At 65.2% G+C, this 225,016-nt stretch carries 207 protein-coding genes, 8 tRNA genes and 6 rRNA genes (2 of these 221 running past the window's edge); 156 read left to right on the forward strand and 65 right to left on the reverse strand.

Going from position 1 to position 225,016, the window contains the following annotated elements; all coding sequences use genetic code 11:
• From rpoC to rplQ, 33 genes are all read left to right on the forward strand, one after another.
• Window positions 1-3,134: the 3' portion of a DNA-directed RNA polymerase subunit beta' gene (gene rpoC / locus IEJ03_RS01080; RefSeq protein WP_192035917.1), read on the forward strand. Its footprint begins 1,084 nt before the window's first position; 3,134 of the gene's 4,218 nt are visible here — the last part of the coding sequence; the start codon falls outside the window, past its left edge; its stop codon occupies window positions 3,132-3,134.
• Between the two features lie 150 nt (window positions 3,135-3,284).
• A complete protein-coding gene (gene rpsL, locus IEJ03_RS01085) occupies window positions 3,285-3,659 on the forward strand; it encodes a 30S ribosomal protein S12 (protein WP_092527252.1) in 375 nt (124 codons plus the stop codon).
• Between the two features lie 130 nt (window positions 3,660-3,789).
• Window positions 3,790-4,260: a 30S ribosomal protein S7 gene (gene rpsG, locus IEJ03_RS01090; protein ID WP_192035918.1), complete on the forward strand. Its 471-nt coding sequence runs from the start codon at window positions 3,790-3,792 to the stop codon at window positions 4,258-4,260.
• Between the two features lie 63 nt (window positions 4,261-4,323).
• The gene (gene fusA / locus IEJ03_RS01095; protein ID WP_192035919.1) at window positions 4,324-6,444 is read left to right on the forward strand and encodes an elongation factor G; all 2,121 of its coding nucleotides are present in this window, start codon (window positions 4,324-4,326) and stop codon (window positions 6,442-6,444) included.
• 29 nt (window positions 6,445-6,473) lie between these two features.
• Entirely contained in the window at window positions 6,474-7,667 is a 1,194-nt protein-coding gene (gene tuf / locus IEJ03_RS01100) for an elongation factor Tu (protein ID WP_192035920.1), read from the forward strand.
• A gap of 166 nt (window positions 7,668-7,833) precedes the next feature.
• Window positions 7,834-8,145, forward strand: coding sequence for a 30S ribosomal protein S10 (gene rpsJ / locus IEJ03_RS01105; protein WP_114575148.1), 312 nt, complete (start codon window positions 7,834-7,836; stop codon window positions 8,143-8,145).
• Between the two features lie 140 nt (window positions 8,146-8,285).
• Entirely contained in the window at window positions 8,286-8,924 is a 639-nt protein-coding gene (gene rplC / locus IEJ03_RS01110) for a 50S ribosomal protein L3 (RefSeq protein ID WP_092527242.1), read from the forward strand.
• Window positions 8,925-8,938: 14 nt separating this feature from the next.
• Window positions 8,939-9,547 carry a 50S ribosomal protein L4 gene (gene rplD / locus IEJ03_RS01115; RefSeq protein WP_192035921.1) on the forward strand — a complete coding sequence of 203 codons (609 nt, stop codon included), beginning with the start codon at window positions 8,939-8,941 and terminating at the stop codon, window positions 9,545-9,547.
• A complete protein-coding gene (rplW, locus tag IEJ03_RS01120) occupies window positions 9,544-9,840 on the forward strand; it encodes a 50S ribosomal protein L23 (protein ID WP_092527236.1) in 297 nt (98 codons plus the stop codon). Before rplD ends, rplW begins: the two co-directional genes overlap by 4 nt.
• A 17-nt stretch (window positions 9,841-9,857) precedes the next feature.
• Complete coding sequence (gene rplB / locus IEJ03_RS01125; protein WP_192035922.1) at window positions 9,858-10,685, forward strand: 50S ribosomal protein L2; 828 nt, start codon at window positions 9,858-9,860, stop codon at window positions 10,683-10,685.
• A 22-nt stretch (window positions 10,686-10,707) separates the two neighbouring features.
• Window positions 10,708-10,983 (forward strand): 30S ribosomal protein S19, encoded by a 276-nt coding sequence (gene rpsS, locus IEJ03_RS01130; RefSeq protein WP_072824351.1) that lies wholly within the window; start codon window positions 10,708-10,710, stop codon window positions 10,981-10,983.
• 18 nt (window positions 10,984-11,001) lie between these two features.
• Entirely contained in the window at window positions 11,002-11,334 is a 333-nt protein-coding gene (gene rplV / locus IEJ03_RS01135; RefSeq protein ID WP_092527226.1) for a 50S ribosomal protein L22, read from the forward strand.
• An 11-nt stretch (window positions 11,335-11,345) separates the two neighbouring features.
• Window positions 11,346-12,044, forward strand: a complete 699-nt coding sequence (gene rpsC / locus IEJ03_RS01140) for a 30S ribosomal protein S3 (protein ID WP_192035923.1) — start codon at window positions 11,346-11,348, stop codon at window positions 12,042-12,044.
• 15 nt (window positions 12,045-12,059) lie between these two features.
• Complete coding sequence (gene rplP / locus IEJ03_RS01145; protein WP_192035924.1) at window positions 12,060-12,473, forward strand: 50S ribosomal protein L16; 414 nt, start codon at window positions 12,060-12,062, stop codon at window positions 12,471-12,473.
• Window positions 12,473-12,664 (forward strand): 50S ribosomal protein L29, encoded by a 192-nt coding sequence (gene rpmC, locus IEJ03_RS01150; RefSeq protein WP_136255928.1) that lies wholly within the window; start codon window positions 12,473-12,475, stop codon window positions 12,662-12,664. Before rplP ends, rpmC begins: the two co-directional genes overlap by 1 nt.
• A 1-nt stretch (window position 12,665) precedes the next feature.
• Entirely contained in the window at window positions 12,666-12,926 is a 261-nt protein-coding gene (gene rpsQ, locus IEJ03_RS01155) for a 30S ribosomal protein S17 (protein ID WP_192035925.1), read from the forward strand.
• Window positions 12,927-12,976: 50 nt separating this feature from the next.
• Window positions 12,977-13,348 (forward strand): 50S ribosomal protein L14, encoded by a 372-nt coding sequence (rplN, locus tag IEJ03_RS01160; protein WP_192035926.1) that lies wholly within the window; start codon window positions 12,977-12,979, stop codon window positions 13,346-13,348.
• Window positions 13,349-13,362: 14 nt separating this feature from the next.
• Window positions 13,363-13,680: a 50S ribosomal protein L24 gene (gene rplX / locus IEJ03_RS01165; protein ID WP_192035927.1), complete on the forward strand. Its 318-nt coding sequence runs from the start codon at window positions 13,363-13,365 to the stop codon at window positions 13,678-13,680.
• A gap of 18 nt (window positions 13,681-13,698) precedes the next feature.
• On the forward strand, window positions 13,699-14,238 hold the full coding sequence (gene rplE, locus IEJ03_RS01170; protein WP_192035928.1) for a 50S ribosomal protein L5: 540 nt from the start codon (window positions 13,699-13,701) through the stop codon (window positions 14,236-14,238).
• Window positions 14,239-14,248: 10 nt separating this feature from the next.
• The gene (rpsN, locus tag IEJ03_RS01175) at window positions 14,249-14,554 is read left to right on the forward strand and encodes a 30S ribosomal protein S14 (protein WP_192035929.1); all 306 of its coding nucleotides are present in this window, start codon (window positions 14,249-14,251) and stop codon (window positions 14,552-14,554) included.
• Window positions 14,555-14,585: 31 nt separating this feature from the next.
• The gene (gene rpsH, locus IEJ03_RS01180; RefSeq protein WP_092527198.1) at window positions 14,586-14,978 is read left to right on the forward strand and encodes a 30S ribosomal protein S8; all 393 of its coding nucleotides are present in this window, start codon (window positions 14,586-14,588) and stop codon (window positions 14,976-14,978) included.
• Between the two features lie 9 nt (window positions 14,979-14,987).
• Window positions 14,988-15,518, forward strand: a complete 531-nt coding sequence (gene rplF / locus IEJ03_RS01185) for a 50S ribosomal protein L6 (protein ID WP_192035930.1) — start codon at window positions 14,988-14,990, stop codon at window positions 15,516-15,518.
• Between the two features lie 9 nt (window positions 15,519-15,527).
• Complete coding sequence (gene rplR / locus IEJ03_RS01190; protein ID WP_092527192.1) at window positions 15,528-15,878, forward strand: 50S ribosomal protein L18; 351 nt, start codon at window positions 15,528-15,530, stop codon at window positions 15,876-15,878.
• Window positions 15,879-15,889: 11 nt separating this feature from the next.
• Complete coding sequence (rpsE, locus tag IEJ03_RS01195) at window positions 15,890-16,390, forward strand: 30S ribosomal protein S5 (RefSeq protein ID WP_192035931.1); 501 nt, start codon at window positions 15,890-15,892, stop codon at window positions 16,388-16,390.
• 6 nt (window positions 16,391-16,396) lie between these two features.
• Window positions 16,397-16,579, forward strand: coding sequence for a 50S ribosomal protein L30 (rpmD, locus tag IEJ03_RS01200; protein ID WP_192035932.1), 183 nt, complete (start codon window positions 16,397-16,399; stop codon window positions 16,577-16,579).
• A 3-nt stretch (window positions 16,580-16,582) separates the two neighbouring features.
• Entirely contained in the window at window positions 16,583-17,017 is a 435-nt protein-coding gene (gene rplO / locus IEJ03_RS01205; RefSeq protein ID WP_192035933.1) for a 50S ribosomal protein L15, read from the forward strand.
• Entirely contained in the window at window positions 17,018-18,346 is a 1,329-nt protein-coding gene (secY, locus tag IEJ03_RS01210; protein ID WP_192035934.1) for a preprotein translocase subunit SecY, read from the forward strand. It abuts the gene before it with no gap.
• Between the two features lie 28 nt (window positions 18,347-18,374).
• A complete protein-coding gene (gene rpmJ, locus IEJ03_RS01215; RefSeq protein WP_031384759.1) occupies window positions 18,375-18,488 on the forward strand; it encodes a 50S ribosomal protein L36 in 114 nt (37 codons plus the stop codon).
• Window positions 18,489-18,612: 124 nt separating this feature from the next.
• Window positions 18,613-18,969, forward strand: a complete 357-nt coding sequence (gene rpsM / locus IEJ03_RS01220; protein WP_192035935.1) for a 30S ribosomal protein S13 — start codon at window positions 18,613-18,615, stop codon at window positions 18,967-18,969.
• A 39-nt stretch (window positions 18,970-19,008) separates the two neighbouring features.
• On the forward strand, window positions 19,009-19,395 hold the full coding sequence (gene rpsK / locus IEJ03_RS01225) for a 30S ribosomal protein S11 (protein ID WP_011505752.1): 387 nt from the start codon (window positions 19,009-19,011) through the stop codon (window positions 19,393-19,395).
• Between the two features lie 12 nt (window positions 19,396-19,407).
• Window positions 19,408-20,028: a 30S ribosomal protein S4 gene (gene rpsD / locus IEJ03_RS01230; RefSeq protein ID WP_192035936.1), complete on the forward strand. Its 621-nt coding sequence runs from the start codon at window positions 19,408-19,410 to the stop codon at window positions 20,026-20,028.
• Between the two features lie 78 nt (window positions 20,029-20,106).
• The gene (gene rpoA / locus IEJ03_RS01235) at window positions 20,107-21,105 is read left to right on the forward strand and encodes a DNA-directed RNA polymerase subunit alpha (protein ID WP_192035937.1); all 999 of its coding nucleotides are present in this window, start codon (window positions 20,107-20,109) and stop codon (window positions 21,103-21,105) included.
• A 39-nt stretch (window positions 21,106-21,144) separates the two neighbouring features.
• Window positions 21,145-21,528, forward strand: coding sequence for a 50S ribosomal protein L17 (gene rplQ / locus IEJ03_RS01240; protein WP_192035938.1), 384 nt, complete (start codon window positions 21,145-21,147; stop codon window positions 21,526-21,528).
• 210 nt (window positions 21,529-21,738) lie between these two features.
• Here the strand turns inward: rplQ and uvrA are convergent, their stop codons facing one another.
• The gene (gene uvrA / locus IEJ03_RS01245) at window positions 21,739-24,591 is read right to left on the reverse strand and encodes an excinuclease ABC subunit UvrA (RefSeq protein ID WP_192035939.1); all 2,853 of its coding nucleotides are present in this window, start codon (window positions 24,589-24,591) and stop codon (window positions 21,739-21,741) included.
• A gap of 173 nt (window positions 24,592-24,764) precedes the next feature.
• Between uvrA and IEJ03_RS01250 the strand changes: the two genes are divergently transcribed.
• From IEJ03_RS01250 to IEJ03_RS01265, 4 genes are read left to right on the forward strand one after another with little or no spacing between them, the layout of a single operon-like run.
• Window positions 24,765-26,141 carry an MFS transporter gene (locus IEJ03_RS01250; protein ID WP_192035940.1) on the forward strand — a complete coding sequence of 459 codons (1,377 nt, stop codon included), beginning with the start codon at window positions 24,765-24,767 and terminating at the stop codon, window positions 26,139-26,141.
• A gap of 55 nt (window positions 26,142-26,196) precedes the next feature.
• Window positions 26,197-26,835 (forward strand): single-stranded DNA-binding protein, encoded by a 639-nt coding sequence (ssb, locus tag IEJ03_RS01255; RefSeq protein ID WP_192035941.1) that lies wholly within the window; start codon window positions 26,197-26,199, stop codon window positions 26,833-26,835.
• Between the two features lie 41 nt (window positions 26,836-26,876).
• A complete protein-coding gene (locus IEJ03_RS01260) occupies window positions 26,877-27,758 on the forward strand; it encodes a sugar nucleotide-binding protein (RefSeq protein WP_192035942.1) in 882 nt (293 codons plus the stop codon).
• The gene (locus IEJ03_RS01265) at window positions 27,755-28,510 is read left to right on the forward strand and encodes a lysophospholipid acyltransferase family protein (protein ID WP_192035943.1); all 756 of its coding nucleotides are present in this window, start codon (window positions 27,755-27,757) and stop codon (window positions 28,508-28,510) included. Before IEJ03_RS01260 ends, IEJ03_RS01265 begins: the two co-directional genes overlap by 4 nt.
• A gap of 139 nt (window positions 28,511-28,649) precedes the next feature.
• Here IEJ03_RS01265 and fabB read toward each other — a convergent pair whose 3' ends face one another.
• The gene (fabB, locus tag IEJ03_RS01270; RefSeq protein WP_192035944.1) at window positions 28,650-29,867 is read right to left on the reverse strand and encodes a beta-ketoacyl-ACP synthase I; all 1,218 of its coding nucleotides are present in this window, start codon (window positions 29,865-29,867) and stop codon (window positions 28,650-28,652) included.
• A gap of 13 nt (window positions 29,868-29,880) precedes the next feature.
• Complete coding sequence (fabA, locus tag IEJ03_RS01275; RefSeq protein ID WP_192035945.1) at window positions 29,881-30,396, reverse strand: 3-hydroxyacyl-[acyl-carrier-protein] dehydratase FabA; 516 nt, start codon at window positions 30,394-30,396, stop codon at window positions 29,881-29,883.
• 252 nt (window positions 30,397-30,648) lie between these two features.
• Here fabA and IEJ03_RS01280 point away from each other — a divergent pair, with 252 nt between their 5' ends.
• Window positions 30,649-32,511 carry a GGDEF domain-containing phosphodiesterase gene (locus tag IEJ03_RS01280; RefSeq protein ID WP_192035946.1) on the forward strand — a complete coding sequence of 621 codons (1,863 nt, stop codon included), beginning with the start codon at window positions 30,649-30,651 and terminating at the stop codon, window positions 32,509-32,511.
• 19 nt (window positions 32,512-32,530) lie between these two features.
• Here IEJ03_RS01280 and IEJ03_RS01285 read toward each other — a convergent pair whose 3' ends face one another.
• The 10 genes from IEJ03_RS01285 to IEJ03_RS01330 all read right to left on the reverse strand — a co-directional run bounded on the left by IEJ03_RS01285 (window position 32,531) and on the right by IEJ03_RS01330 (window position 41,942).
• A complete protein-coding gene (locus IEJ03_RS01285) occupies window positions 32,531-33,082 on the reverse strand; it encodes a DUF2878 family protein (protein WP_192035947.1) in 552 nt (183 codons plus the stop codon).
• Window positions 33,079-34,347, reverse strand: a complete 1,269-nt coding sequence (locus IEJ03_RS01290) for a cyclopropane-fatty-acyl-phospholipid synthase family protein (RefSeq protein ID WP_192035948.1) — start codon at window positions 34,345-34,347, stop codon at window positions 33,079-33,081. The genes IEJ03_RS01285 and IEJ03_RS01290 overlap by 4 nt, the downstream gene beginning before the upstream one ends.
• Window positions 34,344-35,108, reverse strand: coding sequence for a DUF1365 domain-containing protein (locus IEJ03_RS01295; RefSeq protein WP_192035949.1), 765 nt, complete (start codon window positions 35,106-35,108; stop codon window positions 34,344-34,346). Before IEJ03_RS01295 ends, IEJ03_RS01290 begins: the two co-directional genes overlap by 4 nt.
• Entirely contained in the window at window positions 35,105-36,436 is a 1,332-nt protein-coding gene (locus tag IEJ03_RS01300) for an FAD-dependent oxidoreductase (RefSeq protein ID WP_192035950.1), read from the reverse strand. Before IEJ03_RS01300 ends, IEJ03_RS01295 begins: the two co-directional genes overlap by 4 nt.
• Window positions 36,433-37,236, reverse strand: a complete 804-nt coding sequence (locus IEJ03_RS01305) for an SDR family NAD(P)-dependent oxidoreductase (protein ID WP_192035951.1) — start codon at window positions 37,234-37,236, stop codon at window positions 36,433-36,435. Before IEJ03_RS01305 ends, IEJ03_RS01300 begins: the two co-directional genes overlap by 4 nt.
• A gap of 102 nt (window positions 37,237-37,338) precedes the next feature.
• The gene (locus IEJ03_RS01310) at window positions 37,339-37,812 is read right to left on the reverse strand and encodes a nuclear transport factor 2 family protein (RefSeq protein WP_192035952.1); all 474 of its coding nucleotides are present in this window, start codon (window positions 37,810-37,812) and stop codon (window positions 37,339-37,341) included.
• A gap of 30 nt (window positions 37,813-37,842) precedes the next feature.
• Window positions 37,843-39,267: a deoxyribodipyrimidine photo-lyase gene (gene phrB, locus IEJ03_RS01315; RefSeq protein ID WP_192037128.1), complete on the reverse strand. Its 1,425-nt coding sequence runs from the start codon at window positions 39,265-39,267 to the stop codon at window positions 37,843-37,845.
• A gap of 125 nt (window positions 39,268-39,392) precedes the next feature.
• Complete coding sequence (locus tag IEJ03_RS01320) at window positions 39,393-40,304, reverse strand: MerR family transcriptional regulator (RefSeq protein WP_192035953.1); 912 nt, start codon at window positions 40,302-40,304, stop codon at window positions 39,393-39,395.
• Between the two features lie 153 nt (window positions 40,305-40,457).
• A complete protein-coding gene (locus tag IEJ03_RS01325; RefSeq protein ID WP_192035954.1) occupies window positions 40,458-40,826 on the reverse strand; it encodes a CbiX/SirB N-terminal domain-containing protein in 369 nt (122 codons plus the stop codon).
• A gap of 99 nt (window positions 40,827-40,925) precedes the next feature.
• Window positions 40,926-41,942: an FAD-dependent oxidoreductase gene (locus tag IEJ03_RS01330; RefSeq protein WP_192035955.1), complete on the reverse strand. Its 1,017-nt coding sequence runs from the start codon at window positions 41,940-41,942 to the stop codon at window positions 40,926-40,928.
• A gap of 306 nt (window positions 41,943-42,248) precedes the next feature.
• Between IEJ03_RS01330 and IEJ03_RS01335 the strand changes: the two genes are divergently transcribed.
• Complete coding sequence (locus IEJ03_RS01335) at window positions 42,249-43,154, forward strand: TIGR01777 family oxidoreductase (RefSeq protein ID WP_192035956.1); 906 nt, start codon at window positions 42,249-42,251, stop codon at window positions 43,152-43,154.
• Between the two features lie 214 nt (window positions 43,155-43,368).
• Here the strand turns inward: IEJ03_RS01335 and rapA are convergent, their stop codons facing one another.
• Entirely contained in the window at window positions 43,369-46,311 is a 2,943-nt protein-coding gene (gene rapA, locus IEJ03_RS01340) for an RNA polymerase-associated protein RapA (RefSeq protein ID WP_192035957.1), read from the reverse strand.
• A gap of 143 nt (window positions 46,312-46,454) precedes the next feature.
• Window positions 46,455-47,252 (reverse strand): TlpA disulfide reductase family protein, encoded by a 798-nt coding sequence (locus tag IEJ03_RS01345; RefSeq protein WP_192035958.1) that lies wholly within the window; start codon window positions 47,250-47,252, stop codon window positions 46,455-46,457.
• A gap of 214 nt (window positions 47,253-47,466) precedes the next feature.
• Between IEJ03_RS01345 and IEJ03_RS01350 the strand changes: the two genes are divergently transcribed.
• Window positions 47,467-48,027: a DUF1439 domain-containing protein gene (locus tag IEJ03_RS01350; protein ID WP_192035959.1), complete on the forward strand. Its 561-nt coding sequence runs from the start codon at window positions 47,467-47,469 to the stop codon at window positions 48,025-48,027.
• 82 nt (window positions 48,028-48,109) lie between these two features.
• Window positions 48,110-48,325, forward strand: a complete 216-nt coding sequence (locus IEJ03_RS01355) for a hypothetical protein (protein WP_192035960.1) — start codon at window positions 48,110-48,112, stop codon at window positions 48,323-48,325.
• A gap of 129 nt (window positions 48,326-48,454) precedes the next feature.
• Here the strand turns inward: IEJ03_RS01355 and dkgB are convergent, their stop codons facing one another.
• On the reverse strand, window positions 48,455-49,267 hold the full coding sequence (dkgB, locus tag IEJ03_RS01360) for a 2,5-didehydrogluconate reductase DkgB (protein WP_192035961.1): 813 nt from the start codon (window positions 49,265-49,267) through the stop codon (window positions 48,455-48,457).
• A gap of 228 nt (window positions 49,268-49,495) precedes the next feature.
• Complete coding sequence (locus IEJ03_RS01365; protein ID WP_192035962.1) at window positions 49,496-50,182, reverse strand: type 1 glutamine amidotransferase domain-containing protein; 687 nt, start codon at window positions 50,180-50,182, stop codon at window positions 49,496-49,498.
• 126 nt (window positions 50,183-50,308) lie between these two features.
• Here IEJ03_RS01365 and IEJ03_RS01370 point away from each other — a divergent pair, with 126 nt between their 5' ends.
• Window positions 50,309-51,235 (forward strand): LysR family transcriptional regulator, encoded by a 927-nt coding sequence (locus IEJ03_RS01370; RefSeq protein WP_192035963.1) that lies wholly within the window; start codon window positions 50,309-50,311, stop codon window positions 51,233-51,235.
• Here IEJ03_RS01370 and IEJ03_RS01375 read toward each other — a convergent pair.
• On the reverse strand, window positions 51,195-51,656 hold the full coding sequence (locus tag IEJ03_RS01375; protein WP_192035964.1) for a hypothetical protein: 462 nt from the start codon (window positions 51,654-51,656) through the stop codon (window positions 51,195-51,197). The genes IEJ03_RS01370 and IEJ03_RS01375 overlap by 41 nt on opposite strands.
• 233 nt (window positions 51,657-51,889) lie before the next feature.
• Between IEJ03_RS01375 and IEJ03_RS01380 the strand changes: the two genes are divergently transcribed.
• Window positions 51,890-52,228, forward strand: a complete 339-nt coding sequence (locus tag IEJ03_RS01380; protein WP_192035965.1) for a hypothetical protein — start codon at window positions 51,890-51,892, stop codon at window positions 52,226-52,228.
• Window positions 52,229-52,391: 163 nt separating this feature from the next.
• On the opposite strand, the gene IEJ03_RS01385 is transcribed toward IEJ03_RS01380, so the two are convergent.
• The gene (locus IEJ03_RS01385; RefSeq protein WP_192035966.1) at window positions 52,392-53,426 is read right to left on the reverse strand and encodes a proline racemase family protein; all 1,035 of its coding nucleotides are present in this window, start codon (window positions 53,424-53,426) and stop codon (window positions 52,392-52,394) included.
• The gene (locus IEJ03_RS01390; RefSeq protein WP_202884400.1) at window positions 53,423-54,574 is read right to left on the reverse strand and encodes a zinc-binding dehydrogenase; all 1,152 of its coding nucleotides are present in this window, start codon (window positions 54,572-54,574) and stop codon (window positions 53,423-53,425) included. The genes IEJ03_RS01385 and IEJ03_RS01390 overlap by 4 nt, the downstream gene beginning before the upstream one ends.
• 390 nt (window positions 54,575-54,964) lie before the next feature.
• Between IEJ03_RS01390 and IEJ03_RS01395 the strand changes: the two genes are divergently transcribed.
• The 3 genes from IEJ03_RS01395 (at window position 54,965) to IEJ03_RS01405 (ending at window position 58,305) form a co-directional block, all read left to right on the forward strand.
• The gene (locus IEJ03_RS01395; RefSeq protein WP_192035967.1) at window positions 54,965-55,462 is read left to right on the forward strand and encodes a DUF3015 family protein; all 498 of its coding nucleotides are present in this window, start codon (window positions 54,965-54,967) and stop codon (window positions 55,460-55,462) included.
• Between the two features lie 225 nt (window positions 55,463-55,687).
• Window positions 55,688-57,394 carry a DUF4105 domain-containing protein gene (locus tag IEJ03_RS01400; RefSeq protein ID WP_192035968.1) on the forward strand — a complete coding sequence of 569 codons (1,707 nt, stop codon included), beginning with the start codon at window positions 55,688-55,690 and terminating at the stop codon, window positions 57,392-57,394.
• A gap of 245 nt (window positions 57,395-57,639) precedes the next feature.
• Window positions 57,640-58,305 carry a DsbA family oxidoreductase gene (locus tag IEJ03_RS01405; RefSeq protein WP_192035969.1) on the forward strand — a complete coding sequence of 222 codons (666 nt, stop codon included), beginning with the start codon at window positions 57,640-57,642 and terminating at the stop codon, window positions 58,303-58,305.
• Window positions 58,306-58,437: 132 nt separating this feature from the next.
• On the opposite strand, the gene IEJ03_RS01410 is transcribed toward IEJ03_RS01405, so the two are convergent.
• Together IEJ03_RS01410 and IEJ03_RS01415 are read right to left on the reverse strand one after the other, a co-directional pair.
• The gene (locus tag IEJ03_RS01410) at window positions 58,438-58,623 is read right to left on the reverse strand and encodes a hypothetical protein (protein WP_192035970.1); all 186 of its coding nucleotides are present in this window, start codon (window positions 58,621-58,623) and stop codon (window positions 58,438-58,440) included.
• Window positions 58,624-58,737: 114 nt separating this feature from the next.
• A complete protein-coding gene (locus IEJ03_RS01415; protein ID WP_192035971.1) occupies window positions 58,738-59,643 on the reverse strand; it encodes a LysR substrate-binding domain-containing protein in 906 nt (301 codons plus the stop codon).
• Window positions 59,644-59,856: 213 nt separating this feature from the next.
• On the opposite strand from IEJ03_RS01415, the gene IEJ03_RS01420 reads away from it, so the two are divergent.
• From IEJ03_RS01420 to IEJ03_RS01430, 3 genes are all read left to right on the forward strand, one after another.
• Window positions 59,857-60,870, forward strand: a complete 1,014-nt coding sequence (locus IEJ03_RS01420; RefSeq protein WP_192035972.1) for a D-cysteine desulfhydrase — start codon at window positions 59,857-59,859, stop codon at window positions 60,868-60,870.
• A gap of 47 nt (window positions 60,871-60,917) precedes the next feature.
• Entirely contained in the window at window positions 60,918-61,973 is a 1,056-nt protein-coding gene (locus tag IEJ03_RS01425) for a YeiH family protein (protein ID WP_202884386.1), read from the forward strand.
• Between the two features lie 161 nt (window positions 61,974-62,134).
• Window positions 62,135-63,559 (forward strand): Na+/H+ antiporter NhaC family protein, encoded by a 1,425-nt coding sequence (locus tag IEJ03_RS01430; RefSeq protein ID WP_192035973.1) that lies wholly within the window; start codon window positions 62,135-62,137, stop codon window positions 63,557-63,559.
• 336 nt (window positions 63,560-63,895) lie between these two features.
• On the opposite strand, the gene IEJ03_RS01435 is transcribed toward IEJ03_RS01430, so the two are convergent.
• Entirely contained in the window at window positions 63,896-64,504 is a 609-nt protein-coding gene (locus IEJ03_RS01435; RefSeq protein WP_192035974.1) for an XRE family transcriptional regulator, read from the reverse strand.
• 392 nt (window positions 64,505-64,896) lie between these two features.
• On the opposite strand from IEJ03_RS01435, the gene IEJ03_RS01440 reads away from it, so the two are divergent.
• From IEJ03_RS01440 to IEJ03_RS01455, 4 genes are all read left to right on the forward strand, one after another.
• On the forward strand, window positions 64,897-65,907 hold the full coding sequence (locus IEJ03_RS01440; RefSeq protein WP_242458013.1) for a C4-dicarboxylate ABC transporter substrate-binding protein: 1,011 nt from the start codon (window positions 64,897-64,899) through the stop codon (window positions 65,905-65,907).
• A gap of 81 nt (window positions 65,908-65,988) precedes the next feature.
• Window positions 65,989-66,504 carry a TRAP transporter small permease subunit gene (locus IEJ03_RS01445; protein WP_192035976.1) on the forward strand — a complete coding sequence of 172 codons (516 nt, stop codon included), beginning with the start codon at window positions 65,989-65,991 and terminating at the stop codon, window positions 66,502-66,504.
• On the forward strand, window positions 66,501-67,829 hold the full coding sequence (locus IEJ03_RS01450; protein WP_192035977.1) for a TRAP transporter large permease subunit: 1,329 nt from the start codon (window positions 66,501-66,503) through the stop codon (window positions 67,827-67,829). The genes IEJ03_RS01445 and IEJ03_RS01450 overlap by 4 nt, the downstream gene beginning before the upstream one ends.
• A gap of 33 nt (window positions 67,830-67,862) precedes the next feature.
• Entirely contained in the window at window positions 67,863-68,903 is a 1,041-nt protein-coding gene (locus tag IEJ03_RS01455) for an Ldh family oxidoreductase (RefSeq protein WP_242458014.1), read from the forward strand.
• 277 nt (window positions 68,904-69,180) lie between these two features.
• Here IEJ03_RS01455 and IEJ03_RS01460 read toward each other — a convergent pair.
• Both IEJ03_RS01460 and ispB read right to left on the reverse strand, forming a co-directional pair.
• A tRNA-Pro gene (locus IEJ03_RS01460) sits at window positions 69,181-69,257 on the reverse strand.
• 109 nt (window positions 69,258-69,366) lie between these two features.
• Entirely contained in the window at window positions 69,367-70,341 is a 975-nt protein-coding gene (ispB, locus tag IEJ03_RS01465) for an octaprenyl diphosphate synthase (protein ID WP_192035978.1), read from the reverse strand.
• A 266-nt stretch (window positions 70,342-70,607) separates the two neighbouring features.
• Here ispB and rplU point away from each other — a divergent pair, with 266 nt between their 5' ends.
• The 17 genes from rplU (at window position 70,608) to IEJ03_RS01550 (ending at window position 86,948) form a co-directional block, all read left to right on the forward strand.
• Window positions 70,608-70,919, forward strand: coding sequence for a 50S ribosomal protein L21 (gene rplU / locus IEJ03_RS01470; RefSeq protein ID WP_092527040.1), 312 nt, complete (start codon window positions 70,608-70,610; stop codon window positions 70,917-70,919).
• A gap of 33 nt (window positions 70,920-70,952) precedes the next feature.
• Window positions 70,953-71,210 (forward strand): 50S ribosomal protein L27, encoded by a 258-nt coding sequence (gene rpmA / locus IEJ03_RS01475; RefSeq protein WP_092527038.1) that lies wholly within the window; start codon window positions 70,953-70,955, stop codon window positions 71,208-71,210.
• A gap of 87 nt (window positions 71,211-71,297) precedes the next feature.
• On the forward strand, window positions 71,298-72,488 hold the full coding sequence (gene cgtA, locus IEJ03_RS01480; RefSeq protein ID WP_192035979.1) for an Obg family GTPase CgtA: 1,191 nt from the start codon (window positions 71,298-71,300) through the stop codon (window positions 72,486-72,488).
• Between the two features lie 59 nt (window positions 72,489-72,547).
• Window positions 72,548-73,687: a glutamate 5-kinase gene (gene proB, locus IEJ03_RS01485; RefSeq protein ID WP_192035980.1), complete on the forward strand. Its 1,140-nt coding sequence runs from the start codon at window positions 72,548-72,550 to the stop codon at window positions 73,685-73,687.
• A 192-nt stretch (window positions 73,688-73,879) separates the two neighbouring features.
• The gene (gene rpsT, locus IEJ03_RS01490) at window positions 73,880-74,146 is read left to right on the forward strand and encodes a 30S ribosomal protein S20 (protein ID WP_192035981.1); all 267 of its coding nucleotides are present in this window, start codon (window positions 73,880-73,882) and stop codon (window positions 74,144-74,146) included.
• A 208-nt stretch (window positions 74,147-74,354) separates the two neighbouring features.
• On the forward strand, window positions 74,355-75,944 hold the full coding sequence (gene murJ / locus IEJ03_RS01495; RefSeq protein ID WP_277950335.1) for a murein biosynthesis integral membrane protein MurJ: 1,590 nt from the start codon (window positions 74,355-74,357) through the stop codon (window positions 75,942-75,944).
• Window positions 75,945-76,043: 99 nt separating this feature from the next.
• Window positions 76,044-77,177, forward strand: a complete 1,134-nt coding sequence (gene ribF, locus IEJ03_RS01500) for a bifunctional riboflavin kinase/FAD synthetase (RefSeq protein WP_192035982.1) — start codon at window positions 76,044-76,046, stop codon at window positions 77,175-77,177.
• 10 nt (window positions 77,178-77,187) lie between these two features.
• Window positions 77,188-80,037: an isoleucine--tRNA ligase gene (ileS, locus tag IEJ03_RS01505; protein WP_192035983.1), complete on the forward strand. Its 2,850-nt coding sequence runs from the start codon at window positions 77,188-77,190 to the stop codon at window positions 80,035-80,037.
• The gene (gene lspA / locus IEJ03_RS01510) at window positions 80,030-80,569 is read left to right on the forward strand and encodes a signal peptidase II (protein ID WP_192035984.1); all 540 of its coding nucleotides are present in this window, start codon (window positions 80,030-80,032) and stop codon (window positions 80,567-80,569) included. Before ileS ends, lspA begins: the two co-directional genes overlap by 8 nt.
• 11 nt (window positions 80,570-80,580) lie before the next feature.
• A complete protein-coding gene (gene fkpB / locus IEJ03_RS01515) occupies window positions 80,581-81,027 on the forward strand; it encodes an FKBP-type peptidyl-prolyl cis-trans isomerase (protein WP_192035985.1) in 447 nt (148 codons plus the stop codon).
• Between the two features lie 80 nt (window positions 81,028-81,107).
• The gene (ispH, locus tag IEJ03_RS01520) at window positions 81,108-82,061 is read left to right on the forward strand and encodes a 4-hydroxy-3-methylbut-2-enyl diphosphate reductase (protein WP_192035986.1); all 954 of its coding nucleotides are present in this window, start codon (window positions 81,108-81,110) and stop codon (window positions 82,059-82,061) included.
• Window positions 82,062-82,213: 152 nt separating this feature from the next.
• Window positions 82,214-82,618 carry a type IV pilin protein gene (locus IEJ03_RS15950; RefSeq protein ID WP_192035987.1) on the forward strand — a complete coding sequence of 135 codons (405 nt, stop codon included), beginning with the start codon at window positions 82,214-82,216 and terminating at the stop codon, window positions 82,616-82,618.
• Complete coding sequence (locus tag IEJ03_RS01530; RefSeq protein WP_192035988.1) at window positions 82,605-83,105, forward strand: GspH/FimT family pseudopilin; 501 nt, start codon at window positions 82,605-82,607, stop codon at window positions 83,103-83,105. The genes IEJ03_RS15950 and IEJ03_RS01530 overlap by 14 nt, the downstream gene beginning before the upstream one ends.
• Before the next feature lie 22 nt (window positions 83,106-83,127).
• Entirely contained in the window at window positions 83,128-83,577 is a 450-nt protein-coding gene (locus tag IEJ03_RS01535) for a prepilin-type N-terminal cleavage/methylation domain-containing protein (RefSeq protein WP_242458015.1), read from the forward strand.
• Window positions 83,578-83,588: 11 nt separating this feature from the next.
• The gene (locus IEJ03_RS01540) at window positions 83,589-84,182 is read left to right on the forward strand and encodes a prepilin-type N-terminal cleavage/methylation domain-containing protein (RefSeq protein ID WP_277950336.1); all 594 of its coding nucleotides are present in this window, start codon (window positions 83,589-83,591) and stop codon (window positions 84,180-84,182) included.
• A 35-nt stretch (window positions 84,183-84,217) separates the two neighbouring features.
• A complete protein-coding gene (locus tag IEJ03_RS01545; protein ID WP_192035990.1) occupies window positions 84,218-85,456 on the forward strand; it encodes a pilus assembly PilX N-terminal domain-containing protein in 1,239 nt (412 codons plus the stop codon).
• Between the two features lie 313 nt (window positions 85,457-85,769).
• Complete coding sequence (locus IEJ03_RS01550; RefSeq protein WP_192035991.1) at window positions 85,770-86,948, forward strand: hypothetical protein; 1,179 nt, start codon at window positions 85,770-85,772, stop codon at window positions 86,946-86,948.
• 122 nt (window positions 86,949-87,070) lie between these two features.
• Here the strand turns inward: IEJ03_RS01550 and IEJ03_RS01555 are convergent, their stop codons facing one another.
• The gene (locus IEJ03_RS01555) at window positions 87,071-87,601 is read right to left on the reverse strand and encodes a GspH/FimT family pseudopilin (RefSeq protein WP_192035992.1); all 531 of its coding nucleotides are present in this window, start codon (window positions 87,599-87,601) and stop codon (window positions 87,071-87,073) included.
• A gap of 171 nt (window positions 87,602-87,772) precedes the next feature.
• Here IEJ03_RS01555 and thiO point away from each other — a divergent pair, with 171 nt between their 5' ends.
• Window positions 87,773-88,876 (forward strand): glycine oxidase ThiO, encoded by a 1,104-nt coding sequence (gene thiO / locus IEJ03_RS01560; protein ID WP_192035993.1) that lies wholly within the window; start codon window positions 87,773-87,775, stop codon window positions 88,874-88,876.
• Window positions 88,877-88,985: 109 nt separating this feature from the next.
• On the opposite strand, the gene IEJ03_RS01565 is transcribed toward thiO, so the two are convergent.
• Window positions 88,986-89,249 carry a PP0621 family protein gene (locus IEJ03_RS01565; RefSeq protein ID WP_192035994.1) on the reverse strand — a complete coding sequence of 88 codons (264 nt, stop codon included), beginning with the start codon at window positions 89,247-89,249 and terminating at the stop codon, window positions 88,986-88,988.
• A gap of 109 nt (window positions 89,250-89,358) precedes the next feature.
• Between IEJ03_RS01565 and IEJ03_RS01570 the strand changes: the two genes are divergently transcribed.
• On the forward strand, window positions 89,359-90,990 hold the full coding sequence (locus IEJ03_RS01570; protein ID WP_192035995.1) for an NAD+ synthase: 1,632 nt from the start codon (window positions 89,359-89,361) through the stop codon (window positions 90,988-90,990).
• 187 nt (window positions 90,991-91,177) lie between these two features.
• Here IEJ03_RS01570 and IEJ03_RS01575 read toward each other — a convergent pair whose 3' ends face one another.
• On the reverse strand, window positions 91,178-91,987 hold the full coding sequence (locus IEJ03_RS01575) for an outer membrane protein assembly factor BamD (RefSeq protein ID WP_192035996.1): 810 nt from the start codon (window positions 91,985-91,987) through the stop codon (window positions 91,178-91,180).
• Between the two features lie 148 nt (window positions 91,988-92,135).
• Here IEJ03_RS01575 and rluD point away from each other — a divergent pair, with 148 nt between their 5' ends.
• The 3 genes from rluD to clpB all read left to right on the forward strand — a co-directional run bounded on the left by rluD (window position 92,136) and on the right by clpB (window position 96,664).
• The gene (rluD, locus tag IEJ03_RS01580; RefSeq protein ID WP_192035997.1) at window positions 92,136-93,095 is read left to right on the forward strand and encodes a 23S rRNA pseudouridine(1911/1915/1917) synthase RluD; all 960 of its coding nucleotides are present in this window, start codon (window positions 92,136-92,138) and stop codon (window positions 93,093-93,095) included.
• A gap of 28 nt (window positions 93,096-93,123) precedes the next feature.
• Window positions 93,124-93,882, forward strand: a complete 759-nt coding sequence (gene pgeF, locus IEJ03_RS01585; protein ID WP_192035998.1) for a peptidoglycan editing factor PgeF — start codon at window positions 93,124-93,126, stop codon at window positions 93,880-93,882.
• Between the two features lie 178 nt (window positions 93,883-94,060).
• Window positions 94,061-96,664, forward strand: a complete 2,604-nt coding sequence (clpB, locus tag IEJ03_RS01590; protein ID WP_192035999.1) for an ATP-dependent chaperone ClpB — start codon at window positions 94,061-94,063, stop codon at window positions 96,662-96,664.
• A gap of 138 nt (window positions 96,665-96,802) precedes the next feature.
• On the opposite strand, the gene IEJ03_RS01595 is transcribed toward clpB, so the two are convergent.
• Window positions 96,803-98,170, reverse strand: coding sequence for a sugar porter family MFS transporter (locus IEJ03_RS01595; protein ID WP_192036000.1), 1,368 nt, complete (start codon window positions 98,168-98,170; stop codon window positions 96,803-96,805).
• Between the two features lie 639 nt (window positions 98,171-98,809).
• Here IEJ03_RS01595 and IEJ03_RS01600 point away from each other — a divergent pair.
• Window positions 98,810-100,534 (forward strand): acetolactate synthase 3 large subunit, encoded by a 1,725-nt coding sequence (locus tag IEJ03_RS01600; RefSeq protein ID WP_192036001.1) that lies wholly within the window; start codon window positions 98,810-98,812, stop codon window positions 100,532-100,534.
• Complete coding sequence (gene ilvN / locus IEJ03_RS01605) at window positions 100,534-101,025, forward strand: acetolactate synthase small subunit (RefSeq protein WP_092526995.1); 492 nt, start codon at window positions 100,534-100,536, stop codon at window positions 101,023-101,025. The genes IEJ03_RS01600 and ilvN overlap by 1 nt, the downstream gene beginning before the upstream one ends.
• A gap of 150 nt (window positions 101,026-101,175) precedes the next feature.
• On the opposite strand, the gene ilvY is transcribed toward ilvN, so the two are convergent.
• Window positions 101,176-102,063 (reverse strand): HTH-type transcriptional activator IlvY, encoded by an 888-nt coding sequence (gene ilvY, locus IEJ03_RS01610; RefSeq protein WP_192036002.1) that lies wholly within the window; start codon window positions 102,061-102,063, stop codon window positions 101,176-101,178.
• Between the two features lie 171 nt (window positions 102,064-102,234).
• Between ilvY and ilvC the strand changes: the two genes are divergently transcribed.
• The 7 genes from ilvC (at window position 102,235) to rrf (IEJ03_RS01645) (ending at window position 110,064) form a co-directional block, all read left to right on the forward strand.
• The gene (ilvC, locus tag IEJ03_RS01615; protein ID WP_192036003.1) at window positions 102,235-103,251 is read left to right on the forward strand and encodes a ketol-acid reductoisomerase; all 1,017 of its coding nucleotides are present in this window, start codon (window positions 102,235-102,237) and stop codon (window positions 103,249-103,251) included.
• A 148-nt stretch (window positions 103,252-103,399) separates the two neighbouring features.
• Entirely contained in the window at window positions 103,400-104,230 is an 831-nt protein-coding gene (gene pssA / locus IEJ03_RS01620) for a CDP-diacylglycerol--serine O-phosphatidyltransferase (protein ID WP_192036004.1), read from the forward strand.
• A gap of 695 nt (window positions 104,231-104,925) precedes the next feature.
• Window positions 104,926-106,466 (forward strand): 16S ribosomal RNA (locus IEJ03_RS01625).
• 99 nt (window positions 106,467-106,565) lie between these two features.
• Window positions 106,566-106,642, forward strand: a tRNA-Ile gene (locus IEJ03_RS01630).
• Between the two features lie 16 nt (window positions 106,643-106,658).
• A tRNA-Ala gene (locus IEJ03_RS01635) sits at window positions 106,659-106,734 on the forward strand.
• A 212-nt stretch (window positions 106,735-106,946) separates the two neighbouring features.
• Window positions 106,947-109,832: ribosomal RNA gene (locus IEJ03_RS01640) — 23S ribosomal RNA — on the forward strand.
• A gap of 116 nt (window positions 109,833-109,948) precedes the next feature.
• Window positions 109,949-110,064: ribosomal RNA gene (gene rrf / locus IEJ03_RS01645) — 5S ribosomal RNA — on the forward strand.
• Between the two features lie 478 nt (window positions 110,065-110,542).
• On the opposite strand, the gene IEJ03_RS01650 is transcribed toward rrf (IEJ03_RS01645), so the two are convergent.
• Window positions 110,543-110,827, reverse strand: a complete 285-nt coding sequence (locus IEJ03_RS01650; RefSeq protein ID WP_192036005.1) for a hypothetical protein — start codon at window positions 110,825-110,827, stop codon at window positions 110,543-110,545.
• A 311-nt stretch (window positions 110,828-111,138) separates the two neighbouring features.
• On the opposite strand from IEJ03_RS01650, the gene IEJ03_RS01655 reads away from it, so the two are divergent.
• From IEJ03_RS01655 to rrf (IEJ03_RS01675), 5 genes are all read left to right on the forward strand, one after another.
• Window positions 111,139-112,679: ribosomal RNA gene (locus tag IEJ03_RS01655) — 16S ribosomal RNA — on the forward strand.
• A gap of 99 nt (window positions 112,680-112,778) precedes the next feature.
• Window positions 112,779-112,855: transfer RNA gene (locus IEJ03_RS01660), tRNA-Ile, on the forward strand.
• Window positions 112,856-112,871: 16 nt separating this feature from the next.
• A tRNA-Ala gene (locus tag IEJ03_RS01665) sits at window positions 112,872-112,947 on the forward strand.
• Window positions 112,948-113,159: 212 nt separating this feature from the next.
• Window positions 113,160-116,045: ribosomal RNA gene (locus IEJ03_RS01670) — 23S ribosomal RNA — on the forward strand.
• A gap of 116 nt (window positions 116,046-116,161) precedes the next feature.
• Window positions 116,162-116,277: ribosomal RNA gene (gene rrf, locus IEJ03_RS01675) — 5S ribosomal RNA — on the forward strand.
• Together the 16S, 23S and 5S rRNA genes with 4 tRNA genes alongside form the textbook arrangement of a ribosomal RNA operon.
• A gap of 332 nt (window positions 116,278-116,609) precedes the next feature.
• On the opposite strand, the gene hisC is transcribed toward rrf (IEJ03_RS01675), so the two are convergent.
• Complete coding sequence (hisC, locus tag IEJ03_RS01680; RefSeq protein ID WP_192036006.1) at window positions 116,610-117,665, reverse strand: histidinol-phosphate transaminase; 1,056 nt, start codon at window positions 117,663-117,665, stop codon at window positions 116,610-116,612.
• Between the two features lie 111 nt (window positions 117,666-117,776).
• Here hisC and IEJ03_RS01685 point away from each other — a divergent pair, with 111 nt between their 5' ends.
• Window positions 117,777-118,682, forward strand: a complete 906-nt coding sequence (locus IEJ03_RS01685; protein ID WP_192036007.1) for an AEC family transporter — start codon at window positions 117,777-117,779, stop codon at window positions 118,680-118,682.
• A gap of 6 nt (window positions 118,683-118,688) precedes the next feature.
• Here IEJ03_RS01685 and IEJ03_RS01690 read toward each other — a convergent pair whose 3' ends face one another.
• On the reverse strand, window positions 118,689-119,216 hold the full coding sequence (locus IEJ03_RS01690; RefSeq protein WP_192036008.1) for a MarR family transcriptional regulator: 528 nt from the start codon (window positions 119,214-119,216) through the stop codon (window positions 118,689-118,691).
• A gap of 332 nt (window positions 119,217-119,548) precedes the next feature.
• On the opposite strand from IEJ03_RS01690, the gene hmgA reads away from it, so the two are divergent.
• The 7 genes from hmgA (at window position 119,549) to mnmH (ending at window position 126,925) form a co-directional block, all read left to right on the forward strand.
• Complete coding sequence (gene hmgA / locus IEJ03_RS01695; RefSeq protein WP_192036009.1) at window positions 119,549-120,880, forward strand: homogentisate 1,2-dioxygenase; 1,332 nt, start codon at window positions 119,549-119,551, stop codon at window positions 120,878-120,880.
• A 60-nt stretch (window positions 120,881-120,940) separates the two neighbouring features.
• Entirely contained in the window at window positions 120,941-121,969 is a 1,029-nt protein-coding gene (locus IEJ03_RS01700) for a fumarylacetoacetate hydrolase family protein (RefSeq protein WP_192036010.1), read from the forward strand.
• Window positions 121,970-121,987: 18 nt separating this feature from the next.
• A complete protein-coding gene (maiA, locus tag IEJ03_RS01705; RefSeq protein WP_192036011.1) occupies window positions 121,988-122,629 on the forward strand; it encodes a maleylacetoacetate isomerase in 642 nt (213 codons plus the stop codon).
• Between the two features lie 126 nt (window positions 122,630-122,755).
• Window positions 122,756-123,214 carry a copper resistance protein NlpE N-terminal domain-containing protein gene (locus tag IEJ03_RS01710; RefSeq protein WP_192036012.1) on the forward strand — a complete coding sequence of 153 codons (459 nt, stop codon included), beginning with the start codon at window positions 122,756-122,758 and terminating at the stop codon, window positions 123,212-123,214.
• Between the two features lie 129 nt (window positions 123,215-123,343).
• Window positions 123,344-124,720 carry a DNA repair protein RadA gene (gene radA, locus IEJ03_RS01715; RefSeq protein WP_192036013.1) on the forward strand — a complete coding sequence of 459 codons (1,377 nt, stop codon included), beginning with the start codon at window positions 123,344-123,346 and terminating at the stop codon, window positions 124,718-124,720.
• 73 nt (window positions 124,721-124,793) lie between these two features.
• The gene (selD, locus tag IEJ03_RS01720; protein WP_192036014.1) at window positions 124,794-125,828 is read left to right on the forward strand and encodes a selenide, water dikinase SelD; all 1,035 of its coding nucleotides are present in this window, start codon (window positions 124,794-124,796) and stop codon (window positions 125,826-125,828) included.
• Window positions 125,825-126,925 carry a tRNA 2-selenouridine(34) synthase MnmH gene (mnmH, locus tag IEJ03_RS01725; protein WP_192036015.1) on the forward strand — a complete coding sequence of 367 codons (1,101 nt, stop codon included), beginning with the start codon at window positions 125,825-125,827 and terminating at the stop codon, window positions 126,923-126,925. Before selD ends, mnmH begins: the two co-directional genes overlap by 4 nt.
• Here the strand turns inward: mnmH and IEJ03_RS01730 are convergent.
• Window positions 126,905-127,609: a type 1 glutamine amidotransferase gene (locus IEJ03_RS01730; RefSeq protein WP_192036016.1), complete on the reverse strand. Its 705-nt coding sequence runs from the start codon at window positions 127,607-127,609 to the stop codon at window positions 126,905-126,907. The genes mnmH and IEJ03_RS01730 overlap by 21 nt on opposite strands.
• Before the next feature lie 125 nt (window positions 127,610-127,734).
• On the opposite strand from IEJ03_RS01730, the gene IEJ03_RS01735 reads away from it, so the two are divergent.
• Together IEJ03_RS01735 and IEJ03_RS01740 are read left to right on the forward strand one after the other, a co-directional pair.
• Window positions 127,735-128,031, forward strand: a complete 297-nt coding sequence (locus IEJ03_RS01735) for an MGMT family protein (RefSeq protein WP_192036017.1) — start codon at window positions 127,735-127,737, stop codon at window positions 128,029-128,031.
• A gap of 58 nt (window positions 128,032-128,089) precedes the next feature.
• Window positions 128,090-128,683: a YjaG family protein gene (locus IEJ03_RS01740; protein WP_192036018.1), complete on the forward strand. Its 594-nt coding sequence runs from the start codon at window positions 128,090-128,092 to the stop codon at window positions 128,681-128,683.
• Window positions 128,684-128,738: 55 nt separating this feature from the next.
• Here the strand turns inward: IEJ03_RS01740 and IEJ03_RS01745 are convergent, their stop codons facing one another.
• From IEJ03_RS01745 to hisB, 5 genes are all read right to left on the reverse strand, one after another.
• Window positions 128,739-129,275: a hypothetical protein gene (locus IEJ03_RS01745; protein ID WP_192036019.1), complete on the reverse strand. Its 537-nt coding sequence runs from the start codon at window positions 129,273-129,275 to the stop codon at window positions 128,739-128,741.
• A 7-nt stretch (window positions 129,276-129,282) separates the two neighbouring features.
• Window positions 129,283-130,056, reverse strand: coding sequence for an imidazole glycerol phosphate synthase subunit HisF (gene hisF, locus IEJ03_RS01750; RefSeq protein ID WP_192036020.1), 774 nt, complete (start codon window positions 130,054-130,056; stop codon window positions 129,283-129,285).
• Between the two features lie 15 nt (window positions 130,057-130,071).
• Window positions 130,072-130,827, reverse strand: a complete 756-nt coding sequence (gene hisA, locus IEJ03_RS01755; protein ID WP_192036021.1) for a 1-(5-phosphoribosyl)-5-[(5-phosphoribosylamino)methylideneamino]imidazole-4-carboxamide isomerase — start codon at window positions 130,825-130,827, stop codon at window positions 130,072-130,074.
• Window positions 130,828-130,939: 112 nt separating this feature from the next.
• Complete coding sequence (hisH, locus tag IEJ03_RS01760; protein ID WP_192036022.1) at window positions 130,940-131,581, reverse strand: imidazole glycerol phosphate synthase subunit HisH; 642 nt, start codon at window positions 131,579-131,581, stop codon at window positions 130,940-130,942.
• Window positions 131,582-131,678: 97 nt separating this feature from the next.
• On the reverse strand, window positions 131,679-132,272 hold the full coding sequence (gene hisB / locus IEJ03_RS01765; RefSeq protein WP_192036023.1) for an imidazoleglycerol-phosphate dehydratase HisB: 594 nt from the start codon (window positions 132,270-132,272) through the stop codon (window positions 131,679-131,681).
• 154 nt (window positions 132,273-132,426) lie between these two features.
• On the opposite strand from hisB, the gene IEJ03_RS01770 reads away from it, so the two are divergent.
• From IEJ03_RS01770 to IEJ03_RS01815, 10 genes are all read left to right on the forward strand, one after another.
• A complete protein-coding gene (locus tag IEJ03_RS01770; RefSeq protein WP_192036024.1) occupies window positions 132,427-132,882 on the forward strand; it encodes an acetyl-CoA sensor PanZ family protein in 456 nt (151 codons plus the stop codon).
• Window positions 132,879-135,329 (forward strand): AsmA family protein, encoded by a 2,451-nt coding sequence (locus IEJ03_RS01775; RefSeq protein ID WP_192036025.1) that lies wholly within the window; start codon window positions 132,879-132,881, stop codon window positions 135,327-135,329. Before IEJ03_RS01770 ends, IEJ03_RS01775 begins: the two co-directional genes overlap by 4 nt.
• A 271-nt stretch (window positions 135,330-135,600) precedes the next feature.
• A complete protein-coding gene (gene mutY, locus IEJ03_RS01780) occupies window positions 135,601-136,710 on the forward strand; it encodes an A/G-specific adenine glycosylase (RefSeq protein ID WP_192037134.1) in 1,110 nt (369 codons plus the stop codon).
• 4 nt (window positions 136,711-136,714) lie between these two features.
• Window positions 136,715-136,987: an oxidative damage protection protein gene (locus IEJ03_RS01785; protein ID WP_136254172.1), complete on the forward strand. Its 273-nt coding sequence runs from the start codon at window positions 136,715-136,717 to the stop codon at window positions 136,985-136,987.
• Window positions 136,988-137,068: 81 nt separating this feature from the next.
• Window positions 137,069-137,144, forward strand: a tRNA-Phe gene (locus IEJ03_RS01790).
• A gap of 6 nt (window positions 137,145-137,150) precedes the next feature.
• A tRNA-Gln gene (locus IEJ03_RS01795) sits at window positions 137,151-137,225 on the forward strand.
• 51 nt (window positions 137,226-137,276) lie between these two features.
• Window positions 137,277-137,352, forward strand: a tRNA-Thr gene (locus tag IEJ03_RS01800).
• Between the two features lie 466 nt (window positions 137,353-137,818).
• The gene (gene thpD / locus IEJ03_RS01805; protein ID WP_242458017.1) at window positions 137,819-138,763 is read left to right on the forward strand and encodes an ectoine hydroxylase; all 945 of its coding nucleotides are present in this window, start codon (window positions 137,819-137,821) and stop codon (window positions 138,761-138,763) included.
• Between the two features lie 162 nt (window positions 138,764-138,925).
• The gene (locus tag IEJ03_RS01810; RefSeq protein ID WP_192036026.1) at window positions 138,926-139,591 is read left to right on the forward strand and encodes a fumarylacetoacetate hydrolase family protein; all 666 of its coding nucleotides are present in this window, start codon (window positions 138,926-138,928) and stop codon (window positions 139,589-139,591) included.
• Between the two features lie 208 nt (window positions 139,592-139,799).
• A complete protein-coding gene (locus IEJ03_RS01815) occupies window positions 139,800-141,773 on the forward strand; it encodes an acyl CoA:acetate/3-ketoacid CoA transferase (RefSeq protein ID WP_192036027.1) in 1,974 nt (657 codons plus the stop codon).
• Window positions 141,774-141,967: 194 nt separating this feature from the next.
• Here IEJ03_RS01815 and speA read toward each other — a convergent pair whose 3' ends face one another.
• The 3 genes from speA to IEJ03_RS01830 form a co-directional block, all read right to left on the reverse strand.
• A complete protein-coding gene (gene speA, locus IEJ03_RS01820; RefSeq protein ID WP_192036028.1) occupies window positions 141,968-143,869 on the reverse strand; it encodes a biosynthetic arginine decarboxylase in 1,902 nt (633 codons plus the stop codon).
• Window positions 143,870-144,108: 239 nt separating this feature from the next.
• Window positions 144,109-145,056, reverse strand: a complete 948-nt coding sequence (locus tag IEJ03_RS01825) for a homoserine kinase (RefSeq protein WP_192036029.1) — start codon at window positions 145,054-145,056, stop codon at window positions 144,109-144,111.
• Between the two features lie 110 nt (window positions 145,057-145,166).
• A complete protein-coding gene (locus tag IEJ03_RS01830; protein ID WP_192037136.1) occupies window positions 145,167-145,418 on the reverse strand; it encodes a DUF2782 domain-containing protein in 252 nt (83 codons plus the stop codon).
• A 249-nt stretch (window positions 145,419-145,667) separates the two neighbouring features.
• On the opposite strand from IEJ03_RS01830, the gene polA reads away from it, so the two are divergent.
• Window positions 145,668-148,460 carry a DNA polymerase I gene (polA, locus tag IEJ03_RS01835; protein ID WP_192036030.1) on the forward strand — a complete coding sequence of 931 codons (2,793 nt, stop codon included), beginning with the start codon at window positions 145,668-145,670 and terminating at the stop codon, window positions 148,458-148,460.
• Window positions 148,461-148,617: 157 nt separating this feature from the next.
• Here polA and IEJ03_RS01840 read toward each other — a convergent pair whose 3' ends face one another.
• Window positions 148,618-148,911, reverse strand: coding sequence for a YkgJ family cysteine cluster protein (locus tag IEJ03_RS01840; protein ID WP_192036031.1), 294 nt, complete (start codon window positions 148,909-148,911; stop codon window positions 148,618-148,620).
• 140 nt (window positions 148,912-149,051) lie between these two features.
• Window positions 149,052-149,936, reverse strand: coding sequence for a LysR substrate-binding domain-containing protein (locus IEJ03_RS01845; protein WP_192036032.1), 885 nt, complete (start codon window positions 149,934-149,936; stop codon window positions 149,052-149,054).
• A 158-nt stretch (window positions 149,937-150,094) separates the two neighbouring features.
• Here IEJ03_RS01845 and IEJ03_RS01850 point away from each other — a divergent pair, with 158 nt between their 5' ends.
• Complete coding sequence (locus tag IEJ03_RS01850) at window positions 150,095-151,099, forward strand: DMT family transporter (RefSeq protein ID WP_192036033.1); 1,005 nt, start codon at window positions 150,095-150,097, stop codon at window positions 151,097-151,099.
• 207 nt (window positions 151,100-151,306) lie between these two features.
• Here IEJ03_RS01850 and IEJ03_RS01855 read toward each other — a convergent pair whose 3' ends face one another.
• Window positions 151,307-152,335, reverse strand: coding sequence for a Fe(3+) ABC transporter substrate-binding protein (locus tag IEJ03_RS01855; protein ID WP_192036034.1), 1,029 nt, complete (start codon window positions 152,333-152,335; stop codon window positions 151,307-151,309).
• Between the two features lie 307 nt (window positions 152,336-152,642).
• Here IEJ03_RS01855 and IEJ03_RS01860 point away from each other — a divergent pair, with 307 nt between their 5' ends.
• On the forward strand, window positions 152,643-153,815 hold the full coding sequence (locus IEJ03_RS01860; protein ID WP_192036035.1) for an ABC transporter ATP-binding protein: 1,173 nt from the start codon (window positions 152,643-152,645) through the stop codon (window positions 153,813-153,815).
• On the opposite strand, the gene IEJ03_RS01865 is transcribed toward IEJ03_RS01860, so the two are convergent.
• Both IEJ03_RS01865 and dauA read right to left on the reverse strand, forming a co-directional pair.
• A complete protein-coding gene (locus IEJ03_RS01865) occupies window positions 153,768-155,477 on the reverse strand; it encodes an iron ABC transporter permease (protein ID WP_192036036.1) in 1,710 nt (569 codons plus the stop codon). The genes IEJ03_RS01860 and IEJ03_RS01865 overlap by 48 nt on opposite strands.
• 198 nt (window positions 155,478-155,675) lie before the next feature.
• The gene (dauA, locus tag IEJ03_RS01870; RefSeq protein WP_192036037.1) at window positions 155,676-157,454 is read right to left on the reverse strand and encodes a C4-dicarboxylic acid transporter DauA; all 1,779 of its coding nucleotides are present in this window, start codon (window positions 157,452-157,454) and stop codon (window positions 155,676-155,678) included.
• A 291-nt stretch (window positions 157,455-157,745) separates the two neighbouring features.
• Between dauA and IEJ03_RS01875 the strand changes: the two genes are divergently transcribed.
• The 5 genes from IEJ03_RS01875 to IEJ03_RS01895 all read left to right on the forward strand — a co-directional run bounded on the left by IEJ03_RS01875 (window position 157,746) and on the right by IEJ03_RS01895 (window position 165,395).
• Window positions 157,746-159,137 (forward strand): sigma 54-interacting transcriptional regulator, encoded by a 1,392-nt coding sequence (locus tag IEJ03_RS01875; RefSeq protein WP_192036038.1) that lies wholly within the window; start codon window positions 157,746-157,748, stop codon window positions 159,135-159,137.
• A gap of 516 nt (window positions 159,138-159,653) precedes the next feature.
• Window positions 159,654-160,730: a TRAP transporter substrate-binding protein gene (locus IEJ03_RS01880; RefSeq protein WP_192036039.1), complete on the forward strand. Its 1,077-nt coding sequence runs from the start codon at window positions 159,654-159,656 to the stop codon at window positions 160,728-160,730.
• A 120-nt stretch (window positions 160,731-160,850) separates the two neighbouring features.
• Window positions 160,851-161,480, forward strand: a complete 630-nt coding sequence (locus IEJ03_RS01885; protein ID WP_192036040.1) for a TRAP transporter small permease subunit — start codon at window positions 160,851-160,853, stop codon at window positions 161,478-161,480.
• Entirely contained in the window at window positions 161,480-162,844 is a 1,365-nt protein-coding gene (locus tag IEJ03_RS01890) for a TRAP transporter large permease subunit (RefSeq protein WP_192036041.1), read from the forward strand. Before IEJ03_RS01885 ends, IEJ03_RS01890 begins: the two co-directional genes overlap by 1 nt.
• Before the next feature lie 115 nt (window positions 162,845-162,959).
• Window positions 162,960-165,395, forward strand: a complete 2,436-nt coding sequence (locus IEJ03_RS01895) for a GNAT family N-acetyltransferase (RefSeq protein ID WP_192036042.1) — start codon at window positions 162,960-162,962, stop codon at window positions 165,393-165,395.
• Between the two features lie 124 nt (window positions 165,396-165,519).
• On the opposite strand, the gene IEJ03_RS01900 is transcribed toward IEJ03_RS01895, so the two are convergent.
• Together IEJ03_RS01900 and IEJ03_RS01905 are read right to left on the reverse strand one after the other, a co-directional pair.
• The gene (locus IEJ03_RS01900; RefSeq protein ID WP_192036043.1) at window positions 165,520-165,888 is read right to left on the reverse strand and encodes a hypothetical protein; all 369 of its coding nucleotides are present in this window, start codon (window positions 165,886-165,888) and stop codon (window positions 165,520-165,522) included.
• Between the two features lie 243 nt (window positions 165,889-166,131).
• A complete protein-coding gene (locus IEJ03_RS01905; protein ID WP_192036044.1) occupies window positions 166,132-166,605 on the reverse strand; it encodes a Dps family protein in 474 nt (157 codons plus the stop codon).
• 379 nt (window positions 166,606-166,984) lie between these two features.
• Between IEJ03_RS01905 and IEJ03_RS01910 the strand changes: the two genes are divergently transcribed.
• The 4 genes from IEJ03_RS01910 (at window position 166,985) to IEJ03_RS01925 (ending at window position 169,692) form a co-directional block, all read left to right on the forward strand.
• Window positions 166,985-167,494: a hypothetical protein gene (locus IEJ03_RS01910; RefSeq protein WP_192036045.1), complete on the forward strand. Its 510-nt coding sequence runs from the start codon at window positions 166,985-166,987 to the stop codon at window positions 167,492-167,494.
• Window positions 167,491-167,898: a hypothetical protein gene (locus IEJ03_RS01915; protein WP_242458019.1), complete on the forward strand. Its 408-nt coding sequence runs from the start codon at window positions 167,491-167,493 to the stop codon at window positions 167,896-167,898. Before IEJ03_RS01910 ends, IEJ03_RS01915 begins: the two co-directional genes overlap by 4 nt.
• Window positions 167,899-167,995: 97 nt before the next feature.
• The gene (locus IEJ03_RS01920; protein WP_242458020.1) at window positions 167,996-168,661 is read left to right on the forward strand and encodes a DUF1007 family protein; all 666 of its coding nucleotides are present in this window, start codon (window positions 167,996-167,998) and stop codon (window positions 168,659-168,661) included.
• Complete coding sequence (locus tag IEJ03_RS01925) at window positions 168,649-169,692, forward strand: sodium:proton antiporter (protein WP_192036047.1); 1,044 nt, start codon at window positions 168,649-168,651, stop codon at window positions 169,690-169,692. The genes IEJ03_RS01920 and IEJ03_RS01925 overlap by 13 nt, the downstream gene beginning before the upstream one ends.
• Window positions 169,693-169,698: 6 nt before the next feature.
• On the opposite strand, the gene IEJ03_RS01930 is transcribed toward IEJ03_RS01925, so the two are convergent.
• A complete protein-coding gene (locus tag IEJ03_RS01930; RefSeq protein WP_192036048.1) occupies window positions 169,699-170,121 on the reverse strand; it encodes an HIT family protein in 423 nt (140 codons plus the stop codon).
• Between the two features lie 190 nt (window positions 170,122-170,311).
• On the opposite strand from IEJ03_RS01930, the gene IEJ03_RS01935 reads away from it, so the two are divergent.
• Both IEJ03_RS01935 and IEJ03_RS01940 read left to right on the forward strand, forming a co-directional pair.
• Complete coding sequence (locus IEJ03_RS01935; protein ID WP_192036049.1) at window positions 170,312-171,070, forward strand: sulfite exporter TauE/SafE family protein; 759 nt, start codon at window positions 170,312-170,314, stop codon at window positions 171,068-171,070.
• Between the two features lie 91 nt (window positions 171,071-171,161).
• On the forward strand, window positions 171,162-171,293 hold the full coding sequence (locus IEJ03_RS01940) for an entericidin A/B family lipoprotein (protein ID WP_347400987.1): 132 nt from the start codon (window positions 171,162-171,164) through the stop codon (window positions 171,291-171,293).
• A 91-nt stretch (window positions 171,294-171,384) separates the two neighbouring features.
• Here IEJ03_RS01940 and IEJ03_RS01945 read toward each other — a convergent pair whose 3' ends face one another.
• The 4 genes from IEJ03_RS01945 to IEJ03_RS01960 all read right to left on the reverse strand — a co-directional run bounded on the left by IEJ03_RS01945 (window position 171,385) and on the right by IEJ03_RS01960 (window position 175,523).
• Window positions 171,385-171,876 (reverse strand): acyl-CoA thioesterase, encoded by a 492-nt coding sequence (locus IEJ03_RS01945; RefSeq protein WP_242458093.1) that lies wholly within the window; start codon window positions 171,874-171,876, stop codon window positions 171,385-171,387.
• A 134-nt stretch (window positions 171,877-172,010) separates the two neighbouring features.
• Entirely contained in the window at window positions 172,011-173,321 is a 1,311-nt protein-coding gene (locus IEJ03_RS01950) for a short-chain fatty acid transporter (protein ID WP_192036052.1), read from the reverse strand.
• A gap of 136 nt (window positions 173,322-173,457) precedes the next feature.
• Window positions 173,458-174,792, reverse strand: coding sequence for an MATE family efflux transporter (locus IEJ03_RS01955; protein WP_192036053.1), 1,335 nt, complete (start codon window positions 174,790-174,792; stop codon window positions 173,458-173,460).
• A 116-nt stretch (window positions 174,793-174,908) separates the two neighbouring features.
• Window positions 174,909-175,523, reverse strand: coding sequence for a porin family protein (locus IEJ03_RS01960; RefSeq protein WP_192036054.1), 615 nt, complete (start codon window positions 175,521-175,523; stop codon window positions 174,909-174,911).
• 174 nt (window positions 175,524-175,697) lie between these two features.
• Here IEJ03_RS01960 and IEJ03_RS01965 point away from each other — a divergent pair, with 174 nt between their 5' ends.
• Window positions 175,698-176,030, forward strand: coding sequence for a hypothetical protein (locus IEJ03_RS01965; protein ID WP_242458021.1), 333 nt, complete (start codon window positions 175,698-175,700; stop codon window positions 176,028-176,030).
• 87 nt (window positions 176,031-176,117) lie between these two features.
• On the opposite strand, the gene IEJ03_RS01970 is transcribed toward IEJ03_RS01965, so the two are convergent.
• The 3 genes from IEJ03_RS01970 to IEJ03_RS01980 all read right to left on the reverse strand — a co-directional run bounded on the left by IEJ03_RS01970 (window position 176,118) and on the right by IEJ03_RS01980 (window position 178,830).
• Window positions 176,118-176,366 carry a YfhL family 4Fe-4S dicluster ferredoxin gene (locus IEJ03_RS01970; protein ID WP_192036055.1) on the reverse strand — a complete coding sequence of 83 codons (249 nt, stop codon included), beginning with the start codon at window positions 176,364-176,366 and terminating at the stop codon, window positions 176,118-176,120.
• 66 nt (window positions 176,367-176,432) lie between these two features.
• The gene (coaD, locus tag IEJ03_RS01975) at window positions 176,433-176,912 is read right to left on the reverse strand and encodes a pantetheine-phosphate adenylyltransferase (RefSeq protein WP_192036056.1); all 480 of its coding nucleotides are present in this window, start codon (window positions 176,910-176,912) and stop codon (window positions 176,433-176,435) included.
• Between the two features lie 7 nt (window positions 176,913-176,919).
• Window positions 176,920-178,830: a beta-ketoacyl synthase gene (locus IEJ03_RS01980; protein ID WP_192037139.1), complete on the reverse strand. Its 1,911-nt coding sequence runs from the start codon at window positions 178,828-178,830 to the stop codon at window positions 176,920-176,922.
• A 242-nt stretch (window positions 178,831-179,072) separates the two neighbouring features.
• Between IEJ03_RS01980 and IEJ03_RS01985 the strand changes: the two genes are divergently transcribed.
• On the forward strand, window positions 179,073-179,762 hold the full coding sequence (locus tag IEJ03_RS01985; protein ID WP_192036057.1) for a methyltransferase domain-containing protein: 690 nt from the start codon (window positions 179,073-179,075) through the stop codon (window positions 179,760-179,762).
• Window positions 179,763-179,787: 25 nt separating this feature from the next.
• Here IEJ03_RS01985 and IEJ03_RS01990 read toward each other — a convergent pair whose 3' ends face one another.
• On the reverse strand, window positions 179,788-180,681 hold the full coding sequence (locus IEJ03_RS01990; protein WP_192036058.1) for a LysR family transcriptional regulator: 894 nt from the start codon (window positions 180,679-180,681) through the stop codon (window positions 179,788-179,790).
• A gap of 187 nt (window positions 180,682-180,868) precedes the next feature.
• Here IEJ03_RS01990 and IEJ03_RS01995 point away from each other — a divergent pair, with 187 nt between their 5' ends.
• From IEJ03_RS01995 to IEJ03_RS02030, 8 genes are all read left to right on the forward strand, one after another.
• Window positions 180,869-181,288, forward strand: coding sequence for a PACE efflux transporter (locus IEJ03_RS01995; RefSeq protein ID WP_192036059.1), 420 nt, complete (start codon window positions 180,869-180,871; stop codon window positions 181,286-181,288).
• Window positions 181,285-181,614, forward strand: coding sequence for an SMR family transporter (locus tag IEJ03_RS02000; RefSeq protein WP_192036060.1), 330 nt, complete (start codon window positions 181,285-181,287; stop codon window positions 181,612-181,614). Before IEJ03_RS01995 ends, IEJ03_RS02000 begins: the two co-directional genes overlap by 4 nt.
• 102 nt (window positions 181,615-181,716) lie before the next feature.
• On the forward strand, window positions 181,717-183,162 hold the full coding sequence (gene dacB, locus IEJ03_RS02005; RefSeq protein WP_242458022.1) for a D-alanyl-D-alanine carboxypeptidase/D-alanyl-D-alanine-endopeptidase: 1,446 nt from the start codon (window positions 181,717-181,719) through the stop codon (window positions 183,160-183,162).
• A gap of 108 nt (window positions 183,163-183,270) precedes the next feature.
• Window positions 183,271-183,642, forward strand: coding sequence for a diacylglycerol kinase (locus IEJ03_RS02010; RefSeq protein WP_192036062.1), 372 nt, complete (start codon window positions 183,271-183,273; stop codon window positions 183,640-183,642).
• Window positions 183,643-183,756: 114 nt separating this feature from the next.
• Complete coding sequence (gene glnE / locus IEJ03_RS02015; RefSeq protein ID WP_192036063.1) at window positions 183,757-186,765, forward strand: bifunctional [glutamate--ammonia ligase]-adenylyl-L-tyrosine phosphorylase/[glutamate--ammonia-ligase] adenylyltransferase; 3,009 nt, start codon at window positions 183,757-183,759, stop codon at window positions 186,763-186,765.
• Window positions 186,762-187,202: a type II 3-dehydroquinate dehydratase gene (gene aroQ / locus IEJ03_RS02020; RefSeq protein WP_192036064.1), complete on the forward strand. Its 441-nt coding sequence runs from the start codon at window positions 186,762-186,764 to the stop codon at window positions 187,200-187,202. The genes glnE and aroQ overlap by 4 nt, the downstream gene beginning before the upstream one ends.
• Before the next feature lie 145 nt (window positions 187,203-187,347).
• On the forward strand, window positions 187,348-187,491 hold the full coding sequence (locus IEJ03_RS02025) for a hypothetical protein (RefSeq protein ID WP_192036065.1): 144 nt from the start codon (window positions 187,348-187,350) through the stop codon (window positions 187,489-187,491).
• A 260-nt stretch (window positions 187,492-187,751) separates the two neighbouring features.
• On the forward strand, window positions 187,752-188,894 hold the full coding sequence (locus IEJ03_RS02030; RefSeq protein ID WP_192036066.1) for a potassium channel family protein: 1,143 nt from the start codon (window positions 187,752-187,754) through the stop codon (window positions 188,892-188,894).
• 35 nt (window positions 188,895-188,929) lie between these two features.
• Here IEJ03_RS02030 and IEJ03_RS02035 read toward each other — a convergent pair whose 3' ends face one another.
• Complete coding sequence (locus IEJ03_RS02035; protein WP_192036067.1) at window positions 188,930-189,313, reverse strand: hypothetical protein; 384 nt, start codon at window positions 189,311-189,313, stop codon at window positions 188,930-188,932.
• A 275-nt stretch (window positions 189,314-189,588) separates the two neighbouring features.
• Here IEJ03_RS02035 and IEJ03_RS02040 point away from each other — a divergent pair, with 275 nt between their 5' ends.
• From IEJ03_RS02040 to xylB, 12 genes are all read left to right on the forward strand, one after another.
• Window positions 189,589-190,665: a cache domain-containing protein gene (locus IEJ03_RS02040; RefSeq protein ID WP_192036068.1), complete on the forward strand. Its 1,077-nt coding sequence runs from the start codon at window positions 189,589-189,591 to the stop codon at window positions 190,663-190,665.
• Between the two features lie 112 nt (window positions 190,666-190,777).
• Window positions 190,778-191,746 carry a sugar-binding transcriptional regulator gene (locus IEJ03_RS02045; protein ID WP_277950337.1) on the forward strand — a complete coding sequence of 323 codons (969 nt, stop codon included), beginning with the start codon at window positions 190,778-190,780 and terminating at the stop codon, window positions 191,744-191,746.
• Window positions 191,747-191,908: 162 nt separating this feature from the next.
• Window positions 191,909-193,669 carry a hypothetical protein gene (locus tag IEJ03_RS02050; protein WP_192036070.1) on the forward strand — a complete coding sequence of 587 codons (1,761 nt, stop codon included), beginning with the start codon at window positions 191,909-191,911 and terminating at the stop codon, window positions 193,667-193,669.
• A gap of 295 nt (window positions 193,670-193,964) precedes the next feature.
• On the forward strand, window positions 193,965-195,275 hold the full coding sequence (locus IEJ03_RS02055; RefSeq protein ID WP_192036071.1) for a sugar ABC transporter substrate-binding protein: 1,311 nt from the start codon (window positions 193,965-193,967) through the stop codon (window positions 195,273-195,275).
• Between the two features lie 64 nt (window positions 195,276-195,339).
• Window positions 195,340-196,230, forward strand: a complete 891-nt coding sequence (locus IEJ03_RS02060; RefSeq protein ID WP_192036072.1) for a sugar ABC transporter permease — start codon at window positions 195,340-195,342, stop codon at window positions 196,228-196,230.
• A gap of 15 nt (window positions 196,231-196,245) precedes the next feature.
• Window positions 196,246-197,127, forward strand: coding sequence for a carbohydrate ABC transporter permease (locus IEJ03_RS02065; protein WP_192036073.1), 882 nt, complete (start codon window positions 196,246-196,248; stop codon window positions 197,125-197,127).
• Between the two features lie 189 nt (window positions 197,128-197,316).
• Window positions 197,317-198,462, forward strand: a complete 1,146-nt coding sequence (ugpC, locus tag IEJ03_RS02070; protein WP_192036074.1) for a sn-glycerol-3-phosphate ABC transporter ATP-binding protein UgpC — start codon at window positions 197,317-197,319, stop codon at window positions 198,460-198,462.
• A gap of 10 nt (window positions 198,463-198,472) precedes the next feature.
• Complete coding sequence (locus tag IEJ03_RS02075; protein WP_192036075.1) at window positions 198,473-199,159, forward strand: HAD-IA family hydrolase; 687 nt, start codon at window positions 198,473-198,475, stop codon at window positions 199,157-199,159.
• A gap of 41 nt (window positions 199,160-199,200) precedes the next feature.
• Window positions 199,201-199,977, forward strand: a complete 777-nt coding sequence (locus IEJ03_RS02080) for an L-iditol 2-dehydrogenase (protein ID WP_192036076.1) — start codon at window positions 199,201-199,203, stop codon at window positions 199,975-199,977.
• Between the two features lie 30 nt (window positions 199,978-200,007).
• Complete coding sequence (locus IEJ03_RS02085; protein WP_192037140.1) at window positions 200,008-200,640, forward strand: nucleoside/nucleotide kinase family protein; 633 nt, start codon at window positions 200,008-200,010, stop codon at window positions 200,638-200,640.
• A 101-nt stretch (window positions 200,641-200,741) separates the two neighbouring features.
• Window positions 200,742-202,217 (forward strand): mannitol dehydrogenase family protein, encoded by a 1,476-nt coding sequence (locus tag IEJ03_RS02090; protein WP_192036077.1) that lies wholly within the window; start codon window positions 200,742-200,744, stop codon window positions 202,215-202,217.
• A 62-nt stretch (window positions 202,218-202,279) separates the two neighbouring features.
• Window positions 202,280-203,782 carry a xylulokinase gene (gene xylB / locus IEJ03_RS02095; RefSeq protein ID WP_192036078.1) on the forward strand — a complete coding sequence of 501 codons (1,503 nt, stop codon included), beginning with the start codon at window positions 202,280-202,282 and terminating at the stop codon, window positions 203,780-203,782.
• 151 nt (window positions 203,783-203,933) lie between these two features.
• On the opposite strand, the gene IEJ03_RS02100 is transcribed toward xylB, so the two are convergent.
• From IEJ03_RS02100 to IEJ03_RS02115, 4 genes are all read right to left on the reverse strand, one after another.
• Window positions 203,934-204,242, reverse strand: coding sequence for an AzlD domain-containing protein (locus IEJ03_RS02100; protein WP_192036079.1), 309 nt, complete (start codon window positions 204,240-204,242; stop codon window positions 203,934-203,936).
• Window positions 204,239-204,967 (reverse strand): AzlC family ABC transporter permease, encoded by a 729-nt coding sequence (locus IEJ03_RS02105; RefSeq protein WP_192036080.1) that lies wholly within the window; start codon window positions 204,965-204,967, stop codon window positions 204,239-204,241. The genes IEJ03_RS02100 and IEJ03_RS02105 overlap by 4 nt, the downstream gene beginning before the upstream one ends.
• Window positions 204,968-205,108: 141 nt before the next feature.
• Window positions 205,109-206,119 carry an LLM class flavin-dependent oxidoreductase gene (locus tag IEJ03_RS02110; RefSeq protein WP_192036081.1) on the reverse strand — a complete coding sequence of 337 codons (1,011 nt, stop codon included), beginning with the start codon at window positions 206,117-206,119 and terminating at the stop codon, window positions 205,109-205,111.
• 149 nt (window positions 206,120-206,268) lie between these two features.
• Window positions 206,269-206,856: a DedA family protein gene (locus IEJ03_RS02115; protein ID WP_192036082.1), complete on the reverse strand. Its 588-nt coding sequence runs from the start codon at window positions 206,854-206,856 to the stop codon at window positions 206,269-206,271.
• Between the two features lie 98 nt (window positions 206,857-206,954).
• Here IEJ03_RS02115 and IEJ03_RS02120 point away from each other — a divergent pair, with 98 nt between their 5' ends.
• The 11 genes from IEJ03_RS02120 to IEJ03_RS02170 all read left to right on the forward strand — a co-directional run bounded on the left by IEJ03_RS02120 (window position 206,955) and on the right by IEJ03_RS02170 (window position 223,956).
• Complete coding sequence (locus tag IEJ03_RS02120; protein WP_192036083.1) at window positions 206,955-207,158, forward strand: hypothetical protein; 204 nt, start codon at window positions 206,955-206,957, stop codon at window positions 207,156-207,158.
• A gap of 169 nt (window positions 207,159-207,327) precedes the next feature.
• Window positions 207,328-208,299, forward strand: a complete 972-nt coding sequence (locus IEJ03_RS02125; RefSeq protein ID WP_192036084.1) for an aldo/keto reductase — start codon at window positions 207,328-207,330, stop codon at window positions 208,297-208,299.
• 119 nt (window positions 208,300-208,418) lie between these two features.
• Window positions 208,419-209,351, forward strand: coding sequence for a cobyrinic acid a,c-diamide synthase (locus IEJ03_RS02130; protein ID WP_192037141.1), 933 nt, complete (start codon window positions 208,419-208,421; stop codon window positions 209,349-209,351).
• Between the two features lie 156 nt (window positions 209,352-209,507).
• Window positions 209,508-210,812 (forward strand): toxic anion resistance protein, encoded by a 1,305-nt coding sequence (locus tag IEJ03_RS02135; RefSeq protein ID WP_192036085.1) that lies wholly within the window; start codon window positions 209,508-209,510, stop codon window positions 210,810-210,812.
• Between the two features lie 207 nt (window positions 210,813-211,019).
• Entirely contained in the window at window positions 211,020-212,324 is a 1,305-nt protein-coding gene (locus IEJ03_RS02140; RefSeq protein WP_192036086.1) for an ATP-grasp domain-containing protein, read from the forward strand.
• 110 nt (window positions 212,325-212,434) lie between these two features.
• Window positions 212,435-214,501: a CocE/NonD family hydrolase gene (locus tag IEJ03_RS02145; RefSeq protein ID WP_192036087.1), complete on the forward strand. Its 2,067-nt coding sequence runs from the start codon at window positions 212,435-212,437 to the stop codon at window positions 214,499-214,501.
• A 237-nt stretch (window positions 214,502-214,738) separates the two neighbouring features.
• On the forward strand, window positions 214,739-216,388 hold the full coding sequence (locus IEJ03_RS02150) for a sensor domain-containing diguanylate cyclase (protein WP_192036088.1): 1,650 nt from the start codon (window positions 214,739-214,741) through the stop codon (window positions 216,386-216,388).
• Complete coding sequence (locus tag IEJ03_RS02155) at window positions 216,385-217,779, forward strand: MFS transporter (protein WP_192036089.1); 1,395 nt, start codon at window positions 216,385-216,387, stop codon at window positions 217,777-217,779. Before IEJ03_RS02150 ends, IEJ03_RS02155 begins: the two co-directional genes overlap by 4 nt.
• A gap of 163 nt (window positions 217,780-217,942) precedes the next feature.
• Window positions 217,943-219,793 carry a sensor domain-containing phosphodiesterase gene (locus IEJ03_RS02160; protein WP_192036090.1) on the forward strand — a complete coding sequence of 617 codons (1,851 nt, stop codon included), beginning with the start codon at window positions 217,943-217,945 and terminating at the stop codon, window positions 219,791-219,793.
• Between the two features lie 63 nt (window positions 219,794-219,856).
• Complete coding sequence (locus IEJ03_RS02165) at window positions 219,857-221,614, forward strand: VRR-NUC domain-containing protein (RefSeq protein WP_192036091.1); 1,758 nt, start codon at window positions 219,857-219,859, stop codon at window positions 221,612-221,614.
• Entirely contained in the window at window positions 221,611-223,956 is a 2,346-nt protein-coding gene (locus IEJ03_RS02170; RefSeq protein ID WP_192036092.1) for an ATP-dependent DNA helicase, read from the forward strand. The genes IEJ03_RS02165 and IEJ03_RS02170 overlap by 4 nt, the downstream gene beginning before the upstream one ends.
• Before the next feature lie 24 nt (window positions 223,957-223,980).
• On the opposite strand, the gene IEJ03_RS02175 is transcribed toward IEJ03_RS02170, so the two are convergent.
• Window positions 223,981-224,919, reverse strand: a complete 939-nt coding sequence (locus tag IEJ03_RS02175) for a DUF808 domain-containing protein (RefSeq protein ID WP_192036093.1) — start codon at window positions 224,917-224,919, stop codon at window positions 223,981-223,983.
• Window positions 224,920-224,923: 4 nt separating this feature from the next.
• On the reverse strand, window positions 224,924-225,016 hold the 3' end of the coding sequence (locus IEJ03_RS02180; protein WP_192036094.1) for a monovalent cation:proton antiporter-2 (CPA2) family protein. 1,728 nt of this gene lie beyond the right edge of the window; only the last 93 of its 1,821 coding nucleotides appear in the window; its start codon lies off the right edge, out of view — the gene reads right to left on this strand; its stop codon occupies window positions 224,924-224,926.

Raw genomic sequence — 225,016 nt, forward strand, 5'->3', positions numbered from 1 at the left:
GTCTGCACCAGTGCGGCCTGCCGAAGAAGATGGCGCTCGAGCTGTTCAAGCCGTTCATCTATTCCAAGCTGCAGTCCAGTGGCCAGGCGTCCACCATCAAGGCCGCCAAGAAGATGGTCGAGCGCGAGCTGCCGGAGGTGTGGGACATCCTCGCCGACGTCATCCGCGAACACCCGGTGCTGCTGAACCGCGCCCCGACCCTGCACCGTCTGGGCATCCAGGCCTTCGAGCCGCTGCTGATCGAAGGCAAGGCCATCCAGCTGCACCCGCTGGTCTGTGCTGCCTACAACGCCGACTTCGACGGTGACCAGATGGCGGTCCACGTACCGCTGACCCTGGAAGCCCAGCTCGAAGCCCGTGCGCTGATGATGGCCACCAACAACGTGCTGTCGCCGGCCAACGGTGATCCGATCATCGTGCCGTCCCAGGACGTGGTGCTGGGTCTGTATTACATGACCCGCGAGAAGATCAACGCCAAGGGCGAAGGCATGATCTTCTCAGACCTCAAGGAGGTCGAGCGCGCCTTCGGCACCCAGAGCGTCTCCATGCACGCCCGGGTCAAGGTCCGTCTGACCGAGTTCCTGCCCGAGGAAGAGGGCGGTGAACTGATCGAGCGTACCTCGATCTACGACACCACCGTTGGCCGCGCAATGCTGTTCCGCATCCTGCCCAAGGGCGCGCCCTTCGAGCTGGTCGACCAGCCGATGAAGAAGAAGGCGATCTCCGGCCTGATCAACGAGGTCTACCGCCGTACCGGCCTCAAGGACGCCGTGGTCTTCGCTGACCAGCTGATGTACACCGGCTTCCGCATGGCCACCTGGTCCGGCGCCTCGATCGGCGTCAACGACTTCGTCATCCCCGATGCCAAGAAGGGCATCGTCGATGCCGCCGAGGACGAGGTGAAGGAAATCGAGGACCAGTTCTCCTCCGGTCTGGTGACCGCGGGCGAGAAGTACAACAAGGTCATCGATATCTGGTCCAAGGCCAACGACAAGGTCGCCAAGGCGATGATGACCGGCATCTCCAAGGAGAGCGTGGTCAACCGTGACGGGGAAGAGGTCGAGCAGGACTCCTTCAACAGCGTCTTCATCATGGCCGACTCCGGTGCTCGTGGTAGCGCCGCCCAGATCCGTCAGCTGGCGGGCATGCGTGGCCTGATGGCTAAGCCGGATGGCTCGATCATCGAGACGCCGATCACCGCCAACTTCCGTGAGGGCCTGAACGTACTCCAGTACTTCATCTCCACCCACGGTGCCCGTAAGGGTCTGGCGGATACGGCCCTCAAGACCGCCAACTCCGGTTACCTGACCCGTCGTCTGGTCGACGTGGCGCAGGATCTGGTGATCACCGAGGCCGACTGTGGCACCGAGAACGGCCTGACCCTGCACCCGGTCATCGAGGGTGGCGACATCATCGTCTCCCTGGCGCAGCGTGTGCTGGGCCGCGTGGTCGCGCAGGACGTGGTCGATCCGGCCAGCGACGAAGTGCTGATCGCGCGTGGCACCCTGCTCGACGAGGCCTGGTGTGCCGAGCTCGACACCATGGGCGTCGACGAGATCGTGGTGCGCTCGACCATCACCTGTGACACCGCCCACGGCGTCTGCTCGTCCTGCTACGGTCGTGACCTGGCGCGCGGTCACCAGGTCAACACCGGTGAAGCGGTCGGCGTCATCGCCGCCCAGTCGATCGGTGAGCCGGGTACCCAGCTGACCATGCGTACCTTCCACATCGGTGGCGCGGCCTCCCGGGCTTCCGCCGTGGACAGCGTACAGGTCAAGCACGGCGGCAAGGTGCGCCTGCACAACATCAAGTCGGTGGAGCGTGCCGACGGCAAGCTGGTAGTGGTCTCCCGCTCCAGCGCCCTGGCCGTCGCCGACGAGCACGGTCGCGAGCGCGAGTACTACAAGCTGCCCTACGGTGCCGAGCTGTCGGTCAAGGACGGCGAGCTGGTCGATGGTGGCCAGACCGTCGCCAAGTGGGACCCGCACACCCACCCGATCGTCGCCGAGGTCGAGGGCAAGGCGCAGTACATCGACATGGACGAGGGCGTCTCCATCCACCGCAGCGTGGACGAGATGACCGGCCTGTCCTCCATCGAGGTGATCGAGTCCGCCGCGCGTCCGGCCTCCGGCCGTGACAAGCGTCCGATGATCATGCTCGCCGACGATGCCGGCCAGCACATCTCGCTGCCGGGCTCCAACACCCCGGTGCAGTACCTGCTGCCCGGCAAGGCCATCGTCTCGATCGAGAACGGTGCCAGCGTCGGTGTCGGCGAGGTGGTGGCCCGTATTCCGGTGGAAGCCACCGGCAACAAGGACATCACCGGTGGTCTGCCCCGCGTGGCCGACCTGTTCGAAGCCCGTAAGCCCAAGGAATCGGCGATCCTCGCCGAGATCAGCGGCGTGCTCAGCTTCGGCAAGGAGACCAAGGGCAAGCGTCGTCTGACGATCACCCCGGCCGATGGCGATCCGTTCGAGATGCTGATCCCGAAATGGCGTCAGATCGCGGTCTTCGAGGGCGAGACGGTCGAGAAGGGCGAGGTCATCTCCGATGGCCCCAGCAACCCGCACGACATCCTGCGCCTGCTGGGCGTCAGCGAGCTGGCCAAGTACATCACCGCCGAGGTGCAGGAGGTCTATCGCCTCCAGGGTGTGGGCATCAACGACAAGCACATCGAAGTGATCGTGCGTCAGATGCTGCGCAAGGTCGAGATCACCGATGCCGGCGATTCCGACTTCATCACCGGTGATCAGGTCGAGGTGGTGCGCGTGCTCGAGCAGAACGCCCGCCTGGAGCAGGACGGCAAGTTCCCGGCCAAGTACAACCGCCTGCTGCTGGGTATCACCAAGGCGAGCCTCGCCACCGAGTCGTTCATCTCCGCGGCCTCCTTCCAGGAGACCACGCGGGTGCTGACCGAAGCGGCGGTGACCGGCAAGCGCGATTACCTGCGCGGCCTGAAGGAAAACGTGGTGGTGGGACGCTTGATCCCGGCCGGTACCGGCCTGACCCACCACGCGGAGCGTCGCCGTCGTCGTGAAGACGCCGAGCGTGTGCTCCACCCGTCGGCCCAGGACGTCGAGCAGGAGCTGGGCGCCCAGCTCACCGCCCTCGACGCGGATGACGACGAGATCTAACCGGAGCCTGCTCAAGATCGGCGCCTCATGGCGCCGGTCTTGACGCCGATCGCTCCGAGACAGTAGAATGCGCAGCCTTTAATAGTGGGGTGGGTACGCCCGCGCTCGCTATCGAAAGGCCAAGGCAACCATTGGAGTCAGCTACAGACCATGGCAACTATCAACCAGCTCGTGCGCAAGCCGCGCAAGCGTCCCGTCGTCAAGAGCGACGTGCCGGCGCTGCAGGCCTGCCCGCAACGTCGCGGGGTTTGCACCCGCGTTTACACCACTACCCCGAAGAAGCCGAACTCCGCACTGCGTAAGGTGTGCCGTGTTCGTCTGACCAACGGGTACGAGGTCTCCTCCTACATCGGTGGTGAGGGTCACAACCTGCAGGAACACTCTGTCGTGCTGATTCGCGGCGGCCGAGTGAAGGACTTGCCGGGTGTGCGTTATCACACCGTCCGCGGCGCTCTCGACACCTCCGGTGTCCAGAACCGTAAGCAGGGCCGTTCCAAGTACGGCACCAAGCGTCCGAAGTCCTAAGGGACGCTCGACGCCGGAACGCCACATACCAAATTGCATCGGTCTGATAAGAGTAAGGTCGAGCGTCGCGGGCGAGTCCCGTGCCAGTCTCGGGTTTACCTGAAGGACCCCTTAGTTTTGAGGGCTTATCATGCCTAGAAGAAGAGTTGCTGCGAAGCGCGAAATCCTCCCGGATCCGAAGTTCGGAAGCGAGCGCCTGGCAAAGTTCATGAACCACCTCATGATCAGCGGCAAGAAGTCTGTAGCTGAACGTATCGTCTATGGCGCCCTGGACCGTGTGTCCGAGCGCAGCAATGATGACCCGCTGGAGATCTTCGACAAGGCGCTGGAAACCATCCAGCCCATGGTCGAGGTGAAATCTCGTCGTGTCGGTGGTGCTACCTACCAGGTGCCCGTGGAAGTCCGTCCCTCACGCCGTCAGGCGCTGGCCATGCGCTGGCTGGCCGACGCTGCTCGTAACCGTGGTGAAAAGACCATGGTGCAGCGTCTGGCCGGTGAGATGCTCGATGCCGCCGAAGGCAAGGGCTCGGCCGTGAAGAAGCGCGAAGACGTGCACCGCATGGCGGAGGCCAACAAGGCCTTCTCGCACTACCGCTTCTAAGCAGGCTTCGCAACACGAGGCGCCTATATGTCTGGGCGCCTCCAACCAACGGGGAATTCCATCGTGGCACGTAAGACACCGCTTAAGCGTTACCGTAATATCGGTATCGTTGCCCACGTCGACGCCGGGAAGACCACCACTACCGAGCGTGTCCTGTTCTACACCGGCCTGTCCCACAAGGTCGGCGAGGTCCATGATGGCGCAGCCACCATGGACTGGATGCAGCAGGAGCAGGAGCGTGGTATCACCATCACCTCCGCGGCGACCACCTGCTTCTGGCAGGGCATGAACAAGCAGTTCGATGAGCACCGCATCAACATCATCGACACCCCGGGACACGTTGACTTCACCATCGAAGTCGAACGTTCCCTGCGTGTGCTCGACGGTGCGGTCGTCGTGCTGTGTGGTAGCTCCGGTGTGCAGCCGCAGACCGAGACCGTCTGGCGCCAGGCCAACAAGTACGAAGTTCCGCGTATGGTGTTCGTCAACAAGATGGACCGTGCCGGCGCCGACTTCTTCATGGTCCTCGACCAGCTGAAGACCCGCCTGAACGCCAATGCGGTGCCGATCCAGATCAACTGGGGCGCCGAGGACGAGTTCAAGGGCGTCGTCGATCTGCTGCAGATGAAGGCGATCCTGTGGGACGAAGACAACCACGGCATGAACTATGACCTGGTTGACATCCCGGCCGAGCTCCAGGAGACCGCCGAGAAGTACCGCGAAGAGATGGTCGAAGCCGCCGCCGAGGCCTCCGAAGAGCTGATGGACAAGTACCTCGAAGAGGGCGAGCTGTCCATCGAGGAGATCAAGGCCGGTCTGCGTCGTCGTACCCTCGACAACGAAATCGTCCTGGTGACCTGTGGCTCCGCGTTCAAGAACAAGGGCGTGCAGGCCGTGCTGGATGGCGTCATCGAGTACATGCCGTCACCCACCGAGGTCAAGGCCATCGAGGGTGAGCTGGACGACAAGGACGGCACCATCGCGACCCGTGAGGCCGATGACAGTGCGCCCTTCGCCGCGCTGGCCTTCAAGATCGCCACCGACCCGTTCGTTGGCACCCTGACCTTCATCCGTGTGTATTCCGGGGTCTTGAAGTCTGGCGACAGCGTCTTCAACTCTGTGAAGAGCAAGAAGGAGCGTGTCGGTCGTATCGTCCAGATGCACTCCAACTCTCGCGAAGAGATCAAGGAAGTCCTGGCCGGCGACATCGCCGCCTGCATCGGCCTGAAGGATGTCACCACCGGTGATACCCTGTGCGACCTGACCGACAAGATCGTGCTCGAGCGCATGGAGTTCCCGGATCCGGTGATCTCGGTCGCCGTTGAGCCGAAGTCCAAGGCCGACCAGGAGAAGATGGGCGTCGCCCTCGGCAAGCTGGCTCAGGAGGATCCGTCCTTCCAGGTCAAGACCGACGAGGAAACCGGCCAGACCATCATCTCCGGCATGGGTGAGCTGCACCTCGACATCATCGTTGACCGCATGCGTCGCGAGTTCAAGGTCGATGCCAACATCGGCAAGCCGCAGGTCGCCTATCGCGAGACCATCCGTCACAGCGTCGAACAGGAAGGCAAGTTTGTTCGTCAGTCAGGCGGCCGCGGTCAGTTCGGTCATGTGTATCTGCGCATCGAACCGCTGACCGAGGAAGACAAGGGCGACGACGAGGAGATGCACTTCAAGTTTTCGTCCGAGATCGTCGGCGGCGTGGTTCCGAAGGAATACGTGCCTGCTGTCGAGAAAGGGGCCTATGAACAGCTGCAGAACGGTGTCATCGCGGGTTACCCGATGATCGACGTCAAGGTCACGCTGTACGATGGTTCCTACCATGACGTGGACTCTAACGAGACCGCGTTCAAGATCGCTTCTTCCATGGCGATCAAAGAAGGTGCCAAGAAGGCCAAGGCCGTGCTGCTGGAGCCGATGATGAAGGTCGAAGTCGTGACCCCCGAGGAATTCATGGGTGACGTCATGGGCGATCTTAACCGTCGTCGCGGTCTGGTGCAGGGCATGGATGATACTTCCTCCGGGAAGACCATCCGCGCAATGGTGCCGCTGGCTGAGATGTTCGGTTACGCAACCGATCTACGTTCTCAGACCCAGGGCCGTGCAAGCTACTCCATGGAGTTTGCGAAGTACGACGAGGCGCCCTCCAGCATCGTGGAAGCCGTCATCAACCAGAACGGTTAACCGTTAGCTAACGTAAAGAGGTTATAGCAGTGGCTAAGGAAAAATTCGAACGTTCCAAACCGCATATCAACGTCGGCACCATCGGTCACGTTGACCACGGCAAGACCACGCTGACCGCGGCCCTGACCCGCGTTTCTGCAGAAGTCTTCGGTGGCGACGCTCGTGCGTTCGACTCCATCGACAACGCCCCGGAAGAGCGTGAGCGCGGTATCACCATCTCCACCGCTCACGTGGAATACCAGTCCGAAGAGCGTCACTACGCGCACGTCGACTGCCCGGGTCACGCTGACTACGTCAAGAACATGATCACCGGTGCTGCCCAGATGGACGGCGCTATCCTGGTCTGTTCCGCTGCCGACGGCCCCATGCCGCAGACTCGCGAGCACATCCTGCTCTCGCGTCAGGTCGGTGTGCCGTTCATCGTCGTGTTCCTGAACAAGGCCGACATGGTCGACGACGAAGAGCTGCTCGAGCTGGTCGAGATGGAAGTGCGTGAACTCCTGAGCGAGTACGACTTCCCGGGTGACGACACCCCGATCATCATCGGCTCTGCGCTGATGGCCCTGGAAGGCAAGGACGACAACGGCATGGGTACCACCGCCGTTGCCAACCTGATCAAGGCCCTGGACGCGTATATTCCGGAGCCGGAGCGCGCTATCGATCAGCCGTTCCTGATGCCGATCGAGGACGTGTTCTCCATCTCCGGCCGCGGTACCGTTGTGACCGGTCGTGTCGAGCGTGGCGTCGTCAAGGCGGGCGAAGAAGTCGAGATCGTCGGCCTCAAGGACACCGTCAAGACCACCGTTACCGGTGTCGAGATGTTCCGCAAGCTGCTCGACGAAGGTCGTGCTGGCGAGAACGTCGGCGCCCTGCTGCGTGGCACCAAGCGTGACGACGTCGAGCGTGGCCAGGTCCTGGCCAAGCCGGGTACCATCACTCCGCACACCGTTTTCGAAGCCGAAATCTACGTGCTGTCCAAGGACGAGGGTGGTCGTCACACTCCGTTCTTCAAGGGCTACCGTCCGCAGTTCTACTTCCGTACCACCGATGTGACCGGTACCTGTGAGCTGCCGGAAGGCGTCGAGATGGTGATGCCGGGTGACAACGTCAAGATGACCGTCACCCTGATCGCACCGATCGCCATGGAAGACGGCCTGCGCTTCGCCGTTCGCGAAGGCGGCCGTACCGTCGGCGCCGGTGTTGTCGCCAAGATCGTCAAGTAAGCCTTAGGCTCACCCGATGATCGAAGGGGGCTCCTGCGGGAGCCCCCTTTCTGCGCATGTTGTCTCCCAGGGTTTGACTCTGTGAGGCTGCATGCCTATAATGCGCATCCTTTGAATGCGTGGGTAGACGGCTCGCGCCGTCGACATCCATTGGAGTTTAGGGCAAATGCAGAACCAGAAGATTCGCATTCGGTTGAAGGCGTTCGATCATCGCCTGATTGACCAGTCCGCCGCGGAGATCGTTGAGACCGCCAAGCGTACCGGTGCTCAGGTGCGTGGTCCGATCCCGCTGCCGACCAATCGTGAGCGCTACACCATCCTGGTCTCTCCGCACGTCAACAAGGACGCGCGTGACCAGTATGAGATCCGTACTCACAAGCGTGTGCTCGACATCGTCGAACCCACCGAAAAGACCGTTGATGCACTGATGAAGCTCGACCTCGCCGCCGGCGTGGACGTGCAAATCAAACTCGACTGAGACCTCACTAGACACTCACGGTCGCCGCTCATCGAGCAGCCGCCGTCACGCCGGGATGGCGTCACACAATGTGCTAGTGGAATGCTCTGGAAAGGGCAGCCATAGCGGGTGATAGCCCCGTACACTATAGGAGACTGAACATGACTATCGGTTTGGTCGGTAAGAAGGCCGGGATGACCCGTGTCTTCACCGAAGATGGCGCATCCGTGCCCGTAACCGTTATCGAAGTTGAGCCTAACCGCATTACGCGCGTTAAGACCGTCGACGTCGACGGCTACAGCGCCGTGCAGGTTACCTCTGGCTCACGCAAGGCCAAGCACCTGACCAAGGCGCAAGCTGGACAGTTTGCCAAGGCAGGTACCGAGGCCGGTCGTTCGCTGATGGAGTTCCGCCTCGCCGAAGGCGATGAGGCTCCGGAAGTGGGTGGCGAGCTCACCGTATCCCTCTTTGAAGCTGGTCAGAAGATCGATGTGACCGGCACCTCCAAGGGCAAGGGCTTCCAGGGCGCCGTCAAGCGCTGGAACTTCCGCACCCAAGACAACAGCCATGGTAACTCTCTGGCGCACCGCGCTCCGGGTTCCATCGGTATGTGTCAGACCCCGGGTCGCGTCTTCAAGGGCAAGAAAATGGCCGGTCAGATGGGCAACGTCCGCTGCACCGTGCAGAGCCTGGAAGTCGTGCGCGTCGACGCTGAACGCAACCTGCTGCTGATCAAGGGCGCCGTACCGGGTGCACCGGGCAGCGACGTTGTTGTTCGCAGTGCCGTGAAAGCTCGCTAAGGGGGTTTGATCCAATGAATCTGAATCTTTCAGGTGCTAGTGCCGGCACGGTCGAAGTGTCCGACGCCACCTTTGGCAAAGAATTCAACGAAGCGCTGGTTCACCAGGTCGTCACGGCCTATCTGGCCGGCGGTCGCCAAGGCACCCGCGCCCAGAAGAACCGTTCCGACGTGCGTGGCGGCGGCAAGAAGCCGTGGCGCCAGAAGGGCACCGGTCGTGCCCGTGCCGGTACCATCCGCTCGCCGATCTGGCGTGCCGGCGGCGTGACCTTTGCGGCCCGTCCGCAGGACTACACTCAGAAGGTCAACCGCAAGATGTACCGGGCGGCGATTCGCTCGATCCTGTCTGAGCTGGTCCGTCAGGAGCGTCTGGTCGTCGTCGAAGACATCACCGTCGACGCGCCCAAGACCAAGCAGCTGACCGCCAAGCTCAAGGAGCTGGACCTGGAGAAGGCGCTGATCGTCACCGAAGAGGTCGACGAGAACCTTTACCTGGCCGCTCGCAACATCCCGCACGTGGATGTGGTGGACGTCGCTGCTGCCGATCCGGTGAGCCTGGTCGCCTTCGACAAGGTCCTGGTCACCGTCTCCGCCCTGCGCAAATTCGAGGAGAAGCTGGCATGAACCAGGAACGCGTATTCAAGGTTCTGCTTGGTCCGCACATGACCGAGAAGGCCGCCTCCGCCGCCGAGAACAACCAGTACGTGTTCAAGGTGGCCTCTGACGCGACCAAGCCGGAAATCAAGCAGGCCGTCCAGGCGCTGTTCGGCAAGAAGGTTGATCGCGTACAGGTCCTGAACATCAAGGGCAAGACCAAGCGCACCGCCAATGGCTTGGGCCAGCGCAAGGGTTACCGCAAGGCGTATGTGACCCTCGCCGCGGGTGAGACCCTTGAAGACTTCTCTGGCGCCGAATAAGGGCAGGAGTACGGATAATGGCAATCGTCAAGACCAAACCCACATCCGCCGGTCGTCGCCACCTGGTCAAGATCGTCTCCGACGATCTGCACAAGGGTCGGCCGTACGCGCCGCTGCTGGAAAAGCAGTCGCGCTCGGGTGGGCGTAACAACAACGGTCGTATCACCACACGTCACGTGGGTGGTGGGCACCGTCAGCACTACCGTCAGATCGACTTTAAGCGCATCAAGGATGGCGTTGCAGCCATCGTCGAGCGCCTGGAATACGATCCGAACCGTAGCGCTCATATCGCGCTGCTGAAGTACCTGGACGGCGAGCGCCGCTACATCATCGCCCCGAAGGGCGTGAAGGCGGGCGATCGCGTCGAATCCGGTGTCAATGCGCCGATCAAGAAGGGCAACACCCTTCCGCTGCGCAACATCCCGGTGGGTTCCACCGTGCATTGCATCGAACTGAAGCCGGGTAAAGGCGCTCAGATCGCACGCAGTGCCGGCACCAGCGCCCAGCTCGTGGCTCGCGAAGGCAACTACGCCACCGTGCGTCTGCGCTCCGGCGAGATGCGCAAGATCCTGGCCGAGTGTCGCGCGACCCTGGGTGAAGTGAGCAACTCTGAGCACAGCCTCCGTCAACTGGGCAAGGCCGGTGCCAAACGCTGGCGTGGCGTTCGCCCGACAGTTCGCGGTGTTGCGATGAACCCGGTGGACCACCCGCACGGCGGCGGTGAAGGCCGCACCAGCGGTGGTCGTAACCCGGTGACCCCGTGGGGCGTCCCCACCAAGGGTTACAAGACTCGCAAGAACAAGCGCACCGATAAGCTGATCGTTCGTCGCCGCAAGGCCAAGTAACAGACATTAAGAGGTAACGGCTGTGCCACGTTCACTGAAGAAAGGTCCTTTTATTGACCTTCATCTGCTGAAGAAGGTTGAGACTGCAGTGGAGAAGAACGACCGCAAACCGATCAAGACCTGGTCGCGTCGTTCCATGATCCTGCCGAACATGGTCGGGCTCACCATTGCGGTCCATAACGGGCGTCAACATGTCCCGGTGCACGTCTCCGAGGAAATGGTTGGCCACAAGCTGGGCGAATTCGCTGCTACCCGCACCTATCGCGGTCATGCGGCGGACAAGAAAGCCAAACGGTAAGCCAAAGAGGATTGAGAGATGGAAGTCACAGCTAAGCTGCGTGGCGCTCGTTTATCCGCCCAGAAGGCCCGTTTGGTGGCTGACCAGGTGCGCGGTAAACCGGTCGCCGAGGCACTCGACCTGCTGACCTTCTCACCGAAGAAGGCTGCCAAGCTGGTTAAGAAAGTGCTGCAGTCCGCCATCGCGAATGCGGAAGAAAACAACGGCATGGACATCGACGAGCTGCGTGTCTCGACCATCTGCGTCGATGAGGGCATGACGCTCAAGCGCATCCAGCCGCGCGCCAAAGGCCGTGCGGATCGTATCTTGAAGCGCACCTGCCACATCACCGTTATGGTAGCCGAGAAGTAGGAGTCGACCAGATGGGTCAGAAAGTAAATCCGACAGGCATTCGGCTGGGTATCGTCAAAGACCACACCTCGGTCTGGTATGCCGAGCGCGGTGCCTATGCCGATAAGCTGAACAACGATCTCGAAGTGCGTCGCTTCCTCGAGGAGCGTCTGAAGAATGCGTCCGTGAGCCGCATCCACATCGAGCGTCCGGCCAACAATGCTCGTATCACCATTCACACCGCCCGTCCGGGCATCGTGATTGGCAAGAAGGGTGAGGACGTCGACCGTCTGCGTCGCGACGTCACCCAGATGATGGGCGTGCCGGTTCACGTCAACATCGAAGAAGTGCGCAAGCCGGAACTCGATGCCAAGCTCGTCGCCCAGAACGTCTGCGGCCAGCTCGAGCGTCGCGTCATGTTCCGTCGTGCCATGAAGCGTGCCGTACAGAACGCCATGCGCCTCGGCGCCGGCGGCATCAAGATCCAGCTGTCTGGTCGTCTTGGTGGTGCGGAAATCGCGCGTACCGAATGGTACCGCGAAGGCCGCGTGCCGCTTCATACGCTGCGTGCCGACATCGATTACGCCACCTACGAAGCCCACACCACCTACGGCGTCATCGGCGTCAAGGTCTGGGTCTTCAAGGGTGAAATCCTCGGGGGCATCGAAGAGGTTCGCGCCAAGGCCAAGCAGCCGCAAAGCGCACCCTCCAAGAAGAAAGGTTCCAGGTAAGGGGAGAGCGGATCGATGTTACAACCTAAGCGTTTGAAGTTCCGCAAGGTGCAGAAGGGTCGCAACCGCGGCCTGGCACAGCGCGGAAGCAAGATCAGTTTCGGCGAATATGGCCTCAAGGCCACCGGTCGTGGCCGCGTTACCGCGCGCCAGATCGAAGCTGGGCGTCGTGCCATCACTCGTCACGTCAAGCGTGGCGGCAAGATCTGGATCCGGGTCTTCCCGGACAAGCCGATCTCCAAGAAGCCCCTGGAAGTCCGTATGGGTAAGGGGAAGGGCTCCGTCGAGTACTGGGTCGCGCAGATCCAGCCCGGCCGCGTCCTCTACGAGATTGAAGGCGTTTCTGAAGAGCTGGCTCGTGAGGCCTTCGGCCTGGCCGCTCAGAAGTTTCCGGTCTCCACCACCTTTGTGAAACGGACGGTGATGTGATGAAAGCCCAGGAAATTCGTGAAAAGTCAGTAGAAGACCTGCAGGCGCAGCTCTTCGAACTCCTCCGCGAGCAGTTCAACCTGCGCATGCAGAAGGCCACTGGCCAGCTGAGCCAGACCCATCTGCTCAAGCAGGTTCGTCGGGATGTTGCCCGCGTGAAGACTGTGCTCAACGAGAAGGCAGGTGACTGAGATGTCCGAAGAAAAGAAAGTCCGGACGCTCACCGGCAAGGTGGTGAGTGACAAGATGGACAAATCTATCGTCGTGATGATCGAGCGCCGCGAGCGCCACCCGATCTACGGCAAATACGTGAAGCGCTCCACCAAGCTGCACGCCCATGATGAGCAGAACCAGGCGAAGGCCGGTGACACGGTTTCCATCGAGGAATCCCGTCCCCTGTCAAAGAAGAAAGCCTGGACGCTGGTCGAAGTGGTCGAGCAGGCGAAGGGCTGATCGCCCCGCGCTCGAAACCAGTGCAGTCAGATTAGGTTTGGAGAAAACCGATGATTCAGACGCAGTCAATGCTGGATGTCGCCGACAACAGCGGGGCGCGCCGGGTGCAGTGCATCAAGGTGCTGGGCGGTTCACACCGTCGCTATGCTCGCGTAGGCGATGTCATCAAAGTAACAGTCAAAGAAGCCATTCCGCGTGGCAAGGTCAAGAAAGGCCAGGTCATGAAGGCGGTCGTGGTTCGCACTCGTAGTGGCGTCCGTCGTAACGACGGTTCGCTGATCCGCTTCGATGGAAATGCGGCGGTTCTGTTGAACAACACCAACGAGCAGCCGATCGGCACCCGTATCTTCGGGCCGGTCACTCGTGAACTTCGCACCGAAAAGTTCATGAAGATCATTTCCTTGGCGCCTGAAGTGCTGTAAGGAGCGAGGCGGATATGCAAAAAATCAAACGTGACGATGAAGTGATCGTCATTGCCGGCAAGGATAAGGGTAAGCGTGGCACCATCAAGCGCGTCCTTCAGGGCGAGCGCTATGTGGTGACCGGTGTGAACATGATCAAGCGTCACACCAAGCCCAATCCCATGGCAGGCAACCAAGGCGGTATCGTCGAGCGCGAGGCTCCGATTCACGCGTCCAACGTGGCCATCTTCAATCAGGAGACCGGCAAAGCGGATCGCGTCGGCTTCCAGGTTAAAGAAGACGGTACCAAGGTACGTATCTACAAGTCGACGCAGACGCAGATCGACGCCTAACGTGAGTCGGGTAGCAAAATGGCGAACTTGAAAGAACGTTATCAAAACGAGGTGGTGGCTCAACTCAAAGAGCAGTTTAGCTACGCCAACGTGATGCAGGTGCCCAGGATCACTAAAGTGACCCTGAACATGGGTATCGGCGAAGCGACCAGCGACAAGAAGCTGATCGACAATGCCGTCGGCGACCTGGAGAAGCTCTCCGGTCAGAAGCCGATGGTGACCAAGGCACGCAAGTCCATCGCGGGCTTCAAGGTGCGTGAAGGTTGGCCGATCGGGATCAAGGTCACACTGCGCTCCGAGCGCATGTGGGACTTCCTGGATCGCCTGGTGAACATCGCGATCCCCCGCGTTCGTGACTTCCGTGGTCTCAACCCGAAGTCCTTCGACGGCCGTGGCAACTATTCGATGGGGGTGCGTGAGCAGATCATCTTCCCGGAGATCGAGTATGATAAGATCGACCGGATCCGTGGTCTGGATGTCACTATCACCACGACTGCCAACACCGATGAAGAAGGCCGTGCGCTGCTGCGTGCGCTGAACTTCCCGTTCAAGAAATAAGGGTGGGATCATGGCAAAGAAAAGCATGGTAGGACGCGAGCACAAGCGTGCGAAGCTGGTCGACAAGTATGCTGCCAAGCGCGCAGAGCTCAAGGCCCTCATCAGTGACGTGAACGCTTCCGACGAAGAGCGCTTCGACGCGCAGCTCAAGCTGCAGCAGTTGCCGCGCGACTCCAGCCCGGTGCGTCAGCGTAACCGCTGTCGCATCACTGGTCGTCCGCACGGCTACTACAACAAGTTTGGCTTGGGCCGTAACAAGCTGCGTGAAGCCGCCATGCGTGGCGACGTCCCTGGACTCAAGAAGTCCAGCTGGTAACGCCACGTAGAATCATCAGGAGCGCAACGTAATGAGCATGCAAGATACGCTGGCGGATATGTTCACTCGTATCCGTAATGCGCAGATGGCCACCAAGGAGACGGTCACCATGCCGTCTTCCAAGCTGAAGGTCGAGGTGGCCCGCGTACTGAAAGAAGAAGGCTTTATCAACGACTACAGCGTCGCTGAAGGCACCAAGCCTGAGCTGGCCGTGACCCTCAAGTACTTCGAGGGCAAGGCCGTCATCGAGCACATTCAGCGGGTGTCAAAGCCCTCGCTGCGCTCGTACAAGGGCAAGGCCGAGCTGCCGAAGGTTGCCGACGGCCTGGGCATCGCGATCGTTTCCACCTCGAATGGCGTGATGACCGATCGTGCGGCCCGTCATGCTGGTGTTGGTGGTGAAGTCCTCTGCACCGTATTCTAGGAGTTTGGAATGTCCCGCGTAGCCAAATATCCGGTTAAATTGCCGAGCGGCGTCGAGGTAAAAATCGACGGCAACCAACTGACCGTCAAAGGCGGTCAGGGTGAACTCGCAATGACCGTTCACGACCAGGTCGTGATCGGTCAGGAAGAAGGTCAGCTGACCTTCGCTCCGAGCGAGTCCGCCAAGAGCTGGGCGATGGCTGGTACTACCCGTGCACTGGTCCAGAACATGGTTACCGGTGTCACCGAGGGCTTCACCAAGTCCCTCGAGATCAATGGCGTCGGCTATCGTGCCCAGGCAAGTGGCAAGACGCTCAACCTGACACTGGGCTTCTCACACCCGGTCGAATACCAGCTGCCTGAGGGTGTCGTGGCGGAAACGCCGAAGAACACCACTATCGTGCTGAAAAGCGCCGATAAGCAGCGTCTCGGCCAGGTCGCCGCGGAGATCCGCGCCTTCCGTCCGCCCGAGCCCTACAAGGGCAAGGGTATCCGGTACGGTGACGAGCAGATCCGTCGTAAAGAAGCCAAGAAGAAGTAAGGCAGGGTTATGAACGCGAAGAAAGAATCTCGTCTCCGTCGTGCCCGCCGTGCTCGCGCCAAGATCCGCGAGCTGGGCGTGTATCGCCTGAGCGTCAACCGTACCCCGCGCCACATCTACGCGCAGATCATCTCGCCGGATGGTGGCAAGGTCCTGGCCAGCGCTTCCACGCTGGACAAGGCGCTTCGTGAGGGTGCGACCGGTAACGCAGACGCCGCCGCCAAGGTGGGTGCGCTGATTGCCGAACGCGCTAAGGAAGCAGGCATCACTCAGGTTGCCTTCGATCGTGCCGGTTTCCGGTACCACGGTCGAGTCAAGGCCCTGGCCGACGCCGCTCGTGAAGGCGGCCTGGAATTCTAAAGGGTTTTACGATGGCGAAGAACGAACAGAATAGCGGCGATCTGCAAGAGAAGCTGGTGCAGATCAACCGTGTCGCCAAGGTGGTCAAGGGTGGCCGTATCTTCGGTTTCACCGCTCTGACCGTCGTCGGCGATGGCAGTGGTCGTGTCGGTTTTGGCCGCGGCAAGGCGCGTGAAGTGCCGGTCGCGATCCAGAAGGCCATGGACCAGGCGCGTCGCAACATGATCAAGGTGAGCCTCAGTGGTCACACCCTGCAGTACCCGGTCAAGGCCCGTCACGGCGCCTCCAAGGTGTACATGCAGCCGGCCTCTGAAGGTACCGGGATCATCGCTGGCGGCGCTATGCGCTCCGTGCTCGAACTGGCTGGCGTCCATGACGTCCTGGCCAAGTGCTACGGTTCCACCAATCCGGTGAACGTGGTGCGTGCGACCATCAATGGTCTCGCCTCCATGCAGTCTCCGGAAGACATCGCCGCCAAGCGTGGCCTGTCTGTCGAAGCGATCACGGGGTAAGACACCATGGCAGCAACGATCAAGGTTACCCAGATCCGCAGCACCATCGGCGTGTTGGGCAAGCACAAGGCCACCGTGACCGGTCTTGGCCTGCGCCGCATCGGTCATACGGTCGAGCTGGAAGACACCCCTGCCGTGCGCGGCATGATCCACAAGGTAAATTACCTTGTGCGTGTAGAGGGAGAGTAATCCATGAAACTCAATAGCCTGAGCCCGGCACCGGGTTCCAAGCATGCTGAGAAGCGTGTCGGTCGTGGCATCGGCTCCGGTCTGGGCAAGACCGGTGGCCGCGGCCACAAGGGCCTGAAGTCACGCAGCGGCGGCTCCGTGAAGCCTGGTTTCGAAGGCGGTCAGATGCCGCTGCAGCGTCGTCTGCCGAAGTTCGGCTTCACTTCAGCCAAGTCTCTGGTCAGCGAAGAAGTTCGCCTGGCCGAGCTTGCCAAGGTCGACGGCGACGTCGTGACCCTGGAAACGCTGAAGCAGGCCAACGTGCTCAAGGACGCCACGCGGTACGCGAAGGTGCTCCTCTCTGGCGAACTGAACAAAGCGGTTACCGTCCGCGGTCTCAAGGTCACCAAGGGTGCCCGGGCCGCGATCGAAGCCGCTGGCGGCAAGGTAGAGGACTAAATGGCTAAGTCAGGAAACATGCCGGCGATGGGCAGCGGTCTGAGTGAACTCTGGGCGCGACTGCGCTTCGTGCTCCTCGCCATTGTGGTGTACCGCATCGGTGCTCACATTCCCGTGCCCGGTATCAATCCTGACCAGCTTGCTGCCTTGTTCAGGGAGCAGCAGGGCACCATCCTTGGCATGTTCAACATGTTCTCGGGTGGTGCGCTGGAGCGCATGAGTATCTTCGCCCTGGGCATCATGCCCTATATCTCGGCGTCGATTATCATGCAGCTCCTGTCGGCGGTCTCGCCTCAACTGGAACAGTTGAAGAAGGAAGGCGAGGCCGGCCGCCGCAAGATCAGCCAATATACCCGCTACGGTACGGTGATCCTGGCATTCGTCCAGGCCGTCGGCATGTCCGTCGGTCTGGCGGGGCAAGGGATTGCCTACACCGCAGACTTCAGCTTCTATTTCACCGCCGTGGTCACCTTCGTGGCCGGTGCGGTGTTCATGATGTGGCTGGGTGAGCAGATCACCGAGAAGGGCATCGGCAACGGCATCTCGCTGCTGATCTTCTCGGGGATCGTGGCGGGTCTGCCGGGCGCGGTGGGTCAGTCGTTCGAACTGGCACGCAACGACGGTGCCTGGAACGTGCTGCCCTTGCTGGCATTGTCGATCCTCGGCATCGCCACGGTGGCCTTCGTGGTGTTCATCGAACGCGGCCAACGTCGCATCACGGTGAACTACCCCCGTCGCCAGGTGGGCAACAAGATGTATGCGGGCCAGAGCAGCTACCTGCCGCTCAAGGTCAACATGGCAGGGGTCATCCCGGCGATCTTTGCGTCCAGCATTCTGCTGTTCCCGGCATCGCTCGGACAGTGGGTCGGCTCCGGTGAGGGGCTGGACTGGTTGCAACAGGCGTCCTTGGCTCTCGGGCCGGGTCAACCGTTGTACATCTTGCTTTTCGCGCTCGCGGTGGTATTCTTCTGCTTCTTTTACACAGCGCTGGTCTTCAATCCCAAGGATGTCGCTGACAACCTCAAGAAGTCAGGGGCCTTCCTGCCGGGCATTCGTCCTGGTGAGCAGACCGCTCGCTATGTCGACAAGGTCATGACGCGTCTGACCCTGTTTGGTGCCCTGTACATCACCGCCGTATCCTTGATGCCCCAATTCCTGATCGTGGCCTGGAACGTTCCCTTCTTCTTTGGCGGGACGTCGTTGCTGATCGTGGTGGTTGTCATCATGGATTTCATGTCGCAGGTGCAGTCGCATCTGATGTCGAGCCAGTATGACTCGGTGATGAAGAAGTCCAACCTGAAAGGCTACGGTAGCGGCGGCATGCGCTGAGCGTGCCGCACGCGATTTGGAGAGAACGATGAAAGTTCGAGCTTCCGTGAAGAAAATGTGCCGTAACTGCAAGATCATCCGTCGCAATGGCGCCGTTCGCGTCATCTGCACGGAGCCGCGGCACAAGCAGCGCCAGGGTTAAGCCTGGCGGCTGTACTCAACCGGGTGCCGGCATGCCCCTTGCCCTCTCGAGGGTAAAGGGGTATGCTGTTGCGCCTTTTGTAGATGATTAAACGAGCAAGCCGCTCAAATTTCGGAGTAAGCTGATGGCCCGTATTGCAGGCGTCAATATCCCGGACAACAAGCATGCGGCGATCTCGCTGACCTATATCTTCGGGATCGGCCGTACTCGCGCAGTGGATATCTGTGCAGCTGCCGGTATCGCGCCGACCGCCAAGGTGCAGGAACTGTCTTCTGATGAAGTCGACAGCCTGCGTGCCGAGGTTGGCAAGTACACCGTAGAAGGCGACCTTCGCCGTGATACGACGCTGAACATCAAGCGTCTCATGGATCTGGGTTGCTATCGTGGTCTGCGTCATCGTCGTGGTCTTCCGCTGCGTGGTCAGCGTACCAAGACCAATGCGCGTACCCGCAAGGGCCCGCGTAAGCCGATTCGCAAATAACACGCATGTTCTGGCGTTAAGACAGGAAGAAACATCAACATGGCTAACCCGCGTAGTAATCGCAAAAAGGTTAAAAAGCAGGTGGTGGATGCCGTTGCGCATATCCACGCCTCTTTTAACAACACTATCGTGACGATCACAGACCGCCAGGGCAACGCTCTGTCATGGGCGACAGCCGGTGGTTCGGGTTTTCGTGGTTCTCGCAAGAGCACCCCGTTCGCTGCTCAAGTGGCAAGTGAACGTGCAGCAACTGCTGCAGCCGAGTATGGTGTGAAAAACGTCGACGTGCTGGTCAAAGGTCCTGGACCTGGTCGTGAGTCCGCCGTGCGTGCTCTCAATGCCGCCGGTTTCCGCGTGCAAAGCATCACCGACGCGACGCCCGTTCCCCACAACGGCTGCCGTCCGCCGAAGAAACGCCGCGTTTAAGGAGACAGACTCATGGCTCGTTATATTGGACCGAAGTGCAAACTGTCTCGTCGTGAAGGCACCGACCTCTTTCTGAAGAGCGGTGTGACTCCCTTCGAGAAGAAGTGTAAATCCGAGCAGATTCCGGGTGTACACGGCCAGCGCCGTCAGCGTCTTTCCGACTACGGCTTGCAGCTTCGCGAGAAGCAGAAAGTACGTCGCATGTATGGCGTACTCGAGAAGCAGTTCCGCAACTACTACAAGGAAGCAGCCCGTGTTAAGGGTGCGACCGGCGAAGTGTTGCTGCAGCTCCTCGAAACCCGACTGGACAACGTCGTCTACCGCATGGGCTTCGGCTCGACTCGCTCCGAAGCGCGTCAGCTGGTCAGTCACAAGGCCCTCACCGTCAATGGCCGTACCGTCAACGTGGCGTCCTACAAGGTCAAGCCGGGTGACGTGGTCAGCGTTCGCGAGAAGGCCAAGAACCAGGCGCGCATCCAGAATGCGCTTTCCATCGCCGCTAACCGTGGTGATGTGGCCTGGGTCGACGTCGACTCCAAGAAGATGGAAGGCACTTTCAAGGCTCTGCCTGAACGCGGCGACCTGTCTGCCGACATCAACGAAAACCTGATCGTCGAGCTGTACTCGAAGTAATCCGCTTAGCGGCGCCGGGCCACCGAGGTGGCCCGGTCGAGTACCGAGTATCCGTTTGGCAGCCTGAAAGGTGTTCATATGCAGCGTTCAGTGACAGAGTTTCTCCGTCCTCGCGATATCAAGGTCGAAGAGATCAACGCGCACCACGCGAAGATCGTGCTCGAGCCGTTCGAGCGCGGTTTCGGTCACACCCTGGGGAATGCTCTGCGTCGCATCCTGCTGTCTTCCATGCCCGGCTGCGCCGTGGTGGAAGTCGAAATCGCGGGAGTCGACCACGAGTACAGTGCGATCGAAGGGGTTCAGGAAGACGTCATCGAGATGCTCCTGAACCTCAAAGACGTGGCGATCAAGATGCATAGCCGCGACGAAGCGATGCTCACGCTGAACAAGCAGGGCCCCAGCGTCGTCACGGCCGGTGACATTGCCGCCGACCATGATGTCGAGATCGTCAATCCCGAGCACGTGATCGCCCACGTCAACGAAGGCGCCGAGCTGAAGATGCAGCTCAAGGTGGCCCGTGGTCGTGGTTACGAGCCGGCGGATACCCGCGATGGCGCGGAGGACGAATCCCGGGCCATCGGTCGCTTGCAGCTGGATGCGACCTTCAGCCCCGTGCGTCGTGTTTCCTATTCCGTGGATGCCGCGCGTGTCGAGCAACGTACCGACCTCGACAAGCTGATCATCGACCTGGAAACCGACGGCACCCTGGATCCGGAAGAGGCGATCCGTCGTAGCGCGACCATCCTGCAGGAGCAGCTGGCCGCGTTCGTCGACCTGGAAGCCGACAAGGAACAGGAAGTGGTAGAGGAAGAGGATCAGATCGATCCCATCCTGCTGCGCCCCGTAGACGATCTCGAGTTGACCGTTCGCAGTGCCAACTGCCTCAAGGCCGAGAATATCTATTACATCGGCGATCTGATTCAGCGCACCGAGGTGGAGCTGTTGAAGACCCCGAATCTCGGCAAGAAGTCCTTGAACGAAATCAAGGATGTGTTGGCCACGCGCGGTCTGTCCCTTGGCATGCGGCTGGAAAACTGGCCGCCGGCAAGCCTGAAGGACGACAAGGCCTCCGCGTGAGCGTCGCCTCGAGTCCCAGTTTGGTAAGGAATTACAACCATGCGTCATCGTAAGAGTGGTCGTCACCTCAATCGTACCAGCTCGCACCGCCAGGCCATGTTCAAGAACATGTGCGTGTCGCTGGTCGAGCACGAAGTGATCAAGACAACCCTGCCCAAGGCCAAGGAGCTGCGTCGTCATATCGAGCCGCTGATCACCTTGTCCAAGCAGGACAGTGTCGCCAACCGTCGTCTGGCCTTCAGCCGCACCCGCTCCAAAGAAGCGGTCGGCAAGCTCTTCAATGAGCTGGGTCCGCGTTACGTCGAGCGTCCGGGCGGTTACGTCCGTATCCTCAAGTGCGGCTTCCGCACCGGCGACAACGCCCCCATGGCCTACGTCGAGCTGGTCGATCGTCCGGTCGTCGAGGAAGCTGCCGAGGAGTGATCCTCGCGCTGCCTCGCATCGGGCCTGCGACACAGAAAACCGACTCCTCCGGGAGTCGGTTTTTTTATGTTCGTTCGTTGGCTTTCGCCTCTTTCTCCGTTTAGCTCCTTTCGCCGAGTGATCCCACCCCGGCGGCGCGGCTGATGGCAACAAAAGGCCCCGCCGGCAGTCGCCGGCAGGGCCAGATGCGTAGTCTTACGGTGTGAGGCCTTAGCTCTCGACCGTCGCGGGGGGCGCGACCCGTTCAAGCAGCGGCTTGAGGAAGTGCCCGGTGTGCGAGCACGGGTTGGCCGCCACCTGCTCGGGCGTGCCCTCGGCGATGATCTGCCCGCCGCCGGAGCCGCCCTCCGGCCCCAGGTCGATCAGCCAGTCGGCGGTCTTGATCACGTCCAGGTTGTGCTCGATGACCACGATGGTATTGCCATGATCACGCAGCCGGTGCAGGACCGTCAGCAGCTGGCGAATATCCTCGAAGTGCAGGCCGGTGGTGGGCTCGTCGAGGATGTAGAGCGTCTTGCCGGTGTCGCGTTTGGCCAGTTCCCGGGCCAGCTTGATGCGCTGCGCCTCGCCGCCGGACAGGGTGGTGGCGCTCTGCCCCAGCCGGATATAGGACAGGCCCACGTCCAACAGCGTCTGCAGGCGGCGGGCGATGGCCGGCACCGGGCTGAAGAACTCCAGGGAGTCCTCGACCGTCATGTCCAGCACCTCATGGATGCTCTTGCCCTTGTACTGGATCTCCAGGGTCTCGCGGTTGTAGCGCTTGCCCTTGCAGACGTCGCAGGGCACGTAGATGTCGGGCAGGAAGTGCATCTCGACCTTGATCATGCCCTCGCCCTGGCAGGCCTCGCAGCGACCGCCCTTGACGTTGAAGCTGAAGCGGCCCGGCTTGTAGCCTCGGGAGCGGGCCTCCTGGGTGCCGGCGAACAGTTCGCGGATGGGGGTGAAGATGCCGGTGTAGGTGGCCGGGTTGGAGCGCGGCGTGCGCCCGATCGGGCTCTGGTCGATATCGATGACCTTGTCGAGCTGATCGAGCCCCTCGATGCCGGTGTGGGCCGCCGGGGTCAGGGTGGTGGCCTTGTTGAGCTCCCGGGCGGCGATGGGCATCAGGGTGCCATTGATCAGCGTCGACTTGCCCGACCCGGAGACCCCGGTTATGCAGGTCAGCACGCCGAGCGGCAGCGTCAGGGTGACGTCGCGCAGGTTGTTGCCACTGGCGCCGGTGAGCCTCAGTTGTTTCTCGGGATTGCCCGGAATGCGCCAGGGCGGCACCTCGATGCGTCGCGTGCCCGACAGATACTGGCCGGTCAGCGAGCCCGGGGTGTCCTTGATCTGCTGCGGCGTGCCCTGGGCGACGATCTCGCCGCCGTGGACCCCGGCGCCGGGGCCGATATCCAGCACATGGTCGGCGGCGAGGATCGCATCCTCGTCGTGCTCGACCACGATCACGGTGTTGCCCAGGTCGCGCAACCGCTCGAGGGTCTTGAGCAGGCGGTCGTTGTCCCGCTGGTGCAGGCCGATCGAGGGCTCGTCGAGGATGTACATCACCCCCACCAGGCCGGCACCGATCTGGCTCGCCAGGCGGATGCGCTGGGCCTCGCCGCCGGACAGGGTCTCGGCGCTGCGCTCCAGGTTGAGGTAGTCCAGGCCGACATTGACCAGGAACTCGAGGCGGGCGTGGATCTCGTGGATGATCTTGACCGCGATCTCGCCGCGGCGGCCGGGCAGGCTGAGTGCCTCGAAGTAGCGCATCGCCTCGCCGATCGGCAGGCTCACCAGCTGAGGCAGGGGCCGGTCGTCGATGTAGACGTGGCGGGATTCCTTGCGCAGCCGAGAGCCCTGACAGCTCGGGCAGGGCTGCTCCGCGATGTAGCGCGACAGCTCCTCGCGGACCATGCTCGACTCGGTTTCCCGGTAGCGGCGCTGCATATTGGGCAGCACCCCTTCGAAGGGATGCTCCCGGTTGACCTGGCGGCCGCGGTCGTTGACGTAGCTGAAGGAGATGTCGTCGTGACCGCTGCCATGCAGGATCACGTCGCGCTCGTGGCGGGCCAGCTCCTGCCAGGGGGTCTCGAGGGCGAAGCGGTAGTGGTCCGCCACCGCCTGGAGCTGGCTGAAGTAGTAGACGCTGCGGCGATCCCAGCCCTTGATCACGCCCTCGGCCAGCGACAGCTCCGGGTGGCTGATCAGCTTGTCCGGGTCGAAGAACTGCTGGACGCCGAGGCCGTCGCAGCTCGAGCAGGCGCCGGCGGGGTTGTTGAAGGAGAACATCCGCGGCTCGAGCTCGGCGATCGAGTAGCCGCACACCGGGCAGGCGAAGCGCGCCGAGAAATTGATGTCCTCCCGCTCGCCGTCCATGAAGTGGATGACGGCCACGCCGTCGGCCAGCCCCAGGGCGGTCTCGAAGGACTCGGCCAGGCGCTGGGTCAGGCCCTCGCGGACCTTGACCCGGTCCACCACCACGCTGATGTCGTGCTTCTTGTTCTTCTCCAGCGGCGCCAGGTCGTCGAGCTCGAGCACCTGGCCGTCGATCATTGCCCGCACGAAGCCCTGGGCGCGCAGCTCGCTGAGCAGCTGCAGGTGCTCGCCCTTGCGGCCCTTGACCACCGGAGCCAGCAGCATCAGCTTGCTGCCTTCGGGCAGGGCGAGGACCTGATCGACCATCTGTGAGATGGTCTGGGCCTCCAGATCCTCGCCGTGCTCGGGACAGCGTGGCGTGCCGGCACGGGCGAACAGCAGGCGCAGGTAGTCATAGATCTCGGTGATGGTGCCGACGGTCGAGCGGGGGTTGTGCGAGGTGGACTTCTGTTCGATGGAGATCGCCGGCGACAGGCCCTCGATATGGTCGACGTCGGGCTTTTCCATCATCGACAGGAACTGGCGCGCGTAGGTGGACAGCGACTCCACGTAGCGGCGCTGGCCCTCGGCGTAGAGGGTGTCGAAGGCAAGGGAAGACTTGCCCGACCCGGACAGGCCGGTGACGACGATCAGCTTGTCACGGGGCAGTTCGACGTCGATTTGCTTGAGGTTGTGGGTGCGGGCACCCCTGACCAGGATCTTGTCCATTGCCACCTCGTGCAGACAAAAGCTCGAGTATACGGGCTCGGTGAGGGCGGCGCCAAAGCCTGAGGGCTTTCCGCCACCGCGGCTTTCCCTGGGTGCGGCCAAGCCGGTAGAATACGGGATCTGCCCAGGGCGCCCCTCGCGCCCCTTTCATGTGTTTGGAATCGCTATTCTCCATGGTTTCTCGTTTGCTGACCGCCCCCGAGCGGCGCGCCATCAGTGGCCTGGCGGGGCTCTATGCCTCGCGCATGCTGGGCCTGTTCATGGTGCTGCCGGTACTGGCGCTGCATGCCGGCGACCTGGCCGGTGCCACGCCGCTGCTGGTGGGCGTGGCGCTGGGCATCTACGGCCTCTCCCAGGCGGTGCTGCAGATCCCCTTCGGCCTGCTGTCGGATCGCGTGGGTCGCAAGCCGGTGATTGCCTTCGGCCTGCTGCTGTTCTTCCTCGGCAGTGCCGTGGCCGCCGAGGCCAACGGCATCGGGGAGATCATCGTCGGGCGTGGCCTTCAGGGCTGCGGCGCCGTGGCCGCCGCCATCATGGCGCTGCTCGCCGATCAGACCCGCGAGCAGGTCCGCACCGCGGCGATGGCCACCATCGGCCTGTCGATCGGCGTGGCCTTCGCCGTGGCCATGGTGCTGGGGCCGCTGCTGGCCGCCCACTACGGGTTGAGCGGCGTCTTCTGGTTCACCGCCGCCCTGGCGCTGCTGGGGCTCGTCGTGCTGTGGAAGCTGGTGCCGCCTGCGCCGCGGCGGCTGCGCCACCGGGATGTGGGCCTCGATCGAGCTCAGCTCAAGGCCATGCTCGGCCGTGGCGACCTGGTGCGCCTGGATCTCTCGATCTTCTCCCTGCATCTGCTGCTGATGATGATCTTCGTCGCGGTGCCGGTGCGTCTGGCCACGCTGGGCGTGCCGGCCGAGCGGCATGGCTGGGTCTATCTCGGCATCATGGGGCTCGCCTTCGTGGCCATGGTGCCGCTGGTGATCATCGCCGAGAAGCGCCGGCGCATGAAGGGCATGATGCTGCTTGCCGTGGCCGGGCTGACCCTGAGCCTCTTGGGCATGGGGGTGATGGAGACCGGCTGGTGGGGTCTCGCCGCGCTGCTGATGCTCTTCTTCACCGGCTTCAATCTGCTCGAAGCGACCCTGCCGTCGATGATCAGCAAGCTGGCGCCGGCGGGCGCCAAGGGCACCGCCATGGGCGTCTATTCCACCAGTCAGTTCCTCGGGGCCTTCCTCGGCGGCCTGCTGGGTGGCGCCCTGAGCCAGCAGTGGGGACAGGAGGCGGTCTTCCTGGGTGCTACGCTGGTAGGGGCGCTGTGGCTCTGTGTGTTGCACGGCCTGCCCGCGCCGCGCCATCTCTCGAGCGAAGTGGTGGCGCTCGGCGAATCGGCCCATGGCGATGCCCTGGAGACCCTGATGCAACGCTTCGCCGACGTGGCGGGCGTCGAAGACGTGCTGGTGGTGCCCGAGGAGCGCCTTGCCTACCTCAAGGTGGACCGCCAGCAGCTGGACAGCGAGGCCCTGGCACGCGTGGCCGGGGCCTCGGACCGCTAGGCGGTCACCATTCATCGGGGCGGCCAGGCGGTCGCCCGCAATCAAGGAGCAAAACATGGCCCGTGGTGTAAACAAGGTCATCCTGATCGGCAATCTTGGCCAGGACCCGGAAGTGCGCTTCCTGCCCTCCGGCAACCCGGTCGCCAACCTGCGCATCGCCACCACCGACAGCTGGACCGATCGCCAGAGCGGTCAGCGTCAGGAGCGTACCGAGTGGCACACGGTGGTGCTGTTCAACAAGCTCGCCGAGATCGCCCAGCAGTACGTCAAGAAGGGCTCGCGGATCTACGTCGAGGGTCGCCTGCAGACCCGCAAGTGGCAGGGTCAGGATGGCCAGGACCGCTACTCCACCGAGATCGTCTGCAACGACATGCAGATGCTCGACTCCCGCAGCGGCGGCCAGGGCGGCTATCCGCAGAACGACCCCCAGGGGGCGCCGCAGGGCGGCAACTTTGGTGGTGGCATGAACCAGGGTGGTGGCATGAACCAGGGCGGCATGCCGCAGGGCAACTACGGCAACGCGCCCCAGCAACCGCCGCAGCAGCCGCCCCAGGGCAACAACTTCGGTCAGCAGGGCGGTCAGCCCCAGCGCCCGCCGCAGCAGCCGCCCCAGCAGCAACCTCAGCAGGGCAACAACTTCGGTGCCCCCAACCCGGGTAGCTTCGACGATTTCGATGATGAGATCCCGTTCTAGGGAATGCCTCTTGCTGAACCGGTGCCTGTGAAGGAGTCGTCGTGAAGCTGTTGATACTGGATGCCGGGCACTGCCTGAGCCTGGCCCTGGCCCGTGAGGCCAATCGCCGGACCGATACCGAGCTGGTGATCGAGGCCGGGCTGGAGCTCGACACCGATCGGCTCGCCGGCCTGGCGCCGGATGCGGTGCTGATTCCGCCGCTGGTCACGCCGATGGAGATCGAGCCGGCGGCGATCACGGCCCATGCCGAGGCGGTCGAGCGCTGCGTGGCGTGCTGCCGTGAACTCGAGGTGCCCCTGGTGTGGTGCGTGTCGGACCAGCTGTATGAAGACGGCTTCGATGGCCCCATCGATGAGCACATGTTGCCCGATCCCCGCGACGACGGCCTGCGCCGGCTGCTGGCCGTCGGTCTCGGGATCCGCGAGCGGCTCCCACGCCACCTGATCGTGCGCCTGGGGCCACTGTTTGCCCTGGAGGGCGGCGGCGCCTGGCTGGGCGACATGCTCGATAGCCTGGTGTGCGGCGACCGGATCAGCGCGGCTCAGGACGTGATCTTCTGCCCGACCTCGGCGGATGCGGCGGCGATGGCGCTGATCGGCATGCTGCAGCAGATCCACTGCGGCGCCGACCGCTGGGGGGTCTACCACCTGGCCGGCACCGAGCCGGTCAGTGCCTTCGCCTTCGCCTCGATGGTGCGGACTCAGCTGGCCACGCGCCTGGAGGGGCTCGGCCTGTCCACGACCCTCGGCGAGCTCAAGGCGATGGATCATCACCACGGGCATCCGTTGCGCCGCGTGCTGAATTGCCGAAGGGTACTGCAGGCCTTCGGCGTGCATCAGAAGCCCTGGCGTCTGGAGGTCGGGCGCATGCTCGATGCCTGGTGTCAGGCCTATCACCCGCCCGGTAGTGGGAGAACCGCATGAATACCCTGCGCAGCCTGCTCTTCTATGCCGGCTACTTTCTGGCCATGCTACTCAGCGGCGTTCTGCTGCTGCCGGTGGCGCCGCTGTTGCCGCTGCGGTCGCGCTATCGGTTGCTGAATCTCTACAACCATGCGGTGATCGCCTGGTTCCGCATCACCTGCGGGGTCCGCTACGAGTTCCGCGGACGCGAGAATGTGCCCGCTGGGCCCTGCGTGATTCTCGCCAACCATCAGTGCGAGTGGGAGACCATCTATCTGCAGCTGATCAAGCCGCCGGTATGCACGGTGCTCAAGCAGGAACTGCTGAACTTCCCGATCTTCGGCTGGGGCTTGCGGCTGCTCAAGCCCATCGCCCTGGATCGTTCCAAGCCGGCGCGAGCCATGAAGCAGGTGCTCATCCAGGGCAAGGCTCGCCTCGAGGAGGGGCTGTCGGTGCTGATCTTCCCCGAGGGCACCCGGGTGGCACCGGGTCAGCGTCGCCGCTATAACAAGAGCGGGGCGGTGATCGCCTGTCGCGCCGGCGTGCCGGTGCTGCCGGTGGCGCACAATGCCGGCGAGCGGTGGCCGGGGCGGCACTGGGTCAAGAACCCGGGGCGCCTGACGCTGGAGATCGGCCCACCGATCGAGACCGAGGGGCGCACGGCGGAGGCGGTGCTGGCCGACGTCGAGGCCTGGATCGAGGGGCGCCTGGCCGAGATCTCCGGGGTGCCGCGGCCGGTAAGCGAGCCCGTCCGTGAGCCGGTGAACGGCTGACGCCCCGTGCTCCCCTCCGCGGGTGGCTCGCGGGTCTCATCGGGCGGGCCGCGCCATCAGCCCGCCAGCAACAGGACCGAAAACAAGAAAGGCGCCCCGTGGGGCGCCTTTCTTGCATTCGAGGGGTCGGAGATCTGCGTTAGCCGTCGAACTTCTCCAGTACCAGGCAGGCGTTGGTGCCGCCGAAGCCGAAGCTGTTGGACAGCACGCGCTTGACCTCGGCGTCGTCACGACGCTCGGTGACGATATCGAAGCCGGCGGCCTGCTCGTCCAGGTGCTCGATGTTGGCCGAGGCGGCGATGAAGCGATGCTCCATCATCATCAGCGAGTAGATGGCCTCCTGCACGCCAGTGGCGCCCAGCGAGTGGCCGGTCAGCGATTTGGTGGAGCTCATCGCCGGGGTCTGGTCGCCGAACACCTCGCGGATCGCCTTCAGCTCGGCGACATCGCCTACCGGTGTGGAGGTGCCGTGGGTGTTGACGTAGTCGATGTCGCCATCGACCGTGGCCATCGCCTGGCGCATGCAGCGCGCCGCGCCTTCACCGGACGGAGCGACCATGTCGTGACCGTCGGAGGTGGCGCCGTAGCCGACCACCTCGGCATAGATCTTGGCGCCGCGCGCCTGGGCATGCTCCAGATCCTCGAGCACCAACATGCCGCCGCCGCCGGCGATCACGAAGCCGTCGCGCGCCTGATCATAGGGCCGCGAGGCCTTCTCCGGCGTCTCGTTATAGTGGGTCGAGAGGGCGCCCATGGCATCGAACAGGCAGGACAGGGTCCAGTGCTCTTCCTCGCCGCCGCCGGCGAACACCACGTCCTGCTTGCCCAGCTGGATCTGCTCGACGGCACTGCCGATGCAGTGCGCCGAGGTGGCGCAGGCCGAGGAGATCGAGTAGTTGACGCCCTTGATCTTGAAGGGGGTCGCCAGGCAGGCCGACACGGTGCTGCCCATGGTGCGGGTGACCCGGTAGGGTCCCACGCGGCGCAGGCCCTTCTCGCGCATGACATCGGCGGCTTCGACCTGGTTGGCGCTGGAGGCGCCGCCTGAGCCGGCGATCAGGCCGGTACGCTCGTTGGAGACCTGCTCCGGGGTGAGGCCCGAATCTTCGATGGCCTGGGCCATGCTCACATAGGCATAGGCCGCGGCATCCCCCATGAAGCGGCGCAGCTTGCGATCGACAAGGGCGTCGAGGTCGATATCGACGACCCCCGCCACCTGGCTGCGGAAGCCGCGCTCGGCGTAGTCGTCCTTGAAACGGATGCCAGAGCGCCCGGTCTTGAGCGCATCGAGGACCTGGTGCCGGTCGTTGCCGAGGCATGACACGATACCCAGGCCGGTGACTACCACTCGTCGCATGGGAGCCTCCTGATCAGAAATTCGCGGTGGAGGTGAACAGGCCGACCCGCAGGTCATTGGCCTGGTAGATGTCGCGGCCGTCGACGGACACGGTGCCGTCGGCGATGCCCAGAATCAGGCGCCGGGTGATGATGCGCTTGACGTTGATATGGTACTTGACCTTCTTGGCGTTCGGCAGGATCTGGCCCGAGAACTTGACCTCGCCGCAGCCCAGGGCGCGGCCGCGTCCCGGATGGCCGAGCCAGCCCAGGTAGAAGCCGACTAGCTGCCACATGGCGTCGAGGCCGAGACAGCCAGGCATGACCGGGTCGCCGGGGAAGTGGCAGTCGAAGAACCACAGGTCCGGATGAATATCGAGCTCGGCGATCAGCTCGCCCTTGCCGTGTTCCCCACCCTCCTCATGGATGTGGGTGATCCGGTCGAGCATCAGCATGTTGGGTGCCGGCAGCTGGGCATTGCCCGGGCCGAACAGTTCACCTTGGCTGCATGCCAGCAGTTCTTCATGGCTAAAGGAGTGTTGCTTGATCACAGAATCATTCCGAGAGTCGACAGTAGGGTGGGCCGAGGACCGGCTAGACTGCGGGCTATTCTACTGGCAGCGCTTAATGATTGCACGTCGCCGCCCCCGGTCGCGTCCAGGCCCTCTGCGCGGAGGGGCGTCACCCGGCCAGCAATTAGGTGATTCGCCCCCTAAACCCATGATAGCGTTCGCCGATAGCGTCATGAAAGGCGAGAGAGTTTTTCATGCGCTCGTCCATGACCTCGGAACCGATGACATCCTATGTGGCCGCTCTTCACTCTCAATCGACCGCTGATCTGGCTTGGCCTGCTCGGCATTGCCGCCCTGCCCTGGGCCAGCGGCGTGGGGACGCGCCTGGGCGGCATGCTGCTGGTGGGGCTGGGGCTGTGGGATGCCTGGCGGATGGTGCGCAAGGAGCACGATCGCCGTGCCCTCGGCGAGCAGGCGATGCTGGCCTCCGAGGATGGGGTCATGATCTGCGATGCCCGCCACCGCATCCTGACCGTCAATCCGGCCTTTACCCAGATCACCGGCTATGACCTCGAGGAGGTACGTGGCCAGGACCCCTCCACGCTCTCGGCCGGACGCCATGACAAGGCCTTCTACGACCGCTACTGGCAGGCTCTGAGCTCCTCCGGTAAGTGGGAGGGCGAGATCTGGAACCAGCGCAAGCAGGGCGACCAGTACCCGGAATGGCTGCGCATGCAGTCCTTCCGTGATGAACGCGGCCGGCTCACCCATTATGTGGGCCTGTTTACCGACATCTCCCGCCACAAGGCCCGCGAGCAGGACCTGCGCCGCATCGGCTTCGAGGATCCGCTGACCGGCCTGCCCAACCGGCGCCGCCTGCATGACCTGCTGAGCTCCCGGCTGCGCCACCTGAGGGCCGGCGAGGGGCTGGACATGGCGCTGATCGATATCGATGGCTTCAAGGCCATCAATGATGCCATGGGCGTCGAGGCCGGTGACCGACTGCTGGCGCGCTTCGGTCAGCGCCTGGCGCGCCAGGTCGCCGGCGGCGTGGTGGGACGCCTGGGCGGCGACGAGTTCATGGTGATCCGCACCACCACCTTCGATGATCACGATGCCTGGGTCGCCGGGCTCTGCGAGCACCTGACGGCACCCTTCGAGCAGGAGGGGCAGTCGTTGCGGCTGGGGCTGACCGTTGGCAGCTGTCGGGCGCCGGACGACGGGCGGGAGTCCAGCGTGCTCTTCCAGCGCCTGGAGAGCGCGCTCTACGGCGCCAAGCGTCATGGCCGCAATCATCATCGCCGCTTCCAGCCCTCCCTCGATGTGCAGGGGGATCGTCAGCTCGAGCTGGTCAACGACCTGCGCGCGGCCCTGGCGCATGGCGGCCAGCTCGAGCTGTATTACCAGACCCAGCATAACCTCCAGGATGGTGCCCTGGTGGGGATGGAGGCCCTGATGCGCTGGCGTCATCCCCGGCTGGGCATGGTCTCTCCCGGGGATTTCATCCCGCTGGCCGAGCGCCACGGCCTGATGACGCCGCTGGGCGCCTGGGTGACCGAACAGGCGGTCGCCCAGCTGGCGCGCTGGCAGCAGGTCGGGCTGCCGCCGGTGCCGGTGTGGGTGAACGTGTCCGCGCTGCAGCTGATCCAGGGCGACCTGGAGGCGCACCTCGCGGCCTGTCTGGCTCGTTACCAGGTGCCGGCGCGGCTGCTCGGGCTCGAGCTCACCGAGTCGGTGCTGCTCGACGAACGCGCCGGAGATGTCTACCCGCGCATGACCTCACTGCGCGACAAGGGGCACCAGATCGCCATCGACGACTTCGGCACCGGCTATTCCTCCCTGAGCTACCTGAAGCGCCTGCCAGTGGACAAGCTCAAGCTCGACCGCGCCTTCGTGCGCGCCCTGCCGGACGACAGTGGGGACGCGGCGATCGTCGGCGCGGTGCTGGCGATGGCCAGGGGCCTGTCGTTGGAGGTGGTGGCCGAGGGGGTGGAAACAACGGCGCAGCGGGACTTCCTGCGTCAGCAAGGCTGCCCCACCGTGCAGGGCTTCCTGTATTCGCGGCCAGTGCCCGCCGCCGAGCTCGAGGCACGACGGCAGAGCGAAGCGGTATCATCTGCTGACGGCGTCGGCATGGAGACCGATCCGGCATAAGGGCGACGGAGAAGCCGCCCTAGGCGCGTTGCTCCCCCAGATGCCGGCAGAGCCCCAGGCACAGTAGCGCCCAGACCACGGCCTCCGCCGGCAGCAGCCAGGGGGCCAGCTCCACGCCGGCCAGGCGCGCGCCGGCCAGATACGACAGCGGACCACTCGTCGCCCCGCCCAGCGCCGCCAGCCAGGGATGCCGCCATAGCCAGGCCAGCGAATGCCGCGGCAGGGTGGCGAACAGCGGCCACAGCAGCCACATCCACAGGGGCAGCGGCAGAGCCATCACGGGTCCTGCCCCCGCGCTCGCCAAGGCCAGCTCACTCGCCGACTCGGCGCCGAAGCCGAAACCGCCGAGCAGCGAGAAGCCGCCATCGACGATCAGCCCCAGGCCGGCAAAGCTCGCCACTAGCCGCCATTCTCCCGGCCGCCCCAGCCAGGAGAGGTGCCCGGCCACGATCAGTGCGGCAACGGCACTTCCCACCGCACTGCCGCCCAGCACGCAGGCGAACCAGCCGAGCTGGAAGGCCGCGATGTTGGCGACCGTGACCTGCCAGCCTCCGGGCGTCGCCCGGGTCACGGCGCCCCCGTCAGGGCATCGCGGCGAGCACCGGGCTTGGCCATCAGCAGGTGGCAGGTGCCGATGCTGCGCTCCAGGAAACCGCCCTCGCAGTAGCACAGGTAATAGCGCCACATGCGAATGAAGCGTTCGTCGTAGCCGAGCTTGCGGACCCGCTCCAGGCGAGCTTCGAAGCGATGACGCCACTCTCGCAAGGTGCGCGCATAGTGCAGCCCGATCTCGTCAAGCGACAGCACGTTCAGCGAGGTATGGCGGGTGATGCCGTCGAGGATGGCGCGGTGCGAGGGCAGGAAACCGCCGGGGAAGATGTAGCGCTTGATGAAGTCCATCTCGCGCTTGGCGGCCTCGAAGCGCTGGTCGCGGATGGTGATCGCCTGCAGCATGACCAGGCCGTCGTCGGTGAGCAGCCGGTCCAGGGTGGCGAGATAGGTGTTGAGGTACTGATGCCCCACCGCCTCGATCATCTCCACCGAGATCACCCGATCATAGCGGCCCTCGAGATCCCGGTAGTCCTGCTTGAGCAGGGTGATCCGCTCGCCGAGCCCCTCTTCCTCGATGCGTGCCGCGGTGTGGGCATATTGCTCGTCGGAGATGGTGGTGGTGGTGACCCGGCAGCCGCGGCTCTTGGCGGCGTGAAGGGCGAGCCCGCCCCAGCCGGTGCCGATCTCCAGCAGGTGGTGCTCGGGGCCCACGTCGAGCCGGTCGAGCATCACATCGAGCTTATGGGTCGAGGCCTCCTCGAGGCTCGCCTCCGGGTGCGGGAAGATGGCGCTGGAGTACATCCAGTGCTCGGTGTCGAGGAAGGTCGCGAACAGCTCGTTGCCAAGATCATAGTGGGCCGAGATGTTGCGCCGGGCGCCGCGCTGAGTGTTGCGCTGCAGGGCGTAGGCAGCGGTCAGCAGCCAGCGACCGAAGCGCGCGCTGCCGTTCTCGACCTCGCCGTTGACCCGTTCCAGATTGGCGGCGAACAGCCGGGTCAGAGCGACCAGGTCATCGGCCTCCCAATCGCCATCCATGTAGGCCTCGGCGGCGCCCACCGTGCCGCCCAGCGCCAGCCGGCGCCAGGCCTGGGGGCGATTGACCACGACTGTGACCGAGAGCGGCCCGCCGCGGCCCAGTTCATGGCGCTGATCGCCCTCGATCAGGGTGATCTGGCCGCCCTCGAGATCGGCCAGCTGGGCGAGCAGGCGGGGCTTGAGCAGTCGGGTCAGGCGATCGCCGGTATCAGGCTGCGGCGCTGAGGTGGCAGAGCGGATCGTACTCACGACGGTGTCTCCTCGCGGTGGGGATGATCATGGACCGGTACCCGCTTGGCCCATAGCCGCAGGGCCTCCCAGTGAATGCCGGCCAGGGTCTTGAGGCTCATGAAGGGCTGACGGGCCAGAGTGGCGACCAAGGCGCCGCGGGTGGCGGGCCGGGCCTTGAGGGTCAGGGTGGCATCGAAGTGCAGGGCGTCATCCTTCCAGGTCTCCATGTGCATCATCAGGTGCTCCCCGGGGGTCGAGAAGCGCCAGCGGTAGGTCATGTCCATGGGGTTGAAGGGCGAGACGTGCATCGCCTTGGCGAAGCGGGCCTGGTGACTGTGGAGAGTCGGGTCGACGCGGCAGGCGTAGCGCACCCGCTCGCCCCAGGGCGTGTTGGACACCTCGGCCAGCAGCGCGACCAGCCGCTCCTCGGCGTCGTAGGCGTAGTAGAGGGTGATCGGGTTGAAGGCCACCCCCAAGGTGCGCAGCTGGGTCAGCATGCAGACCCGGCCGTCCGGGGCCTCGCCGAGCTGGCGCGCGAGCTCCTCGCGGACCACCTCCTTCAGCGGCCTGTCGTGGGGCGCCAGATAGTCCGCGCGGCGAAAGCGGGCCAGCGCCAGCCGGCCTTCGCCGAAGCCCGGCACGCCGCGAAACAGCCTCGGCAGCTCGTCGAGATCCAGCCAGGCCATCCACAGGCCATAGCAAAAGGCGTGGTCACGGGGCAGGTGGCGGCGATGGCGCAGCCGGCCGTGATAGATCCGCGAGCGGGGCGCGCGGATCATGCGGGCGTCTCCATGGCGGCGTCCTGATGGGCTCGGGGGGAGTCGAGGACGAGCCCGTCGGCCGGGCGCGGCGCGTCCCCCAGCGCCAGGGCCACCCGGCGCGCACTCCAGACGCCGTCCTCATGGAAGCCGTTGCGCCAGTAGGCGCCGCAGAAGTGGGTGCGGCTCTTGCCGCCGGAGATCTCTCCGTGGCGCGCCTGAGCCGCCTGGCCGGTCAGCGTGAAGCAGGGGTGGGCGTAGGTGAAGCGCCCCAGTACCCGGCGCGGGTCGATGCTGGCGCTGTCGTTGAGGGTCACGCAGAAGGTATGCGGGGCCTCCAGGCGCTGCAGGATGTTCATGTCGTAGGTGACCGAGACCCGGGCGGCGTCGCCGCGGCCGTCGAGGCGGTAGTTCCAGCTCGCCCAGGCCCGCGGGCGCCTGGGCAGCAGGCGGGTGTCGGTGTGCAGCACCACCTCGTTGTCCTGATAGGGCAGGGCGCCGAGGATCTCGCGCTCGGCGTCACTGGGATCCTCGAGCAGGGCCAGGGCCTGGTCCGAGTGGCAGGCCAGCACTACCTGGTCGAACTGCTCGACGCCGTGGCGGCTTTCGATCTCGACGCCATCGGCGTGGCGGCGAATGCCCTTGACCGGGCTTGCCAGGCGGATGCCCTCGGCATAGGGCGCGGTCAGGGCCGGGATGTAGGCTCGGGAGCCGCCGACCAGGGTATGCCACTGGGGGCGGTGGCTGACCGATAGCAGGCCATGGTTCTTGAAGAAGCGCACGAAGAAGGTCAGCGGGAAGCCCTTCAGGTCGCGGATGCTGGCCGACCAGATCGCCGCGCCCATCGGCAGCAGGTAGCGGCGGCGGAAGTCCTCGCCGTAGCCGCCGGCCTCGAGGTAGTCGCCAAGCGTCAGCGCCGGGTCGAGGCGTCCGCTTTCCAAATCCCGCACCGCCTCGCGGTTGAAGCGCAGGATGTCGGCCAGCAGACGGTAGAAGCGGGGACGCAGCAGGTTTCGACGCTGGGCGAACAGGGTGGACAGGGTGTGGCCGTTGTACTCGAAGTCATAGCTGCGCTCATGCACCGAGAAGCTCATCTCGGTGGGCTGGCTGGCCACGCCCAGCTCGGCCAGCAGGGCCTGGAAGTGCGGGTAGGTCCAGTCGTTGAAGACGATGAAGCCGGTGTCGATGGCGTAATCGCGGCCGTCGAGGGTCACGTCGATGGTGGCGGTGTGCCCGCCCAGGCGGTCGGCGGCCTCGAAGAGGGTGATATCGTGGTGCTTCGACAGGTAGTAGCCCGCGGCCATGCCGCTGATACCGCTGCCAATGACGGCGATGCGTTGCCGGCTCATGTCTGATCTCCTGCTGCTTCGGTGTCGCGATCACGGATCATGCGCTTGCCGAGCCGAAAGCGCAGTCCCGGCGGCAGGATGCCCATCAGCTTGACCAGATAGGTGAATCGCTTGGGGAAGTGGATATCCAGTGCGCGCCGGGCGAGGCCCTCGAGGATGGCCTCGACGGCGGTCTCGACGCCGACCCGCATCGGCATCGGGAAGTCGTTGCGGTCGGTGAGCGGCGTCTTGACGAAGCCCGGGTGGATCACGCTGACATCGATGGCCTCGGCGGCGAGGTCCAGGCGCAGCGATTCCATGAAATAGGTCAAGGCCGCCTTGGAGGCGCCGTAGGCCTCGGCTCGGGGCAGCGCCACGTAGGCCGAGGCACTGGACGTGGCCGCCAGTAGTGGCCGGCTGCCGTCCCGGTCCCGCGCCTGGCGCAGCAGCGGCAGCGCCGCCTCGATGGCGTACAGGGCGCCGTGAAAGTTGGGGGCGAAGACTCGCTCGATCAGGTCGACATCGAAGTCTCGGGCGTCCAGGTATTCGCAGGTGCCGGCGTTGAGCAGTACCAGCTCGAGCCCGCCGAAGGCGGCGTCGATGCGCTCGCCGGCGGCGGCCACGGCCTCGCGATCGGTGATGTCCAGCGGCACCGCCAGGGCGTTGTCGCGGCCCTCGGTCAGCGCCGCGAGCCCCTCGGCGCTGCGGGCGCTCAAGGCGACCCGATGGCCGTCGTCGAGGAGGCGTTCGGCGAGGGCTCGACCGATGCCCGAGGTGGCTCCGGTCAACCAGATGCGCTGTGGTGCGAGTGTCGCGGTCATGCATCCTCCTGGCCAGACGGCCCTGTCTGCCTCGATGGGCGGTCCTGATGTCGGCGCCATCCCTTGATTGCCTACAGCTACGGCAATCGGAGCGATGACGTGTCAGGTGCCGGCCCGCCGCTTGAGGTGACGGATCACCCCGCCGAGCAGGGGCAGGCGTTCATAGAGCAACTCGCCGGCATCGAAGTAGTCCCGGTGGCACCGTACCTTTTCTCGTTGCTCTCCCAGACCCTCTTCCTCGCCGCCAGTCCCCGCCGGCGCGAAGATCAGGTGCGAACAGCCTTCCACCTCGTAGCGCCTGCCGCCGGCCAGCCGGGGGTGACGCAGGGTCATGGTCCAGGTGACGAAGGCGGTATCGCCCTGACGCTGACGATGATGGAAGCTGAATCGGCATTCCTGTACGTGGGTGTACAAGGCGGCGAAATACCCTTCCAGCGTGCTCAGACCCTCGATGCGGTGCAGTGGATCCTGAAAGATCACGTCCTCAGTGTATACGCTGCTCAGCTTATTTGTACAGGTCTTGTCTAGCTTGTTGAAGAAGGCGCAGAAGGCGTCCAGTGCCGGGTCCCGTGACATGGGCATGACTCCTGTGAAAGCGACGTCCCGTCAGGACGACTCGTGCTTGAGGGCCTTGAAGGCGTCCAGCGCCCGGGCGCGGGCCGCCTTGTGGTCGACGATCGGGGCGGGGTAATCGGCCTCGCCGAGCAGGTCGTCCGCTGGGGGGGCATGGCGCTGCTTGGCGGGCAGCGAGGCCAGGGCGGGCAGGTAGGTGGTGAGGAAGGTGCCGTCCGGGTCGAAACGCCGGGACTGGGTGGTGGGGTTGAAGATGCGGAAATAGGGCGCGGCATCGGTGCCGGTGGAGGCGGCCCACTGCCAGCCGCCGTTGTTGGCGGCGAACTCGCCGTCGATCAGGTGGCGCAGGAAGAAGGCCTCGCCGCGGCGCCAGTCGATCAGCAGGTGCTTGGTGAGGAACATGGCGGTGACCATGCGCAGCCGGTTGTGCATCCAGCCGGTCTCGACCAGCTGGCGCATGGCGGCATCGACGATCGGATAGCCGGTGCGCCCCTCGCACCAGGCCTGGAAGGCGGCCTCGTCGTTGCGCCAGGCCAGGGCCTCGGTGTGCTGCTGGAAGGCGCGATGACGGCACACCCGGGGAAAGCCGACCACGATGTGCTGGTAGAACTCCCGCCAGACCAGCTCGTTGACCCAGGCCGCGAGCCCTGCATCGCCCTCGCTCAAGCTGCCGTCGTTTTCGCCAAGCACCGCCTGGCAGCACTGGCGCCAGGAGAGCATGCCCAGCGCCAGGTAGGGGGAGAGTTCGCTGGTGCCGGCCACCGCCGGCAGGTCGCGCTGCTCCTTGTAGTGCCGCCCACGAAAGCGCAGGAACCGCTCCAGCCGGTCGGCGGCGGCCTGCTCGCCGGCGGGCCAGCGCTCGGGGGCGGCGGGGGTGTCCTCCAGGGCAGGCAGGTCGGGCACCGGCTCGCTTGCGATCCCGAGCGGCGCCTGGACGGCAGGCGTGTCGCGTAGCGCCAGATGCTCCGGGGTTAGCGCCCGGTGCCAGGCCTTGGCGAAGGGCGTGAAGACGCTGTAGAAGTCGCCCTGGCCGGTGCGCAGCTCGCCGGGGGCGAAGGCGATGGCATCGGTATGCGCCCGGACTTGAAGGCCCGCGCCTTCGCCGGCCTCGATGACCGCCTGGTCGCGGCGCCATTCGTTGAGGGGGTACTCGCGGTTGAAGTGCAGGGCGCTGGCGCCAACCTCCTCGGCCAGTGCCAGCAGGGTCGCCGGCGCCTCGTCGAAGTGGGCGATCTCCCGGTGCAGCAGCGGGATGTCGTAACCGGCAAGATCCTTGGCCAGGGCGGCGACCCCGCGATTGAGGAAGTCGAGCTTGTTGGCGCCGTGGCCGTGGGCCTGCCACTGGGGCAGGCAGCGCAGGAAGACGGCGACCACCGGGCCCTGGCGGGCGGCCTCGCTCAGGGCGGTGTTGTCGTGCAGGCGCAGGTCGCTGCGCAGCCAGACCAGTCGCGGGGCCATGTCGGCCCGAGTCGCACCTTGCATGATCGCTCCTTCCTTCATGTGGGCTTCATTCGGGCCTCGTACGGATGGCGCGCGGCGAGTGCCTCCGGACGGGAGGGGCCGGTCGCCGTCGGCCGCGACCGTCAGCCCCGAATCAGTGGCTTGAGTCGGGACACGGCCTGAATGGGGTCGTCGCCGAGTACCGCCACCGGGGTGCCCTGCAGCTCCTGTTCGCGGATGCGCGCCACCGGGCCACAGAGGCCTAGCGGTACCTCGAGCTGGTCGGCGAGCTTGGGCAGCTGACGGCGGAACAGGTCGGTGCGCTCGGCCTGGCCGCTGCAGACCAGCATGGCGGACGCTCCCAGGCGCTGCACGGCCAGCGGTATCTCGCCCAGGGGCAGGGCGTCGTCGAACAGCTGTACCCGGTAGCCGGCGTCGCTTGCCGTCAGGGCGATCAGCAGCTCCCAGAGCATGCCGTGCGCCTCCGGCAGGCGGCTGATCAGCACCGTACCGCCGCTACTTGACTGGTTGGCGTGATAGAGACGGGTGCCGATGCGGCTGCGCAGGAAGGCTTCCAGGGTCGCGCGTTGTAGCCTCGCGCCCAGCTGATCGCCCCAATGCTCCTCGAGGGAGGCGACCAACGGCCTGAACAGTTCGCCGACGCAGGTGGCCACCGGATAGAGCGTCATCGCCTGGTGATAGAGGGCGTCCAGGCGGTTGAGGTCCAGGGCCTCGACGGCGGCCTGCCATTGCTGGCGCTGTGCGCTCCAGTCGCCGGTGGCCGGCGCCTGGGGTTCAGCCGGCGCCGGCTGATCCAGCAGCTCCCGGACCTGGCTGACCGGCACCCCGCGGTTGAGCCACTGCAGGATCTGCTCGACCCGCTCCACGTCCTCGTAGGCATAGAGGCGATGGCCCTTGGCGGTGCGCTGGGGACGAATCAGCCCGTAGCGTCGCTCCCAGGCCCGCAGGGTCACCGAGTTGACCCCCGTCAATCGCGAGACTTCACGAATGGGGTAGAGCGGCGTGTCGGCCGGATGGGTCACCTTGGTAGTCATGCGCTGGGAAGCCTCTCGCTGTGTCGGTCGAATCAGCGACCGGCAGGGCGCTGCGCTACGTCGCTGATGAGCCTAAGAATGGTGCAAATTATTATACAAGGCAATGACGTTGTACAAAGCGTGCGACGAGAGACGCCCTGCCATCGAGGCCGTTCAGCCGCCGGCGCGTTCGTCGATGATGCCGGCCAGGGCGTCGACGAAGGCGGGGTGCTCGCCCACCGGCGGCAGCAGGGTCAGGGCGATGCCGGGGTGGGCCTCGCCGAGGGCGGTGATCTGTCCCGGCACATCCTCGCGCAGGTGACGACCGGCGGCGAAGAAGAGCGGCAGGATGTCGGCGCGAGTGATGCCATCCTGTGCCAGGTCGGCCACCGTCGCCTCAAGCGATGGCTCACAGAGTTCCATGTAGGCCATGCGCAGCGGCGTGGACTGGCGGCCCGCCAGGGTCTCGGCGAGCGACTCGAAGGGCGCCTTCCAGCGCGGGTCTCGGGAGCCGTGGGCGAGCAGGATCAGGGCGTGTGACATTTCATACCTCGTACGTTGAATACATTATGGGCGTGGCAGGGCCTGACGAGCGCGGCACCCACGACGGGGAGCACGCGGGGCATCGCGCTGCGCCCGACGCTAGTGGCCCAGTTCGGCGGCCAGGGCCTGGCCCAGGTCGTGACCGGAGAGCCAGGCATCCTCGACCCGGGAGGCACGGAAGCCATCGCCGGCGAGGGCGAGGCCCTGGGCGCTCAGCCGGTAGCCGGGCCCCGAGACCTGGCCGGCCGGCTGGGCATAGCGCCAACGGTGGGCACCGAGCAGCCGCGGCCTCGGCAGCGGTCGGCCGTAGAGCGTCTCGAAGGCGGACAACAGCCGTGGGGCGACCGTCTCCGCGTCGTCCTCCAGCCAGTCGGCACTGGCCGCGGGGCCGGCCAGCAGGGTCAGGCTCTCGCCCTGTCCTGTGCGGCCGGGCTTGGAGTCGTTGCGGCTGACCAGAGACAGCGGGCCTGAATTGACGAAGGCGGCCTGCCAGTCGTCGTCTACGCCGGGCGGCGGGGGAAGCGGTGCCTCGAAGAGCGCATGGCCGGCCCAGCAGGGCCGCTGGGTGACGGCGCGACAGTCGGCGGCAAGGGCCGCATCGTGAGGCGCGACCAGCGGCTCCGCCTGAGGTGTGGGTACCGTGATCACCACCCGGGCATAGGGGCCATGCTCCTGACCCTGGTCGTCGGCCAGCCACCAGCCGTCGGCCTGTTGCTCAAGGGCGGTGATGCGGGTCTGAACATGCAGGGTGAGCCCCTCGGCCAGCGCGCGGGTCAGGGCGCTCATGCGCGGCACGGCGCTGTAGCGGGTCTGGTCATCCCGATGCGGTTGCCAGCCCTTGGCCTCGACCCGCCACAGCCGTGTCGGCCAGGGTGCCACCAGGCCCGCCTGGCGCCAGGCGTCGACTCTGGCGGCGAAGCGGGGCTCGCGGGCGGTGAAGTACTGGGCGCCCAGATCGACGACCGCGCCGGGCAGCCGGCGGCTGGTCAGGCGGCCACCGGGGCCACGGGCCTTGTCGAAGATCTCGCTTGAGACGCCGCGCTCGGCAAGCACCCGGGCGCAGGCGAGCCCGGTGAGGCCGGCGCCGATGATGGCGATGGAAGGCATGGCGGTCATGAATCCTCCGTGAGTCGGGCGTACCCAGGACAGGCCATTATCCTACCCGGTTAACAGTTTCGTATAAAGCCTGTATAACATTAAGGGGGTGCCCGAGGCAGTGTGCCTCGGCTCCGGTATCCGATACAGCCCTGTCCGCCGGCCCTTCAAGGCGCCTTGCCAGGGAGGAGCCCGCGGGAGCCGATATCACGCTCGGTGGCTGTCATCTGAGCCTATCCTCAGGGTAGCGTGAGGCAAGACGACAGCGAGCGCGACGACGGCGAGCAGGACGGACAAGGGCACGACTCAGCATTCACGGGAGGCAGCATGCGCATTCTGATCACGGGAGGTACCGGCTTCGTCGGCAGGCCACTGTGCCGACGCCTGGCCGAGGCGGGGCATGACCTGCTGGTGGTGTCCCGGGACCCGGTTGCCGCACGGCAGGTGCTGCCGGCAAGCGTGACGGTCGCGGCCTCGGTGATGGAATTCGCCGAGGCGCGGCCGGAGGCGATCATCAATCTCGCCGGCGAGTCGATCGCCGGCAAGCGCTGGAGCGAGGCCCAGAAGCGTCGCCTGGTGGACTCCCGGGTCGAGATCACCCGGGAGTTGGCGGACCTGTGTGGCCGGCTGGCCGAGGCCGGCGCCGCGCCGCGAGTGATGATTTCCGGCTCGGCGATGGGCTACTACGGCGATCAGGGTGATACCCGGGTCACCGAGGACACCCCGCCCCACGATGAGTTCGCCCATCGGCTGTGCGAACGCTGGGAGCAGGAAGCCAAGGCGGCCGAGGCCCACGGCGTGCGGGTGGTACTGGTGCGCACCGGTCTGGTGCTCGAGAAGGACGGCGGTACTCTCGCGAAGATGCTCCTCCCCTTCAAGCTGGGGCTCGGCGGTCCCTTCGGCAGCGGGCGCCAGTTCATGCCCTGGATCCACCGCCAGGACATGGTGGCGTTGCTCGAGTTTCTGCTTGAGCGCGAGGACCTCACCGGCCCCTTCAATGCCTCGGCCCCCCGGCCCGAGACCAACGCGGCCTTCACTGCCACTCTGGCCCGGCACCTCAAGCGGCCGGCGTTCATGGCGGTGCCGGCCTGGGTGCTCAAGATCGGCCTTGGAGAGATGGCCAACCTGCTGCTGACCGGGGCCGACATGCGCCCGGCGCGCCTCGAGGAGGCCGGTTTCACCTTCGAGTACCCGACCCTCGATCAGGCGCTGACGGCGATCCTCGGTCGCTAGTTTCTTCCTCAGCTTTCTTCATACGAGCGCCTCCCCTCAAGCCTCAGCCCTCGAGGTCTGGCTCGAACGTTCCGCTCGAATGTTTCGCCTGAATGTCTCGCACAAACGCAACGCGCCCGGCCAAGGTGGCCGGGCGCGTTGCGTGATATCTCGTCTATCGGAGCTGCCGCGGGCGCCGGTCAGGCGGCGCCTGCGTCGATACGGACGGGGGAGACTAGTCGGTATCGATGGTGACGATCACCCTCACCGCATCCAGGCGCAGCCGGGTGCCCTCGATGGCACTGTCCAGGGCGGTCCGGGTCTCGGCGAGGGCGTTGAGCTCATCCTCGCGCACCGCTGGGTTGTGACGGGAGAGCGCCTTGAGGCGGGCCAGTTCGCCATCCAGGGTCTCGCGCATGCGGGTCTGGGCGGCCTCGACGATGCTCGGCAGCTCCCGTTCGGCTTCCTGCTCGCCCTGGGTCAAGAGCTCGCGCAGCTGGTCGTGGCGATCCTTGATCAGGTCGCGGGCCACCGCCTTCTTGACCTTGGTGAGGTTCTTGGCGAGGCCCCCGAAGGAGACCTTGGAGGACAGGTTGCTGCCGGTCTCATCGAGCAGCACCCGCACCGCGGTCGCCGGCAGGAAGCGGTTGACGTGCAGCTTCTTCGGCGCAGGGCAGTGGGTGCGGAAGACCAGCTCGGTCATCAGGCGACCACCGGGAATCGCCGGGTGCTTGAGCAGCGCCAGGGCGGTGTTGCCCATGTTGCCGTCGAGCTGGCGGGCCATCATCTCGCGCACCAGCGGATGCTCCCAGGACAGGTGCTGGACGTCGTCCCGGGCCAGGGCCTTCGGCCGCGACAGGGTGGCCGAGAAGCCATCCTCGCCCTTCACCAGTCCCGGCAGGCCATCGAGCATCTGCGGGCTCGGCTGCAGGTGCAGGATCTCGCCCCCGAGCTCCTGGCTGTCGACGCCGAAGATATCCAGTGCCTGTTCCAGGTAGCGCGGCAGTGCCTTGTCGTCGTCGAGCTCGCGGATCGCCTCGATGACCTTGGCGGCGCGGGCGGGGCGGCAGGCATTGTGTTCGAGCAGGCGGTTGCGACCGGCCTCGCGCTCCTTGAGCTTGGCCTCGAACAGCGCGCGGGTCTCGGTGATCAGCTCCTCGAGGCCTTCCTCGTCGAGCAGCGCCTCGGCCAGTTCATCGCCGAAGGCGTCGAACAGCTCGCTGCCGACCGCGTGGGGGGCGCTGAAGGCATCCATTCCTTCCCGGTACCAGCGCAGCAGGCGGGCGCCGGGGCTCTGCTCGAACACCGGTACATGCAGCTGGATGGCGTGCTGCTGGCCGATGCGATCCAGGCGGCCGATGCGCTGCTCGAGCTGGTCCGGGTGCTGCGGCAGGTCGAACATCACCAGATGACGGCAGAACTGGAAGTTGCGGCCCTCTGAGCCGATCTCCGAGCACACCAGCACCTGGCAGCCGTCCTCGGTGTCGGCGAAGGCGGCGGCGGCCCGGTCGCGCTCGACCAGGGTCAGGCCCTCGTGGAACACCGGCGCATGCACGCCGCCCAGCACCCGCAGGCCCTCGGCGAGCTCGAGAGCGGTGTCGCGGTCGTGGGCGATGACCAGCATCTTGTCGTCGCCGACCTCGGTGAGCTGCTCGAGCAGCCAGGTCACCCGGGGGTCGAATTGCCACCAGGGCTCGGCGTTGAGCGGGTCCTCACCGAGCGCCCGGTACATGGCATCCGGGTAGATCAGCACGTCCGGGTGATCCAGGCCGGTCTCGATCAAGAGCTCGTCGAGGTAGTCCTCGTCGCGCTCGATCCGGCGTAGCACCCGGCGATAGGCCGAGGGCAGGGCGAGCTCGCTGACGTGCAGCTCGCGGGCCGGGAAGCCGCCGACGTGACGGCGGCTGTTGCGGAACATCACCCGGCCGGTGCCGTGGCGATCGAGCAGCTGCTCGGTGAGCTGGCGCCTTGCGGCCTCGCGCTGGGTGTCATCGCTCTCCGGCTCGGCCAGGGTGTCGAGCAGGGCCTGGCTGTCGGCGTCGTCGATCACCGCGTCGATCCGTGCGCGGGCGGTGTCGCCCTCGGCTGCGGTGGCGGCGGGCAGCGTTTCCAGGGCATCGATGGCCTCGGCCACCTGCACGTAGCCGGCTTCCTCGGCCTTGAAGCGCTCGAGGTCCTGATAGCGGTCCGGGTCGAGCAGGCGCAGTCGTGCGAAGTGGCTCTCAAGCCCCATCTGCTCCGGCGTGGCGGTGAGCAGCAGCACGCCGTCGATGGTCGTCGACAGGCGCTCGACGCAAGCGTAGCCGGGACCCTGTTCGTCCGGGGTCCAGTCTAGGTGATGGGCCTCGTCGACGATCAGCATGTCCCAGTCGCAGGCCTCGGCCTGGGCCTGGCGGTGCGGGTTGTTGAACAGCCACTGCTGGCTCGCCAGCACCAGCTGGCCGGTCTCGAAGGGGTTGCCGTCGCTGTGCGCCTGGCTCTGATGTTCGTCGAGCAGAGTGACCTTGAGGGCGAAGCGGCGCAGCAGCTCGACCAGCCACTGGTGCGTGAGGCTGTCCGGCACCAGGATCAGCGCCCGCTCGGCGCGGCCGGTGAGCAGCAGCCGGTGCAGGATCAGGCCCGCTTCGATGGTCTTGCCCAGGCCCACTTCGTCGGCCAGCAGCACCCGCGGGGCGTGGCGATGGGTGATCTCGTCGGCGATGTAGAGCTGGTGATCGATCAGGTCGACCTTGGGGCCGGCCAGGCCCAGCGCCGGGTTCTGCTCGATGCGGTTGTGATGGTGCAGAGTGCGAAAGCGCAGGTTGAACCAGTCGTTGCGGTCGACCTGGCCGGTCAGCAGGCGATCGCGGGCCTGGTCGAACTGCATGGTGTCGGCGAGCTGTGCTTCGGGCAGCTCGCGCAGCTGGCCCTGATCATCCTCGCCGATATAGACGATCAGGCCGCGCTCTTCCTTGCTGTCGTCGACCAGCATCTGCCAGCCCTCGGCGGACTGGATGCGGTCGCCGCTGCCGAAGGCCACGCGGGTCAGCGGGGCCTGGCGCACGCTGTAGGTGCGGGTTTCCTCGCTGGCGGCGAACAGCACGGTGACGGTTCGGAAATCGCAGTTCAGGACGGTGCCCAGACCCAGCTCGGCTTCGCCGTCACTGATCCAGCGCTGGCCGGGAGAAAATTCGCTCATGCTGCCTCGGATACTGAAAGGGACGATGCGCACGCAGCCGGCACAAGGGGGCCGACGACGACAGGGCGCGGTATCTTACAGCAAAGCGGAGCGCGGCTTAAGTAGGGAAGGCGCCAACAGCGCCTCGGAAGGGCAGGGCGCGCTCAGCGCGTCATCCAGGCGTCGAGCTGGGCGCGGGTGAGCTCGCCGACATGCCGCTCGATCAGCCGGCCGTCGGCAGCGAAGTAGAGACTGGTGGGCAGCCCCGGCGACTCGGCGATCACGCCAAGACGCTGGTTGGGGTCGAGCAGGGCCTGGTCGAAGACCAGGTTCTGGTCGTCCAGGTAGCGCACCACCTGCAGGAGTTCTTCCCCCTGGTTGGCGACGACCACGGTGATGTCGTCGCGGCGGGCCGCCTCGGCGAGCAGCGGCATCTCGCGCAGGCAGGGCGGGCACCAGGTGGCCCACAGGTTGATCAGCACCGGCTGACCGGTCAGCGTCTCGAGCTCCACCGGCTCGCCGTCGAGGTTCTCAAGCGTCAGTTCGGGCAGGCTGCGCAGGCTGAGGCTTGTGCCCAGCGGGTTCCAGCCGACCAGCGCCAGCCACAGCGCCGAGCATCCGAGCAGCAGGGCCAGGCCGCCGAGCAGGCGCCCCAGATGGTCGCGCAGCGTCCAGGCCGTCCAGGCGCTGGCGGCGGCGAGTCCCGCCAGGCCCAGGTAGCCGGGCTGCCAGACCTTCAGCGCGTCCAGCGGCGCCGCGGCGAAGCTGTCCAGGTGGGTCAGCACATGGCCCAGGCGCGCACCGACCAGCCAGCTGAGCAGCAGACCATTGAACCAGCGAGCATGAGCGCGGCGGGGCAGGCCCAGCAGCACCAGACTCAGCGTCAGCAGGAGAAGTGCCGCGGCCAGGGCGTAGAGGCGCGGCAGCGAGATCAACAGCGGGCCGAGGGCCAAGGCATCCATGTCATCGAGCTCCGGGAAGCGGGAAAAGAACGTAGGAGTAACGCGCAGAAGGAATACCAGTGCCGCATGGCGGCGAATCGCGGTTAGCCTACTGCCTCGCCCGATGGCTGTCACGGAGAGGGCGGCATGACCTGCAGGGGAAACGGGCGCTGGCCCTTGGCGGGAAGGCGGGAATGGGACAGGATAGCCGCACCCATCTGCCGGAGGCATCCCGATGCGCCATCTTTTCCCCTTGATTCTGATCTGCCTGCTGGGCCTGAGCGGCTGCTCCACGCTTTCCTATTCGGTCAGTGAGGAGACCCTGCAGAAGGAGCTGATGGCGGCCGTGGAGGGCTACGACCGGGCTCAGCTGAAGGCCGGTTCGCCGCTGGCGCTGACTCTTACGTCTACCGAACTCGCCGTCGGCCCGGACGGTCGCGACGTGGTGCGCCTGGCGGTGGCCGGTCGCGTCGCCATCAACGCCTTCGCCGCCAACATGCCCGCCGATGTGGCCCTGAGCCTGGAGGGCACGCCCTACTACGACAACGACGAGGGAGCGATCTACCTGCGTCGCCTGTCGCTGCTCGACAGCCGCGTCGAGGCGCCCTGGCTGCCCATGGATATCGCGCCGGTCACCGACCTGGTGGTGCGCCTGGTCGCCCAGACGCTGGAAAGCGTGCCGGTGTATCGCCTGGACCCGGACAGCATGGGCTGGGGCTGGAAGGAGCGCCTGGCCTCCCGGGCCGTGACCCTGGACATCGAGCCCGGGCGGCTGGTGCTGAAGCCGGGGCTCTAGTCCCCATCGACCTCCCTGGCGCCTCGGCAGGGAGATGCCTTTCCCTGTCCTCATCCGACCGTTATCCACACCGGGAGCTCCCATGGCCAAGCCCGCCTTCGACATCCTGCGTGCCCTGGCGATCACTAGCCAGGCCGCCGGCCTGATCGCCATCATCACCCTGGAGACCGTGCTCGGCGATGCCGCTCGGCCCTGGCAGGGCCTGACCCTGGGGCTGATGGTGGCGGCGGCGCTGGCGCTGGCGGTGGCCCGCACCTACCGGCGCAACCGCCAGCGCAAGCGCGCCGAGCGGCACTGAGGCGCTGTTCAGGCGCCCGCTGCGGCGCACCGGCATGACGAACGAGGGGCGGTGGCATGAAGCCACCGCCCCTCGTCGTTTCACGGCGCCTTCTGCCGCCGGGGCAGCGCGTCCTGGACGCCCTCGCGATCAGTCCCAGTCGGGCGCGAAGCCGGGGTCGGCGATGCGCTCGCCCCGCTCGAGGGTGGCGATCTCGTCGAGCTCGGCGTCGCTCAGGGTGATCGAGAGCGCCTCGAGGTTGCTCTTGAGGTGATCGGCCTTGGTCGAGGACGGGAAGGTCACGATATCCAGCGCCTGGAGCCAGGCCAGGGTGACCTGAGCCGGCGTGGCGTTGTGGTTCGCGGCGATACGCTTGAGGGTCTCGTCCTCCATCACCTTGCCCACGGCCAGCGGCATGAAGGCGGTGACCGTGATGTCGTGACGCTTGCAGTGCTCCACCAGCGCGCGGTTCTGCAGGAAGGGATGCACCTCGATCTGGTTGGTCAGCAGCGCCCCTTCGCCGAGGATATCCACCGCCTGATCGATCTGCGCCATGGTGAAGTTGGAGACGCCGATATGGCGGGTCTTGCCGGCTTCCTGCACCTCGCGCAGGGCGGTGAGGTAGTCGCGCATCGGCACCTCGTCGTTCGGCGACGGCCAGTGGATCAGCAGCAGGTCGACATGATCGGTACCGAGCTTGTCGAGGCTCTCATCGACGCTCTGCTTGAGGGCGTCGGGGGCGAGCTTGTCGTGCCAGACCTTGGTGGTCAGGAAGATCTCGTCCCGCGGCACCTGACTCTCGGCGATCGCTTGGCCGACGTCGGCCTCGTTGCCGTACATCTGGGCGGTATCGATATGGCGATAGCCCAGTTCCAGGGCCGTGGTGACGGCGCTCTTGAGGGTGTCGCCCTCGAGGCGGAAGGTGCCGAGGCCGGGATTGGGGATAGCGGTATGCTGCGTCATGCAACCTCCGTGTCAGTGGTCGCGAAACAGGACATGGCGAGTGCGCCGCTCAAGTGCGGTTCTCAAGTACGGTTCTCAAGTACGGTTCTCAAGTACGTCGCGTAAGTACGTCTCTCGAGTCCGTCCTGAGTGTGCTCGCCATGTGTCGATAGCGTACTAACTACTGTGGGGGTCATCCCGCCGGCTTCAAGGGCGGGATGACGAACGCCGGTGATGGACCCTGGTGGCTCAGAGGCCGAGAGCCTCGAGCAGGACCTTGGCCACCGGCTCGGAGGAGGGCGGATTCTGACCGGTGATCAGGCGACCGTCACGGCGGGTGTAGGGAGCGAAATCGTCGGCCTTGGAGTAGGTGCCGCCGCAGGCGATCAGCGCATCCTCCACCAGCTGCGGGACGATCTCGGTCAGGCCCACGGCGTCTTCCTCGCCGTTGGTGAAGCCGGTGACCTCACGGCCCTTGACCAGTGGCTCGCCGGATTCGTCACGCGCATTGAGCAGCACGATGGGCGCATGGCAGACCGCCGCCACCGGCTTCTGCTGAGCCCAGAAGGTCTCGATCAGGCGGATGGAGTCGGCATCGTCGACCAGGTCCCACAGCGGCCCGTGGCCGCCCGGATAGAAGATGGCGTCGAAGTCGTCGGCCTTGATGTCCGACAGGCGGTGCGTGCTGGCGAGCTGCGCCTTGGCCGCGTCGTCCTGCTTGAATCGACGGGTCGCCTCGGTCTGGCTCTCTTCGGCGTCGCTCGCGGGATCCAGCGGCGGCTGGCCGCCCTTGGGTGAGGCCAGGGTCACCTCGGCGCCTGCATCCAGGCAGGCATAGTAGGGCGCCGCCAGTTCCTCGAGCCAGAAGCCGGTCTTCTTGCCGGTGTCGCCGAGACGGTCGTGTGAGGTCAGTACCATCAGAATGCGTTTGCTCATGTGAGGCTCCTTGTGATGGCGTGGGAAGCGGGCTCGCCGCCCTCGGCGGCGAATTCGATGGTCACCATGCTAGGGGCGGAAGTAGTATTCGAGAACTGATGAATCCTGATATGAGGTATTCGGTTCGTGAATATCGCCGGCAAGGACCTGAATCTGCTGCTGCTCTTCCATGTGCTCTACCAGGAGCAGAGTGTCTCGGCGGCGGCGCGTCGCCTGGCGCTCAGTCAGCCGGCGCTGAGCCACAAGCTCGCCAAGCTGCGTCATGCCTTTGGCGATGAGCTCTTCGTGCGCGCGCCGCGGGGCCTCACCCCCACGCCCCGAGCCCATGAACTGGCGCCCCGGGTTCAGCAGCTGGTGGCGGGCATCGAGGGCTTCTTCGACTTCTGCGAGGGCAGCGACTACCTGGCCCGAGTCGACCGGGTCCATCTGTTCACCACCGACTACATCGAGCAGCTGCTGTTGCCGCGCCTGTTGCCGGTGGTGCGTCGGGAGGCGCCCCACCTGCAGCTGGTGACACACAACACCCGCGGTCGCCTGCCCCGGGCCGAGCTGGAGACAGGCGAATGCGACATCGCCATCGCCGGCTTCTATGACAACCTGCCCGACAGCTACTACCAGCAGCGCATTCATCATGAGGACTTCGTGGTGCTGGCCGCCCGCGATCACCCGCGCCTCGGCGCGGGGCTGGATCTCGAGGCCTACCTGGCCTGCTCGCACCTGGTCACGACCCTGACCGGTGACCTGGACGGCCACATCGACAAGCGGCTGCGCGAGCAGGGCCGTTCGCGGCAGGTGGTGGCGGGGCTATCGAGCTTCACCGTGCCACCGCTGCTGGTGGCGGAGAGCGACCTGCTGCTGACCTGCCTGAGAAGTATCGCCGAGCAGGCGGTCAGGCGCTTTCCTGGCCTCGTGATGCATGACTGCCCGGTCGCGGTGAGCGAGATCGATGTGATTCAGACCTGGCACCAGCGCACCCATGATGATCGGCTGCGGCGCTGGCTGCGGGGGCAGATCAAGAGGCTGCTTGAGCCGGCGCTGCCGTGGGAGGGCTGAGCCGCCGGCGCCAGGGCGCCCGGGGAAGCGAGAGTGCCAGCAGGGCAATCGCCAGGCCGGCCAGTGCCAACGCCCAGACGACCAGCAGCAACAGCTCGAGCTCGCCCACCGGGCCATCCCGATAGCTGCCGTGCCACAGGGCCCCCTGCACGAGCCAGAAGCCCAGGGCGCCGGCCAGGGAACGGTGCAGGTGGCGAACCAGCACGAACCACCAGGCCAGGCACCAGCCGAGTGCGGCCACCAGCGGCCCGGCGGCCAGCCATCCCAGGCCCTGTGCCTGCCAGATATGGCCCGCTCCCAGTGACAGGCCGGCGAGCAGGATCGTGAGCGCAAGGGAGATCACGCACTCCCTGAACCAGCCGGGCAGGCCAGTGTCGGGCGCGACGGCATCGGTCTGATGAAGTGAGGAGGGTCGGGCCATGGGATAGCCTGCCGATTAGCGGATGGGGGGACTCTCTATCCCTACAGGGTCGCGACGGCGATGGCAACTCGACGGCAACGATGGGGCTTTACCCAGGGCAATATGACTCGCCCGGGTGGCTGTCGGATTGGCATGGGTGAGATACACTCGAGATGGGCCACCCTGAATGGGGTGGCCGGCAAGACCGGCAAACGCGCGATGGCGAGACAACAATCCCCTTATAAGGAGCCGAGATGCAGCCGCTTAGCTATTACTACGTCAATGTACTGGAAGCGATGGAGAAGCCCTGCGACGTCCCCGCCGCAGAGCGCCAGGAAGGCTTTGATCTGCTCTATCAGCAGGGCGGACGCGTGGAGATCGACCTCATGCAGCAGGCCGAGCAGGCCCTGGCCGAGGGCGCGCCCTTCCACTGGCACGAGGCGATTGATGCCGAGCAGCAGGCCAAGCTGCGCCGTGCCCTCGAGGATCAGGACCCGGCCAAGATCCACAAGCTTCTCCACCGCAACGGCTATGCCAGCATCCTCTACCACCACGCGCGCACCCATTTCCCCGCGGTGCCCGGTGCTGCCTGAGCGCCTTCGGCAAGACCGGATGTAACCGATGAAAAAAGAGACCGCCGCGGCGGTCTCTTTCTTATGGCTGCTTATCGCTACAGGCTCGCTGGCGCGCCGCTCGCCACGCTTTTGGCCCGCCGCACTGGGCCGTCACTCTTTGCCCCTGTCCGCCTTTTTCCCGTTACCCCTGGGTCAGCACCTGGCGCAGCCCCTCGCATTCCACCATGGGGTCGTCACAGTTGACGACGATCTCCGAGCGGGCCAGCACGTAGCTCTTGCCGGTGATGGTGTTCTCCACCACCGCCTGATGGCCTTCCTGGTGCGTGGCGGTGAACTCGCCGACGAAACGGGTCTCGCGCAGCGAGACGGTCTCCAGCTTGTCGCCTGGCTTGATGCGGCCCTCGTGGTGCATCAGCGCCAGGCGCGCCGAGGTGCCGGTGCCGGTGGTGCTGCGACAGATCACCCCCGGATGCACGTAGGTGGTCGAGCGCGAGCGATAGAAGTCATCCGCGACCCGTTCGACCGGCCCCATGAAGTGCAGGAAGGGCAGCGGGCCCACGTCGCCGAGGCTGTAGTGGGAGAAGCCGCGCTCGGCCTGGAGTGCCTCGACGATCCTGTGGGCGCAGTCGGCCAGCGCCCGCTCTTCCTCGCGGACCAGCGAGAAGCCGAGCTCGGTGGCATCGACCAGCGCATAGAAGCCGCCTGAGTAGGCGACCGAGTAGGTCACCTCGCCGATGCCGGGCACCTGGAGGCTGGCCCGGTAGGTGTCGATGTAGCTGGGCAGCCCCTCGCAGGTGATGGCCTCGACCACGCCGTTCTCGACCCGTGCCTCGATCTGCACCAGCCCGGCCGGTGACTCCAGCTTGAAGCGCTGGCGCCCTTCCTGCTTGGGCACGATGCCGCTCTCCAGCACCGCGGTGGCGGTACAGAGGGTGTTGGAGCCGGAATAGATGGGGTAGCCCATCACCTCCATGATGATGTAACCCGCTGCGGCCGCCGGGTCGGTGGCCGGCACGATCAGGTCCACCGACATCTCGGGAATCCCGTACGGCTCTTCCAGCAGGAGCCGGCGTAGGCCATCGGCGTCATCGCGCAGGTAATGCATCTGCTCGCGCACGCTGGCGCCGGGCAGCGGCGCGATGCCGCCAATGACGATGCGGCTGACATCGCCGCCGGCATGGGTATCGATCAGCTGAAAGCTCAGCGGCTGGCTCATGAGGCGCTCTCCTGAGGGGCGTCCTTAAGGGCGAAGGGGGCGCCGTGTTCGGCCCATTGGGCATCGGGCACGATCACGATCTTGCCCAGGTAGTTGCTGCCGCGATTGACGAAGTAGCGCTCAGCCCGGTGCAGCTCGGAGAGCTTGAAGGCGGCGTGTAGCACCGGCTTCAGCTGGCCGCCGCGGATCCACTCGACGAGCTGCTCGGCTTCCTCGCGGGTGCCGTGAGAGACCCCGAAGACCTGTACCTGGTAGAGATAGATGCGTGTCCACATGATCTCGCTGAGATTGCCGCCGCTGGCGCCGGCGATGGAGAGCCGCGGGTAGGTGGTGCGGGCGCGCATGTCGAAGATCATGGTGTCGATGAAGCGATCGGTCATCTCGCCACCGACCAGGTCCATCACCGCATCGATGGGGGCGCCACCGGTGACGGCCTTCACCTGCTCGGTAAAGTCCGTCATGTCGCCGCGATCCAGCACCGCTTCGGCGCCGAGCGCGAGCAGGGCCTCGGCCTTGTCCGGCTGGCTCAGGGCGTAGGGAATCGCGCCGACGATGCGGCACAGCTGGATCAGTGCCGTGCCCACGCCGCCGCTGGCGCCGGTGACCAGCACCCGTTCGCCGGCCGAGATCCGGGCCGAGGTCATCATGTGATAGGCGGTCTGGTAGGAGCACATGCCCATGGCGGCGAGCTCGGCGTCATGCAGCCCCGGGTTGCTGACCGCATGGAACTGATCCGAGGGCACGGCGATGTACTCGGCGAAGCCGCCGTCGGCGCCGTGGCCGTAGTAGTCCGGCACCAGGTTGAGATTCGGCCGCTCATCGGGATAGAGGTTGAAATCCAGCAGGCCGCGCTCGCCGATCCGCACGCTGGCCACGCCTTCGCCTACCGCCACCACATGACCGACCACATCGGCGCCCTGGATGCGCGGGAAGGTCAGGGTCGGCGAGCCGCCCATGGCAAACGACGTCACCTCACCCTTGTCCTTGGTGGGGTAGAGCCCCTCGCGGGCCTTGCGGTCGGTGTTGTTCTTGGCCGTCGCGGTGACGCGCACCAGCACCTCGCCGGGGCCCGGCTGAGGCACCGCCACGTCATCGTGGTAGACGAGCTTGTCGATGTCGCCATGGCCTGTCAGCAGCATCGCGGCCATGGTCATGGGGAGTTGATCGGGCGGGTTCTCGGTAGGCACGGCGGGTCTCCTCTTGTTCGGGGGCGGGCATCGAGCCTGTCACTTGCCCGGTTGATAATATGCACCCGAAAACCATCGCTCAGGAAGTGTTAGTCAACTGGAAGTCACGGCCCCACAGGCGACGTGAAGGCCTTCGGACATTGAGAGGCTTCACGTTTATTTCATGCATCTGGGTGTGTAAACTTATTCTAATTTAAAGGAAAGCTGATATTGCTGCTCGGGACTAAAGGTAGGCCCAACCTATGTGGTGAGACCTGACAGCAGCAGTTGAAAAGCTTATTGAGAGTCGTCGGCCCCTCTCAATAGATAAGAAAACGAGGTCGGCAATCTGTAAACAAGGGAACTGAAAGCATGAAACTAGTTACACTCTCTGCGGCTGTTCTGGCCGGCGGCATGATGGTCATGGGTGCTACCACGGCTTCCGCCGCTACCAAGGACAACATCAACCCTTGGCAGCATTGTGGTATCGGTGCAGGTCTGTTCGACGAAAACGGTACCGCTGCCGCTATCTCTAACATCATCTGGGATTCCGGCACCACCGCCGTAACCTCAGCCACCATGTCGCCCGAGACCTGCAACAGCAAGGAAGTCGAAGTCGCGCGCTTCGTGGACGAGACCTACGACCAGCTGGCGATGGAAACCGCGATGGGCGAAGGTGAGCACCTCACTGCGGCGCTTGGGCTGATGAACTGCGGTGGCGAGGTCAGCCAAGGGGTGGTCAGTCAGCTGCGCGCCGACCTGCAGCAGGCCAGCGCTGCCTCTGATTTTGCCGAACAGGATCATGCCGATAAGGCCTTCCAGTTCTACAGCAGCCTCAACCAGGCCGCTGTCAACTGCGCCGCAAGCTAAACGGTGCCTGGTGCCGGAAGCGTGTTTCCGGCACCTCTGAACCTTCTCGAACTCATTGCAAGGACGCCTCCGCCCATGCGACACCTTTTGGTGACGCTATCAGCACTGCTGTGTCTGTATTCAGGTGCCAGTCTCGCTTCCACTGCCTCGCTTGCCGAACGTCCTCGATGGCTTTCTCTGCTGCACTTCGATCGCGATGGCTTCTTCGGTGAGCCACGCAGCGCAGTGCTGGACGACGAGTTTTTTCTTGCCGCGGATGGGCGACATGATCCCCGTGCCGAACTGCAAGCGACCCTGGCCGCGTTGAGAAAGCCACCCCGGGATGGCCAGCGTCACGCGCGCTGCCGGTTTCCGGCGCGTGCGCTGTGGCTCAGTCGTATGACCGGCGAGACCTGGTCTCAGGCGACCTGCCCCGAGTGGGACGAGTGGCGGCAGGAGAACGCCGGCGCCGGAGTGGGGCTGATTTTCGCCTCCGGCTACCTGGGTAATCCCGCTTCCTTCTTTGGCCATCTGATGCTGCATCTCGAGAAGGAGCGAGAAGGGCAGGGCGCGGACCTGACGCGACTTCTCGACACCAGTATGAACTTCGGTGCCGATGTGCCTGAAGAAGACGGGCTGGCCATCTATATGGCCAAGGGGCTGTTCGGTGGCTATGAAGCCGAGTACTCCCGCGCGCCGTTTTATCGCAACACCGCTCTTTATTCCGAGCATGAGATGCGCGACCTCTGGCATTACCGACTGAACCTGCCCGCTGACGAGCGCGAACTGCTAGTGGCCCATCTCTATGAGGTGATCGGCCAGGATTTCGAGTATCTCTTCCTGACCCAGAATTGTGCTTCACGAATAGCCCGTACATTGGAGTTGGTCGTTGACGACGACCTGACGCCAGGCCATGCGCCTTGGGTAACTCCCGAAGCCCTGGTTCGTGCCATCAGCGAGGCGGACGTTGAAGGGGCGCCACTCCTTGGCGAGGTCTCGCACGTTCCCTCGAGGCGACTTCGGACCGAGTGGCGTTACATGGCGCTGTCTGAGCAGGAGCAGGAAGCCGCGAGCGCCGTATGGCCTAGCACCGATTCCCTCGATCTGGGGGCTGGCGCCTTTCGACGCCTGGCGCCCGCCAAGAAGGCATCCGTGCTGGATACCCTGCTGAGTCATGCGGCCTTCCTCAAGCAGACCGATGAACAACCGGGCCTTGCTGAACGCGAGCGACAGCTATTGCAGGCGCGGCTGCAACTGCCAGCGGGCAGTAAGCCTCTCGAGCCTGGTGGTCAGGTACCGCTGCACGAGGCTACGCCGCCAGCGCTGATGCGTCTGGAGGGTACCCACAACGACGCGCTGGGTGGTGGGGCCCGCTTGACCCTGCGCCCCTTGCAGTACGACCTGCTCGACAGCAACGCGACTCGCATGCCCAATGCCGCTCTCGAGATCGGGCACACTGAGGTTGATCTTGGCCAGGACGAGCCGCATTTGACCAAGCTCGAGCTGTTCCACGTGACTAACCTGCATGCGCGTAGCGTGCCCCTGCCGACCTTGCCGAATGTCGCCTGGCATGCTGCCGCCGGCATTGAGCGTTCTCGTCTGGATTGCAACGACTGCCTGGACGGTTACGCTACCCTGTTGGCTGGCAAGTCCCGCCGATTCGGCCGCCATCTGCCTTTCGTCATGGTGGGTGGTCAGCTGCGCAGTGAGCGCCACCAGGCCGGGCCGGTGGCGCCGATGGTTCGGCTGGGCGTGCTGAGTGATTGGGCGGCGGGCCAGCGAAGCCTGCTGCAAGTCAAACACGCGGATGGACTGAAGGGTGGAGAAAGCCGCCGCACTCGCTGGTCTTTCCAGCACCGCGTGCCTCTGCACAAGCAGCTGGATTTGCGCGCCGGGGTGGAGGGAGATGAGCATGCCCACGAGATGAGTCTGGGGCTTTCCTGGTACTTTTGATTTCTCATCTCTCGATTGGTCTCGCTCAGGGGTAGCATGATCTAGAGGCTTTACTGATAAGTCGAATGACTCCCCTGGTCGCTACCAAGGGCAGCGGGCGATTGTCGAGCGGGATGCCTGCTGGAGATTGGTCGAGGCATCCTCGGAAGGCGAGCGGCAATTGCCGCGCGGCACCGCGGGGCGCCTTGCGCTAGGATGGCCCCATCCTCTTCTCAGTCCATCTCTCGACCAATCGGAGTACCGACATGCCAGACCCACGCACCGCCTCCCTGGGGGCTCAGACCAGTATTACGGTGATCTCCGATGTCATCTGTCCCTGGTGCTATATCGGCAAGACCCACCTGGAGGCGGCCATCGCGTCCCTGCCTGATGAGCTGGACGTGCGGGTGGACTGGAAGCACTTCGAGCTTAATCCCGACATGCCGGCCGGCGGCATGTCGCGGCGGGACTATCGCAGCGCCAAGTTCGGCTCCTGGGAGCGCTCCCGGCAGCTCGATGCTCAGGTGGAGGAGGCCGCGCGTCAGGCGGGCATCGAGATCCATCACGAGCGCATGGCCCGCACGCCCAACACCTTCGCCGCGCATCGCCTGATCTGGTGGGCCGGACGCCAGGGCGTGCAGCCGGCGGTGGTCGATGCGCTGTTTCGGGCCTATTTCGTTGAGGGACGGGATATCGGCCAACCCGAGGTGCTCGCCGATGTCGCGGCGAGTGCGGGCCTCGCCTCCCCGGCGGTGGCGGCGTTCCTGGCCGGGGAGGAGGGCATCGCGGAGGTGAGAGATGATCTTGCCCGGGTTCGCCGCCTGGGCGTGAGTGGGGTGCCGACCTTCGTCTTCGCCGACCGCCATGCCTTGTCGGGGGCTCAGCCACCGGAGGTGATGCGCGAAGCGATCCTCGAGGCCCTAGAGGGCTGATCGCGGCTGGAATCGGTGGCCGAGGCTTGCGCTGGCGAGGGTGCTCGCTGGAGCGCCTCGTGGCAGTCGAGGACCATGCGCCTGTGTTGCCCGGCATCGACTCCGCATGCTCAGGCTGGTGGGTCTACACGGCTAGTCGTCCTCACGGGCGTTACGATGCATCGCCTCTATCTCGGCCTCGGCTTCGGTCTCGAAGCGGGCGATGATCCCGGGGCCCTCGCCCTGATGGGCGATGAAGGTATCGACCACCCACCAGTCCGGCCCATGGCCCGGCGCCGCGGCATCGAACTCGCCTTCCGTCACGATGTATCTCGGCATGGTTGCCCCCCTCCTGTCTCTGCTTCAGCCCGGCGTTTGCTCTCCAGTATCGGGCCGAGCTTGCCGTGGTCGCCTGGTTCCCGCCCGAGTCTCTTCCCGCCCTTGCCTCGCCGGCTAGACCGCCGGCGGGCGCTCGTTGATCAGTTGCCAGAACTGGTCGGCCGTCGCGGCGCCGCGGACGGATTGCCGGTAGCAGGCGACGATCAGCATGGGGCCGTTCAGGCGTTCGAGCAGGGAGACCAGCTTGCCGGATTCCAGATCCGCCTCGATCAGGCCATGCGGCAGCCAGCCGATGCCCAGCCCGGCCAGCGCCAGCTCGCGGATGCCGATGGTGAAGGCCGTTTCGCAGACCATTTCGATATCGTACTGGCGCTGCAGGTTCAGCAGGTAGGGGGTCGCCAGCGCCTCGCCCAGGAAGCTGTCGGGGCTATAGCCGATAAGGGGCAGTGCCGCGTCGCTGTCCAGGTCGAACAGTGGCTGGCCCAGCCGGTCCCCGACACAGACCGGAATCAGTTGCTCGCTGCCCAGGATGACGCGCTCGATTCCTTCGCTATCGGGAAACAGCGGCTGGCCTTCCCGCTCGCTGCACAGCAGCAGGTCGGCCTCGCCATGCTGGAAGTCCCGGATGCAGTCGCTACGGTCGGAGGATTGTATCTGCAGGCGTGCCTGGGGGGCGTGGACGCGGAAGTGTCGCAGCAGCCTGGGCAGGTAGCTGACCGTCAGGGTGTGCTGGGTCGTCAGGATGGCGCGTGGCCCATGAGTCGCATCCGCGCGAATGCGACTGCGCATGCCATAGAGGTGCGCCAGCCAGTTGCGCAGGGAATCCTCGTAGGCGCTTGCGTGTGGCGTCAGGGACAGCCGCGGCGAGTGCCGGTCGATCAGCTCGACTCCCAGCCATTCTTCCAGCTGCCGGATGCGGCGCGAGAAGGCCGGTTGCGTCACGTGTCTCAGCTCGGCGGCCTGGGAAAAGGTGCCTGCCTCGATCAGCGCAAGAAAGTCTTCTATCCACTCAATTTTCATATCACGTTTCTGTCATTTTTATTCTTTCCGGTTTAAATGACCGCCTATGCAAAAAATTAACCGCTTTCGAGTATCTTGGCATTGGTCGCGGCAAACCCCAAGGCATTAGTTTGAATGCAGACCGGTCAGTGGCGGGAAAGTGCTCGCCAATCCTTTGACGTGGGTCGTCAAGAGAGTCCGCTTATGCAAAAAATTACTCGCCTGGAGGCACGTATGCATCTGTCCCGTTATCCCCGTGTTCGCCTCGGTCACCTGCCGACGCCGCTGGAGCCCATGGACAACCTGAGCAAGCTGCTGGGAGGGCCGCGCCTGTGGATCAAGCGCGATGACTGCACCGGCCTGTCCACCGGCGGCAACAAGACTCGCAAGCTCGAATTCCTGATGGCCGATGCCCTGGAGAAGGGCGCCGACACCATCATCACCCAGGGCGCGACCCAGTCGAACCATGCCCGTCAGACCGTCGCGGCCGCCTGCAAGCTGGGCCTTCAGTGCTACATCCTGCTCGAGGATCGCACCGGCAGCCATGACCCGGCCTATAACTACAACGGCAACGTCTTCCTGGATCAGCTGCATGGCGCCACCGTCGAGAAGCGTCCCGGCGGGGCCGACATGCCAGGCGAGATGGAAGGCCTGGCCGACCGGCTCAAGAGCGAAGGCAAGAAGCCCTACATCATCCCCGGTGGCGGCTCCAACGAGATCGGCGCCCTGGGTTACGTCAATGCGGCTCTGGAACTGCTGTCCCAGGCCAATGACATGGGTCTGCAGGTTGATCATCTGGTGCATGCCACCGGTAGCGCCGGCACCCAGGCCGGGCTGGTGACGGGGCTTGCTGCCTGCAACGCGGGCATTCCGGTGCTCGGTATCGGCGTTCGGGCGCCGAAGGACAAGCAGGAAGCCAATGTCTTCGCGCTGGCGCAGAAGACCGAGGCCAAGCTGGGGCTTTCCGGCGTGGTGTCCCGCGAGCATGTCGTGGCCAACTGCGACTACGTGGGCGAGGGCTATGGCATCCCCACCGAGAGCATGGTCGAGGCGGTGACTCTGCTGGCACAGCAGGAAGGCATCCTGTTGGACCCGGTCTACTCCGGCAAGGGCATGGCCGGCCTGATCGACCTGATCCGCAAGGGCCACTTCAAGGAAGGCGAGAACGTGGTGTTCCTGCACACCGGCGGTAGCGTCGCGCTGTTCGGCTACCCCGATGCCTTCGGCTTTCCCGATTACCAGGCCTGATGCCCTGGCTCGGTGAGCGAGGCGGGTAAGCCAGGAGACATTGAGTTATGGAACCAGAGACCTTCACGGTGCCCACGGCAACCTGGCGTAGCCGACTCATGGCGCGGTTCGCGAATGGCCGTGCCATCGGGCGTGGCCTGCTGGTGTGCGTCACCATCGCTCTGGCCACGACCTTCATCGCCGATCACTATGGCGGGCCGACGCTGCTCTATGCGCTGCTGTTCGGAATGTCGCTGCATTTTCTGAGCGAGGAGGGGCGCTGTCGGGAGGGCATCGAGTTTGCCGCGCGAACGGTGCTGCGTCTCGGGGTGGCGCTGCTGGGGGCGCGGATGACGCTTGAACAGGTGGGCGACCTGGGGCTCGGCCCGGTGCTGGCTGTGATCGCGGCGGTCGGCCTGGTCATCCTCGCCGGTAGGCTGCTGGCCAGGGCCCTTGGCCTCGGTAACGAGATGGGGATGCTGACCGGCGGCGCCGTGGCGATCTGCGGTGCCTCGGCGGCCCTGGCGCTGTCGGCGGTGATGCCGCGCCACGAGACCAGCGAACGCAACACCATCCTGACCGTGGTGGGGGTGACCACCCTGTCCACCATGGCGATGGTGATCTATCCGCTGATCGCGGGCGCCCTGAGCCTGGCGGATACCCAGGCCGGTATCTTCCTGGGCGGCACCATTCACGACGTGGCCCAGGTGGTAGGGGCCGGCTACATGATCTCGGAAGAGACCGGCGACACCTCGACCCTGGTCAAGCTGGTGCGGGTCGCCATGCTGGTGCCGGTGGTGATGGCCTTCTCCTGGCTGTTTCGCAAGTCTCGCCAGGATGACGGCGGCAAGCGCAAGGTGCCCATGCTGCCGGGCTTTCTGGTCGGCTTCGTTGCCCTGGTGGTGATCAACAGCCTGGGGCTGATTCCCGACGTGGTGAATGAAGGGATGTCGACCCTTTCCCGCTGGTGCCTGGTGACCGCCATCGCCGCTCTCGGCATCAAGACCTCCTTTCAGAAGCTCGCGGTGGTGGGCTGGAAGCCGGTGATCCTGATGGTGCTGGAAACGCTGCTATTGCTTGCCATTGTGCTTGGGGTCGTGTTGTTCGCAGGCCTCGGGGCTTGAGTTGCCTTGCTGTTTATAGCGGTGGTTTGGGACCTAGGGTTGCAGAGAAAGATTGAGTTTGTTGCGTGTGGGCACTGTTGCCGGGCATGTGTACAACCGGTAAATGTGCTGGTGATCCTCTTAATAGTTGTAAGCACAATAATAGACTGAGGTGTTTAGAGATGACTACAACAAAAGCAGATGCTTCATTATCCTTTAAAGGGGGAGTGGTTGGAGCTCTAGTGCCATTGATAGTTCTAGTAGCTGGCCTAGTTTATCTTTCGGTTTTTGAGCGCGCGGGAACCAAGCCCTTCTGGGCTTGTGCTTGGGTGGCAATGGGTGTTGGCCTGTTTCTGTGTCGGAACCGCACTGCGTATTGCGAGAGCCTTCTCAAGGGCATGGGAAACAGTACGGCGACCGCTATCATTGCGTTATGGCTATTGGCTGGTGTCTTTGGCAAGCTGATGGCTGCGGGCGGTCTTATTGATGGCTTGCAATGGCTTGGGACAGTAGTGGGGGCCGAGGGAAGTGCCTTTACTCTCTTGGCATTTGCCATCGCCATGGTATTTGCGCTGGGCACGGGAACCAGCACGGGAACCGTTATCGGGCTCTCTCCCGTGCTCTACCCGGCTGGTGTGATGCTGGGCGCCGACCCAACCATGTTGGCTTTAGCCATCCTTTCGGGAGCGGCTTTTGGTGATAATCTGTCTCCGGTGTCTGATACCACTATCGTTTCGTCGTATACCCAAGGTGCAGAGATTGGAGATGTCATACGATCTCGTTTGCCCCTGGCGCTATCAGCCGCCGCGATCTCCATGGTGATTTTCTTTCTTTTCGGCGCCAGTGGTGAACAAGCATCTTCTCTTGCTGAGTTGTCAACGGGTAAGGGCGCAGGACTAGTGATGCTGATTCCTTTGTTAGCGGTGGTAGCCTTCGCGATGAAACGTAGACATATTGTTGAGGCAATGTTCATTGGCAACCTAGTGGCGATGGTATGTGCCTTGGCAATCGGAGGTATCAGCCTTGGCGATATCTTTTCTCTTCCGGCTGTGCGTGGAGAAAGTACCGGCCTTATCGAAAACGGGGTTGGGTCCGTGACAGGGGCGGTGCTCTTTGCGTTGATGGTGTTGGCTCTAACTCAGGTCATTCTTGATGCGGGTATCATGGAGCGCTTGCTTGAAGTTGCCAAGCGACGCCTCGTAAAGAACTCGGCTAGTGCAGAAGCCAGTATCGTAGGGGTGACGATTGCGGCCTCTACCCCCTTGTCTGCCAATGCTCCTGCACTATTGCTGGTTGGGCCCGGTTTGGTACGAAGTCTGGCCAAGCAGTTCGGTATTTCTCCGGCTAGAAGTGCGAACTTGATGGATTGTGCTGTCTGCACGGTATTTTTCCTGTTGCCGTGGCATATTGTTGTGGCGGTATGGCAGGAAGTAATTGCATCCACTGCTATTCAGAATCAGGTGGCTCAACCCTCACCCTTTGCTTCTTTCATGACCCCTTACCCTTGGGCAATGCTGCTGGTGCTAGTCATTTCAATTTGCCTTCGCGCCAGGAAGTCGAAAGCCACATCCGGGGTTGCCTCTGGAGCGGAGGTAAAGCATGCCTGAGGTGGTTTGTAATAAGTGACAACCCGAGGAGCGACGATATCCAATGCCTCGACCATCGGTCGAGGCATTGCTATGTCTGACCGTTCGGTGACAGCTGAATTGCTTGGCGAGCCATTCGAGTTATTCGGCGCGACGTAGGTACCTCGAGCACGGCGTCACCCTATCCCGGTCCCTTTATGCTGACATCCTTAGTCTGGCGTCATGAGTCGCTCGTGTCGCTCGTGTCGCTCGTGTCGCTCGTGCAGCCCGGGTTGTGAATGCAGGGATGAGGTGTCGACAACCGCTCCTTGGGAGCGATTGGGTTCTTTCTTGCCTGCCCGGCCATGCGGCCCTCGATCAGGCGTGTGCGCTGCAGACCCATATCAGGGTGGCAGGGCTGTCGCCTCGATAGGTGATGGCGTGGCCCAGAGTGCTGTCGAAGGCCAGGCTATCGCCGACGCTCAGGTCGACTGGGTCGTACAACTCCGTCCAGATTGTTACCTCGCCACTGGTGACCACCACCTGCTCCTGCCCCGGGTGTTTCTGCAACTCCCCGAACTCTTCCAGGTTCCGATTCAGGATCGTGGTGTCCAGCACCATGTATTCCTTGGATGCCACATTGTTGCAAAGCGGCCTGAAGCGATAGTTGGGGGTTTCGATCACCTCCCCTTCCTGCGCGCGCGTCAGTGCCAGCCAACCGCGAAAGCTCGCTTCTCCTGCATGGTAGAAAAGCTCGCTGACATCCACTTTCAGGCCCCTGGCGAGGCTGACGATCGCCTCGTACGTGGGTGAAATATGACCGTTCTCGATTCGCGACACGCTGGCAGCAGAAATGCTCGACGCGGTGGCCATGGCGGCGATGGTCAGGCCTCTGGCCTTGCGCAGGGCACGGAGGTTGTCACCGATGGCACCCGCCTTGCGTTGCCGGTGCTTAAGGATCGGTGACGGTTCCTGTTGAGTGGGCATGTGTTGCTGGCTCCATCGTGGTGTTGTGCTTGCGTCGAGACGGCATCGTTGGCGGTGGCATCCACAAGGTTCTGCTACTTGAGTATTGCCCTGTCACTGCAGAAGGTCAGGGCGTGATCATTCCGAACGTCTGACGCCGAGGGTATGCAGATATCCATATTTGACGCAATATTGCGTATCTGCAATGCTGCGGTAGCGAGCCGACAAAAGCAATGTCGGCGTCAGGCCTGGGGCTCGGGTAAGCGCAGGCGGTGATGCGGTGCCTTTACGGAGGCAGCGTGTAATGAGCCGCGCAGCCGGGTAGAAAAGCCGTAACGATATAAAATAATCTAGGAAAAACAATAATGTATAACTTGAAGAGAAGTGTGCTTCATACCGGTGTCGTAGCAGGCATGTTGGTTGCCGCCTCCGTCCAGGCGGAAGAGATCAACTGGAAGATGGCGACGCCTTGGGGTGGTGGCCCCTGGCTGGAGCGAGACGCCAAGACCTTCGCCGATTACGCCAACCAGTTGACTGGAGGTGCGGTGAATATCGAGGTGTTCCCCGGTGGCACCCTGGGGGGAGCCCTGCGCGTCACCAACACCGTCAAGTCGGGCGTCGCCGAAATCAGCCATAACTACATCAATTATGATTATGGCACCGACCCCACTGCCGCGTTGCTGGCGGGGCACTCCAGTGGCCTGACCCCCGAAGAGTTCATGCTGTGGATGTACGAGGGCGGGGGTGTCGAGTTGTATGAAGAATTCCGCCGTGAAGAGTTCGATGTGGTGGCCTTCCCTTGCTCCATTCTCGGTACCGAGATCTTCCTGCACTCCAACAAGAAGGTGCAGACGCTCGAAGATTTCCAGGGGCTACGCCTGAGGACATCCGGTGCCTGGGCGGAAATCGCGTCCCGGCTCGGTGCCTCTACCGTCGTGATGGCCGGCAGCGATATCTACACGGCGCTTGATCGTGGCGTAATTGATGCGGCCGAGTGGGGTAGCCCGGAGCTCAACAAGCCCACCGGTTTCCAGGATGTCGCGCAGTACGTCATCTTGCCTGGCGTACACCAGTCCGGCGGCTTCCTCGAGTGTGAAGTCAATATGGATGCCTGGGACGAGCTGACCGAGGCCCAGCAGGAGCAGCTGCGCCTGGCCGGTAAGCTGAGTGTCTTCGACTCCTGGCTCGACAGCTCATTTGCCGATCTGTCCGCGTTCCAGGAGCTGGAAGACGGCCCCAACGAGATCGTGCAGCTGGATCAGTCATTCATCGATGCCATCTACGAAGAAACCCGCGCCTGGGAAGACGAGAAGGCGGCCGAAAACGAGTGGTTTGCTCGTGTGCTCGAGTCTCAGCGCGAGTTCAAGCAGCAGATGACCACCTGGCAGGACTATCGCCTGCCGATCGGCGTCATGGGTCGCTAGGCCTCATCGCCTCCCCTAGGTATCGACACAGGCAGGCATCCCTGCCTGTGTCTTCTTCATGTCGTCGTTCGGGTATTTCCCATGAAAATAATTGGTCTCATTGAGCGCCTGACGCGTTGGGCGGGGTATGTCGGTGCCGTGCTGATATTCCCGCTGGTGGCGGCTCTCGTCTATGAAGTGTTCAGCAGATACGTGCTGGGGCAGCCAACGCTCTGGGCGTTTGAAGTCAGCTATATGGTGATGGGCGCCATCTTCATGCTGGGCATGGCCAATGCACTGCGTGTTGGTCAGCATGTGAGTGTCGATGTCGCCAGCCAGCGTTTCGCGCCTCGCACGAAAGCCCTGGTCAATCTGACATGTTATCTCTGCTTCTTGCCGGTGCTTATCTGGCTGGTCTGGGAGCTATCTATCTACGCCCTGGATGCCTTCGAGTCGAATGAGCGATCCGGGCGCTCGGCATGGAACCCGGTTATCTGGCCTGTGTTCAGTACCTGGTTCATTGGCTTTGTGTTACTCGCCCTTCAGGTTGTGGCGGAAATGCTCAAGTTTTTCGTGATGCTCAAGGGTCCGACAACCGAGCAGGGAGAGGCATCATGAGCGATTACCTTGCGTTGATCATGTTTCCCGCCCTGATTGGGCTGATTGTGGCGGGGTTTCCCATCGCGTTCTCGATGATCGTGGTGGCGACCCTCTTTGGCATCGCTCAGTTCGGAGATGCCGCAGCCTATCAATTGCTGACCAAGATAGAAGATACGGCGTCCAATTCCATCCTGGCTGCCGTGCCGCTGTTCATCTTCATGGGGGCAATGCTTGAGAACTCCGGTATTGCCGAGCGGCTGTTCGGGGCTATTCATCTATGGACACGTCGCTTGCCAGGCGGGCTCGGTGTGGGTGCGGTCATCATGGGGACCGTATTCGCGGCCGCCAGTGGTGTCGTCGGCGCCACCGAGGCCGTGATTGGCATGCTGGCGGTGCCGGTGATGCTCAAGCATCAGTATGACAAGTCGCTGATCTCGGGAACCATCTGTGCCAGCGGGTCCCTTGGTACGGCGATTCCACCGTCCATCACCGTGGTCGTTCTCGGTCCAGTGGCCGGTGTGTCTGTCGGCTCGCTGTTCAGTGGCTTGCTGTTCCCCGGCTTCCTGATGGCCGTGCTGTTCCTGCTCTACATCGTGATCATCGCGGCACTGAAACCACAGTTGGCGCCGCGCTTCGATGATCATGAAACTCGCCCGGGCTGGGGGAAGATGCTCTGGGTCACCTTTAGCGCACTGCTTCCGACCATGGGGCTGATCATGGTGGTGTTGGGCACCATCCTGATGGGGGTGGCAACTCCCACAGAGGCCGCGGCCTGTGGTGCCCTGGGCTCGGTATTGCTGGCACTGGCATACCGTAACCTGACGGCCTCCGTGCTTTGGCAAGCCGCGATCAGAACCCTCAATATCACCGCGATGATCCTGCTGATTGTCCTGGGCGGCAACATGTTTGCGGGGGTGTTTTTCGCGTCAGGAGGCATGGCGACGGTGCAGTCCATGCTGATGGATACGGGCATGAGTCCCTGGTTCATTCTCGGCACCATCCTGCTGATCGCCTTCCTGGCGGGATTCGTTCTCGACATGATCTCCGTCGTGCTGATCGTCATTCCTGTCGCGATGCCGATCGTGGGGACCCTGGGCTTCGATGAGATCTGGTTCTGTGTGGCGTTCCTCGTGGTCATGCAAACCAGCTATCTGACGCCTCCTCTGGCGCCGTCGATTTTCTATCTGCGTGCCATTACGCCGCCCGAGGTGACGCTCAAGCATATGTACAAGGGAGTCATGCCGTTCATCGGTCTTCAGTTGATCGTGTTGGCCCTGGTGCTGGCGTTCCCTTCACTGGCGCTTTGGCTGCCGGATGCATTGAGTGGGCCATCATGGAAATAACCGTCTTTGGCATCGATAAAGGAGTAAGTCCGAGTGAGTGATGTAACCCTCGGTGGCCCGGAAGCCAGTGTGACCCTGATGAGGGAGGAGCTCGTCTCCCTCTGTCACCGGGTGCTTAAACGATATGGTTTCAGTGAGCCTCATGTCGAGGCGGTGAGTGATGCCCTGGTGGCGGCAGAAATGGACGGCAGTCGCTCTCATGGCCTTTACCGACTGCTGGGCTTCGTCGACACGCTCAATAATGGCGGTGTGGTACCAGATGCCGAACCGGCAGTAGAAGATACGGCGGCATCGGTGGTTAAGGTGGACGCCAAGGGGGGCTTTTCCCCCTATGCCTTTCGACAGGGTGTGCCGGGTCTGGTCAGTAAGGCGAAGGCCTCGGGTGTCGCGATTCTGGCGATCAATCACTGTGTCCATGGCACTGCGCTGTGGGTGGAAATCGAACGCCTGACGCGCGAGGGGTTGGTCGCCATTGCCTGCAACCCGACACAGTCGTACATGGCGCCTCACGGTGGTCGTGAGCCCTTGCTGGGCACGAACCCGATCGCTTTTGGCTGGCCACGCCTGAACGAAGATCCCTATGTCTTCGACTTCGCGACGAGCGCCATTGCCCGCGGTGATATCGAACTGTACCGGCGTCAGGGGAAAGACATTCCCCTAGGGTGGGGAGTGGATCGCGACGGAGTGCCGACACAGGACCCGGGGGAAGTGTTGGATCATGGCGCCATGCTGCCGTTCGGTGAGCATAAGGGGTCTGCGTTGGCCATCATGATCGAGCTGATTGCCGGGCCCCTGATAGGCGACATGCTTAGTGTCGAGTCGAGCGAGCATGACCAGGGCCGGGGGAGTCTGCCGTATCACGGCGAGCTAATCATCGCCATGGATCCCGCGAGGATCGCCGGCGGCGATGCCCCAGGACACATGTTGCGCTCGGAACGCCTGTTCGAGCTGGTCCAGCAGCAGGGGGCGAGGCTGTCCTCCCAGCGCCGTTACAAGGCGCGACGCAGGCACCTCGAGCAGGGCGTCACCCTGTCCCGCTCCCTGTATGACGACATCCTGAACCTGGCGTCGTGAGGCGCTCGCTTCGCCCGTGCAGTCCGGGTTGTGAAACCGGGTCTGAGGCATCGACAACCGCTCCTTGGGAGCGGTTGTTTTTCTGTCGCGCCGACGGAGCTACTGATCTTTGTCCGCATGCGGGATGATAGCGAGGGGTAACATCCCAGGACTGTCGTGGGGGAGCGGGAGAAGGGGCTGTAAGATACGGTCGGGACCCGTTGGGACCCCGGAGTCGAACCCAACGAAAAACGGCCACCGCTCTGATGAGCTAAGTGGCCGTTTTTACTGAATTCTTTGGTCGGAGTAGCAGGATTCGAACCTACGACCTCTGCCTCCCGAAGGCAGCGCTCTACCAAGCTGAGCTATACTCCGATGCGTGGGGCTTGCGACCCAACGGAGACGCATTATACGGATCCGCTGGCAGGATGCAAGCCCTAACCGTTACTGGCTTTTTTCCGTGTTTCTCCAGCCTGCTCGCGGTTCAGGTCTGCCGATCCACCGCCAGCCGGGCGAGCTCGGCCATGGTGTCCCGGTAGGCGCTGGGCGGCAGCGCCTCGAGCTCGGCCAGGGCCTGGTCGGCCATGGCCACGGCGCGCTCGCGGGTGTAGTCCAGCGCGCCGGTGTCGCGAACGATGGTGAGCACCTCATCGAGATGATCGAGGCCGCCCTGGCGGATCGCCTTGCGGATCAGCTTGGCCTGCTCGGGGGTGCCCTTGGCCATGGCCTGGATCAGCGGAAGGGTCGGCTTGCCCTCGGCCAGGTCGTCACCGACGTTCTTGCCCATCGCCTCGGCATTGCCCTGGTAGTCGAGCAGGTCGTCGACCAGCTGGAAGGCGAGACCCAGGTAGCGGCCGAAGCGCTGCAGCGCGGCTTCCTGCTCGGCGGTGGCGCCGGCGAGAATCGCGCCGCTGTGGCTGGCGGCCTCGAACAGCATCGCGGTCTTGCCCTGGATGGTCTCGAAGTAGGCGGCCTCGTCGATATCCGGGTTGCCGATGTTGGTCAGCTGCAGCACCTCGCCCTCGGCGATGGTGCAGGTGGCGCCGGAGAGCACCTCCATGACCCGCATCGAGCCGACCTCGACCATCATCTGGAAGGAGCGGGAATAGAGGAAATCGCCGACCAGTACCGAGGGGGCGTTGCCCCAGGCATCGTTGGCGGTGGCCTTGCCGCGGCGCAGGTGCGATTCGTCGACCACGTCGTCATGCAGCAGGGTCGAGGTGTGCATGAACTCGATCAGCGTCGCCAGGGTGATATGGCGGTCGCCGTCGTAGTCGAGTGAGCGGGCGGCCAGCAGCACCAGCAGCGGGCGCAGCCGTTTGCCGCCGCTTTCGATGATGTAGTTGCCGATGGTTTCGACGAGCGGGACCCGAGAGGTCAGCTGGGCCAGGATGGTGCGGTTGACGGCGGCGAAGTCCTCGGCCACCGCCGCATGGATAGGCGACGCTGTAGGCTGCATGGGCTAGCTGCTTGTAAATAGGTGGGAGCCGGTTCTCATGGGCGCTGCCGGCCTTTAAGGATGGCGCTTATGCTATGGGCCCCCCGAGGGGGCGTCAAGCGAGGCACGGCGCGGGATAAGGGGGCTTGACTTGCCTGGCGCGTGCCAGGCGATTATACTCCCGCACCCGACTCATCATGCTCCCTGTCAGATGGCTGCCAAAAGGGGCGCCACTCGCCGCAGGCCGATGAAGAGCTCAACCCGATGAGTGTTTGGAGACATACGCTATGTACGCAGTTATCAAGAGCGGTGGCAAGCAGTACCGCGTTCAGGAAGGCCAGACCCTGAAGCTCGAGAAGCTGGAAGTGGCCACCGGCGAAAGCCTGCAGTTTGACGAAGTGCTGATGGTCGCCGACGGCGACGACGTCAAGGTTGGCGCACCGCTGGTCGAAGGCGCCAAAGTGGCCGCCGAGGTCGTCTCTCATGGCCGTGGCGACAAGGTGTCGATCATCAAGTTCCGTCGCCGCAAGCACTCCATGAAGCGTCAGGGCCACCGTCAGTGGTTCACCGAAGTCAAGATCACCGGTATCTCTGCCTAAGGGCAGCGGTTCCCCTCACAGGAGGTTTTCGCAATGGCACATAAGAAGGCGGCGGGCTCTACCCGCAACGGTCGCGATTCCGAATCCAAGCGTCTTGGTGTGAAACTGTTCGGCGGTCAGGCCGTCGCTCCGGGCAACATCATCGTGCGTCAGCGTGGCACCAAGTTCCACGCCGGCACCGGCGTTGGCATCGGCAAGGATCACACCCTGTTCGCTCTGGACGAAGGCGTGGTCAAGTTCGAGACCAAGGGCCCGAAGAGCCGCAAGTTCGTGACTGTCGTCTCTGCCTGAGACGCCGCGAACCTGCAGTGAAAAAGGCCCCGCCCCGGCGGGGCCTTTTCGTATCATGACGGTAATACCCCGTCAGGAGAGTGATAGATGCAGTTCCTCGACGAAGCCTCGATCATCGTTGAAGCCGGCAATGGCGGCAACGGCTGCCTGAGCTTCCGGCGCGAGAAGTACGTGCCCAAGGGTGGCCCGGATGGCGGCGATGGCGGCCATGGCGGTTGTGTCTACCTGATCGGTGACGACGCCCTCAACACGCTGATCGACTTCAAGTATCAGCGCTTCTACAAGGCGCCGAACGGTCGGCCCGGTCAGGGGCGGCAGATGAGCGGCCGCGCCGGCGAGGACCTGCACGTCAAGGTGCCGGTGGGGACCACGGTGATCGACGAGGACACCCTCGAGGTGATCGCCGACGTCACCGAGATCGGCCAGGTGGTGCTGGTCGCCCAGGGCGGCCGCCGGGGGCTTGGCAACATCCACTTCAAGTCCTCGACCAACCGGGCACCGCGGCGCACCACGCCGGGCACTGAAGGCGAGCGTCGCAACCTGCGCTTCGAGATGAAGGTGATGGCGGATGTCGGCCTGCTGGGCATGCCCAATGCCGGCAAGTCGACCCTGATCCGTGCCGTCTCGGCAGCCAAGCCCAAGGTCGCCAACTACCCGTTCACGACCCTGGTGCCGAACCTCGGGGTCGTGAAGCTCGGGCAGCACCAGCACTTCGTGATGGCCGACGTGCCGGGGTTGATCGAGGGCGCCTCCGACGGCGCCGGCCTCGGCCTGCGCTTCCTCAAGCACCTGACCCGTACCCGGCTGCTGCTGCACGTGGTCGATGTGGCCCCCTTCGATGAGACCGATCCGGTGGAATCCGCCGAGGCGATCGTGCATGAGCTTAAGACCTTCTCCCAGGCGCTGTCCGAGCGGCCGCGCTGGCTGGTGCTCAACAAGCTCGATCTGCTACCCGAAGACGAGCGCGAGGCGGTGGCCGACAAGATCGTCGAACGCCTCGGCTGGCAGGGCCCGGTGTTCCGCGTCTCGGCGATCTCCGGCGAGGGTTGTGATGCCCTGGTGCAGGCGGTCTATCGCTGGCTCACCGAGCAGCGCCGCCTCGAGAATGAGGACGAGGCCGTCGCCGAGCAGGAGCGCGAGATGCGCGAACGCATGGAGCGCGAGGCCGTGGCCCGTACCGAGGCGCGGCTGGGTCGCAAGCGCAAGCCCATCGGCGACGACGATGATGATGATTTCGACGACGATGATTACGATGTCGAGGTCGAATACGCGCCCTGACGGTTGGGGGTGAGCTAGGCGATGGCGGATCGGGCTAAGTCGGACTGGGAGAGCAGGGAATGACGGGCAGTGAGCAGGCGCCGGGGCGGGATGCCCTGGCCGGTGCGCGGCGGGTGGTGGTGAAGATCGGCAGCGCCCTTCTGACCAACGACGGTCGCGGCCTCGACGAGTCGGCGATCGGCGGTTGGGTCGATCAGATCGCCGAGCTGCACCGCCGGGGCATCGAGGTGGTGCTGGTGTCCTCCGGGGCCGTGGCCGCCGGCATGGTACGTCTGGGCTGGCAGTCGCGGCCCGGCGCCGTGCATGCCCTGCAGGCCGCCGCCGCGGTGGGGCAGAACGTGCTGACCGAGTGCTATGAAGGCCATTTCGGTCGCCATGACGTCCTGACCGCGCAGATCCTGCTAACCCACGATGATCTCTCCAACCGCAAGCGCTACCTGAATGCCCGCTCGGCGCTGCGCACCCTGGTGGAGCTCAGGGTGGTGCCGGTGATCAACGAGAACGACACCGTTGTCACCGACGAGATCCGCTTCGGCGACAATGACACCCTGGGAGCGCTGGTCGCCAACCTGCTCGAGGCCGATGCGCTGATCATCCTCACCGATCAGGAGGGGCTCTTCGACGCCGACCCGCGCCATCACCCGCAGGCGAGCCTGATTCCCGAGGCCCGCGCCGACGATGCACGCCTGACGGCTATGGCCGGCGGCGGCGGGGCACTGGGGCGTGGCGGCATGACCACCAAGGTGCGGGCGGCGCGCCTGGCGGCCCGTTCCGGGGCAGTCACCGCCATCGCCAGTGGTCGCCAGCCCGAGGTGCTGACGCGCCTGATCGAAGGGGAGCGACTGGGCACCCTGCTGCGTCCCGAGCAGGCGCCGATCGCCGCCCGCAAGCGCTGGCTGGCGGGGCAGCTGCAGGTGCGCGGCCGCCTGACCCTGGACGCCGGGGCGGTGACGGTGCTGCGCGAGCGAGGCTCGAGCCTCCTGCCGGTCGGGGTCAAGGCGCTCAGCGGCGACTTCGTGCGCGGCGACATGGTGGAATGCGTCGACGAGCAGGGCGCGCGCATCGCCAAGGGCCTGATCAACTATGGCGCCGAGGAGGCCGCGCGCATTCTCGGCAAGCCCAGCCACCAGATCGAGGGCCTGCTTGGCTATATGGAAGCCCCCGAGTTGATCCATCGCGACAACCTGGTGGTGCTCTGAGGCGTCAGGCCCAGACGCGACGGGGCCTGTAGCAAGGGCAGGGTTGGCATGCTAGACTATGCCATCCTCTCAGACATGGCCCGTTTACTTTCACGGCCAAACCGGTTGGGAATCCTGTGCTTTTCCCAGCAAGGTCAAACATTTATACAGCGTTGCCGGCGAAACCGGTAATGATTCTCCAAGGAGATAACGGTGGCAAACTCTAAGCAAGCTCGTAAGCGCGCCCGTCAGGCAGAAGCTCGTCGCGTCCTCAAGGCCGGTCAGCGTTCCATGGTGCGCACCTACATCAAGCGCGTCATCAAGGCCATCAACGGCGGCGACCACGGCCAGGCCATGACCGAGTTCAAGGCGGCTCAGCCGGTCATCGACCGCATCGCCGACAAGGACGCGCTGTCCAAGAAGAAGGCCGCTCGCATCAAGAGCCGCCTGAACAAGCGGATTAAGGCGCTGGCTGCGTAAGCCGGACGCTGACCTAGGGAATTGGCCCGCGCGCCTCGCGCGCTCAAGGCACATTGCCCCCAGGGAAAAAACCGGCTTCGGCCGGTTTTTTTGTGGCTGAACTCTTTCTGTTGTTTATCTTGTCGCCGTGCATCGGTGCCGCCCGACGGCCCGAGCGACATGGACGCCCGTGACGTGGGCACAGGAATACTTGAAGGGACGATCGCGCGTGGCTCAGCAAGACCCCTCGACATCCTCGGCGACGGCCGCTCAGCCCGTCGCCCGCACCGGCCTGCTGCGCTCGGGGCTGGTGGTCGGTGCCATGACCATGCTCTCGCGGGTGCTGGGGCTGGTGCGTGACGTGGTCATCGCCGCCCTGCTGGGTGCCGGCAGCGGGGCCGATGCCTTCTTCGTGGCCTTCAAGATCCCCAACTTCCTGCGCCGGCTGTTCGCCGAGGGTGCCTTCAACCAGGCCTTCGTGCCGGTACTCTCGGAGTACGCCACCCGGCGCAGCCGCGAGGAGGTGCGCGAGCTGCTCGATGCGGTGGCCGGCAGCCTGACGGTGGTGCTGGCGCTGATCACCGCTCTCGCGATGCTCGCGGCGCCCTGGCTGGTGTGGGTGTTCGCCCCGGGTTTCGGCCGCGATCCGTCCAAGCTGGCCATGACCGCCGACATGCTGCGGCTGACCTTTCCCTATCTGCTGCTGATCTCGCTGACCGCCTTCTCGGGCAGCGTGCTCAATACCTGGAACCGCTTCGCGGTGCCGGCCTTCACCCCGGTGCTGCTCAACCTGTCGCTGATCGGTGCGGCGCTGCTGCTCACTCCGCTGATGGAGGCCCCGGCCATGGCGCTGGCCTGGGGCGTGCTGATCGCCGGCGTCGCCCAGCTCGCCTTCCAGGCACCTTTCCTTGCGCGGTTGGGGCTGCTGCCCAAGCCCTGGCCCTCGTTCGCCCACGAGGGCGTGCGGCGAATCCTCAGGCTGATGGCGCCGGCGCTGTTCGGCGTCTCGGTGTCCCAGATCAACCTCTTGCTGGACACCGTGCTGGCCTCGCTGCTGGCTGCCGGAAGCGTGTCCTGGCTGTACTACTCCGATCGCCTGGTCGAACTGCCGCTCGGCGTGTTCGGCATCGCCATCGGCACGGTGATCCTGCCGGCGCTCTCCAAGCGCCACGCCGAGCAGTCCGCCGAGCACTTCGCGAAGATGCTCGACTGGGCGCTGCGCGCGGTGCTGCTGCTGGGGATGCCGGCGGCGCTGGCGCTGGCCGTGCTGGCCGAGCCGCTGTTGATCACCCTGTTTCATTATGGCGCCATGACCGATCACGACATCGCCATGGCGGCCATGAGCCTGAGGGCCTATGCCCTGGGCCTGGTGGCCTTCATGCTGATCAAGGTGCTGGCGCCTGGCTACTTTGCGCGCCAGGACACCAGGACGCCGGTCAAGATCGGCATCATCGCCATGGTCGCCAACATGGCCTTCAACCTGCTGCTGATCTGGCCGCTGGCGCATGCCGGCCTGGCGCTCGCCACCGCGCTCTCGGCCTTCCTCAATGCCGGCCTGCTGGCTCGGGGGCTGCGTCGTGAGGGCGTGCTGGTGTTCCAGCCCGGCTGGGGGCGCTACGCGTTGCAGCTGGGCGGCGGCTGCGCGGTGATGGGGCTCGGTTTGTATCTGCTGGCCCCTGACTGGCAGGCCTGGCTCGGCTGGGGCCTGTGGCCGCGGGTGCTGACCCTGGCCGGACTGGTCGCCGGCGGGGCCCTGGCCTATTTCGCCTGGCTGGCCGCGCTGGGCGTCCGGCTTCGGCACTTTCGGTTGAATGGCTAGCGGTTGAATCGGGTGGCGACCGGTCGCCAGCCGGCATGGATAGGCGCCGGACGGCCGGGCCGTTATAATCGATCCCTTTACTTGGCGCGCGAGACACGCATGCGAGTGATTCGAGGACTACACAACCTGCCCGAGGCACCAGAGGGCTGCGTGGCCACCATCGGCAACTTCGATGGGGTCCATCGCGGCCATCAGGCGATCCTCGATCAGTTGCGCGAGCGCGCCGCCAAGCTGGGGTTACCGGTCACGGTGGTGGTCTTCGAGCCTCAGCCGCGGGAGTACTTCGCCGGTGACCAGGCCCCGCCGCGGCTCACTCGCCTGCGCGACAAGGCCCGGCTGCTCGCCGAGTGCGGCGCCGACCAGGTGCTGTGCCTGCCATTCAACGAGGCGCTGCGCAGCCTGACCGCGCGACAGTTCATCGAGCGCATCCTGGTCGCGGGCCTGGGGGTGCGCCACCTGGTAGTGGGCGATGACTTCCGCTTCGGCCGCGAGCGCGATGGCGACTTCTCGCTGCTGGCCCAGCTAGGCGAGGAGTGCGGCTTTGGCGTCGAGCACACCCGCACCTTCCAGCTCGATGACGAGCGGGTCTCCAGCAGCCGGGTACGCACCCTGCTGGCGAGCGGTAACTTCGCCCAGGCCGCCCGCATGCTGGGGCGGCCCTATCGGCTGGCCGGGCGAGTGATCGTCGATCGCCAGCTCGGCCGCACCATCGGCACCCCCACCGCCAATGTGCCGCTGCTGCCGCAGCCCTTGGCGTTGCGCGGCGTCTATGCGGTGGTCACCGAGCTCCCCGATGGCCGTTGCCTGCCCGGGGTGGCCAATATCGGCTGGCGGCCCACGGTGGGCAGCACCCGGCCGGTACTCGAGGTGCATCTGTTCGATGTGAACGAGGATCTCTACGGCCAGCGGCTGCGGGTCTATCCCTGCGCCCGGTTGCGCGGCGAGATCACCTTCGATGGGCTGGAGCCCCTGAAGCGGCAGATCCAGGTCGATCAGGCCCGGGCGCGGGACTATTTCGCACGCCATGGCTCGACCGCGACACCGGATGACAGCGAGGCCCGTCAGGGCATCGCCGGCCCCGCGGATGCCCCCGCATGTTCAACGGCTCCTGCTGCGGCATTCTATACGCTACCTCTTACGGCACTTCCTCTGGCATCGGCGCCTCTGGCGCGCGAAGCCGCGACTTCTGACTCCTCGGTGGGCCCGGCCCCCACCGACCAAGATGACGGCTGACCCCAAGGCTATGAGCGATTACAAGCACACACTGAATCTGCCCGAGACCGACTTCCCGATGCGCGGCATGCTGCCCAAGCGGGAGCCCGCTCGGGTGGCACGCTGGCAGGACATGGATCTCTACCAGCGCCTGCGCGAGGCACGAAAGGGCCGTGAGAGCTTCGTGCTTCACGATGGCCCTCCCTACGCCAACGGCAGCATTCACATCGGCCACGCCGTCAACAAGATCCTCAAGGACATCATCGTCAAGTCGAAGAGTCTGGCCGGCTTCGATGCCCCCTACGTGCCCGGCTGGGACTGCCACGGCCTGCCCATCGAGCACAAGGTCGAGACCACCCACGGCAAGCGCCTGGAGCCGCAGCGGGCTCGCGAGCTTTGCCGCGAGTATGCCGGCGAGCAGATCCAGGGCCAGCTTGCCGACTTCGTGCGTCTGGGCGTGATCGGCGACTGGGACAACCCCTACCGCACCATGGACTTCGTCAACGAGGCCGGCGAGATCCGCGCCCTGGCCGAGATGGTCAAGGGCGGTTACGTCTTCAAGGGCCTGAAGCCGGTCAACTGGTGCTTCGACTGCGGCTCGGCGCTGGCCGAGGCCGAGGTGGAGTACGCCGACAAGAAGTCCGAGGCCATCGACGTGGCCTTCCCGAGTGGCGACGACGCCAAGCTGGCCGCGGCCTTCGGCCTCGACGCGCTTGCCAAGCCCGCCGCGGTGGTGATCTGGACCACTACGCCCTGGACCATCCCCGCCAACCAGGCGCTCAACGTCCATCCGGAGTTCAACTACGCGCTGGTCGACGTGGGCGATCGCCTGCTGCTGCTGGCCGAGGACCTGGTCGAGAGCTGCCTTGCGCGCTTCGGGCTGTCCGGCGAGGTCGTCGCCACCACCCGCGGCGAGGCGCTGGACCTGATCGAGTTCCGTCATCCGCTCTACGAGCGTGCCTCGACGGTGCACCTGGCCGACTACGTCACCTGCGACGAGGGCAGCACCGGCATCGTGCACTCCTCGCCGACTCACGGTGTCGATGACTTCAACACCTGTCGCGCCTACGGCCTGGAGTTCGATGACTTCATCAGCCCGGTGCAGGGCGATGGCGTCTATGTCGACGACCTGCCGCTGTTCGGCGGCATGATGATCTGGAAGGCCAATCCGAAGATCGTCGCCGCCCTGGATGAGGCCGGCGCGCTGATGGCTCACAAGACCATCACCCACAGCTACATGCACTGCTGGCGCCACAAGACGCCGATCATCTACCGCGCCACGGCGCAGTGGTTCGTCGGCATGGATGTCACCGCCCGCGACGGCCGCACCCTGCGCGAGGCGGCCCTCGAGGGCATCGAGCAGACCCAGTTCGTGCCGGCCTGGGGCAAGGCGCGCCTGCACTCGATGATTGCCAACCGCCCGGACTGGTGCATCTCCCGCCAGCGCAACTGGGGGGTGCCGATCCCGTTCTTCCTGCACAAGCAGACCGGCGAGCTGCACCCGCGCACCGTCGAGCTGATGGAAGAGGTCGCCAAGCGCGTCGAGGCCGAGGGCATCGATGCCTGGTTCAACCTGGTCCCGACCGACCTGCTCGGCGATGAGGCGGCCGACTACGAGAAGGTCACCGACACCCTGGACGTGTGGTTCGATTCCGGCACCACCCACTGGCACGTGCTGCGCGACTCCCACCAGCTGGGCCACGCCGAGGGCCCGCGGGCGGATCTCTACCTCGAGGGGTCGGATCAGCACCGCGGCTGGTTCCACTCCTCGCTGCTGACCGGCTGCGCCATCGACGGCCACCCGCCGTACCGGGGCCTGCTGACCCACGGCTTCACCGTCGATGCGCAGGGCCGCAAGATGTCCAAGTCGATGGGCAATGTGGTGGCGCCCCAGGAGGTCATGGACAAGCTCGGCGCCGACATCCTGCGCCTGTGGGTCGCCTCCACCGACTATTCCGGCGAGATGGCGGTGTCCGACGAGATCCTGAAGCGCACCGCCGACGTCTACCGGCGTATCCGCAACACCTCGCGCTTCCTGCTCGCCAACCTCAACGGCTTCGAGCCCGAGCGGGATGCCGTGGCCTTCGAGGACATGCTGGCGCTGGATCAGTGGGTCGTCGACCGGGCCGCCCAGCTGCAGGCACGCATCGAGACCGCCTATGACGAGTATCGCTTCCTCGACGTCTACCAGCAGGTGCACTCCTTCTGCTCGCTGGAGCTCGGTGGCTTCTATCTGGACGTGATCAAGGATCGCCAGTACACCACCCAGCGCGATTCGCTGGCTCGGCGCAGTGCCCAGACCGCTCTCTACCGGGTGGTTGAGGCGCTGGCACGCTGGGTCGCGCCGATCCTCTCGTTCACCGCCGAGGAGATCTACGAGAACATTCCTGGCAAGCGAGCCGACAGCGTGCTGCTCGAGACCTACTTCGAGGGGCTCTCGACGCTCGCCGAGGACGCGCCGCTGGGCCGCGAGTTCTGGTCCCGGGTGCTCGAGGTCAAGCAGGCGGTCAACAAGTGCCTGGAAGACGCCCGCAACGCCAAGCAGATCAAGAACGGCCTGGCCGCCGAGGTGACCCTCTACGTCGATGACGCACTCGAGGCGACGCTTGCCAAGCTCGGCGACGAACTGCGCTTCGTGCTGCTGACCAGCGACGTGCGCCTGGCGCCGTTGTCCGAGAGTAAAACGCCGGAAGGCGCCGACGCCGAGGCCACCGAGCTCGAGGGTCTCAGGGTCGCCGTGGCGGAAAGCGCACACACCAAGTGCGAGCGCTGCTGGCACCACCGCGAGGACGTGGGCAGCCACGCCGAGCACCCGGACCTTTGCGGGCGCTGCATCACCAACTTGCCGGACGGCCCCGGCGAGACGCGTCAATATGCCTGAGAGTAAGCACGCAACCGCCAAGGCCGATCAGCCCAGCGCGCCGCCGATGACGCGGCCGCTGCGCTGGCTGTGGTTGTCGCTTGCGGTGATCGTCTGTGATCTCGGCAGCAAGGCGCTGGCCACGGCCATGTTGGCCTACGCGCGGCCGGTGGAGGTGTTGCCGGTCTTCGACCTGACGCTTCTGCACAACACCGGCGCCGCCTTCAGCTTCCTGGCCGAGCACGCCGGCTGGCAGCGCTGGCTGTTCGCCGTCATTGCCATCAGTGCCAGTATCGGCCTCACCGTCTGGCTGCGCCGGCTGCGCGCCGGCGAGACGCTCTTGGCCGCTGCGCTTGCGCTGATCATCGGCGGGGCGCTTGGCAACCTCTATGACCGGCTGGTGCATGGCTACGTGGTCGACTTCCTGTCGTTCCACTGGGGCCAGGCCTACTTCCCGGCCTTCAACCTGGCCGATGTCGCCATCACCCTGGGCGCCATCGGCCTGATCATCGAATCCCTGCGCGACGCCCGCCGTGGGCGAGCCAGTTCCTGACGGAGCCAACCATGAGCGACTATCGCATCGACGAGGGCATGGAAGTGACCCTGCACTTCACCCTCAAGCTCGAGGACGGCACGGTGGTGGATTCCACCCGCGACAAGGCACCGGCGACCTTTCAGGTCGGCGATGGCAACCTGCCGCCGGGCTTCGAGGCGCCGCTGTCCGGCCTCACCGACGGCGACACCGGTAGCTACGAGATCACCCCGGAGCATGCCTTCGGCCAGCACAACCCGCAGAACGTGCAGCTGATGAAGCGCGACGACTTCGAGGGCGAAGTGCCGGAGGTGGGCATGGTGATGTCCTTCGCCGACGCTGCCGGCGGCGAGCTGCCCGGCGTGATCGCCGAGATCGACGGCGAGCAGGTCAAGGTGGACTTCAACCACCCGCTGGCCGGGCGCACCCTGACCTTCGAGGTCGAGGTGATCAAGGTGGCGCCCGCCACCACTCACTGAACGCATCACCCGGCCGCCGCACGGTGGCCGGGCCGCTTCTTCCCGCAAGCGATGCCCGCGGGCATCAAGGCAAGGCAAGCATGCATATCCAGTTGGCCAATCCGCGCGGCTTCTGCGCCGGCGTCGACCGCGCCATCGAGATCGTCAATCGTGCCCTCGATGTCTTCGGCGCGCCCATCTACGTGCGTCACGAGGTGGTCCACAACCGCTTCGTGGTCGACACCCTGCGTGAGCGCGGGGCGGTCTTCGTCGAGGAGCTTCACGAGGTGCCCGACGACGTGATCGTGATCTTCTCCGCCCACGGCGTCTCCCGCGCGGTGCAGGAAGAGGCCGAACGGCGCGGCCTGCGCATCTTCGACGCCACCTGCCCGCTGGTCACCAAGGTGCACATGGAGGTGCTGCGTTACGCGCGCCGCGGCCAGGAGTGCATCCTGATCGGCCATGAGGGGCACCCCGAGGTGGAAGGCACCATGGGGCGCTACGATACGAGCTACGGTGGCGCCATCTTTCTGGTGGAGGACGAGGCCGACGTGGCGAGCCTCGAGGTCAAGGACTCGAGCCGCCTGGCCTTCGTCACCCAGACGACACTCTCGATGGATGACACCGCCCGGGTGATCGATGCGCTGCGCGCCAAATTCCCCGAGATCCAGGGGCCGCGCAAGGACGACATCTGCTACGCCACCCAGAACCGCCAGGACGCCGTGCGAGAACTCGCCGCCGGGAGCCAGCTGGTGCTGGTGGTGGGCAGCCCCAACAGCTCCAACTCCAATCGCCTGCGCGAGCTCTCCGAGCGGGTCGGCACCCCGGCCTACCTGATCGACGACGCCGAGCAGATCGAGGCCGGCTGGCTCGAGGGCGTCGAGCAGATCGGCATCACCGCCGGCGCCAGCGCCCCCGAGGTGCTGGTCAAGGGCGTGATCGAGCGGCTGCAGGCGCTGGGCGCCGATGTCCCGCAAGAGCTCGCCGGCCGCGAGGAGACCATCACCTTCTCGATGCCGAAGGAGCTGCGCGAGCAGGTGATCGTCAGCGACTAATCCCAGCCTGAAGCGCCGAGCCGTGCGCGACCAACACGAACCGGGCCAAGGGCCCGGTTTTTTATGCACGGTTGTGAAGAAGCCGACTATCCTGAACCATACTGGTATCACAACCATGATGATTTGGTAGGAGAGAGTTGCAAGTGAGACGAATGACCAGAGCCAAGTACGCCTCAGGCTTCACGCTGATCGAGCTGATGATCGCCGTGGCGGTGATCGCCATTCTCGCCTCCATCGCCTACCCGAGTTACACGAACTACATACAGGAAGCCCGGCGCACGGACGCCAAGGCCACCTTGATGGAGGTGGCCGGCCAACTTGAGCGTTGCTACACGGTGACGGGCGACTACCGTTATCGAAATGCCGACGAGGACGATTGTGTTGATTTCACCGACCTCGAGTCGGATGAGCGCTTCTACGACATTGCCGCGCCGACCCTGACGGCATCGGCCTTCACCCTCTCGGCGGACCCTAAGCAGGCTCAGGCCAGTGATACCGATTGTGATCCCATTCGAGTCACACACCAGGGCATCAGGACGCCAGATGCTTGCTGGTAAACGGGGCGGTTCGACGGGCTTTACGCTGATCGAACTGCTGATCACCATGGCGGTGGCGATCATCCTGGCCACCGTCGCGGTGCCCAGTTTCGTCGACATGATCAATCGCCAGCGCTTCGCGACGGAGTTCAACAGCGTGCTGATTGGCCTGAATCTGGCCAGGAGCGAGGCGATCAAGCGGCGTGAAGCGGTGAGCTATGTGGTCACCGAGGCAGGCGATAGCGATGCAGGCACCGGATGGCAATGGCAGGTACAGGATGGCGTTGGCGAGGTGATTCGCCAGGCCTCCGGTAGTGGCAAGATATCGCTGGATCTTGATTGGTTGGATTCTAGCGATACTCCTCCTACCAGCATTACCTTCAACTCGCTGGGGCGGGTCAAGGGCGGGGACTGTACTCCTCCCTGCCACATCTACTTGTTGAAAGACGAGTACGGCATCAGGATCAGCCGCTATGGGGCAACTGCTCGGCTTGGTACGCCACCCTAGCTCGAAAAAAGGAGGCTCATAATTGCCACGGATTTCATCGAGTGGTTCTTGTCATATGAAAGGCTTCACCTTGGTTGAGGCGTTGATCGCGCTGCTGGTGCTGTCCATCGGCCTGCTGGGGGTGGCCGGGATGCAGCTCAAGTCACTGCAGAGCGCTCATATCGGATATCAGCGTTCTGTGGCCACGCTTGCTGCGGTGGATGCCCAAGAGCGGGCATGGAAATACATGGCCGAAAGTGATAAGCGGTATTGTCCCGGTCAGGACTCAGAGGATGCGGGTGCCTTATCCAGTATACAGAGCGCGTGGAAGGCTGATTGGCTGACAGGGACAGGCGTGGTTCTTCGCGATGCTGGTAGCGTCTGGAAAGCTCTCGATGACTGTGAGTATGAAGCTGTCGTCAAGTGGGAAGAGAGCCGCGCGGAAGGTGATGGCAACTTCACATACAGTTTCCGTTTACCGAATCTGAATTGAGAAGAGAGTTTATGCGTAGCTCTAGTCGCAGGCAGTCAGGCTTCTCCTTAGTTGAGCTGATGATCGCCATGGTGATCGGCCTGATCATTGTGCTGGGCGCCGGGCAATTGTTTCTGGTGGGGGTGCAGAATTTCCGTCAGGTCGAGCTGTTGGGCAACAAGCAGGCCGCGCTGACCTTTTCCGCCGAGATGGTGGTGCGGGATATCCGCCGTGCCGACAACAGCACGATCAGCTGGGACGAGAGTGCTGATCCACACACCCTGAGCCTGGAATTCCTGTCCGTCTCCAATGCGGATGGCTGTAGTCCCGGTAAGAGCGTTAAACGTCACTACTATGTATCAGATGGTGCTGCCGTGAGCTCATTGGAAGGATGGTCGCTGATGCTGGATCAGCAGTGCGGCAGTGCGTCTGCTACAACAGAGCCTCTGGTGACCGGGTTTGCACCGAATGGCCAAGGTTTCGAAGTGGATGTGTCTCAAAAGGCTGATGGCATCTACACCTTGACCATTTGCCTGATTGCCGAGACGGGTGATACGGACTGCGACCTCGCCTCAGAGGGAATGACGTTCCATGCCGTGAATCGAGTGGCCGCCCTGGCCAAATAAGGTGCTGGGTGTGGTTGCCTTGTTGGAGTAAGACCATGAAACAGCAGAACGGAAGCGCACTGACGGTCATACTGGTGATGCTGGTGATGGCGCTAATGCTGGGGCTTTCCAGCATTCAATCCTCCTTGGTCGATGAGCGCATGGCGGGGAACTACAAGGCCTCGATTCAGGCCTATATGGGGGCGGAAAAGGCCGCAGCGGATGGGGTGCAATATGTCAATAATATCGCTAATTCTGTTGTTTTCGATAGCTATAACATTATGAACCTCCACTCGATAGACTGGGTTGAGTTCACAGAGGGTAAGGGGGAGGCCCTTCCGGCGGTTAATTCGAGCCATGGTGGTGCGTGTGACGCACAGGTCGAATGCTACTATCGCTTTTTTATGGATATGGGGGGCGAGAAGTATGTCGCCGCGATGGGGGCAGTGGTGGAGGGCGACAGGGTGATCGCCGTCAGCGAGCCAGTTATCGTGGATCTTGTTTCTTCCTACGGAGGCGTTTCAGCTGCCTTGAGTGTGTATGGAGGAGTTAAAAACATTAATGGCGATATCCTTGATGATAAAGGAAAGGAGCCGGAGCCCTGGTACCCTACCTCTTCAAATGCCAAGGTGGCGGGTGGTGACTTCGGTGACGCAGAATCGGGCACTGGAAGCTTGAGCTCCATGTACTATGAGGGCGTGGAGATTAATTTATCCACTATCAAGAATATGGACCCAGAGGACACATTTCCTGACGGATACGATTACGGGGGCAACCTCGGGCAGGCGGGTCTGGACTCCATGGCGTTTATCGGCGAGCTTTACCAGGTGGCAATGGATTCAGAAAATGTGGTAACCACCCTTTCGGATTCTGATTTTATAAAAAAGGGTGATGCATGCTCTACCGGTGCAGGTGAAGAGGCCATTAGTTATTCTAAGTTTGCGGTCGTCGATAGTTTTAATTTTTCCGGCGACAAGAAGTTCTGTGGCGTGCTCGTCTTCTTGGGGAGCGACCTGACACTTGGGGGTACCGCCTTGGTGGAAGGTTTGGTGCTCGCGGCGAATCCGCATACAAAGACAGTAGACAGCAGTACGGTTTTTGACTTCTCCAAGCGCTCACAGAACGTCAACCTGATGATCAATGGCGGTGGCTCCAGTGGCTCGGTATTCTTCAACGAGACGTCCGTCAAGCAGGCATTCGAGTCGATCGGGGTGGGCGAGAATGGTTACCTTGACTACCTTAAGGGCGGCTCAAAGTCTTCCCTCTACACGATTGGCGGGTGGGGTGCACGATAGCCTTGGTGCCCTCGGAGAGCCACGAGCGGCCATGGAGCCATGACGGCAAGAAGAGGCGCGCCGACGCCGTGGGGCTGGTAGGTTTACACCGTCAGGTTCTCCCTGGAAGGGCAGGAGCGAGCGCTTCCCGCGGCCGATGTAGGGTGGGGCGAGGCGGTGGCGGGTGTCGTCAACGGTGAAATTTCGTATGATCCCTTGGCCGTGCGGTGCAGCCTTGCCGGGTCATAAGCAATCCATGTGAATTTGTCTGCACGCGGAAACTGAAACGATGGAGGCCTGACACCCCGTGAAAACGCGACCGGTTACTAGCAGCATGAAGCAACAAGAGGGCGCCGCGCTGCTTGTCGTGCTGTCCGTGATGACGGTCTCGCTTATGCTGGGGGTGACCAGCATGCAGTCGTCCATGATCGACGAGCGCCTGGCGGGGAATTATAAGGCGGCTGCTCAGGCCCAGATGAATGCAGAGCAGGCAGCCTCTGCCATGCTGACTGCTCTTGCCTCTGCTCCGAGATACAAGATTCCACAGAATGTTGTGAGTAACTATGGTTGGGGTGACAGCGGCCTTCGCTGGTCCAGCTTGAATGGTCTTGCCGACTCGAAGGATGTTCCATCTGAATCATGCCTATCTACAGGCAGCGATTTGGCCTGTTACATGGAGCTGCCTGAAAAACCCTTTGGAAGTGGGCTCTTGGAGGGCGACTATATTGTTGCGATGGGCTCATTAACCCAAGACGTGGGTAATGGGGAGAAATCGGTTCTAGCCGAAAGCGATCCGGTCTTTGTCAAATTGACTGGCGATTTCTTCGGGTTCTTTCCTGAGGCGACAGTGAGTTGCCTGGGGAGGGGGTGTGACTTTTTTCCCGGTGACGGTAAATCTGGGCCGGCTATCGATGGAACCGATCGCGAGATGGAAGGGAAAACAACAGGTGCAAATCGACCTGATCCAGTGCTTGACAGCGATGGTGATGAAATCATGGTCCCGGCTGTTATTATGGCGGATAGAAATTCTACTGCTTCCGGTTCGTCAACAGGCGGTGGAGTCTCAGGCGACGAGATATATACGAAAGATCAATACAATGCATTCAAGGAGTCGTTGGGTTCTTCAGATTACGACATAAGTGAAGATGGATGGGCGGCGATCAAGGGCGTTATTCGGAAAGAGGTTGACCAAGCTGTACTCAAGGCGCCCGACTCTGACGGGGTTTTTTATGCTGGTCCAGGCCAGATAGTCAGCCCCGGCTCTGCAAGCGGTATTGTCGTCATTAATGGTGGGACGCTCAGCCTGGGAGGGAGTGATCAGTTCACGGGGCTTGTAATCATGAAGGAAGGTTACATCGCTTCGACAGGGACGCCAGCCATTGTAGGTGCCGTGCTAGGTGAAAATTACTCATTCATTGGCACAGGCAATCCGACGATTTTGTATAGCTCTGAGGCTGTTGAACACGTGAATGGTGATCCTGCTAATGTGCCAGAGGTTATTAGCTGGCAGTGATGGGATATTTTTCGCATGGTCTTGTATCGATAGATTTGTATCGATAGACCTGTGTAGTGGCAGCTGAGCGTAGTTGGGTGAGCTTTCGTTTCTCATGCGGGTGACAAGTATGCGGATTGCCATTACCCGCAGTCTGGCAGCTCGGAAAGTGTTCTGACCCTACCGGCATTGCTGATGATCACTTCGGCCCCATTGTCATGCCCGCTGCAGATCGCGAAGGTCCCATTATGCCCACTGGCGCGCCCCATGGCGCCGTAGCGCACGGGCCGATCACTGCGGCTGAAGTCGATGTCGGCATCGCCGGGTGAGGGCAGCACCCGCAACACGGTATCCCCGCTCAAGTCGCCGCCGGTGGCTCGTCCCTCCACGATCACCCAGTCGTGACTCCAGTCATCCAGAGTGCAGTCTGCGTCCGGCGGGTTCGGGCTTGCACACACCGAAATCGTCGTCCGCCGGGTAATCGCGGTATTGCGGGCCATCGCCAGTGCCGCCTTGATCCGCATCACCTCGGCGGCCACCTCGTTGCGCGCGCTGAAGGCCTGAAAGCCGGGCACGGCGATGGTGGCCATGATCACGATTACGGCGATCGTCACCAGCAGTTCGATCAGGGTGAAGCCGTCCTTGCGGTGGCTACCCTCCGTTTCTTTTCTCATGCGCATCTCTCGCTCCTTCCCTGGAGGGGGCGACGTGCCGCGGCGTCCTGTCGCCTCTGCTTGCGTCTGTCCTCGCGCCGGTGCTCGCACCTGTCTTGGGGGCAGTCCTTTACCCCGTCAGGCTTTCCTTTACTCTAGCCAAGGCCTATGTAAGCCAGAGCGGATTCTACTGTGAGCGATTTCCTGATTATCGGCGGTGGCGTCATCGGCATGATGACGGCGCTGCAGCTGGCCGATGCGGGCCAGTCGGTGACCCTGATCGAGCGGGGCGAGTGCGGCCGCGAGGCCTCCTGGGCGGGGGGCGGCATCGTCTCGCCGCTCTACCCCTGGCGTTACGGCACGCCGGTGTCGCGCCTGTCGCGCTGGTCCGAGGGCTTCTACCCGGAGCTCAGCCTGCGCCTCTTGGAGGAGACCGGGATCGACCCGGAGTATCGCCAGAAGGGGCTCCTGTACCTGCGGGTCGAGGACGAGGCTCGCGCCCTGGAGTGGGCCCGGGAGGTCGGCAAGCCGCTGGAACGGGTGGGCCCCGAGGTGATCTATGCCAAGGAGCCTGCGGCCGCGCCCGGCTGCGAGCAGGCGCTATGGATGCCCACCCTGGGCAGCATTCGCAACCCGCGCCTGGGCCGAGCCCTGCGGGCGCGCCTGGCGGCGATGCCGAGGGTGACGCTGCGCGAACATGAAGCGGTGGTCGGTCTTGAGCGTGATGCACGCGGTGCGGTGATCGGTGCCCAGACGCGAGAGGGCCTGGTGGCGGCGCAGCGGGTGGTCGTCTGCGGTGGTGCCTGGGCGGCGCAGCTGCTGGAGAGCGTCGAAGTGCGCCTGCCTGTGCGCCCGGTGAAGGGGCAGATGATCCTCTTCAAGGCGCCGCTGGGGCTGGTGCAGCGGGTGGTGCTGATGGACGGGCGCTATGTGATTCCCCGCGGCGATGGCCGGGTGCTGGCGGGTTCGACCCTCGAGGAGGCGGGCTTTGATAAGGCGCTCAGCGGCGAGGCGCGGGAATCGCTATGGCAGAGCGCCACCCGCATCGTGCCGGCGCTGGGCGACTGCGAGGTCGAGCATCACTGGGCGGGACTGCGCCCCGGCTCGCCGCAGGGCATTCCGTTCATCGGCGCGGTGCCGGGCGTTGCGAACCTCTGGGTCAATGCCGGCCACTACCGCAACGGCCTGGTGCTGGCGCCGGCCTCGACGCGGCTGCTGGTCGATGAGCTGCTGGGGCGCGAGCCGATCCTCGACCCGGCCGCCTATCGGCTGGAAGGGCGCCTCGGCGATGACTAGCCTTGGGGGCTACTAGTCAGGGACTACTAGTCAGGGACTAGTCAGAGCGTAGACCGGTCGCCGGCTGGGCGTGACAGGGCGTGACAGGGCGTGAGAGGGCAAGACGCCCTCAGTCGGAAGGGCGCTGTTCGGCCAGGTACTTGTCGCGATGGGGCGACCCACAGAACCAGTGGCCCTGCTCGCGAAGGGCTTCATCCTCCGGCAGGTGCACCTGGCAATAGTCGCAGCGCACCATATGGCCGCCCTCCTGGCGGGCCTCCTTCTGTGGCCATTCCTCGCGTTCCAGCTTCCAGTCGCGGTACATGCGGTAGAGCTTGAGGCCGGCCCAGAACAGCACGGCGAAAATGATCAGGCGAATGATCAACAGGTTCATCCTTTTGTGACTCCCTGGTCGGGCAGTATGAGGGGCCTTGCGCTTTGCTACTCGGGCGGCCATGCGGGACAATGCGGGTATCCGAGAGTTTCGAGAGATTTCCCCGACCATGCAAGACCTGACGCTGGTGATGGCCCAATTCGACCCTCTGGTCGGCGATATTCCCGGCAACGCCGAGCGTGCCATCGAGGCGGTGCGCGAGGCGCGCATCGAGCACGGCGCGGATATCGTGGTATTCCCCGAACTGTTCCTGACCGGCTACCCGCCGGAGGACCTGTTGCTGCGCCCCTCCATGGAGACGCGGCTGCGCGAGGCCCGCGCGCGCATGGCGGCCAAGGTCGCCCGCGACGTGCTGGTGATCATTGGCTACCCCGGTCGCCGCGAGGGCCACACCTATAACCTGGCGGGCCTGCTCTACAACGGCGAATGGCTCGACGAGTACGCCAAGCAGGCCCTGCCCAACTACCTGGTGTTCGACGAGCAGCGTTACTTCACACCGGGCACCGAGCCGCTGGTGATCGAGCACCAGGGCGCCAAGCTCGGCATCCTGATCTGCGAGGATGTCTGGAAGCCCGAGCCGGTGCGCCGGACCTGCGAGGCGGGCGCGGAGATCCTGATCACCCTCAATGCCTCCCCCTATCACCAGGACAAGCCCGCCGAGCGACTTGAGCTGTTGCGCGAGCGTGCCGCCGAGGCGCAGCGCCCGCTGGTCTATGTGAACCAGGTCGGCGGCCAGGACGAGCTGGTGTTCGACGGCGGCTCGGCCTGCGTCGATGCCAAGGGCCAGCTGCAGGTCCAGGCGCCTCATTGGCAGGTCGGGCTGATGCCGGTGCAGTTCCTGCGCGAGCCGGAAGGCTGGGTGCCCCAGGCCGGCGAGTGCGAGCCGCTGCCCGAGCCCGAGGAGAGCCTCTATTGCGCGCTGGTCACCGGGGTGCGCGACTACGTCAACAAGAGCGGCTTCAAGGGCGTGGTGATCGGCCTGTCCGGCGGCATCGACTCGGCGCTGACTCTTGCGATTGCGGTGGATGCCCTGGGCCCGGAGCGGGTGCATGCGGTGATGATGCCGTATCACTACACCGCGGATATCTCCAAGGCGGACGCCGCCGAACAGGCCAAGCTGCTCGGTGTCGGTTATGAGGTGATGCCCATCGCGCCGATGGTCGAGAGCTTCATGGACACCCTGGCCGAGAGCTTTGCCGGTACCGAGCGCGACACCACCGAGGAGAATCTGCAGTCCCGTTGTCGCGGCGTGCTGCTGATGGCGATCTCCAACAAGAAGGGCCTGATGGTGCTGACCACCGGCAACAAGAGCGAGATGGCGGTCGGGTACGCCACCCTCTACGGCGACATGGTCGGCGGCTACAACGCCCTGAAGGATGTCTACAAGACCTGGGTCTACCGCCTGGCGCGCTGGCGCAACGATCAGGAGCCGGCGATCCCCGAGCGGGTCATCGAGCGGCCGCCGTCCGCCGAGCTGGCGCCGGATCAGCAGGACAGCGACTCGCTGCCGGATTACGACACCCTGGACGCCATCCTGGCCCGCTACATCGAGGGCGACATGAGCGCCGAGGCGATCATCGAGGCCGGCTTCGCCCGGGAGGCCGTCTATCAGGTGGTCAAGCTGGTCGACCGCTGTGAGTACAAGCGCCGTCAGGCGCCGGTGGGCGTGCGCGTCACCCCGCGGGGCTTCGGTCGTGACCGCCGCTACCCGATCGTCAATGGCTGGCAGCCCGGCGAATAGATCGCCGACACATCGCTCGGCGGGTCATCGGCGATAGCCCACCGAGCCCGCCCCGTCAGCGTCGGATGTTGCCCTGATGACGTCCTTGAGAAAAACGCCCCGTCGGCTCGGCCGGCGGGGCGTCTTCGTGTCTTGCTCAGATGCTTTTCGGTGTGTGCGGTGCTCGTACTCGTAGCGCGGGCGAAAATCAGCGGTTCAGGCGCAGGGTGGCGTCGCTATGCTCGGCCTCGAAGGTGCGGCCGGCGAGGCGCGCATGATCCGGGGCATTCTCGATCAGGGTGGCGAGCACCTCGCGCGCCCGGTCGGGCATGCCCAGGCCCAGGTAGCCCTCGACCATCACCGCCAGGGCATCCTGGTTGGCCGGCGCCTCGGGGTAGTGCGAGATCACCCAGCGCCCGCGCTTGACCGCGGCCAGGTAGGCGCCCTTGCGCAGGTAGAAGTCGGCGACCTGCAGCTCATGGCGGGCCAGCAGGTTGCGCAGGTAGGTCAGGCGCTGCTGGGCGTCCGGGGCATATTCGCTGTCCGGGAAGCGCTCGATGAGATCGCGAAAGTCGCCGTAGGAGTCGCGGGTGGCGCCCAGGTCGCGCTTGGAGATATCGATCAGCTTGAGCCCCTCGAGGCTGAAGCGGCCCGCCTGATAGGCGGCCAGACCGCGCATGTAGTAGGCGTAGTCGACCTGGGGATGGTCTGGCTGCAGGCGGATGAAGCGGCTGGCCGCGGCTCGCGCCGATTCCCAGTTGTCGGTCTGGTAATAGGCGTAGATCAGCTCCAGCTGCGCCTGCTCGGCGTGCTCGCCGAAGGGGTAGCGGGCGTCAAGCGCCTCGAGCCGGCTCACGGCGTTGGTGTAGTTCTGCGCCTCCAGCGCCGTCATCGCCTGCCGGTAGAGCTCCTGTTCCGCGATCTCGTCGGGAACGGTGTCGTTGCCGGCGCAACCGGCGAGCAGGGCGGCCGTCAGGGCGTAGGCGCCCAGCCGTGTGCCACGGGGGAAAACGCGCATCATGGTCCTCGTCTCAAACAACCCGGATGGCCGTGGTAGAATCACTGGCGGCTCATCATAAAGCACTCACGATAAACCACTCAGGGCAGGCCGCAAAGCGCCAGGCCCGGGTCCATCGCGAGTGCCACGTCAAAGGCACAAAGCCCCCATGTCAGAAACCGTACATCGCGACGCCCGCATTCCCGAGGCCATGGCCGGCCAGCGCCTCGATCAGGCGGCGGCCGAGGTCTTCGCCGATTTCTCCCGTGAGCGCCTCAAGGGCTGGATAAAATCGGGCGACCTGACCCTCGACGGCGCCCGTGCCAAGCCCAAGGATAAGATCTACGGCGGTGAGCAGCTGGCGCTCTCCGCGGTGATCGAAGACGAGCTGCGCTTCGAGCCCCAGGCTATCGACCTGGACATCGTCTTCGAGGACGCCGCGGTGCTGGTGATCAACAAGCCCGCGGGCCTGGTGGTGCACCCGGCCGCCGGCAACCCGGACGGCACCCTGCTCAATGCGGTGCTGCACCACTGCCCGGATCTCGCCAGTGTGCCCCGGGCCGGCATCGTGCACCGCCTCGACAAGGACACCACCGGCCTGATGGTGGTGGCCAAGACCCTGGCCGCCCAGACCGCGCTGGTCGAGCAGCTCCAGGCGCGCAGCGTCTCGCGGGAGTACGACGCCGTGGTCACCGGGGTCGTGACCTCCGGCGGGCGCATCGAGGCACCGATCGGTCGCCATCCCAAGGATCGCAAGCGCCAGGCGGTCACCGCCTCCGGTAAGCCGGCGATCACCCACTACCGGGTCACCGAGCGTTTCCGCAACCACACCCACGTGCGCTGCAAGCTCGAGACCGGCCGGACTCACCAGATTCGTGTGCACATGGCGCACCAGCGGTTCCCGCTGATCGGCGACAGCCTCTACGGTGGCCGCCTCAAGCTGCCCCCCGGGGCCGACGAGGATCTCAAGGACCTGCTGCGCGGCTTCCCGCGCCAGGCCTTGCATGCCCGCAAGCTGGCCTTCGTGCACCCGGAGAGCGGCCAGCGCCTCGAGTTTCGTGCCGCGCTGCCGGACGATATGCTGATGCTGCTCGATTACCTGCGCGATGATCACGAAACCATGCGATGAGGCCCTGGCCTCGCTGAGGAATCCACCGATGACGGCCCCCGTGACGACCCCGCACCCGACCCTGGTGCTGCCCGACTGGCCGGCCCCGAGCACGGTGCGGGCCCTGGTCACCACCCGCGAGTCCGGCCCCAGCGAGGGGCCCTTTGCGGCCTTCAATACCGCCGAGCATGTCGGCGACGACCCCGCCCAGGTGGCGCGCTGTCGCGAGCTGCTGCAGGCCGAGGTGGGCAGCGACCGCCCGCTTCTGTGGCTCGACCAGGTGCATGGCGCCAACGTCCAGCAGGTCTATGCCCCGGGAGCGCCCCAGGCCGATGCCGCGGTGGCCTTCGATGCCGGCCATGCCTGCGTGGTGCAGACCGCCGACTGCCTGCCGGTGTTCTTCTGCGACAGGCTGGGCACCCGGGTCGGCATCGCTCATGCCGGCTGGCGGGGGCTCGCCGGCGGCGTGCTCGAGGCCACGGTGGCGGCCCTCGCCACCGACCCCGGCGAGCTGATGGCCTGGCTGGGGCCGGCGATCTCCAACGCCCAGTTCGAGGTCGGCCCCGAGGTCCACGACGCCTTCGTCGCCGTGCAGCCCGAGGCCGAGAGTGCCTTCGAACCGAGCCCCTATCGCCTCGGTCACTACATGGCCGACCTCTACCGCCTGGCGCGCCTGCGCCTCGAACGCCTGGGCGTTGCCCACATCAGCGGCGGACACTTCTGCACCGCCTGCGAGCCGCGCTTCTATTCCCACCGCCGCGATGACGGTGTCACCGGCCGCATGGCCAGCGTGATCTGGCTGCGCTGACGGAAAGCCGCTCGAATCGGGCTTTTCCCCGGCATTTCGTTGATTTCGATCAACCCCCGTGTCGCTTTCAAGGCCGGCGCCTTGAAAGCGGGCCACCATACCTCCATTGATACTGTCAAGACACGACACAGGCAGGCGGTGCGTCCGATCGCGCCGCCGCCCTCATGGAGGACATGCGATGCGATTCGATAAATTCACCGGCAAGTTGCAGACCGCGGTGGCCGATGCCCAGTCCCTGGCGGTGGGGCGTGGGCACAACCAGCTCGACCCCGGCCACCTGTTGATGGCGCTGCTCGAGGAGCGCGACGGCGGCCTGAAGGGGCTGGTCGGCAAGGCTGGCGGCGATGCCGCGGCCCTGCGCAGCGGTCTGGCCAGTTACCTGGATACCCTGCCCGAGGTCGGCCAGTTCGACGGTGAGGTGCAGCCGTCCCGGGACTTCGTGCGCCTGATGAATCTCGCCGACCGGGAGGCTCAGAAGCGTGGCGATCAGTTCATCGCAAGCGAATTGGTGCTGCTGGCGGCGCTTGCCATGAACCATGCGGTCACCAAGGTGCTGACCCAGGCGGGGCTCAATCAGAAGTCGGTGGCCGCGGCCATCGAGAGCCTGCGCGGCGGCCAGAAGGTCGACGACCCCAACGCCGAGGAGTCCCGCGAGGCGCTGGCCAAGTACACCCTGGATCTCACCGCCCGGGCCGCCGAGGGCAAGCTCGACCCGGTGATCGGCCGCGACGACGAGATCCGTCGCACCATTCAGGTGCTGCAGCGGCGTACCAAGAACAACCCGGTGCTGATCGGCGAGCCTGGCGTCGGCAAGACCGCCATCGTCGAGGGCCTGGCCAATCGCATCATCGATGGCGAGGTGCCGGAGGGGCTCAAGGACAAGCGCGTGCTGTCGCTGGACATGGGCGCGCTGCTGGCCGGGGCCAAGTTTCGCGGCGAGTTCGAGGAGCGCCTCAAGGCGGTGCTCAACGAGCTGGCTCAGGAAGAGGGTCGGGTGATCCTGTTCATCGACGAGCTGCACACCATGGTCGGCGCCGGCAAGGCCGAGGGCGCCATGGATGCCGGCAACATGCTGAAACCGGCGCTGGCTCGCGGCGAGCTGCACTGCGTGGGCGCCACCACCCTCGATGAATACCGCAAGTACATCGAGAAGGATGCGGCGCTGGAGCGGCGCTTCCAGAAGGTGCTGGTCGACGAGCCCTCCGAGGAGGACACCATCGCCATCCTGCGCGGCCTCAAGGAGCGCTACGAGGTCCATCACCGCCTCAATATCACCGACTCGGCGATCATCGCCGCGGCCAAGCTGTCGGCCCGCTACATCACCGACCGCCAGCTGCCCGACAAGGCCATCGATTTGATCGACGAGGCCTCCTCGCGGATCCGCATGGAGCTCGACTCCAAGCCCGAGGAGATGGATCGTCTCGACCGGCGCCTGATCCAGCTCAAGATGGAGCGCGAGCAGCTCAAGAAGGAGACCGACGAGGCCTCCCAGAAGCGCCTGGAGAGCCTCGAGGCGCAGATCGACGAGCTGTCCCGGGAGTACGCCGATCTCGACGAGGTGTGGAAGGCCGAGAAGGCCAGCATCGAGGGAGCCGCTCAGTACAAGGCCGAACTCGACAAGGTGCGCATCGAGCTCGATGCCGCCAAGCGCCAGGGTGACCTGGGGCGGATGTCCGAGCTGCAGTACGGGGTGATCCCCGAGCTCGAGCGCAAGATCGCCGAGAGCGAGGAAAGCGAGACGACGGATACCTCGAAGCACACCCTGCTGCGCTCCAACGTCACCGAGGAGGAGGTCGCCGAGGTGGTATCGCGCTGGACCGGCATCCCGGTGTCCAAGATGCTCGAGGGCGAGCGCGACAAGCTGCTGCGCATGGAAGAGGCGCTGCACGAGCGGGTGATCGGTCAGGACGAGGCGGTCACCGCGGTGGCCAATGCGGTGCGCCGCTCCCGGGCCGGGCTCGCCGATCCCAACCGTCCCAACGGCTCCTTCCTGTTCCTCGGCCCGACCGGGGTGGGCAAGACCGAGCTGTGCAAGTCGCTGGCCCATTTCCTCTTCGACACCGAGGAGGCGATGGTGCGCATCGACATGTCCGAGTTCATGGAGAAGCACTCCGTGGCTCGGCTGATCGGGGCGCCTCCGGGCTACGTCGGCTACGAGGAGGGCGGCTACCTGACCGAGGCGGTGCGCCGCAAGCCCTACTCGGTGCTGCTGCTCGACGAGGTCGAGAAGGCCCATGCCGATGTCTTCAACATCCTCTTGCAGGTGCTCGAGGATGGTCGTCTCACCGATGGCCAGGGGCGCACCGTGGACTTTCGCAACACGGTGATCGTGATGACCTCCAACATGGGCTCGGACATCATCCAGCGCATGGGCGGTCAGGACAGCGGTGATAGCGAGAAGGACTACGCGCAGATGAAGGAGATGGTGATGGCGGTGGTCGGTGATCACTTCCGTCCCGAGCTGATCAACCGCATCGACGAGGTGGTGGTCTTCCACGCCCTCGGCCAGGAGCAGATCCAGGCCATCGCCGGCATTCAGCTCGACCGGCTGCGGGTGCGGCTCGCCGAGCACGAGCTCACGCTCGAGGTCAGCGACGAGGCTCTGGCGCAGCTCGCGGTGGTGGGCTTCGATCCGGTGTTCGGCGCCCGGCCCCTCAAGCGGGCGATCCAGAGCCGGCTCGAGAACCCGCTGGCGCAGGATTTGCTGGCCGGCAAGTTCGCCCCGGGCGATACCATCAAGGTCGCAAGCGAAGACGGGACGCTGGTGTTCAGCAAGGAGTAACGCTCGCCCCCGCGCCAGGCATGCCGGCTGGTATAGGGGTCGGCGCATCAAGAAGGCCCGCCTCTCAGGAGGCGGGCCTTTTGTCTTTCGGCGCTCGAGCGTAGGCGCCTGTGTGTCAGGCGAGTGCGCGGGGCGCGATCAGCGGGTGCCGGCGGAGGCGGGGCGTGCCTTCGGCGTCGGCTCGCGGACCAGGCGCTCCTGCAGGGCCTCCAGTGACACCCCCTTGGTCTCGGGCATCAGGAACTTCACGAACAGCACCTGCAGCGCCATCATCACGGCGAAGAAGGCGAACACCGGGCCGCCGTTGAAGGTGCCCAGCACCCAGGGCATCACCAGGGTGATCAGGGCCGCGCAGATCCAGTGCACCGAGCTGCCGAAGGACTGGCCGCGGGCACGCACATGGTTGGGGAAGACCTCGGCGATGAACACCCAGATGATCGCCCCCTGACTGATCGCATGGGACGCGATGAACAGCCCCAGCAGCAGCGGCACCTCGAGTCCGCCGAGCTCGCCGAGGAAGAAGGCCCGCGAGATCAGCACCAGCGAGACCAGGTAGCCCACCGAGCCGATGTACAGCAGGGTACGACGACCCAGGCGGTCGATCAGGGCCATGCCGGCCATAGTGAAGATCAGGTTGACCAGGCCGATGCCGGCAGAGGAGAGCAGGGCGACGCTGCTGCCGAGCTCGGCGGCCTCGAGCACCCGCGGCGCGTAGTAGATGATGAAGTTGATGCCCGAGAGCTGGTTGAAGAAGGCGATCAGGAAGGCCAGCAGGATCGGCAGGCGGTAGCGCCCCGAGAAGAAGGGGGCATGCGCGTTCTGCTCGCTGGTCTCAGCGGCGCGGATCGCGGCGATCTCGCGATCCACGTCGGCGGCGGGGTCGATCTTCCTCAGCACCTCGCTGGCGCCCTCAACGTCGTTGCGCTTGAGGATCAGCCAGCGCGGGCTCTTCGGCACCCGACAGATCATCAGGGTGTACAGGAGCGCCGGCACGGCCTCGATGCCCAGCATCCAGCGCCAGGCGTCCTCGCCGAGCAGCGAGCCCAGCACGAAGTTGGACACGAAGGCCATCAGGATGCCGAACACGATGTTGAACTGGTACAGGCCGACCAGGGCGCCGCGATGCTTGGCCGGCGCAATCTCGGAGATGTAGGTGGGGGCGGCGACCGAGGAGATCCCCACGCCGATGCCGCCGATCAGGCGGAAGAAGGAGAACCAGTAGGGGTCGGTGGCCAGCGCCGAGCCGACGGCGGAACCCAGGTAGAGGATACCGATCAGTACCAGGGTGGCGCGACGGCCCAGCTGGTCGGTGGGCCAGTTGCCGCCGATGGCGCCGATCACCGTGCCCCACAGCGCCATCGACATGATTAGCAGGCCGTGCTGCAGGTCGCTGAGCCCCCAGAGGGTCTGAATGGGCTTGTCGGCGCCGGAGATGACGGCGGTATCGAAGCCGAACAGGAAGCCGGCGAGGGCCACCGTGATCGACCATTGGACGATGCGAGACATGCGGGTTCTCCTTGCAGGGTCGCCTTTCGTCTCCGCTTCTTGAATTCCCCAGGTGAATCGATTCACTTGAGGGCCAAAAAAAAGCGCGGCGAAAGGCGCTGGTGGTTAGTGTTATAGATGGGTGAATCGTGTCAGCAGTTCGCCATTACAGCAATTGGCCGCCCTTTCTGCCACCCGGGGTGTCTTAGACATTGGTCTAGGAGTCGCGGCGTCGGTACCATGATGCCCGCACCCACAGGGCCCTCACGACATCCCTCAGACGGTCGAAACGGCGTGTTCGCGTCGGCGCGTCGCGTGATCGCGGTTTCACGGTTGACACCACCGGGGGGCTATTGGACTCTTGACGGTTCCTGATTGCGGGCGCGGACGAATCCGGGCGATCCCCGACCGCCGCGCGAAGGGTAGGTCTCAGGACCTCTACCCGCCGAAGGATTTTCCGGGCACGGCTACCCGCCTGGCTCGGCCGACGCCCCGACACGGCGAACTGCCGTGATGTGAGTGCAGGCCCCATCCGGGCCTAATGACGCCAGGGTTTGGCATCAGGTGCCGGCATCGACCGGCCGCGGCATACCGCCGCACTCGACTTGCGTGACCCTTTGGGCACGGCAAGGCACTCGAGACCTCCAGGGGAGAAACACAGTGGAACTGCTTTCCGGCGCCGACATGATCGCCCGCTTCCTTCAGGACGAGGGCGTCGAATATATCTATGGCTATCCCGGCGGAGCGGCGTTGCATATCTATGACGCCCTGTTCCGTCAGGATAAGGTCAAACACATCCTGGTACGCCACGAACAGGCCGCGACGCACGCCGCGGACGGCTATGCCCGGGCCTCCGGCAAGCCCGGTACCGTACTGGTCACCTCGGGGCCCGGCGCGACCAACGCCGTGACCGGCATTGCCACCGCCTACATGGACTCGATTCCGCTGGTGGTGCTGTGCGGTCAGGTGATGAGTCACTTGATCGGTGACGATGCCTTCCAGGAAACCGACATCATCGGCGTGACCCGCCCGGTAGTGAAGCATAGCTTCTCGATCAGGCATCCCTCGGAGATCCCCGAGGTGCTGAAGAAGGCCTACTACCTGGCGGCGACCGGCCGTCCCGGCCCGGTGGTGGTGGACATCCCCAAGGACATGACCGCCCCCACCGAGCGCTACGAGTACGTCTATCCGAAGAAGGTCAAGCTGCGCTCCTACAATCCGGTCAATCGCGGCCATACCGGCCAGATCAAGAAGGCCGTGGAGCTGATGCTCAAGGCCAAGCGCCCGGTGTTCTACACCGGCGGCGGCGTGGTCACCGGCAATGCAAGCGAAGGCCTGACCGATCTGGTCAAGCACCTGGGCTTCCCGATCACCACCACCCTGATGGGTATCGGCGCCTACCCGCAGAGCGACCATCAGTGCCTGGGCTGGCTGGGCATGCACGGCTCCTATGAGTCGAACATGGCCATGCACCACGCCGACCTGGTGATCGCCATCGGCGCGCGCTTCGACGACAGGGTGACCAACAACACCTCCAAGTTCTGTCCCACGGCCAAGATCATCCACGTCGACATCGACCCAAGCTCGGTGTCCAAGACCGTGCGGGCCGACGTGCCCATCGTCGGGCCCGCGGCCAGCGTCATCAACGAGATGATCAGCCTGGTGCAGGGCAAGGACATCAGCCAGCCCGAGGCACTCGCCGAGTGGTGGAAGAAGCTCGATGGCTGGCGCGAGGAGCGTGTCGGCAGGCTCTACGAGCCGTCCCATGAAGGCGAGCCGCTCAAGCCCCAGGAAGTGATCGAGGCGGTCTGCCGGGTGACCCGCGGCGAGGCCTTCGTCACCACCGACGTTGGCCAGCACCAGATGTTCGCGGCCCAGTACTACAAGTTCGACAAGCCAAACCGCTTCATCACCTCCGGCGGGCTCGGCACCATGGGCTTCGGCTTCCCGGCGGCCATGGGCGTCAAGAAGAGCTACCCGGACGATGATGTGGTCTGCATCACCGGCGAGGGCAGCTTCCAGATGATGATGCAGGAGCTCTCCACCTGTAAGCAGTACGGGGTGGGAGTGAAGATCATCAACCTGAACAACGGCTCGCTGGGCATGGTGCGCCAGTGGCAGGATTTGAACTACAAGTCCCGTCACGCCCACTCCTACATGGAGTCGCTGCCGGACTTTCAGATGCTGATCGAGTCGTATGGCTTCACCGCCCTCAAGGTGGAACGTCACGAGGATCTCGAACCCGCGCTCGAGCGGGCCTTCGCCGACAAGAACGAGCTGGTGTTCCTCGACGTCTACGTCGACCCGCGCGAGCACGTTTATCCGATGCAGGTGCCCCTGGGCTCCATGCGTGACATGCTGCTTTCGAAGACGGAGCGGACCTGATGCGCCATATCATCTCGATCCTGATGGAAAACGAACCCGGCGCCTTGTCTCGTGTGGTGGGGCTGTTCTCGCAGCGCAACTACAACATCGAGTCGCTCAACGTGGCGCCGACCGAAGACCCGACGCTGTCGCGCCTGACCGTCACCACCGTCGGTGACGATCGGGTGATCGAGCAGATCACCAAGCACCTCAACAAGCTGATCGATGTGGTCAAGCTGGTCGACCTGACCGAGGGGCAGCACATCGAGCGCGAGCTGATGCTGGTCAAGGTCAAGGCGCTCGGCGCGGCCCGTGACGAGGTCAAGCGCACCGCCGATATCTTCCGTGCCCAGGTGGTCGACGTGACGCCGAACCTCTATACGGTGCAGATCACCGGCGATGCCAGCAAGCTGGATGCCTTCCTCCAGGCCATGGCCCCGGTGGGCATCCTCGAGGTGGCGCGTACCGGCGTCTCGGGCATCGCGCGGGGCGACAAGGTGCTGAGCCTCTGACGGCGTGATGGTTCGATAGCCGGTCCTGAAAGCCGCTCTTCGGAGCGGCTTTTTCGTGTCTGGCCGGCGGGGGGCATTGAGAGTGCTTATCGAGGGAGCTTGTCGAGGGAGGGCGAGGAGGTCGTCGGGTAAAGGAGAGCGCTCTTGTGATTAGCGCGCTGAGACCTCGGCCCACAGGGCGCGGATCAGCGGGCTCTTCAATCGGCGCTGGGCCACACACAGGCCCACGTCGTAGTGGGGCAGTTCGGGTTTGACCGCCAGGCTCTGCACGCGATCGGCGAGGGGGCTGTTGTCGACCACGATCTTTGGCACCACGCCGATGCCGAAGCCGAGCCCTACCATGCTGACGATGGCCTCGTGGCCGGCCACCTGAGCATAGATGCGTGGCGCGATGCCCAGTGCCTTGAACCAGGTGTCGCTGTATTCCCGGGACAGGCCCGATTCGGAGAGGATCATCGGCACTTCGGCCCACTGCTCGGCGGTGGGGACCTCGGGATGGGCGGGCATCCAGTCGGCGCCGTCGCGGGGGGCGATGAAGACCAGCGGTGAGGTGGTCATCGGCTTGAAGGCCAGTGCCTCGGGGAGCCGCCGCGGTCGCGGCGTGATGGCCATGTCCTCCTCGCCGGCCAGCACCCGTGAGATGGACTGAGCCGGGTCGCCGGTATGCAGCTTGAGTTCGATGCGCGGGTGGCGGGTGCGAAAGTCGCTGAGTAGCTCATACAGGAAGCTGTAGCTGGCGGTGACCGAGCAGAAGATGCTGATCTCGCCGGCGAGCGCTGCGGTCTCTTCCATCAGCGCATGACGCACCAGTTCCCACTGCTCCAGGGCATCTCGGGCATAGGCCTGGAAGGTCAGCCCCTGATGCGTCAGGGCCACATGGCGGTTGTCGCGCTCGAAGAGCGTCACGCCCAGGCTCTCCTCGAGGGAGCGGATCGACCGAGAGAGCGTCGAGGGGCTGACGTGGCAGGCCTCGCTGGCACGGCCGAAATGCAGGGTGTCGGCCAGGCTCAGGAAGTGTCGGAGGTCACGCATGTCCATGGGCGTTATTTCACTTTTCGGGATCTGATGTTGCAAATATAGCGTTTTACGCAACGAGGTGTCTGTCGTATCGTCCTTGCATCGGCACCACGAACCACAAGCGCCGCGATAGACGGCGCGGGTCGCCATCAACGCTGACACCTTTACTCTCTCGTTATCAGGAATATCGCCATGCACGTGTATTACGACAAGGACTGCGACCTCTCCCTCATCCAGGGCAAGAAGGTCACCATCGTGGGTTACGGTTCTCAGGGCCACGCCCACGCCAACAACCTGAAGGAATCCGGCGTCGACGTCACCGTCGCGCTGCGCAAGGGCTCCTCCTCGGCCGCCAAGGCCGAAGCCGCCGGCCTCAAGGTGGCGTCCGTCGCCGAGGCGAGCCAGACCGCTGACGTGGTCATGCTGCTGGCGCCCGACGAGAACCAGAAGGCGATCTACGAGCAGGAAGTCGCTCCGAACCTGAAGCAGGGCGCGACCCTGGCCTTCGCTCACGGCTTCAACATCCACTACAACCAGATCGAGCCGCGCAAGGACCTGGACGTGATCATGATCGCGCCCAAGGCCCCGGGCCACACCGTGCGCTCCGAGTTCGTCAAGGGCGGCGGCATTCCCGACCTGATCGCGATCCATCAGGATGCGACCGGCAATGCCAAGGCCCTGGCGCTGTCCTACGCGGCAGGCGTCGGCGGTGGCCGTACCGGCATCATCGAGACCACCTTCCGTGACGAGACCGAGACCGATCTGTTCGGCGAACAGGCGGTGCTGTGTGGCGGTGCGGTCGAACTGGTCAAGGCCGGCTTCGAGACCCTGACCGAGGCAGGCTATGCCCCGGAGATGGCCTACTTCGAGTGCCTGCACGAGCTCAAGCTGATCGTCGACCTGATGTACGAAGGCGGCATTGCCAACATGAACTACTCGATCTCCAACAACGCGGAGTTCGGCGAGTACTTCACCGGCCAGGAAGTCATCAACGACCAGTCCCGTGAGGCCATGCGCAACGCGCTGAAGCGGATCCAGAACGGCGACTATGCCAAGAGCTTCATTGCCGAGAGCCAGACCAACTATCCGTCGATGACCGCGCGTCGTCGTCTCAACGCCGAGCACCCGATCGAGCAGGTCGGTGAGAAGCTGCGCTCCATGATGCCCTGGATCGCCGCCAACCAGCTGGTCGACAAGTCCAAGAACTGATCGAACGGCACGGCACCAACGACAGCGAGGGCGCGGATTTCCGCGCCCTCGCTGTTTTTGTACGGGCTGTCGTTGCTATCGTTGCGGGAACTAGCATGTAGAATGGATCGCGTGTCACGGACACATCTCCCAGCAACGGAAGACCTCTATGAGTCAGGATTCGCAAAAGACCGAATACGATCACGCCGAACACGACGAAGATGTCACCGCGACCTTTCTGCGCGAGACGGAAGTGGTCGAGGAAGCGGTCGAGGATGGAAAGAAGATCCGGCGGCGCGGCATCTATCTGCTGCCGAACCTGTTCACCACATCCGCATTGTTCTCGGGATTCTTCGCCGTGGTCGCCGGTATCAATGGTGATTTCTCGGCCGCGGCCATCGCGATCTTTATCGCCATGGTGCTCGACGGCCTGGACGGTCGCGTGGCGCGCATGACCAATACCCAGAGCGCCTTCGGTGCCGAGTACGATAGCCTCGCCGACATGATCTCCTTCGGCATGGCGCCGGCCCTGGTGGCCTTCACCTGGATCCTTCAGGACATCGGCAAGATTGGCTGGGTGGTGGCCTTCCTGTATGTGGCCTGCGCCGCTCTGCGTCTGGCGCGCTTCAATGTGCAGATCGGTTCCACCGACAAGAAGTGGTTCATCGGCCTGCCCAGTCCCTCCGCCGCCGCTCTGGTGGCTGCCAGTGTCTGGACCTTCCACAGCTTCGATGCCAATGCCTTCGCCTTCAAGCTGTTGATGCTGGTGGTGGTGGCCGCGGCAGGGGTGCTGATGGTCAGCAACATTCGCTACTACAGCTTCAAGGATGTCGACCTCAAGGGGCCGGTGCCCTTCGTGATGCTGCTCGCCATCGTGCTGGGCTTCGTGGTGATCTCGGTGGAGCCGGCGGTCATGCTGCTGCTGCTGTTCGCCGTCTACGTCGCCTCGGGGCCGGTGCTTGCCGTACTGCGCAAGATGAAGAAGCTGCCTGCGAACTGATTCGCTGGCGCTTTCCTCTCGCGCCACGCTCTGACAGACTGCGCTCCCGCTCTTTACGGCCTCTAAACGCCCGCCCCTGTGCGGGCGTTGTCGTCTCCGGCGCTTCTGCTTATCCACACCCGGTTGGTCGCCCTGATCTATCCACAGCCCCTTCGTCATCTTTTTGAAAGAAAGGGGTTGTGCCGCTCCGCGATAATCCGTAAAGTACGCATCCGCTGCCGCCGACGAGCAAATGTCGGATGCGGTGAAGAGTGTTGGAAGCACTTGTTTTTGTTTAGGTTTTTCGAATCGCTCGGCGATATCGGGATTGACAAAAACACCGGAAACGGTAGAATGCTCCCTCACTCGATCGGCGCTCAACTCGCCGCTGGTTCACTCGGTCATCTAGAGTGAGCGACAACAGCAAGGGTTGACATTCACTGCCGATTCAGTAGAATACGCCTTCCTCGCAGGGCGCCGGCCGAACGGCCAGGCAGATGCGGGACGCTCCGCTCTTTAAGAGTTCGGGGCTGCTCTTTAACAATCGATCAGATAATTCATGTGGGCGCTTGTCGATGAAGGGGTGATCAGTCACCGATACTTCAAGGCAAGCGACTCGTCAAAGGAAGCCAATTCGGCTGACTTTTTGAGACGTTTGAACCTTGAGCCAAGTTTGGTCTGCTTCTTTCTTCGGAAAGGTAAGACCGTATGATTTTAAACTGAAGAGTTTGATCATGGCTCAGATTGAACGCTGGCGGCAGGCCTAACACATGCAAGTCGAGCGGAAACGATCCTAGCTTGCTAGGAGGCGTCGAGCGGCGGACGGGTGAGTAATGCATAGGAATCTGCCCGGTAGTGGGGGATAACTTGGGGAAACTCAAGCTAATACCGCATACGCCCCAAGGGGGAAAGCAGGGGATCTTCGGACCTTGCGCTATCGGATGAGCCTATGTCGGATTAGTTAGTTGGTGAGGTAATGGCTCACCAAGACCGCGATCCGTAGCTGGTCTGAGAGGATGATCAGCCACACTGGGACTGAGACACGGCCCAGACTCCTACGGGAGGCAGCAGTGGGGAATATTGGACAATGGGCGAAAGCCTGATCCAGCCATGCCGCGTGTGTGAAGAAGGCCTTCGGGTTGTAAAGCACTTTCAGCGAGGAAGAAGGCCTGACGGTTAATACCTGTCAGGAAGGACATCACTCGCAGAAGAAGCACCGGCTAACTCCGTGCCAGCAGCCGCGGTAATACGGAGGGTGCAAGCGTTAATCGGAATTACTGGGCGTAAAGCGCGCGTAGGTGGCTTGATAAGCCGGTTGTGAAAGCCCCGGGCTCAACCTGGGAACTGCATCCGGAACTGTCAGGCTAGAGTGCAGGAGAGGAAGGTAGAATTCCCGGTGTAGCGGTGAAATGCGTAGAGATCGGGAGGAATACCAGTGGCGAAGGCGGCCTTCTGGACTGACACTGACACTGAGGTGCGAAAGCGTGGGTAGCAAACAGGATTAGATACCCTGGTAGTCCACGCCGTAAACGATGTCGACTAGCCGTTGGGAGCCTCGAGTTCTTAGTGGCGCAGTTAACGCAATAAGTCGACCGCCTGGGGAGTACGGCCGCAAGGTTAAAACTCAAATGAATTGACGGGGGCCCGCACAAGCGGTGGAGCATGTGGTTTAATTCGATGCAACGCGAAGAACCTTACCTACTCTTGACATCGTGCGAACTTTCCAGAGATGGATTGGTGCCTTCGGGAACGCACAGACAGGTGCTGCATGGCTGTCGTCAGCTCGTGTTGTGAAATGTTGGGTTAAGTCCCGTAACGAGCGCAACCCCTATCCTTATTTGCCAGCGAGTAATGTCGGGAACTCTAAGGAGACTGCCGGTGACAAACCGGAGGAAGGTGGGGATGACGTCAAGTCATCATGGCCCTTACGAGTAGGGCTACACACGTGCTACAATGGCAGGTACAAAGGGTCGCAAGACGGCGACGTGGAGCTAATCCCATAAAGCCTGCCTCAGTCCGGATCGGAGTCTGCAACTCGACTCCGTGAAGTCGGAATCGCTAGTAATCGTGAATCAGAATGTCACGGTGAATACGTTCCCGGGCCTTGTACACACCGCCCGTCACACCATGGGAGTGGACTGCACCAGAAGTGGTTAGCTTAACCTTCGGGGGAGCGATCACCACGGTGTGGTTCATGACTGGGGTGAAGTCGTAACAAGGTAGCCGTAGGGGAACCTGCGGCTGGATCACCTCCTTAATCGACGACTCGCCTCTTCTCGGCAAGTGTCCACAATGAATTATCTGATCGGCCAGAGCATAAGACTGTTTGGGTCGCGGACCCAGTGGTTAGTAAGCCGGGTCTGTAGCTCAGTTGGTTAGAGCGCACCCCTGATAAGGGTGAGGTCGGCAGTTCGAGTCTGCCCAGACCCACCAATGTTTACTTGTCAGAGGGGCCTTAGCTCAGCTGGGAGAGCGCCTGCCTTGCACGCAGGAGGTCAGCGGTTCGATCCCGCTAGGCTCCACCATCCCAACACAGTCACCTGTGAGTCCACAGTCACAAGCCTATCATCACAAATGATGATGTCGGGTTTGTGACTGTCGGTTCGACAGTCGCTCTTTAACAATATGAATCATGCTGACAAACGTTTCTTCCGAGAGGAAGAGACACGAGATACGTCTCAAGCGTATCCGGCAATTGTCGTGACGTCATCGCGGACCAGACCCTTTCGGGTTATATGGTCAAGCGATGAAGCGCATACGGTGGATGCCTAGGCAGTCAGAGGCGATGAAAGACGTGGAAGCCTGCGATAAGGTTCGGCGAGGTGGCAAACAACCTGCGACCCGGACATTTCTGAATGGGGAAACCCACCCAAGGTAACTTGGGTATCCCACACTGAATACATAGGTGTTGGGAGGCGAACCAGGGGAACTGAAACATCTAAGTACCCTGAGGAAAAGAAATCAACCGAGATTCCCCTAGTAGCGGCGAGCGAACGGGGACCAGCCCTTAAGCACCATGACTGATAGACGAAGTGGTTGGGAAACCACGCGATACAGGGTGATAGCCCCGTAGTCGAAATCTGATTGGTGTGAAATCGAGTAGGTCGGGGCACGAGAAACCTTGACTGAAGACGGGGGGACCATCCTCCAAGGCTAAATACTCCTGACTGACCGATAGTGAACCAGTACCGTGAGGGAAAGGCGAAAAGAACCCCGGAGAGGGGAGTGAAATAGATCCTGAAACCGTATGCGTACAAGCAGTGGGAGCAGACTTGTTCTGTGACCGCGTACCTTTTGTATAATGGGTCAGCGACTTATTTTCAGTGGCGAGCTTAACCGTATAGGGGAGGCGTAGGGAAACCGAGTCTTAACTGGGCGACCAGTCGCTGGAAATAGACCCGAAACCGGGCGATCTATCCATGGGCAGGTTGAAGATTGAGTAACATCAATTGGAGGACCGAACTCAAGTATGTTGAAAAATGCTGAGATGACCTGTGGATCGGAGTGAAAGGCTAATCAAGCCCGGAGATAGCTGGTTCTCCTCGAAAGCTATTTAGGTAGCGCCTCACGTATCACCGCCGGGGGTAGAGCACTGTTTCGGCTAGGGGGTCATCCCGACTTACCAACCCGAGGCAAACTCCGAATACCGGTGAGTGCAGCGTGGGAGACACACAGCGGGTGCTAACGTCCGTTGTGAAAAGGGAAACAACCCAGACCGTCAGCTAAGGTCCCCAAATCCTGGTTAAGTGGGAAACGATGTGGGAAGGCTCAGACAGCTAGGAGGTTGGCTTAGAAGCAGCCATCCTTTAAAGAAAGCGTAATAGCTCACTAGTCGAGTCGGCCTGCGCGGAAGATGTAACGGGGCTAAACCAGGTACCGAAGCTACGGGTTCGTCGAATGACGAGCGGTAGAGGAGCGTCGTGTAAGCCAATGAAGGTGTGTTGAGAAGCATGCTGGAGGTATCACGAGTGCGAATGCTGACATGAGTAACGACAAGGGGAGTGAAAAACTCCCCCGCCGGAAGACCAAGGGTTTCTGTTCGACGCTAATCGGAGCAGAGTGAGTCGGCCCCTAAGGCGAGGCCGAAAGGCGTAGTCGATGGGAAACGGGTCAATATTCCCGTACTTCACAGTATTGCGATGGGGGGACGAAGAATGCTAGGTGAGCCAGGCGTTGGTTGTCCTGGTGAAAGTCAGTAGGCTGGGGGATCAGGTAAATCCGGTACCCTAAGGCCGAGAGACGAGACGAACAGACTACGGTCTGGAAGTCATCGATGCCACGCTTCCAGGAAAAGCCTCTAAGCTTCAGATACTGTGGAACCGTACCCCAAACCGACACAGGTGGTCAGGTAGAGAATACCAAGGCGCTTGAGAGAACTCGGGTGAAGGAACTAGGCAAAATGGTGCCGTAACTTCGGGAGAAGGCACGCCGCATTAACGTGATGGGACTCGCTCCCTAAGCGTGAAGCGGTCGAAGATACCAGGTGGCTGCAACTGTTTATTAAAAACACAGCACTCTGCCAACGCGTAAGCGGACGTATAGGGTGTGACGCCTGCCCGGTGCCGGAAGGTTAATTGATGGTGTTAGCTTCGGCGAAGCTCCTGATCGAAGCCCCGGTAAACGGCGGCCGTAACTATAACGGTCCTAAGGTAGCGAAATTCCTTGTCGGGTAAGTTCCGACCTGCACGAATGGCGTAATGATGGCCACGCTGTCTCCACCCGAGACTCAGTGAAATTGAAATCGCAGTGAAGATGCTGTGTACCCGCGGCTAGACGGAAAGACCCCGTGAACCTTTACTATAGCTTCACACTGGACGCTGATGTTGCTTGTGTAGGATAGCTGGGAGGCTTGGAAACTGTGGCGCTAGCTGCAGTGGAGCCAACCTTGAAATACCAGCCTGGCATCATTGGCGTTCTAACTCCGGTCCGTTATCCGGATCGAGGACAGTGTGTGGTGGGTAGTTTGACTGGGGCGGTCTCCTCCCAAAGAGTAACGGAGGAGCACGAAGGTACCCTCAGCACGGTTGGAAATCGTGCAGTGAGTGCAAGAGCATAAGGGTGCTTAACTGCGAGACAGACACGTCGAGCAGGTACGAAAGTAGGTTCTAGTGATCCGGTGGTTCTGTATGGAAGGGCCATCGCTCAACGGATAAAAGGTACTCCGGGGATAACAGGCTGATACCGCCCAAGAGTTCACATCGACGGCGGTGTTTGGCACCTCGATGTCGGCTCATCACATCCTGGGGCTGAAGTCGGTCCCAAGGGTATGGCTGTTCGCCATTTAAAGTGGTACGCGAGCTGGGTTTAGAACGTCGTGAGACAGTTCGGTCCCTATCTGCCGTGGGCGTTGGAAGTTTGAGAAGTGCTGCTCCTAGTACGAGAGGACCGGAGTGGACGCACCTCTGGTGTTCCGGTTGTCACGCCAGTGGCATTGCCGGGTAGCTAAGTGCGGACGGGATAACCGCTGAAAGCATCTAAGCGGGAAGCCCCCTTCAAGATGAGACTTCCCCGAGGCGTAAGCCTCCTGAAGGGCCCAGCGAGACGAGCTGGTTGATAGGCACGGTGTGGAAGCGCTGCAAGGCGTTGAGCTAACGTGTACTAATTGCCCGTGAGGCTTGACCATATAACCCCAAGGGGTCTGCGCATGACGCGCAACAATTGACGGATACGCGAGACGCATCTCGTCAGCATGACTTCATATTGCGATGAGCCGCCACGGCGACTCATCAACCCGTTTCGCCTGACGACCATAGCGAGCGTGAACCACCCGATCCCATGCCGAACTCGGAAGTGAAACCGCTTAGCGCCGATGGTAGTGTGGAGCTTCTCCATGCGAGAGTAGGTCATCGTCAGGCACTTATCCCGAGAAAACCCCGGTCTCCCAGAGGCCGGGGTTTTTTCATGTCTGGACGGTCGACAACGCTCCTCCAGACCGCTCCCCAGCAGGGCGCCGAGGCATCGCCGTGGTGCGCTGCCCAGACCTTGCCTGATCTTCCTCCTGAGCCCCGGCCGCTGACGCGGCCGGGGTTTTTGTGTGCGATGCTGTTTCGCTCGACAGCCCTGGGCGTTCTCCTGACCTTTCTCTTGGTCTGTTCCAAGCCGCGGATCCTGTTCTCGGCAAGACGGGCCGCCCAAGAAAAATCCCCGATGGCGTGGCAAGGCTTTATGACAAGACTGAATCGTGGCGGATTTTCCGATCATTCTCCCGCAGATCTCGCACCTGGAGAGCGCCTGTCGAATCCTCTCGCTCAGCTGCAACGCGACGCTATTTACGCTCAGCGTGATGATGACTTCGTCTGTGGGTATCTTTGATAAGTCTTGGTGACGGGGTTGTCACGATATCTGGGGATGTTGGAAAGGCCCGTGTGGCGGGCCTTGAGGAGAGAGGCAGATCTTTTTGTTGAAAAGCCCTTGCGTGTATCCGCGATAATCCGTAAAGTACGCATCCGCTGCCGCCGACGAGCACACGTCGGATGCGGTGAAGAGTGTTGGAAGCACTTGTTTTTGTTTAGGTTTTTCGAATCGCTCGGCGATATCGGGATTGACAAAAACACCGGAAACGGTAGAATGCTCCTCCACTCGATCGGCGCTCAACTCGCCGCTGGTTCGCTCGGTCATCTAGAGTGAGCGACAACAGCAAGGGTTGACATTCACTGCCGATTCAGTAGAATACGCCTTCCTCGCAGGGCGCCGGCCGAACGGCCAGGCAAATGCGGGATGCTCCACTCTTCAAGAACTCGGAGCTGCTCTTTAACAATCGATCAGATAATTCATGTGGGCGCTTGTCGATGAAGGGGTGATCAGTCACCGATACTTCAAGGCAAGCGACTCGTCAAAGGAAGCCAATTCGGCTGACTTTTTGAGACGTTTGAACCTTGAGCCAAGTTTGGTCTGCTTCTTTCTTCGGAAAGGTAAGACCGTATGATTTTAAACTGAAGAGTTTGATCATGGCTCAGATTGAACGCTGGCGGCAGGCCTAACACATGCAAGTCGAGCGGAAACGATCCTAGCTTGCTAGGAGGCGTCGAGCGGCGGACGGGTGAGTAATGCATAGGAATCTGCCCGGTAGTGGGGGATAACTTGGGGAAACTCAAGCTAATACCGCATACGCCCCAAGGGGGAAAGCAGGGGATCTTCGGACCTTGCGCTATCGGATGAGCCTATGTCGGATTAGTTAGTTGGTGAGGTAATGGCTCACCAAGACCGCGATCCGTAGCTGGTCTGAGAGGATGATCAGCCACACTGGGACTGAGACACGGCCCAGACTCCTACGGGAGGCAGCAGTGGGGAATATTGGACAATGGGCGAAAGCCTGATCCAGCCATGCCGCGTGTGTGAAGAAGGCCTTCGGGTTGTAAAGCACTTTCAGCGAGGAAGAAGGCCTGACGGTTAATACCTGTCAGGAAGGACATCACTCGCAGAAGAAGCACCGGCTAACTCCGTGCCAGCAGCCGCGGTAATACGGAGGGTGCAAGCGTTAATCGGAATTACTGGGCGTAAAGCGCGCGTAGGTGGCTTGATAAGCCGGTTGTGAAAGCCCCGGGCTCAACCTGGGAACTGCATCCGGAACTGTCAGGCTAGAGTGCAGGAGAGGAAGGTAGAATTCCCGGTGTAGCGGTGAAATGCGTAGAGATCGGGAGGAATACCAGTGGCGAAGGCGGCCTTCTGGACTGACACTGACACTGAGGTGCGAAAGCGTGGGTAGCAAACAGGATTAGATACCCTGGTAGTCCACGCCGTAAACGATGTCGACTAGCCGTTGGGAGCCTCGAGTTCTTAGTGGCGCAGTTAACGCAATAAGTCGACCGCCTGGGGAGTACGGCCGCAAGGTTAAAACTCAAATGAATTGACGGGGGCCCGCACAAGCGGTGGAGCATGTGGTTTAATTCGATGCAACGCGAAGAACCTTACCTACTCTTGACATCGTGCGAACTTTCCAGAGATGGATTGGTGCCTTCGGGAACGCACAGACAGGTGCTGCATGGCTGTCGTCAGCTCGTGTTGTGAAATGTTGGGTTAAGTCCCGTAACGAGCGCAACCCCTATCCTTATTTGCCAGCGAGTAATGTCGGGAACTCTAAGGAGACTGCCGGTGACAAACCGGAGGAAGGTGGGGATGACGTCAAGTCATCATGGCCCTTACGAGTAGGGCTACACACGTGCTACAATGGCAGGTACAAAGGGTCGCAAGACGGCGACGTGGAGCTAATCCCATAAAGCCTGCCTCAGTCCGGATCGGAGTCTGCAACTCGACTCCGTGAAGTCGGAATCGCTAGTAATCGTGAATCAGAATGTCACGGTGAATACGTTCCCGGGCCTTGTACACACCGCCCGTCACACCATGGGAGTGGACTGCACCAGAAGTGGTTAGCTTAACCTTCGGGGGAGCGATCACCACGGTGTGGTTCATGACTGGGGTGAAGTCGTAACAAGGTAGCCGTAGGGGAACCTGCGGCTGGATCACCTCCTTAATCGACGACTTGCCTCTTCTCGGCAAGTGTCCACAATGAATTATCTGATCGGCCAGAGCATAAGACTGTTTGGGTCGCGGACCCAGTGGTTAGTAAGCCGGGTCTGTAGCTCAGTTGGTTAGAGCGCACCCCTGATAAGGGTGAGGTCGGCAGTTCGAGTCTGCCCAGACCCACCAATGTTTACTTGTCAGAGGGGCCTTAGCTCAGCTGGGAGAGCGCCTGCCTTGCACGCAGGAGGTCAGCGGTTCGATCCCGCTAGGCTCCACCATCCCAACACAGTCACCTGTGAGTCCACAGTCACAAGCCTATCATCACAAATGATGATGTCGGGTTTGTGACTGTCGGTTCGACAGTCGCTCTTTAACAATATGAATCATGCTGACAAACGTTTCTTCCGAGAGGAAGAGACACGAGATACGTCTCAAGCGTATCCGGCAATTGTCGTGACGTCATCGCGGACCAGACCCTTTCGGGTTATATGGTCAAGCGATGAAGCGCATACGGTGGATGCCTAGGCAGTCAGAGGCGATGAAAGACGTGGAAGCCTGCGATAAGGTTCGGCGAGGTGGCAAACAACCTGCGACCCGGACATTTCTGAATGGGGAAACCCACCCAAGGTAACTTGGGTATCCCACACTGAATACATAGGTGTTGGGAGGCGAACCAGGGGAACTGAAACATCTAAGTACCCTGAGGAAAAGAAATCAACCGAGATTCCCCTAGTAGCGGCGAGCGAACGGGGACCAGCCCTTAAGCACCATGACTGATAGACGAAGTGGTTGGGAAACCACGCGATACAGGGTGATAGCCCCGTAGTCGAAATCTGATTGGTGTGAAATCGAGTAGGTCGGGGCACGAGAAACCTTGACTGAAGACGGGGGGACCATCCTCCAAGGCTAAATACTCCTGACTGACCGATAGTGAACCAGTACCGTGAGGGAAAGGCGAAAAGAACCCCGGAGAGGGGAGTGAAATAGATCCTGAAACCGTATGCGTACAAGCAGTGGGAGCAGACTTGTTCTGTGACCGCGTACCTTTTGTATAATGGGTCAGCGACTTATTTTCAGTGGCGAGCTTAACCGTATAGGGGAGGCGTAGGGAAACCGAGTCTTAACTGGGCGACCAGTCGCTGGAAATAGACCCGAAACCGGGCGATCTATCCATGGGCAGGTTGAAGATTGAGTAACATCAATTGGAGGACCGAACTCAAGTATGTTGAAAAATGCTGAGATGACCTGTGGATCGGAGTGAAAGGCTAATCAAGCCCGGAGATAGCTGGTTCTCCTCGAAAGCTATTTAGGTAGCGCCTCACGTATCACCGCCGGGGGTAGAGCACTGTTTCGGCTAGGGGGTCATCCCGACTTACCAACCCGAGGCAAACTCCGAATACCGGTGAGTGCAGCGTGGGAGACACACAGCGGGTGCTAACGTCCGTTGTGAAAAGGGAAACAACCCAGACCGTCAGCTAAGGTCCCCAAATCCTGGTTAAGTGGGAAACGATGTGGGAAGGCTCAGACAGCTAGGAGGTTGGCTTAGAAGCAGCCATCCTTTAAAGAAAGCGTAATAGCTCACTAGTCGAGTCGGCCTGCGCGGAAGATGTAACGGGGCTAAACCAGGTACCGAAGCTACGGGTTCGTCGAATGACGAGCGGTAGAGGAGCGTCGTGTAAGCCAATGAAGGTGTGTTGAGAAGCATGCTGGAGGTATCACGAGTGCGAATGCTGACATGAGTAACGACAAGGGGAGTGAAAAACTCCCCCGCCGGAAGACCAAGGGTTTCTGTTCGACGCTAATCGGAGCAGAGTGAGTCGGCCCCTAAGGCGAGGCCGAAAGGCGTAGTCGATGGGAAACGGGTCAATATTCCCGTACTTCACAGTATTGCGATGGGGGGACGAAGAAGGCTAGGTGAGCCAGGCGTTGGTTGTCCTGGTGAAAGTCAGTAGGCTGGGGGATCAGGTAAATCCGGTACCCTAAGGCCGAGAGACGAGACGAACAGACTACGGTCTGGAAGTCATCGATGCCACGCTTCCAGGAAAAGCCTCTAAGCTTCAGATACTGTGGAACCGTACCCCAAACCGACACAGGTGGTCAGGTAGAGAATACCAAGGCGCTTGAGAGAACTCGGGTGAAGGAACTAGGCAAAATGGTGCCGTAACTTCGGGAGAAGGCACGCCGCATTAACGTGATGGGACTCGCTCCCTAAGCGTGAAGCGGTCGAAGATACCAGGTGGCTGCAACTGTTTATTAAAAACACAGCACTCTGCCAACGCGTAAGCGGACGTATAGGGTGTGACGCCTGCCCGGTGCCGGAAGGTTAATTGATGGTGTTAGCTTCGGCGAAGCTCCTGATCGAAGCCCCGGTAAACGGCGGCCGTAACTATAACGGTCCTAAGGTAGCGAAATTCCTTGTCGGGTAAGTTCCGACCTGCACGAATGGCGTAATGATGGCCACGCTGTCTCCACCCGAGACTCAGTGAAATTGAAATCGCAGTGAAGATGCTGTGTACCCGCGGCTAGACGGAAAGACCCCGTGAACCTTTACTATAGCTTCACACTGGACGCTGATGTTGCTTGTGTAGGATAGCTGGGAGGCTTGGAAACTGTGGCGCTAGCTGCAGTGGAGCCAACCTTGAAATACCAGCCTGGCATCATTGGCGTTCTAACTCCGGTCCGTTATCCGGATCGAGGACAGTGTGTGGTGGGTAGTTTGACTGGGGCGGTCTCCTCCCAAAGAGTAACGGAGGAGCACGAAGGTACCCTCAGCACGGTTGGAAATCGTGCAGTGAGTGCAAGAGCATAAGGGTGCTTAACTGCGAGACAGACACGTCGAGCAGGTACGAAAGTAGGTTCTAGTGATCCGGTGGTTCTGTATGGAAGGGCCATCGCTCAACGGATAAAAGGTACTCCGGGGATAACAGGCTGATACCGCCCAAGAGTTCACATCGACGGCGGTGTTTGGCACCTCGATGTCGGCTCATCACATCCTGGGGCTGAAGTCGGTCCCAAGGGTATGGCTGTTCGCCATTTAAAGTGGTACGCGAGCTGGGTTTAGAACGTCGTGAGACAGTTCGGTCCCTATCTGCCGTGGGCGTTGGAAGTTTGAGAAGTGCTGCTCCTAGTACGAGAGGACCGGAGTGGACGCACCTCTGGTGTTCCGGTTGTCACGCCAGTGGCATTGCCGGGTAGCTAAGTGCGGACGGGATAACCGCTGAAAGCATCTAAGCGGGAAGCCCCCTTCAAGATGAGACTTCCCCGAGGCGTAAGCCTCCTGAAGGGCCCAGCGAGACGAGCTGGTTGATAGGCACGGTGTGGAAGCGCTGCAAGGCGTTGAGCTAACGTGTACTAATTGCCCGTGAGGCTTGACCATATAACCCCAAGGGGTCTGCGCATGACGCGCAACAATTGACGGATACGCGAGACGCATCTCGTCAGCATGACTTCATATTGCGATGAGCCGCCACGGCGACTCATCAACCCGTTTCGCCTGACGACCATAGCGAGCGTGAACCACCCGATCCCATGCCGAACTCGGAAGTGAAACCGCTTAGCGCCGATGGTAGTGTGGAGCTTCTCCATGCGAGAGTAGGTCATCGTCAGGCACTTATCCCGAGAAAACCCCGGTCTCTCAGAGGCCGGGGTTTTTTCATGTCTGGACGGTCGACAACGCTCCTCCAGACCGCCCGCCCAGCAGGGCGCCGAGGCGCCGCCGTGGTGCCCTGCCCAGACTTTGCCCGATCTTCCTTCTGAGCCCCGGCCGCTGACGCGGCCGGGGTTTTGTGCCCCGATCTTTTCTCCTGGTGGCCTTTCCTCTGACCTCGCGCCCGCATGCCGCGAGATGTCCGGTAAAAAAACGCCCCGGTTGCCTAGCAACCGGGGCGATGTCATTCGGGCATGCTGGGCGGCGCAGTCAGCGCGTGACTGCGCCGGCCGGTCAGCGGACCAGGGCTTCCATGACCTCGATCAGGCTATTCATTTCGTCTTCGGTGCCAATGGAGATGCGCATGAAGTCGCGCAGCGCCTCGGTGTTGAAGTGACGCACCAGAATGCTGCGCTCGCGCAGCCTGACGAATAGCTGGGCGGCGTCATGGTCGGGGTGGTGGACCAGTAGGAAGTTGGTCTGGGAGGGCAGGACCTCGAAGCCGAGATAGGTGAGGCGGCGACGGGTGCGCTCGCGGGTGGTGATCACCTGTTCGCGGCGGGCCTCGAAGTAGGCCTTGTCCTCGAGGGCAGCGACGCCGACGGCACTGGCCAGGCTGTCGACCGGATAGGAGTTGAAGGAGTTCTTGATCCGCTCGAGGCCTTCGATCAGTTCTTGTGAGCCGATGGCATAACCGAGGCGCAGGCCGGCGAGGCTCCTCGATTTCGAGAAGGTGCCGGTCACCAGCAGGTTGGGATAGTGCTTGACCAGGGGCACGGCGCTCTCGCCGCCGAAATCCACATAGGCCTCGTCGACCAGCACCACGCACTCGGTGACGCGTTCGAGCAGGGCGGCGATGGCGTCGCGGCCATGGCCATGGCCGGTCGGGGCGTTAGGGTTGGCGAAGATGATGCCGCCGCTCTGCGCGTCGAAGGCCTCCAACGGCACCTGCCATTCATCGCCCAGCGCCACGGTGCGGGATTCGATGCCATACAGGCGGCAGTACACCGGGTAGAAGCTGTAGCTGATGGCCGGCATCGACAGCGGCAGGGGCTGGCGGAAGAAGGCCTGGAAGGCCAGGGCGAGCACCTCGTCGGAACCATTGCCGACGAACACCTGCTCGACCTCGACGCCGTGTTCCTGCGCCAGTGCCTCGCGCAGGGCGCGAGAGTCCGGATCCGGGTAGAGGCGCAGATGATCGACCGAGTAGTCGCGCAGCACCTGCTCGACGCCAGGCGCCGGCGGATAGGGATTCTCGTTGGTGTTCAACTTGATCAGGCGCTCGCGCGGCTGCTCACCCGGGGTATAGGGCGTCAGGTCGCTGACGCCGGGGCTCCAGAACTTGCTCATGGGCACTCGCATTCAAGGGAGGGGATGGGACTTTGGTCATGGTGACGCGCCTGACGGCCCTTCGCAAGCGGCGGCCATGCTAGTGTGGCAGGACTAATTCAGGAGCTCACGATGATTGCGCAGATCCTCGCCACCCTACTGCCGGTCTTTCTGATCGCCGGCTGCGGTACCCTCTATGGACGCTATCGCAGCCCCGACATCCGCGGCCTGAACACCCTCAACATGGAGCTGTTCGTGCCCATGCTGGTGTTCGCCGTGCTGGCCGACCAGCAGGCGCCGCTACAGGATTATGCCTCCCTGGCCCTGTCTGCCGCGGTGGTGGTGCTGGGCTCGGGCCTGGTGCTATGGCCACTGGCGCGCTGGCTGAAGCTCGATCTGAAGACCTTCCTGCCGCCGATGATGTTCAACAACTCGGGCAACATGGGGATTCCGCTGATCGTGCTGGCCTTCGGTGAGGAGGCCCTGCCTGCCGCTGTGGTGCTGTTCATCGTCGAGATGCTGCTGCATTTCTCGGTGGGGCTCTACATGCTGAGCCCGCATACTCCCTTGTGGCGGCTGCTGCGCATGCCCATCGTGCTGGCGAGTCTCGCCGGCCTGGCCTTCAACCTCGGCGGGGTGCCCCTGCCGGGATGGCTGCTCGAGGCTCTGGACATGCTCGGCGGGGTCTGCATCCCGTTGATGCTGTTCGCCCTTGGCGTGCGCATGCTCGATATCGACTTCAGCGACTGGAAGACCGGGGTGCTGGGCGCCGTGCTGTGTCCACTCAGCGGCCTGGTGCTGGCGGCACCGATGATCGTCTGGCTCGAGCTTTCCGGTCTGCAGGCGGCGAGCCTGTGGGTGTTCGCCGCGCTCCCCCCGGCGGTGCTCAACTACCTGGTCGCCGAGCAGTATCGCCAGGAGCCCCACAAGGTCGCGTCGCTCGTGCTGATCGGCAACCTGGGCAGCCTCATCGTGATGCCGATCGTGCTCGGCCTGGTGTTCAGCTACCAGATGGTCATCCCGGCAGGCGCCGGCTAGGGCGATTCAGCGCTCCAGCCGCGTGAGCTGCCGCTCCAGCTTGCCCATGGTGTTCAGCAGGTCGCGATACTCCCCGGCGGAGAGCGTGGCCACCAGCTCGGCCTCCCAGGCATGTGCCTGGGGGATCAGTTCGCCAAGCAGTGCTTCGCCCTCCTTGGTCAGGTGCAGGTAGTGCAGCCGCTGATCCTGCGCCGCTTGAGTGCGCCGAATCAGCGCCCTGCCTTCCAGCGCGCGAATGGCGCGCGACACCTTGGCCTTGTCCATGCGGGTATGCTCACCGACCTGCTTGGCGGTGAGCTCCTCGCGGTGGCTGAGCCAGGCCAGCACCCGCCACTCGGCGATGGTGATCCCGAACCGCTCGCCGTAGATCCGCGACAGCGCCTGACTGATGCGATCCGCCAGGCTGTTCAGCCGGTAGGGCAGGAACTGCTGAAGATCGAGCTCGGGCCGCTCATCGCGGGGCGCGGAGTCGTCGGGCGCTGGTTCGTGGAGCGCTGGGTCTTGAAGCACAGGGTCAATCGAGCGAGAGGGCATGGCCTGTCTCCTGGCGTGCGGTGGCAGATAGTGGAGGGACGCGTCGTGCGAGGGCGCACAAAGCACTCTCACGGTGCTTATGTGGCCCTCGGGCCGCCATTATGCGTCATCCGGACTGGGAGGCGGAATGCATCAACTGCAACGATCTCCCGGCGGGCTCGTCAAGCCGAGAGGGGCGGTCATTGTACGACCTTGGTGGGTATTGAGCGCTATGCCGGGCTGTGCTTTCATTTGATCACATAGTTTCAAGTGAAACCAGTTGTCCGCTTGCCGGGTCTGGGATGTCCCCTCCAGCGCGACAGTGATAACAAGATCACCACGAGGCCAGGAGCATGTCCGCGTCAACCAGTGAGCTTTCCTATCAGAGCGGTTTTCGTAACCACTTCTCAAGCGAGGCTCTGCCCGGGGCGCTGCCAAAGGGGCAGAACTCTCCCCAGCGTTGCCCCTATGGTCTCTATGCCGAGCAGCTGACCGGCTCAGCCTTTACCTCTCCGCGCCATCAGAACCTGAGAAGCTGGTTGTATCGCATCCGGCCTTCGGTTTCGCAGGGCGCCTATCGTCGCTTGCCGGAGGGCGGCGTCGCCACCGCGCCACTGGCCGGACGCGCCGATCCCAACCCGATGCGCTGGGATCCGCTGCCGCTGCCCGAGGCGCCCACCGACTTCGTCGATGGCCTCAAGACTCTCGCCGCCAACGGCGATGCCGCCACCCAGGCCGGCTGCGGCGTGCATCTCTATGCCTGCAACCGCGACATGACCGGGCGCTTCTTCTACGACGCCGACGGCGAACTCTTGATCGTGCCCCAGCTGGGGGGCCTGATGCTGCGCACTGAGCTCGGCGTGCTCGAGGTCTTGCCCGGCGAGATCGCGGTCATTCCCCGTGGCATCAAGTTCCAGGTGCGTCTCGGCGCCAGTAACGCTGGGGCACGGGGCTATGTCTGCGAAAACTATGGAAGCCCCCTGGAGCTGCCTGGCCTCGGGCCCATCGGCGCTAATGGCCTGGCCAACCCGCGGGACTTCCTGACTCCGGTGGCCGCCTTCGAAGAGCTCTCGGGCGAGATCGAGCTGGTGGCCAAGTTCGGCGGTGGCCTCTGGGCGACCCGGTTGACTCATTCGCCGCTGGACGTGGTGGCCTGGCATGGCAACTACGCGCCCTACAAGTACGACTTGGCGCGCTTCAACACCGTCAACTCGGTGAGCTTCGATCATCCGGACCCGTCGATCTTCACCGTGCTGACCTCGGTCTCGGATACCCCGGGCATGGCCAACCTCGATTTCGTGATCTTCCCGCCGCGCTGGATGGTCGCCGAAGACACCTTCCGCCCGCCGTACTTCCATCGCAACCTGATGAGCGAGTTCATGGGCCTGATCGAGGGCATCTACGACGCCAAGGCGGAGGGCTTCTCCCCCGGCGGTGCCAGTCTTCACAACTGCATGACGCCCCATGGCCCGGACGCCGCGACCTTCGAGGCCGCCAGCGCGGCCGAGCTTTCCCCGCAGTATCAGGGCGAGACCCTGGCCTTCATGTTCGAGAGCCGCTACGTCTTCCAGCCGACCGAGACGGCACTTGCCGCCGACTTCCGCCAGCGGGACTACGTCGACGTCTGGAAGGGCCTCGGCTCTCATTTTGACCCGGCGGGGCACTTCGATCCGACCGTGCCGTGAAGCGGCCCCGACATCTGATACCGAGACGCAACACGCTACCTTCATCACAGGACCTTTCTCATGAAACTTGCCACCATGAACTCGGGCCGCGACGGCGAACTGGTCGTGGTCTCGCGGGATCTCTCCCGCGCCGTACGCGCCACCGACATCGCGCCGACCCTGCAGCAGGCCCTCGAGGCCTGGGATACCCTCGCCCCGCGCCTCGAGGCGCGCTACGCCGCCCTCAACGACGGCACCGCCGAGGGCGCCTTCGCACTCGAGGCGGCCACGCTGCATTCGCCGCTGCCGCGGACCTATCACTGGGCCGATGGCTCCGCCTACCTCAACCACGTGCAGCTGGTGCGACGGGCCCGTGGCGCCGAGATGCCCGAGACCTTCTGGACCGACCCGCTGATGTATCAGGGCGGTGGCGACCGTTTCCTGGCGCCGACCGAGGACATCGAGGCGATCAGCGAGGAGCACGGCATCGACTTCGAAGGCGAGATCGCGGTGATCACCGACGACGTGCCCATGGCGGTGACTCCGGAGGCCGCCGCAGGCCACATCAGGCTGATCATGCTGGTCAATGACGTCAGCCTCCGTGGCCTGATCCCGGGCGAGCTGGCCAAGGGGTTCGGCTTCTTCCAGGCCAAGCCGGCGTCGAGCTTCTCGCCGATCGCCGTGACCCCGGACGAGCTGGGCGATGCCTGGCATGACGGCCGCGTGCACCTGCCGCTCACCGTGCACCTCAACGGCGAGAAGTTTGGCGAGCCCGAGGCCGGGCCGGACATGGTCTTCGGCTTCCCTGAGCTCGTCGCCCACGCCGCTCGCACCCGCCACCTCGGCGCCGGTGCGGTGATCGGCTCCGGTACCGTCTCCAACCCGGACGCCGACGGCGGCCCGGGCAAGCCGATCAATGAAGGCGGTGTCGGCTACAGCTGCCTGGCCGAGGTGCGCATGGTCGAGAAGATCCTCCATGACGAGGTGAAGACGCCCTTCCTGCGCTTCGGCGATCGGGTACGCATCGAGATGTTCAACCGCGCCGGCCAGAGCATCTTCGGCGCCATCGACCAGCAGGTGGTGAAGTACTCGCCGCAGCGGGCGGGATGACCCGGGGAGGACGACACCATGACGCTTCACGGCTATTACCGCTCCTCGGCGGCCTATCGGGTACGCATCGCCCTGAATCTCAAGGGGCTCGACTACGATCAAGTGCCGGTCAACCTGGCCGCCGGTGCGCAGTGCGAGGAGGGCTTTCGCGCCCTCAACCCCCAGGGGCTGGTGCCGGTGCTCGAGACCGACGACGGCGAGCGGCTGACGCAGTCGCTTTCGATCTGCGAGTACCTCGACGAGCGCTATCCTGCGTTGCCTGCCCTGCTGCCGGCGGATGTCGCCGGCCGCGCCCGGGTGCGCGGGCTCGCCCAGCTGGTGGCCAGCGAGATGCATCCGCTCAACAACCTGCGGGTGCTCAAGTACCTGGTCGGCGAGCTCAAGCTCGATGAAGCGGCCAAGCTCGCCTGGTATCGCCACTGGGTCGCGGAAGGCTTCACGGCGCTGGAGGCCATGCTCGAAAGCGAGCAGACAGGGCGGTGCTGTCATGGTGATACCCCGACCCTTGCCGATATCTGCCTGGTGCCTCAGGTCTATAATGCCGAGCGCTTCGACTGCGACCTGTCCGCCTATCCGTGCCTGCGCGCCATCGCCGAGCATTGTCGTGGTCTGCCGGCCTTCGCGCAGGCGAGTCCCGAGCGCCAGGCCGATGCGCGCTGAGGCGGACAGGTGCTCGCCGATCGTGACGCTTGAGGGGTCGCGTGACTGTCCGTCGACGCCACTTGACGTTATGCTGTGAGGCATCCGCCGCCGTTGCGGCGCGTGTCTCACAGCGAGGAGAATTACATGCAGATCAGGACGCTGCTGGCCGGGACCTTCATGCTCGCCTCCCTGGCGGGCTGTGCCACCGGTCAGATGGATCAGACCGGCGGGGACGTTGTCGACGAGGTGGCGCACTATGAGGGCACCCTGCCGTGCCGCAACTGCGCCGGCATCGATATCGACGTCGAGCTCAACGGCACCGAGGAAGGGCAGGCCGCCGAGCGCACCTTCACCCTGGATGCCAGCTATCGCGAGCATCCGCAGAACCCGCCGGACGAGAACTACGCCGGCCAGTGGAGCGTGCTCACCGGGACTCCGGTGGATCCGGAAGCTACGGTCTACGAGCTGACGCCCCAGGGCGAGGGACAGATCTACTACTTCCTCAAGCTCGATGCGGATACTCTGGAGCTGATCGACCCCCAGCGTCGTCGCTTCCAGAACCGCGACATGCTCAAGCTGCAGCGCCAGACCGCCAGCCAGTGAGTCCGGCGGCGGCAACGGCATGACTGGAGGCGGCCCGCGGGCCGCCTCCTTGCGTTGGGGCAGGGACGGCGGGCGTCGCATCCCGCGCCCCGGCTGGTAGAATGGGCCTTTTCATCGGTGGAGCCTGGCATGGCCAAAGCGAAGAGCGCCTTCGTCTGCGCCGAGTGCGGTGCGGAATATCGCAAGTGGCAGGGCCAGTGCACCAGCTGTCGCGAGTGGAACACCCTGAGCGAGGTGCGCCTGGCCCCGCCCCGCCCCGGTGCCGCGCCTAGCGCAAGCGGTGGGCGCAGCGGCTACGCGGGCGGCGTCTCCCGAGACGTCACCGATCTGTCCGCGGTGGATCTCACCGAGGTGCCGCGCCTGTCGTCGACCTTCGGCGAGTTTGATCGGGTGCTGGGCGGCGGTCTGGTGCCGGGCTCGGCGGTGCTGCTGGGTGGCCACCCCGGTGCCGGCAAGTCGACCCTGCTGCTGCAGACCGCCTGCAAGCTGGCGCAGGAGCGCCCCTCGCTGTACGTCACCGGCGAGGAGTCGCTGTCCCAGGTGGCGATGCGCGCCCACCGCCTGCAGCTGCCGACTCAAGGTCTCAAGATGCTCGCCGAGACCAGCGTCGAGACGATACTCGGCGTCGCCGAACGCGAGCGTCCCGAGGTGCTGATCATCGACTCCATCCAGACCATGCACCTCGAGGACATCGCCTCGGCCCCCGGCGGCGTGGCCCAGGTGCGCGAGTCTGCGGCGGCGCTGACCCGCTTCGCCAAGCAGTCCAACACCGTGCTGTTGCTGGTCGGCCACGTCACCAAGGACGGCAGCCTGGCCGGACCCAAGGTGCTCGAGCACATGATCGACGCTTCCTTGCTGCTCGAGGGCGGCGCCGACTCGCGCTTTCGTACCCTGCGCGGCCAGAAGAACCGCTTCGGCGCGGTCAACGAGCTCGGTGTCTTCGCCATGCTCGAGCACGGCATGAAGGAGGTGAAGAACCCCAGCGCCATCTTCCTCTCGCGCAGCGAGGAGCAGGCCTCCGGCAGCCTGGTGATGGTGGTCTGGGAGGGCACCCGGCCGATCCTGGTCGAGGTGCAGGCACTGCTCGACGACTCGCCGCTTGGTAACCCGCGACGCATCGCCGTGGGCCTCGACGGCAACCGCCTGTCGATGCTGCTGGCGGTACTGCACAAGCACGGCGGGCTCTTCACCGGCGATCAGGATGTCTTCCTCAACGTGGTCGGCGGGGTCAAGGTGCTGGAGACCAGTGCCGATCTGGCGGTGCTGCTGGCGGTGGTCTCGAGCCTGCAGAACCGCTCGCTGCCCCGGGAGCTGGTGGTGTTCGGCGAGGTGGGGCTGTCCGGCGAGATTCGCCCGGTGCCCAGCGGCCAGGAGCGTATCGTCGAGGCCGCCAAGCACGGCTTCACCCGGGCCATCGTGCCCCGCGGTAACGCCCCCAAGACCTCGCCCGCCGGCATGGAGGTGGTCGCCGTGGACAAGCTGGCCGATGCCCTCGAGGCGCTGTGATGTCACGGGGCCGGCATAAGCGGCCAAGGATGCGACACAGGACAATGTATTCGCCTTCAGCAAGGAGATCGTGATGAGTGCGATTCGTCTGACCCAATACAGCCAGGGTGCGGGTGGCGGCCAGGTTGCCCCCGATGTGCTCGATGGCATCCTCGCCAAGGCCGCCCCCGGCGCCGGTCATGCGCGCCCGATCATCGGCCACCAGGGGCGCGAGGACGCCGCCGTCTACGATCTGGGCGACGGGCGCGGCATGATCGCCACTACCGACTTCTTCGCCCCGATCGTCGATGATCCCTTCGACTTCGGCCGCATCGCCGCCATCAGTGCCATCAGCGACGTCTACGCCATGGGCGGGACCCCGGTGATGGCGCTCGGTATCCTCGGCTGGCCGCTTGCCAAGCTCGATGCCCATATCGCCGGCGACGTGGTGGCCGGCGCCCAGGCGGTGTGCCGCGAGCACGGCCTGGCCCTGGCCGGCGGGCATTCGATCGACTCCCCGGAGCCGATCTTCGGTCTCGCCGTCAACGGCCTGGTCGATCTCGAGCACCTGACCCGCAACAAGGGCGTCGAGGTCGGCGATCTCTTGTACCTGACCAAGCCGCTGGGCGTGGGCCTGCTGACCACCGCCGAGCAGCAGGGACTGATTCGTCCCGGTCATCAGGGGCTGGCGCGGGAGACCATGCTCGCCTCCAACCGCAGCGGCACCGATTTCGCCCGCATCAAGGGCCTGCATGCCATGACCGATATCACCGGCTTGGGCCTTGCCGGCCACCTGAGCGAGGTCTGCGAGGCCAGCGGCGTGGCCGCGAGGCTCGACTTCCGGCGCCTGCCGCGGCTCGCCGAGGCCGAGCACTATCGGCGCCAGGGCGCCGTGCCCCGGGGCACCCGGCGCAACCGGGAGGCGCTCGGCGAGCGGCTGCCTGAGATGGACGAGGCCCACTGGCAGTGGCTCTGCGATCCCCAGACCTCCGGCGGCCTGCTGCTTGCCGTGCATCCCTCCTGGGCCGACGACGTCGAGCGCGTCGGTCGTGCCCATGGCCTGAGCCTCGCCCCCTGCGGCGAGATCATCGCCGCTCACGGAACCGCCCGCCTCGAGGTGACCGGATGACCCTGCCCCAGATCGACCCCAGCCTGGACCTGCTGCGCGATGGCCGCCGGCTGATCGACGTGCGCGCGCCGGTGGAGTTCGCCCAGGGCGGCCTGCCCGGTGCCGTCAATCTGCCGCTGATGGACGACGAGGAGCGTCACCGGGTCGGCATCGCCTACGCACAGCAGGGCCAGGACGCGGCCATTGCGCTGGGCCAGCGGCTGGTCGCCGGGGGCATCAAGCGCGCCCGGCTGAGCGCCTGGCAGCAGGAACTGGAGCGGCACCCGGACGCCGTCCTCTACTGTTTCCGCGGCGGCCTGCGCTCCGAGACCGCCCAGCAGTGGCTATGGGACTCGGGCTTCGAGCGCCCGCGCATTCGCGGTGGCTGGAAGGCCATGCGCAAGCTGATCTGCGACCATGTCGACGGTGCCAGCGAGCGCCCGATGCTGGTGGTCAGCGGGCTGACCGGCTCGGCCAAGACGCCGCTGATCAATGCCCTCGATCAGGGCCTCGATCTCGAGGGCTGTGCTCGCCACAAGGGCTCGGCCTTCGGCCGCCATCCGCTGCCGGCGCCCAGCCAGATCGACTTCGAGCACGCCATGGGCATGGGCCTGCTGAACCTGGAGCATCCCGAGGGGCCGACGGTGGTCGAGGACGAATCGCGCCACATCGGCGCTGCCAACGTGCCGTTGATCTTCTGGCGTGGCATGGAGAAGGCGCCGCGGGTGCGCGTCGAGATGCCGCTGGACTGGCGGCTGGCGCAGATCCGCAAGGACTACATCGACGATCTGTGGACCCTGTACCAGCGCCAGTACGGTGACTGGCTGGGCTGGACGCTGATGCGCAAGCAGCTCACCACGGCGCTGGGCCGGCTCAGGAAGCGCCTGGGCCTTGCGCGCCTGGAACGCCTGCAGCGGCTGCAGACGCTGGCCTTTCGCGAGCACGAGCGGGGCAATCGCCAGGCCCACGAGGCCTGGCTAGGGCCGCTGCTCACCGAATATTATGATCCGCTGTATCGTCACCAGCTCGAGAAGCACCCCCACACCTTCCTGCATGTGGGGGACTGGGAGAGCTGCCTTGAGTTCGCCAGGGACTGGTCAGCGGGCCACGCTGCGTAGCCACTGCACCAGCAGCCGGTCGAGCAGGGCCGCCTGGCGATCGAGGCGTCGAGCGTCGGCGAGGATCGCCTCCGGGGCCTGCACGTGAGGGCCGGCGAGCGCCGGGGCGCCGTTCTTCCGCGCCGCGAGATGCGTGAGAAGCGCCGACAGGCTCTCCTCGGTGGCCTCCAGGTGACACTGCAGGGCCACCACCCGGCCCCAGTCCCAGGCGAAGCCCTGCTGTGGGCTCGCCGCGCTGCCGCCCAGCGGCAGGGCATCGTCGGGCAGCCCGACGATGTCCCGGTGCCAGCTGAAGGCCTCGAAGGTCTCGGGCAGGTCGAAGGGGCTCTCCGGGGCGAGCGTGATGTGCTGCCAGCCGAGGGTGGACGAGGTGCCGCGGGAGACGATGGCGCCCAGGCTCTCGGCGATCAGCCTCGCCCCCAGGCCGACGCCGAGGACCGGCTTGCCGCTCTTCAGCGCCCGGGCCAGCAGCTTCTTCTCGCGGCCAAGCCAGGGCTGAGACGCGGTATCATCCACCGCCAGATCGGCGTCGAGCAGTATCAGGCCGTCGCAGTCCTCGAGGCGCGGCGGCGTTTCGTCGGCATAGAGATGGCAGGTGTTGTGGCTGTGGCCCATGCTGTCCAGCCAGTCGGCGAAGCGGGCCGGGCCCAGGCCTTCGGCCTGCTGAAGAAAGTAGGTATGCATGTTGCCATGATGACCGGGCCGGGACGGGGGCGTCCAGCGCCGACGAGGCCGATAAGCGCCTTACCGGCGCGAGATAGCACTGGGCCTCGGGTCAGGGCATCGATACAGCGGACGAGGAGGGCGCCATGGCCAATAGCGCCGTGCTGGAACAGATCTATACCATCGTCGCCCAGATTCCGGAGGGGCGCGTCACCACCTACGGCCGGGTGGCCCAGATGACCGAGGGCGCCACCGCGCGCATGGTCGGCGGCGCCATGCGCCACCTGCCGACGGGGCATGGGCTGCCCTGGCACCGGGTGATCAACGCCACCCGGCGCGTCACCGACCACGGCGGCGCCGAACGCCAGCGGGAGAAGCTGCGCGGCGAGGGTGTGGTGTTCGATGCCCGGGGCCGGGTACCGGCCGATCTGCTCTGGCCCTGAGAGGCGCCGGGATTGCCCCGCCGCTGCCGTCTTCCCTTCACGATTCCCAGGAGATCCCATGACTCAGTCCACCGGCGGCTTCAATGCTCGCCTGAAACAGCTCGATGCCCGCCGTCGCCTGGCCTTCATGGCCGCCCTCGGCGAGCGTCTGATGCCGAACTATGCCCTCTATGCGGATCACGCCGAGGTGGGCGACCCGGCGGCCCTGCGCGGCATCCTGGCCTTGGTCTGGGAGTACCTGACGGTGAAGGGCGCCAAGATCGATTTCGATCGTCAGGCCGAGAAGCTCGCCGAGCTGGAACCGCCGGCCGAGGACGATAGTTTCGGTGCGCGGCGCGCCCTGGAGGCGGTGATGGCGGTCTCGGCGATGCTCGATACCCTGCGCGGCGAGGCGCCCGAGGCGGTACTGGAAGTCAGCCGCGCCTCGCTCAGCGGTGTGCGCGCCTTCATCGAGATGAGCGAGGGCGAAGAGGACGAGGCGCGGCTGGCCGCGCAGATCCGCGAGCATGAGCTGATGGCGGACGAGCGGGACTTTCAGGATGCGGTACTGGAAGCGGTCGAGGAAGACGTGCTGGATCGTGACGCCCTCAAGGCGCTCAGGCGCCTGGGGCGCAACGGCGGCGTGAGCAACCTGGGGCTGACTCTGGACTAGGCCTGGACCTTGTCCTGACCCCGGGCGGCCCCTGTGCCGTATCAGCGGCCGGGGCCTAGAAACGCACCCCGGCGGTGAGCATGGCACCGGCGGTACCGAACAGCAGCAGGTCGCCCTCGAGGCGGCCAAAGCGTGCCCCGAGAGTGGGCAGGATCGCCGGCGCCACCCCCGTGCTGTTGTAGTCGATCTTGTCCTGGTTCTCGCCGTCATAGCCCCGCAGCGCCCCGGCGGTGAGCTTGGCGCGCACCTCGAACTCCTGGCCAGGCTGCCAGAGCGGAAATTCGCGGCCGGCATAGAAGTACCAGATCGGCTGGTCGAAGGAATTCTTCAGCCAGGCGGTGCCGGCGAGCCAGCGGGTGGGGTTGTGCAGCTCGAGGCCGATCAGGTGCTGCCGGTCGTTGTAGGCCTCGTCGCCGTCCTCGTTGGTCGAGTAATGCGTGGTCCACAGGCTGGTCTGCGCCAGGCCGTGATCGTAGGTCCAGAAGTCGCTGGCCTGGCCCGGTGAAGCGGCCAGCAGGGCCGTCAGCAGCGCCAGGCCCGAGGCCCAGGGCAGGGCGCCCGGGCGCCGGCCGGCGAGGGGGGGAAGGGACATCAGGGCCTCAGAGCCGCATCTCGATGCCGCGGTCGGCCATGTAGCGCTTGGCATCGGGGATGCTGTACTCGCCGAAGTGGAAGATGCTGGCGGCCAGCACCGCATCGGCGTGGCCCTCGGTCACGCCGGCGACCAGGTGGTCGAGGTTGCCGACGCCGCCGGAGGCGATCACCGGCACGCTGACCGCGTCACTGATGGCACGGGTCAGCTCGTTGTCGAAGCCGATCTTGGTGCCGTCCCGGTCCATGCTGGTCAGCAGCAGCTCGCCGGCGCCCAGCTCGACCATCTTCTGCGCCCATTCCACCGCATCCAGGCCGGTATGCTTGCGCCCGCCATGGGTGAAGATGTCCCAGCGCGGCGTCTCGCCCTCGGCGGAGACCCGCTTGGCGTCGATGGCCACCACGATGCATTGGCTGCCGAAGCGCTGAGTCGCCTCGAAGACGAACTCCGGGTTGGTCACCGCCGCGGTGTTGATCGACACCTTGTCGGCGCCGGCGTTGAGCATGGTGCGGATGTCCTCGCAGGTGCGAATGCCGCCGCCCACGGTCAGCGGGATGAACACCTCGCCGGCGATGCGCTCGACCATCTCGACGGTGGTACCGCGGTCTTCATGGCTGGCGGTGATGTCGAGAAAGGTGATCTCGTCGGCGCCCTGCTGGTTGTAGCGCTTGGCGATCTCCACCGGGTCGCCGGCATCGCGGATGCCGACGAAATTGACGCCCTTCACCACGCGACCGGCGTCGACGTCGAGACAGGGGATGATGCGTTTGGCGAGTCCCATGAATCAGTCCTCCACTTAGTGGTCGGTGGCGGCAGCGCCGCTGAGTTCGTCGCACAGGCGCTGGGCCTCGGCGAGGTCCAGGCTGCCCTCATAGATGGCGCGGCCGGTGATGGCGCCGAGGATGCCGTCATCGGCGACCCTGGCCAGCGCCCGCAGGTCCTCGAGGTCGGTGACCCCGCCGGAGGCGATCACCGGCAGGCCGCCGTGACGAGCCAGCTCGGCGGTGGCCTCGACGTTGACGCCCTGCATCATGCCGTCACGGGCGATGTCGGTGTAGACGATCGAAGACACGCCATCATCGGCGAAGCGCTTGGCCAGATCGGTGGCCTTGACGGTGGAGACCTCGGCCCAGCCATCGGTGGCCACGAAGCCGTCGCGAGCATCCAGGCCGACGATCACGTGGCCCGGGAAGGCACGGCACATCTCGGTGACGAAGGCCGGTTCCTTGACCGCCTTGGTGCCGATGATCACATGCGACACCCCGGCGTCCAGGTAGTGCTCGATGGTCGCCGCGCTGCGGATGCCGCCGCCGATCTGGATCGGCAGGTCCGGGTAGGCGCGGGCGATGGCGGTGACCGCCTCGCCGTTGACCGGCTCGCCCTCGAAGGCGCCGTTGAGGTCGACCAGGTGCAGGCGGCGGGCGCCGGCCTCGACCCAGCGCGCCGCCATGGCCACCGGGTCATCGCCATAGGTGGTGGAGTCGTCCATCCGGCCCTGCTTCAGGCGGACGCACTTGCCGTCCTTGAGATCGATGGCGGGAATTACCAGCATGTCGTGTCCTCGTGGGCGCCCTCGGGGCGCAAGATTCGTGTCGGGGCGTAAGGGAGCGAGCGGCGTCCGGTCGGTACCGGGTGGCCCGGGCGCCGTCGGGCGTCGCCTCGGGTCAGGGCGACCACTGCACGAAGTTCTCGAGCAGGCGCAGGCCCGCCGCCGAGCTCTTCTCCGGGTGGAACTGGGTGGCGAACACCGGGCCGCGGCCCACGGCCACATGGGCGGTGACGCCGCCGTACTCGGTGGTCCCGAAGACATCGGCATCCTCGGCGGCATCGACGTAGTAGCTGTGCACGAAATAGAGGCGCTCGCCGTCCTCGATACCGTCCCACAGCGGGTGGTCATGATGCTGGGACACCCGGTTCCAGCCCATGTGCGGCACCTTCAGGCGCGCGCCGTCGGCATCGACCAGGTCGGCGGGGAAGCGCCGCACGCGGCCCGGCAGGTGGCCAAGGCAGGCCACGCCGCCGTTCTCCTCGCTCTCGTCGAGCAGCATCTGCTGGCCGACGCAGATGCCCAGCAGCGGTTTGTCGCCGTTGGCCAGCAGCTCCTGCACCAGGCCCTTGACCTCGCTGCGTTCCAGCTCGCCCATGCAGTCGCGGATCGCGCCCTGGCCGGGCAGCACCAGCCGGGTGGCGCCACGAATACGGCGGGCATCGCGAGTCACCACCACGTTCTCGTGGGTGACGTGCTCCAGCGCCTTGGCGACGCTGTGCAAATTGCCCATTCCATAATCGATGACGGCAATGGTCATGCTGCGCTCCTTGTCTAATGAATGGCCGAGTGGGTGACCGCGTGAGTGCCCTGACGGCCTGAGAGGCGAAGAGGGGTCATGATGCCATCATGACGGCTCAGAGGCTGCCCTTGGTGGACGGCATCTGGCCGGCCATGCGCGGATCCTCGGCGCTGGCCATGCGCAGCGCGCGGCCGAAGGCCTTGAAGATGGTCTCGGCCTGATGGTGGGCGTTGAAGCCCTTCAGGTTGTCGATGTGCAGGGTCACCTGGGCGTGATTGACGAAGCCCTGGAAGAATTCCCAGAACAGCTGGGTGTCCAGCGAGCCAAGGCTCGCGCGGGTGAACTCGACGTTCATGAACAGACCCGGGCGGCCGGAGAAGTCTACCACGACCCGGGACAGCGCCTCGTCCAGAGGCACATAGGCGTGGCCATAGCGGTAGATGCCCCGCTTGTCGCCGATGGCCTGGGCGAAGGCCTGGCCCAGGGTGATGCCGAGATCCTCGACGGTGTGGTGCGCATCGATATGCAGATCGCCCACGGCCTTGATGTCCAGGTCGATCAGCCCGTGGCGCGCCACCTGGTCGAGCATGTGATCGAGAAAGGGCACGCCGGTCTCGCAGGTAAGCTCACCCTTGCCATCGAGGTTCACGCTTACCGTGATCTGCGTTTCCTTGGTGTCGCGGGAAACCGTGGCGGTACGCTGGGTCATGATGGCTTTACTCCTGCGCTGAGCGCATTGCGATGTAACGCCGTCGCGGGGCAGAGCGACGGGGGTCGAGCCCGCCATTATAGTGAATCGCGCCCCCCATCCGCTACAATGCGGGGTATTGTCGGGTTGCCCCGTTAGCCAAGGAGAAACGTCAATGCCGGTCACCCTGCAAAAGGTTGCCAAGGCCGAATGGGAACGGGATGCCCAGCTCGCCCTGGATCTCTCGCGTATCTACGCCGATGCCCCCGCCGAACGGCTGCCGCTGCCTGCCGATGCCTATATCCGCGATCAATTCGATCGGCAGGGGATATTCTGCTGTGCCCGCTTCAATGATCGCCTGCTGGGCGCCGTGGCGATGACGGTCGTCGACGGCGTCTGGTGGCTGTCGAACCTGTGCATTCGCAAGACCACCCGCCGCCGGGGCGTGGCGTCGAGGCTGGTGACGCTGATCTGCCAGGAAGCCTTCCGCGAAGGCTGCCTGCTGCGGGTCGCCGCCTCGATGCTGATGCTCGGTGACGAGCTGCTGCTCAAGCGACTGGGCTTCCGGTTGGTAGCGGGCGGCGAACACTACGAATTGGACCCCAAGATTTCACAAGGAGGTAACGGATGAGAGCACTGTTGCGCACGCTGCTGGCGGTGGTAGGGATACTGGGCTTGGTAGTGGTAGGTGCAGTGGTCTACATCACGACCTTCTTCGATCCCGAGGATCTGAAGCCGCATCTGGTCCAGGTGGCGCGAGACCAGAGCGGCCTGGAACTCAAGCTGGACGGGCCCCTGGCCTGGTCCTTCTATCCGCGCCTCGGTCTCAGCGTGGCCGATGCCGAGGCGCGCCTGCCCGACCAGCCCGAGAACGAGCAGGCCTTCCTGGCCTTCGAGCAGGCCGAGGTCAGTCTGGCCTTCGCGCCCCTGCTCTCCGGCAAGGTCGCCATCGACGGCCTGAGTCTGGATGGCATGCGCCTGAACCTCAAGCGTGACGCCGAGGGCCGCGGTAACTGGCAGACCCTGGTCAACCGGCTCGAGCGTCAGCAGGAGCAGGCTGCCCTCGAGGCCGAGGCGGCGCCGGCCGTTGTCGACGCCGAGAACGACGCTGATAGCGGCGAGATCACCAGCGAACTGCCCGCCGAACTGGGTGGCGAGCTGGGCGGCGAGAACGGCATCGCCGTGGCGCTGGATATCGCCCGGGTGTCGCTCACCGACGGCAGCATCCGCTACTCCGACCGCCAGAGCGGCCAGGCCTGGCACATCGATGCGCTCAACATCAGCGGCACCAATGTCACCCCCGCCAAGGCGTTTCCCCTCAGTGCCGACTTCACGCTGTCATCGTTTCTGATTCCGCAGGGGCAGTCCCGCGAGGCCGCGGCCCAGTGGGTCAGCCAGCTGACCCTCAAGAGCCGGGTACGCCTCGGTCTGGATGATGGCCGCTATGCGCTCGAGGGCCTGACGCTGGATACCGCCACCCGGCTGGAGGGTGCCGACGGCCAGCAGCAGAAGGTCAACCTCGCCGTGCCGAGTCTCGAGGCCGATCTCGCCGCCGGCCGCTATGTCCTCAAGGGCGGCAAGCTGGACGCCAGCCTGGCGCACTCCGCGCTCGGCGAGAAGGCGCTGCCGCTATCGCTGACCTTCGCCGCCGATGCCGACCTCGAGGCACAGACGCTGCGGATCAGCGAATGGCAGCTCAGCGGAGAAAACAGCCTGAAGCTCGGCGGCAACCTGCGCGTCGAACAACTGCTCGAAGCCCCGCAGTACCGTGGCCAGCTGACCCTGGCGCCGCTGTCGCTGCGCACCTGGCTCGAACGCCTGGGTAGCCTGCCCGAGACCGCCGATGACGCCGCACTCGGCAGCCTGGCGCTGTCGAGCCCGCTGGAAGGCGATCTCGAGCGGGTCAGCCTGCCGAGCCTGAACCTGACGCTGGATGACACCACCCTCAGCGGCTCGCTTTCCGCCGGCCTCGATGGTCGCTCGCTGGCGCTCGATCTGCAGGGCGACGTGCTGAACCTCGATCGCTACCTGCCGCCGGTCGAGGAGGGCAGCGGCCATGCACAGGCAAGTGCCCAGGGCGAGGCCTCCGGTCAGGCCGCTACCGGCGACGCCAGCCAGGCCGGGGCTGCCGCGGTCAGTCAGGCCGGTGGCGAGCTGGTGCCGGTGGCGACCCTCAAGGCCCTGGATCTGAAGGCGGATCTCGCCTTTGAGCGGCTCACCGTCAAGGGCATGGATCTCGAGCAGGTCGTGCTCGAGGCGCGCGGCGGCAGCGGCCAGCAGCGCCTGGAGCGCTTCGATGCGCGCTTCTTCGACGGCACGCTGGCCGCCAGCGCCGGCCTCGACCTGCGCGAGACGCCGCTGCGCTGGCGCTTTGCCCCGAAGATCGAGGGCGTGGCCGCCGCGCCCTTCATCGCCGCGCTCACCAGCAAGGAGTCCCCGCTGCGTGGCCGTCTCAACCTCTCCGGCGAGCTGACCGCCCGCGGTAACAGCGCGGGTGAGCTGCCGGCGCGGCTCAACGGCCAGCTGAATGCCCGCATCGTCGATGGCGCGGTGCTGAACGTCAACGTCTCCGAGGAGCTGTGCACCGCCGTGGCCCTGCTGGAAGGCAAGCAGACCAGCCGCGACTGGCACGCGGACACCCGCTTCGATCGGGCAGCCGCGACCCTCAATATCCGCGATGGCGAGGTGCGCAACGATGACCTGGAGATCAGCATTCCCGGCATTCAAGTGACCGGCGAAGGCAAGGTCGGCCTGGTCGACAAGCGCCTCGACTATCGCGCCGCGGCGCGCTTCGTCGATACCGCCGACGCCGCCTGCGAGGTCAATCCGCGCCTCACCAAGGTGCCGCTGCCGGTGCGCTGCGAAGGCAGCCTGTCCGGTGCGCCCGCCGACTGGTGCGGGTTCGATCGCGGCGCCTTCCGCGACGCCGTGGCGAAGCTCGCACGCCAGGAAGTCGAGGCAAAGGCCGGCGAGGAAGTTAAGAAACGCCTCGACGATGCCCTGGAAGGGCTCGATAAACGCATCGGCGAAGGAGCCTCCGGGGAACTTCGCGACGCCCTCAAGGGTCTGTTTCAGTAGTCGTGAGTTGCCCGTGATCCAGCGAGCCTCATGGCGAGTCGTTTCATGCAAGCCTGTCCTGCGCCGACCTCACCGTCGGCGCTTTTTTTTGGCGCTTCTCTTGTAACGCCTAATGGCGGCTTTGTGCCGGCATTAGGCCATCGCTACCATGAGGCGCCGCCGGTGATGCAAGGGCCGCACGCCCTCAGCCAGCTGTCCGCCACGTCACCCATCACGTCCACGCCTGCAAGCAGCATCATCCATGACCAAGTTGTCCATGACCGAATCGCCCATGACCGATCTCCCAGCCACCGTCGAACCCATCGCGCTCTCCCCCGAGGAGTTCCAGCGCCGCCTGATGACCTGGTTCGACGAATACGGCCGCAAGACGCTGCCCTGGCAGCAGAACACCACGCCCTATCGGGTCTGGGTCTCCGAGATCATGCTGCAGCAGACCCAGGTGGCCACGGTGATTCCCTACTACGAGCGCTTCATGGCGCGCTTTCCCGACGTGCAGGCCCTGGCCGAGGCTTCCCAGGACGAGGTACTGCACCTGTGGACCGGGCTTGGCTACTATGCCCGCGGTCGCAACCTGCACAAGGCCGCCCAGGTGGTCGTGAATGAGCATGGTGGCGCCTTTCCCGTCAACAGCGTCGAGGCCATGGCCGCGCTGCCCGGCATCGGCCGCTCCACCGCCGGGGCCATCATCAGCATCAGCACCGGTGAGCGGGCGGTGATCCTCGATGGCAACGTCAAGCGCGTGCTGACGCGCCTGCATGCCGTGGAAGGCTGGCCGGGTCGCCCCAGGGTCGAACGCCCCCTGTGGGCGCTTGCCGAGCGCTACACGCCCCACACGCGCCTGCCCGACCACACCCAGGCGATGATGGATCTCGGCGCCACCCTGTGCCGGCGTGGCAGCCCCAGCTGCCTGCTGTGCCCCTTCGAGGACGTCTGCCTGGCTCATGCCCGCAACCAGGAGAAGCGCTTCCCCGAATCCAAGCCCAGGAAGGCGCTGCCCGAACGCTCGACCATCATGCTGCTGCTGCACGACGAAGCGGGCCGTGTGCTGCTTCAGCAGCGCCCCGCCGTGGGACTGTGGGGCGGCCTGTGGTGTTTCCCCCAGTTCGACGATCGTGAGGCCCTCACGGCCTGGCTGGACGCTCACGCGCCCGATGCCGAGCTGGCGCCGGCCTGGGATGCCTTCAATCACACCTTCAGCCACTTCCGCCTGGCCATTACTCCGCAGCCCGCGCGAGGCCGTCAGGCCGCCGTGACCGAAGGCGGGGGCCTCTGGTATAACCCCAGCGAGCCGGCCAGCATTGGCCTGGCCGCGCCGGTCAAGGCGCTACTCGAGTCGCTGGCACGACTCGCCACCCCATCCAACCAGCAAGACCCGGAGTGAACCCATGAGCCAGACCGTGTTCTGCCGCAAGTACCAGCAGGAGCTCGAAGCCCTGCCGTTCCCGCCGCTGCCCGGCCAGAAGGGCCAGGAGATCCAGGCCAATGTGTCCAAGCAGGCCTGGGAGGAGTGGCAGGCGCTGCAGACCCGCCTGATCAACGAGAAGCACCTGAGCATGCTCGACCCCAAGACTCGCGAGTATCTGATGGAGCAGATGGAGCGCTTCCTGGACAATCGCGATACCGACCAGGCCGAAGGCTACGTACCGCCCAGCCAGTGAATTTGCTTCCTTCCATCTCTTTGAAAGAAAAAGGGTTGACGTGAAGAAAGCTTTCTAGTTAAATACGTCCTCGTTGGCACGGGCCAGATAGCTCAGTTGGTAGAGCAGGGGATTGAAAATCCCCGTGTCGGGGGTTCGATTCCCTCTCTGGCCACCAAAGTGTTGGGGTATAGCCAAGTGGTAAGGCACCGGTTTTTGGTATCGGCATTCGCAGGTTCGAGTCCTGCTACCCCAGCCACGCCAACCCAGATTCAGTAGCATCATCTAGCACTTGTGGTGAGTTGCGCCTGCCGGCATAGCTCAGTTGGTAGAGCAACTGACTTGTAATCAGTAGGTCCCGGGTTCGACTCCTGGTGCCGGCACCATTAAGCAGCACGCACAAGTGATTGGATATGAAGAGGTCGCCCATCGAGGCGGCTTTTTTGTTTGTGCGAAGGAAAGTCATCCCTCCACAAACAGTATCTATCCACACCCACCTCGCCTTACATCCCCCTGTGGATGACTCGCCGGCAGCATCGCCCCGTGCGGCTCTTTGAGCGGCTTCTCGGCTCATGCCGGCCCTGCACCTTCCGTACTTCTCTGACGGCCGCACAGATGTCCACAGCCGCTTTTCAGGTATGGCATCGCTGGGCCGCCCTTATGCGTTGTCACGACGCCCCCTTGAAAGTTTCAGCTCCCATGCCCACATCCACGCTGGCCGCCCCATGCCGAGGCTGGGGGGCGACGAGTCACGGATCCACATCACAAGAAGAACCGACCCACGGCCATGTGCCGGGCTGGATCTGAACCTATTTCACAGACGCTTTTTACAGAAGTGACGGAGGTGATTTAGTGTCAGTACAGACCGCAACCCGCCAAGCTTTCGAAGCCACCCGCGCGCCGCGTGATCCCTATCCCACGCGCCTGAAGCAGCCGCTGGACATGCCCTGGCTCAAGCGCCAGGAAGCGGTGGTGAAGGGCCGCGCCGAGGATGGCCCACTGGACCCGGGTCAGCTCGAGCGCTTCGAGCGTGAAGGCTTCCTGTTCGAACCCAACTTCCTCTCCGGGCGCGAGCTCGATGAGCTGCGCGATGAGTTGAAGGCGCTGCTGGAATGCGAGGACTACGCCGGGCGCGACTTCAGCATCACCGAACCCGACAGCCAGGAGATTCGCTCGCTGTTCGCGGTGCACTTCCTCTCGACGCGCTTCTCAAGGCTCGCCGAGGATGAGCGGCTGATGGGCCGCGCCCGCCAGATCCTCGGTGGCGAGCCCTATGTGCATCAGTCGCGCATCAACTACAAGCCCGGTTTCCAGGGCAAGGGCTTCAACTGGCACTCGGACTTCGAGACCTGGCACGCCGAGGACGGCATGCCGGCCATGAACGCCGTCAGTGCCTCGATCGTGCTCACCGACAACCACACCTTCAATGGGCCGCTGATGCTGATTCCCGGCTCGCACCGGGTGTTTGTGCCCTGCCTGGGCGAGACGCCGGACGATCACCACAAGCAGTCGCTGAAGACCCAGGAGTTCGGCGTGCCGAGTCGCGAGGCGCTGACCCAGTTGATCGAGCGTCATGGCATCGAGGCGCCCACGGGCGCCGCGGGCGGGCTTCTGCTGTTCGACTGCAACACCCTGCACGGCTCCAACGCCAACATGTCGCCGGACCCGCGCAGCAACGCCTTCTTCGTTTACAACCGCCGCGACAACGCCTGCCGCGAGCCCTATGCGGCGAAGCGCAAGCGGCCGGATTTCCTGGCGCATCGCCCGGGGGAGGGCTGGAGCGCGGAGCGGCACTAAGAGAAGGCCCCGGCCCCGGGATCGGGATCGGCATTGTTCTTTGGTGGCGGGGCGCCTCACGGGGCGATGCGTGAAGTAGACTGGCGAGACCACTTATCGTGAGGGATGTGCGCCGCGCGGCATCGCTCTATGTTTCTGCTCTCTGCCAGGAGAATCGCCCCCATGCATTTCGTGCCCCGTTATACCGACGGTCAGGACTTTCCCCATGCACTCGGCAAGATCGTCTGCGTGGGGCGCAACTACGCCGAGCACGCCAGGGAGCTGGACAACCCGGTGCCCAGCGCGCCGCTGTTGTTCATCAAGCCGGCCACGGCGGCGGCACCGCTGAAGGAGCCGATCGCGATCGCGGCCTCGCGGGGCGAGGTGCATTTCGAGACCGAGCTGGCGCTCTTGATCGGCGAGCCGCTGACCGAGGCCAGCCCGGCGGAAGCCGAGCAGGCGGTGGCCGGCATCGGTCTGGCGCTGGACCTGACTCTGCGCGAGGTGCAGAGCCGCCTCAAGGAAAAGGGCCACCCCTGGGAGATCGCCAAGGCCTTCGACGGGGCCTGTCCGCTGTCGCCCTTCCTGCGCCTCAATGGCCCGCTGGACTGGTCGCGCCTTAACTTCTCGCTGGATATCAACGACGAGCGCCGCCAGACCGGCGACACCGCGGACCTGCTGTTCCCGATCCCGGAACTGCTGGCCGAGATGAGCCGCCACTTCACGCTCGCGCCCGGCGACGTGGTGCTCACCGGCACCCCGGCCGGGGTCGGGAGGCTGCCCCGGGATGCCCGCCTGCACTTCGATCTCAACGGCTGGCTCGAGCTCGATACCACCACTGCGCCCTGACGCTTGGCTTGACCCGATCCGATGGCGCTGAGCTTGTCCTGGCCCTGCCTCTACTCCTGTCCCTGTCTTGTCCGGACACGACACCGCCCCGCCGGTTGCCTGGCAGGGCGATGCCGTTGGTAGGGGCCATGGTCGCGGCGGCGCTGCGTGACATGCTCGGCCCAAGGGCTGTGCTAGGTTGTCGTGACTGCCACGAAGGAGGCTGACCATGCCCCATCAGACTCACCCGCTGCTCACCAGTCGCCCCTTCACCGAGAAGGGCAAGGTCGTCTCCGCCGAGGAGGCGGTGAACCTGATCCGCGATGGTGATGCCGTGGCCACCGGCGGTTTCGTCGGCATCGGCTTCGCCGAGCACCTGGCGGTGGCCCTGGAGGAGCGTTTCCTGGCGACCGGCCAGCCGCGGGATCTCACCCTGATGTACGCCGCCGGTCAGGGCGACGGCAAGACCCGCGGGCTCAACCACCTGGGGCATGAGGGGCTGGTGGCGCGGGTGATTGGCGGCCACTGGGGGCTGGTGCCCAGGCTGCAGAAGCTCGCCATCGAGGGCCGCATCCAGGCCTGGAACCTGCCTCAGGGGGTGATCTCTCACCTGTTTCGCGACATCGCCGCCGGCAAGCCCGGCACCCTGAGTCGGGTGGGCCTCGGGACCTTCGTCGATCCGCGCCTCGACGGCGGCCGCATCAACGACGTGACCTCCGAGGAGCGGGTGTCGCTGATGCCCATCGACGGCGAGGAGTACCTGTTCTACAAGGCGCTGCCGCTGCAGGTGGCGCTGCTGCGGGGCTCCACCGCCGATCCCCTGGGCAACATCAGCATGGAGCGCGAGGCGCTGACCATCGAGTCGCTGGCCATCGCCACGGCGGTGCATAACTCCGGCGGCCTGGTGATCGTGCAGGTCGAGCGGCTGGCCGAGCGGGGCACCCTGCCGGCACAGAGCGTCCGGATCCCCGGCATCCTGGTCGACTGTGTGGTGGTCTGCGATGACCCGGAGCATCACTGGCAGACCTTCAGCACCCGCTACAACCCGGCCTATTCCGGCGAGATCAAGGTGCCGATGGCCGCCCCCGAGCCGATGGCGCTGTCGGCCCGCAAGATCATCGCCCGACGCGCGGCCTTCGAGCTTAAGCCCAACAGCGTGGTCAACCTGGGGATCGGCATGCCCGAGGGCATCGGCCCAGTGGCAAGCGAGGAACGGGTGCTGGAGCTGATGACCCTGACCGCGGAGCCCGGGGTGATCGGGGGCCTGCCCGCCAGCGGGCTGAACTTCGGCGCCGCCCTGAACGTTCAGGCGATCATCGACCAGCCGGCCCAGTTCGACTTCTACGACGGTGGCGGCCTGGACATCGCCTTTCTCGGCATGGCGCAGATCGACGGCCAGGGCAACGTCAACGTCTCGAAGTTCGGGCCCCGGCTGGCCGGCGCCGGCGGCTTCATCAACATCAGCCAGAACGCCCGCCGAGTGGTGTTCATGGGCACCTTCGTGGCAGCGGTCGAGGAGCTTGCCATCGTCGATGGCGAGGTGAGGCTCGCCGCGGGCGGGGTCAAAAAGTTCGTAGCCAGTGTCGAGCATCGCACCTTCAGCGGTGCGCTGTCCGCCGCCGAGCACAAGCCGGTGCTCTACGTGACCGAGCGCTGCGTGTTCCGCCTGACCCCCGAGGGCCTGGTGCTCGACGAGATCGCCCCCGGGGTGGATCTCGAGCGGGACGTGCTGGCGCTGATGGACTTCACGCCGCTGATGCCGGTGCCGCCGCGGCAGATGGATGCGCGCATCTTCGTTGAGGAGGCGATGGGCCTGCGCGAGGACCTGCTGCATCTACCGCTGGCTCAGCGCTTCACCTTCGACCCCGAGGAAGAGGTGTTCTTCATCAACTTCGAGAACTTGAAGGTCAGCGCCCGGGCGGATATCGACGCCATTCGCGAGACCGTCGAGGCCTGGCTGACCCCGCTTCAGCGCAAGGTCGACGCCATCGTCAACTACGACAACTTCCGCATCGACGAGGACCTGCTGGGCGCCTACACGGAGATGGTCAGCGACCTGGAGGCGCGCTTCTATTCGCGAGTCACCCGCTATACCACCAGCGGTTTCTTGCGCATGAAACTCGGCGACGCCCTGGAGCAGCGCTCGGTGGCCGCGCATATCTACGAGAGCGCCGAGGAGGCCCGGGCGCACCTGAAGCCCTAGCCTGACCCCTTAGTCTGACCCCCTAGCCTGAAACGCCAGTAGGCAGGCCTGGGAGGAAGATGGAGCCGACCGATACGACACCGCCCCGCCAGTTGCCCGGCGGGGCGGTGTCGTGTGAGGCGTGTTGATAAGCAGCGGTGTGATAAGCAGTGGTGTGATCAGGAGCGGTGTACTGGTGGCGCTGAGGCGCGCGATCAGCCCAGGTAGGTGTAGCTCTGCAGCCCGGCATGCAGGTCGTCGAGGAAGGCGCGGCGCTGCGACTCGGGCAGGCCGCTTTCCTCGAGCTGGCGGGTCAGGTGGCGGCGCAGCACCTCGGCATCGAAGTTGACGTAGCCCAGCACCCCGGCCACGTCGTCGCCGCGAATCGCCTCGGAGAGTACCCAGTGACCGTTCGCGTCCAGCGCGGCGTCCACCGAGTCGGTGTCGCCGAACAGGTTGTGCAGGTCGCCGAGGATCTCCTGATAGGCGCCGACCAGGAAGAAGCCGAGCAGCTTCTCGTCGTCATGCTGCCAGTCCGGCAGGGGCAGGGTGGCCTCGACGCCCTGGCCGTCGACGTAGCTGTCGATGCGCCCGTCGCTGTCGCAGGTGATGTCCTGCACCACGGCGCGGCGGCTCGGTTCACGGTCGAGCCCTGAGAGCGGCAGCACCGGGAAGATCTGCTGGATGCCCCACACATCGGGCACCGACTGGAACAGCGAGAAGTTGACGAACAGCTTGTCGGCGAGCTTCTCGGCCAGCTCGTCGAGGATCTCCCGGTGGGCGCGGTTGCGGGCATCGAGTTGGCCGCGCAGCCGGGTGCAGGCGGCAAAGTAGACGGCCTCGCCCTCGGCGCGGGCGGTGATGTCAGCAAGCCCAAGCACGAAGCGGTCCTGCAGCTCGGCCATCGCCTGCACCAGGTCATGATAGGCCTCGACCAGCCCGCGGGGCTCCTGGCTGGCCTCCAGCGCATCGTGGACCCGCCACAGCTCCTGTACCTCGGTATCCTGCGTGACGCGGGCCGCCGGGGGCGCCTCGCCGATGCGTTCCTCGCCGATCACGTTGGTGATCAGCACCGCGTGGTGAGCGGTCAGGGCGCGGCCGGATTCGCTGATCAGGTGCGGATGGGGCAGGTCCTCGGCGTCGCAGGCCTGGCGGAAGGCGGCCACCACGTTGCTGGCGTACTCGCGCATCGAGTAGTTGATCGAGCATTCGCTTCGCGAGCGGGTGCCCTCGTAGTCGATGCCCAGGCCCCCGCCGACATCGACGGTATCCACCGGGGCGCCGAGCTCGCGAAGGCTCTGGTAGAAGCGGGCGCATTCGCGCAGGCCGCGCTGGATGTCACGGATGTTGGCGATCTGCGAGCCGAGGTGAAAGTGCACCAGCTGCAGGCTCTCAAGTGACTCTGCATCGCGCAGGCGCTCGACCACGCCGAGGATCTGGCTGGCGGTGAGGCCGAACTTCGATTTCTCGCCGCCGGTATTCTGCCACTTGCCCTTGCCCACCGAGGCAAGCCTTGCACGCAGGCCGATGCGTGGCGTGACCTCGAGGCGTTGGGCCTCTTCGAGAATCAGCTCCAGCTCGGAGAACTTCTCGACCACCAGGTAGACCTTGTGGCCGAGTTTCTCGCCCATCAGCGCCAGGCGCACATACTCCCGGTCCTTGTAGCCGTTGCAGACGATCAAGGAGGGGCCGTCACCGGAAAGGGCGAGTACCGCCAACAGCTCCGGTTTGCTGCCGGCCTCCAGGCCGACTCGACCGCGGCCGCGCTCCTGGGTGGCGAGGATCTCCTCGACCACCCGGCGCTGCTGGTTAACCTTGATCGGGTAGACCGCGGTGTAGCCGCCGCCATAGGCCTCGTCCTGCATCACGCTATCGAAGGCCGCACAGAGCTGCTCGACCCGGTCATGCAGGATGTCGGTGAAGCGCACCAGCACCGGCAGGCGTAGGCCCGCCGCGCGCAGCTCGTCGACCAGGCCATCCAGCGGCAGGCTGGGGCCTTCTACCTCGCTGCCCAGTGGGCGCACCAGGGCGTGGCCCTGATCATCGACGTCGAAGTAGCCGCTGCCCCACTGATCGATGTTGTAGGTGCGGCGTGCCTTGGCGGCGGGTGAGGTCATGTCGCTCTCCTGAGCTGGCGCGATGACGGAAACGGTGCCGCATTATGCCGCGGGGCAGCGCGACTGTCAGGGGCTTGTGGGGAGTGCTACGACGACGCCCGCCGAACAGGCGGGCGTCGAGGGCGGGTTCTCAAGGACTGGCTCTCAAGGACTGGTTCTCAAGGACTGGTTCTCAAGGACTGGTTCTCAAGGACTGGTTCTCAGGGACCGAGCATCAAGGGCCGAGGACAGCCATGCGATCAGGCCGGTAGCGGCAGGGCCCCCTCGAGGCGCTGGCCGAGAATGGTGCGGAACCGTTCGGGGTCATGGGGCGTGAGGTCGTGGGCCGGCGGGTCCACGTAGACCACCAGCAGGCGCGAGAGCCAGTAGCGCAGCGCGGTCATGCGCAGCATCATCGGCCAGGCGTCGCGCTCGTTGCCGGTCAGCGCCCGGCGGGCCTGATAGGCCGAGAGGATGGCGTCGTGGCGGGCCTTGTTCAGGCGGCCGTCGTCGTCGGTTGCCCAGTCGTTGATGACGATCGCCAGGTCGAAGAGCAGGTCGCCGGTGCAGCCGTTGTAGAAGTCGATGAGGCCGCCCAGTTGCTCGCCGTCGAACAGGGTGTTGTCACGGAACAGGTCGCCGTGGAGGGCGCCCTGGGGCAGGTCGGGGGCATCGCCGAAGAAGACCTGATAGGCGTCGACCTCGTCGCTCATCAGCGCCTGGTCTTCGGGCGAGAGGTAGGCCAGCACCCGGTGGTGCATGGGCACCAGCCAGTGCAGGTCCCGGGGGTTGGGGCGTTGGCCCTCGAAGTGGCTCGACACGGTGTGCATGCGGCCGAGGGTGTCGCCGAGGGCGCGGCACTGGGCGACGCTCGGGGCGCTCGGGTGCTTGCCGGGCAGGCGCGGGAACAGCAGCGCGGGCTTGCCGGCCAGGCTCTGCAGGGCGACGCCATCGCGGTCGTGCAGCGGGCCGGGCACCGGCAGGCGGTGTTCGTCCAGGAAATCGAGCAGGTCGACGAAGAACGGCAGTTCCTCGTGCTCGCCCTGCTCGAACAGTGTCAGCACCAACTCGCGGGAGTCGGTGGACACGAAATAGGTGGTGTTCTCGGTACCGCTGGCCACGCCCTTGAGGCCTTTAAGGGAGCCGGCCTCGAAGCGTGTCAGGAAGTCCGCGACCTGCGCGTCGTCAAGCGGGGTGAATACGGCCATGTCTCTCTCGCCCAGGATGCCAAGCTGCACATTGTACCGGCTTGCCGGCGCGATGCACGGCCCACGTCATCAGTCCTTCGGCTGAGCCATGTCCTGCGCCAGGCGTGGGGTCACCACTCGATCAGTACCCAGCGGGGAATCGCGATCTGATCGCCGGACTGGCGGGCGAAGTTGCCATCGCCGTCTTCATCGACCAGGTAGTAGGACGGGCCGACCTTGGGGGTGATCTTGATCGCGTAGAGCTGGCCGTTGACCCGGTATTCCTCGATGGTGCGCTCTTCCAGCTGGCGGATGGTCACGTCCGGCTCGACGTCGGTGGACTGAGCCAGCGCCGGCGTGGCGGCGACCAGGGCCAGACTCATGCTAAGGACCAGGCCAAGGGTCAGGGCCGGCACAAGCCTCGACGAGAGCAGAGTCGACGAGAGCAGAGTGTTCGGTGAAGTGCGTCGCGGCATGGCGGCCTCCTGTCATCCGGGGAAGCGAGCGACGAAACAGTGTTCACGCTCGATGAGGCCAGTGTAGGCCAGCCGGGGCGAGCCAGGCGAGCCTGACGTGATGCGGGGAGCTGCGTATCATGGGCGCCAGTGATCTTGCTCAAGGAATCGGTTCATATGGCCACCCCGCCCATCGTCCTCGTCGACGGCTCCTCGTACCTGTACCGCGCCTTCCATGCCCTGCCGCCGCTGACCACCTCCAAGGGCCAGCCGACCGGGGCCGTGAAGGGCGTGCTCAACATGCTCAAGAGCCTGATCAAACAGTACCCGGACAGCCCCATGGCGGTGGTCTTCGATGCCAAGGGCAAGACCTTCCGCGACGAGATGTTCGAGCAGTACAAGGCTCACCGGCCGCCGATGCCGGACGACCTGCGCAGCCAGGTGCAGCCACTGCATGACTGCGTGAGGGCGCTGGGCCTGCCGCTTTTGTGCATCGAGGGTGTCGAGGCCGATGACGTGATCGGCACCCTGGCGCGCCACGCCACCGAGGCCGGGCGGGACGCGGTGATCTCCACCGGTGACAAGGACATGGCCCAGCTGGTCAACGCCCACATCACCCTGGTCAACACCATGAAGGGCGAGACCCTCGATGTGGACGGCGTCAACGAGAAGTTCGGCCTGCCGCCGGAGCTGATCATCGACTTCCTGGCGCTGATGGGCGACAAGGTCGACAACATCCCGGGGGTGCCAGGCGTCGGCGAGAAGACCGCGCTTGGCCTCTTGCAGGGCATGCAGGGTGGGCTCGACACCATCTACGGCGACCTGGAGCGGATCAAGTCGCTGAGCTTCCGCGGCGCCAAGACGCTTGGCAAGAAGCTCGAGGCGCATCGCGACGAGGCCTTCCTCTCGCATCAGCTCGCCACCATCAAGACCAACTGCGAGCTGCCGGTGGGGCTTGATGATCTCGACATCGCCCATCCGGACCGCGAGGCGCTGATCGAGCTGTACCGGGAGATGGAGTTCAAGGCCTGGCTCTCCGACCTGCTCGAGGGCAAGGACGAGGCAGCCGGAAGCAAACCTGCCGGCGATACGGCGACCGCCGCCCAGGCGGGAGCATCCGACGAAAGCCAGGATGAAGCCGAGGCCGATACCCCCTCGTCACAGCGCGTGGATCGGGTGATTCTCGACCAGGCCGACTTCGATGCCTGGTGTGAGCGCCTGGCGGGGAGCGACGCCTTCTGCTTCGATCTGGAGACGACGAGCCTCAACTACATGGAGGCCGAGATCGTCGGCATCGGGCTGGCCCTGGAGGCCGGCGAGGCTGCCTATATTCCGCTGGCTCACGACTACCTCGACGCCCCCGCCCAGCTCGATCGCAGGGCGGTGCTCGAGGCGCTGACGCCGCTGCTCGAGGATGCCACCAAGGCCAAGATCGGCCAGAACCTCAAGTACGACATCTCGGTGCTGGCCAGCTACCACATCCGGGTGGCCGGGCCGCTTCACGACACCATGCTCGAGTCCTACGTGCTCAACTCCACCGCCACTCGCCATGACATGGACTCGCTGGCGCTCAAGTACCTGGGCGAGAAGACGGTGAGCTTCGAGGAGATCGCCGGCAAGGGGGCCAAGCAGCTGACCTTCAACCAGATCGCCCTCGAGCAGGCCGCCCCCTACGCCTGCGAGGACGTCGACATCACCCTGCGCCTGCACCATACGCTTCGCCCGCGTCTCGAGCAGGAGGGCCGTGTCGCCGAGGTGCTGGACGGCCTCGAGCGCCCGCTGATCCCGGTGCTCTCGCACATCGAGCGCACCGGCGTGGCACTGGACGCCGAGCGCCTGCATACCCAGAGCCGCGAGCTTGAGACGCGTATCCGCGAGCTCGAGGCTCGCGCTCACGAGCTCGCCGGACGCGAGTTCAACCTGGGCTCGCCCAAGCAGCTCGGCCAGATCCTCTTCGAGGAGCAGAAGCTGCCGGTCAAGAAGAAGACCCCCAAGGGCGCTCCCTCCACCGCCGAGGCGGTGCTCGAGGAGCTGGCGCTGGACTTCCCGCTGCCCAAGGTGATCATCGAGCATCGCGGGCTCTCCAAGCTCAAGTCGACCTACACCGACAAGCTGCCGCTGCTGGTCAACAAGGCCACCGGCCGGGTGCACACCAGCTACCACCAGGCGGTGACCGCCACCGGGCGGCTGTCATCCAGCGATCCCAACCTGCAGAACATTCCGATTCGCACCGAGGAAGGGCGCAAGATCCGCCAGGCCTTCATCGCCCGGCCCGGCTACAAGATCGTCGCCGCCGACTACTCCCAGATCGAGCTGCGCATCATGGCGCATCTCTCCGAGGATGCCGGCCTGCTCGAGGCCTTCGCCGAGGATCGTGACATCCACGCCGCGACCGCCGCGGAGGTGTTCGGCGTCGAGCTTTCCAAGGTCACCACCGAGCAGCGGCGCAGCGCCAAGGCGATCAACTTCGGGCTGATCTACGGCATGAGCGCCTGGGGGCTGGGCAAGCAGCTCAACATCGAGCGCAACCAGGCCCAGACCTATATCGACCGCTACTTCGACCGCTACCCCGGGGTGGCCCGCTACATGGAGCGCATTCGCGCCCAGGCCGCGGAAGACGGCTTCGTCGAGACCGTCGCCGGCCGCCGGCTCTACCTGCCCGAGATCAAGGCGCAGAATCAGGGCCGCCGCCAGGCCGCCGAGCGCACCGCCATCAACGCCCCCATGCAGGGCACGGCCGCCGACATCATCAAGCGCGCCATGATCGACGTGCACGCCTGGCTAGCGGAGGGCGAGATGGATGCCTGGATGGTCATGCAGGTGCACGACGAACTGGTCTTCGAGGTGAAAAACGAGCAGGTCGACGACTTCATCGACGCCGTGAAGACCCGCATGCGCGATGCCGCCGATCTGAAGGTGCCGCTGATCGTCGAGGCCGAAAGCGGCATCAACTGGGACGAAGCGCACTGAGCACAGCTGCTCGGCAACAGTCTTGAACGCACAAAACCATCAGCCCGGCTTAGGCCGGGCTGATGCGTATTGGGAAGAAAAGCGGGCAGGGCGGTCGCCATGAAGGAGAGGCGCTTCCGCTAGAAAAGCATCGGCGCAATATACAAGGTGCTTCACACTACATGCTGGCCGCGCGCTCGGTGAGGCATTCATCCGAGGCCATCTCGAACTCCCGGCAGATCAGCGGCCTGTTTTCGTAGATGGTGCACATCAGGGTGTCGCGATCGAGCGCCGAGCACCAGCCATCCTCCAGGCGCCGCATCGTCTCTCCGCCCCATTCGTCCACCTCGATATGGCGCTCCGGCACGCCGGTATCCGTAAAGATGACCACCTCCAGGCGGCAGCAGCAGGCCTGGCAGTTCGAGCAGGAGACGTCGGATACCGGCAGGTTCTTCGCTTCGATGGGCGTCATGTAAGACCGCAGTAATGGAGATTTGCCGTCATCATACGCCAGCATTGCGGCGTTTTCGCGACGCGTTTGGCGCAGCAGGCCCCTGAGCCATCAACGACACTGCCTGTGCCGGGCGCTTCTGCGAGCATCCCATCCCGTCATCATGACAGCCAGTCCTTGAAGGTTTGCGCGGCCCGCTTCAGCGGCTCCTTGATCCCGTGCACCAGAAAATCATGCTTCCTGGAATCGTACACAAAGTCGCCCACCCGTCGCAGTCGGCCTTCCCTGACGGCTTGAGACACCATGAAATCCCAACCGAGGCTCACGCCCAGGCCCTCCAGAGCGGCGTTGTAACTGAGAGAGACCTGATTGAATTTCAAGCCATGGGGTTTGGGGGCGTACGCTTCGTTGAAGTGGGCAAACCAGTCGACCCAGTCGATGCAGTCCCAGGCACTGGAATCCAGTTCAATCAGCGGAAGCGCCTTTAGCTCTTGAAGCGTTTGGTGCTCAGGTAGCGCAAGGTCCGGCCGGCAGACGGGATAGACGCGTTCAGCGAACAAGGGCTGCGCATCCAGCCCTGGCCAGCCTCCGCTGCCAAAGAGAATACCGAAGTCATACTCCTCGATGACCGCCGGTGTCATCCCATTGTCGGACTGGATGCTCACCGTGATCTCCGGGTGCTCACGGTTAAACGCCATGACCCTGGGGAACAGCCAGTAATGGGAGACCGCGTGGGTAGCGATCACGGTGACCGTATTGGCATCCTGCCGCTGACGAATCCGCTCAATACCGCTGGATAACTGTGCCAGCGCGGGCTGGATTTCCTGCAGCAAGGCGGCGCCGGCGGAGGTCAGCTCGATACCCCGCGCATGCCTGAGAAACACCGGGGAGCGGGTGTGCTCCTCGAGCGTTCTGACTTGCTTGCTGACGGCGCTTTGGCTGAGGTGAAGCTCCTCGGCCGCCGAGGAAAAGCTACCGTGCCGGGCGACGGCCTCAAATGCCGACAAGGCATGGATGGGCGGAAGACGTTTAAGCTTGGTGATCAACAGACTGATCCGAAAGCGGTGATGAGTGGATATCTGCTGATTATCTTGCGCCAGTGATGCCGGGAAAGACAGCCTACCCGCCATGCCGGTATGGCATACCCTCATGCGGTATTGTCGCTACTGGCCGCACTGCCCGGGCCGGTAGAGTCACTCACTTCTTGAACATCAAACGCGATGGGGGAGTGAACATGATCCGGACCGGAGTGCTACTGGGGGCGGCCGCCGGCGCCTGCTGGGGGCTGGTTTTCTTAAGTCCCCTGGTACTGAGCGCGTTCAGCGCCCTTGAAATTGCCGCTGGTCGGTTCCTGGTTTACGGCGTGGTGTCGCTGGTCTGTCTGCTTCCGTTCGTCCGCACCTTGTCTAAGCGCCTCACTCCATCAGATGTCATGTTGCTGTTGTTGCTGGGTGCCTGTGGCAATGTCGCCTTTTTTGCCCTCCTGGCGGCGTCGATCCAGAAGGTCGGCGTTGCACCGGCTTCCCTGATTGTGGGCCTGGTACCGGTGGTGGTGACGGTCCTGGGAAGACATGACCAGGGGGCTGCTTCCCTCCGACAATTGGCCTGGCCCCTGGCGTTGGTTCTCGCCGGCGTGGCCTGCATCAATCTGGATACGCTGGGTAGCGTTTCGGCATCCTCCAACAGTCTGACCGACGTCATTCAGGGGCTGATCTTTGCCTGTGCCGCCCTGGCAAGCTGGAGCCTGTTTGCGGTGCTGAATGCTCGAGCCCTCAAGTCCCTTGCGAGCGTGTCCAGTCAACAGTGGTCCTACCTGACGGGCCTGGCGTCCGGCCTGTGGGCTCTGGTGCTGGCTTGCGTGGTTTGGGGCGGCGGTTTTTCGCCTTTAGAACCGCAGGCCAACGTACTGGAGCCGATCGTCGTGGACCGGGACTGGCAACTGTTCTGGCTTGTCAGCGTTGGCATCGGCATCGCCGGTTCGTTAATCGCGAACGCCTGTTGGAATGGCGCGTCCCGGCGTCTTCCGCTGACCCTAACCGGGCAGGTATTTGTGTTTGAACCTCTCTTCGCGCTGCTCTATGGCTTCGTCTACGAGGCTCGTGCACCAAGAGCGATGGAGATGGTGGCCATCGCCCTGATGATCACCGGCGTGCTCTGGACCATCCGGAAGCACGCCCCCCGCAACAGGGCATTCGTAGAGGCGTCCTGACAGGAGGCAGTGGTCGAGGCAGCGCGAACTCGCCGGGTGCTGGTCGCCTCATCGATCGGCTCGGCTGAGCGGCTTGACCACCGAGTAAGTCGTGCGCCGGCATGCGAGGGCCGGTACTGACGGCCATGGGGAAGATAAACGAAGGCCCGCGGCAATGCCGCGGGCCTTCATGTCTTTCAGCTGGTCAGGCGCTCGGGCCCCGCGGGCTTAGCGCCAGCCGACGCGGTCGAAGATGCGCACCGCCTGGGGGTTGTTCTCGCCCAGCACGCTGACGTTCAGGTCGTCGCGCTTGAAGTCGCCCCAGGAATCCAGCACCTCGTCGATGGCAACGCCGTCGACCACCGGGAACTCGTGGTTGCCCTTGGAGAACAGCGCCTGGGCTTCATCGGAGGCCAGGAACTCAAGGAAACGCTGGGCATTTTCCGGGTGCGGGGCGCCCTTGATCATGCCTGCGCCACCGACGTTGATATGGGCGCCACGACCGTCCTGGTTGGGGAACAGGATATTGATCGACTCGGCGGCCTCGCGGGTGGCCTCATCATCGGACTCGAGCATGCGCACGTAGTAGTAGTGATTGGCCACGGCCACGTCGCACTCGCCGCTGGCCACGCCGAGCAGCTGGTCGGTGTCGCCGCCCTCGGGGTCGCGAGCCAGGTTGTCGACCACGCCCTGCGCCCATTGCTCGGCGCCTTCCTCGCCGTGATGGGCGATCATCGAGGCCAGCAGGGACTGGTTGTAGATGTTGTTCGAGGAGCGGATGCACACCCGGCCCTCGAGGCTCGGGTCGGCGAGGGCTTCATAGGTGGAAATCTCGCTCGGGTCGATGGCTTCCGGGTTGTAGAAGATGGCCCGCACGCGCTGGCTGAAGCCGAACCACTTGCCCTCGGGGTGGTGCATGGCTTCGGGCAGGCGCTCGTCGAGCAGCGCGGAATCGACCGGGGCGAAGATGTCCTCCTCCTCGGCGCGCCACAGGCGGCCGGCGTCCACGGTCATCATGATGTCGGCGGGACCGGCCTCGCTCTCCAGCAGGATGCGCTGGATCAGTTGGTCGGAGTTGCCCTCGAGCACGTTGACGTCGATGCCGGTCTTCTCGGTGAAGGCGTCATAGAGCGCCTGATCCGAGTCGTAGTGTCGCGCCGAGTAGATGTTCACGGAGTCGGCCAGGGCCTGGCTCGAGACGACGGAGCCGGCCAGCAGGGCGGCGAGGGGCAGGACGTGACGGCGTTGCAGGGGCATCGGAAACCTCGTGAGCATGCGAGAACCTGAAATTGAATGATAATGCGTTGCATTAACCATGCTGCCATTGAAGCGCTTGCGGGGGGCAACGTCAACTGCCATTGCACCCGGTTGTCGCGGCAGCGGTCAGCGACTCGGCAGAAAGCGGGCATGACATGACCCAGGTCATGACGCCGTCGGGGGCGTCATGTCGTCGCCGCGTGCGTCGGGGCCGGCAAAGCGAGTAAACTGCATGCACTTAGGACGCATTCCCGCTTTCACGCTGCGGTGCACGCCGCAGACGGACGAGATGAGACGACGAGCTTCCATGACCTCCCAAGCGATCCCGACCGACACCGACCGCCAGGTGTTCCACGAGGCCCCCGTCCTCGCCATGCATCACATCCGCCACGCCTATGGCCAGCATCAGGCGGTGGAGGATGTCAGCCTGTACGTGGAGCAGGGCGAGGTGGTCTGTCTGCTGGGCCCCTCCGGCTGTGGCAAGACCACGCTACTGCGTATCGTCGCCGGCCTGGAGACCGTGCAGGAAGGAGGCGTCGATCTGGGGGGGCGGCCGATCGGCCGCCCCGGCAAGCCGCATGTGCCGCCGGAGAAGCGCAACGTGGGGCTGGCCTTCCAGGATTCGGCGCTGTTCCCGCACCTCTCCGTGCTCGACAACGTGGCCTTCGGGCTCGAATCCCTGCCCGGCAAGCAGCGTCGGGCACGGGCCATGGAGCTCTTGGCGCAGCTGGGCATGGAGGGCTATGCCAAGAGCTTCCCGCATACCCTCTCCGGCGGGCAGCAGCAGCGGGTGGCGCTGGCCCGTGCGCTGGCGCCGGCGCCCTCGCTGATGCTGCTGGACGAGCCCTTCTCGAGCCTGGACGCGCGCCTGCGCGATCGCATCCGCGACGATACCCTGCATGTGTTGAAGCGGGTCGGCGCGGGCGCCCTGCTGGTCACCCACGACCCGGAAGAGGCGATGTTCATGGCCGATCGCATCGCCCTGATGCGCGATGGCCAGATCGTGCAGATGGGCACGCCGCTGGAGCTCTATTGCGCGCCCAAGGATCCCTTCGTGGTGACCTTCTTCGGTGAGGTCAACGAGATGGCCGGCGAGGTATGCGGCGGGCGGGTGACGACGCCGGTCGGCGAGGTGCCGGCAGACGAGCTGCCGGACGGCTGCCCGGTGCGGGTACTGATCCGCCCCGAGGCGCTCAAGGTGGTGACGCTGGACGAGGCGCCGGTTGAGCCCCATAGCCATGAGCATCACCGTCATGAGCCTCACAGCCATAAACCTCACAGCCATGTGGTGATGGCCAAGTTGCTGGGCCGCTCGAGCCTGGTGCACATCTGCGCCCACGGCGCGGATGGCTGGGAAGCCCACCTCCACGCCCGGGTGCCGGGCGTGTTCCTGCCCGAGGAGGGCCAGCCGGTGATGATCCAGCTGGACCCGTCACAGGTCTTTGTCTTTCCCGCCGACGGCGCCGCTGCCGGGGCGTGAGCCCCGGATCGCCAGGCTCAACAGAATCACCGGAATGATCCCCACCGCCACGATGGTCAGTGAGGCGGTGGAGGCCTCGGCGAGGCGCTCGTCCGCCGCCAGATTGTGGGCCCGTACCGCCAGGGTGTCGAAGTTGAAGGGCCTCAGGATGATGGTCGCCGGCAGCTCCTTCATCACGTCCACGAACACCAGAATCGCGGCGGCCAACAGGCTGCCGCGGATGATCGGCGTGTGGACCTTGCGCAGGGTGCCGCCGGCGGTCTGACCCAGGGTGCGGGCCGCGGCGTCCATGCTCGGTGTCACCTTGCCAAGGCTCGCCTCGATGGCGTTGAAGGACACTGCCAGAAAGCGCACCACATAGGCATAGATCAGGATGAAGGCGGAGCCGCTGAACAGGAGCCCGACCATCATGCCGAAGTGCTCGTTCATGACGGCGTTGAGGCGCTGATCCAGCCACGAGAAAGGAATCAGGATGCCCACCGCCACCACCGAGCCCGGCACTGCATAGCCGATGGCGCCGATGCGGGTGGCCAGACGCGTCACCGGACGCGGGTTCAGGCGCGCGCCATAGCTCAGCACCAGCGCCAGACCCACCGCCACCAGGGCGGCAATGGCCGCCAGTATCAGGCTGTTACCGGCGAATTCCAGGAACTGGGCGCCGAACAGGTCATCCCCGCCCTGCACCGAGAGATAGCCCAGCAGGCCGCTGGGAATCAGGAAGCCCACCAGGATCGGCGTCAGGCAGCAAAGGCACGCCGCCGCGCCCCGCCAGCCGCGCAGGTGAAACTCGGGCAGCTGCTGGTAGCGGCCCGAGGTGTGGAAGTAGCGCCGCTTGCCCCGTGACCAGCGCTCCAGCAGCACGAAGATGATCACGAAGGCCAGCAGGCAGGCCGCCAGCTGGGCGGCGGCGATCTGCTCACCCATGCCGAACCAGGTGCGGTAGATGCCGGTGGTGAAGGTATCGACGCCGAAGTACTGCACCGCGCCGAACTCGTTGAGGGTCTCCATCAGCGCCAGCGACACGCCGCCGACGATGGCGGGCCGGGCCAGCGGAATCGCCACGCTGGAGAATAGCCGCCAGGGCCCGCGCCCCAGGGTCCGGCCCACGTCCAGCACGCACACCGACTGCTCGAGGAAGGCCGCCCGGGTCAGCATGTAGACGTAGGGGTAGAGCACCAGGGTGATCAGCGTGGCGGCGCCGCCCAGCGAGCGGATATCGGGGAAGAAGTAGTCGCCGCGGCCCCAGTCGAAGGCCTCGCGCAGCCAGGTCTGCACCGGGCCCGCGTACTGCAGGAAGTCCGTGTAGGCGTAGGCGATCACGTAGGTGGGCACCGCCAGCGGCAGCAGCAGCGCCCACTCGAAAAGCCGTCGCCCGGGGAAGCGACACATCACCACCAGCCAGGCCGTGCCGGTGCCGATCACGAAGGTGCCGAGGCCCACCGTCACCACCAGGAACAGGGTATTGCCGAGATAGCGCCCCAGCACGGTGCTGGCCAGGTGCTGCCAGATGCCGTCGGTGGGCACCAGGATATGGGCGAGCACCACGAGCACCGGCAGGGCCACGATCAGCGCGATGCCGATGGTCAGCACGCTCCAGGCGTTGAAGTGCAGCGACAGGCGACGAGCCAGGCTGGCCGGCCGAGAACTGGCGGGACTGGTCAAGCGGAGACTCCTTCCGGTGATGGCCTGGAACCGGCGAAACGAGACGGTGTCACGGGTGAGAATACTAGCGGATGCAAACACTATCGGGCGAGAGAGAGTGTCGGGCGAGAATAGTATCAGTCTGGGCCTGGCGCTGCAGCCTGCCGCGGACATCGCGCGACCTCGAGCGATCGCCGGGCAGGTCGTGAAGCGGCTCGCTCAGCGGGGCGCGTCGTCTCCCTCCTGTTGTGACTGTTGTGAGGGCGCCGCGGGAGCCAGCCAGCGCTGGGCCACGCGCCTGGCGCGGGTCAGGCTCGCGCAGTGCGTCAGCTCGCCGGCGGCGGTACGAATGCCGGCGCGGCGCAGCTTGACGATCTGGCGAGGCGACAGGCCGATCAGGATCAGCGCGACCCGCTGGCGGCGCATCTCGTCGACCAGGCGGCGCAAGGCGACGAGCGCCGTGCCGTCGATGCTCGGGACGCCGTGCATGTCCACCATCACGAGGCGGATCTCGGGGTCGACCGTCTGCAGCGACGACAGGGCCTTTTCGGCGACACCGAAGAACATGGGGCCGTTGATATCGTAGAGGGCCACGCGAGGCGGCAGATCCCGCACCTCGGGGTCGCCGTCGAGGGGGCGGGCGGTGGTGCGGGTCAACTGAGTCATGCGATGGATGAACAGGGCCGCGGCCAGGCCGATGCCCACCGATACCGCCAGCACCATGTCAAACAGCACCGTCAGCACGAAGCAGATCACCAGAATGGCCACATCCCCCGAGGGGGCCGAACGCAGGCTGTACACGAACATGCGAGCCTCGCTCATGTTCCAGGCGATGAGGAACAGCAGCGCGGCCAGCGACGTCATCGGCACCAGCCCCAGCAGCTCGGCCAGCGCGATCACCGCCAGCAGTACCACCAGGGCATGTACCACGGCCGCGATCGGCGAGCGTGCGCCGCTGCGGATATTGGTGGCGGTGCGTGCCAGGGCGCCGGTGGCGGTGATGCCGCCGAAGAAGGGCACGACGATGTTGCCAAGCCCAAGGCCGATCAGTTCGGCATTGGGGTCATGCCGGGTGCGGGTCATGCCGTCGGCGACCACGGCACACAGCAGCGACTCGATGGCTGCCAGCATGGCAATGGCGAAGGCCGGGCCGAGCAGGGAGCGGATCAGGTCGAAGCTCATCGTCAGCGGTTCGCCCGCTGCGTCGGGCATCTGCCAGGGCAGGGCGAACGTCGGGGCGATCGGTGGAATGCCGATGCCGCTCTTGCCCTGGGCGCTCCACTCAAAGCGAGAGGCGATGGTGGCGATGTCGCCTCCCCACCAGTGATTGGCGATATAGGCGGCCAGTGCCCCCGCGACCAGTCCCGCCAGCGGCGCGGGCACCGGCGTCCGCAGCCGCGGCCACGCCAGCAGCACCGCCAGGGTGATCATGCCGATGGCAAGCTCGGCGGGGCGAGTCTCGGGCAGGGCGCGCAGGATATGCGTTAGGCTGTCGGTGAAGTGCTCGCCCCGCGCGACCTCCAGGCCGAGGAAGTCCGGTACCTGCAGGGTAGCGATCACCACCGCGATCCCGGCGGTAAAGCCGAGCACCACCGGGTATGGCACGAACTGGATCAGCGCCCCCAGACGTGCCAGCCCCAGGCCGACCAGGATCATGCCCGCCATCAGGGTGGCGATCAGCAGGCCGCCCAGGCCGTAGTGCTGCACGACCGGCAGCAGGATCACCACGAAGGCGGCGGTAGGCCCCGACACGCTGAAGCGCGAGCCACCGCTGAGGGCGATCACGATGCCGGCGACGATGGCCGTATAGAGCCCGTACTGGGGCGCCACCCCGGTGGCGATCGCCAGCGCCATCGACAATGGCACGGCCACGATGCCGATGGTCAGGCCGGCGAGGATGTCATGGCGCAGGTCCTCGAGCCGGTACCCCGCCTGCCAGGCGGCCAGCAGGCCGGTGCCGAGGCGAAGACGGTGCCTTCGCGAAGAGGAAGATGGCATGGCAGATCCTTCTAGCCGGGTGAAGGCGGGGCGCCGGGGACGCGTCTCCCGATATCCTGTCAGGGGGCGCGAACGGCTGTCGGCGATCTCGTGACGCCGGCAAGGCATGCAGGATCGCCTGATCAGCATCGCGGAGATTCTCGGCGAAGGAAAAGTGGTCTTTTGCCGCATGGCCCGACCAACTGATCGGCGAGCGTCGCGTCGGGCGCGCTATCTTCGCCCAAGGCCCCCTTGATGCCGGGACGCATAGCCGCAATGCTGTATCTCCAGTTGCCGTCACGGATGGATTCCATGGGTACCGATGTCCTCGCCGATGCGCTCGCCGACCCCCTCGCCTCGCCGCTGCTGTTGCGTGGCCTCGATGCCATGGGCGAGTGGCTGGTGGTCGTGGACGATGAGTCCCGAGTGGCCTATCTGAATGCGGCCTATGCCGCCTTTCTTGAGGTTGACCCGCAGGCGGCCATCGGCATGCCGATCCGCGAGCTGATCGAGAACACTCGCATGCCGGAAGTGGTCGCCTCGGGACAGGCGGAGCTGGCGCATCTGCAGCGGGTGCGGGGGCATCACATGATCGCCCACCGTTACCCGATCCGCGTCGATGGCAAGGTGATCGGCGCCATCGGCACGGTGCTCTACCACGACACCTGGGAGTGGCGGCAACTGAATGTCCAGGTTCAGGCGCTGGAGGCCGAGACCGATGGCGATGCCCAGCCTCTGGGGACCGGGGTCACGCCGCGCTGGCGTCTGGCCGACGTGATCGGCGATTGCGAGGCCATCCGCGTGCTCAATGCCCGGGTGCGCAAGGTGGCCCCGGGCGAGGCCTCGGTGCTGATCCGCGGCGAGTCGGGGACCGGCAAGGAGCTCTATGCCCATGCCCTGCATCGGCTCTCAGGCCGGGCTCAGCGGCCCTTCATCAAGGTCAATTGTGCCGCGATACCGGAGGCCCTGCTCGAGGCCGAACTGTTCGGCTATGCCGAGGGCGCCTTCGCCGGTGCGCCCAAGGGGGGCAAGCCCGGCAAGTTCCAGCTCGCCGATGGCGGCACCCTGTTCCTCGACGAGATCGGCGACATGCCGCCGGCCATGCAGGTCAAGCTCTTGCAGGTGCTGCAGGATCGCGAGGTGGAGACGGTAGGGGGCACCAGCCTGGTGCCGGTGGACGTGCGCGTGATTGCGGCGACCCACCGACCGCTGGAGAGCCTCATCGAGCGCGGGGAGTTCCGTAAGGATCTGTTCTATCGCCTCAACGTGGTGCCACTGGACGTGCCGCCATTGCGTGAGCGTCGCGAGGATATCCCCATGCTGGCCCGGCACCTGCTGAGCCGGCTGGCCGACAGTCGAAAGCGGCGCTGCCCGACCCTGAGCGAGGCCGCGGTGGCGTGTCTGTCGCGACACAGCTGGCCGGGCAACGTGCGCGAGCTCGAAAACGTGCTGGAGGCGGCCTTCTACCTAGGGGGGCATCATCTCGATGTCGACGACCTGCCGGAGGTGCTGCGCTGCCGGGACGACGCGCCACCCCGGCTCGGGGCCTCGCTGAAGGCGACCCTGGCCCGCGCCGAGCGCGAGGCCTTGCTGGCGGCGCTGGCGGAGTGCGATGGCAACCGCACCTGGGCCGCGCGGCGTCTTGGCATCGCCAAGTCATCCTTCTACGAAAAAATGGCTCGCCACGGTCTGCAGGCCGACTGATCTCGCCGCTCCCTTTCCTTCGAATGCCTTCGCTCGACGCTGCCGTTGCCCGGTCATGCGTCGGGGAGGTGCGTCACGGCGGTGTGTCGATCCCGGGATAAAGGTGCTTTGGCGTCCGTTTTTTCGGACGGCGTCCGGATTCATGGAAAGTGAAGCAATGCCCATGATAGGCCTGATGAAACCACTTTGCTGCTAGTGGAGTCCGATATTCCGGACATTTTCTTCGCTATCGAGGGCGAGTTTCGCCATTTTACCCAGGATTATTCTGTTCGCTTTTTTCCCGAAATGGGCATGAGAATCTGATGCTTTATGGGGATGATCTCGTGCCGCCAATGGCCTGAGCAGCGGGCTCGGGCCAGGCAGCATGGTTGACTTTGGTCAAATTGCATTAAGGATATCCAGCGGTCATGCTTGCCGCGATTGTCCGGTATTTTCCTCGGGAATTATCGAGGGCCGGGCACCTCCACGCTGACGTATTCGAGCTATTCGAGACAAGAACAACCGGAGATATCGCCCATGAAACTGGCCAAAACCCTCGTCGGCTGTGCCGGCGCCCTCGCGCTCTGCACCGGTACCGCCATGGCGGACGACCTGCGCTGGAAGATGCCCACGGCCTTCGCCTTCAACCTTCCGGGGCTCGGCTCACCGGCCCCCTGGGTCGCCGAGAACCTGACCACCGCCTCCGACGGCTCGCTGCAGGTGCGCGTCTACGAGCCGGGCAAGCTGGTGCCGGCCTTCGACATCCTGCAGTCGGTCTCCGACGGCAAGGTCCAGGCCGGCTATACCTGGATCGGCTATGACCAGGGCAAGGTGCCGGCGGTGCCGCTGTTCGCGGCGGTGCCCTTCGGTCTCAAGCCCTGGGCCTTCACCGGCTGGTACTACTACGGCGGCGGCCACGAGATGCTCCAGGAGGTCTATGCCAACAAGGGCTTCGACGTGCATGCCCAGCTGTGCGGCATCACCGGGCCCGAGACCGCCGGCTGGTACGCCGAGGAGATCACCAGCCTCGAAGACTACCAGGGCATGAAGATCCGCTTCGCCGGCCTCGGCGGCAAGGTGCTCGAGCGCCTCGGCGCCTCGGTGACCATGATGCCGGGCGGCGAGCTGTTCCAGGCGCTGGAGAAGGGCACCATCGACGCGACCGAGTTCGCGATGCCGGCCATCGACCAGATCCTCGGCTTCGACCAGGTGGTGAAGTACAACCTCTTCCCCGGCTGGCACCAGCCCTTCACCGCTCAGTACATGCTGATCAACAACGATGAGTGGGAGCGCACCACCCCCGCCCAGAAGGCGCTGGTCGAGGCCTCCTGCACCGCGGCCGTGACTCGTGGCCTCGCCGAGGGTGAGTACAAGAACGGCGCGGTACTGGCCGGTTTCCAGGAACGGGGCGTTCAGGCCAAGCAGATCCCGGATGAGATCCTCGCGGAACTCAAGGCGGTCTCCGAGGAAGTGCTCGAGGAAGAAGCGGCCAACGACGCCGACTTCAAGCGGGTCTACGAGAGCCAGCGGGAATTCCAGAAGGACTACACCGTCTGGGATAGCCGCGCCTATCTGCCGGCCGACATGAGCAACCTCGGTGCCGACGACGAGTGATCTCGCTGCGCCGGGCCCCTGGCCCGGCGATCATCAAGGCGGGTGGCCCGCGGGCCACCCGCACGGAACATGCAGCGAGGCCCGTTCACCACGGGCCTCGCTTGGTAGAGGGGCAAGTCCATGACGTCGCCTGATCGAGAGCCGCCGGAGCAGCATCAAGTGCATGCGGCGGACGCCGAGAAGATTCTTCATCACCATACCGAGTTGCCCCAGACCCGGCTCAGCCGGGGACTGGATGCGCTGCTGGTGGCGATCGGCAAGGCCGCCTCCTGGGCCTGGCTGGTGGTTGTCGCGGTCATCATCTGGTCCGTGGTCGGCCGTTACGCCTTCGGTCAGGGCTCGGTCACCCTCGAGGAATGGCAGTGGCACATCGCCGGGGCCGCCTGGCTGCTGGGGCTTGGCTATACCCTGACCACCGACGACCACGTGCGGGTCGATGTCATCCATGAGCGCCTGAGCCTCAAGGCCCAGGGCCGCATCGAGCTGGCCGGCCTCCTGTTGCTGCTGCTGCCGTTCCTGTGCATATCGCTGTACGAGATGGCGCCCTATGCGATCAGTTCCTTCACCCAGGGCGAGACCAGCCAGGCCCCGGCCGGGCTGTCCCACCGCTGGGTGCTGAAGGCCATCGTGGCGCTGTCCTTCGCGCTGCTGATCGTCGCCGCGCTGTCCCGGCTTTCCCGGGTGACCGCGCTGCTGTTCGGCTTCCCCGGGCCGCTCGTCGATGACTCCACCAAAGAGGATGCGTCCTGATGTCTCTAGAAGCGATGTTCGTCATCGGCATGTTCGTCACCTTCGGCATGCTGCTGATGACCGGTTTTCCCGTCGCCTGGGTGCTGGGTGGCACCGCCGTGATCTGGACCCTGGTCGGGGTGGTCGCGGTCGACAGCTTCGGCGCCAACCTGTGGTTCGACTATTCCTCTTCGATGGGCCTGATGCCCGAGCGGGTCTGGGGGCTCGTGGAAAGCGAGACCCTGGTCGCGCTGCCCATGTTCATCTTCATGGGCATCATGCTCGATCAGTCCGGCATCGCCGAGAAGCTGATGAACAACATGGTCAAGCTGTTCGGCGCGGTGCGCGGTGGCTATGCGGTGACCGTGATCGTGATCGGCGTGCTGTTGGCGGCCACCACCGGCATCATCGGGGCCTCGGTGGTGCTGCTGGGCATGCTGTCGCTGCCGGTGATGATGGAGAACAAGTACGACAAGGGCTTCGCCGTCGGCACCGCCTGTGCCACCGGCACCCTGGGCATCCTGATTCCGCCGTCCATCATGCTGGTACTGATGGCCGATCGCCTGGCGGTGCCGGAGGCCTCGGTGGGCGACCTGTTCATGGGCGCCTTCTTCCCGGGCCTGATGCTCGGCGCCATGTACGTGACCTACGCCATCCTGCGGCCGATGTTCCAGCCGCATATCGCCCCGGCGCCGGATGACCTGCCGAAGATCGGCCCCGGGGTGATCTGGGACGTGATCAAGGCGGTCATTCCCACCGCCGCGCTGATCCTCGGCGTGCTCGGTTCGATCTTCGCCGGGGTCGCCACGCCCACCGAGGCCTCGGGCGTCGGGGCACTGGGCGCGACCCTGCTGGCGCTGCTGTCCGGCCGTCTGACCATGCCGGTGATGAGCGAGTCGCTCTACCAGACCACCCGCACCTCGGCCTTCATCTTCGCCATCTTCCTCGGTGCTACCGCCTTCTCCGTGGTGCTGCGCGGGCTGGGCGGCGACGAGGTGATCGAGAATGCCCTGCTGGGGCTGCCGCTGGAGCCGTACGCCATCGTGCTGGTGATCCTGTTCGCGGTCTTCCTGCTCGGCTTCTTCCTCGACTGGGTCGAGATCACCCTGATCATCCTGCCGCTGGTGGCGCCGGTGGTGCAGTCGCTGGGCTTCGACCTGGTGTGGTTCACCATTCTCTTCGCCATGTGTCTGCAGACCTCCTTCCTGACGCCGCCGGTGGGCTTCGCGCTCTTCTACATCAAGGGCGTGGCCCCGCCGGAGATCAAGGTCACCGACATCTATCGTGGCGTGGTGCCTTTCATTCTGATCCAGCTGGTCGCCCTGGTGCTGGTCTTCCTGCTGCCGGCGATCGCCACCTGGCTGCCCAGCGTGGCCTACGGCTAGGACGCAGGATATGTCTTCATGACCGATGCCACAGGCCCCCGCATGCGGGGGCCTGTGCGTTTGTGGCCTCACCGGGGGGTGGCCCAGCGGCGCGCCTTGTCGCATGCTGTGCGCCATGACCATCCCGCCCGATTGCCCTGACCCCATCTCGCTCCTCGACCCGCCCGGGCGCGAGGCCCTCGATACCTTGCTGGCGCGCCTCGCGGCCCGGCGCCATCGCGGCCTTGTGTGGATATCCGCGCCGCCGGATATCGCCATCGCCCGGGCGCTGTCGCTTTACCAGGCCACTGGCTGGGCCGCGCCGCTGTGGCTGGGGGCGCCGTCGCCCGAAGGCGAGGCGGCAGGCATCGCCGCGTTGCCTGCCGCCAAGGCGCGCAAGACTCTCGGTGGCGAGCACGATCTGGTGGTGATCGATGCCGTCTCCGCGATGGCCGGCTTCGATCCCGAGGCCTTCGGTGCGGTTTCAGGCACCCTGCGCGCGGGCGGTTTGCTGTTGCTGCTGACGCCACCGGACTTCGGCGCGCGGCCGGATGGTGACTATGCCCGCCTCGCCGAGCATCCTTATGTCGCCGAGGCGCTGAGCTCCCGCTATCTGGCGCGGCTCGCTCGGCTGCTTTCGGCCTCCGAGGAAGTGGCGACCTGGGGACCCGACGGCGCCCTGCGCCTGCCCGAGACGGCAGGGTGTGGCGCGCAGGTGGCCGCCGACGCGTCCAGGGAGGCGGCGACGGCGGACGCCGACTGCGCCACCGCCGATCAGGCCCGGGCGGTGGCGAGGCTCATGCGCCTGAAGCGCCGGCGTCCGCTGGTGCTCACCGCCGATCGCGGCCGCGGCAAGAGCGCGGCGCTCGGCATCGCCTGCGCCCGGCTGCTGGCCGGGGGAGAGACGGAGATTCTGGTCACCGCACCGCGCCCTGCGGCGGTGGAGGCGCTCTTCGAGCGCTTGACGCTGCTCTGCCCCGGGGGGCGGCGCCAGGGCAACGTCTTTGTACTGGAGGCGGCGCGCGAGGCACAGGATGATCAGGCGCATGAGAAAGCGCACGAGAGAGCACATGACAGCCCGCCCTGCGTGAGCTTTGTCGCCCCGGATGCCCTGGTGGAGGCCGCCCTTGCAGGCGAGCAAGGCGGGGCCGGTGCCTTGCTGCTGGTTGACGAGGCGGCGGCGATTCCCGCACCGCTGCTGTCGCGCATGCTCGGCGCCTTCCCGCGTATTGCCTTCGCCACCACCGTGCACGGCTACGAGGGCTCGGGGCGCGGCTTCGCCTTGCGCTTTCGCGAGCAGCTGGATCGCCAGACCCCGGGCTGGCAGGGCCTGCACCTGGCCACGCCGATTCGATGGGCCGCGGAGGATCCCCTGGAGCGACTGACCGACAGGCTGCTGCTGCTCGATGCCGAGCCTGACGAGGCTAGTAAGGAAGACGAACCCGACGAGACTGACGACAACGACCAGACCGATGAACCAGGCAAGGCTGACACAAGCATGGGGGAAGAGGGCGAGCCGACGATCGTCGAATGCTCCCGGGATGCCCTGGCCGCCGATGAGCCGCGACTGCGGGCGCTGTTCAGCTTGCTGGTGCAGGCTCATTACCGCACCCAGCCAAGCGACCTGCGCCGGCTGCTCGATGGTCCCGGTGGACGGGTAGTGTGTCTGGGGGAACGAGGAAAGCCGCGCCCTCGGGCCGTGGCCCTGACCGTGGACGAGGGCGGCTTCGCGCCTGAATTAGCCGAGCAGGTGGCCAGGGGCGAGCGGCGCCCCCGTGGCCACCTGCTGGCGCAATCGCTGGCCGCCCACGCCGGCAGCCGAGCGGCACTGACGTCACGGGTACGGCGGGTGATGCGCATCGCCGTGGATCCCCGTTTCCGCCGTCTCGGCCATGGCCGGGCGCTGCTTGGCGCCGAGCTTGCCAGGGCGAGCGACGACGGCATCGACCTGTTCGGCGCCAGCTTCGGCGCCGAGGCGGGGCTGATGGCCTTCTGGCAGCGCAGTGGCTTTCGCGCGGTGCGCCTGGGGCTGACCCGGGAGGCGGCCAGCGGCGAGCATGCGCTGATGGTGGCGCGGGCCACCAGCCCCCGGGGCGAGGCGCTGCTCGAGGAGCTCACCGAAGGCTTCCAGGCGTTGCTGCCGAGCCTGCTGGCCTTCGAGCTCAGGGCATTCGACCCGGCGCTGGCCGCAGGGCTGCTGGCAGAAGGTCCGGTGCCCGCGCTGGATGCCGCCATGATGCGGGATATCGCCGATGTGGCCTTCGGTCACCGGTCACCGGCGCTGGCCCGCCCCGCGCTTCAGGATCTGGTGCGGCGAGGGCTCGTGCTGCGACGCCAGGGGGGCGAGGCGGCAGGTGCGACGCTTGATGAGGGAGGGTTGGAGAAAGTCTCCGAGAAAACCTTCGAGAATGTCTCCGACGAGGACGCCTGGTTGCTGGTCGCCGTGCTCTTCCAGGGCCAGGACGATGCCTGGCTGGCCCGTCGCCTCGGCCTGCCCGGACGGCGCCAGGTCGAGGCCCGCCTGCGGACGACGCTTGGCCGCTGGTACAGGCGGTTCGTGTCGCCCACCTGATGGCGGTGCGCTGCGTTCGACTTCGAAACGACGACGGGGCCGGCGATGGCCGGCCCCGTCGTGGTGGGCGTCGTGCTAGCAGTGGAGGTGTCGTGTCGGGAGTTGAGGGCGTGCAGGCGAAGGCTCAGTGACCACCCAGGGTCACCAGCGGGTAGCCGTCGACGGTGACCAGCGGCACACCGCCTGAGTGGTGGTGCCGTCCCTCGCGGACGATCACCCGTCGTTCGATCACGCGGGTATGGTCGTGGTGACGACGCGCATAGTAGTTGCGATTGTCGTGGTTGCGATTGCCGTGGTGGCGCTGGCCATGGTGACGACGGGCGTAGTGCCGCTTGCCCTGACGGTGTTGATGACCATGTCCGCTGTGCCCACGGTGGTCATAGCCCTGGTGATTGCCGTCCTGATGACCGCGGTGCCCGCGCTCGGCCATGGCGGGGGCAGCAAGGCCCAGGGTAAGGATGAGGGTCAGTGTCAGTAAGAGAGGATGACGCATGAGCTCGACTCCTGGGTGGGGGAAACTGTGCTCCCCTTAAGTTACCTGCAGGGTTCCCTGATCCTCAGTATATCGGCGCCCCTATAGTAGTCGAACAGTGTTTTCTAATGTGTATCGACTTCCTCGCTTGTTCCACATTATCTTCCCTCCCTGCTCCCCGGCGCGACGCCTCGCGCGGGAAACAAAAGCGCCGCCCGGAAGGGCGGCGCGGTAACGAGCCAGGCTGGGAAGTACCGGCGAGCATCAGCCCAGGTAGGCGTTGAGCATCCAAACGGTCTTTTCCTGCTCGCGGATGTAGTCACCCACCTGGGCGGCGGTGCCTTCATCGTCGGCGTCGGAGGCCAGCGACAGGATCTCGCGCTGCAGGCCGATCATTGTCTGGTAGCCCTCAAGGATGCCGCGCACACAGGCCTGGCCATCGTGGACGTTCTTGTCCTCGGTGATTTCCGAGAGTTTCACGTAGTCGCTGTAGGCATGCACCGGCGTGTGGCCCAGAGTCAGGATGCGCTCGGCGACCTCGTCGACCTTGAGCAGCAGGTCGGTGTAGTACTCCTCGAACTTGGTATGCAGCTCGAAGAATTGATTGCCCTTCACGTTCCAGTGATAGCCGCGCACGTTCATGTAGAAAATCTGATAGTTGGCCAGCAATGTGTTGAGGCGCTCGGCAAGCTGGCTGGCGCTGCTCTCGTGCAATCCGATGGCATTGGTATCGGTCATGGGGATACCTCCTTGATCTTGGGTGAGTTCGATTGAAGCCACTATAGGGTCTTGCGGTGCCCGGCGATAAGGAAATCTCGCCATCATCACCATAGAACTGATCTATGAATGGAACCGCGCTATGAACAGAACCGCTCTATAAATGGGACTGCTCTATGACATGCCGCCGATCGCAGCGCTTTTCAAGGTCCTGCTCATATATCCTCGCGCACTCTCGTCCGTGGTCGCCTTCCGTCAGTGGCGAAGGCTATGCCCAGGCCCGCCATGTCGACATACACTGAAAGGCAGGGCGTGAGGGCGTGAGGATGCGATGAAGTCACCATGCAGGGAACAACAGGGACCATTGGCCGGCGGGTGGAGGTGGGCATGCCTGGCGTGCATGCTGCTGGCCGGCTGCACGAGCGCCCCGGCGTACCTGCCCGAGCCGACGGTGGCGCCCGTGGAGGGCTGTCAGTGGACGGCGCCCGAGGCCGGCTCGCTTGGCTACCTGCGGCGGGTGATGGCCGCCCTGGAGGCGGATGACTTCGTGATCGTCGAGACCGAGGCCAGGCTCGGGCTGGTCACCGCCCAGCGCAGCCGCGTGCTGGCCGGCTACGGGGCGCCCTGGCACGAGCCCATGCCCTTCGGGCTGTCGGGGGCCTTCGGCCTGGGGGCAGGGCACCACCGCGCCGGCATGGCGATCAACCTGAACCGCAGCTTCGGCGTTGATCCTACGCAGATCGAGCGGATCTCGGTGGTCGCCCGCGATAAGTGGGTTCGGGTCTCCCGGGACCTTCAAGTCGTCGAGGCCGACGGGCGCCTGCGCAGTGGCCGTGTGGTCCCCAGCGAGGCATTCTGTCGCGCGCTGCGGGAGGCCCTCGCGCGCCTTCCCGAGGCGCCTACCTCATGATGCGTCGTTGGCGGGGGCGGCTGGCCGCCTGGGGCTTCGTTGCCTTGGCGCTCGCCGGCTGTGCCGCCCATCCCGGCGGACCGGAACCGCGGGTGCTGGTGGTGGCCGCTGCCCCCGAACGGGTGATGGCGGAGGGGCTTCAGGTGCTGATCGGGCGCGGCTTCGTGATTCGCCATGCCGATCTGGACCTGGGGCGCCTGGAGGCGGTGCTGGCGACCTGGCCGGGCTATCGGCTGCGCCTGGAGGCGCTGGCCGTCGGAGACGGGACGACCCGGCTGTCCCTCAGCGGCTACCGCGACCACCGGCCCCTGGTGCCCGAGAGTCTCTATGCGCTGCTGGTCGAGTTGCAGGCACGCCTGCCGGCCTCTCCTGAGCGCGCCCATCGCGCCGTCGATGCCCCCTGAGTCACGTGGGCCGGGCACATTGGCCGATGGAGCTTGTGCCTTGCCTGATGCCTTGTGTTGCTTGATCCTTGCCTCACGATTTTGTGGAGACCCGATCGTGATCAAGACACCCCTCCTTGCCCTGGCGCTGACGGTGCTGCTGCTCGGCACGGCCCCCGAGGCCAGGGCTCACCCTCATGGCTGGATCGACCTCGGCGTCGTGGTCCATTTCGATCAGCAAGGCCGCGTCACGGCGCTGGAGCAGCGTTGGCGCATGGATCCCTTCTATAGCCTGGTGGTGATGGAAGAACTCGCCGCCGACGCCTCTGAAACCAGCATGGAGCAGCGCCTCGACCGGCTGGGACTGGAGATACGCGACAACCTGGCCGCCCAGCAGTACTTCACCGAGCTCAGCCACGGTGGGCAACCCCTCGCCTTGGGGGACGTCGAGAACTACAGCGTCAGGCGTCGGGACGACCGCCTGGTGTTCAGCTTCCTGCTGCCGCTGGCGACCCCGCTGGCCCCTGGCGACATGCCGCTGCGTTACCGCATCTTCGATCCGAGCTATTACATCGAAGTGGTTCACGAGGCCGACGACGAAGGGCCGCGGATGGATGCTCTGACCCTGCGTGGCGCCGCCGATGACTGCGCCGCCCGCATTATTTCGGCCGATCCGGATCCCGCCCGGGTCGCCGAGGCCGCCCAGCTGGATATCGACGAGACCGCCGAGCCGGGCCTGGGACGCTTCTTCGCCGAGACCGGGGAGGTGACATGTCAGAGCTAACGGCAGCGGGCACGAGGAAGCGGCTGGCGATGGGCGTAGCAGGACTGGCGCTGCTCGTGGCGGTGGTCCTCTGGGCCTGGCAGGGCGGCGTCCAGGCGCTGCTATACGAGATCGTGGCCTGGCAGCGGGACCTGCATCGGCAGCTGACGCTCGCCATCACGGCGCTCTCCGGCGCGCCGTCGCCGGCCACCTGGACCGCCCTGTTAGGCATCAGCTTCGGCTATGGTGTCTTTCATGCCGCCGGCCCCGGCCATGGCAAGGCGGTGCTCAGCACCTATCTGCTGTCCCAGGGCGGGGCCTGGCGACGGGCGCTTTCGCTGTCCGCGGCGGCCTCGCTGCTGCAGGGACTGGTGGCCATCCTGCTGGTGGCGGTGCTGGTGCACGGTCTTGGCTGGCTGACGCGTCAGGCGATGGGCTCGGTGGTCTGGGTCGAGCGGCTGAGCTTCCTGATGGTCACGGGGTTGGGCCTGTGGTTGTGCCTGAGCGCCCTGCGGCGGCTGCGCCGACGAGATGACAAGGCGCAGAGCACCTCGGGCCGTCAGGCACTGCATGCGTCGCACGCTGCTCACGACGATCCGCCCCATGGCGATGGCTGTGGCTGCGGGCACGAGCATCATCTGGCGCCGGAGCGGGTCGGCGATTGGCGCACGGCGCTGGGCACGGTGGTGGCGATCGGCATTCGTCCCTGCAGCGGTGGCGTGCTGCTGCTGGGAGCTGCCTCGCTGCTGGGGCAGTTCTGGGTCGGCGTGGTGGCGGTGATGGTGATGGCGGCGGGCACGGCCCTGGCGGTGTCGGCGCTGGCCCTTGCCAGCGTCATGGCCCGCGGCTGGGCCGAGCGTCGCCTGACGCGCCAGTCACGCCAGGCGGGGCGGCGGCCGAGGCAGGCGCTGGCCTGGGCCTCGCTTGCCGGAGGGCTGGCGATCACGGCGCTCGGCTTGTCCCTGACGCTCGGCGCGGGCGGCGATCCGGGCGGCGGGCCGCTGCTCGATCGGCCTGCACCGAAAAACGCCGCCTCGCCCTTCGGCGGCTGAGGCGCCTCAGGCCAGGCCGCTTGCCTCGAGGCAATCACGCAGGCATGCCCGCATCGCCGCTTCCTGTTCGGCGTCATAGGGAACGGCGCTGCCGTGGCCCCACACCGGTCCCGGCCAGGCATCATCGCCCTGGTGGCGCACGATCACGTGCAGGTGCAGCTGGGGCACCATGTTGCCAAGCGTCGCCAGGTTCAGCTTGTCGCCAGACTTGGCCGCCATCAGCGCCTTTCCAAGCGCCGTCGCTTCCTTCCATAGCCGGGCCTGATCCTCTTCCGGCAGCTCATAGACCTCGCGGATCTCGTCGCGCCGCGGCACCAGCACCAGCCAGGCATAGCGGGCGTCGTTCATCAGGCGTACCTGGCACAGGGGCAGGTCGGCGACATGGAAGGTATCCGCGGCAAGGCGGGGGTGCAGGGAAAAATCGCTCATGGCTCTCTCGTCGTCGAAAGGGATGAGCGACATCCTAACAGCTGTCGACGCCGTGGGCGGGGGAAGCGCCGAGGGCGATACGCTCGGCGCGCAAAGCGTGGCATCATCGGCCTCTCACCTTTACGGCGCCTTCCCTTCGCCTTCTCTATGCCTTGCCTGTGCCAGCGCGAGGGTCACAACGGAGCGTGACATGACGGCATTGCCAAGCCTGTTGGATGCCCTGGTCCTGATCGCCATCGGCGGCCTGGCCGGCTTCATCAATGTGCTTTCCGCGGGCGGCTCGATGCTGACCCTGCCGCTGCTAATGTTTCTGGGCCTGCCCCCCCAGGTGGCCAACGGCACCAATCGGGTCTCGGTGGTCTTCCAGAGCGTATCGGCGGTGGGCAATTTCTGGCGCGTCGGCGCCAGCCAGGTGGGGCTCAGCCTGCGTCTGGCGGTGCCGGCGGTGGTGGGCTCGCTGCTGGGAGTCTGGTTGGCGCTGCGGGTCAGCGATGCGATCTTCGAGGCGGTGCTGGTGACGGTGATGGCGGCCAGCGCCGTGATGATGCTGTTGCCCCAGCCGCGGCTCGAGACGCGACCGCTGACCGCCGAGCGCCTGACGCCTCCGGTGTACCTGGCGATGTTCGCGATCGGTGTCTATGGCGGCTTCATCCAGGTCGGCGTGGGGGTGCTGTTCATCGTGGTGCTCTATCGGCTGTTGAGGATCGACCTGGCACAGGTCAATGTCATCAAGGTCTTCATCGTGCTGATTTACACTCTGCCGGCGCTGGGGCTCTTCCTGTGGCATGACCAGGTACGCTGGAGCTATGGTCTGCTACTGGCGGTGGGCAGCATGAGCGGTGCCTGGCTGGCGGTGCGGGTCAACATGGGGCCCCGGGGGGCGCTGTGGGTGCGCTGGCTGACCCTCGGGGTGATCGTGGCGATCATGCTGCGGCTGCTGATGGGGTGAGCGGTGTGCTTGCGCCGCTCAAGGCAAAGGGTGCTAATGTAGAAACGTAAGCTTCGATAGTCAGTCCCCCTTCGACAAGGAGCCGATGATGATGCGCCTGATATCTCTGATGTTCGTGAGTCTGATGACCCTTTCCCTGCTGACCGGGTGCAACACCATTCGCGGTGCCGGCGAGGATATCCAGCAGGGCGGCGAGGCGATCGAGGAGGCCGCCGGGGGCTAGTCTTGCCGTGATCCAGGAGAGGAAAGCGACAGCGGGCAGGCCCATGGCCTGCCCGCTGTCGTTGGGGGACGCTTTACCGTCAGCCCGCGGCTCAGCGTGAGCCGGTCTCGGCGGCGTGTCGCTCGGCCTCGTAGGCAACCTGGGTCTGGCGCTCTTCCGCCTCGGCCTGCTTGCGCAGCTTCTTGCGCAGCGCGGCCTTCTCGAAGCGCAGCTGCTGCAGCGGTGTCTCCAGTGCCAGCGGCGGTACCTCGGCGGGCTTGCCGTCGGCATCGATGGCGACCATGGTCAGGTAGCAGCTGTTGGTGTGGCGGATCACCTTGTTCTGGATGTCCTCGGCGACCACCTTGATGCCGACCTCCATCGAGGAGCGGCCGACGTGGTTCACCGAGGCCAGGAAGGTCACCAGCTCGCCGACGTGAATCGGCTGCTTGAAGCGCACCTGGTCGACCGAGAGGGTCACCACATAGTGACCGGCATAGCGGCTGGCGCAGGCGTAGGCGACCTCGTCGAGTTTCTTGAGGATGGCGCCGCCGTGCACCTTGCCGCTGAAGTTGGCCATGTCGGGAGTCATCAGCACGGTCATCGAGAGTTCGTGCTGGCGGGGCAGGTCGTCGTGGCTCACGGCGGGCTCCAGGGGATGGGAGGCAGAGGATGCGTTCATCATGCCCCCCATCATAGCCCGGGACGTCGCGTCGACGGTAGCGGGGCTCGCCCGGGCTAGAGGAAGGTGAGGCCCAGCGCGATGATGATGCCGGTGATGACCAGCTGGATCAGGCAGTAGCCCATGATGTCCTTGGCCTTGAGCCCGGCGATGGCCAGTACCGGCAGGGCCCAGAAGGGCTGCAGCAGGTTGGTCCAGGCATCCCCCCAGGCCACCGCCATGGCGATGCGCGGGATATCGGCACCCAGCGCCGCCGCCGCCGGCAGCATCACCGGTGCCTGCACCGCCCACTGGCCGCCGCCGGAGGGCACGAAGAGGTTGACCACGCCGGCGCTGATGAAGGACCAGAAGGGCAGCGTTTCGGCACTGGCGAAGGAGACGAAGAGCTCCGATAGGGTCTGAGCCAGGCCCGATTGCACCATGATCGCCATGATGCCCGCATAAAAGGGGAACTGGATGACGATGCCGGCGCCGCCCTGGATGGCTTCCTGAAGGCTGGCCAGCAGCCGGCGTGGGGTGCGATGCAGCACGATGGCCAGGAACAGGAACAGGAAGTTGATCACGTTCAGGTTGAGCCCGCCGCCGCGCAGCACGAAGTGATCGAGCAGGAACAGGAGGCCGGGGATGCCCACCAGCCAGGCCAGGGCACGGCTGTTCTCGAGCCGTTCGGCCGGGCGGGTGATGCGCACGCGGGTCTCCTGCTCATCCTCCAGCAGCGCCGGGTCGACGTAAATACTCTCGTCTTCGCTTGGCAGCATCAGGCGATTGACCAGGGGTACGCTGACCAGCAGCATGGCGACGATCGCCAGGTTGAACCAGGAGAAGATGGTCTCCGAGGTCGAGACGATCCCGATCTGCTCGACGGTGAAGTGGCCCTCGGTGGCGATGGTCAGCGGGATCGAGCCGGCGAGCCCCGCGTGCCAGATCACGAAGCCCGAATAGGCGCTGGCGACCAGCAGCCGGTAGTCGACGCGGATCTGGCGCGCCAGTTCCTTGGCGAACAGCGCCCCGATCACCAGGCCGAAGCCCCAGTTGATCCAGCTGGCCAGGAGCGATACCAGGGTGACCAGCACGATGGCGCTGCCGGCGTTCTTGGCCTTGCCGGCAAGCCCCGCCAGCAGCCGCTTGACCGGCGGCGTGTTGGCCAGCATGAAGCCGCTGATCAGTACCAGCAGCATCTGCATCGAGAAGGTCAGCAGGTTCCAGAAGCCATCGCCCCAGAAACGCAGCACGTCCAGCGGGGTCTGGCGCTCGACCGCGATGGCCGCCACGGCGGCGACCAGCGTCAGCAGCAGCACGAAAATGTAGGGGTCCGGCAGGTAGCGTTCTACCAGCTTGACTGCCGGTCGGGAAAGCATCTTGAGCATGATCCGTTGCCTTTGTTGTCAGAAACGAAGTTGTCAGAAGCGAAGTTATTAGAAACGAAGCTGTCAGGAGCGAACTGTGGTTGTCAGGAACACATTGTCTCGACCCGACAAGGTAACGGATTCTCTGTATTAGGGCCTACCGACCTTGGTCGGGCGAGGCCACCCAGCGGTGCCGCCGGTAATATAGGTAGTAGCCGCCGAGTGTCGCCGAGCGCACCAGGGTGAAACCGCTGAAGGCGAGCCACAGTCCGTGGTTGCCCAGCGGCTGAGCGAGCCACCATAGCGGCAGGTAGACGGCGAGGCCCGCGAAGATGCTGTTGCGCATCTCGCGGGTGGCGGTGGCGCCGATGAAGACGCCGTCGAGCAGGTAGCTCCAAACCGCCAGCAGCGGCATCAGCACCATCCACGGCAGGTAGGTGGCCGCCGTGGTCCGTACCTCGGGCAGATCGGTGAGCAGGGCGATCAGCGCCTCGCCGCCCAGCGCGAAGGCCAGCATGGCGGCGGCGGCGATGGCCAGCGAGCAGCGCCCGGCACTCCGCACCGCCGCGGCGAACTCGTCCCAGCGAGCCCGGCCCACGGCGCGCCCGGTCAGCGCTTCGGCGGCATGGGCGAAGCCATCCAGGCCGTAGGAGACGAGCATGATGAACTGCAACAGCACCGCATTGGCCGCCAGTACCGTATCGCCCTGACTGGCGCCCTGGGCGGTGAAGAAGGCCATGGCGAACAATAGGCCCAGAGTGCGCAGGAACAGCTGAGCATTGACGGCGAACAGTGCGTGATAGGCGCTGAGGGCGATCAGCCGCGCACGATCGAGCTGCCCGCCCAGGGCGCCGAGCTGGCGGCGCACCAGCCACAGGCCGGCGGCCAGCGCCGTGTAGTCGGCGATCACCGTGGCCCAGGCCACGCCATCGCTGGTCATGCCGAGGCCCACCACGAACCATAGGTCGAGCACGATATTCACGCTGTTGGTCAGCACCATCAGGATCAGGGTGACCCGGGAATTCTGCTGGCCGAGGAACCAGCCGAGGATCGCATAGTTAGCCAATACCGCGGGCGCCGAGAGGATGCGGATGCCGGCGTACTCGCGGGCGAGCTCGGTGGCTTGGGCGCTGCCGTCGAGCAGTTTGAGGCCAAGCTCGATCAGCGGGCCAGAGGCCAGGATCAGCCCCGCGCCGATCGCCGCCGCCATCATCAGCGACTGGCCGAGCAGGGTGCGCACCTCGGTGTCGTCCTCTCGGCCCACCGCCTGGGAGGTCAGGCCGGTGGTGCCCATGCGCAGGAAGCCGAAGCCCCAGTAGAGGAAGCCGAACAGGGTCGCCCCCAGGGTCACCGCCGCCAGGTAGCGGGAGTCCGGCAGGTGGCCGACCACCGCGGTATCCACCAGCCCCAGCAGCGGCACGGTGATGTTGGAGAGGATGATCGGCCAGGCCAGCGGCCAGATGCGCGGCGTGGTGGAGCGTGGGTGGGACAAGCCGTTTCCTCGATCGAACCAATGGCCCGGCAGGATACCTCAGGCTCTCCTGTGACACAGCCCGGAAACCAAACAGCCCCGCGGCGCGGGGCTGTGTCGGCTAGTGGAAAACGCTATCAGAAGTGATACCCCAAGCTGATCGAGGCCAGATCGATGGTGTAATCCTCGCCACCGTAGCTGAGGTCGTAGCGTTCAACTTCGCCTCGGATCATGACTCGATCGATGACGTATTCGGCACCGACGCCATAGAAGGGGTCGGTGCCATCTTCTTCAACATAAAACCGGTATTGCGCATTGTTAATTTCGAAGTGATTGTTGTAACTAGCCTCCCAGGCAATCATGCCCAGCTTTCCGTGAAGGCTGAATCCCCCCTGGAGCGGCAGGCGTCCGACCAGCGCGACCGCTAAGCCATCGATGCCGAGTTCGATGTTGGGGCCGTTATTTTTAGCATTGGCAGTCGATTCACCGAAGTCCAGATGGCTGGCTTCCACGGCGAAGTTGGGGGTGAAGCGATAGCCAATAAACAGTTTGTAGGCGGTGTCGCTTTCATCGATGTCGAATGTACCGTCGTCTATTTCATCGAGAGTATCGCTATCGACGTCGGCTTGACCGATGCCGAACCCAAAGTATGGGCGAGCATGCGGATCGTTCTGATAGCCCTGGGCCAAAGCACTGTTGCTGGCAAACACGGTGAGGGTGAGCAGGGCGGTGATGACAACCGATCGTTTCATGAAGCACTCCTTGGCAAACATGAGATGGGCAGGCGGTCCATCTGCGCTACCCTTTAATGTGTTATTTTGTAATACCTAGTTACAAAACAAAACATAGGCGAGGAGTGGGCGTCGTACCACGGCAAAGTGTGGTCACTTCTTGGGTTGTGGGGTTACTGAGGCGGAGCAGGCGCAATGATCAAGATGAGTTCGGGGGTAGCAGGCGTGATGATGGCATTGGCGATTTCGTTGAGTGCCGGGATGGCGAGCGAGATGGCCAAGGCGGCAGAGCCTGGCTTAAAGGAAGGGCCTAGCGGGGCGGCGATGGTAGTGGATGCGCTGGTGGCTCGGCCGCTGCTGGCCGCGGCCACGGTGGGCGGCACGGCGGTGTTTATTGTCTCACTGCCGTTTTCGGCGCTGGGTGGCAACGTCGGCGAATCGGCCGAGACGCTGATCCTGACGCCCGCCGAGGCGGCCTTCCGGCGGTGCCTGGGCTGCAGCGTCAGCCAGCGCCGCGACGAATTCTAGCGTCCCGAATACGCCAACGCCCCGCTGGGCGTCGGGAGGAGGGCGGGCGACCGGGGGCGGGCCCGGCGCCAGTGAAGGGCATGCCGCTCAGGCTGCGGTGATGGCGTGGTACTTGTCCATCAGCTGCTCCTGGGTCTCCTCGCGCTCCGGGTCCAGCGGGATGCAATCGACGGGGCAGACCTGCTGGCACTGGGGCTCGTCGAAGTGGCCGACGCACTCGGTGCACAGGGCCGGGTCGATGACGTAGATCTCTTCCCCCGGCGAGATGGCGCCGTTGGGGCATTCGGGTTCGCAGACGTCGCAGTTGATGCACTCGTCGGTGATCATCAGGGACATAGGGTGACTCCGGGAAAGGGGCGACTCAGGCTGGCGCCTGGGTCGACGGAAATCCGAGTAAAACACTCAGCCATTGTAACGGGCTTGCAGGGCTTCGACGACCTTGGGGTGCACCAGTTTCGAGACATCGCCGCCGAGCTTGGCGATCTCGCGCACGATCGTCGAGGAAATGTAGGAGTTCTCCAGCGCCGGGGTGAGGAAGACGCTCTCCACGTCCGGTGCCATGGCGCGGTTCATGTTGGCCAGCTGCAGCTCGTACTCGAAGTCCGAGACGGCGCGCAGCCCGCGCAGGATGATGTTCGCCTGCTGCTCGGCCAGGAACTCGGTGAGCAGCCCGGAGAAGCCGGTGACTTCCACGTTAGGTAGCCCCGCCACCACCTCCCGGGTCAGCGCGACCCGGGTGTCGAGGTCCAGCGCCGGCTGCTTGGCGGGGCTAGCGGCGATGGCGATGATCACCTTGTCGAACATCTTGGCGCCGCGTTCGATCAGGTCGAAGTGCCCGTTGGTGATGGGGTCGAAGGTGCCGGGATAGACCACGATGTTCATGGTGCGCCTACTTGTCGTTCGAGGAGTCGTCGAGCGAGTCGTCCTTCAGAGAACCAAAGGGATTGTCGACGGAAAGCGAGACCGGCTGGGCATAGCCGGGGATGCCGATCTGTCCGGCCTCGACCGAGAGCTCGGGGCCTTCCAGCACCCCCTGGCCGAAGCGATAGAGCGCCTGGAAATGCCCCTGGTCGGCGCGAGCCACGTAGGCCTGCGAGGCCTCGAGGGCGACTTCGCGGCGTGCCTTCCAGGCATCCACCGCGGCCTGGCCGTGGCGCTTGACCAGCAGCCGCTCGGTCACGGTCGGCGACAGCACCAGGCCGGTGGCATTGTTGCCGCCGAAGCCCTTGGCATTGATGAAGGCGGCATCCGCCTCGAAGGCCAGTGGCTCGGCGAACAGTCGCAGGCGCTCGGCGTGAACGTCGTCGGCGACGGCGTCCAGCGTCGGGATGCCCGGCAGCCAGCCGTGGGCGAAGCTGCCCAGGGCGCTGGCCATCTGGTCGCCGGCGGCGCTGCCCTGGGAGTGGCCGACGAAGGCCTTGACTGCGACCACCGGCCAGGAGGTGATGCCGTTGGCGGCGGCCACCTGGTCGAAGACGTGGGACTCGGTGGCGCGATTCTTCGGCGTGCTGGTGCCGTGGGCATGCAGGAAGGTGCGCGTGCGCAGGGCGTCTTCGCCGAGTATTTCTCGCGCCAGGCTGACCGCCTTGCCCAGGGTGATGTAGTTGCCGATGCCGGGGGCGGAGATCGAACGCTTCCAGCCGTCGGCGTTGGTGAAGACGCCCGGCACGCTGCCGAGCACCTGGGCGCCGACCTCCAGCGCCAGGCTGTCGTCCATCAGCAGCACGAACTGGCTGGCCTCGGCGATGGTGAAACCGCAGTTGCGGGCGAAGGGCCGGCAGGCCCGCTGGTAGTCGGCATCGGTGAGCAGGCTCAGGGCGTCCAGCGCCTTGAGGCTGTCGTCGTCGGCGAGCGCGCCCATGGCCCGGAAGCCTTCGATGATCTCCGGGGTGATCGGGGCATCCGAGGTGCCGACCATCACCACGCGACGGCGACCGCTCGAGATCTCCTCGACGCCCTGGCGCAGGTTGTAGAGGAAGGTCGCGCAGGCGCCCTGGATGGCGCCGGTGGCGCCGACGCTGCCCAGCACATAGGCGTTGAGGAAGTCGGCGGGCATCTGGCCATAGCCCAGCGGCATCTGCTTGGAGGTGGCGCGATTGCCCGAGGCATAGCTCTTCAAGAGGCCGCCCCAGCCGGCATCGTCGAGCTGGCCGATGGAGTTGCCGGCATAGACGGCGATGTCGTCCGGGTCGAGGCGGTCGCGCAGGGTTTCCCAGTCGAGCCCGCTCTGACCGAGGCAGTCCGAGGCGCCGAAGATCGCCATCGACAGCCCGCGGGGATGGTGCACGCTGCGGTACAGGCTGCTCGGCGCGAAGCCGCTGGGCAGTTGGCCGGCGGCGCGCACCTGGGCGCTGCGGCGCTCGGGCAGCAGGACATCGAACTGGCCTGGCGGCACCGTGACCTCGACGTGACGGCGGTCGAGCTCGCGGACCTGCCAGGTCTCGGGCAGCTGCTCGGGCAGCTGGCGGCGGCGCACCTGGAAGGTGAGCGGCGCCTCGATGGAAAGCGAAGCCTGGCGATTGGCCGGGATGCCATCGGCGCCGAAGGTCGGGTCCTCGATGCGCCGGATCAGGGTGTGGTCGAGCACCTGCTGCCGGTAGCACTCGACGATGGCATCGGCGTCCAAGTAGGCCCCGCTGGCATTCTGCCAGGGCGCGTCGCCATCGGTGTGGACCAGACGCATCATCGCCGCCAGACCGATCAGGGTGCTGGCCTGGACATCCGCATCGAGGGCCGAGAGGACCGTGCGTCGAAACGCCTGATGGCCCGAGGTTCTGCCGGCAGCATTCACGCCTCCCATGCCGACGATCACCGGTAACTGTGACAAGCCGCTTACCTCATTGTGCTGGTGGCGCCTGGGCGCTCATGTTTCCTTCATTTCCCTCGGATAATATCACCGCGGCCGCTGCCCCGTCATGCGAGCTGGCGGGTGCCGGTGGCGCTATTCACGCTATTGTCATAAAGAGCTGTTGGAATCTGCGCCTGGCCGACCGGCCCTGCTAGAATGGCGCCTCTTCCTCTTCACCCGGCCGCCGGACGTCCATGCAAGCCAATTCCCGAGCCATCGTCACCAACCAGCCTGGTCCCCATCAGGATCTTGCCCGTCGCGTGGCGCGTGCCCTCGCGCATCCGCTCCAGAAACCCATCGCCGCGCACACCCGCGCCGCCTTCGCGAAGGCCGAGGCCTGGCGCGCGGCGCGGCCCGGGCCGCTGATCCTCGATGCCGGCTGTGGCGTCGGCATCTCTACCCGCCGGCTGGCCGAGCGGTTTCCCGATCATGTGGTGATCGGGGTCGATCGCAGCGCCGACCGCCTGTCCCGGGATCACGGCGAGCTGCCGGACAACGCCCTGCTGGTGCGCGCCGACCTGGTGGACTTCTGGCGCCTGGCGCTGGCGGCGGGCTGGCAGCCGGTGCGCCACTATCTGCTCTACCCGAACCCTTATCCCAAGGCCGCCCATCTCAAGATGCGCTGGCATGGCCATCCGGTCTTTCCGGCCATCCTGGCGCTGGGCGGCCGCCTCGAGCTGCGCTCCAACTGGCGCCTCTACGTCGAGGAATTCGCCCTGGCCATCGAGCAGGCGACCGAGGTGCCCGCGGGCGTCGAGGCCTATCGGCCCGAGGGCGACTTCCTGACCCCCTTCGAGCGCAAGTACCACGACAGCGGTCAGTCGCTGTGGCGGCTGACGCTCGACCTGCCGCCGGCACCGGCGCTGATGCCGGGCCACGACTGAGCAGGCCCCGCGGCGCCGCCGGCGCTCAGCGCTCCTCGCGGCCGCGAAAGCCCTTGCCCAGTGACTGGCGCAGCCAGCGCGCCACCGGCCCCTGAGCGCTGTCGCGGTGGGCGATCATCTCCACCTCGATGCGCGGGGCCACCCCCAGCGCCTCGCCGGTCAGGGGCGTCAGGTGATCGCGAAAGGGCGGGTAGCTGGCGATATGCTGTGGCACCAGGGCCCAACCGAGACCTCGGGTGGCGAGCTCCGCCATCGAGTAGAAGCTGTTCAGCCGCCAGAAGCGGGCGCTGGTGGCCTGCCCGCCGGCGCCGCCGCTGCGCGAGGCGATCACCAGCTGGCGATGGCCGGCCAGGTCGGTGAGGTCGGGCGCCGGCAGGCGCGCCAGGGGATGATCCCGGGCCACCACCAGCAGCTGCTCGAGGTGAGCGATGCGCTGGCCCTCCAGAAGCGGGCCTCGCGCCTGCTGGCTCAGCAGGATGCCGATATCGGCGGTGCGGTCCTCGACCCAGCCGGCGATATCGCCCTGGGCACCATAGAGCAGCGTCAGCTGCAAGGCCGGGTAGCGATGCGCCAGGGCCTCCAGGGTGGCGTCCACCGGGGGCATCTCCACCAGCGCCTCGTCGATGGCCATGACCAGGCGCGCCTCCTCGCCCTCGGCGATGGCGCGGGCGCGGGCGTCCAGCCGTTGGCACTGATGCAGCACCGCGCGCGCCTCGTGCAGCAGCGCCTCGCCGGCGGCCGTCAGCTGCGGCAGCCGCCCCTGGCGGTCGAAGAGCGTGCAGCCCAGATCGTCCTCCAGGTGGCCGATGGCGGTGCTGATCGCCGACTGGGCCCGCCCCAACCTGCGTGCTGCGGCGGAGAACGAGCCCTGCTCGGCGGCGGCGATCAGGCACTCCAGCTGATCCAGGGTCCAGCGCATGTGGGTCTCCCGTGATGCTCCGATGACGGCAGAGCCGTTGGCCGTCGTTTACTCCCTCGACCTATCAGAATATCAGATGGAATCTAACTGGATGCCATCTCTCTCGCGGGTAGACTGTCGCCAGTTGTCGGGGTGGGTCTCCTGCTCCTGACGTGTTGTCCCAGTAAGCAACGGCGAGGAGGCCTGCATGCGCTCGGTAAGGGAACGGCTCGCCCAAAGCGCCCTGTTCGAGGCCGGTGGCCTCTTGCTGGTCACGCCGCTGGCCAACCTGATCAGCGGCCATGGCATGGGCAAGCTGGGTGCTCTGGGGGTTGCCCTGGCGACCGTCGCCATGGGCTGGAACCTGGTCTGGAACCGACTCTTCGATCACTGGGTGCCGAGCCGGCGGCGCAGTTTCCTTGAGCGTCTCGCTCAGGCACTTGGGTTCGAGGCCGGTCTGGTGGTGCTGACCCTGCCCGGGGTGGCCTGGTGGCTCGAGATCGGGCTCCTCGAGGCCCTTTGGCTGGATATCGGTTTCGTGCTCTTTTTCCTGGCCTATGGCCTGATCTTCAATACGCTCTTCGATCGTGTGATGCGCCGTCGACTGGCGCGGGGAGGTAGCTCATGACCTATGTATTTCTGGCGCTCGCCATCCTGGCCGAGGTCGTCGCGACCAGCGCCCTCAAGGCCTCCGAGGAGTTCACCCGGCTCTGGCCCAGCGTGCTGGTGGTGGTCTGCTACGGGCTCGCGTTCTATCTGCTTTCCTTGGCGCTTCGTACCCTGCCGGTGGGGATCGCCTACGCCTTCTGGGCCGGACTCGGCATCACCCTGGTGACCCTGATCGGCATGGTGGTCTATGGCGAGCGGCCCGACCTGCCGGCGGTGATCGGGCTTGGCATGATCGTTGGCGGCGTGGTGGTGATTCAGGTATTTTCCAGCGTGGCGTCTCACTGATGAGCCGCCCCGAGTCTCCAGGCCGCCTCCTGCCTTCATGAGGCCCGCGGTCGCCTCCTTCCTCAACTCATGAGGCCGTCGATGCCTCCACCGGACCTGCCCATGCCCCGTCTGTTGCGTTCATTGCTGGTGATACTGGTGTGCTGTGTCGGCGGGGTGTCGCTGGCTCAGGCCTCGGGCTTCGAGCGGCTGGCTAGCCTCGAGGAGCAGGGCTTTCTGATCGGTGCCGAGGCCCGGCTGCTGGACAGCGGCGAGGTGCTTGGTGAGATCGCCCCCGACCGCGAGCTGTCGCCGGCCTCGGTCTCCAAGCTCTATCTGGCCGCCGCGGCGCTGGATCGCTGGGGGCCCCAGCACCGCTTCACCACCCGCCTGCTGACGGCGGGTGCGCTCTCCACCGAGGGCGTGGTGACGGGGGATCTGATCTTCGAGGGGGGCGGTGACCCGGCCCTGGTCGCGGAGGATCTGTGGCGGCTGGTGCAGCAGCTGCGCCAGCAGGGCGTGACCCGGGTGGAGGGCGCGCTCGAGATCAATCAATGGCGCTATGGCCCGGTGCAGTGCATCACCACCGATCGCTGCGAGGCCCGCCGGCGGGGCACCAATGCCTACAGCGCGCTGCTCTCCGCGGCGGGGGTCGATTACGGCAGCTGGTGCCTGGCAGTCCGTCCCGGGGCGGCGCTCGGCGACTCCGCACGCATTGCCAGCTGCGCGAGCGGCGCGCCGCTAACCCGTGTCGACAACCGGGTGGACACCGCCGGCGCCGATGGTCGCACCCGCCTGGAGGCCGAGCGCCTCACCGACGGAGAGGGCGATCGCCTGGTGCTCGAGGGCTCCATCGCCCTGGGCGACGGGCCGCGCTATGTCTATCGCGCCAGCTCCGACCCCGCCGAACAGACGGCCGACACGCTGGCATCACTGCTCGACCAGGCCGGCATCGCCGTGACCGGCGGCACGCGCGTGGTCAGCACGCGGCCGCCGGCGACGACCACCGAGCTCGCCGCGGTGCAGGGCAAGCCGCTGCAGGAACTTCTGCAGCGCACCCTCAACTACTCGAACAACTTCATGGCCGATGTGCTGGCCCTCGATCTGGTCGGCAGTCCCCGGGCGACCCTGCCCCAGGCCGGCGATGCCGTGGAGGCCTTCGCCCTGGCGATTCCCGGCCACGGCCCCTTGACCCTCGAGAGCGGCAGCGGCCTGACCACCGGTAATCGCACCACCGCCCGCGGGGTCACGGTGCTACTCGAGCGCATGTATCGACGTCCGGCGCTGTTCCCGAGTTTCATCGCCGGCCTGCAGTCTCCCACCAACGGCACCATGCGCTTCCTGCGTCGCGGCAGCGACACCTTCCAGGAAGGCGTGATGCTCAAGACCGGCACCCTCAACCAGCCCTTCGCGGTGCGGGCCGCCGGTGGCTACTTCCGCACCCGCAGCGGGCGCTGGGGCGTGTTCGCGGCATTGGTCAACGGCACCGCCAGCACGCCCTATCTGGCCTGGCGTCAGGTGCTCGAGCCGTTGGCCGATGATCTCGAGACGATGATCCTGAGTCACTGAGGCCGTTTCTCGCCCTTCGGGTCAGGGGCTGTCATCTCGGGGTGATAGAATCGGCGCGCACTGGCCGTCGATGGCCATCATTCATTCATGATCGGCAGGAACGATGCGATGAAGCCAGGACACACCGGCTGGCGCCACCTGATTCACTCCACCCGCTATTCCATCAAGGGGCTGCGCGCGGCCTTTCACAACGAGGCCGCCTTTCGCCAGGAGCTGGGCCTGTGCCTGGTGCTGGTGCCGCTGGCGCTCTGGCTCGGCCAGACCCCCGTCGAATGGATCCTGCTGATCGGCAGCTGCCTGCTAGTGCTGATCGTCGAATTGATCAACTCGGCGATCGAGAGCGTGGTCGATCGTATCGGGGTCGAGCGCCATGAGCTATCTGGGCGGGCCAAGGACATCGGCTCGGCGGCGGTGATGCTGGCGCTGATGATCGCCGGGCTGACCTGGGGCCTGCTGACCTGGCAGCGCTTCGTAGGCTAGTCTCGCCTCCCCCTGTCTGCCGAGGCCGCGAGGCGGTCGGGGCGAAGGGCAAGCGGGGCGCAGACAGCGGGGTGGCGCCTTCGCTATGCTGGGGGAAACCACAAGGAGACGCCCATGGCGCTGCCCGATGGCTTTCTGCCGCTAATCGAGATTCCCCACCGCCTGCACGCCTCGCTTGGCGAGACCTCGCGGCGCCTTGACGAAGCGCTTGAGCGTGCCGATGCGCGGGCCCGCCAACAGGACAGCGACCCGCTCAGCGATACCTGGCGGGCGCTGAGTGAGTCCCGCCGCGAGCAGCTGGCCAAGGTGCTGGCGGTTTCCACCTTCGCCACCGATACCCTGGTGCACTATCCCGACTGGCTGGCGAGCCTGGATGCCAACGGCGAGCTCGAAAGCGCGCCGTCGCCCGGGTTGCTCGCCCAGTGGCTCAATGAGGCCCTCGGCGAGGTCGGCGATGAGGCCGCCATGCAGGCGGCCATTCGCCGCTTTCGCCGCGAGCGCATGCTGGGCATCGTCTGGCGCGACCTGACCCGCCCTCCCGGCACGACCATGTGGGACACCGCCGGCGCCGTCTCGCGCCTTGCCGAGGCTTGCCTCGACGGTGCGCTCGGCTGGTTGGAGGCGCACCTCGAGGCCCGCTGGGGCCGGCCCGAGCCCCGTGCCGATGGTAGTCCTCAGCGGCTGGTGGTGCTGGGCATGGGCAAGCTAGGTGCCGGCGAGCTCAACCTGTCCTCCGACATCGACCTGATCTTCGCCTTCCCCGAGAAGGGCGTGACCCAGGGCGGCAAGCGCGAATTCGAGCATCAGGAATACTTCACCAAGCTTGGCCAGAAGCTGATCGCGGCCCTGGATGCGGTGACCGCCGATGGCTTCGCTTTCCGCGTCGACATGCGCCTGCGCCCGCTGGGCGACGGCGGCCCGCTGGTGGGCAGCTTCGCCATGCTGTCGAGCTACTATCAGGATCAGGGCCGTGAGTGGGAGCGCTATGCCATGCTCAAGGCCCGGCCCGTCGCCGGCGACGTCGATGCCGGTGCCGAGCTGCTGGCGAGCCTCACCCCCTTCGTCTATCGCCGGTATCTGGATTTCGGCGCCATCGAATCGCTGCGCGAGATGAAGTCGATGATCAATCGCGAGGTCAAGCGCCGGGGCATGGATGACAACATCAAGCTCGGCCGCGGCGGGATCCGCGAGGTCGAGTTCGTCGTCCAGGCCTTCCAGCTGATTCGCGGCGGGCGCGATACCGAGCTGCAGGTCACCTCCCTGAAGACGGCCCTCGAACGCCTGCCGGCGCTGGGCCTGCTGCCCCAGGACGTCGTCGACGAGCTGACCCCGGATTATGTGTTCCTGCGCGACCTGGAGCACGCCCTCCAGGCCCTCGAGGACCGCCAGACCCAGGCGTTGCCCCATGACGACGGCCAGCGCGAGCGCATCGCCCTGGCGCTGGACATGGCCGACTGGCCGGCCCTGGTGGCGCGCCTCTCGGAGGTGCGCGATCGGGTGCGGGGCCACTTCGATGCGGTGATCGCCGATCCCGAGGAGGAGGCCGAGGGCGCCGTGGAGGACGACGGCGCCGACTATGGCGAGCTGCGCGCCCTGTGGCGGGGCGAGCTGTCCGAGGAGGAGGCGGCGACGCTGCTGGAGGGCGCGGGCTTCGCGGAGCCCGCCCGGGCGGATCGGCGCCTCGCCGCCCTGCGTCAGTCCCGGGCGGTGCAGGGCATGCAGCGTATCGGCTTCGAGCGCCTGGATGCGTTGATGCCCTTGCTGCTCGAGGCGGTGAGCGATAGCGAGGCGCCGGATACCGTGCTCGAGCGGGTGCTGCCGCTGATCGAGTCGGTGCTGCGACGCACCGCCTATCTGGCGCTGCTGCGCGAGAATCGCGAGGCGCTCGGCCACCTGATGCGGCTGTGCGGGGCGAGCCCCTGGATCGCCGAGCAGATCGCCCGGCATCCCATCCTGCTCGACGAGCTGCTCACTCCCTCGACGCTCTATACCCCCGCCGACAAGGCGCGGCTGGCCGACGAGCTGCGCCAGGCCCTGGGGCGGATTCCCGAGGACGACGAGGAGGCCCAGCTCGAGGCGCTGAGGGTGTTCAAGCATGCCCAGGTGCTGCACGTGGCGGCCTCCGACATCGTCGGCACCCGGGCGCTGATGAAGGTCAGCGACTACCTGACCTTCATCGCCGAGGTGGTGCTGGAACAGGTGCTGGCGATGGCCTGGAAGCACCTGACCCGCAAGCACGGCTACCCTAAGCGCCGGGACGGAAGCCACGGCGAGACCGACTTCATCATCGTCGGCTATGGCAAGCTCGGCGGCATCGAGCTTGGCTACAGCTCCGACCTGGATCTGGTGTTCATCCACGACGCCGCCTCCCAGGGCAGCACCGACGGCGAGCGGCCGATCGACAACCCGGTGTTCTTCACCCGCCTGGGGCAGCGCATCATCCACCTGCTGACTGCGGTGACGCCCGCCGGCGCCCTCTATGAGGTCGACATGCGCCTGCGTCCCTCGGGCAACGCCGGCCTGCTGGTGACCACCCTGGAGGCCTTCGCCGACTATCAGCGCCGCGAGGCCTGGACCTGGGAGCACCAGGCGCTGGTGCGCGCCCGGGCGTTGGCCGGCGACGCCGAGCTGGTGCAGCGCTTCGATGTCGTGCGTCGCGAGGTGCTCGGCCAGACCCGCGAGCTGCCGGCGCTGCGTGAGGAGGTGATCCGGATGCGCCACAAGATGCGCGATCACCTGGGCAGCTCGGCGACGGCTCGTGAGGCCGGCGCCTTCGACCTCAAGCAGGATGCCGGCGGCATGGTCGATATCGAGTTCCTTTGCCAGTACGCGGTGCTGGCCATGGGCCACGACTGCGAGGCGCTGCTGGCTTACAGCGACAACATGCGCATCCTCGAGACCCTAGAGGAGCACGACCTGCTGCCCGCCGAGGAGGCCAAGGGCCTGCGAGAGGCCTATCTGGCCTACCGCAATGCCTTCCATCGCGCGGCCCTGACCAAGGAAGCGGTCAGCGACGATTTCACCGCCCAGCGCGCCCTGGTCGGCCGCCTCTGGCAGCGCCTGCTGGAGGAGGCCGACGCCACAACGCCCCCCGACACTTCACACCAGGAGACGCCCCCGTGAGCCAAGGCAAGGTACTCGTGCTGCATGGACCCAACCTCAACCTGCTCGGCACCCGCCAGCCGGAGATCTACGGCCATGAGACCCTCGAGGACATCAACCACGCCCTCTACGAGCAGGCCGCGCTGAATGACTGGGACATCGCCTGTCGCCAGAGCAACCACGAGGGCGAACTGATCGATGCCATCCAGGGGGCGCGGCTCGATGGCACCTCGGCGATCATCATCAACCCGGCGGCCTATACCCACACCTCGGTGGCGATCCTCGATGCCCTCAACGCCTTCGACGGCCGGGTGATCGAGGTGCACCTGTCGAACGTGCACAAGCGTGAGGCCTTCCGCCATCATTCCTATGTCTCGCTGCGGGCCGACGGCGTGATCGCCGGGCTCGGCAGCCAGGGCTATCGGGCGGCGATGGAGGCGCTGATACGACAGGCCTGAGGGCGAGGGCGGCCAGCAGACCCTGGAGGCCGGGGCCGGGCGGGGACGATGAAGGCGCGGCCATGCGACCAAGGTCTAGTGATTGGACTAAAGTCTAAGAGGTCGATACCATGGAGCCCTACATCCATTGCAGAGGTTCTGTCGCATGACGCGTCCGACGTCCACCGCCTCGACTCCGTCGTTGACCAAGCGTGCCGGCCGACTGGCCTATCGCCTGCTCGAGAACATGACCGAAAGCGCCTACCAGGGCTTCCAGGCACGCGAGCGCTACCGCTTCGCCTACATCTGAGCGCCCGTCCGAGACGCGCTCTGGCGTCCGCCGCGTCACTGGACGCGGTGGGGCCCCTTGCTCCTTTGCCTCACCCCATCCCCGGGGGCCATGTCCGTGAACTCCCCGGCCCTGTTGCATCTCCTTCCTCGATCACGGCGTGAGAGATTCGCACTCCCGTGCGGCCTGACGTAGCATGCGAAAAACTTCATCCCGTCCGAGTTCGAGCCTGCGAAGGTCGACTCAGGGCGCGCGTCCGTCCCACGACGGTCAGGATAACGATGCGACTGATTCATAGGCTGCGCCGACGCTCGACGTGTCGGCAGTTGGTGCAACATCTCAACATCGACATGCGCGCGCGGCTCAGGCGCGCCTTCCTGTGGCTGGTGGTGCTCACCGGCTTGCACACCCTGGCCATGGTCGTCTTCGAAGGGCTTACCGGGGGTGATGCGCTGTGGCTGACCCTGACCACCTTGACCACGGTGGGCTATGGGGATGTGTCGGCGGCCACGCCGCTGGGGCGCGCGGCCACGGTGGGGCTTTTGTATGTCGCCGGCATCACCCTGCTGGCACAGCTGGCCAGCGATTACATCGATTACCGCCTCAAGCGGAAGGAATCCATGATCAACGGCCGCTGGAGGTGGCAGATGAATGACCATGTGCTGATCATCAACAGTCCCGCCAGCAACGCCGGCGTCTATTTCGAGCGCCTGGTGAGTCAGCTGCGGGCCACCCGGGAGCTGCACGACACGCCGGTGCAGCTGCTGACCGAGGCCTTCCCGGAGGGGCTGCCCGACAGCCTGCGCGAGCAGGGGGTAGTGCACCATCACGGCGAACCGTCTGATCCCCGGTCGTTGGCCGCCGTCACCCCGCAAGACGCCCGGGCGATCATCGTGCTGGCAAGCGACGAGTACAGCCGCGTCTCCGACAGCATCACCCTGGACGTCCTGACCCAGCTTAGGGACCTGTGCGGTGATGCGCTGCCCTACACGGTGGCCGAGTGCGTGCACGAGGACAGTCGCCGTCGTCTGGCGCTGGCCGGCGCCAGCACCACCCTGCGCCCGATTCGTGCCTACCCGGAGATGCTGGTGCGCTCCTTGGTGGCTCCGGGCGCCGAGAAGATTCTCGAGAACCTCTTCACCCACCACGACGATCATGCCATGCGCTACCCGGTCGCCGTGGAAGATGCTGTCTGGTCCGACGTGACCTGCCGCCTGATGGCTGCCGGCATGGGCACCCTGATGGCGTATGTGGGCGATGATGGCGAGATCGTCTGCCACCCGGCCCACGATCATCGCTTCTCCGCCACGGCCCTGATTCTGATGGTGCGCGAGGAGTTCGTGCCGAGCAGGGCCGAGATCGAGACGTGTCTCATGGATGAGGTGGCCGGCGACGCCCGGACTGGCCCTAGCCCGACGAGATAGCGTCGCCTTCTGTAAAGACGATACTTATATAGACGTCACTTCTTCTCACGATACTCGCCTTCCAGCACCTCGTGCTCCTCCAGACGACCGCCGTCGCCGCGGGAGGCCCGATAATGGGTCTCGCGATAGTGGGTCTCGTGGGTGTGATACCCGCCGCCGATGTCCTCGGCCTGCTGGGCGCGCATCGCCTCCATGCGCTTCTTCATGCGGTGGCGCAGGAAGGGCAGCATGGCCCAGCCAACCAGCAGGAAGAAGAGACCCAGGATAGTGCCGACGATCATCAACACGCCGAACATCAGCCAGGTCAGCACCAGGCGCGGCCCGCTCATGCCCTGGCGCGGCCGCGCCTGACGGGCCCGTTCCTTCCACTGGTTTGCCGCCCGCCAGGCGGCATTGCGTTGGCGATCTTGTTCGTTCATGAACGGCTCCGGTGGAGATAGGACGTGTGAACCTTCGATGCGATCCGCCAGACCGGGTTCCGTGATCGCGGGAGCAAGAAGCCGGTGGGTTGGGCACGAGGCTGCCTTCAAGCGTGGCATGCCGCGGGGGCTGCGTCACGCCATGCACCGGCAGGCCGGCAAATGCATGATGGCTAACATATTGGTACGTTTCTTGCTGGATGCTTGGGTGGGGCGGCTCGACTTGCTTGCAGGTGAGTGGCCGCTGATCGTCCAAGGCTTCCGAGGAATCTTCCATGCAAGACAATGGCATCCTGCGCCTCGCCTATGACATCGCCGATGTCACCCAAGATAAGGTGGGCTTGATCGAGGAGATCATGCAGCGCACCGAAATCCTGGCGCTGAACGCGCGCATCGAGGCGGCGCGTGCCGGTTCTGCGGGCGCCGCCTTCGGCGTGGTGGCGCAGGAGATGGGCAGCGTCTCGAGCGGCATCAACCGCATCGCCAAGGAGTTTCGCGCCGAGGTGGAGGCGCATACCCAGAGCATAGAGGAGGCGGGGGCGGCGATGATCACCGAATTTCGCGGCCAACGCCTCACGGATCTGGCCTTCAACGCGGTGGAGATCATCGATCGCAACCTGTTCGAGCGCTCCTGCGATGTACGTTGGTGGGCCACCGACAGTGCCGTCGTGGCCGCCGCGGCCAGTCCCGGTGACCCGCACCGTCTGGATTACGCCAGTTCGCGGCTGGCCACCATCCTGCGCTCCTACACCGTCTACCTTGACCTGTGGATCACCGATACCCAAGGGAACGTGATCGCCAACGGCCGTCCCGATCAGTACCCGCAGGCGGTAGGCAGCAACGTGTCGCAGCAGGGCTGGTTTCGTGATGCCATGGCCACGGCTAATGGCGATGCCTTCACCGTGGCGGACATCGACCGCAATCCGCAGCTCGAGAATGCGGCAGTCGCCACTTACGCCACGGCGATTCGTCGCGACGGTGAGCAGAACGGAGCGGCGATCGGCGTCCTCGGCATCTTTTTCGACTGGTCGCCGCAGGCACAGACGGTGGTGGATGGCGTCGGGCTGACGGAGGAAGAACGTGCGCACAGCCGTGTCATGTTGCTCGATGCCCAGCATCGCATCATTGCCGATTCCCGCGGCCCGGCGAGCCTCGATGAGACGTTTTCCCTCGCGCCCGGTGAGCGAGAACGGGGCTATGACGGCGACACCGAGCGGCTCGTCGCGTTCGCCCGGACCCCGGGCTATGAGACCTACCGGGGGCTGGGTTGGTACGGCGTGGTGGAGACCAGCACGGCGGAGGAAAAGAATGGCACCCCCGGGGTGCATAAGCGATCACTTGTTGCATCATGATTGTGCAGCGGCCGGCCAAGAACGTCAGGCCAAGAATGCCTGGCTAAGAACGCCAGGCGTTGTGCATTGTCGGCAGGCTTGCGATGATTCCCGCATCGCGAATAACCCGGAATTGAGCTCGCACGTGGACAAGTTCGAACAACGCCTGGATCAGGCCGCCCGCGCGGCCTGGCTTTCCTATGTCGGGGGCCGCACCCAGGACGAGATAGCAAGCCAGCTCGGTGTGTCGCGTCCCGGCGTGCAGCGCCTGCTGGCCCTGGCGCGTCAGGAAGGGCTGATCAAGGTGCACATCGATCATCCCATCGCCGGCTGCATGGCGCTCTCCGAGGCTCTGTCCGCGCGCTATGGGCTGGAGTTCTGCGACGTGGTGCCCGCCGACCCGGATAATAGCCCCGATGCCAGCACGCCCTATCTGGCCGTGGCGGCGGCCGATCGCCTGTCGCACTACCTGGAGCGCAGCGCCCCCCTGACCTTGTCCCTCGGCACCGGCCGGGCGGTGCGCGCGATGGTCGAGGCGCTCAGCCGGATCGACCGGCCACAGCACCGCTTCGTGTCGCTGGTCGGTAATGTCGCCAGAGACGGTTCCTCCAACCGCTACGATGGCGTGATGGTGCTGGCCGACAAGACGGGCGGCGAGCGTTTCCTGCTGCCGGCGCCGGTGGTGGCCGGTACGGTGGAGGAGCGCGAGGCGCTCTGCGGCCAGCGGCTCTATCAGTCGGTGGAGAAGGTCGCCCGGGAGTCCGAGGCCGCCTTCGTCGGCGTCGGTCGCATCGACCGGCGTGCCAACCTGTTCCGAGATCACTTCATCAGCGAGGCCGAGCTCGACGAACTGCTGGCCGGCGAGGCGGTAGGCGAGCTGCTGGGCTGGCCGCTGAGCCGCGACGGCCGGGTCATCGACTGCTCCATCACCCGCCGCATGACCAGCCTGCCCCTCGAGACCCTGCGCGACCGTCCTCTGGTGGCGGTAGCGGGAGGGCGCGACAAGGGCACGGCGATCCTCGCGGCCCTGCGTGGGGGCTGGCTCAAGGGGCTGGTCACCGACGAGGGCGCGGCGCGGGTCATCGCCGAAGCGGGGCCATGAGGCCAGCCCCCGGCGTGGACTCTGCGGCCTACACCTAAAGTCTAAGGGCGCATTTTTGCTTTTTGCACTCCGACAAATGATCATTTGTTCGGTTTTTGAGTTGAATGATCGAATAGATGAGGCTCGCATCACCGCCGCCTCGTTCATCATGAGGAGCTTCCTATGGCCACCACCGGGCCAGGCATGGATCGGCACATCGCCCAGATGGACGATGAACAGCTGCCGGTTCCGCCGCATAAACTGCACAGATGGCCGCACTTCGCCGGCCTGTATGCCGCCGAGCATGTCGCCGCCACCGAGTTCGTGATCGGTGCCACCTTCGTCGCCCTCGGCGCGGGCATCTGGGACATCCTGATCGGCCTGCTGATCGGCAACGCCCTGGCCGTGCTCAGCTTCTGGCTGATCACCACTCCGATTGCCATCGAGACGCGGCTGAGCCTCTTCACCTACCTTCACCGCATCGCCGGCGACTCGATGGCGTGGCTCTACAACTGGGCCAATGTCATCATCTTCAGCGTCATCTCCGCGGCGATGATCACGGTGTCGGCCACGGCGGTTCGGATCCTGTTCGACATCCCGGCTCAGGCACAGCCCTATCCGACCGATCCGGCGTTCGTGCTGCTGGCGCTGGCTGTCGCGGCCATCGTGGTGCTGATCGCCGTCTACGGCTTCAATGCCCTGACCGAATTCGCCAGTATCTGCGCGCCCTGGCTGATGGTGATGTTCACCGCCGGGGGCATGGTGCTGTTGCCGGAACTGGCCGAATCGGTCACCGGCACCACCACCCTTGGCGACTTCTCCACCTTCATCGAGGTCGCCGGCAGCACCGTCTTCACGGGTACCGATGTCAACGGTGAGCCGGGAATCGGCATCTGGGAGGTGATCGGCTTCGCCTGGGCGGCCAATACCTTCTCGCATTTCGGCCTGATCGACATGGCGCTGCTGCGCTACGCCAAGCGCAAGCGCTCCGGCCTCGCCACCAGCACCGGCATGATGTTCGGTCACTATGTCGCCTGGATCTCGGCCGGCCTGATGGGGGCGGCGACCGCGGCGGTGACCAAGACCAGCATCGCCGTACTGGAACCGGGCGAGGTCGCCTGGCATGCGCTGGGGGCCTCCGGTTTCGTGATCGTGGTCGTCGCCGGCTGGACCACGGCCAATTCCAATCTCTACCGGGCGGGCCTCGCGGCTCAGGCGGTGATGCCCCGGTTCTCCCGCAACAAGGCCACGCTGCTGGTGGGGCTCGGTGTCGCCGCGATCAGCTGCTTTCCGTTCATCTATCGCAGCATGCTGCCGCTGCTGACCTATGCCGGCCTGCTGCTGGTGCCGATCGGTGGCATCATCTTCGCCGAGCACCATCTCTTCCCCCGACTCGGCTTCAGCCGCTTCTGGGCGCGCTACAAGGGCCTCACCCACAACGTGCCGGCGCTCGCGACCTGGGCGCTCTCGCTCACGTTCGGCTTCGCCCTGGACGCCCTCGATCTGATCCCCTTCTATTATCTGTTCGTGCCCACCTGGTGTGTGTCGATCGCCGCCTACACCCTGCTGGCCAAGCGCTTCGGTGCCGCCGAGGCCTACCCCGAGGCGGAAGCGGCCGAGCGCGACTTTCAGTCACGGGTGCAGGCCTTCCACGCCAAGCAGACGGCGCAGGAGCCCGTGGGACCGACCCGGGATACCAGCCCCCTGAGCCGCGTCATCAAGGCCATCTGGATCGTGGGACTGCTGGTGCCCAGCCTCTTGGCCATCAATGTGCTCTTCTTCAGCGCCGACCTGGCCAGCTACCACCAGAACCGCGAGCTGTTCTACGACATCACCATCTGGTGCACCCTGACCTACTTCGTGTTCGCCTACTGGGGCCTGAAGCGTGCCAAGGCCGTGCATGAGGGCCGGGCCCAACTCGCGATGCAGACGGCGGGGCGCTAAGCCCTCGTTGTTACCATCGCTCGCGTAGGTGCCATCGCTCGCGGATAGCCCTGGTGGTGACGCGAATGCCCCTGGCGCAAATGACCCTGGCGTGAAGGAATTAGGCGCGGATGCCGATCTCGGCATCCGCGCCAGTGCGTCTGCCCGCAGGGCCCCGCCTTGCCCCTAAAGTATAAGCGTCCTGGCTTTGCCTTTTCTGGGTTGCTGTCCGATCATTTGATCGTCGATTGATTTGAATGATCGTTTTTCTGGTGTGATCTCATAACAACACAAGAACTTCCCAAAGGAGCAAGCCATGAAGCTTTCACGTGCACTCCCGCTGGCCGGCCTCACGGCCCTCGGCGCCACCGCGGCCCAGGCGGAAACCCTCACCGTGGCCACCGTCAACAACAACGACATGGTGATCATGCAGAGCCTGACCGAGGCCTTCGAGCAGGCGCATCCGGACATCGAACTCGACTGGGTGGTCCTCGAGGAGAACGTGCTGCGCCAGCGCCTGACCACCGACATCGCCACCGGCGGCGGCCAGTTCGATGTCATGACCATCGGCACCTACGAGGTGCCGATCTGGGCCGAGCGTGACTGGCTGACACCGCTCGATAACCTGCCGGCCGACTACCGGGTCGACGACCTGCTGCAGTCGGTGCGCGACGGCCTGAGCCAGGACGGCACCCTGCAGGCGCTGCCGTTCTATGGCGAGAGCTCGATGATGTACTACCGCAAGGACCTGTTCGAGGCCGCCGGCATCGAGATGCCCGAGCAGCCGACTTGGCCGCAGGTCCGCGAGTGGGCCGGCCAGCTTCACGACGCCGAGCAGGAGCGCTACGGCATCTGCCTGCGCGGCAAGCCGGGCTGGGGCGAGAACATGGCGCTGGCCACCACCATGGTCAACAGCTTCGGCGGGCGCTGGTTCGACATGGACTGGAATCCGCAGATCGACTCCCCGGCCTGGCAGGAAGCGATCGGCTTCTATGTCGACCTGCTCAACGACTTCGGCCCTCCCGGTGCCAGCTCCAACGGCTTCAACGAGAACCTGGCGCTGTTCTCCCGTGGCAACTGCGCGATGTGGGTCGACGCCACCTCGGCGGCCGGCAAGCTGTTCGACACCGACGAGTCCCAGGTCGCCGACAAGCTGGGCTTCGCCCCGGCGCCGATCGCGAAGACCTCGAAGGGCTCTCATTGGTTGTGGTCATGGGCCCTGGCGATCCCGGCCTCTTCCGACTCCAAGGATGCGGCTCGCGAGTTCATCACCTGGGCGACCTCCGAGGAGTACGTGAACCTGGTCGGCGAGCGTGAAGGCTGGACCAGCGTGCCCCCGGGCACCCGCAAGTCCACCTACGAGAACCCGAACTACCAGGAAGCCGCGCCCTTCGCCGGCTTCGTGCTGGACGCCATCCAGGGCGCGGATCCCACCGACTCGACCCTGGAACCGAGCCCCTACATCGGCGTGCAGTTCGTCGGTATTCCGGAGTTCCAGTCCATCGGTACCCAGGTCGGCCAGATGGTGGCCTCGGCCCTGACCGGCGAGACCTCCGTCGAGCAGGCCCTGCAGGCGGCGCAGCGTGCCACCGAGCGCACCATGAAGCGCGCCGGCTACCTGGATTGATCCGTGTGCGCCGGCCGGGACTTCCCGGCCGGCGTTCTACTCGCGAACCCTCACGGTTACCGATATGAACAAGACCAGAACTTCCGGGCGCACCATCGGCGGGTTTCGAACCCTCTCGCTGCAGGCGCCTGCCGTCTCCCTGCTTTTCCTGTGGATGATCGTGCCGTTGGCGATGACCGTCTGGTTCTCGCTGCAACGCTACAACCTGCTGATGCCGGGCATGACCGGCTTCGCCGGGCTCGAGAACTACGAATACCTGTTCACCGACCCTGCCCTGTGGTCGGCCATGGGCACCACCCTGCTGATGGTCGGCTGGGTACTCGCGATCACCGTGGTCGGCGGCACCCTGCTGGCGGTGCTCTTCCAGCAGGAATTCATGGGCCAGGGCATCGCCCGGGTACTCGCCATCTCGCCCTTCTTCGTCATGCCCACCGTCAGCGCCCTGGTGTGGAAGAACATGATGATGCACCCAGCCAACGGGGTGCTGTCCTGGGTCGCCGAGCTGTTCGGGCTACCCGCGGTGGACTGGTTCTCGTCGCTGCCGCTGACCTCGATCATCATCATCGTGTCCTGGCAGTGGCTGCCGTTCGCCCTGCTGATCCTGCTGACCGCCATGCAGTCGCTGGACGAGGATCAGGTCGAGGCCGCCCGCATGGACGGTGCCGGGCCGATCGCCATCTTCTTCTTCATCACCCTGCCGCACCTCAAGCGGGCCATCAGCGTGGTGATCATGATCGAGATGATCTTCCTGCTGACCATCTTCGCCGAGATCTTCGTCACCACCTCCGGCGGCCCGGGCCTTGCCACCACCAACCTGGCCTACCTGATCTACATCCGCGCCCTGCTCGACTTCGACGTCGGCATGGCCTCCGCCGGTGGGGTGGTCGCGATCATCCTCGCCAACATCGTTGCCATCTTCCTGGTCCGCATGGTGGCCAAGAACCTGGAAAACTGACGCGGGAGCGCGCACATGACGACTGCAAAAACCAACTCCCTGACCGGGGCCGCCCCGAGGGTGCAGCGGTCTCCCCTGACCGAGGCCCTGCTCAATCGGCGCCTATGGCTCGGCATACTGGGCTGGACCGTGGCCCTGCTGATCTTCTTCCCGATCTTCTGGATGGTGCTGACCGGCTTCAAGACCGAGGCCGAGGCCATCGCCGAGCCGAGCCTGATCTTCTCGCCGACGCTTGATAGCTACGCCGAGGTCCAGAGCCGCGCGGGCTATGCCAAGTTCGCCATCAACAGCGTGGTGGTGGCCTTCGGCTCGACCCTGCTGGCGCTACTGATCGCCATTCCGGCGGCCTACTCGATGGCTTTCCTGCCCACCAAGCGTACCAAGGGCACCCTCTTGTGGATGCTCTCGACCAAGATGCTGCCGCCGGTCGGCGTGCTGGTGCCGATCTATCTGCTGTTCCGCGATGTCGGGCTCCTGGATACCCGTACCGGCCTGATCATCGTCTATACGCTGATGAATCTGCCGATCGTGGTGTGGATGCTCTACACCTTCTTCAAGGACATGCCCAAGGACATCCTCGAAGCGGGCCGCATGGATGGCGCCGGCACCCTGCAGGAAGTGCTCTACCTGCTGCTGCCACTGACCCTGCCGGGCATCGCCTCCACGGGCCTCTTGTCGGTGATCCTGAGCTGGAACGAGGCCTTCTGGAGTCTCAACCTGACCTCGTCCCAGGCGGCGCCGCTGACGGCCTACATCGCCTCCTTCTCGAGCCCCGAGGGACTGTTCTGGGCCAAGCTCTCCGCGGCCTCGACCATGGCCATCGCACCCATCCTCGTCTTTGGGTGGCTCACCCAGAAGCAGATGGTGCGCGGTCTGACCTTCGGTGCGGTGAAATAAATGATGACGGTGCAGACGACGGGTCTTCGGCTGGCGCTCTGGTGTCACCACAGGAAACAGATGGTGCGCGGCCTGACCTTCGGTGCGGTGAAATAATCAATGGCACGCCTTCGGCCGCTGCCCTGGCATAACGACAAGAAACAGAGGCTTCGCGGCGCCCTCGGCGCCGCCAGGTAAAGGAATCTCATTATGGCAACGCTAGAACTCAAGCAGATCACCAAGAGCTTCGGCGACACCGACGTCATCAAGGGCGTCGATCTCGAGGTCAATGATCGGGAATTCGTGGTCTTCGTCGGACCCTCCGGCTGCGGCAAGTCGACCCTGATGCGCATGATCGCCGGGCTCGAGAGCGCCACCAGCGGCGACATCCTCATCGACGGGGCGCGCATGAACGAGGTGGGCCCCGCCGATCGCGGCCTGGCCATGGTCTTCCAGAGCTATGCGCTCTACCCGCACATGACGGTCGAAGACAACATGGGCTTCAGCATGCGCCTGGCCGGGGTGTCCAAGGAGAAACGCCGCGAGAAGGTCCTCGAGGCGGCCAAGATCCTGCAGCTCGAGCCGCTGCTGGAGCGCAAGCCCAAGGCGCTCTCCGGTGGCCAGCGCCAGCGCGTGGCGATCGGCCGCGCCATCGTGCGTAACCCGAGCATCTTCCTGTTCGACGAGCCGCTCTCCAACCTCGATGCGGCCCTGCGCGTGCAGATGCGCATCGAACTGGCGAGGCTCCATGAAGAGCTCGACGCCACCATGATCTACGTCACCCACGACCAGATCGAGGCCATGACCATGGCCGACAAGATCGTGGTGCTGCAGGGCGGCGAGGTCGAGCAGGTCGGCTCGCCGATGGAGCTCTATCACCATCCCCGAAATCGCTTCGTGGCCGGCTTCATCGGCTCGCCGAAGATGAACTTCATCGATGTCGAACTGGCGTCCACCGGCGCCGAGGGCTCCTCCATCAAGCTGCCGGGAGGCGAGACCCGCGAGGTGCCGATCGATGGGACGGGCCTTGCCAGCGGCGCGGCCCTCGAGCTGGGCGTGCGCCCGGAGCACATCGAACTCGACGATCAGGGCCCGATGGAGGGGCGCATCCAGGTGCTCGAGCGACTCGGTGGTCAGACCTCGCTGTATGTGCAGATGGGCGACAGCCTGCTGACCATCATGGCCGACGGCGACGTGGCCTATCGGGTCAACGACACGGTGCGTTTTGGCTTCTCGGCAGATCGCGCTCACCTGTTTGACGCGGAAGGGCTGTCACTTCCCAAGCTGCATCGTCATCCCCTGGCCGGCCTGCGTCGCCAGGACAATCGCGCACCCTCCGACGCCGTCGGCCAGTGAGGAGAGGGTCATGGACAGCCTGATCTTCGACTGCGACGGCGTGCTGGTGGACAGCGAGGCGATCGCCGAGGCCACCCTGATCGACCTGCTGGGGGCCTGGCTGCCGGATCTGGCCACCGAGGAGGAACTGAAGGCGGCGCTGGGCATGACCACGGCCAATATCCTTGGCCACCTGGAGGCGCGTAGCGTCCATCGCCTGCCGGCCAACGCCACGGCGCGGGTCGATGAGACCATCGAGGCGCGCCTGGCCCGCGAGCTGGGTGCCATCGACGGTGTCGCCGAGGCCATCGAGGCGTTGACTCTGCCGCTGGCGGTGGTCTCCAACAGCCGCCGCCAGCGGGTACTGGCCTCGCTGGCCACCACCGGGCTCGATGCCCGGCTGGGCGAGGTGCCGATCTTCACCGCCGATCAGGTGGCGGCCCCCAAGCCGGACCCGTCGATCTATCGCCTGGCCGCCCGGGAGCTGGGCTGTGCGCCCGGCGACTGCCTGGTGGTGGAGGACAGCGTGGCCGGCGTCACCGCGGCTCACGGTGCCGGCATGACGGTGATCGGCTTCATCGGCGCCAGCCATGTGCCGGCAGGGCAGGCCGAACGGCTCCGCGAGGCCGGGGCCTGGCGGGTCCTGTCTCATATGCAGGGGCTCGAGGCGCTGGTGCAGCAGTGGCGTGACACCCGTCGGTCAGTGGTCGATGCCTGATCGGTCGGGGGCTTCTTCAAGCGAACAGGAAGGGCGAGAGCATGAAACTCCATGACAAGGTAGCCGTGGTAACCGGCGGCGCACGGGGCATCGGCCTGGCCATCGCCGAGCGCTATCTGGCCGAGGGTGCCCGGGTGGTGGTCGCCGACATCGACACGACGGCCATCGACCAGGCCGTGGCCCGGCTTGACGGTGGCGAGCGGGTACTGGGCCTGCGCCTGGATGTCTGCGATCGCGCCTCGATCGACGCTCTGGTCGATGAGGTCACCCTCCGGTTCGGCGGCATCGACATCCTGGTCAACAACGCGGCGGTATTCGACATGGCGCCGGTGCTCGAGGTGACCGAGGAGAGCATCGACAGGCAGTTTGCCGTCAACGTCAAGGGCGCCTTCTTCACCCTGCAGGCGGTTGCCCGGGCCATGGTCGCGCGGGGCCGCGGGGGCAAGATCATCAACATGGCCTCCCAGGCCGGCAGGCGCGGCGAGCCGCTGGTCAGTGTCTACTGCGCCAGCAAGGCGGCGATGATCAGCCTGACCCAGTCCTGCGGGCTTTCGCTGATCGAGCATGGCATCCACGTCAACGGCATCGCCCCGGGCGTGGTCGACACCCCGATGTGGGATGAGGTCGATGCGCTCTTCGCCCGCTACGAGGGGCGCCCGCTCGGCGAGAAGAAGCGCCTGGTCGGCGAGGCAGTGCCCTACGGGCGCATGGGCCGCCCGGAGGACCATGCCGGTGCCGCGGTCTTCCTGGCCAGTGACGACAGCGACTATGTAGTGGCTCAGACCCTCAATGTCGATGGCGGCAACTGGATGAGCTGATGTGACGAGTGATCGCCTGGAATGATGACCATGATTCCCCATATCCATGACATGACCGTGCGGCTGCTCGAGGCGGCGAGCGGGCGAGAACGCTTCATCGTGGCCCTGGCCGGGCCGCCGGCAGCGGGCAAGTCCTTCCTCTCGGAATGGCTGTGTCGCGAACTCAACGAGCGCAGCCCCGGGATCGCCGCCGTGGTGCCCATGGACGGCTACCACTTCGACAATGCGGTGCTCGAGCCCGAGGGCCTGGTGCCGGTGAAGGGGGCTCCCGAGACCTTCGACATCGACGGGCTCCATGGGGATCTCGTGCGCATCCGCCGTGCCGATCGCACGGTGGCGGTACCGGTCTTCGACCGCCCGCTGGACCTGGCGCGGGCCGGCGGGCGCCTGATCACCCTTGAGCATCGGCTGATCATCGTCGAGGGCAACTACCTGCTGCTGGACCAGGGTGACTGGCCGAGCCTTCGGCCCCTTTACGACCTGACGCTGTTCCTCGAGGTACCCGATGAGCTCCTCGAGGCCCGGCTGATACAGCGCTGGCTGGGCATGGGCCAGGATCAGGCCGGGGCCCTCGAACGCACGCGCCACAAGGACATGCTCAATGCCCGGCTGATCAAGACCGCCTCGGTGTCCGCCGACGTGCACTGGGCCGCGACGGCCTGATCAGGGGTCGAGCCATCATTTTTCGTTGGCCGGGAGCGATCCCGGCGCTTTACCCACCCCGCCCGATCCCGGCGGGATTGACGCTTCTCAGGAGCACCAGCATGACCCAACTCGACAACGCCCACCTGATGGACCTGGGCCCCGACGTCGCCACACCGAGTTACGACCGGCAGGCGGTTACCGCGGGCATCGTCCACATCGGGGTCGGTGGCTTTCATCGCGCCCATCAGGCCATGTATCTGGACGAGCTGATGAACCGGGGCGAGGCGCTGGACTGGGGCATCGTCGGGGTCGGCGTGATGCCCGGCGATCGTCGCATGCAGGAGATCCTGGCCGCCCAGGATCATCTCTACACCCTGGTGGTGAAGCACCCCGACGGTCGCCGCGAGGCGCGGGTGATCGGCGCCATGCTCGACTACCTGTTCGCCCCGGAGGACCCGGAGGCGGTGATCGAGAAGATGGCGGACCCGGCGATCCGCATCGTCTCCCTGACCGTCACCGAGGGTGGCTACAACTTCCACCCGGTCAGCGGCGAGTTCGACCTCGACAATCCCGACGTCCAGCATGACCTGGCGCCCGAGGCCGCCCCGAAGACCTCCTTCGGCCTGGTCATCGAGGCGCTGCGTCGCCGCCGCGAGCGGGGCATCACGCCCTTCACGGTGATGTCCTGCGACAACATCCAGGGCAACGGCGACGTCGCCCGCAAGATGTTCACCGCCTTCGCCCATGCCCGGGACGTCGAGCTCGGCGCCTGGGTCGAGGCCGAGGTGCCCTTCCCGAACTCGATGGTCGATCGCATCACGCCGGTTACCACCCCCGAGGACATCGCCGAGCTCGGCAGCCAGTTCGGCGTCGAGGATGCCTGGCCGGTGGTCTGCGAGCCCTTCACCCAATGGGTGCTGGAGGATCATTTCGTCGCCGGCCGCCCGGCCTTCGAGCAGGTCGGCGTGCAGGTGGTCGAGGACGTCGTGCCCTATGAGCTGATGAAGCTGCGGCTGCTCAACGCCAGCCACCAGGCGCTGGCCTACTTCGGCTACCTGGCCGGCTATCGCTACGCCCACGAGGCCAGCGCCGACCCGCTATTCGAGGCCTTCCTGCTCGATTACATGACTCACGAGGCAACGCCGACCCTGTCGCCGCTGCCGGGGGTCGACCTGGACGCCTATCGCCGCACCCTGATCTCGCGCTTCGCCAATCCCGAGGTGCGGGACACCCTGGCGCGGCTGTGTGCCGAGAGCTCGGATCGCATTCCGAAATGGATGGTGCCGCTGATTCGTCAGCAGCTCGAGACCGGCGGCGATATCCATCGCTGCGCGGCGGTGGTGGCGAGCTGGGCTCGCTACGACGAGGGCGTCGACGAGCAGGGTGAGCCGATCACCGTGGTCGACCGCCTGAAGGACGAGCTGATGGCGATCGCGGCGCGTAACCACGAGCATCCCACCGCCTTCATCGAGAACGAGGAGCTGTTCGGCGATCTGGCCGAGAACGAGCGCTTCCGCCAGGCCTATCTCCAGGCGCTTGAGAGCCTGCATCAGCGCGGCGCCCGTGCCACGCTGGAGGCGCTGGTCGCGGCCTAACACCGGCACAGGCACCCCGAGCCCGCCGCCCGCGGGCTCGGGATCACGGCGAGGAGGTGGGCATGTATCTTGGGGTGGATTGCGGTACCCAGAGCACCAAGGTGGTGATCGTCGACATTGAGGCCGTCGCCATTGTCGGCGAGGCGAGCCGCCCGCATCGGCTGATCGAGGGCGAGCACGGTCGCCGCGAGCAGCACCCTGGTGACTGGCTGGCGGCCTTCCGCGGCGCCTTCAGCGAGGCCGTGGCCCGCGCGGGCATCGACGCCCGCGAGATTCGCGCCATCGGGGTGTCGGGGCAGCAGCATGGCCTGGTGGCGCTGGATCGTGAGGGCGAGCCGGTCTATCCGGCCAAGCTGTGGTGCGACACCGAGACCGCCGCCCACAATGCCGACCTGGTCGAGCGCCTGGGCGGCGAGGCGGGCTGTCTCGACAAGCTCGGCCTGGTGCTGCAGACCGGCTATACCGCCTCCAAGCTCGCCTGGCTGCGCGATACCCACCCCAAGGCCTACCGGCGCATCGAAAGCCTCTTGTTGCCCCACGACTACCTCAACTTCTGGCTGACCGGGGAGCGGGTCAGCGAGGCCGGGGATGCCTCCGGGACCGGCTACTTCGATACCCGCACCCGGCGCTGGCGTGAGGATGTCTTCGCCGAGATCGCCCCGGAACTCGACCCGGCGCGGGTGCTGCCGCGGCTGATCGAGGCCCATGAGGCGGCCGGCATGGTGCGCCCGGCGCTGGCCCGGGAGCTGGGGCTCGCCGAGGGGGTGGTGGTCTCGAGCGGGGGCGGCGATAACATGCTCGGCGCCATCGGCACCGGCAACATCGCGCCGGGCGAGATCACCATGAGCCTCGGCACCTCCGGTACCCTCTGTGCCCATGCCGATGGGCCGGTGCGGACCGGCAGCGCCATGGTCGCCAACTTCTGCTCGAGCGACGGCGGCTGGCTGCCGCTGATCTGCACCATGAATGCCACCTCGGCGACGACCCGGGTGCGGGAAATGCTGGGGCTGGCGCTTAGTGATTTCGGCGCGCATTTCGCCTCGGCGCCGATCGGTGCCGAGGGGATCCTGATGCTGCCGTTTCTCGATGGTGAGCGGGTGCCGGCGTTGCCTAACGCTTCGGCCAGCCTCCTGGGGCTGACCGGTACCAACCTGACCCGCGCCAACCTGTGTCGTGCGGTGGTGGAGGGGGTGACTCTCGGGCTGCGCTTCGGCCTCGAGCAGCTCGGCACGCTGGCCGGCGAGGCGCACCAGATCCGCCTGATCGGCGGCGGGGCGAAGAGTCCGGCTTGGCGTCAGATGGTGGCCGATATCACCGGTATCCCGGTGGTCAGCCCTCGAGTCACCGATGCCGCGGCGCTGGGGGCGGCCCTGCAGGCTGCCTGGTGCGAGAGGCAGGGCAGCACCACGCTTTCGCACCTGTGCGAGCGGCTGGTGGTGCTTGATGAAGCGACTCGGGCCGAGCCCGCGCCGGCAAGCGTCATGGCCTATGAGGCGGTCTATGCCCGCTATCGCCGGGCCCTGGCCGAGCAGCATGGCGTGTCGGCCGAGCGCCACTCGCCCTAGCCGGTGCTGCCAGCGTCAGAAGCCGGGTGGCCGGCCGCGTGGAGCGCCCGGCCACCCACTCCTCATCTTCCTTCGCTCATCTCCTGGACCAAGCCCCTCGCTCGTGTGGACGGCACGGGGCGAGTCTCCGGCCTTGCCGGCTCGCCGGGACTCACAGCAGGCGCCAAAGGGCGGCGGTGATCACGCCGGCGCCGATGGCCGGCAGTGGCTTGCGGGTCGCCAGCATCACCCCCAGGGTGGCGACCAGCGCCAGGCGGGCGGCGCTATCGCCCCTGACCGCCATGGGCGTGATCACCGCCACCAGTACCGAGCCGCTCATGGCATTGATGAATCGCTCCATCCTCGGCCCGATGGGCACCCAGGACATCATCAGCACGCCCCCGGCGCGGGTCAGGTAGGTCACCAGCGCCATGATGACGATGGCGGTGAGCGCCCCGGCGGGGCTCACGGGCAGGGTCATGAAACGGCCTCCCGGGCAGTGGGGCGGGGCGGCATCAGCAGGCCGACGGCGCCGCCGGCCAGGGCGCCGACGATTACGTGGGCATTGGCGGGCAGCCACTTGAGTGCCGCCAGGGTGGTCAGGGCGGCCACGCTCCAGGGCAGCAGCACCCAGAGATCCCGCTTGCCGGTCATCAGCATGGCCATCAGGAAACAGCTCATGATCACGTCCAGCCCGAAGCGCTCGGGCTCGGTGATGCCGCTGCTGAACACCACCCCGAGCAGGGTGCCGATCAGCCAGGCCAGCCACAGTGCCAGGCCGGCGCCGACCAGCATGCCGACGTTGTCGGTGTCACCGCGCTGATAGTCCGTGGCGGCCATCGCCCAGTTGGAGTCGCTGAGCAGTGTCAGGCTGAGATAACGCTGTCGCGGCGGCAGGTGGCGTAGCCAGGGATAGATGGCGGCGCCCATCACGAGATGACGGGCGTTGATGGCGAAGGTGGTGGCGATCAGCGCCACCAGCGGGATCTCTGGGCCCCACATCTCCAGCACCGCGAACTGGGCGGGCCCGGCAAAGACCAGCCCGCTCATCATCACGGCCTCCAGGCCGGATAGCCCCCGGTGCAGCGCCGCGACCCCGAACGCCAGCCCGAAGGCCATGGTGAACAGCGAGATCGGCGCCATGCGCTTGAGGCCGACGAGGGTGCCGGCGGGATCGAGCCGGGCACTGGAGAGTGGAGAGGACATGGCGCTCCGTGGCGTGGCAGAGGATGCGCCATATCCTGCCGCCTTCGCCCTCGAGGGGCAAGACGAAGGTCGAGGGCGGGTGACACGATGCTTTTGGCGACGCCCCTGAGCCCCTCGCCGATGGAGCCGGGCTTATTCCCCTTACCCGCGCCATACCCCGGCGACGATCTCGTAGCTTTGCAGCCGGTCCTGCTGGGCGAAGACGTCGGTGTGCAGCATCAGCTCGTCGGCGCCGGTGAGCTCGAGCACTGTCTCCAGTCCCTGCTTGACCGTCTCGGGTCCGCCGATCACGGCGGCGCCCAGGAACTGCTCGACCTGCGCTTGCTCCCGGGCACTCCAGTCCAGCACCTCGACCGGGGGCAGCGAGCGGGTCGGCCGACCGCGGATCAGGTTGAGAAACTTCTGCTGGGCGGTGGTCGCCAGGTACTGGGCGTGGAAATCGCTCTCGGCGGCGATCACCGGCAGGCCGACCATGGCATAGGGGGCGTCCAGCACCGCCGAGGGCTGGAAGTTGTCGCGATAGAGCCTGAGCGCCTCGAGCAGCTGGGCGGGGGCGAACTGGGCAGCGAAGGCGAAGGGCAGGCCGAGCCTCGCGGCCAGGCGAGCGCTGTAGTCGCTGGAGCCGAGCAGCCAGGTGGGCACATGGGTGCCCTGGCCGGGAATCGCCTTGACCCGCTGGCCGGGGCGGGCCTCATCGAGATAGCCCCGTAGCTCCTCGAGCCGGTCGGGGAAGTCGTTGACCCCGGCCTGGGGGTTGCGGCGCATGGCGGCCATGGTGGCGCCGTCAGAGCCCGGCGCGCGGCCGAGGCCCAGATCGATGCGCCCGGGATAGAGGGTCTCGAGGGTGCCGAACTGCTCGGCGATCACCAGCGGCGGGTGGTTGGGCAGCATGATGCCCCCGCTGCCCACGCGGATGCGCTCGGTGTGGCCGGCCACATGACCGATCAATACCGAGGTGGCCGCGCTGGCGATGCCATCGATATTGTGGTGCTCGGCCAGCCAGTAGCGGCTGAAGCCTAGCCGCTCGGTCTGCTGCGCGAGGGTGACGGTGTCCTTGAAGGTATCGGCGGCGCTGCCGCCCTGGCGAATCGGCGCCAGGTCGAGCACCGACAGGGCGGTGTGGGCGAGTCGAGAATGGGCAGGACGTGACATGGGGCTCCCGGCTGGAATCAGAGTAGGGGAGGATTGTTAGCATCCTCATGATTGCAGCATGGAGGCGTTGTCCGCTAATGACAAGGGGGAGGAAGGCTGGCTCCTCCCCAGTACCTTATTCCTGGTCTTACTTGGCCCTAGCCTTAACCTTAGCCGGCCAGCTCCCAGGCCAACCAACCACCGGCCAGCACGGTCAGGCTCGCTCCCAGCGGGCGGGCATGGCGCCTCCACAGACCCAGTGCGGCCTCGCCGGCCAGTGCCACCAGCAGCGCCAGGCCGAAGTAGCGTAGCCCGCGGCCGATCAGGGCCGCCAGCAGGAACAGCGGGATCGGGTAATCGCTGGCGCCCGCCACCAGCATGGCGGTCTGGAAGGGAATGGGGATGACGCCCACGGCCAGGATGGCGATGAAGCCGTTGTCCAGGAAACGCGCCTGAAAGGTCTGGTAGGCCGCTTCGCCGCCGAAGAGCGGGATCAGCGTCTCGCCCCACTGGGCCATGGCCAGGCTCCCGAGGCCATAGCCGATCAGGGCGGCGAACAGGTTGCCGGCCAGGGCCACTCCGGCGATACGAAAGCGGCGATGGGGCTCGGCGATCATCCAGGGAATCAGGATCACCTCGATGGGGATCGGCACCAGCAGGGTTTCCAGTACCGAGGCGAGGCCCAGCAGCCACAGGGCGTGGCGCGAGGCACTCAGGCGGGAAAGCCAGCGACGGGCAGAGGTCAGGGAGCGCAGCATGGCATCTCGAAAGCGCGGTAGCGGACGGCCAGTATACCAGTGTCGGTGGGCGGTCTATGATGAAAGAACGATATGGCGGGCCCCGACCGGAGGCGCCGATGTCCCCCCGAAAGCATCGTCACAAGCCCCGTCATGGCGCCACCCGCCGTGTGCCCCGTACCGCCGCGCCGCGCCGCTGGCTCTCCCGCCTCGATGCCTGGCTGACCGAGCCGCGCCTCAACGCCCTGGTGGATATCGCCGTGCTGACCGCCCTGATCACGGCCGGCCTGTCGCTGGCAGTCACCCTATGGCTGGCGCCCTGAGGTTGCCCCTTATCGCTCTAACCTGCTCCCCTTACCGCCAGCGAATCGATGCTGGGCAGCCGGAAGCAGCAAGCCATGCTCGCCACCACTGAGCATGATTTCATCTGACTGAATGTTTCCTGCCGCCTCATCCGTTGATAATGCAACTTCACTCAACCAAGAGGTGCTCATGTCACAACTTCCTCTGGATCGTTTCCTGCCCGGCGTCAGTGGGCTGGCCTATGGCTGCATGGGCCTGGGCGGCGACTGGGACGCCAGTCCCGTCGAGGCCCGTCATGTCACCCAGGCGCACCGTGCGCTGGATGCCGCCCTGGAGGCGGGCATCAACTTCTTCGACCATGCCGACATCTATGCACGGGGCAAGGCCGAGAGCGCCTTCGGCCGGGTGCTCAAGGAGCGCCCGGCACTGCGCGAGTCGATCTTCCTGCAGACCAAGTGCGGCATCCGTTTCGAGGATGCCAAGGGCCCCAAGCGCTTCGACTTCTCCGCCGACTGGATTCGCGCCTCGGTGGAAGGCAGCCTTAAGCGCCTCGGGGTCGAGACGCTGGACGTGCTGCAGCTGCACCGTCCCGACCCCTTGATGGTGCCCGACGAGATCGCCGAGGTGTTCACGGCGTTGAAGGCCGAGGGCAAGGTGCGCCACTTCGGGGTATCGAACATGCAGCGCCACCAGCTCGAGTTTCTGCAGGCGGCGCTTCAGGCACCGCTGGTCGCCAACCAGCTCGAGCTCGGCCTGCATCGGCTGGAGTTCCTGGAGGAGGGCGTGCTGGCCAATCAGCCCGAGGGTACGGCCAGCAACTTCACCCCTGGTACCCTGGAATACTGCCGACGCCACGGCGTGCAGCTGCAGGCCTGGGGCTGCCTGAGTCAGGGGCGCTTCACGGGGCGCGCCCTCGAGGAGCAGCCGGCATCAATCAAGGCAACCGCCGCCCTGGTGAGCGAGCTCGCCGAGCAGCATGGGGTGAGCCGCGAGGCCATCGTGCTGGCCTGGTTAAGGCGTCATCCGGCCAACATCCAGCCGGTGATCGGCAGCACCGACCCCACCCGCATCGCGGCCTGCGGCGAGGCGCTCGCCATTACTCTCTCGCGAGAGGACTGGTATCGGCTCTACGTCTGCGCTCGCGGCGGCGACCTGCCCTGAGGCAGCGGGCAGGCGCCTGTCGCGCCTGCCTGGCGGGGCTTATGCTCGCCGGAACCTTCCTCTACACTCATCCCTCATATACGCATGCCGTTTTCCTGAATCGCGGGGTCGTGTGGCCAATGCTGGGCTTCCTGCAGGGATTTTCCTATGGACTCTTTCTCACCAGCCTAGTGTGGCTGGTGCTGGGGGTGATCCGTCCTGCGCTGGGCGACCCCGGCACGCCGCCGCGTCGCTGGCCGGTAGTGGTGCGCTACGCCTTCGTGGCGCCGAGCCTTGCGGTGCTACTGTGGCTGACCTCGCTATGGGGCGGCTTCTCGCCGAGCCTCGGGGGCTGGCTCGCTGGCCTCGCGGCGATTGCCGTCGAGGTGCCGCTGGAGCGGCGCTGGCGCGGCTGGCTTGCCCACCGCCGCCAGGCACGCGAGGGGCAGCAGCGCCGGGCCGAGACCGCCCGGCGCCAGGCTCGCGAGCGCCAGGAAGCGGGCGTTCAGATCCTCGATCCCGAACGTCCGCCTGTGGATGCCGATGAGCTGGTGCTGGCGCTGTGCCGCGCCAAGCAGGCGCTGCTCGAGGTCGATCGTGCCGATCACGCGCCTCAGGCCGATCGCCTCTACAGCCGCTATCGCCACGTGCTCGGCGTGCTGGGGAGCCGCTTCGAGGCGGGCGAGCTGGCCTACGAGCGCGCCCGCGGCCTGGTCACCCAGGTCTGTCTCGGTGCCATCGACAACCTGACCGCCATGGCCCATCAGGCCGGCGGCATTTCCGGGGTGGATGCCGCCTACGTCAAGCGCCGGCTGACCCGCGACGCCGATACCCTGACCGTCGAGGAGCGTATCGCCCTCAAGCGCCGCCTGGCGCTGGTCGAGGACACCGAACGCCAGCTGCGCCAGCTGGCGGCCCGCAACGAAGCGGCACTGACGGCGCTGGATGACGCCGCCGTGGCGGTGGCGAGGCTGCGCACCGACAAGCCCCAGGCGAGTCTGGACGCCGACCAGGCCTGCGCCGATCTCAAGCGCTTCGTCGAGGGCGCCGAGCGCTATGACCGCAGCCTCTGATCCTAGGTCCTCTGATACCGGCGCCTCTGCTACCAGAACCTTGATCATGCCCTTATCTCAGTCACCTTATTTCAGTGATCGGGTGCCAGTGACCGAATGGGCCGCCGCCCTGAACTGGGCTAGGGTGAAGAGCATCACCATCCGAGGAGCGCAACGATGAGCGACGAACACGCGGGCGGCTTCTCGCGTCTTTCCCTGCCGCCGGTCGAGGTGATCGAGGCGGAGCTTCAAAAGCCCCGGGCCGACCAGCCTCGTGATGAGGCCGATGGCCAAGCCGGTGAAGGGGCTAATGGAGAATCTGAGGCGGCCCGGGCCGACCCTGAGCTCGCGGCCCTGGCCGATGACTTCGTGGAGGAGATCCTCGCCGACGAGGGGGCGGCCACCCGCCAGCGCCGGGCCGTCGACGAGATGGGCCTGTCGCTGCAGCGACAGGCCGCCCACTACAGCGCCATGCTCGATGCGCCGCTGCGCCAGCTCGCCGAGCAGGGCGAGGACGGTGGTCCGGTGGCTCGGGCGCTGACCGACCTTCGCGATCGCATGGGGCGCCTCGACCCGCACCGGCACAGGCTGAATCCCGGCCGCTTCGACCGCCTGCTGGGCGCCCTGCCCGGGGTCGGCAATCGCCTGCAGCGCTACTTCCACAAGTTCGAGACCGCCCAGCAGGCCATCGATGCCATCATCCATGAGCTGGAAGCGGGGCGCGATCGCCTGCAGCGGGACAACCTGACCCTTGGCGACGATCAGGCCAGCCTGCGCCAGATTCACGATCAGCTCTGGCGTCAGGTAACCCTCGGGCGGTTGATCGATCGGCGCCTGCAGGATGCCCTGCCCGAGGCGGTCGACGATGATCAGCGGCGCTTTATCCAAGAGGAGCTGCTGTTTCCGCTGCGTCAGCGCATCCTCGACCTGCAGCAGCAGCTGGCGGTCAGCCAGCAGGGCGTGCTGGCCCTCGAGGTGATCATACGCAACAACCGTGAGCTGATGCGCGGCGTCGATCGGGCCATCAACGTCACGGTCTCGGCGCTCAGCGTGGCGGCCACCGTGGCCCTGGCGCTGGCCAATCAGCGGCTGGTGCTGGATCGCATCGAGGCGCTCAATGCCACCACCTCCGAGACCATCGCCGGCACCGCTCGGGCGCTGCGCCAGCAGGGCGTCGACGTGCAGAAGCGGGCCGCCTCGGCGACCCTGGACATGGGCTCGCTGGAGCAGGCCTTCGGTGACGTGATGGCGGCGCTCGATGATCTCGCCCGCTACCGTCAGGAGGCGTTGCCCGAGCTTTCCGCCCAGATCGAGCGCCTGGATGGCCTGGCTCGGGACGGCGAGGCGGCCATCGACCGCCTGGAGCGGGGTGAGCCGGATCTTTTCGCCGCCACCGAGGCCGATGGCCGCAAAGCGGAGGCGGCGGCTCGAGAAGGGGGAGCAGGAGGAGACGATGGTGATGCCTCCGGTCGTCGCCGTTGAGTCGGCGCGGCTAAGTCGGCGAGGCTAAGTCGGCGCGGCTCCGCATGGGTGAGGTCATGCTTTAGGCGTGGCGGTCGTCGCTAGGTCCGCGGTGTGTCATCGGGTGGGCTATGCTGCTGAATGACGGACAGGATGGGTCATGGCTGTCGCCATCGCGGCGTGGCGCCCCCTTCGTCCCGGGCCTTTCGCCCAAGCGAGACGCATGCCATGCACACCCCCAAGCAGGTCTTCGTGGTGGGGCTCAACGACTTCAATCGCGCCCGGCTCGAGCAGTTGCCGGGAGCCGAGGGCTGCGAGTTCCATGGCCTCATTCCTCCCGAGGACGTCTACGATACCGAGGTCTTCGATATCGCCGACATGCTGGCGCGTGCCAGCGCAGAACTGGAGGCCTTCGAGGGCGCCATCGACGCCATCATCGGCTACATGGATTTCCCGGTGTCGACCATGTTGCCGATCCTGTGTCGACGCTTCGGCACTCGCACCACCAGCCTGGAGAGCCTGCTCAAGTGCGAGCACAAGTTCTGGAGTCGGCTGGTGCAACGCCAGGTGATTCCCGGCGCCATTCCCGCCTTTACCGCGGTCGATCCCTTCGATGAGCATGCCCTGGACACCATCCGCTCGGCAGGGCTCTACCTTCCCTTCTTCCTCAAGCCCATCAAGTCCTCCGGGTCACGGCTCGGTTTTCGCATCGACAGCCCGGAGGACTTCGCCCATGCCATCGAGCGGCTGCGCGAGGAAATCGGCCTGATTGCCGCCCCCTTCAATACCGTGCTCGACCACGCCCTGCTGCCGCCGGAGATCGCGGCGGTGGAGGGGCACTTCTGCATGGCAGAGGAGATCATCGGCGGCTGGCAATGCACGGTGGAGGGGTACGTCTTCGAGGGCGAGGTGGTCAGCTACGGCATCGTCGATTCGCTGCGCTACCCCCAGGTGCTGAGTTTCTATCATTACCGCTACCCGTCACAGCTGCCCGAACACATCCAGGCGCAGATGAAGGAGCTGACCACGCGGGTGATGACTCATATCGGCTACGACAATGCCGCCTTCAACATCGAGTACTTCTGGGATCAGGTGCAGGACCGGGTGTGGCTGTTGGAGATCAACACGCGGATCTCCCAGTCCCATTGCGATCTGTTCGAGAAGGTCGACGGCATCAGCAATCAGCAGGTGAGCCTCGATCTGGGCCTGGGGCGGCGTCCGGCGATGCCGTCGCGCCAGGGCGACTTTCCCATCGCGGCCAAGTTCTTCTACCGGGTGTTCTTCGTCGATGCCCGGGTGACCCGGGTGCCGAGTGCCGCCGAGATCGCGGCGCTTGAGGCCGACTTCCCCGGCACCCTGATCGCCCTGCAGGTCGCCCCCGGGCAGCAGTTGTCGAGCCTGCCCGAGCAGGACGCCTACAGCTTCGCCCTGGCCTATGTCTGGATGGGGGGGCGCAACGCCGAGGAGCTGCTGGTCCACTACGAGAGCCTGGCCTCGCGGCTGCAGTTCGCGTTCGAGGACGTGATTGGCTGAGGTCGGCCGACACCCCGGTCATGCGCCGATTCAGGGGGGCTGGCCGGGGCGACTTTCAGGGGCGGGCACATGGCGAGAACGCCTTAACATCTGACGAGGGAGGGGCGCGCATGCGCATCGTGACCGAGTACCCCCGCGAGGTCTTCGAGGAGGAGACCTGGCTTCGCCTTACCGATGGCACTCGGCTGGCGGTTCGCATCTGGCGGCCGGTAGACGCCGACCGGGACCCGGTGCCGGCGATCCTCGAGTACCTGCCCTACCGCAAGCGCGATCTGACCGCGGCCCGGGACGTACAGACGCACCCCTACTGGGCGGGACACGGCTATGCGGGGGTGCGGGTGGATATCCGCGGCACCGGCGAGTCCGACGGGGTGCTCACCGACGAATACCTCCAGCAGGAGCTGGACGATGGCCTGGAGATCCTCGATTGGCTGGAACGCCAGCCCTGGTGCACCGGAGAGGTTGGCATGGTCGGCATCTCCTGGGGCGGCTTCAACGGCCTGCAGATCGCCGCCTTGCGCCCGCCCCAGCTCAAGGCGGTGATCACCCTGTGTTCCACCGACGACCGCTTCGCCGACGACGTCCACCACATGGGCGGCTGCCTGCTCGGCGACAACCTGTCCTGGGCCTCGACCATGTTCGACGGCAATGCCTGTCCGCCGGACCCGGCCCTGGTGGGTGAGCGCTGGCGCGAGATGTGGCATCAGCGCCTGGACGGCAGCGGCCTGTGGCTGGCCACCTGGCTCAGGCATCAACGCCGGGACGACTACTGGCGCCACGGCTCGGTGTGCGAGGACTTTGCCGCTATCCAGTGCCCGGTCTATGCCATCAGCGGCTGGGCCGACGGCTACTGCAATGCGGTCTTCCGGTTGCTGGCCGGGCTCTCGGTTCCGCGCAAGGGATTGGTCGGCCCCTGGGCACACAAGTATCCCCACCTGGGTATTCCCGGGCCTGCGATCGGCTTTCTGCAGGATGGCCTGCGCTGGTGGGATCACTGGCTCAAGGGCAAGGATACCGGGATCATGGACGAGCCCATGCTACGGGTGTGGATGCAGGAATCGACACCGCCCTCGGCGCGCTACGAGTGGCGCCCCGGTCGCTGGATCGCCGAGCCCGCCTGGCCGTCGCCGAATATCGTCGAGAGCGCCTTCCGGCTCACCGCCGGCCATGACCTGCTGCCCGAGCCGGATCCGTCCGCTTCCGCCGCGGCCGGCCTGCCCGAATCGGCCTCGCCCCCGGATGATACGCCGCTGACGATTCGCTCGCCGCTGTCGGTGGGGCTCTATGCCGGCAAGTGGTGCTCCTACAATGCGCCGCCCGATCTGCCTCATGACCAGCGTGACGAGGACGGCGGGGCGCTGATCTTCCAGACCGCCTGGCTCGAGAGTCCGCTGGAGATCTGCGGTCAGCCGGTGGTCGAGCTGGAGATCTCCGCCGACCGGCCGGTGGCCATGCTGGCGCTGCGCCTGATCGACGTGGCCGCCGACGACAAGGCCTCCCGGGTCTCCTACGGGCTGCTCAACCTGACGCATCGTGACAGTAAAGAATCTCCTGAGCCGCTGACGCCGGGGCGTCGGTATCGGGTCCGGGTGCTGCTCAAGCATATCGCCCAGCAGTTCCCGGCCGGTCATGCCCTCCGGCTGTCGCTGTCGACCAGTTATTGGCCGCTGGCCTGGCCGGCCCCGCGGCCGGTGCGGGTGACCGTCTATCCTGCCGCGAGCCGCCTGATTCTGCCGCAGCGGGCGCCGCGCCCGGCGGAGGAGGCCGCCTTGCCTGTGTTCGAGGAGCCGGAGGGAGCGCCGCCGATCGCCAAGACGCTGATCCAGCCGACCCAGGAGCACTGGCGTGTGATCCGCGACCTGGCCAACGACGAGACCACCCTCGAGGTGATCAACGACGAGGGCACCTATCGTCTGGATGACATCGACATGGAGATATCGGCTCGGGTCACCGAGCGCTACAGTTACGCTTATGGCAGCTATGACAGCGTCTCCGGCTGGACGGAGTGGGAGCGCAGCTTTCGTCGCGGCGACTGGCAGGTGCGCACCCTGACGCGCACCCTGATGACCAGCGACGCCGAGCACTTCCGGCTGCGCGCGACGCTGGATGCCTACGAGGGCGACACCCGGGTCTTCGCCAAGAGCTGGGACGAGACGATTCCCCGTGACCTGGTCTAGTCGTGTGCCGGGCGCGGCCATGTCGAGCAGGTATCATGGCGCCACGCGGCCCTAGATGTACCCGCCAAGGATGCCGACAGGCCGGTGTGGCGGCCCCCATCGGAGTTGACAGGACCCTTCAGGACGAACGGCCGTGGCCGATAGAATGATCAGGTTGCCAGCCCTGAATGGTATCGGGGCGACGGTCATATAGGCGTTGCAAAGGTTCGAGACAGGGATGCGAAAGGCGAGACGCAAATGAGCGAGATCGATGTTGCCGCACTGCTGGCGAAGTCGAGCGATCCCACCTGCGTGCTGGGCGCCGAGGACGAGATACTCGAGGTCAACCGGGCCCTGGCCGATGCGCTGGGGCAGTCCGCCGATTCGCTACGCGGGCAGGCCTTCGTGAGCCTGCTGGCGCCGGAAGATCGCGAAGCGGGGCGCGCGGCCCTGGTCGCGGCCGGTGCCGTTTCGCTTCGGGCCCGGCTTGGAGCTGCTGGTGACGCCTGCCTCGAGGTCACTTGGCGTCTGACTCCGCGCCTCGATGGCCAGCGCCTGTGCCTGGGCCAGCCGGTGATCGCCGCGCCGCAGGCGATCGACCCGCTGCTTGGGCAACTGGCCCGCCACGTGCCCGGCGTCATCTATCAGTATCGCATCCGCCCGGATGGCAGCTCCCATTTCCCCTATGTCAGTGCGCGCTTCGAGGAGCTCTTCGACCTGCCCGCCGCCGCGGTCCGCGACGATGCCGCGTCGCTCTTCGCCCGAGCGCACCCGGAGGACCTGCCGCGCATCGTCGAGAGCATCGATCAGGCGGCCCGCGCTCTCACCCCATGGCACTGCCGGTACCGTTATTGCCGGCCCGATGGTCGGGTGCGCTGGCACGAAGGCAATGCCACCCTCGAGCGCCAGGCCGACGGGAGCCTGCTCTGCCATGGCTACATCACGGACATCACCGCGCGCCACGAGCTGGAAGCCGCCCTGGAGGAAGAGCGGTTGCGACTCTCCAATATCCTCGAGGGCACTCATGCCGGGGCCTGGGAGTGGGACGTCGTGACCGGCGAGATGCATGTCAACGCGCGCTGGGCGGAGATGCTCGGTCATGCGCTGGCCGAGCTCGAGCCGGTCAGCTTCGCGACCTTCGAGGAGCGGGTTCATCCGGAGGACATGGCCCAGGTGCGGCGTCGCCTGGAGGCGCACTTCAGCGGTGCCCGGGACTTCTACGAGGTCGAGCTGCGCATGCACCATCGGGACGGTCACTGGGTCTGGGTGCTGGCCCACGGCAAGGTGTTCCGCTGGTCCGAGCAGGGCCGGCCGTTGATGATGGCCGGCATCCACCAGGAGATCGGCGATCGCAAGGACGCCGAGGCGGCGCTCAAGCGACTGGCCACCACCGACCCCCTCACCGGGCTGTGGAACCGTCGACATTTCCTGCAGCAGCTCGGCCAGGCCTTCGATCGCTGCCAGCGCTATGGCCGGATCTCGTCGGTGATCCTGGTCGATATCGATCATTTCAAGCGTATCAACGACAGCCATGGCCATGAGGCCGGGGATCGGGTCATCCAGTGCACCGCCGAGGTACTGAGTGCCTGGTGCCGTCATCTGGACGTGCCGGCGCGTATCGGCGGCGAGGAGTTCGCCCTGCTGCTGACCGACACCGACGAGAGGGGCGCCCACGCCCTGGCCGAGCGGATCCGCCATGCCCTGCAGGCTATGGCGGTGACCTACGGAGATGCCTCCCTGCACCTGACCGCCAGTCTCGGCATCGCCGCCATGGGCGTCGGGGATCGCCACCATGAGGATTGCATGCGCCAGGCCGACCGCGCCCTCTATGCCGCCAAGAATGGCGGCCGCAACCGGGTCGAGGTGGCCTCGGCGCTGCCTTCCGGTGTCGGCCTGGAGCATCCATGACCCTGACCGCCGCGTCCGCGCTGCCCGCCACCGAACGCGCCTCGCCCAAGGAGATCCTCGGTTGGGCGATGTTCGACTTCGCCAATCAGGCCTACACCCTGTTGATCATCACCGTGGTCTTCGGTGAGCTGTTCACCACGGTGATCGTCGGCGATCGCGGCGACGATTATCGCCTCGCCAACCTGTTGTGGAGCGCCGCCCTGGCATTGAGCTACCTGCTGGTGGTAGTTACCGGGCCGGTCTGCGGGGCGGCCATGGATGTCGCGGCGGCCAAGAAGCGCTTCCTGTTCGCAAGCTACCTGGTCACGGTGGCCGCCACGGCGCTGCTCTATTTCGTGGCGCCGGGGTTCATCTGGCTGGGCGTGGGACTGATCGTGCTCTCCAACTATGCCTATTCGATGGGGGAGTCCTTCATCGCCGCCTTCCTGCCCGACCTCGGCCCGCCGGAGGATCTGGGCAAGATCTCCGGGTTCGGCTGGGCCCTTGGGTATGTCGGCGGCCTGTTCGCCGCCGGCTTCACCCTGATGGTGCTGGGCGAGGCCACCGCCGAGAACTTCGAGCGCATCCGCTGGGTCGGGCCCTTCGCGGCGGGCTTCTTCCTGATCACCGCCATTCCCACCTTCCTGTGGCTCAGGGAGCGCGGCACGCCCCAGCGGCGGCCACCGGGGTGTGGCTTCGTTGCCCTGGCCTGGGCGCGGGTCGGCACCACCTTCCATGAGCTCAAGCGCTTCCGTGACCTGGGGCTCTTTCTGGTCTCGCTGGTGTTCTCGATGGCCGGCATCTATATCGTGATCGCCTTCGCCTTCATCTACGGCGCCCAGGTGATCGGCTGGGATGCCACCACCCGCAATCTGATGTTCATCATCGTGCAGATCACCGCGGCCGCCGGGGCCCTGGGCTTCGGCTTCCTTCAGGACCGGCTCGGCGCCAAGCGCACCTACCTGCTGACCCTCGGGCTCTGGGTGCTGGCGATCCTCGCCATCTGGGCGACTCCGGAGCTGACCGCCTGGCTCAACGCCACGCTGGGCCTGGGCTGGGAGCCCCAGCAGCTGTTCCTGGCGGTGGGCTGCCTGGCCGGGCTGAGCCTCGGGTCCAGCCAGTCGGCGAGTCGCGCCCTGGTGGGGCTCTTCTCGCCATCCCACAAGGCCGCCGAGTTCTTCGGCTTCTGGGGCCTGGCCAACAAGCTCGCCGGGGTGATTGGCATCATCGGCCTGGGGCTCCTGCAGTCGGTGGTCGGGCTCAAGGCCTCGATCCTGCTCTGCGCGGCGCTGTTCGTGGTCGCCATTCTGATCTGCCTGGCCGTCGACCAGGCTCGCGGCCGACGCTCGGCCTTGCAATGGGAGGTGCGCGAGCGAGAGACGGCTCCGACGCAGCCCGCTTCCCCTCAATAAATCGGTTCGCCGGCCGATATACCCTGAAGACCCGACCGAGGCACAGCGGAAGTGCCTGGCATTAGGGGGCCGGATATGGCTCGGGTGATTTCGACGCCGACGGCGGCGGGTGTCACCGACGCCCCGGCTTCCCCGGCAACCCTCGTATTGCTGGAGATGTCTCTTGTCCTATCCCGTAGCCGGTGCCTCGCAGACCATCGACGAGCAATCACGCCTCAAGGAGCTCCAGGCCCTGAAGCTGTTGGGCACCGAGGCTGAGCAGCGCTTCGATCGCCTGACGAAGCTGGTGGCCGATGTGCTCGAGGTGCCGATCTGCCTGCTGAGCCTGCTCGATGACCAGAACGCCTGGATCAAGTCGGCGGTGGGGGTACCCGCAGGGGCCCATCTGCCCCGGGATGCCTTCCTGTGTCACAAGACCCTCTACTCGGGCACCGACGTCCTCATGGTGACGGATACGATTAAGGAGCCGGCACTGGCCGAGAATGCACTGGTCACTGGCGATGCCAGCATCCGCTTCTATGCCGGTATCGCCCTGCGGGGCCCCGGGGGACTGCCGGTGGGGACCCTATGTGTCATGGACACGGAGAGCCGCGAGCTCGACCCGGCACAACGGCGTCGCCTGCAGGCCTTCGCAGAACTGGCCGAGCATGAAATGGTGGTCACCAAGCGGCTCGGCGAGGCGCGGGACGACCTGGTCGATCAGGCCTTCTTCGATCCGGCCTCCGGCCTGCCTCGCCGTCTAGTGAGCCATGATCATCTTCAAACCCTGATCGACAGGGCGCGGGAGCAGCAGCGCGTCGGTGCCCTGGCGGTGATTCATTTCCTGCAGTTCGATGAGTTTCTCAACACCTATGGTCGCGAGGCCCTGACGCGGGTGGTCAGGCTCTTCGCCGAGCGCCTGCAGCGCCTCGCCGGCGAGGGCGGGCTGGTGGCCCGCCCCGATAAGGATCGCATGCTGATCTCTCGGGGGGACTTCGCCATGGCCACCGAGGCTTGGCAATGGGCGCAGCGGGTGTACGACGAGGTCGTCGCCCCCTATCCCGTCGGAGAGGGCCAGCGCTCGGCGGCGGTGGCCATCGGGGTCAGTGACTTTCCCGACGCGGCGGCGAGCGCCGAGGAACTGATGCGCCAGGCCAACCTGGCCAAGGAACTCGAGCGGGGGCAGGGGCTGCATCGCTACGACCAGAGCCTGGGCCGGCAGGTGCAGCGGCGGGACCGGATGACCCGTGCCCTGATCAAGGCGATCGAGGATGATGAGCTCAGCCTTCACTTTCAACCGATCCTCGATGTCGGTGCTGACTCGATCGTTTCCTGTGAGGCGCTGGCGCGCTGGCAGTGTGAGGAGTTCGGTCGTGTCAGCCCCGGCGAGTTCATCCCTCTCACCGAGGAGAGCCCGCGGCTCTGTCGCAGCTTCACCCGTTGGGTGCTCGAGAAGGCCTGCTGCGCGGCCATGGACTGGAACCGGGGCCGGGCGAGGCCGGTGGCCGTCAACATCAATGTCGCGGGCTCGGAGTTCTATCGGCCGGGGTTCTTGGAGGATGTGGAGCAGGCGCTGGTGGCCTCGGGACTCAGCCAGGCGTTGCTGGTCATCGAGGTCACCGAGCAGACCCTGATCCAGCATATCGAGCGGGCCGTGGACACCCTGGCGCAGCTGCGCGGCCGGGGCATCCTCTGCGCCCTGGATGACTTCGGCACCGGCTATTCGTCGTTGAGCTACCTGCGTCAGCTGCCGCTGGATATCCTCAAGATCGACCGCAGCTTCCTCGACAACCTGGAAGAGGATCACACCGCTCAGGAGGTGACTCGCGGGATCGCCGACATCGGCCAGTCCCTGAAGATGGCGGTGATCGCGGAGGGCATCGAGACCCCCGCCCAGCAGACGGTGCTGCGTGGCCTCGGCATCGAGCAGATGCAGGGTTTTCTCTGGCATCGACCGATGTCCCTCGAGGCGTTGCAGGGCGTCTTCCACGGCCTGGACGTGGCGGGGCGCGGCTCGCCGCTGGTGTCTGGCTGAAGGTGCCGCCGTCGCTGATGCTGGCGCTGGTGCTGTCAGAGCGCTTCTTGCTAGCATGGATGGATGAACAGTGTCCCGCCCGCGGCGCCGGTCACCGCTTCCCTGGATGACCCGCGCTATTACCTGACCAACTTCCGCTTCGTGCTCGACTGGGTCGTCGCCCGCTACGCGGACCTGCTCAGTGACGAGGAGCACGCTACCCTCGCGCGTCTCCAGGCGCTGCCGGCGGCCTCGCTGGCGCTGCTCACCCGGATGGTGATGCGCAAGGGGCAGCGCTTTCGCCTGCAGCGGCTTCGCTATGCCGAGATCGGCGAGCCCCGCGCGGCCCTGGCCCCGCTGATCGACGCGGGGCTCGTCGACGATGCCCCCCGGCTCGACCTCGCCGCACTCTTCGAGCTCGCGACCCTCGCCGAGCTCCGTCAATGGCTGGCCGACGAGAGACACGCGGCGGGCCTGCCGGCGGGTGCCAGCAAGGCGCGGCTGCTCGAGGCGCTACGCCCGCGGCTCACCGAGGCACGGGCCTTCCCCGATTGGGGCGCACCCGAGGGAGAGGGGGTGATCGAGCTTGTCTGCATGGCGCTCTGCGAACGGCTGCGGCTGATGTTCTTCGGCAACCTGCGCCAGGATTTCTCGGAGTTCGTGCTGGCCGAGCTTGGCCATCAGCGCTTCGAGCGGGTGGCCTTCCACGATGATTCCCGTGCCTTCCAGACGCGTCAGGAGGTCGATACCTACCTGGTCCTCGAGACTCTGCGCGCACGACTGGGCGATGGTGAGTCCCCGGCGGTGCTGTGGTCGGAGGTGCCCGGCGGGGCCTCTGACACCGCGCCCAATGCCTGGCTCGAGGCTCGCCGCGGTCGGCTGATCTTCCGGCTTGCCCGCGAGGCCGAACGCCAGGGCGATGTGACCCTGGCCGCCGAGCTCTACCCTCACTCCGGCCATCCCGAGGCCCGGGTGCGGGCGCTGCGGCTTGCCGAGCGTCGGGTGGACGGCGAGCCAGGTTCCGAGACACCCCTCGCCGCGACCCTGTCGGCCGTGCGGGAGGCCGTACGAGAGGCCAGAAGTGCCCCCCGCGATGCCGCCGAGGCCCAGGCCCTGGCGCGGCTGGACGCCCGGCTTGGCCGCCGCCTGGGGCGCCCCGTGGCATCGGCCCGAGCGCCGTCGCCCAAGCGCTTCACCCTGACCCTGCCCGCCGCACAACGCCGGGTGGAACGCGCCGCGCGCGACCACCTCGCCACCGAGGCGGCCCCGGTGCACTACGTGGAAAACACCCTGATCACCGGCCTCTTCGGGCTGCTGTGTTGGCCGGCGATCTTCGCGCCCCTGCCCGGTGCCTTCTTCCACCCCTTTCACAGCGGGCCCGCGGATCTCTATCGCCAGGACTTCGTCGTCCGGCGCCGCTCGCTGTTCGATGCCTGTTTCGCCGAGCTGGATGATGGCCGCTACAAGGACACCCTGCGCGCGCGCCTTATAGAGAAGCAGGGGTTGGCCTCGCCCTTCGTGCACTGGGGGATCCTCGACGAAGCGCTGCTCGAGCAGGCCCTGGCCTGCATTCCGGCCACGCATCTGCGTGCGTTCTTCGAGCGCCTGCTTGAAGACCCGCGAGCCAATCGCGCCGGGCTTCCTGATCTGGTCCAGTTCTGGCCGGAGGAAGACAAGGGGGCGCGCTATCGGATGATCGAGGTCAAGGGCCCCGGCGACCGGCTGCAGGACAACCAGCGCCGCTGGTTCGCCTTCTTCGCCGAGCAGGGCATCCCTGCGGCGGTCTGCGAGGTGCGCTGGGAGGACGACACGCAAGCGGGCGGAGACGCGTCGGCGCCATGAGCCTCAAGGTGGCGGTACGTGCCCTCTGCGACTTCACCGCGCGCCGCGGTGATCTCGATCATCGCTTCACCCCGTCGCCCACTGCCAGTGAGGGCATCGCCGGTCATGCGCTGATCGCCGAACGGCGTCGGGCGGCGGATGCGACCTTCGAGACCGAGCTGGCACTCGAAGGTGATTATGTCGACGAGACGGGCCAGACGCTGGTAGTCAGCGGGCGTGCCGATGGCTTCGACCCGACGGCGCACTGCCTGGAGGAGGTCAAGACTCACCGCGGCGACCTGGCGCGCATGGCCGACAACCAGCGGGCGCTGCACTGGGCCCAGCTCCATGTCTACGGCGCCCTGCTGTGCCGGGCTCGCGGCCTTGAGCGCCTGACGCTGTCACTTGTTTACCTGGAGCTCGGCAGCGGCCGGGAGACCCGGCTCAGCGAGACCCGCACTGCGGCCGAGCTGGAGGCGATCTTCACCGATCACGGCGCCCGCTACATGGCCTGGGCCCGGCAGGAAGCGGTACACCGCGAGCGCCGTGACGCCGCCCTCAGACGGCTTTCCTTCCCCTTCGCCGCCTTTCGTACCGGCCAGCGGCCGTTGGCCGAGGCGGTCTACAAGGCGGCGAGTACCGCCCGCGCGCTGCTGCTCCAGGCGCCCACCGGCATCGGCAAGACCCTGGGCACGCTGTTTCCGATGCTCACCGCCATGCCGCGCCAGGGGATGGATCGCTTGTTTTTCCTGACCATGAAGACCCCGGGGCGGCGGCTGGCGCTGGAGGCGTTGGAGCGGGTCGACGCCGCCTGCGAGGCACAGGACAGCGCGCCGAGGCTGCGCTGGCTGGAATTGATCGCCCGCGACAAGGCCTGCGAATACCCGGGAAGTGCCTGCCACGGCGAGGCCTGCCCCCTGGCCAGGGGCTTCTATGATCGGCTGCCCGCGGCCCGGGTAGCCGCCGTCGAACGCGGCCGCCTCGACCGGCAGGCGCTGCGGGAGGTGGCGCTCGACCATGCTGTCTGTCCCTATTATCTCGGCCAGGAGCTGGCCCGCTGGTGCGATGTGGTGGTCGGCGACGTCAATCACTACTTCGACACTCACGCCCTCTTGTACGCCCTGACACAGGCCCATGACTGGCGGGTCGGGGTACTGGTCGACGAGGCGCACAACCTGATCGAGCGAGCCCGTGGCATGTACAGCGCCGAGCTCGATCAGCGCAGGCTCGCGGCGCTGCGCCGTCAGGCGCCGCCGGCACTTAAAGGCTCCTTGGCGCGGCTCGGGCGACAGTGGGCGGCCCTTTGGCGGGAGGACGAGCAGGCTGCCGTTCCCGATGCGCCGAGCGGTGCGGCGGGGATGCAGGGCAGGCGCACCGACCGAGGGCCGGACTACCGAGTAATGTCTGCGGCGCCCGGGGCGATGCTGCGGGCGCTTCACCAGGCGGCGACGGCGATCACCGACCATCTGGCCGAGCATCCCGGCGAGGTCGACCCGGCCCTGCAGGAGTTTCTCTTCGAGGCGCTGGCTTTCACCCGGCTCGCCGAGGCCTTCGGTGATCACTCGCTTTATGAGCTGACCCGGGCCGGCCGAGGGCGGGCCCGACTGGCGCTTCGCAACCTGATCCCGGCGCCCTTCCTGGCGCCACGCTTCGCGGCGAGCCATAGCGCGGTGCTGTTCTCGGCGACCCTCTCGCCGGGGAGCTACTTCCGCGACCTGCTGGGGCTGCCCGACGCGACGGCCTGTCTCGAGATCGCCTCGCCCTTCGCCGGGGAGCAGCTCGAGGTGCGCATCCGGCGCGATATCTCGACCCGCTATGCCCATCGCCAGGCCTCCATCGAGCCGATCGTGGCCACTCTCCATGAGCAATTCCGGCGCGCGCCGGGCAATTACCTGGCCTTCTTCAGCAGCTTCGCCTACCTGGAGGCGGTCGCCACCCGCCTCGGCGAGATGCACGCCGAGATTCCCGCCTGGTGTCAGACGCGAGGCATGGACGAGGCGGCGCGGGAGGCCTTCCTGGCGCGCTTCGTGCCGGGCGGGCAGGGCATCGGCTTCGCGGTGCTGGGCGGCGCCTTCGCCGAGGGGGTCGATCTGCCCGGCGAGCGGCTGATCGGTGCCTTCATCGCGACCCTGGGGCTGCCGCCGGTGGAGGCGCGACAGGAGACCCTGCGCGAGCGGCTGGAGGCGCGCTTCGGCCGCGGCTTCGACTACGCCTACCGGTACCCGGGGCTGAACAAGGTGGTGCAGGCCGCGGGGCGGGTGATTCGCGGCCCCGAGGATCGTGGGGTGGTGGTGCTGATGGATGATCGCTTCGCCCGGCCCGAGGTCAGGGCCCTGCTGCCGGGCTGGTGGCGGCTGCCCTGAGGCTTATCAGATGCCTGCCGGCGCTCAGGCCCGGCCGAACCGGGCCTTGAGGGCGACGAGCCCCTTGGCGCCGGCGACCAGCAGGGCGCCGGCGGCGAGGCCGATGGCGCCATTGAGGACGGTAGTACTGAGTGGACCCAGCACCACGCCGGCCGTGGGCAGGTCGGCGGCGTGCTCGGCCAGTGCTTCGACACCGTGGTGCAGCATCGGCAGGCCATGGGCGAGGATGCCGCCGCCGACCAGGAACATGGCCGCGGTGCCGACCACCGAGAGCGTCTTCATCAGCCGCGGTGCGGCGGCGAGCAGGGCGTTGCCGGCGGCGCGGGCGAGTCTTCCCGCCCGACGGCTCAGGTGCAGGCCCAGGTCGTCGAGCTTGACGATGGCGGCGACCAGGCCGTAGACGCCGACGGTCATCACCAGGGCGATGCCGGCCACCACGATCACCTGCTGGGTGAAAGGCGCGCCGGCCACGCTGCCCAGGGTGATGGCGATGATCTCCGCGGAGAGGATGAAGTCGGTGCGCACCGCGCCCCGGATCTTGTTTCGTTCGAAGGCGACCATGTCGGTGGCGGGGTCGGCCAGCGCCTTGACGTGCTCGGCATGGGCCGCCGCGTCCTCGCCTTCGGCGTGGGTCAGCACATGAAGCAGCTTCTCGGCGCCCTCGAAGCACAGGAAGGCGCCGCCCAGCATCAGCAGCGGCGTCACCAGCCAGGGAGCCACCGCGCTGATCGCGAGCGCGGCCGGCACCAGGATCAGCTTGTTGCGCAGCGAGCCCTTGGCCACCGCCCAGACCACCGGCAGCTCCCGATCGGCCCTGACCCCGGTGACCTGCTGGGCGTTCAGCGCCAGGTCGTCGCCAAGCACGCCGGCGGTCTTCTTGGCCGCCACCTTGGTCATCACCGAGACGTCGTCGAGCAGGGTGGCGATATCGTCGATCAGCGTCAGCAGGCTTGCACCGGCCATGGGGTCATCCTTGTCGTTTTGCCGCAGTGGTCGAAGGCGAGGTGTCGATCTCCTCGTCGGCTTCGTACAGGGCCTCGAGCTCGCGGGCCGCTTCCTG

The sequence above is a fragment of the Halomonas sp. YLGW01 genome (assembly GCF_014840935.1).
Classification (GTDB): Bacteria; Pseudomonadota; Gammaproteobacteria; order Pseudomonadales; family Halomonadaceae; genus Onishia.

Bases quoted from the DNA above. Each gene is read 5' to 3' on its own strand.
- rplP (WP_192035924.1), top strand. From the start codon at position 12,060: ATGTTACAACCTAAGCGTTTGAAGTTCCGCAAGGTGCAGAAGGGTCGC.
- rplB (WP_192035922.1), top strand. From the start codon at position 9,858: ATGGCAATCGTCAAGACCAAACCCACATCCGCCGGTCGTCGCCACCTG.
- rpsK (WP_011505752.1), top strand. From the start codon at position 19,009: ATGGCTAACCCGCGTAGTAATCGCAAAAAGGTTAAAAAGCAGGTGGTG.
- IEJ03_RS01890 (WP_192036041.1), top strand. From the start codon at position 161,480: ATGTCTCTAGAAGCGATGTTCGTCATCGGCATGTTCGTCACCTTCGGC.
- IEJ03_RS01545 (WP_192035990.1), top strand. From the start codon at position 84,218: ATGAAACAGCAGAACGGAAGCGCACTGACGGTCATACTGGTGATGCTG.
- phrB (WP_192037128.1), bottom strand. From the start codon at position 39,267: ATGGCCCCGCGACTGGTCTGGCTGCGCAGCGACCTGCGCCTGCACGAC.
- rplN (WP_192035926.1), top strand. From the start codon at position 12,977: ATGATTCAGACGCAGTCAATGCTGGATGTCGCCGACAACAGCGGGGCG.
- IEJ03_RS01960 (WP_192036054.1), bottom strand. From the start codon at position 175,523: ATGAAACGATCGGTTGTCATCACCGCCCTGCTCACCCTCACCGTGTTT.
- ssb (WP_192035941.1), top strand. From the start codon at position 26,197: ATGGCCCGTGGTGTAAACAAGGTCATCCTGATCGGCAATCTTGGCCAG.
- rpmJ (WP_031384759.1), top strand. From the start codon at position 18,375: ATGAAAGTTCGAGCTTCCGTGAAGAAAATGTGCCGTAACTGCAAGATC.
- proB (WP_192035980.1), top strand. From the start codon at position 72,548: ATGACGGGCAGTGAGCAGGCGCCGGGGCGGGATGCCCTGGCCGGTGCG.
- IEJ03_RS02105 (WP_192036080.1), bottom strand. From the start codon at position 204,967: ATGTCCTCTCCACTCTCCAGTGCCCGGCTCGATCCCGCCGGCACCCTC.
- IEJ03_RS01900 (WP_192036043.1), bottom strand. From the start codon at position 165,888: ATGCGTCATCCTCTCTTACTGACACTGACCCTCATCCTTACCCTGGGC.
- IEJ03_RS01950 (WP_192036052.1), bottom strand. From the start codon at position 173,321: ATGCTCAAGATGCTTTCCCGACCGGCAGTCAAGCTGGTAGAACGCTAC.
- IEJ03_RS01945 (WP_242458093.1), bottom strand. From the start codon at position 171,876: ATGACCGTGCTGATGACTCCCGACATGGCCAACTTCAGCGGCAAGGTG.
- IEJ03_RS02065 (WP_192036073.1), top strand. From the start codon at position 196,246: ATGACGACTGCAAAAACCAACTCCCTGACCGGGGCCGCCCCGAGGGTG.
- IEJ03_RS01935 (WP_192036049.1), top strand. From the start codon at position 170,312: ATGACGGCATTGCCAAGCCTGTTGGATGCCCTGGTCCTGATCGCCATC.
- rplF (WP_192035930.1), top strand. From the start codon at position 14,988: ATGTCCCGCGTAGCCAAATATCCGGTTAAATTGCCGAGCGGCGTCGAG.
- IEJ03_RS02110 (WP_192036081.1), bottom strand. From the start codon at position 206,119: ATGTCACGTCCTGCCCATTCTCGACTCGCCCACACCGCCCTGTCGGTG.
- speA (WP_192036028.1), bottom strand. From the start codon at position 143,869: ATGACCTCACCCGCCGCCAAGGCACGCCGCACCTACAACATCGATCAG.
- dacB (WP_242458022.1), top strand. From the start codon at position 181,717: ATGCCCCGTCTGTTGCGTTCATTGCTGGTGATACTGGTGTGCTGTGTC.
- ilvN (WP_092526995.1), top strand. From the start codon at position 100,534: ATGCGCCATATCATCTCGATCCTGATGGAAAACGAACCCGGCGCCTTG.
- ribF (WP_192035982.1), top strand. From the start codon at position 76,044: ATGCGAGTGATTCGAGGACTACACAACCTGCCCGAGGCACCAGAGGGC.
- rplW (WP_092527236.1), top strand. From the start codon at position 9,544: ATGAACCAGGAACGCGTATTCAAGGTTCTGCTTGGTCCGCACATGACC.
- rpsD (WP_192035936.1), top strand. From the start codon at position 19,408: ATGGCTCGTTATATTGGACCGAAGTGCAAACTGTCTCGTCGTGAAGGC.
- rpmD (WP_192035932.1), top strand. From the start codon at position 16,397: ATGGCAGCAACGATCAAGGTTACCCAGATCCGCAGCACCATCGGCGTG.
- rpmC (WP_136255928.1), top strand. From the start codon at position 12,473: ATGAAAGCCCAGGAAATTCGTGAAAAGTCAGTAGAAGACCTGCAGGCG.
- dauA (WP_192036037.1), bottom strand. From the start codon at position 157,454: ATGCCATCTTCCTCTTCGCGAAGGCACCGTCTTCGCCTCGGCACCGGC.
- IEJ03_RS02080 (WP_192036076.1), top strand. From the start codon at position 199,201: ATGAAACTCCATGACAAGGTAGCCGTGGTAACCGGCGGCGCACGGGGC.
- IEJ03_RS01250 (WP_192035940.1), top strand. From the start codon at position 24,765: ATGGTTTCTCGTTTGCTGACCGCCCCCGAGCGGCGCGCCATCAGTGGC.
- rpsE (WP_192035931.1), top strand. From the start codon at position 15,890: ATGGCGAAGAACGAACAGAATAGCGGCGATCTGCAAGAGAAGCTGGTG.
- IEJ03_RS01550 (WP_192035991.1), top strand. From the start codon at position 85,770: ATGAAGCAACAAGAGGGCGCCGCGCTGCTTGTCGTGCTGTCCGTGATG.
- IEJ03_RS01840 (WP_192036031.1), bottom strand. From the start codon at position 148,911: ATGACGCCCATCGAAGCGAAGAACCTGCCGGTATCCGACGTCTCCTGC.
- IEJ03_RS02130 (WP_192037141.1), top strand. From the start codon at position 208,419: ATGCTGGGCTTCCTGCAGGGATTTTCCTATGGACTCTTTCTCACCAGC.
- IEJ03_RS15950 (WP_192035987.1), top strand. From the start codon at position 82,214: ATGACCAGAGCCAAGTACGCCTCAGGCTTCACGCTGATCGAGCTGATG.
- IEJ03_RS01530 (WP_192035988.1), top strand. From the start codon at position 82,605: ATGCTTGCTGGTAAACGGGGCGGTTCGACGGGCTTTACGCTGATCGAA.
- uvrA (WP_192035939.1), bottom strand. From the start codon at position 24,591: ATGGACAAGATCCTGGTCAGGGGTGCCCGCACCCACAACCTCAAGCAA.
- IEJ03_RS01330 (WP_192035955.1), bottom strand. From the start codon at position 41,942: ATGACCGCCATGCCTTCCATCGCCATCATCGGCGCCGGCCTCACCGGG.
- IEJ03_RS02030 (WP_192036066.1), top strand. From the start codon at position 187,752: ATGCGACTGATTCATAGGCTGCGCCGACGCTCGACGTGTCGGCAGTTG.
- IEJ03_RS01855 (WP_192036034.1), bottom strand. From the start codon at position 152,335: ATGCCCCTGCAACGCCGTCACGTCCTGCCCCTCGCCGCCCTGCTGGCC.
- IEJ03_RS01970 (WP_192036055.1), bottom strand. From the start codon at position 176,366: ATGTCCCTGATGATCACCGACGAGTGCATCAACTGCGACGTCTGCGAA.
- fabB (WP_192035944.1), bottom strand. From the start codon at position 29,867: ATGCGACGAGTGGTAGTCACCGGCCTGGGTATCGTGTCATGCCTCGGC.
- IEJ03_RS01830 (WP_192037136.1), bottom strand. From the start codon at position 145,418: ATGAGTCTGGCCCTGGTCGCCGCCACGCCGGCGCTGGCTCAGTCCACC.
- rpsL (WP_092527252.1), top strand. From the start codon at position 3,285: ATGGCAACTATCAACCAGCTCGTGCGCAAGCCGCGCAAGCGTCCCGTC.
- IEJ03_RS01320 (WP_192035953.1), bottom strand. From the start codon at position 40,304: ATGACTACCAAGGTGACCCATCCGGCCGACACGCCGCTCTACCCCATT.
- rpsG (WP_192035918.1), top strand. From the start codon at position 3,790: ATGCCTAGAAGAAGAGTTGCTGCGAAGCGCGAAATCCTCCCGGATCCG.
- IEJ03_RS02085 (WP_192037140.1), top strand. From the start codon at position 200,008: ATGATTCCCCATATCCATGACATGACCGTGCGGCTGCTCGAGGCGGCG.
- secY (WP_192035934.1), top strand. From the start codon at position 17,018: ATGGCTAAGTCAGGAAACATGCCGGCGATGGGCAGCGGTCTGAGTGAA.
- IEJ03_RS01595 (WP_192036000.1), bottom strand. From the start codon at position 98,170: ATGTCTCGCATCGTCCAATGGTCGATCACGGTGGCCCTCGCCGGCTTC.
- rpsM (WP_192035935.1), top strand. From the start codon at position 18,613: ATGGCCCGTATTGCAGGCGTCAATATCCCGGACAACAAGCATGCGGCG.
- IEJ03_RS01295 (WP_192035949.1), bottom strand. From the start codon at position 35,108: ATGATCCGCGCGCCCCGCTCGCGGATCTATCACGGCCGGCTGCGCCAT.
- IEJ03_RS01700 (WP_192036010.1), top strand. From the start codon at position 120,941: ATGAAACTTGCCACCATGAACTCGGGCCGCGACGGCGAACTGGTCGTG.
- IEJ03_RS01375 (WP_192035964.1), bottom strand. From the start codon at position 51,656: ATGGCCCGACCCTCCTCACTTCATCAGACCGATGCCGTCGCGCCCGAC.
- IEJ03_RS01905 (WP_192036044.1), bottom strand. From the start codon at position 166,605: ATGACCGATACCAATGCCATCGGATTGCACGAGAGCAGCGCCAGCCAG.
- IEJ03_RS01380 (WP_192035965.1), top strand. From the start codon at position 51,890: ATGCAGCCGCTTAGCTATTACTACGTCAATGTACTGGAAGCGATGGAG.
- pgeF (WP_192035998.1), top strand. From the start codon at position 93,124: ATGACGGCCCCCGTGACGACCCCGCACCCGACCCTGGTGCTGCCCGAC.
- IEJ03_RS01735 (WP_192036017.1), top strand. From the start codon at position 127,735: ATGGCCAATAGCGCCGTGCTGGAACAGATCTATACCATCGTCGCCCAG.
- rplC (WP_092527242.1), top strand. From the start codon at position 8,286: ATGACTATCGGTTTGGTCGGTAAGAAGGCCGGGATGACCCGTGTCTTC.
- IEJ03_RS01685 (WP_192036007.1), top strand. From the start codon at position 117,777: ATGATTGCGCAGATCCTCGCCACCCTACTGCCGGTCTTTCTGATCGCC.
- IEJ03_RS01895 (WP_192036042.1), top strand. From the start codon at position 162,960: ATGACCATCCCGCCCGATTGCCCTGACCCCATCTCGCTCCTCGACCCG.
- IEJ03_RS01915 (WP_242458019.1), top strand. From the start codon at position 167,491: ATGATGCGTCGTTGGCGGGGGCGGCTGGCCGCCTGGGGCTTCGTTGCC.
- rplQ (WP_192035938.1), top strand. From the start codon at position 21,145: ATGCGTCATCGTAAGAGTGGTCGTCACCTCAATCGTACCAGCTCGCAC.
- clpB (WP_192035999.1), top strand. From the start codon at position 94,061: ATGCGATTCGATAAATTCACCGGCAAGTTGCAGACCGCGGTGGCCGAT.
- IEJ03_RS01815 (WP_192036027.1), top strand. From the start codon at position 139,800: ATGCCCCATCAGACTCACCCGCTGCTCACCAGTCGCCCCTTCACCGAG.
- IEJ03_RS01965 (WP_242458021.1), top strand. From the start codon at position 175,698: ATGATCAAGATGAGTTCGGGGGTAGCAGGCGTGATGATGGCATTGGCG.
- IEJ03_RS02025 (WP_192036065.1), top strand. From the start codon at position 187,348: ATGACGCGTCCGACGTCCACCGCCTCGACTCCGTCGTTGACCAAGCGT.
- IEJ03_RS01405 (WP_192035969.1), top strand. From the start codon at position 57,640: ATGCCAGACCCACGCACCGCCTCCCTGGGGGCTCAGACCAGTATTACG.
- polA (WP_192036030.1), top strand. From the start codon at position 145,668: ATGGCCACCCCGCCCATCGTCCTCGTCGACGGCTCCTCGTACCTGTAC.
- IEJ03_RS02100 (WP_192036079.1), bottom strand. From the start codon at position 204,242: ATGACCCTGCCCGTGAGCCCCGCCGGGGCGCTCACCGCCATCGTCATC.
- IEJ03_RS02050 (WP_192036070.1), top strand. From the start codon at position 191,909: ATGGCCACCACCGGGCCAGGCATGGATCGGCACATCGCCCAGATGGAC.
- IEJ03_RS02145 (WP_192036087.1), top strand. From the start codon at position 212,435: ATGCGCATCGTGACCGAGTACCCCCGCGAGGTCTTCGAGGAGGAGACC.
- IEJ03_RS01885 (WP_192036040.1), top strand. From the start codon at position 160,851: ATGACGTCGCCTGATCGAGAGCCGCCGGAGCAGCATCAAGTGCATGCG.
- mnmH (WP_192036015.1), top strand. From the start codon at position 125,825: ATGACCCTGCCCCAGATCGACCCCAGCCTGGACCTGCTGCGCGATGGC.
- hisA (WP_192036021.1), bottom strand. From the start codon at position 130,827: ATGCTGGTAATTCCCGCCATCGATCTCAAGGACGGCAAGTGCGTCCGC.
- rplX (WP_192035927.1), top strand. From the start codon at position 13,363: ATGCAAAAAATCAAACGTGACGATGAAGTGATCGTCATTGCCGGCAAG.
- selD (WP_192036014.1), top strand. From the start codon at position 124,794: ATGAGTGCGATTCGTCTGACCCAATACAGCCAGGGTGCGGGTGGCGGC.
- IEJ03_RS01410 (WP_192035970.1), bottom strand. From the start codon at position 58,623: ATGCCGAGATACATCGTGACGGAAGGCGAGTTCGATGCCGCGGCGCCG.
- IEJ03_RS01940 (WP_347400987.1), top strand. From the start codon at position 171,162: ATGCGCCTGATATCTCTGATGTTCGTGAGTCTGATGACCCTTTCCCTG.
- IEJ03_RS01875 (WP_192036038.1), top strand. From the start codon at position 157,746: ATGGGTACCGATGTCCTCGCCGATGCGCTCGCCGACCCCCTCGCCTCG.
- IEJ03_RS01420 (WP_192035972.1), top strand. From the start codon at position 59,857: ATGCATCTGTCCCGTTATCCCCGTGTTCGCCTCGGTCACCTGCCGACG.
- IEJ03_RS01430 (WP_192035973.1), top strand. From the start codon at position 62,135: ATGACTACAACAAAAGCAGATGCTTCATTATCCTTTAAAGGGGGAGTG.
- rplO (WP_192035933.1), top strand. From the start codon at position 16,583: ATGAAACTCAATAGCCTGAGCCCGGCACCGGGTTCCAAGCATGCTGAG.
- IEJ03_RS01395 (WP_192035967.1), top strand. From the start codon at position 54,965: ATGAAACTAGTTACACTCTCTGCGGCTGTTCTGGCCGGCGGCATGATG.
- IEJ03_RS01880 (WP_192036039.1), top strand. From the start codon at position 159,654: ATGAAACTGGCCAAAACCCTCGTCGGCTGTGCCGGCGCCCTCGCGCTC.
- IEJ03_RS01825 (WP_192036029.1), bottom strand. From the start codon at position 145,056: ATGGCCGTATTCACCCCGCTTGACGACGCGCAGGTCGCGGACTTCCTG.
- fkpB (WP_192035985.1), top strand. From the start codon at position 80,581: ATGAGCGACTATCGCATCGACGAGGGCATGGAAGTGACCCTGCACTTC.
- xylB (WP_192036078.1), top strand. From the start codon at position 202,280: ATGTATCTTGGGGTGGATTGCGGTACCCAGAGCACCAAGGTGGTGATC.
- rpsN (WP_192035929.1), top strand. From the start codon at position 14,249: ATGGCAAAGAAAAGCATGGTAGGACGCGAGCACAAGCGTGCGAAGCTG.
- IEJ03_RS01300 (WP_192035950.1), bottom strand. From the start codon at position 36,436: ATGAGCCGGCAACGCATCGCCGTCATTGGCAGCGGTATCAGCGGCATG.
- IEJ03_RS01310 (WP_192035952.1), bottom strand. From the start codon at position 37,812: ATGTCACGGGACCCGGCACTGGACGCCTTCTGCGCCTTCTTCAACAAG.
- rpsQ (WP_192035925.1), top strand. From the start codon at position 12,666: ATGTCCGAAGAAAAGAAAGTCCGGACGCTCACCGGCAAGGTGGTGAGT.
- IEJ03_RS01930 (WP_192036048.1), bottom strand. From the start codon at position 170,121: ATGAGCGATTTTTCCCTGCACCCCCGCCTTGCCGCGGATACCTTCCAT.
- rpsH (WP_092527198.1), top strand. From the start codon at position 14,586: ATGAGCATGCAAGATACGCTGGCGGATATGTTCACTCGTATCCGTAAT.
- IEJ03_RS01745 (WP_192036019.1), bottom strand. From the start codon at position 129,275: ATGTCCCTTCCCCCCCTCGCCGGCCGGCGCCCGGGCGCCCTGCCCTGG.
- rpmA (WP_092527038.1), top strand. From the start codon at position 70,953: ATGGCACATAAGAAGGCGGCGGGCTCTACCCGCAACGGTCGCGATTCC.
- IEJ03_RS01335 (WP_192035956.1), top strand. From the start codon at position 42,249: ATGCGCATTCTGATCACGGGAGGTACCGGCTTCGTCGGCAGGCCACTG.
- IEJ03_RS01570 (WP_192035995.1), top strand. From the start codon at position 89,359: ATGCAAGACCTGACGCTGGTGATGGCCCAATTCGACCCTCTGGTCGGC.
- IEJ03_RS01710 (WP_192036012.1), top strand. From the start codon at position 122,756: ATGCAGATCAGGACGCTGCTGGCCGGGACCTTCATGCTCGCCTCCCTG.
- IEJ03_RS02135 (WP_192036085.1), top strand. From the start codon at position 209,508: ATGAGCGACGAACACGCGGGCGGCTTCTCGCGTCTTTCCCTGCCGCCG.
- IEJ03_RS02040 (WP_192036068.1), top strand. From the start codon at position 189,589: ATGCAAGACAATGGCATCCTGCGCCTCGCCTATGACATCGCCGATGTC.
- hmgA (WP_192036009.1), top strand. From the start codon at position 119,549: ATGTCCGCGTCAACCAGTGAGCTTTCCTATCAGAGCGGTTTTCGTAAC.
- lspA (WP_192035984.1), top strand. From the start codon at position 80,030: ATGCCTGAGAGTAAGCACGCAACCGCCAAGGCCGATCAGCCCAGCGCG.
- IEJ03_RS02150 (WP_192036088.1), top strand. From the start codon at position 214,739: ATGAGCGAGATCGATGTTGCCGCACTGCTGGCGAAGTCGAGCGATCCC.
- ilvY (WP_192036002.1), bottom strand. From the start codon at position 102,063: ATGGACATGCGTGACCTCCGACACTTCCTGAGCCTGGCCGACACCCTG.
- IEJ03_RS02055 (WP_192036071.1), top strand. From the start codon at position 193,965: ATGAAGCTTTCACGTGCACTCCCGCTGGCCGGCCTCACGGCCCTCGGC.
- IEJ03_RS02035 (WP_192036067.1), bottom strand. From the start codon at position 189,313: ATGAACGAACAAGATCGCCAACGCAATGCCGCCTGGCGGGCGGCAAAC.
- ugpC (WP_192036074.1), top strand. From the start codon at position 197,317: ATGGCAACGCTAGAACTCAAGCAGATCACCAAGAGCTTCGGCGACACC.
- IEJ03_RS02125 (WP_192036084.1), top strand. From the start codon at position 207,328: ATGTCACAACTTCCTCTGGATCGTTTCCTGCCCGGCGTCAGTGGGCTG.
- IEJ03_RS02175 (WP_192036093.1), bottom strand. From the start codon at position 224,919: ATGGCCGGTGCAAGCCTGCTGACGCTGATCGACGATATCGCCACCCTG.
- IEJ03_RS01540 (WP_277950336.1), top strand. From the start codon at position 83,589: ATGCGTAGCTCTAGTCGCAGGCAGTCAGGCTTCTCCTTAGTTGAGCTG.
- IEJ03_RS01345 (WP_192035958.1), bottom strand. From the start codon at position 47,252: ATGGATGCCTTGGCCCTCGGCCCGCTGTTGATCTCGCTGCCGCGCCTC.
- IEJ03_RS01730 (WP_192036016.1), bottom strand. From the start codon at position 127,609: ATGCATACCTACTTTCTTCAGCAGGCCGAAGGCCTGGGCCCGGCCCGC.
- IEJ03_RS01365 (WP_192035962.1), bottom strand. From the start codon at position 50,182: ATGAGCAAACGCATTCTGATGGTACTGACCTCACACGACCGTCTCGGC.
- glnE (WP_192036063.1), top strand. From the start codon at position 183,757: ATGGCGCTGCCCGATGGCTTTCTGCCGCTAATCGAGATTCCCCACCGC.
- IEJ03_RS02090 (WP_192036077.1), top strand. From the start codon at position 200,742: ATGACCCAACTCGACAACGCCCACCTGATGGACCTGGGCCCCGACGTC.
- ilvC (WP_192036003.1), top strand. From the start codon at position 102,235: ATGCACGTGTATTACGACAAGGACTGCGACCTCTCCCTCATCCAGGGC.
- IEJ03_RS01910 (WP_192036045.1), top strand. From the start codon at position 166,985: ATGCTGCTGGCCGGCTGCACGAGCGCCCCGGCGTACCTGCCCGAGCCG.
- IEJ03_RS01415 (WP_192035971.1), bottom strand. From the start codon at position 59,643: ATGAAAATTGAGTGGATAGAAGACTTTCTTGCGCTGATCGAGGCAGGC.
- cgtA (WP_192035979.1), top strand. From the start codon at position 71,298: ATGCAGTTCCTCGACGAAGCCTCGATCATCGTTGAAGCCGGCAATGGC.
- IEJ03_RS01305 (WP_192035951.1), bottom strand. From the start codon at position 37,236: ATGACCGCGACACTCGCACCACAGCGCATCTGGTTGACCGGAGCCACC.
- rpsC (WP_192035923.1), top strand. From the start codon at position 11,346: ATGGGTCAGAAAGTAAATCCGACAGGCATTCGGCTGGGTATCGTCAAA.
- IEJ03_RS01860 (WP_192036035.1), top strand. From the start codon at position 152,643: ATGACCTCCCAAGCGATCCCGACCGACACCGACCGCCAGGTGTTCCAC.
- IEJ03_RS01385 (WP_192035966.1), bottom strand. From the start codon at position 53,426: ATGAGCCAGCCGCTGAGCTTTCAGCTGATCGATACCCATGCCGGCGGC.
- IEJ03_RS01650 (WP_192036005.1), bottom strand. From the start codon at position 110,827: ATGACCGAGCGAACCAGCGGCGAGTTGAGCGCCGATCGAGTGGAGGAG.
- rplD (WP_192035921.1), top strand. From the start codon at position 8,939: ATGAATCTGAATCTTTCAGGTGCTAGTGCCGGCACGGTCGAAGTGTCC.
- rpoA (WP_192035937.1), top strand. From the start codon at position 20,107: ATGCAGCGTTCAGTGACAGAGTTTCTCCGTCCTCGCGATATCAAGGTC.
- IEJ03_RS01435 (WP_192035974.1), bottom strand. From the start codon at position 64,504: ATGCCCACTCAACAGGAACCGTCACCGATCCTTAAGCACCGGCAACGC.
- IEJ03_RS01440 (WP_242458013.1), top strand. From the start codon at position 64,897: ATGTTGGTTGCCGCCTCCGTCCAGGCGGAAGAGATCAACTGGAAGATG.
- coaD (WP_192036056.1), bottom strand. From the start codon at position 176,912: ATGAACATCGTGGTCTATCCCGGCACCTTCGACCCCATCACCAACGGG.
- IEJ03_RS02115 (WP_192036082.1), bottom strand. From the start codon at position 206,856: ATGCTGCGCTCCCTGACCTCTGCCCGTCGCTGGCTTTCCCGCCTGAGT.
- IEJ03_RS01445 (WP_192035976.1), top strand. From the start codon at position 65,989: ATGAAAATAATTGGTCTCATTGAGCGCCTGACGCGTTGGGCGGGGTAT.
- IEJ03_RS01925 (WP_192036047.1), top strand. From the start codon at position 168,649: ATGTCAGAGCTAACGGCAGCGGGCACGAGGAAGCGGCTGGCGATGGGC.
- IEJ03_RS01690 (WP_192036008.1), bottom strand. From the start codon at position 119,216: ATGCCCTCTCGCTCGATTGACCCTGTGCTTCAAGACCCAGCGCTCCAC.
- IEJ03_RS01325 (WP_192035954.1), bottom strand. From the start codon at position 40,826: ATGTCACACGCCCTGATCCTGCTCGCCCACGGCTCCCGAGACCCGCGC.
- IEJ03_RS02000 (WP_192036060.1), top strand. From the start codon at position 181,285: ATGACCTATGTATTTCTGGCGCTCGCCATCCTGGCCGAGGTCGTCGCG.
- IEJ03_RS02155 (WP_192036089.1), top strand. From the start codon at position 216,385: ATGACCCTGACCGCCGCGTCCGCGCTGCCCGCCACCGAACGCGCCTCG.
- IEJ03_RS01350 (WP_192035959.1), top strand. From the start codon at position 47,467: ATGCGCCATCTTTTCCCCTTGATTCTGATCTGCCTGCTGGGCCTGAGC.
- ileS (WP_192035983.1), top strand. From the start codon at position 77,188: ATGAGCGATTACAAGCACACACTGAATCTGCCCGAGACCGACTTCCCG.
- rplR (WP_092527192.1), top strand. From the start codon at position 15,528: ATGAACGCGAAGAAAGAATCTCGTCTCCGTCGTGCCCGCCGTGCTCGC.
- IEJ03_RS01575 (WP_192035996.1), bottom strand. From the start codon at position 91,987: ATGCGCGTTTTCCCCCGTGGCACACGGCTGGGCGCCTACGCCCTGACG.
- IEJ03_RS02075 (WP_192036075.1), top strand. From the start codon at position 198,473: ATGGACAGCCTGATCTTCGACTGCGACGGCGTGCTGGTGGACAGCGAG.
- rapA (WP_192035957.1), bottom strand. From the start codon at position 46,311: ATGAGCGAATTTTCTCCCGGCCAGCGCTGGATCAGTGACGGCGAAGCC.
- IEJ03_RS01565 (WP_192035994.1), bottom strand. From the start codon at position 89,249: ATGAACCTGTTGATCATTCGCCTGATCATTTTCGCCGTGCTGTTCTGG.
- radA (WP_192036013.1), top strand. From the start codon at position 123,344: ATGGCCAAAGCGAAGAGCGCCTTCGTCTGCGCCGAGTGCGGTGCGGAA.
- mutY (WP_192037134.1), top strand. From the start codon at position 135,601: ATGACCGATCTCCCAGCCACCGTCGAACCCATCGCGCTCTCCCCCGAG.
- IEJ03_RS01280 (WP_192035946.1), top strand. From the start codon at position 30,649: ATGTGGCCGCTCTTCACTCTCAATCGACCGCTGATCTGGCTTGGCCTG.
- hisH (WP_192036022.1), bottom strand. From the start codon at position 131,581: ATGACCATTGCCGTCATCGATTATGGAATGGGCAATTTGCACAGCGTC.
- IEJ03_RS01990 (WP_192036058.1), bottom strand. From the start codon at position 180,681: ATGCGCTGGACCCTGGATCAGCTGGAGTGCCTGATCGCCGCCGCCGAG.
- IEJ03_RS02060 (WP_192036072.1), top strand. From the start codon at position 195,340: ATGAACAAGACCAGAACTTCCGGGCGCACCATCGGCGGGTTTCGAACC.
- rpsJ (WP_114575148.1), top strand. From the start codon at position 7,834: ATGCAGAACCAGAAGATTCGCATTCGGTTGAAGGCGTTCGATCATCGC.
- rplE (WP_192035928.1), top strand. From the start codon at position 13,699: ATGGCGAACTTGAAAGAACGTTATCAAAACGAGGTGGTGGCTCAACTC.
- hisC (WP_192036006.1), bottom strand. From the start codon at position 117,665: ATGAGCAAGTTCTGGAGCCCCGGCGTCAGCGACCTGACGCCCTATACC.
- IEJ03_RS01995 (WP_192036059.1), top strand. From the start codon at position 180,869: ATGCGCTCGGTAAGGGAACGGCTCGCCCAAAGCGCCCTGTTCGAGGCC.
- IEJ03_RS01980 (WP_192037139.1), bottom strand. From the start codon at position 178,830: ATGGGAGGCGTGAATGCTGCCGGCAGAACCTCGGGCCATCAGGCGTTT.
- IEJ03_RS01355 (WP_192035960.1), top strand. From the start codon at position 48,110: ATGGCCAAGCCCGCCTTCGACATCCTGCGTGCCCTGGCGATCACTAGC.
- IEJ03_RS01265 (WP_192035943.1), top strand. From the start codon at position 27,755: ATGAATACCCTGCGCAGCCTGCTCTTCTATGCCGGCTACTTTCTGGCC.
- dkgB (WP_192035961.1), bottom strand. From the start codon at position 49,267: ATGACGCAGCATACCGCTATCCCCAATCCCGGCCTCGGCACCTTCCGC.
- IEJ03_RS01985 (WP_192036057.1), top strand. From the start codon at position 179,073: ATGCAAGCCAATTCCCGAGCCATCGTCACCAACCAGCCTGGTCCCCAT.
- IEJ03_RS01810 (WP_192036026.1), top strand. From the start codon at position 138,926: ATGCATTTCGTGCCCCGTTATACCGACGGTCAGGACTTTCCCCATGCA.
- hisB (WP_192036023.1), bottom strand. From the start codon at position 132,272: ATGACCCAGCGTACCGCCACGGTTTCCCGCGACACCAAGGAAACGCAG.
- IEJ03_RS01770 (WP_192036024.1), top strand. From the start codon at position 132,427: ATGCCGGTCACCCTGCAAAAGGTTGCCAAGGCCGAATGGGAACGGGAT.
- IEJ03_RS02165 (WP_192036091.1), top strand. From the start codon at position 219,857: ATGAACAGTGTCCCGCCCGCGGCGCCGGTCACCGCTTCCCTGGATGAC.
- IEJ03_RS01555 (WP_192035992.1), bottom strand. From the start codon at position 87,601: ATGAGAAAAGAAACGGAGGGTAGCCACCGCAAGGACGGCTTCACCCTG.
- IEJ03_RS01390 (WP_202884400.1), bottom strand. From the start codon at position 54,574: ATGGCCGCGATGCTGCTGACAGGCCATGGCGACATCGACAAGCTCGTC.
- rplV (WP_092527226.1), top strand. From the start codon at position 11,002: ATGGAAGTCACAGCTAAGCTGCGTGGCGCTCGTTTATCCGCCCAGAAG.
- IEJ03_RS01425 (WP_202884386.1), top strand. From the start codon at position 60,918: ATGGAACCAGAGACCTTCACGGTGCCCACGGCAACCTGGCGTAGCCGA.
- IEJ03_RS02140 (WP_192036086.1), top strand. From the start codon at position 211,020: ATGCACACCCCCAAGCAGGTCTTCGTGGTGGGGCTCAACGACTTCAAT.
- IEJ03_RS02120 (WP_192036083.1), top strand. From the start codon at position 206,955: ATGTCCCCCCGAAAGCATCGTCACAAGCCCCGTCATGGCGCCACCCGC.
- rluD (WP_192035997.1), top strand. From the start codon at position 92,136: ATGTCAGAAACCGTACATCGCGACGCCCGCATTCCCGAGGCCATGGCC.
- rplU (WP_092527040.1), top strand. From the start codon at position 70,608: ATGTACGCAGTTATCAAGAGCGGTGGCAAGCAGTACCGCGTTCAGGAA.
- maiA (WP_192036011.1), top strand. From the start codon at position 121,988: ATGACGCTTCACGGCTATTACCGCTCCTCGGCGGCCTATCGGGTACGC.
- IEJ03_RS01775 (WP_192036025.1), top strand. From the start codon at position 132,879: ATGAGAGCACTGTTGCGCACGCTGCTGGCGGTGGTAGGGATACTGGGC.
- pssA (WP_192036004.1), top strand. From the start codon at position 103,400: ATGAGTCAGGATTCGCAAAAGACCGAATACGATCACGCCGAACACGAC.
- IEJ03_RS02170 (WP_192036092.1), top strand. From the start codon at position 221,611: ATGAGCCTCAAGGTGGCGGTACGTGCCCTCTGCGACTTCACCGCGCGC.
- IEJ03_RS01785 (WP_136254172.1), top strand. From the start codon at position 136,715: ATGAGCCAGACCGTGTTCTGCCGCAAGTACCAGCAGGAGCTCGAAGCC.
- IEJ03_RS01450 (WP_192035977.1), top strand. From the start codon at position 66,501: ATGAGCGATTACCTTGCGTTGATCATGTTTCCCGCCCTGATTGGGCTG.
- IEJ03_RS01740 (WP_192036018.1), top strand. From the start codon at position 128,090: ATGACTCAGTCCACCGGCGGCTTCAATGCTCGCCTGAAACAGCTCGAT.
- ispB (WP_192035978.1), bottom strand. From the start codon at position 70,341: ATGCAGCCTACAGCGTCGCCTATCCATGCGGCGGTGGCCGAGGACTTC.
- hisF (WP_192036020.1), bottom strand. From the start codon at position 130,056: ATGGGACTCGCCAAACGCATCATCCCCTGTCTCGACGTCGACGCCGGT.
- IEJ03_RS02010 (WP_192036062.1), top strand. From the start codon at position 183,271: ATGAAGCCAGGACACACCGGCTGGCGCCACCTGATTCACTCCACCCGC.
- ispH (WP_192035986.1), top strand. From the start codon at position 81,108: ATGCATATCCAGTTGGCCAATCCGCGCGGCTTCTGCGCCGGCGTCGAC.